This window comes from Telluria sp. LT2P80 (genome assembly GCF_059685955.1).
This window is the reverse complement of the sequence record NZ_JCASIO010000001.1, coordinates 1,263,785-1,449,444: the sequence shown is the minus strand read 5'-3', so window position 1 is coordinate 1,449,444 and position 185,660 is coordinate 1,263,785. Positions and strand designations below refer to the sequence as shown.

The window sequence follows — 185,660 nt, the reverse complement described above, 5'->3', positions numbered from 1 at the left end:
TCGGCGCCGTTACGCACAAACTAGCGCATCTGATTTACGGCGTTATCCGAACAGGCAAGCCATTCGACGCAAATTTCTTATCGAATCGGCTTGTAATTCAAGACGGTATCTGACCCCAGCTGTCTGACCCCAGCTGTCCCAGCTGTGGACCCCAGCTGTGTTGGGATGGGTGACGCTGGCTTATTTGCTTATTTGCGCGCGCGGATCGCCTTGAGCACTGGCTGCAGCACCGCTGCGCCCAGGCGCGCGCTGCGTGCGCCGTCCCAGCCGACGAGCGGATCCGGGTCGTTCGCGTTGTCCTTGAACGGCAGCTCGAGCGTCAGCGACAGGGCGCCGAAGGTGTGCGTGATGTGCGGCGAGCCCATGGTCAGGGTCTGGTCGGTGTAGGGCGTCTTGCCGTAGCCGTGTACGTCCTGGAAGTCCGGGCTGGCGACCTTGAAGTCGGCGATGAAGCTGGCCTGCGCCGCGCCCTGCTCGGCGGTGAAGTTCGGGAGCGACTCGCTGCCGGCCACGAACACGTACGGCAAGCCTTCGTCGCCGTGCACGTCGAGGCACACGTCCACGCCCGTCTCGTGCATCTTCTGGCGCACCAGGAAGACTTCAGGGCTGCGCTCCATGCTCGGATTGAGCCACTCGCGGTTCAGGTTGGCGCCGGCGGCATTGGTGCGCAGGTTGCCGCGCACCGAGCCGTCCGGGTTCATGTTCGGCACCACGTAGAACACCGACTCTTTCAGCAGCTGGCGGCCGAACGGGTGGGCCGGATCGAGCAGCGCGTCGAGCATGCCTTCGACGAACCATTCGGCCATCGTCTCGCCCGGGTGCTGGCGCGCGATGACCCAGACCTTCTTCTTGCCCTCGGCCGGCTCGCCGATCACCAGCATGTTCAGGTCGCGGCCATCGACGGTCGAACCCAGGTCGAGCATGCGCACGTTCTCGGCCATCTGCGCGCGGTCGAGCAGCTCGAGGTGGCGTTCGTACGAATACGGCTCGAAGTAGGCGTAATACACGCTGTCCATGCCGGGCGTGTGCTCGATGGCCAGCACGCTGCCGTCGAACGACGTCGGCACGCGGAACCAGTTCACGCGGTCGTAGCTCGCCATCGCCTGGTAGTTTTCCCAGCCGGCCGGATAGGCGGCCTTGCCGGCATTGAGCAGGCGGATGGTGCAGGCTTGCCCTTGCGCGCCCTGCAGACGGAAGTAGAACCACTGGATGATATCGGCGTGCGAATCCTTGCGGATGTTCAGGTCGATGGCGTTCGCGCTCGTGGCGTTCACGACCTCGATGGCGCCAGCGTCGAATTGGCTGCTGATCTTGATAGACATGGTGTTGTCCTGTGTTGGGAAGGTGCGTAGAACGATGATGATACCCGTTTTCAGCAAGCGTTCGCTAGGCTGGCCGGGTTCCCGGCAGGGCCGTGAAGTGGCGTCGCAGCGCCTCCAGCGCCACGCGCACCTTGGCCGGATCGCCGTCGCGCCGCGGCGTCATGGCCGATACCAGCAGCGGTGCCGACTGCCATTGCGGCAGCACGCGCACCAGCGCGCCGCGCTCGATCGCGGCATGGGCGTCGGCGTGACCAAGACGCGCCAGGCCCATGCCCTGTTCGCACATCTGGTGCAGCGAAAGCTGGTTGTTGCTGACGATGCGCGCCTCGACCTGCAGCTGCACGTCGGCACCGGCCCGGTGCAGATCGAGCGCCATCGTGGCGGGACCATCGGCAGTGTCGACGCCGTCGCGCGTGGAAGTGAGCCAGGCGTGATCTGCAAGCGCCTGCGGCGTTTCGGGCACGCCGTGCCGCGCAAGGTAGGCCGGCGCCGCGCACACGATCATCTCGAACTGGCACAGGGGCCGCGCGATCCAGCGCGAGTCCGGCAGGCGGCCGGCGCGGATCGCCAGGTCAATGCGCTCGCCAATCAGGTCGATCATGGCGTCGTCCACCAGCAGGCGTAGCCGCAGTTGCGGCCATGCCGCCAGCACGGGCGCGAGCGCCGGCGCGATATGGGCGCCAAAGCCCACCGGCGCGGCCACCCGCAATTCGCCGCTGGGCGCATCGCGCGCCTGCAGCAGAGAATCGTTGGCCGCACTTGCCGCTTCCAGCAGGCGCAGGCAATGCGGGTAGCAGCGCGCGCCCGCCTCGGTCAGCGTGAGCTTGCGGGTCGAGCGGTGCAGCAGCGTCACGCCGGCCTGCGCCTCGAGCGCGCGGATGGTCTGGCTGACGGCCGATGGACTCATGCCGAGGCGGCGCGCGGCGCCACTCATCGAGCCGGCGGCGACGGTTTCGGCAAACACGGCGTACGGTCTGAGATCGTTCATCTGTTAGTCCAGCTTCAAGGTGATAGTGAATCTGCCTATCTTATCGCCCCGTCGTGAAGCGGGTATCGTCAGTAGCTCATTCACGCATTCAGGAGTCATCATGCACATCGCTCTCATTGGCGCCACCGGTTTTGTTGGCGCCGCCGTCCTTTCCACCCTGCTGCAACGGGGCCACCAGGTCACCGCCGTGGTGCGCGACGCTGCGCGCCTGCCCGCGCAGCCTGGACTGACCGTGGCCGTGGCCGACGCCTATGACTCACACGCCGTCGCTCGTGCCGTGGAAGGCGCGGACGCCGTCGTCTCGGCCTTCAATCCAGGCTGGAACGATCCCGCCCTGTACGACAACTTCACGCGCGGCTTCGATGCGATCGTGCGGGGTGTCGAGGCCAGTAGCGTGCGACGCCTGCTGGTGGTGGGCGGCGCCGGCAGCCTGTTCGTCGCGCCTGGCGTGCAACTGATCGACACGCCGCAGTTTCTGGATCACGTGCCGCCGAACGTGGTGCCCGGCGCACGCGCCGCGCGCGACGCCCTGACCGCACTGCGCGCCAACACGGTGCTCGACTGGACCTATCTGAGCCCGCCGGCGATGCTGGGGCAGGGCGAGCCGACCGGTGCCTATCGTCTGGGCGGCGACGACCTGCTGATGGATGGTGCGCAGCCGGCCGGCATCGCCGTGGCCGACCTGGCGCTCGCCATCGTCGACGAGATCGAGCAACCGCGCCATGTGCGCGCGCGTTTTACGGTCGCGACAAGGTAGCGGGCGCCAGCCCGCCGAAGCGGCCGCGAAACGCCGCATCCGCTTCAAGCGTGGCCGCATCCTCGACACGCAACATCGCCAGCACGTGTTCCTCGGCGCGTTCGTGGCTCAGTTGATAAATGGTGCGCGCCAGCGCATACGCGTCGGCGCCCGGCCACGGGTCGGGCAGCAGCGGCAGCGGCAGCATCGGGTCGTGCAACTGCACGCGGCGGTAAGCGTGGATCAGCAAGGTGCGGATCGCGAACGCGTGCGCGGGGCTGACGTCGCCGCGCGCCAGCAAGGCCGGCAGCGGGGCGAACGTCTCGATGAAGCCGCGGTACCCGAGCACCACCGCATCGAGGTTCCAGCAGTCGCCCACCAGTTCGGGCAGCGGGCGCGAACCGGCATCCGGCACCTCGTCGGCCTGGCACACGAACACGCGGCCTTCAGCGCCCGTGCGCGCGAGGATATCGCGCAGCAGGTCGCGGTCGGGCGCCGGATGCGCCATCACGCCGCTGGCCAGCATCGCAAAGCCTTCCCATTCGAGTTCCTTGCGCACCAGCGCGCGCAGGTCGCTGTCGATGCTGCCATTCGTGGCCAGCACGAACGTCCAGCGGCCATCCCAGTCCTGTCCGGGCGCGGCGTAGATGCGGCGGTTGGCGCGCTCGAAGCGCGGCAGGGCCGTCGGCGCCAGCGCATAGCGGCTGCGCCGGCCTTCGCGGCTGGCGGTCAGCCAGCCTTCCTGCACCAGCCGGAATACGCTGGTGCGCACCAGCCGGTCGTTCACGCCGAAGGGCGCGAGCAGCTCGATCATGCTGCCGAGCCAGAAGGCGCCGCCATGGGGCGCGATCGCGTCGCCGCAGATCGTCATCACCAGCGACTTGTGGCGCGGCGGATCGGTGGCCAGGCTGAGTGCAATCCACTGGGTGCTGGTCATGTCATTCACGATCGGGCTTGATATGATTCAAAATTATTGTGTACTTCCGTTTTTTTGTATCGTATTATGATTCGCACAGATTTTGCAACGGGAGAGATCCATGTACGCACAAATGGTGGAGACAGGCCTCAATAAAGTCCGCACAGAACAGGACATGAGCGCCGACGAGCAGGCATTCCAGGCGCGCATCGACGCCGGGATCAAGATCGAACCGAAGGACTGGATGCCGGAAGCATACCGCAAGACGCTGATCCGGCAGATCTCGCAGCATGCCCATTCCGAGATCGTCGGCCAGCTCCCGGAAGGCAACTGGGTCACGCGCGCACCGACCCTGCAGCGCAAGTCGGTCCTGCTGGCCAAGATCCAGGACGAGGCCGGCCACGGCCTGTACCTGTACAGCGCGGCCGAGACCCTGGGCGTCTCGCGCGACGAGCTGCTGGCTGCTCTGCATGCCGGTAAGGCCAAGTATTCGAGCATCTTCAATTACCCGACCCTGAGCTGGGCCGACATGGGCGCGATCGGCTGGCTGGTCGACGGCTCGGCGATCATCAACCAGATCCCGCTGTGCCGCTGCTCGTACGGGCCGTATGCGCGCGCCATGGTCCGCGTCTGCAAGGAAGAATCGTTCCATGCGCGCCAGGGCTACGACATCATGATGGCGCTGGCCAAGGGCACGCCCGAGCAGAAGGCGATGGCGCAGGATGCGCTCAATCGCTGGTGGTGGCCGTCGCTGATGATGTTCGGGCCGTCCGATGCCGAGTCGGTCAACAGCGCACAGTCGAGCGCCTGGCGCATCAAGCTGTTCTCCAACGACGAACTGCGCCAGCGCATGGTCGACCAGACCGTGCCGCAAGCCGAGTACCTGGGCCTGACGGTACCGGATCCCGACCTCAAATGGAACGCCGAACGCGGCTCGTACGACTTCGGCGCGATCGACTGGGCCGAGTTCTACGACGTTTTGAAGGGCAACGGCCCGTGCAACCGCGAGCGCCTGCGCACGCGCGTCAAAGCCTGGGACGACGGCGAATGGTTCCGCGACGCGCTGGTGGCGCACGCCGACAAGCAGGCCGCAAAAAAAGTGGCTGCCTGATTCCACTGCAGATTCGCACATTCGCACACTCACACGATGCGATGGCAATACGGAGACAACAATGAGCAAAGAATGGCCCCTGTGGGAAGTCTTCATCCGCAGCCAGCACGGCCTCGCCCACAAACACGTCGGCAGCCTGCACGCCCCTGACGCCGAGATGGCCGTCAACAACGCGCGCGACGTCTATACGCGCCGCAACGAAGGTGTCTCGATCTGGGTCGTGCGCGCTGCCGACATCGTCGCCAGCAGCCCGCACGACAAGGCCTCGCTGTTCGAGCCGGCCAATAGCAAGATGTATCGCCACCCGACGTTCTTCCCGATGCCGGAAGAAGTCAAGAATCTGTGAGTGCGCCGGAGACCAATCCCATGGATGCAAAAATCGACTACCTGCTGCGCCAGGGCGACAACGCCCTGATCCTGTCGCAGCAACTGTGCCAGTTGTGCGGCAAGGGGCCGGCACTCGAAGAAGACATGGCGCTGTCGAACGTGGCGCTCGACCTGTTGGGCCAGACCCGCATGTGGCTGTCGTACGCCGCCGAACTCGAAGGCCAGGGCCGCGACGAAGACCGCCTCGCTTTTTTGCGCGACAGCGGCGAGTATCGCAACTGCATCCTGCTCGAGCAGCCCAATGGCAGTTATGCCGATGTCGTCATGCGCCAGTTCCTGTTCGATGCGTGGCATTACTTTTTGATGGATGGCCTGACCCGCTCGAGCGACCCGCGCATCGTCGAGATCGCGGCCAAGTCGCTCAAGGAAGTCACGTACCACCTGCGCCGCAGCGGCGACCTGGTGGTGCGCCTGGGTGACGGCACGGCCACCAGCCACGCGATGATGCAGACTGCGCTGGACGACCTGTGGATGTACAGCGGCGAGATGTTCCTGTACGACGCGGTCGACGAGGCGATGGTGGCGCAGGGCGTGGCGCCGGCCGTCGGGCTGCTGCGTGAAGCTTATCTGAGCCACCTGGCCGAGATATTTGCCGAAGCCACCTTGACCATGCCATCGCCCGACGCCTGGATGCAACGCGGCGGCAAACAGGGCCGGCACAGCGAGCGCCTCGGCTTCATCCTGGCCGAGATGCAGTTCCTGCAGCGCGCCTATCCGAGCGCGGCCTGGTGATGACTGCGCTGGCCGTGTCGGTCGAGCAGGTCTGGGCCTGGCTGGGCGAAGTCGCTGATCCGGAAATCCCCGTCATCTCGATCGTCGACCTGGGCATCGTGCGTGACGTGGCCCTGGACGACGACACGTGGGTGGTCACGATCACGCCCACCTATTCGGGCTGTCCGGCCATGACCGTGATTGCCGACAGCGTGGGCGACGCATTGCGCGCGCATGGCCTCGAGCGCGGGCGCATCGCCACGCGCCTGGCGCCCGCCTGGACCACCGACTGGATGAGCGCTGCCGGCAAGGCCGCGCTCACCGGCTACGGCATTGCGCCGCCCGTGCAGCAGGCGATCGACATCAGCGGCCTGCACGCCGGCATCCGCCGCCGCGCCGCGCCGGCCGTGAGCTGCCCGCACTGCGGTTCGGCCAGCACCCAGCTGACCAGCGAATTCGGCTCGACCCCGTGCAAGGCGCTCTACAAGTGCCTCGATTGCCGCGAGCCGTTCGATTACTTCAAGTGTCACTAAAACCCAGCATGAGCCAATTCCATCCACTCACCGTCAGCAAGGTGAAACACGAAACGCGCGACGCCGTGTGCGTGACATTCGACGTGCCGCCGGCATTGAAAGAGACCTTCGCCTTCCGCCAGGGCCAGTACCTGACGCTGCGCGCCACGATCGATGGCGACGAGGTGCGCCGCTCGTACTCGATCTGTTCGGCGGTGCAGGACGACCAGCTGCGCGTGGCGATCAAGCGCACGCCCGGCGGCCAGTTCTCCAGCTGGGCCAACGACAGCCTGCAACCGGGCGCGCAGCTGGACGTCATGCCCCCGAGCGGCAACTTCAACGTGCCGCTCGACGCGGCCAGCGCCCGCCACTACCTGGCGTTTGCTGCCGGCAGCGGGATCACGCCGATCCTGTCGATCGTCAAGACCACGCTGCTGGCCGAGCCGGGCAGCCGCTTCACGATCGTCTACGGCAACCGCGCCTCGTCGAGCGTGCTGTTTCGCGACGAACTCACGGACCTCAAGGACCAGTACATGGACCGCCTGCGCCTGGTCTACGTGATGAGCCGCGAGCAGCAGGACATTGAACTCTTCAACGGCCGGATCACCGAAGACAAGTGCACGCAGTTCCTGCGCCAGTGGATCGACATCAAGGCCATCGACGTCGCCTTCATCTGCGGGCCCGAAGACATGATGCATGGCGTCTCGCGCGCGCTGCAGGCGGCGGGGCTGGCCAAGGAACAGATCCGCATCGAGCTGTTTGCCGCGAGCGCGCCAACCCGCGAGCGCACGCCGCGCGCGGTTGCCGCCAGCGCACGCCAGCACACCGAAGTGACCGTGATCATGGACGGCAGCGCCGCCAGCTTCACGATGGACCGGGACACCGAATCGCTGCTGGACGCGGGCCTGCGCGCCGGCATCGACATGCGCTATTCGTGCAAGGGCGGCGTGTGCTCGACCTGCCGCTGCAAGGTACTCGATGGCGAAGTGGAGATGGACGTGAACTACGCGCTGGAAGACTATGAAGTCGCGCGCGGATTCGTGCTCAGCTGCCAGAGTTTCCCGGTGACCGACAAGGTGGTGGTGGATTTCGATATCGCCGAATAACCGCGCGCAACCAGAACAAAAACGGAGACCACGATGAACTACGACAGCATCCAGTTCAAGGCAGATGGCGGCGTCGCCGTCCTGACCCTGAACCGCCCCGATCGCCTCAACAGCTTCACCCGTGCCATGCACCTCGAAGTGCGTGATGCGCTCACGCGCGTGCAGGCCGACCAGTCCGTGCGCGTGCTGGTGCTGACTGGCGCCGGCCGCGGTTTTTGCGCCGGCCAGGATCTGGCCGACCGCGCGGTCGACCCGGGCGCGCCGGGTGTCGATCTGGGCGCGTCGGTCGAAGAGTTCTATGCGCCGCTCGTGCTGACGCTGAAGAATCTGCCGATGCCCGTCATCTGCGCCGTCAACGGCGTGGCCGCCGGCGCAGGCGCCAACCTGGCGCTGGCCTGCGACATCGTGCTGGCCGCGCAATCGGCCAGCTTCATCGAAGCGTTCAGCAAACTGGGCCTGATCCCCGACACCGGCGGCACCTGGCATTTGCCGCGCCTGATCGGCCACGCGCGCGCAATGGGCCTGGCCATGCTGGGCGAAAAACTCAGTGCCGAAAAGGCCGAAGCCTGGGGGCTGATCTGGCGCTGCGTGCCGGACGAGACGCTGATGGACGAAGCGCTGGCCATGGCAAAACACTTTGCCGCCGCGCCGACCAAGGGCCTGGCATTCACCAAGCGCGCCTTCCAGGCCAGCTACGCCAACACCTTGGAGCAGCAATTGCAGCTCGAAGCCGACATGATGCGCGAACTCGGTAACAGCCACGACTACCGCGAAGGCGTCGCCGCATTCCTGGCCAAGCGCGCCCCGCAGTTCAAGGGGGAGTAAGGATGCAGTCACTGCCACCGCATTCGACGATTGCCGTCATCGGCAGCGGCGCGATGGGCGCCGGGATCGCCCAGGTTGCGGCCACGGCCGGCCATCAGGTCCTGCTGTTCGATACCCGCACTGGCGCCGCCGACAAGGCCATCGCACAGATCGGCGCGACCTATGCGCGCCTGGTCGCGAAGGGCCGCATGGGCGCCGTCGAATCCGATCTCGCGCGCGAGCGCCTGCGCCGCATCGATGCCTTGCACGAAGCGTCCGGTGCGGTGCTCGTCATCGAGGCCATTGTCGAAGACCTGCAAATCAAGTGCGCGCTGTTTGCCGCACTCGAAGCCATCGTCGCCAGTGACTGCATCCTGGCGACCAACACGTCGTCGATCTCGGTCACGGCCATCGGCGCGCAACTGACGCATCCCGAACGCCTGGTCGGCATGCACTTCTTTAATCCGGCGCCGCTGATGGCGCTGGTGGAAGTGGTCAGCGGCCTGGCGACCGGACGCGAGGTCGCGCAGGTCGTGTATGCCACCGCCGAAAAATGGGGCAAGAGCCCCGTGCATGCGAAATCGACGCCCGGTTTCATCGTCAACCGCGTGGCGCGCCCGTTCTATGGCGAAGCCCTGCGCCTGCTGCTCGAACAGGCGGCCGACGTGGCCACGCTCGATGCCGTCATGCGCGAGTGCGGCGGTTTCCGCATGGGGCCCTTCGAATTGATGGACCTGATCGGGCACGACGTCAACTTCTCGGTCACGAATTCCGTGTTCGCGGCGTACTTTGGCGATCCGCGCTTCACGCCATCCGTGCTGCAGCAGGAGCTGGTCAACGCGGGTTATCTGGGCCGCAAGACGGGGCGCGGGTTCTATCGCTATGGCGACGAGGCAGAAACGCCGGTAGTGCAGTCCGAAGCTGCCTGCGACCGGCCGGCGGCGGTCAAGTACGCGGGCGCGCCCGGCAGCGTCGATGCGCTCGTCGCGCGGCTGCAGGCTTGCGGCATCGAGCTGACCGAGATCGAAGCGGCACCGGGCCTGTACTGCGGCGGCGCGGCGATCCATCTCACTGACGGGCGCAGCGCCACCGAGCGCGCGCAGGCGGATAACCAGCGTGACACGATCGTGTTCGACCTGCTGTTCGACGCTGCCACGGCGCCGCGCATCGCGCTCGCCCGCGCTGACGGGTGCAGCGATGACGCTTGGCGCGCGGCAGTCGGCCTGTTCCAGGCTGCCGGCTTAACCGTCACGCGCCTGGACGACGTGCCCGGCCTGGCCGTGATGCGCACGGTAGCGATGCTGGCCAACGAAGCGGCCGACGCCGTCCACCAGGGCGTGTGCAGCGCGCGCGCCGTCGACATCGCGATGCAGAAGGGCGTGAATTATCCGCGCGGGCCGCTGGCCTGGCTGGATGCGATCGGCATGGGGCAGGTCGTGACCGTGCTGTCGAACCTGGCCGCGACGTATGGTGAAGACCGCTACCGCGTCTCGCCGCTGCTGCGCCGCAAGCTGGCCGCCGATCCGCAGGGGGCGCGCTTTCATGCATGATGGTCAGGATCAGAACGCACAGGCGCTGGCCGAGCTGGCCGGACGCACGATGTTCGAACGCGACCCGGCCAGCCAGGCGCTGGGGATGGTGCTGGATGACATCCGGCCCGGCTATGCACGCATGACGATGACCGTGCGCGCCGACATGCTCAACGGGCACGCGACCTGCCACGGCGGCTATATCTTCATGCTGGCCGACAGCGCCTTTGCTTTCGCCTGCAACTCGCACAACCTCAGCACGGTGGGCGCCGGCTGCACGATCGACTATCTCGCGCCAGGGCGCGCGGGCGACGTGCTGGTGGCCGAAGCCACCGAGCAGGCGCTGCAGGGCAAAACCGGCGTCTACGACGTCACGGTCAAAGCCGCGGACGGGCGCACCATCGCGCTGTTTCGCGGCAAATCGCATCGCATCGGCGGCACCGTGGCGCCCGTGGACGCCTGAACCACAAGGAGTCGACAGATGGTCCAACACCTTCCCGCACCGGGCGACCTGGAACCGATCGAGCGCGCCAGCCGCGACGAATTGCAGGCGCTGCAACTGCGACGCCTGCAATGGACGCTGCAGCACGCGTATGACAACGTGCCGCACTACCGCGCCGCGTTCGACGCCGCAGGCGTGCATCCGGCCGATCTCAAGTCCCTGGCCGACCTGGCGAAATTTCCGTTCACCGAAAAGAAAGCCCTGCGCGACAACTACCCGTTCGGCATGTTCGCCGTGCCGCGCGAGCAGGTGGTGCGCGTGCATGCCTCGTCCGGCACCACCGGCAAGCCCACCGTGGTCGGCTACACGCAGAACGATATCGACACCTGGGCCAACATCGTGGCGCGCTCGATCCGCGCCGCCGGTGGTCGTCGGGGCGACCTGGTACATATCGCCTACGGCTACGGCCTGTTCACCGGGGGCCTGGGTGCGCACTACGGCGCCGAGCGCCTCGGTTGTACGGTCGTGCCGATGTCGGGCGGGCAGACCGAGAAGCAGGTGCAGCTGATCTGCGACTTCAAGCCATCCATCATCATGGTCACGCCGTCGTACATGCTCAACATCGTCGAGGAATTCGCGCGCCAGGGGCTCGACCCGGCAGCGTCGTCGCTGCAGGTCGGCATCTTCGGCGCCGAGCCGTGGACCGACGCAATGCGGCGCGAGATCGAGACGCGCGCCGGCATCGATGCAGTGGACATCTACGGCCTGTCCGAAGTGATGGGGCCCGGCGTGGCCAGCGAATGCATCGAGAGCAAGGACGGCCCGGTGATCTGGGAAGACCATTTCTACCCCGAGATCATCGACCCCGACACGGGCGAGGTGCTGCCCGATGGCGAGGAGGGCGAGCTGGTATTCACGTCGCTGACCAAGGAAGCGCTGCCGATCATCCGCTACCGTACGCGCGACCTGACGCGCCTGCTGCCACCGACCTCGCGCGCGATGCGCCGCATGGGCCGCATCACGGGGCGCTCGGACGACATGCTGATCATCCGCGGCGTGAACGTGTTTCCCAGCCAGATCGAAGAACTGGTGCTGCGCATGCCGGCACTGGCGCCGCACTACCAGCTGGTCGTGGCGCGCGACGGCCATCTCGACACGCTCGAGGTGCTGTGCGAGCTGCGCGATACGCTGCTTGCGCCGGACTTTGTAGAGGCGCAGGCGCGCGAACTGCAGCACTGCATCAAGACCTATGTCGGCGTGACCACGCGTGTGCGCCTGCTGCCGCCGCAAGGCATCGAGCGCACGCTGACCGGCAAGGCCCGGCGCGTGGTCGACGGCCGACCCAAACAATGAACAAGGAAACCAGCATGCTTGACGCTTTCATCTGCGACGCCATCCGCACACCCTTCGGCCGCTATGGCGGGCTGCTCTCGACCGTGCGCGCCGACGACCTGGCCGCGCTGCCCATCGCCGCGCTGATGGCCCGCAATCCCGGCGTGGACTGGACCCAGGTCGACGACCTGTTTTACGGCTGCGCGAACCAGGCGGGCGAAGACAACCGCAACGTCGGCCGCATGGCCGCGCTGCTGGCCGGACTGCCGCAGGACGTGCCGGCCAACACGATCAACCGCCTGTGCGGCTCAGGCATGGACGCCATCGGCACCGCTGCGCGCGCGATCAAGGCGGGCGAAGCGCACCTGGTGATCGCGGGCGGCGTCGAGAGCATGACGCGTGCGCCGTTCGTCATGGGCAAGGCCGACAGCGCGTTTTCGCGCGCCGCAAAAATCGAGGACACGACGCTCGGCTGGCGCTTCGTCAATCCGCGCATGAAGGCGCAGTATGGCATCGACTCGATGCCCGAAACGGCCGAAAACGTGGCGCGCGAATTCAATGTCAGCCGCGCCGACCAGGACGCGTTCGCGCTGCGCAGCCAGCAACGCTGGGCGCAGGCGCATGCCGCCGGCGTCTTCAAGGACGAGATCGTGCCGGTCACGCTCCAGGGCAAGAAAGAAACGCGCATCGTCGACACCGACGAACAGCCGCGCGCCGATTCCAGCCTCGAGGCGCTGGCCAAGCTGAAGGGCGTGGTAAGCCCGGACGGCTCGGTCACCGCCGGCAATGCATCGAGCCTGAACGACGGCGCCTGCGCGCTGCTGCTGGCCTCTGGCGAGGCTGCAGCGCGCCACGGCTTGACCCCACGCGCCCGCGTGCTCGGCATGGCCACCGTCGGCCTGGCGCCGCGCATCATGGGCTTCGGCCCGGCGCCGGCTGTCAGGAAGCTGCTGGCGCAGACGGGCTTGAGGCTGGACCAGATGGACGTGATCGAATTGAACGAAGCGTTTGCCGCGCAGGGCCTGGCCGTGCTGCGCGACCTGGGCCTGCCGGACGATGCGGCGCACGTGAACCCGAACGGCGGCGCGATCGCGCTGGGCCATCCGCTGGGCGCGTCCGGTGCGCGCCTCGTCATGACCGCAGTGAACCAGCTGCACCGCACGGGCGGACGCTACGCGCTGTGCACGATGTGCATCGGCGTCGGCCAGGGCATCGCCCTGATCGTCGAGCGGGTCTAGCACGATGGTCAAAGTCTACGAAATCGATGGCGTGCGGCCCGTCGTGCATCCGAGCGCCTACGTGCATCCTTCTGCCGTGCTGATCGGCGACGTGATCGTCGGCCCGCGCTGCTATATCGGCCCGTGCGCGAGCCTGCGCGGCGACTTCGGGCGCCTGATCCTCGAAGAAGGCGCCAACCTGCAGGATGCGTGCGTCATGCACGGCTTCCCGCTGGAAGACACCGTGGTCGAGGTCGATGGCCACATCGGCCACGGCGCCGTGCTGCACGGCTGCCGCGTGGGGCGCAATGCGATGGTCGGCATGAACGCGGTGGTGATGGACAAGGCGGTCGTCGGCGCGGAATCGATCGTCGCCGCGATGAGCTTCGTGAAAGCGGGGATGGTGATCCCGCCGCGCTCGATGGTCATGGGCACGCCGGCCAAGGTGGTGCGCGCCTTGAGCGACGACGACGTCGCGTGGAAGAGTTTCGGCACGCGCCAGTACCACGAGCTGGCCGTGCGCTCGCTGCAGACGATGCGCGAAGTCGATGCCGACACCGCTGTGGCGCCGGACCGGGGCCGCATCGCTTTCGACACGAGCGCGCTGCACACGCCGAAGTCCTGAACCTACTGGAGACCTTATGGGCCACATCCCGACACTGCAAAGCCTGATCGCCGGCCGCTGGCACGGCGCCGCGTCGCACACGCCGCTGCACAGCGCGCTCGACAGCACCCTGATCTATCACACGCACGCCGAGAAGATCGACTTCGACGAAGCGCTGACCTTCGCGCGCAAGACGGGCGTCAAGACGCTGATGCGCCAGACGTTCCAGGAACGCGCGGCCGCGCTGAAGGCGCTCGCGCTGTACCTGATGGAGCGCAAGGAAGAACTGTATGCAATCTCGCACCTGACCGGCGCGACGCGCCAGGACAGCTGGGTCGACGTCGAAGGCGGCATCGGCACGCTGTTTGCGTACGCCAGCATGGGCTCGCGCGAGCTGCCGTCGTCGAACGTGCTGCACGAAGGCCCGGCCATCGCGCTGGGCAAGCGGGGCGGCTTTGCCGGCACCCACATCCTGGTGCCGCGGGGCGGCGTGGCAGTGCACATCAACGCCTTCAACTTCCCGATCTGGGGCCTGCTCGAGAAGTTCGCACCGAGTTTTCTGGCCGCGATGCCCTGCATCGCCAAGCCGGCCACCGCCACCAGCTATCTGACCCACGCAGTGGTCAAGATGATGGTGGACTCGAACCTGCTGCCCGATGGCGCGCTGCAGCTCGTGATCGGCAGCACGGGCGATCTGCTCGATCGCCTCGGTGGCTTTGACGCCGTCACGTTCACCGGGTCGGCCGACACGGCCGCGATGCTGCGCGCGAACGGGAACCTGATTCGCGCCTCGGTGCCGTTCACCGCCGAAGCCGACTCGCTCAATTGCGCGGTGCTGGCGCCCGATGTGCTGCCGTCCGATCCCGAGTTCGACCTGTTCATCAAGGAAGTCGCGCGCGAGATGACCGGCAAGGCGGGCCAGAAGTGCACGGCGATCCGGCGCGTGATCGTGCCTGAAGCGCTGGTCGATGCGGTCGGCGAGCGGCTGCGCGAGCGGCTGGCGAAGATCACGGTGGGCGACCCGAAAGTCGAGGGCGTGCGCATGGGCGCACTGGCGTCGATGGACCAGCACCGCGACGTGAGCGCACGGGTCGAACTGCTCGCGCGCGGCAATGAGGTGCTGTTCGGTGCAGGCGACGGGTTCAAGCCGGTCGGCGAGAACGTCGCCAGCGGCGCGTTCTTCTCGCCCACGCTGCTGTTATGCCGCAATGCGATGGACAACGATGCCGTGCACGACGTGGAAGCCTTCGGCCCGGTCAGCACCTTGATGACCTACACCGACATCGACGAAGCGCTCGAACTGGCGGCGCGCGGCAAGGGCAGCCTGGTGACCACGTTCGCGACCAGGGACCCCGCGCTGGCTGCGTACGCGGTGCCGATCGTGGCGGCGTCACATGGCCGCGTGCTGATCCTGGACCGCGAAGCGGCCGTGGACAGCACGGGCCACGGCTCGCCGCTGCCGCAACTGAAACACGGCGGGCCGGGGCGCGCCGGTGGTGGCGAAGAACTGGGCGGCATCCGCGCCGTGAAGCACTTTCTCCAGCGCGCGGCGGTACAGGGCTCGCCCACGATGCTCGGCGCCGTCACGGGCGAATACGTGCGCGGCGGCGCGGTCAAGGAGAGCGACCTGCATCCGTTCCGCCGGCATTTCGAGGACCTGGAAGTTGGTCACTCGCTGCTGACGCACCGGCGTACGGTCAGCGAAGCGGACATCGTCAATTTCGGCGGTGTTTCGGGTGACTACTTCTACATGCACTTCGACGCCATCGCGGCCAAGGACACGCAGTTCGGGCAGCGCATCGCGCACGGTTACTTCGTGCTGTCGGCGGCGGCGGGCCTGTTTGTCTCGCCGGCGCCCGGGCCGGTGCTGGCCAATTATGGCCTGGACAACCTGCGCTTCGTGGCACCGGTGGCGATCGGCGACACGATCCGCGCGCGCCTGACGTGCAAGCGCAAGGTCGATCGCAACCGGACGGACGAACAGGGCCGGGGGCAGGGCGTGGTGGCGTGGGACGTGCAGGTGACCAACCAGCGCGATGAGCTGGTGGCCAGTTATGACATTCTGACGCTGGTGCAGAAGCGCGCAGTGGACGAATCGCCGCGGCATTGAGTGGTGCGTGATGAACGGTTTGAACGCGTGGACGGGGAACCCGTCCACCCTACCATCGATGCATACGTAGGGTGGATGGGTCTCCCATCCACGCGTTCAACATGCGTCGAACGGCTTGAACGAAATTACGAGCGCGTGCGCTGCAGACGCAGCAAGCCTTCACCCGTGCGGATCGCCCGCAAATCGTCGTAATCCGGCACGCCCGTCACGTCGGTCTCGACCGGATGCTTGTGCGTCGCGGTGACCATCACACTGTCCATGCCGGCAGCGGCGGCCGATTGCAGGCCGGCCAGCGTGTCTTCAAACACGAGGCATTCTTCCGGGCGCATGCCCAGCTTTTCGGCGCCGAGCAGGAACGGGTCCGGCGCCGGCTTGCCGTGCTTGACGTCTTCGGCTGCGACCAGCACCGGCGGCAGCGGCAGGCCGGCTGCAGCAATGCGCGCCTGCGCCAGCGCGCGTGGCGCCGACGTCACGATCGCCCAGCGCTCCGCTGGCAGCGTGGCCAGGAAAGCAGCCACGCCGGCAATGGCTTCAATGCCGTCAACGTCCTCGATCTCGGCCAGCGTGATGCGGTGCGCTTCTTCTTCGGCGTCGATATCGGGCAGGCCCAGGCCGCGCACGGTGTCGACGCTGCGCTTGCCGTGGATCGTCGGCAGGAACACGTCGACGTCCAGTCCGTGGCTGCGGGCCCAGTCGGCCCAGACGCGCTCGGCGGCGATGATGGATGTCAGGATGGTGCCGTCCATGTCGAACAGGAAGGCGGCGTAGTCGCGTGCGGGCAATGCGGTCATGGCGTCATCAATCTAAAAAGGCATGGAAAAGCGGGCCGGCGCTGGATCAGCGCCGGCCCGCTCCAGGGATGTGAAATTACTCGGCCAGCTGCTTGCGCACGCGCTCGATGGCGATACGCACCTGGTTCGGCGCGGTGCCGCCCACGTGGTCGCGCGCGGCCACCGAACCTTCAAGCGTGAGCACCGCGAACACGTCCTCTTCGATCAGCGGCGAGAACGTCTGCAGCGTCTCGAGCGACATCTCGGACAGGTCGCAACCGGCCACGTCGCAGGCGCGCACGGCATGCGCCACCGCTTCGTGGGCGTCGCGGAACGGCAGGCCGCGCTTGACCAGGTAGTCGGCCAGGTCAGTTGCCGTGGCATAGCCCTGCAGCGCTGCCGAACGCATGTTGTCGGCCTTGACCGTGATACCCGAGGCCATGTCGGTGAAGATGCGCAGCGTGTCCATCACGGTGTCGATCGTGTCGAACAGCGGCTCCTTGTCTTCCTGGTTGTCCTTGTTGTAGGCCAGCGGCTGGCCTTTCATCAGGGTCAGGAGGCCAATCAGGTGACCGTACACGCGGCCGGTCTTGCCACGGGCGAGCTCCGGCACGTCCGGGTTTTTCTTTTGCGGCATGATCGACGAGCCGGTGCAGAAGCGGTCGGCGATGTCGATGAAGCCGATGCGCGGGCTGATCCACATGACGAGTTCTTCGGACATGCGCGAGATGTGCATCATCAGAATCGATGCGGCGGCCGTGAACTCGATGGCGAAGTCGCGGTCTGACACTGCATCGAGGGAGTTGTGGCACACGTCGTCAAAGCCGAGCGTCTTGGCCACGCGCAGGCGGTCGATCGGGAATGTGGTGCCGGCCAGTGCGGCGGCGCCCAGCGGCAGGCGGTTCACGCGGCGGCGCGCGTCGAGCATGCGCTCGGCGTCGCGGCCGAACATTTCGACGTAGGCCAGCATGTGGTGGCCAAAGGTGATCGGTTGGGCCACCTGCAGGTGCGTGAAGCCCGGCATGATCGTGTCGGCGTGGCGTTCGGCCAGGTCGGTCAGGGCGCCGCGCAGGCTGGCGAGCAGCGTGACGATGTCGTCGATCGCGGCGCGCACGTACAGGCGAATGTCGGTCGCGACCTGATCGTTGCGCGAGCGGCCCGTGTGCAGGCGCTTGCCGGCGTCGCCCACCAGTTCGGTCAGGCGTTTTTCGATGTTCAGGTGCACGTCCTCGAGGTCGAGCAGCCATTCGAAGCTGCCGGCGTCGATCTCGGCCCGGATCTGCGTCATGCCGCGTTCGATTTCAGCACGGTCGTGCTCGCTGATGATGCCTTGCGCGGCCAGCATCTCGGCGTGCGCGAGCGAGCCTTCGATATCGTGCGGGGCCAGGCGTTTGTCGAAGAAGACCGATGCGGTGTAGCGCTTGACGAGATCCGATACAGGTTCGGAGAAGCGGGCAGACCAGGCTTCGGCTTTTTTGGAGAATTGTTCGGTCATGGTGGGATTCCGGTTGGGGATCCCTTGATTATAAACTGCGCTGCCTGTGTGCCATGCGGCATGGCTGGCCGGGCTCGCAGGCAGGCTTGCAGACGGGGGCCTGGCGAAATCCGGTGCGGCACGCCACATCGCCGCTTGCGTTGGTACCAATCGGCGCTAGAATGACTTTTTGTCACCTTGTCCAGGCCATGATGACGAACGATTCCAGCTTCGAGGTCAGCACCGACCAGACCCGTCTCGACATTCCAATGATCTACCGCTTCCTCAGCGAGCAGTCCACCTGGGCCGTGGGCATTTCGCGGCCCGTCGTCGAGCGCGCCATTGAGAACTCGTTGTGTTTTGGCGGCTACCTCGATGGGCGTCAGATCGCGTTCGCGCGCGTGATCACCGATTTTTCTACCTTCGCCAACCTGGTGGATGTGTTCGTGGTGCCGGAATCGCGTGGCTGTGGTTATGGAAAACAATTGATCGGTGTGGTGATGCGGCATCCCAGCCTGCAGCAACTGCGCCGCTTCACGCTGGCCACGTCGGATTGCCACAGCCTGTACGAGCGTTTCGGGTTCACGCCACCGTTGCATCCAGAGACATTGATGGAGCGTTACTTTCCCAACATCTACTTATCCTGAGCGCACTCAACACGGCGACGTGAAACTGGAATCAGGCTTACGCTGATGACTTATCGGGGGAAGCCGCATGTTCCAATCTGTCGTCCGTGTTGTTGTCCATGCCACGCTCGCACTGGGCGTCGTCACCAGCATCAGTAGCCACGCCGCTGAGTTGCCGTCCACGCCATCGCCATCGTCAATGCAGCCCAAGGGCTCGCTCGTCATCATCGGTGGCGCGCTGCGCGATGACAACGATGCCGTCTGGACGCGCATCGTGCAGCTTGCCGGCGGCAAGAATGCCCGCATCGCGGTGTTCGCTTCGGCCTCGGCCAGCCCCGAACGGGCCGGCAACTATCTCATCGAACGCCTGAACCAGCACGGCGCCAGTGCCTTCTTCGTCCCTGTTGCCGAACACCTCGACGGTTCTGACGTGCGCGCCGCAGCCGAAGATCCGGCGCTGGTCGAGGCAGTGCGTTCGGCCGGCGGCGCCTATTTCTCGGGCGGCGACCAGGCGCGCATCACGAACGCCCTGCGCCGGCCCGACGGCAGCAACACGCAACTGCTCGATGCGCTGTGGGACATGTACCGGCGCGGCGGTGTCATCGCCGGCTCGAGCGCCGGCGCTGCCATCATGAGCGCCACGATGTTCGGCCATCCGCGCTCGGTGCTGGGCACGCTCCAGCACGGCGTGGCCGATGGCCGCCAGATCACGCGCGGCCTGGGCTTCATCGGCGACGACGTCTTCATCGACCAGCACCTCCTGGTGCGCGGGCGCTTTGCGCGCATGCTGCCGGCGATGCTGGCCAAGGGCTACAACATCGGCCTTGGCATCGACGAGAACACGGCGATGGTCGTGGGCCCGAAGCGCGACGTCGAGGTGCTTGGCTATCGCGGCGCGCTGCTGGTTGACCTGAGCAACGCCGCCACGCGCGACGGCACTTTCAACCTCAGCAATGGCCGCCTGAGCTATCTCGATAACGGCGACCGCTTCAACCTGGACAGCAAGGTGTTCACGCCGGCGCCCGAGAAAGTGCGCGGCAAGCTCGATGCCAACAAGCCGTACTGGCGCGGGCCGCTGTTCTCGGCCGATATTCTTGGCAACGGCACGGTGGTCGACCTGATGTCCAAGCTGGTCGACAGTGACCAGCCGGATGCGATCGGGCTGTCGCTCGACAGCCCGAATGCCGACCGGCCCGACCTGGGCTTCGAGTTCAAGCTCGGCCGCGTTAACGAGACGGTCGGCTACCAGTCGGCGTACAGCGAAGCCTATTCGGTCTATAACGTGCGGCTCGATATCCGGCCGATCGTGGTGCAACGGCCGCTGTATCAGTACCGGTGATCGCTCAGTCGCAGCGCCACTGCAGCCGCTCGGCCAGCACCTGGCGCTGTGCGTCGATCAGCGGGCCGTTCGGATCGTGGCCGGCGCGCGGCACCTCGATCAGTGCCTTGTCGGGCGCGGTGATGGCCTCGAAGAAGCGGAGCGTGACCTTCGGCTCGGTCAGCAGGTCTTCCTTGCCCTGCACCAGATAGACCGGCAGTTCGTAGCGCGTGCCCAGGCGGTACAGGTCCATCGTGGACGCCATGCCATCGCCTTTCCAGCCGACGAACTTCAGGAACGAATAATCCTCGCCCTCGGTGTAGTCGGCCTTCGCCTGCGGCGAGGCATACAAAGGCAGCACTTCGAACCACGATGGCGGCGTCGGATCGATGTTGGGCGCCTCGTACTTGCGCACGGCGCGCCGCACGATGCCGAAGTTGCGCGGATTGGTCCAGGGCGGCGGGCCGAGCGCCTCCAGTTGCGTGACGGTGGCAGTGTCGTTCGCTGCCCTGGCGCGGGCAATGACCGTGCTCCATGACGTGGCATTGTCCCGGTAACCCACCAGCTGGGCCACACCGACATAGGCGCAGAACAGCCCTGGCTTCTCCCTGGCCATGTGGGCGCCGATCATCGAGCCCCACGAGCTGCCCAGCAGGATCACCTTGTCTCTGCCGAAACGCTGCGTCAGGTAGCGCGCCACGTCGAGGCCATCGTCGCGCAGCTGTTCGATGCGCAAGGGGACGTCTTCGCCGGGGCGGTGACGGCCCCAGGTCATGCCGCTGCCGCGCTGATCCCACTGCGCCAGCGTGATGTGCTTGCGCCACGAGGCATACGGGCCGGCGCCAAACACCGAGGTCGGATTGCCAGGGCCGCCATGCACGTACAGCAGCACCGGATTGGCGCAGTTGTCGCCGCTGACGGTGACCCACTGCGCGATGCCGCCGATCTCCACGAAGCCGCTTTCGTCCACTGGCTGGCCGGGCTTGCAGGCCGGGGCGGCATGGGACAGGCAGGCACTCAACAGCGGAATGACAAGGCAGGCGCGCAGGCGGAACATCGGAACTCCGGATAGACAAGGTGACCAGGCTGATTGTGGCGTGGCTGTCCGGCCGGGTCAATCGGCCTGGCCTGGCACATCTGACAGGTGACGACGTCGCCACAGCTCACCGCAGGCTTAGAATAGTGCGATCTACTTGTCAGGGATTCGCAATGCGCCTGTTTCACTCTTTTGCTGCGCTGCTGCTTGGCGCATTCGCTTCACTCGCCCATGCCGCGCAGCCGGCCACGGTCCGCCTGGACTACGCGCACAGCGGCAATGCGCTGGCCGACGGCTACGCGATCGAACGCGTCGTCATCGAGCCGCTGCCCTGGCCAGGCAGCGCCGCGCGCAATCTGGACGACACCAACCGCGGCCAGAACCGGGTCGAAGTGGTCGATCCTAAAACGGGCGACGTGCTGTACTCGCGTGGTTTCTCCACCGTGTTCGGCGAGTGGCGCACGACCGAGGAAGCAGGGCGTATCAGCCGCAGTTTCAGCGAGTCGGTGCGTTTTCCCCAGTTTGCGCAGCCGGTGCGCGTGCGCATCCTGAAGCGCGACGAGCGCAACCAGTTTTCGGTCGCCTGGAGCATCGACGTCGATCCGGACGCGCCCGACGTGGTCAAGCGCCAGCCGCCGCCAGCGGCGAAGCCGATTCCGATCCGGGTCAGCGGCCCATCACCCGACAAGGTCGACCTGCTGATCCTCGGTGATGGCTACACGCAGGCAGAAATGACGAAGTTCGAGCAGGATGCGCGGCGCCTGTCGGCGCACCTGTTTTCGGTGTCGCCGTTCAAGGAGCGCGCGAAGGACTTCAATGTCTGGGCGATGGCCGTGCCGACCGGGCAATCGGGCATCAGCAGGCCATCGACCGGCGTTCACCATCCATCGGCGCTGGGCACCCGCTACGACATTTTTGGCAGCGAGCGCTATGTGCTCACACTCGACAACCGGGCGCTGCGCGATATCGCCCAGCATGCGCCGTACGAATTCATCGAAATCCTTGTCAACAACGAGACCTACGGCGGCGGCGGGATCTTCGGCCAGTTCAGCACCGCTGCAGCCAGCAACGACTGGGCCGACTACCTGTTCGTGCACGAATTCGGCCACCATTTCGCGGGCCTGGCCGACGAGTACTACACATCGCCCGTGGCCTACGCCGCAGCGACCGGACGGATGGAGCCGTGGGAGCCGAACGTCACCGCGCTGCGTGACCCGGCCAAGCTCAAATGGCAGCGCCATGTGACGGCCGGCACGCCGCTGCCGACGCCATGGCCGAAGGCCGAGTACGAAGCCGCATCGCGCGCCTACCAGAAGAAGCGCGCCGCGCTGCGCGAGGCCAACCGGCCGGAGTCTGAAATGAGCGCCTTGTTCCATGAAGACCTCAAGCAGACCAATGCGCTGTTCGACCGGCAGCCGCACCGGCATGCGATCGGCGCCTTCGAGGGCGCCAACTACGAGGCCAGCGGTTACTACCGGCCCGCGATGCAGTGCCTGATGTTTGACCGCAGCGATGCGTTCTGCCCGGTATGCCGCGACGGCGTCACTGACATCATCGACTTGTACGCAGGCTCTGTTCATCAGTAATCTTTGCTTACAACTCTGACAATTTCTGCGTGTGCTGGCTAACAGACCGGACGGTGGTGAAGCCGTATTCTGGAATCACTGAAAAACAACAACGACTGCACGGGCAACCCGCTCTGTACAGCGACCACCAAAAGGAAACTCATCATGAACAAACTGATCGCAACCCTTATCGCCGGCCTGATGGTTACCGCTGCTCACGCCCAGACCACTGCACCAGCCACCACTGCTGCTGACAACCGCATCGTGAAGGCGGAAGCCAGCGCCGAGAAAGACGTCATCAAGGCCGAACAAAAAGAAATCAAGGCCGCCGTCAAGGCTGATCAGAAGCTGAACAAGACCGTGACCAAGGCCACCGAAGCCAAGGGCGACGCACACGCCAAGCTGGTCAAGACCCACACCGACGCTGCTGCGAACGTCGCCAAGGCCGATCCTGAAGACCGCGCCAAGGCAATGGCCAAGGCCGAAGGCAAAGTGGCTGACGCCAACCTGAAGGCCGAGAAGAAGATGATCAAGGCTGACGAGAAAGTGCTGAAAGCACAGGTCGATGCTGCTGCCGACAAGGCAACTGCTGCTGCCAAGACCGAACAGGTCCGCGCCGAAGCCCAGGCTGACGTGCACAAGGCTGCTGCAAAGAACTAAGCAAACAGCTCCAGTGAAAAATGCCGGCTCAGCCGGCATTTTTTTTGTCTGGGTACCGGAAAAGCCGGGGTCAGGTCTGACATTCGGACACGATCTCGACAGTTGGGTAGCCGGACCAGACAGAAGAGCCGGGGTCAGGTCTGACATTCGGACACGACCTCAACAGTCAGCTAGCTGGAGCTTGCTGGAGGTGGACCATGCTAATACTGGGCAGGACACCGTTGAGAATGGCTAAGCTGAGGTCGTGTCCGAATGTCAGACCTGACCCCAGCTGCAGAGGTCGTGTCCAAATGTCAGACCTGACCCCGGCTGGAAAAATGGCATAGCTGAGGTCGTGTCCGAATGTCAGACCTGACCCCGGCTGTGTTGCTGAACGGGATTGTGGGCGCGTTACGTTTTCACAGCGTCGGTTTCGGCTGCCCGCATACCCAGATCATGCGCCTTCATGCGTGCCGACAAGGCCTTGCCCTTGCGCGAGCGCTTGCCGAAGTGCGGCTCCAGGCCGGAGGCGAACAGCTCTACCGTGCGCGCCTTGTCGCCGGCCCAGGTGCCAATCACGTTCAGGCCCTTCTGATTGATCGGCTGCGCCGCCAGCATGGTTTCTTTCGGCTCGAGTTCCATCAGCGTCACGCCACGGCCGCCATTGGTCAGCACCTTCATCTCGTCGATGCCGAACACCAGCACGCGGCCCTTTTCGGACAGGCAGGCGATCGCGCCGCAGCTGTCGGTCACCACCCTTGGCGGCAGCGGCGTGGCGCCGTCGTTCAGCGTGATGAATGACTTGCCGCCCTTCAGACGGCTGACCATGTCGCCCGCCTTGGTGATGAAGCCAAAGGCGTCCGACGTCGACAGCAGCAGGCGCGTCTCGGGATTACCAGCGAAATAATGCAGGATGCGGATACCACCCGACAGATCGACCAGCGTCGTGATCGGCACGCCGTCGCCGCGCGAACCAGGCAGCGCAGCGACCGGCACCGAGTACACCTTGCCGTTGTCGCCAATGCCCAGCAGATGGTCGACGGTGCGGCATTCGAACGCCTTGTACAGCGAGTCGCCGGCCTTGAACGCGAACTGCGCCGGGTCATGGCCGATGCCGGTGCGGGCACGTACCCAGCCTTTTTCGGACACGATGACGGTCACCGGTTCGTCGACGACCTTCTGCTCGGCCACCGCGCGCTGCGCTTCTTCGATCACGGTGCGGCGCTCGTCGCCGAACTGCTTGGCGTCGGCTTCGATTTCGCGGATGATCAGGCGCTTCATCGACGACGGGTTCTCGAGGATGTCCTGCAGCTTTTCCTTCTCGCTGCGCAGGTCGGCCAGCTCTTGCTGGATCTTGATCGCTTCCAGGCGCGCCAGCTGGCGCAGGCGGATCTCGAGGATGTCTTCGGCCTGGCGTTCGCTCAGGCGGAATTCCTCGATCAGCGCGGCCTTCGGTTCGTCCGAGTTGCGGATGATGGCGATGACCTTGTCGATGTTCAGCAGGACCGTCTCGCGGCCTTCCAGGATGTGGATGCGGTCGTTGACCTTGGCCAGCTTGAAATCGGTGCGGCGGCGGATCGTCGTGAAGCGATAGTCGATCCACTCCTGGATGATCGTGCCCAGGCCTTTTTGACGCGGACGGCCGTCGCCGCCGATCATCACCATATTGATCGGGCTGGACGACTCGAGCGACGTGTGCGCGAGCAGCATCAGCATGAATTCGTTCTGGTCCTGGTTCTTCGACTTCGGCTCGAACACCAGGCGCACCGCGGCTTCGCGGCCCGATTCGTCGCGCACCGTGTCGAGCGCGCCCAATACCGTGTTCTTCAGCGCGAGCTGCTCGGGCAGCAGCGCCTTCTTGCCGGCCTTGACCTTCGGGTTGGTCAGTTCTTCGATTTCTTCGAGCACGCGCTGCGACGAGCAGCCCGGCGGCAGTTCGTAGACGATCGCCTGCCACTGGCCGCGCGCCAGTTCTTCGATCTTCCAGCGCGCACGCACCTTCATCGAACCGCGGCCCACCGCGTACATGTCGGCGATGCTGGTGGCCGGCGTGATGATCTGGCCGCCGCCCGGGAAGTCGGGGCCGGGCACGATGGTCATCAGCTCGGCGTGCGACATCTTCGGATTGCGGATCATGGCGACAGCGGCGGCAGCCACTTCGCGCAGATTGTGCGACGGGATCTCGGTGGCCAGGCCGACCGCGATGCCCGAGGCGCCGTTAAGCAGCACCATCGGCAGGCGCGCCGGCAGTGTGCGCGGCTCGGTGGTCGAGCCGTCGTAGTTGGGCTGCGAGTCGACCGTGCCCATGTCGATTTCATCCATCAGGATGCGGGCGATCGGCGTCAGTCGCGCTTCGGTGTAACGCATCGCGGCGGCGCCGTCGCCATCGCGTGAGCCGAAGTTGCCCTGGCCATCGATCAGCGGGTAGCGCAGCGAGAAGTCCTGCGCCATGCGCACCAGCGCGTCGTACACCGACTGGTCGCCGTGCGGGTGCAGTTTGCCGAGCACGTCGCCGACCACGGCCGCCGACTTGCGCGGCTTGGCGGTCGGGCCCAGGCCCAGTTCATTCATCGCATACAGGATGCGGCGCTGGACCGGCTTCTGGCCGTCCGACACGTCCGGCAGCGCGCGGCCCTTGACCACCGAAACGGCGTAGTCGAGGTAGGCGCGCTCGGCGAAAGTGGAGAGGGTGAGCGTCTCGACGTCGGACGGCTCGTGTTGCTGTTCAAAGAGACTTGGTTGGTTCGTCATGGTGTCTGTTCTGTTGCGCGCGGGGCGGATGGCCGGTGCGGCATATTAGATATCGGCCTCGGTCTCGTTTCCGTGTTCTTCGATCCAGGCGCGGCGCGCGGCGGCTTCGCCTTTGCCCATCAGCATATTGAAGCGTGCCGACGATTCGGCGTGGTCGTACTCGCCCAAAAACACGGGCAGCAGGCGGCGCGTGTCCGGGTTCATCGTCGTTTCCCACAGCTGCTCGGCGTTCATCTCGCCCAGGCCCTTGAAGCGCGAGATGCTCCACACGCCTTCCTTCAGGCCTTCTTTTTTCAGCTTGTCTTCGATCGCCAGCAGCTCGCCGGAATCGAGCGCATACAGCTTCTGGATCGGCTTCTTGCCGCGCGCCGGCACGTCGACGCGGAACAGCGGCGGGCGCGCGATGCAGATGTTCCCGTTCGCGAACAGCGCCGGAAAATGTTTGAAGAACAAAGTGAGCAGCAGTACCTGGATGTGCGAGCCGTCGACGTCGGCGTCGGACAGGATGCAGATCTTGCCGTAGCGCAGACCGGTCAGGTCGGGCGAGTCGCCCGCGCTGTGCGGATCAACGCCGATCGCCACCGAGATATCGTGGATTTCATTGTTGGCGAACAGGCGGTCGCGGTCGGTTTCCCACGAGTTGAGCACCTTGCCGCGCAGCGGCAGGATGGCCTGGAATTCCTTGTCGCGGCCCATCTTGGCCGAGCCGCCGGCCGAGTCGCCCTCGACCAGGAACAGCTCGTTGCGCGTGATGTCGTTCGATTCGCAATCGGTCAGTTTGCCCGGCAACACGGCCACGCCCGACGATTTTTTCTTTTCGACTTTCTGCAGCGAGCGCAGGCGCGATTGCGCCTGGCGGATCACGAGTTCGGCCAGCTTCTTGCCGTATTCGACGTGCTGGTTCAGCCACAGTTCGAGCGGCGGCTTGGTGAAGGTCGAGACCAGCTTGAGCGCGTCGCGCGAATTCAGGCGTTCTTTCGTCTGGCCCTGGAACTGCGGGTCCAGTACCTTGGCCGACAGCACGAACGAGACGCGCGCGAACACGTCCTCGGGCAGCAGCTTGACGCCTTTCGGCAGCAGGCCATGCAGCTCGACGAAGTTCTTGACGGCGCCATACAGGCCGTCGCGCAGGCCCGCTTCGTGCGTGCCGCCGCTGACGGTGGGGATCAGGTTGACGTAGGATTCACGCACCACGCCGCCTTCTTCGGTCCAGGCCACGACCCAGGCCGCGCCTTCGCCTTCGGCAAAACTGTCGTCGCCGGCGGCCGCGTACTGCGCGCCTTCGAACAGCGGGATCAGGGTTTCGCCGGTGGAGCTTTGCGCCAGCGCCTCGGTCAGGTAGCCGCGCAGGCCCTCGTCGTAGCGCCAGGTCTGCACTTCGCCCTTGGCGTTCGTGAGCGTGACTGTCACGCCCGGCAGCAGCACGGCTTTCGAGCGCAGCAGGCGTTGCAGGTCACCCATCGGGATGGTCGGCGAATCGAAGTACTTGCCATCCGGCCAGGCCGTGACGCGCGTGCCGTTCTTCTTGCCGCCGCGCTCGAACGGTGCGGAGGTGAGGGGTTCGATCACGTCGCCGGCAGCGAACACCAGTTTGTGCTGGCCGTTGCCTTGATCGTCCTTGCGCCAGACCTCGATCTCGAGGCGCTTGGACAGCGCATTGGTAACCGACACGCCGACGCCGTGCAGGCCGCCCGAGAACGCATACGCGCCGCCCGAGCCCTTGTCGAATTTGCCGCCGGCGTGCAGGCGCGTGAACACGATCTCGACCGTGGACACACCTTCTTCGGGGTGGATGCCGACCGGGATGCCGCGGCCGTCATCTTCGACCGTGATCGAGCCGTCCGGGTTCATCGTGACGCTGATGTTCTTGCAATAGCCACCCAGCGCCTCATCGGAGGCGTTGTCGATCACTTCCTGGATGATGTGAAGCGGATTTTCCGTGCGGGTGTACATGCCCGGACGCTGTTTCACAGGTTCGAGTCCCTTGAGGACGCGGATGGATGATTCGCTGTAGTCTGGAGCGGGTTTCTTGGAGGCCATCTTGAAGAGTATTTGTAGAATGCGTTGGCATTCTATCTTGTCGAGCGGAAAAGGAAATGCTTTTTAACTGTATAAATATACAGTATTTTGCGCTTATGTCGTGCTTTTCGCCTTGCACCTTTGTGCTAGATTACGCTGTAAATACATAATCGATGCAAGAAGGGTGGGGCTTGATGCAGCGATCCCATTGTCTGTTCACCGTGCGTCCGATCGGCTTTGATCCGGTTGAAACCGCCCGGCTGGCGGCGCTGCTCGAAGACGCGCCGGGCGCCGGGCCGTCGTATTCTTGCCTGCATGCCGACAGTTTGCAAGAGCCGGACCTGCTGATTGCGAATGGCGACAACCCGTTTGCGCTGGCACAACTGGCGTGCCAGCCTCCCGATGCGCTGCAACCGGCACTGGTCATCGGCGACAGTGACGCCACTTGTTGGCCAACCCTGACCCACCCGCTTGACCAACGGACGCTGCACGGGCGGCTGGCCGAACTGCTCGACACGCGCGTGCATGCGCTGGCCCAGCAGGGTGCCCGTGCGCGCCGCGTGCTGGCCGAACGCCGCCGCCGTCCGCGCCTGGGGCCGGATCTCGAAACGCCCGCATTCTACACGCGACTGCGCCGTGGCCCCGTCGATGGCCCGGTATTGATCGTCGATCAGGCGTGCAACCTGCGCAACCGGGTGGCGCAGGTGCTCGAGCCGCGCCGGATCGGCGTCGAATGGACCGACAGCCGGGCCGCCGCCGTGCGCCTGTGCGACGAGACGCCGGTGGCGCTGGTCCTGATCAACACGGCCGCCCCGGGCATCGAACCGTATGCGCTGTGCTCATCGATCAAGGCGCAGGCCGGCGCGGGGCGCACGCCCGTGGTGTTCATGGTCGCGCCATCGTTTCAGTACGACAGCGCCCGCGCCCGGCTGGCCGGCGCGCGCGGCCTGCTCGAGACGCCCGTGGCGGGGCGCCACCTGATGCTGACCTTCCAGAAGCTGCTCGATGTGCCGGTCTGAGCGCATGGCGACCTTTTGTAACAACTTTGAATCGTGCGCAGCATTGCCGAAGTTATATTATTGACATGACCGAAGACGACCCCATCAAGCGCAATCCAGACGACCCCTCGCCAGAGGCGGATATCGATGAACGTCGCGAGACGCGCGTGCGCGTGCCCGACCGGCGCGCCAGCGGCGGCCAGCACGCACGCGGGCCGGCCCGCTACCTGCGCGATGGCGACAACCCGGTGGCCCTGGCCGGCCGGGTCATCACCTCGCGCTTTCGCTCGCTGCGTGAACGCTTCAGTCGCGACATCATGCAGCGCACGCTGCACATCGGTGTCTCGGCCCGCATCTTTCATCCCGAGGCGGGCGCCAAGGGGCTGCTGAGCAAGAACCTGCAGTATCTCGAGGAATCCATCGCCCAGTGGGTCATGTCGCGCGACGTGCTGGTGTTCATGATCCCGACGGTCAATACCAACGGCTTGCTCCACCCCAGCAACATCACGCTGCGCCACTATGCGCGTCATCTGGATGGCCTGGTGCTGCAGGGCGGGGCTGACGTCGCCCCGCAAACCTATTCCGAAACGCCCACGCGTCCCGAATGGAGCGGCGACCGCGCACGCGACGTGTACGAGCTCGAACTGCTGCACGAATTCGTCGACGCCGGCAAACCGGTGCTGGGCGTGTGCCGTGGCTGCCAGCTGATCAACGTGGCCTTTGGCGGCACGCTGCACCAGGACGTCGCCACCGACCGTCCCGACGCGCTGGCGCATGTGCATGACCTGTACGACGCCCATCGCCATGCGATCGTGTTTCCCAAGGGCTCATCGCTCGGCCGCATGTTCCCCAACATCCAGCAGGCGATGGTCAACTCGATTCACCACCAGGCCGTCAAGGACCTGGGGCGCGATGTTCGCATCGAAGCCATGTCCGAACCGGACGGCATCATCGAGGCGATCCGCTACCAGCGCGCCAACTTCGTCATGGGCTTGCAATGGCACCCCGAATTCCACCGCGCGGGCGGCGTCGACCTGCTCGATTGCACGCCGGTGCTGGATGAATTCCTGCGTGCTGCGCGCGAGACGCGCCTGTAGCACGAAATCGCTTGCTTTCGCCGTGTGACACGGGAATAATGAATGAGAATCATTCTCATCTCATTGTCTTGTTCTGGTCCATGGAGCGCTTCGCATGACGATTTCCCCCACACCCACCATGCCATCCACAGAGGGCGAGCCGCGCAACCAGGACACGCTGCTGGTCGCCTCGCTCCTGCACCTGATGTCGCATTACAGCGCGAAGGGCGACGGCGAGCCGCCGTGCGTCAAGCTGGCGTCCGTGATCGAGCGCCATCTGTGCGCGCTGGCGCGTCTGCCGACGATCGACCCGGTGCTGCGCGCCACCTGCGAGCAGCTGGCCGACCAATGGGCGAACGTGGTCGACGCGAGGCTGCCGCCAGCAGCGCCTGCCAAACAGCCGCTGCTGGCGCGCTTCATGAAGACGGGCTGGGCGGGCAAGGGCGTGCCGGTGGCGGGCTGACCTGATCGAGCCAGCCACGCAGGGCGGCCTCGCCCTGTGTATCGAAGGCCATGACGCGCGAACCCGCCACGCGGCGCGTCCAGCCGAGTTGTTCGAACCGGTCGAGCAGGGCGCTGCCCAGTGCGCCGGCCAGATGGTGACGCCGCTCGCTCCAGTCCAGGCAGGTGCGGCACACGGGCCGCCGCGAGCGCGCCAGTGCAGGGATGTCGACGCCCAGCTGGCCGATCAGTGACGCGCCTGGAGTCGTGAGCACCATGCCGTTGGCGCCGAAGCCGAACGCGCCTCGCGCAGCCAGCCGGTCATGCAGCACCACACCAAGCTCGCCGGCCAGGTGGTCATAGCAGACGCGCGCCTTGCGCAGGGCTGGCGCGGACGGGCCCAGCTTCAGGTGCGGCGGCAGCGTGCCGGCGCCGAAGGCCATGCCCATCAGCGTTTCGAGCAGCGCCGCCACGTCGGCATCGGCGATGCTGAAATACCGGTGCCGCCCCTGCGCTTGTACGGCCAGCAGCCCGGCATCGACCAGCTTGGCCAGATGAGTGCTGATCGTCTGGCGCGTGACGCCTGCCGCATCGGCCAGTTCGGTGGCGGTGAGCGCCCGCCCGGCCATCAGCAAGGTCAGGGCCTGCGCGCGCGCCTGGTCGCCGATCAGTGCGGCGATGGTAGTGATATTGGGACCGTCTCTCATGCTTCGATCTTAACCGAAGCATCCGGCCAGGGACCGGGACTACAGTGACCACTCCCGAACCCAGGAGTCACCATGACCATTACCTGTTTCATCCGCTACCGCATCGATCCGTTTCAGCGCGAGCAGTTTCGTGAATACGCCGCCAACTGGGGCCGCATCATTCCCCGGCTCGGTGGCGCGCTGATCGGCTACTTCCTTCCCCACGAGGGGACCAACGACGAGGCGTGGGGGCTGGTGGGCTTTGCCAGTCTGGCCGACTACGAAGCGTACCGCACACGCTTGAAGACGGATGATGAGGCGCGCGCCAATTTCGCGCTGGCGCGCGAGGGGCGTTTCATCGTGCGTGAAACGCGTACGTTCACCGAAGCGGTGGAGGGTACGCTCGGGAGCCGTGCATGATCGCGGTCATCTTCGAAGTCGAACCCGACCCGCTGCGCCAGGGCGAATACCTCGCCACGGCGCAGGCGCTGCGCGCCGCGCTCGAGGCGATCGACGGTTTCCTCTCGGTGGAACGGTTCGAATCGCTCACGCAGCCTGGCCGCCTGCTGTCGCTGTCGTTCTGGCGCGATGAAGACGCCGTGCAGCGCTGGCGCACGCTGGAAGCGCACCAGGCGGCGCAGGCGGCCGGTCGTGACGGGATGTTTCGCGACTACCGTTTGCGCGTGGCGCACGTGGTGCGCGATTACGGGATGCAGCAGCGGGAACAGGCGCCGTCAGATAGCCGGGAAGTGCACGGCTGACTGGCGCAGCTCACGCCACGCGGTCGCCGCGGAAGTGCCCGATCGCTGCATTGACCATCCCTTCGACCGAGCCTTCGCGCTCGGCGTGCCGGCGCAGGATTGCTGCATCGCTGCCGCCGCGCGCGGCCGCCGCCAGGTGCTGCAGTGCTTCGACGCTGCCCAGCGCTTCGGCATGCGGCAGCATCCGTTCGAGCGTGGCCAGGATATCGTCGCGGATCACGATGCTGTCGTAGGTTTTCGGGTGCGTGATGCTGCCATCCAGACCGAAGCGGCAGGCCTGGAAGCGGTTGTAGTTGTAGACGAGGTAGTCGTCTTCGACCGGGGCTTCATCTTTTTTCTCAAGCAGATGGCGGCATAGTGCCTGCAGGTAGGCGGCCAGCGCCGCGGCGCGCTCCACCGTCAGCGGCGTGTCGCAGACGCGCAGTTCGATCGTGCCGAATTCGGGCTTGGGCCGCAGGTCCCAGTAGAAATCCTTCATGCTCTTGATGATGTTCGTGCGTTCCATCTTGGCGAAGTACACGTCAGTGAACTCCTGCCAGCTGAGCGTGAAGGGCGCACGTCCACTCATCGGAAACGCAAACACGGAATTCAGGCGTGCCGATTCGAACAGGCTGTCGTGGCCCTGCACGAACGGCGACGACGCCGACAGCGCGATGAAGTGCGGCAGGTAGCGGTTCAGGGCGTGCAACAGGTACATCGCATCGTCGCCATTGGCGCAGCCGATGTGCACGTGCTGGCCGAATACCGTGAACTGCTTGGCCAGGTAGCCGTACAGCTGCGACAGGTATTCGTAGCGCGGCTTGGCTGAAATCCGCTGATCCGACCAGTGCTGGAACGGGTGCGTGCCACCGCCGGCGATGCCGATATTGAGCGTGTCGCTGGCCGCGACGAGCGTGTCTCGGATCTCGGTCAGCTCGGCCAGCAAGGGACCATACGCCGTGTGCACGCTCGAATTAATTTCGATCATGCTCTCGGTGATCTCGGGCGTGACGTTGCCCGGGAACGGCTTGCGCTCCAGCAGATGCATCAGGTCGGGGCTGGCGGCGGTCAGGTTGAAGTCCGACAGGTTGACCAGTTGCAGTTCGAGCTCGACCCCGAAGGTGAGCGGCGTGGACGGAGTGAACGCGTCAAGCGGCATGATGGGACTCCGGTGCTTCGTGCGCCCAGATCAGGGCGCGCTGGATGATGATCGGGCCGAACACTTCGAGCAGCATCGCCACGGCGGCCATCGCGTGCAGGTCGTCGACTACTTTGAGGCCGGCATAGCGCGCATGTTCGAGCATCAGGATCACGAACACGGCCAGCGGCGCCAGGCCCAAACCCGTGAGGGCGCCCTTGCGCCAGGTGACGCCCGACAGGTGCGAGAACGCAGCCACGCCGGCGGTCTTGGCCAGCAGCCGCACCAGCACGACGACCACCGCCATCACGCCGCCGGCCGCCACCAGGCGCCAGTCGAGGGTCGAGGCGGCGTACACGAACAGCAGCACGGTGAGCACTTCGCCCAGTGCGCCGAAATTGCGCTGGGTCTGGGTAAAGGTCACGCGGCGCGAGCGCACGGTCAGGCCGAAGGCCAGCGCCGCCACGACCGGCGACAGGCCGCCGACATCGCACATCGACACCAGCAGGATCACGGCGAGAGCGAATGCGACGGTCGTGTCCTGCTGCGCATTGCCGATCGCGCGCAGCAGCGCCGGCACCAGCAGGCCGAACACGGCGCCGGCCACGATCGACGCGGCGAGCATGACCAGGCTTTGCCACAGTGCCTCGCTGACGGCGTCCTGCGTGTGGAACAGCCAGACGCCGATGATGGCGTTGAACGCGAACACGGCCAGCACGCAGTTCTGGGCCGACAGGTGCAGCACGCGCTCGGTCATCTGGCCCGAGCTTTTCTGTTCATTGATGACCCGCACGACGGTGGCGGGGGAGGTGGCCATCGAGAGTGCCGCCATCAGCAGCGCCGTGATCTGGGCCGCGCCAAACGCGATGGCGACGAGGTAGACGAGTACGAACGTCAGGCTGGACTCGACCAGGCCGGCCACGCCGATCCACGGATTGTTGACCAGCCAGCGCAGATTGATGCGGTTGCCCAGTTCGAACAGGACCAGGCCGAAGGCGATATTGGCCAGCAGCGCGACCGGGCCCAGATCGGCCGCAGGCAGCACGCCGATCTGCGCGCTGCCCAGCGCGAAGCCAACCAGGCCGTAGAAGCTGATGCGGGGCAGGCCGGTCCAGCGCTGGCCAAATTCACCGGCCAGCCACGCCAGCGCAATCGCCAGGGGCCAGGCAAGGCTCGTCAATACGGACAACAGGTCAGGCATGCGGTCTCCTTCTTCTTATCGTTGCGCGATTCTAGTGCGCCCGGCGCCTCGCGTCCGTGTTCGTGCTAACACTACTTGCTCAACAGGCGCATGGCCCGTTCCAGGCCCTCCAGCGTGATCGGGAACATCCGGTTGCTCATCACCTGGCGGATCAGCGCGATCGATTGCCGGTACTGCCACAGGTGCTCGGGCTCCGGATTGAGCCAGGCGCACTTCGGAAACGCCGTCATGAAGCGCGCCAGCCAGACCGCGCCAGCTTCGTCGTTGTTGTATTCGACCGAGCCGCCCGGCGCCATGACTTCGTAGGGACTCATGGTCGCATCGCCGACGAACAGCACGCGCGTATCGGCCGGGTATTTACGCAGCACGTCCCAGGTGGCGAAGCGCTCGCTGTGGCGGCGTGCGTTGTTCTTCCACAGGTAGTCGTAGACGCAGTTGTGGAAGTAGTAGAACTCCATGTTCTTGAATTCGCTGCTGGCGGCCGAGAACAGTTCTTCGGTGCGTTCGATATGGTCGTCCATCGAGCCGCCGACGTCGAACAGCATCACGACCTTGATCCGGTTCTTGCGCTCGGGCCGCATGCGGATGTCGAGCCAGCCGGCGTTGCTGGCGGTGGCGCGAATCGTGTCGTCCAGCGCCAGTTCATCGGCCGCGCCCTGGCGCGCGAAGCGGCGCAGGCGGCGCAGCGCCACCTTCAGGTTGCGCGTGCCCAGTTCGCGCTCGCCGTCGTAGTCGCGGTAGGTGCGCTGGTCCCACACTTTCACAGCGGTGCGATTCCGGCTTTCGCCACCGATGCGGATGCCTTCGGGGTTGGTGCCGCCGTGCCCGAACGGCGACGTGCCGCCGGTGCCGATCCATTTGCTGCCGCCGGCGTGGCGTTCCTTCTGCTCTTTCAGCAGTTCCTGCAGGCGCTGCTGCAATTTGTCGTAGCCGAATTTTTCGAGCTGCGCCTTTTGCTCGGGCGTGAGTTCGCGCTCGAAGCGCTTGATCAGCCAGTCGAGTGGAATCTCGGCCTTCGCGTCGAATACCGCATCCACGCCCCGGAACCAGGCGCCGAAGACGCGATCGAACTTGTCGAAGTGGGCTTCATCCTTCACCAGCGTCAGCCGCGCGAGGTAGTAGAAGTCGTCGAGCGACGGGGCGATCACGCCGCGTTGCAGCGCGTCGAGCAGCGTCAGAAATTCGCGGATCGAGACCGGGATGCGGGCCTCGCGCAGGGCGCGGAAAAAATCGATCAGCATCGCATCGAGGGGGCTGGCGCCACCATCACCGGTTGTTCCGCGCCATGAACATCAGGCGCTCGAACAGGCCCACGTCCTGCTCGTTCTTGAGCAGGGCGCCGTGCAGCGGCGGGATGCCCACCTTGCCTTCGGCGCTGGCGCGTAGGGCTTCGGCCGGCACGTCCTCGGCCAGCAGCAATTTGAGCCAGTCGAGAAATTCCGACGTCGATGGCTTCTTCTTGATGCCGGGGACATCGCGCATGGCATAGAAGCTTTGCAGCGCCGCGGTCAGCAAGTCCTGGCGCAGGTTTGGGAAGTGCACGCCGACGATGTCGGCCATCGTCTCGCGGTCCGGGAATTGAATGTAGTGGAAGAAGCAGCGGCGCAGGAAGGCGTCCGGCAGTTCCTTCTCGTTGTTGGACGTGATGATCACGAGCGGGCGGTGGGTGGCCACGACCATCTCGCGCGTCTCATACACATAGAACTCCATGCGATCGAGTTCGCGCAGCAGGTCGTTCGGGAATTCGATGTCGGCCTTGTCGACTTCGTCGATCAGGAGCACGACGGGTTCGGGCGCCGTGAAGGCTTGCCACAGCACGCCCTTGACGATGTAGTTCTGGATGTCGCGCACGCGCTCGTCGCCCAGCTGCGAGTCGCGCAGGCGCGAGACGGCGTCGTATTCGTACAGGCCCTGCTGGGCCTTGGTGGTCGATTTGACGTGCCACTGCAGCAGCGGCATGTTCAGGCTGGCCGCGACTTCTTCGGCCAGCATGGTCTTGCCGGTGCCCGGCTCGCCTTTGATCAGGAGCGGGCGGCCCAGTGTCAGGGCCGCGTTGACGGCCAGTTTCAGGTCGGCGGTGGCGACGTACTTGTCGCTGCCTTCGAAGCGGGGAGCAGCATGCATGGCGGGTGCTTTGTCGAGTCGGTCGGTGGCAGGAAGTATACGCCATAACCCCGGGCGCGCCGCCGCCGTCCGGTTTGTAGACTGGTGACAAGTCTTCAGATAGAATCGGCCCGTTGGTAGACCTTTGCTAACTTTTTATGCGGTTGCGGTTTTCGAATTACAACTAACGAGACGCCCATGAAAACAAGTTTGGCACCATTGGTACTGGCAGCATGCGCCTGTACCGCCGGCAGCGCCGTCGCCACGGCCGCAGAAGTCGTCGGCAACCCCAAGGCGGCCGTCGCCAAGATCGAGATGTGCATCGGCTGTCACGGCATCCAGGGCGGCTACAAGACGGCCTTCCCCGAAGTCTACCGGGTGCCGATGATCGGCGGCCAGTCGGCAAAGTATCTCGAAGCAGCCCTCAAGGCCTACCGCAAGGGCGACCGCAAGCATCCTTCGATGGTCAATATCGCCAAGTCGCTGAGCGACCAGGACATCGCCGACGTGGCGGCCTATTACTCCCAACAGACGGTGGCCTCGCGATGAACCACGCCATGCAACGGATTGTCCTTTCACTGGTCCTGGGCGCGCTGGGCGCGAGCGCATCGGCCGCAGACGTCGCGCGCGGCGCGGCGCTGGCCAAGACGCACAACTGCGCCTCGTGCCACGGCGCCGACTTCAACAAGCCGATCGACCCGAGCTACCCCAAACTGGCCGGCCAGCACCCCGACTACCTGACGACGGCGCTGCGCGCCTACAAGCGCGGGGCCGGCCCGAACGGGCGCGTGAACCCGATCATGGCGGCGCTGGTGCAGCCGCTGTCGAACCGCGACATGGCCGATCTCGGCGCGTACCTGGGCAGTCTGCCGGGCCAGCTGGTGACCAAAAAATAAGCCCGGCGCCAGACGCGCAAGTCGCTTGCTGGTAACATGCGAGCCCCTTGCCGCGTCACCCGCCGGAGCTTTTCGTGTCATCTCTGTCTATTCTCACCTCGCCCGCTTATCTCAAAACCAACCTGCTCAGCGGCCTGACGGTCGCCCTGGCCCTCGTGCCCGAGGCGATCGCCTTCGCCCTGGTTGCCCATCTGTCGCCGCTCACTGGCCTGTACGCGGCCGTGCTGGTTGCCTTCATCACGTCCGCGTTCGGCGGGCGGCCCGGGATGATCTCGGCCGCAGCCGGTTCGCTGGCCGTGGTGATGATCGCGCTGGTGGTGCAGCATGGCGCGCAGTACCTGCTGGCGGCCGTGGTGCTCATGGGCGTGCTGCAACTGCTGTTTGCCGCCGCGCGGCTCGGCAAATTCATCCGCATGGTGCCGCATCCGGTGATGCTCGGCTTCGTCAACGGGCTGGCGCTGGTGATCTTCCTGGCCCAGTTCGGGCACTTCAAGGTGGCGGGCCCTGACGGCACGCCGCAATGGATGCCCGCCGCGCAGCTGGTCACGATGGGCGTCATCATCGCCATCACGATGGCGGTGATCTACCTGACGCCGCGCATTACCAAAGCGGTGCCGTCCACGCTGGTGGGTATCCTGGTGGCCAGCGTCGGTTGCGCGCTGCTGGGCGTCGAGACGCGCACCGTGGGCGACCTCGGTTCCATCGCTGGCGGCTTGCCCAGTTTCGCGCTGCCCGACGTGCCAATGACGTGGGACACGCTGCGCATCGTGTTCCCATACGCGCTCGTGATGGCGGGCGTGGGCCTGATCGAATCGCTCCTGACGCTCACGCTCATCGACGAAATCACCGACACGCGCGGCCAGCCGAACCGCGAATCGCTGGCGCTGGGCGCGGCCAATGTCGTCAGCGGCGTGTTTGGCGGCATGGGCGGCTGCGCGCTGATCGGCCAGAGCATGATCAATGTGAACAGCGGCGCGACGGGGCGCCTGTCGGGCATCGCGGCGGCCGTGATCCTGCTGTGCTTCATCCTGTTTGGCTCCAGCTGGATCGAGGCGATTCCGCTGGCGGCGCTGATCGGCGTGATGTTCGTCGTCTGCGAAAAGACGTTTGAATGGGGTACGTTCCGCCTGGCCGGCCGCGTGCCGCGCGCGGACCTGTTCGTGGTCGTGCTGGTGGCGGCGATCACGCTGCTGGTCGATCTGGCGGTGGCGGTCCTGACCGGCGTGATCGTCTCGGCGCTGGTGTTCGCGTGGCAGCATGCGCGCCAGGTGAAGGCGGCGGTCGCGGTCGATGATCAGGGCTGGAAAGTGTACGCGCTCGACGGCACGCTGTTCTTCGCGTCAGTCAGTGCGTTTCAGGGCATCTTCACGCCGAAGGACGATCCGCAGGATGTCGTGATCGACTTTTTGCACGCGCGCGTGGTGGACCATTCGGCGATCCAGGCGATCGACGCGCTGGCCGAGCGTTACCGCCTGCTGGGCAAGCGCCTGCATCTGCGCCACCTGAGCCCCGACTGCCGCGAGCTGCTGGAAAAGGCGCAGGACATGATCGAGGTGAACCTGGTGGAAGACCCGCGTTACCGGGTCGCGGACGACAAACTCGCCTGATCAGGCGAATGCGCGACGGCGCACGCACTCGATATACGCCTCGGTATCGGGCGGCACGCCACCCCGCTGCGAGGCCCAGATCATCTCGCCCAGGCATTCCATGATTTCGTGGTGGGCATCGTGCTCGCCCCGTTTGGCCACCAGCATGTCGTGCGCGGCGCGGATGCCGCGCGGCTGGTCGATCGAGATCTGCTCGGCGATCGACAGGTGCATCGACAGGTGCAAAAACGGATTGGGCTTGCCGCCTTCGACCGAATAGTCGCGCGCGATCGCCGCCTCGATGTCCTCGAACTGGTCGTGGTATTCGGGATGCTGCACGATCCAGTCGGCCGCGATGGCATCCATCGGCGTCAGGATGTCGCCATTGCGGTGCTTGCGATAGGCGTCGCAGAAAAAGCGGCGCACGTCGTGCGAGGACGGAGTGAACATGGCAGGAGGGGGCAAAAAAAGGGGAGAGCGGGCATTGTAGCGCAGGCGCCGGTCCGGCGCGGGGCCGGCCTCAGGACGCCTCTTTCGGCCCCTGGCGGCACTCGGGCGCCTCATCCAGAACCCGCTTGGCCTGCTCGTCATTGCCCGTGAACCGATGGCGCTCGGCGATCGCAAAGCGCGCCTGGCAGGTGCGCCGCAGCGCATGCGCCGATTCCTCGCGCGCGAGCTTGAGCAGCTTGTTTTCATCGAGCTTGCCGAGATAAAAATCGGCGATCGGCCCAGGCCATTCATCGAGGTCGTGCGTGAAGGCGCTGGCCAGTTCGCGCCGCGCCAGCTCGGGGTCTTGATTGTGCATGCGCGCCGTATACAGCATCAGCGCGCCGGAGCGCTCGCCCGGCATGCGGTCGAGCGCCTGGCGCAGCCTTATCACCGCTTCGGTATAGCGCCGTTCTTTCATCAGGCGCTGGCCGAGCACCAGGTTGGCGCGGGGATTGCCGCTGGCGGCCGCCTTGTCGAGCCAGACCAGCGCCTGCGCCATGTCAGGCGGCGTGCCATGACCGCTTCGGTGCATCGCGGCCACCATCATCTGCGCATCGCCATTGCCGGCGTCGGCCTCCTGCTGCAGCCAGGGTTCGATGCGGCGCCGCTGGCCAAGTGCGTCGCCCCCGACGTAGGTGAAGTACAGCTTTTTCTGGCTCATCGCGAACATGACGCGGTGCGAGCGCAGGAAGTCAGCGCCCAGCAGTAAATCGACGTCGAGGTCATTCGTGTCGATCACGCCGACGTCGGCATTGTTGATCGTCTCGCGGCCGATCTGCAGCTTGTCCAGCGTCGCGTTCCAGCGCGCGATGCGTTCGGTGCCGATGCCGCCCGCTTCGCCGGCCCTTGAGACGTCTGGCGCATTCATGTTCAGTCCCGCTTTTTCCGCGGCCCGGCGCGTCATCAGCGTGCTGGAGGAGCCGCTGTCGATCACCGCCGTGACTTCCTTGCCGTTCAGGAGCACCTTGAATTCGGGATTGGCCTGACGCGAGTTGGACCAGCGGAAGGGAATTTCGACGGCATTCTCGTCCCAGTAGGCCAGGTGCGCAGTATCGCAATTGGTCGGTTTGAAGAACTTGATTTCCTTGGTGGCCAGCGAAATCTCGAGGTCGGACTGGAGCAGGAACGGCGCGCCCAGGATCGCCTCGAACGATGGCGCAGTGCCAAAGTCACCCAGCACCCGTACGCGACTGTTGGTGATCGCCGCCGGCCCGGCCTTGAATTCCTTGATCTGCGTGCTGTAGATGCGGGCCGCGCCGCCAATGCCGAAGGCACGCCCGTTGGTAGGGCGCAGTGACAGGCCGCGCCGCTCGGTTGCGGTGCGCGTGAGTATCGTGCCACTGGCGCCGGTGTCGACCAGCATGTCGGCCGGCGTGCCGTCGATCCGCCCTTCGATCGTCAGGTTCAGGTCAGGGCCGGTATAGCGCACGGGCAGCGTCGCGAGCTGGGTTAATTGACAACGCTTGGGCTCGGCCTGCCAGGCATGGGCAGTGGGCACGGCGCTCAGGGCGAGCAGTGGCAGCAGCAGATGCAGGCGGGCGGCAGGCGTAGTCATGCAAGCATTGTACCGGCGAATGTTGCCGTGAAAACAATGCTTTGAGCATGAAATGGAGGGGCGTCTGCGGAGGGCAGGCTGGATGCCGGAGCATGGCGTGTCGTATGCCAGCTCCGGTATCGATGCGTTGTTGACGCCTACTTGTTCGGCGCCAGCACCAGCGCATCGGGCGCCGCCGGGTTGCCCGGCCCGGCCGCCCCGAGCATGTCCTGCCCCGTCTTGGCGCCAGGCTGCGCGCGACCATGCGGCTGGCGCAGGTAGCGCGCGCTGTGGCGCCGCTCGCCGTGCTGGCCCTTGGCCGGCCAGCTCAGAAAGCGCGACAGCTCCTGCAGCGCGCGCTGGTACACGTCGCGCTTGAACTCGATCACGACGTCGAGCGGCACCCAGTAATCGTGCCAGCGCCAGGCGTCGAACTCGGGGTGGTCGGTCAGGCGCAGATTGACTTCGTTGTCGCGCGCGACCATGCGCAGCAGGAACCAGATCTGCTTCTGGCCACGGTAATGCCCGCGAATTTCACGCTTGATGAAATGATCGGGCACTTCATAGCGCAGCCAATCGCGGGTGCGACCCACGATCTTGACATGCTCCTGACGCAAACCGATTTCTTCCTCGAGCTCGCGGTACATTGCCTGCTCGGGTGTTTCGCCGTACTTGATTCCCCCTTGAGGAAATTGCCATGAGTGCTCTCGCACCCGCTTGCCCCACCAGACCTCGTTGTTAGCGTTCAGCAGGATGATGCCGACGTTGGGCCGAAACCCTTCACGGTCGAGCATAAGTGCACCTCGATACTTTCTGCCGGCGGACGTTCCCTCTTGCGGGCACTCGGTACCCTTGTGTTTTTACTTACGTATTGTCATGCCCAAGGGGTTTCCGCACCGCTTGCGCGGTCGATGATGCTGGTTCCGGACCCTGTTTGTAGAAAGATTGGACGCATCAGCCGGCTAATCCTTTAAAATTAGGTCGATTATAACCCTCTCTTTTTAAAAAGAATTCACAGATATGCGTGCCTCACGATTTTTTATTTCAACTCTGAAAGAAGCGCCTTCCGATGCCGAGATCGTCAGCCACAAGCTGATGATGCGCGCCGGGATGATCAAGCGCCTGGGTTCCGGCATCTATACGTATATGCCGGTCGGGCTGCGCGTCATCCGCAAGGTCGAAGCGATCGTCCGTGAAGAAATGAATCGCGCTGGTGGTATCGAACTCTTGATGCCGCTCGTGCAGCCGGCCGAACTGTGGCAAGAGACAGGTCGCTGGGACAAAATGGGCGACGAGCTGATGCGCGTGAAAGACCGCCATGGCCGCGACTTTGCAATCCAGCCGACGTCCGAAGAAGTCATCACCGACGTCGTGCGCAGCGAGATCAAGTCGTATCGCCAACTGCCGGTGAACTTCTATCATATCCAGACCAAGTTCCGCGACGAGCGCCGTCCGCGCTTCGGCCTGATGCGCGGCCGCGAATTCACGATGAAGGATGCCTATTCGTTCGACCGCGACGTCGCCGGCATGCAGACGTCGTACCAGACCATGTTCGACGCCTATACCCGCATCTTCACGCGCTTCGGCCTGAAGTTCCGCGCGGTGGCGGCCGACAACGGCGCCATCGGCGGCACCGGTTCGCATGAATTCCACGTCATCGCCAGCACTGGCGAAGATGCGCTGGTCTACTGCCCGACGTCCGATTTCGCGGCCAATATGGAAGCGGCCGAAGCCGTCGCCAGCGGCGAGCGCGCCGCTCCCACGCAAACGCTGACCAAGACGCCAACCCCGGGCACGACCAAGTGCGAGACCGTCGCGGCGCTGCTGGGTGTGAACCTGGCGCAGACCGTCAAGACCATCGCTTTGACGGTCGAGAACGAAGGCAAGAAAAGCTACTGGGTGCTGCTGCTGCGCGGCGACCATGAACTCAACGAGATCAAGGTCGGCAAAGTGGACGGCCTGGCCGGCCACCGCTTCTCGACCGAAGCCGAAATCCTCGAGGTGTTCGGCACCGTGCCGGGCTACCTCGGTCCGGTTGGCACCCGTCTGCCAGTCACCGTCGTGGCTGACCGCACGGTCGCCAACATGGCCGATTTCGTCTGCGGCGCGAACGAAGAAGACTTCCACCACATCGGCGTGAACTGGGGCCGCGATCTGCCCGAGCCAATCGTGGCCGACCTGCGCAATGTCGTCGAAGGCGACCCGTCGCCGGACGGCAAGGGCGTGCTGGCGATCGAGCGCGGCATTGAAGTGGGCCACGTGTTCCAGCTCGGCACCGCGTACTCGCAGGCGATGGGCGCGACCTTCCTCGATGACGGCGGCCGGCCTGCGCCGCTGCAGATGGGCTGCTACGGCATTGGCGTGACCCGCATCCTGGGCGCGGCGATCGAGCAGAACTTCGACGACAAGGGCATCGTCTGGCCGGACGCGCTGGCGCCATTCGAAGTGGTGCTGTGCCCGATGGGCATGGACCGCAGCGAGATGGTCAAGGACGCGACCGAGCAGCTGTATGCATCGCTGTCGGCCATCGGCATCGACGTCATCGTCGACGACCGCGGCCTGCGGCCGGGCGCGATGTTCGCCGACTGGGAACTGATCGGCGTGCCGCACCGCGTCGTGATCGGCGAGCGTGGCCTGAAGGAAGGCAACCTCGAATACCAGGGCCGTCGCGATGCAGAAGCGAGTGGCGTGGCTGTCGGCGATATGCTCGGCTTCATCAAGGCCAAGCTGGGCAAGTGATGGCATTACGCCTGGCCTCCTGGTCCGGAGGCGTGCTGCTGGCGCTGGCCTTCGGTCTGGCGGCGCCGGCGCATGCCGGCAACCAGAAAGAAGAAGCGCTGTCGGATTCGGTGCGTCTGGCGCTGGCCAACGCCATCGCCGACGCGCGTCCGCCGCGCCCGACCTTCCGCACCGAGGCGGGACGGGCGCGCTACCAGGCGTGGTTTGACCAGATGTCGCCGCGCCTGGCCAAGCGCCTGCCCGACGTCCAGACCCGCACCGAGTTCCTCGAGACCGCGTGGTATGAAGCGACCCGCGCCGGCCTGGATCCGGGGCTGGTGCTGGGCCTGATCCAGGTGGAGTCGGCCTACCGCAAGTATGCGATCTCGATTGCCGGCGCGCGCGGCTACATGCAGGTGATGCCGTTCTGGACCAAGGCGATCGGCGACGGCGACCGCCGCCGCCTGTTCCACATGCAGACCAATCTGCGCTACGGATGCGCGATCCTGCGCATGTATATCGACATGGAGCGGGGCGACCTGTACCTGGCGCTGGGCCGCTACAACGGTAGCCGGGGAAAGCCGAAGTACCCGAACGCGGTGCTGGCCGCATGGAAGAACTGGGAATTCAAACCGGGGGCGTGAAGCGTTCCTGCCTTGTACAAAACCCTAACATAGCAATCCACCACGCCGTCATCGACGCGGTGTAGACTTCCCGCTTTCCCCAGTGAGGACTGCATGCGACCCATTCTTTTCACCGCTGGCGCACTGCTGGCGGCGCTCACCGGCTGCGCGGCCACGCCGCCTGTCTCGACCGCGACTGCGACCCCGGCCCTGACGGCCAACCCGGTCGACCAGCGCGCAAAGAACATCATCTTCTTCCTGGGCGACGGCATGGGCGTCAACACGCTCACTGCGGCGCGCATCTTTGCCGTCGGCGAAGAGGGCGAACTGGCGATTGACCGCCTGCCCGAATCGGCGTTCGTGAAGACCTTCTCCAACGATGCGCAGGTCACCGACAGCGCCGCCTCGATGGCCGCCTACATGACCGGCGTGAAGCAGAACAACGGCGTGATCTCGATGTCGGCCGGCACCCGTTCGATTGCGCCCGCCAAGGATGCCAACGGCAACAGCCTGGTGAGCCGCTGCGAGAACGGCGAAGCGGCTGTCACGCTGCTCGAACTGGCCCGCAAGCGCGGCATGGCCGTGGGCGTGGTCACCAATACCAGCGTCACCGACGCCACCCCGGCCGCGACCTATGCCCACGCCTGCCATCGCAAGCTGGAAACCGATATCGCCGCGAGCCTGGTGCCCGGCGGGGCCGGCTACAACGGGGCGCTGGGCGCCAATGGCCTGGACGTCCTGTTCGGCGGCGGCGCGCAGCAATTCACGCCGTTCGCGCGTGGCGGCAAGCGCGCCGACAACCGCGATCTGCAGGCCGAGCTCAAGGCCAAGGGCTTCCGGGTCGTGGGCGACACCGCCGGGTTCAATGCCTTGACGCCAGGCGCGCCGGTCGTTGGCCTGTTCGCCGCCAACCACATGGACTTCGACGCGATCCGCGACGCCGCCCGTCAACCGGCGCTGCCAGCCATGACGACCAAGGCCATCGACCTGCTGGCGCCGCACCGTGGTGGTTTCTTCCTGATGGTCGAGGGCGGCCTGATCGACCATGCGCTGCACGCCACGCTCGGCAAACGCGCGCTGCAGGAGACGGTGACGTACAACGCCGCGCTGCAGGCGGCGCTCGAACGCATGGAAGCGCTCGACCCGGGCCTGAAGAACACGCTGATCGTCGCCACCGCCGACCATGACCACACGCTGCTGCTGAACGGCTACGCAGCGCGCACCGGCAAGACCACGCCTGCCAACCCGGGTGTACTGGGCCTGGTGCGCACGGCCGACGGCAAGCCGACGCTCGACAGCCAGGGCATGCCGTACACGATCATCGGCTTCGGCACGGGCGAGAATCGCCACCAGGGCGGGCGCACCACGCCGCTGACCGACGCCGTCGTCGCGGCCGACGATTACCACCAGCAAGCAGTCGTGCGCACGCGCGCAGGCGCCGAGACGCATGGCGGCAGCGACGTCTACCTGGGCGCCGCCGGCGCGAACGCGGAGCTGTTCCGCGGGACCATCGACAACACGCGCGTCTTCAATCTGATCAAGACCGCAGCCGGTCTGTAAGCACGAGAAATCCACCATGACTTCACGACGCATTCTCCCGCTGCTGCTGGCCGCCGCCTTTGGCGCAGCGCTGCCGGCAACGGCTTCGGCCCAGCAAAAGGCGAAGAACATCATCTTCTTCCTTGGCGACGGCATGGGCCCGTCCGTCACCACCGCCGCCCGCATCTACCGCGGCGGCGAAGACAGCCTGCTGCACTTCGAGCGCCTGATGGAGCGCACCGCGCGCATCAAGACCTATTCGCTCGATTACCAGACCACCGACAGCGCGCCGTCGATGGGGTCATACATGACCGGCATGAAGCTGAACAACGACGTCATTTCGCAGGCCGGCGCCCGCACGATCAACCCGACCAAAGACGGCGTCGACCAGTGCGGCGCGAATAACGGCACGCCGGCGATCACGATCCTGGAGCTGGCCAAGGCACGGGGCCGCGCCACCGGCGCCATCACCACGACCGAACTGACGCACGCCACGCCCGCGTCGACCTTCGCACACACCTGCAGCCGCGATGCGGCCTACACGATCGCGCAGCAGCTCGTACCGGGCGGCGCCGGCTACAACGCGGCGCTGGGCGACGGCGTCGACGTGCTGATGGGCGGCGGGCGCAATCACTTCACGCCACGCGACGCGGCGCTCAATCCGAAGGGCCGGCCGGATGGACGCGACCTGATGGCCGAATTTGCCGGCGCCGGCTATTACGTGGCCGGCACCCGCGCCGGCATGATGTCGGCCAAGGCAGGGCGCAAGTTCGTCGGCATCTACAGTGACAGCAGCCACCTCGATTACGCGTACCAGCGCCGCCCCGAGCAGCCGACGCTGGCGGAGATGACGGGCAAGGCGATCGATCTGCTGTCGACCAATCCGAACGGCTTCTTCCTGATGGTCGAAGGGGGCAAGATCGACCATGCGCTGCACGACACCCGCGCGAAGCACGCACTGGAAGAGACGGTGGCGTTCGACGATGCGTTGCAGCTGGCGGTCGAGCGCATGCGCGCGATCGACCCGGGCCTGCAGAACACGCTGATCGTGCTCACCGCCGACCATGACCACACGATGCAGATCAACGGCTACCCGAAGCGCGGCAACCCGATCCTGGATATCGTGCGCGACTACGCGACGGGCGAGCCGAAGAAGGATGCGGACGGCAAGACGTTCACCACGCTGGTGTTTGGCAATGGTCCGAACCGGCCGGACATGCGCGCCGATGTCGATGGCATGGCCGCACAGGGCGACGATTACCACCAGGAGACAGGCGTGCACAAGTCGTCCGAAACCCATGGCGGCGGCGATGTGAAACTGTATGCGACCGGCGCCGGCTCGGCGTCATTCAAAGGCACGATGGAGAATACCCGCGTGTTCGAACTGATGAAGGCTGCCGGCGGCCTGTAAGTTCAGATTCAGGTTATTTACACCTGAATAACAAAAAGCCCCGGATTTGATTCCGGGGCTTTTTTTAATCAGCGAGACGTCGACTGAATATAACCTGAACTTATTTCAGATGATCCGAAATCAGTTTGGTCATTTCAAACATCGAGACTTGCTCTTTGCCGCCGAAGACTGCTTTGAGCTTGTCGTCGCCATTGATCATGCGACGGTTTGCCGGATCTTGCAGGTCTTTCGACTTGATGTAATCCCAGACCTTTTTGGTCACTTCGGTGCGTGGCAGCGGCTTGTCGCCAACGACTGCAGCGAGCGTGGCCGACGGGGTCATGGCTTTCATGAACGCGGCGTTTGGCTTGCGTGCAACTGCTGGCTTGTCGGCCGATTTGTCAGCCGTTTTAGCGGCTGCTTTTGCTGGTGCTGCTGCCTTTTTTGCTGCGGGCTTGGCCGCTGCAGCAGGCTTGGCAGCTGCTTTTTTTGCTGGTGCTGCAGTGGTTTTTTTGGCTGTTGCCATCTTCGAGCCTCCTAAAACGAACACATGGAAAAATGCGTAATTTATCGCACGCCTATATTGGTAGCGTTTTACTGTTCGTGCAAGTCTTTTTCCAAACTTTTTCACTCTGATAAGCGGCTAAATGGGCGCTATCGCACACAACAACGCACGGGAACGATAAAACGCCGACAAGGGGCGTAAAAAAACCGCGCAAAGCGATACTCTGCGCGGTTCTGCGAGCGGAAAACAACCGATTAGCGCATGCCGGGCATCATGCCCTTCATCCCGCGCATCATCTTCATCAGGCCGCCGCCTTTGAGCTTTTTCATCATCGTCTGCATCTGGTCATACTGATTGAGCATGCGATTGACTTCCTGCACCTGGACACCGGCACCGGCCGCAATGCGGCGCTTGCGGTTGGCCTTGATCAGTTCGGGTTTCGCGCGCTCGAGCGGGGTCATCGAATCGATGATGCCGACCATGCGCTGGACCGATTTCTCGGCCTGGCCCATGTTGGCGCCTGCCGCGGCTTGCTGGAACTGGGCCGGCAGCTTGTCCATCAGGCCGGCCATGCCGCCCATCTTTTTCATTTGCGTCAGCTGCGACTTGAAGTCGTTCATGTCGAAGCGGCCGCCGACCTTGATCTTGTTGGCCAGTTCGGCTGCCGCTTCGGCGTCGACACCCTTGCGCGCTTCTTCGACCAGCGCCAGGATGTCGCCCATGCCCAGCACGCGGTTGGCCATGCGGGCCGGATCAAAGGCTTCGAGGCCATCGAGTTTTTCGGAGACACCGGCAAACTTGATCGGTTTGCCCGTCACGTGCCGCACCGACAGCGCCGCACCGCCGCGCGAGTCGCCATCGAGCTTGGTCAGCACGATGCCGGTCAGGGGCAGGGCGTCGTTGAACGCCTTGGCGGTGTTGATCGCATCCTGGCCCAGCATGGCGTCGACGACGAACAGCGTCTCGATCGGGTTGACGGCGGCGTGCACGGCCGCGATCTCTTGCATCATCGCTTCGTCGATACCGAGGCGACCCGCGGTATCGATGATCAGGACGTCGTGGTAATGCTTCTTGGCCCAGTCGAGTGCGGCCAGTGCAATGTCGACCGGCTTGTCGCTGGCGGTCGACGGGAAGAAGTCGGCGCCGACCTGCCTGGTCACCGATTCGAGCTGCGCGATTGCGGCCGGACGGTAGACGTCGGCCGAGACGGTCAGGACCTTCTTCTTTTTCTGTTCCTTCAGGTACTTGGCCAGCTTGCCGGTGGTGGTGGTTTTACCAACACCCTGCAGGCCGGCCATCAGGATGATCGCCGGCGGTTGCTGGGCGAACGACAGCTGGCTGGCCTCAGGGCCGAGGTCGGCGCCCATCAGGGCTGCCAGTTCCTTCTGCACCACGCCCACGAGCGCCTGGCCCGGGCTGAGCGAGCCGACGACTTCTTCGCCGAGGGCTTTTTCCTTGACCTTGGCGATGAATTCACGCACCGCCGGCAGCGCCACGTCGGCCTCGAGCAGGGCCATGCGCACTTCGCGCAGCATCTCTGCAGTGTTTGCCTCGGTGAGGCGCGCCTCGCCGCGCATGGTCTTGACGACCTTGGCAAGGCGTTGGGTGAGGTTATCTAGCATGTTCAACCTAATTAGTAAGGGCACATCGGACGCGCGGTCCCGAGCAAAATGCCGGTGGGCGAGCGCCGCCAAAGCGGCATTTTACCTTGCGCAGGTGCTGCTGGTTCTTCCGGCGGACGGCAGGCGCACATTTTTTCAGCAAACCGTGGCGTTTTGCACTGGAGGAAAGCGTGGGCGGCGCCGCCCGCATGCCAGGTGGGCGAAAAATCCGCCTACCCCACGGCGGCACCATGCAATGGTGTAGACTCCCGTCATGCAGAATTTCCTCTTCCTTGCCGCGGCTTTCCTGTACGCGGTATGCGCCCTGCTGCCATCGCGCCGCGCGCCGGCCATCTCGGCCGTGACGGCCGGCGCATGGGCGCTGCACGGCGTCTCGCTCGGCATGGACGTGATGGTGCCGGGCCGGCTGCGTGTCGGTTTCGCCATCATGCTGTCGTCCGCGCTGTGGGTGTCCGTGGCCGCCTACTGGCTCGAAAACCGCAATTTCGCCCTCGACGGCATGCGCCGCCTGGTGATGCCGTTCGCCGCCGTGGCCGCGCTGCTGCCGCTGCTGTTCCCCGGCACCCTGACGCCGCTGGCCGGCAAGTCGCCGGCGTTTGGCTGGCATATCGCGGTTGCAGTGCTGGCCTACAGCACCCTGACCATTGCCGCCTTCCACGCCGTGCTGATGGCATTGCAGGAAGCGCGGCTGCACACCCGCACCGCTGGTGGCGGCCGGTTTGACGCCGCGCTCGACCAGTTGCCGGCGCTTCTTACCATGGAAAAACTGCTGTTCCGGGTGATCTGGATCGGCTTCATCCTGCTCAGCCTGACGGTGCTGTCTGGCTTCGTGTTCTCCGAACAGGTGTTCGGCAGGCCGCTGCTGCTCGACCACAAGAGCGTGTTCGCGCTGCTGTCGTGGGCGCTGTTCGCGGCGCTGCTGGCCGGGCGCCGCTGGCGAGGCTGGCGCGGCAAGACCGCGCTGCGCTTCACGCTGGCCGGGTTTGCCACGCTGGCGCTGGCCTATGTCGGCAGCCGTTTCGTGCTCGAAGTTATCCTGCACCGGGGAACCATCTGATGCGACTATTATTCTGGATTGCCTTCATCGCCCTCGTCGTCTTCGCGGTGCGCAACAAGCTGCGCGCCATGAGCAAACGTGCGGCCGTACCGCCGCAGGCGCGCCCCGGCGCGGCCAAGGCGCCGGTGCAGATCGAAGCGATGGCCCAATGTACCCACTGCGGCATGTACTTCCCGGCGTCCGAATCGGTGCGCGCCGACGGCCACGACTACTGTTCGCCAGGCCACGTGCGCCTGCCGCCGCCGTAGGCGCAGGCCGGCCTTGACGCAACGCCGCATCCTGTCGCCCGAAGCGCGCGTCGCCCTGTGGCGCTCGCTGCAGACCTTCACGCTCACGCGCATCGTCATCGCGCTGGTACTGCTGCTGTATTTCGGTGTTAACTTCGAGAACGGCACGCTGCGCGTCACGCAGCAGGTCGCCCAGATCTGCCTGGGCTACGCCATCATGGCGCTGGTGTTCTCGTTCGCCGCGCGCCGCCAGCGCCGCTTCCTGGTGCAGCTAGGCGTGCAGGTTGCGCTCGACCTCCTGGTCATTTCGCTGCTGTATCTGGCCGCCGGCGGCCTGCGCAGCGGCCTTGGCATCCTGTATCTGTTCCCGCTGGCCGGCGCGGCGATCCTTGCGCCCTTGCTGCTGGCGTTGTTCGCGGCGGCGGTGGCCACGCTGTTCTTGCTGGGCCTGAGCGTGTGGCAACTGGTCGAAGGGTTCGATCCGCCGCTGATGCAGGCGGGCCTGTTTGGCGCAGCCTTCTTCGCCGCCGTGCTGGTAACCAACCGCATGGCCGCGCGTCTGCTGGGGCAGGAAGAACTGGCAGCCCAGCGCGGCGCCGACCTGCGCATCCAGCAGGCGATCAATGAAATCGTGATTGCCGACGTGGGCGACGGCATCCTGGTGGTGGGCGCCGACGGCACGGTGTTTACCGGGAATCCGGCGGCGCGCCGCATGCTCGGGCTGCAGGCCGACACGTCGGGCTTCCTGCTGCACGCGGCGCCGGCCTTCGAACCGCTGGCCGAAGCGTTCGATGCCTGGCTTGCCGCGCCCGAGAACGATACGGCCTTCGTCACCGTCAAGCCGTATCGCGAAGGTGACGGCGCCGGTGACGTGCGCGGCCGGCGCGACCAGCCGGTGCACGTCAAGCTGCGCTTTGCCCGTGTCGCCGCGCCGGCCGATGCAGTGGGGGAGGGCGGTAGCCGCAGCGTGATCTTCATGCAGGACGTGAGCGCCATCGAAAACCAGGCGCAGCAACTCAAGCTGGCGTCGATGGGGCGCCTGACCGCCAGCATCGCGCACGAGGTGCGTAACCCGTTGTCGGCCATCGGCCACGCGACGGCGCTGCTGGCCGAAGACCTGCATGGCCCGGCCGAAGTGCGGCTGCTGAAAATCGTCGGCGACAATGTGGCGCGCGTGAACCGCATGGTCGAAGACATCCTGCAGCTGTCGCGCAAGGCCCAGCCCAACGGCGAGCCGGTGCCGCTGGGCGCGTTTCTCGAACAGCTCAAGGCCGAGTTCTGTGAAATCCATGGCCTGGCCGGTGATATAGTCTATATCGGCGATCCGGGCGGCAGCGCCGTGCGCTTCGATCCGCTGCACCTGCATGAAGTCCTGCTCAATCTGCTCAACAACGCGGTGCGCTATGCCAGCCGCCAGCCGGCCAGCATCCGCATCTTTCCTGCGCGCGATGCCGCCGGGCGGCGCGAGCTGCACGTGCAGGACGACGGCCCCGGCATCACGCCCGAAGTGCGCGACCACCTGTTCGAGCCGTTCTATACCACCTCGAGCAAGGGCACCGGCCTTGGACTCTACCTGGCGCGCGAACTGTGCCTCAACAACGATGCGAAACTCGATTATGAATACCGGTTCGACCCGTCCGCGCTGGGCCCGCGCAAGGCCAGTGGCCGCTTTGTCATCACCTTTGCCCTTGCCTGACGTGGCCGGGAAGCCGTCATGAGCGCGCCGCGCGTTTTGGTACTCGACGACGAGGCCGACCTGCGTGAGCTGCTCGAGATCACGCTGCTCAAGATGGGCCTGGACGTCGACAGCGCCGCCACGCTGCGCGAGGCGCGCGCGCTGTTCCACGAGCGCGATTACGCGCTGGTACTGACCGACATGCGCCTGCCGGACGGCCTGGGCCTCGAACTGGTGCGCGAAATCGGCGCGTCGGGCAAGGGCACGCCGGTGGCCGTGATCACCGCTTACGGCAGCGCCGAAAACGCAGTGGTGGCGCTGAAGGCCGGTGCGTTCGACTATATCGCCAAGCCGGTGGCGCTGGACGCGCTGCGCGTGATGGTGCGCGCGGCGCTCAAGCAATCCGAAAGCGCGGCGCTCGGTGACGGCGCTGCGCCCGACTCGCGCATGATCGGCAGCTCGCCCGCGATGGCGGCATTGCGGGCCCAGATCGCCCGCCTGGCGCGCTCGATGGCGCCGATCTCGATCACGGGCGAATCCGGCAGCGGCAAGGAGCTGGCCGCGCGCGAGATCCACGCCCAGAGTTCGCGCGCCGCCAAACCGTTCATCGCAGTGAACTGCGGCGCGATTCCCGAAACGCTGATGGAGGCCGAGTTCTTCGGCTACCGCAAGGGCGCCTTCACGGGCGCGTCCGATGAGCGCGACGGCTTCTTCCAGGCGGCTAACGGCGGCACGCTGATGCTCGACGAGGTGGCCGACCTGCCGCTGGCAATGCAAGTGAAGCTGCTGCGCGCGATCCAGGAGCGGCGCGTGCGCAAGATCGGCGCGACGGTCGAGGAACCGGTCGACGTGCGCATCATTAGCGCAACGCACCAGGACCTGGCGCGCTGCGTCGAAACAGGCAAGTTCAGGCAAGACCTGTTCTACCGGCTGAACGTGATCGAGCTGGGCTTGCCGCCGCTGCGCGAGCGTCTGGACGATCTGGCGCCACTGGTGAGCGGCATCCTGCAGCGTTTGGCCGGGGCAGGGCAGGCCACGCTCGGGGCCGGGGTGCTGGACGCGCTGCGGGCGTATTCATTCCCCGGCAATGTGCGCGAGCTGGAAAACGTGCTGGAGCGGGCGCTGGCGTTTGCCAACGATGGCGTGATCGAAGTGGGCGACCTGTCGCTCAAGGCGGCGCGGCCGATCGAACCGGCACGGGCCGAACTGGCACCGCCGGCGGTCACGCCGCCCGCTGCCGCGGCGCCAGTCGCTCCGGCCGCGCCGGTCGTACCCGTCGCGCCAACGGTATCGGCGCCGCCGGGCGTCGGTCCCGCCGAATTGCCCGGCAACCTGCCCGAATACCTGGAGCAGGTCGAACGCGACATCATCGGCCGCGCCCTGCAGCAAACCCAGTTCAACCGGACCCAGGCCGCCAGCCTGCTCGGCATCAGTGTCCGCCAGTTGCGCTACCAGATGCAGAAGCTGGACATCAGCGCGCCGGACGATTGACGGCTGGTCTGCAGCCGGGCGGCGGGCCCGCGGCCCGGTCATTTCCCCACGGTTTTTTTAAGGTTAGTAGTCGCTTACCGCGTACTCCCCGTGCTTATGGCGACTCTCGAAAGTCAAGGCTCGCACGCGATAAAACTGAAAATTTTGGACATTTATTTGCTTGCCTGTACCGCAAACGAGGTACTACAATTAGTCTGATATCAACGCCCGGCACTAGATATAGTGGTAGTGACTGAAAAGGCACCAGGATTGCGGGCTGCGGCGAGTTGTTCATACGTTGTCCACAAGTTGCACACAAACTTATCCATTGATCGGTTAATTAAGCACTTGTCGACACGAAATATTTACTAGTTCTTACCCTGCTTCTCTGGTTTGCCACCACAGGCCACCGGCTGGCAGGGCATCGTTTTTTAATTTGTTGACGGACCGGGTTTGCGCAATACGGCAAGACGGTTGCCATGTAGACAACGGCGGTCCGACCGCTCCTGGAGGCGCAATGCAAACAGCACAGAATAGTTCGATTAACCAACATGTCACCCCAGGATCGGCGCCCGCCGGCAGCACCCCGGCCGACATCGTCGCTCGTGGCGACTATCGCGTCATCCGCCGCAACGGTTCGGTGGTGGCGTTCGAGCCGCACAAGATCTCGGTCGCAATGACCAAGGCCTTCCTGGCAATCGCCGGCGGCCAGGGCGCCGTGTCGGCGCGCATCCGCGAGCTGGTCGAGCAGATGACCAACAACGTCGTCACCGCGCTGGTGCGTCGCCAGCCAAACGGCGGCACGTTCCATATCGAGGACGTGCAGGACCAGGTCGAGCTGTCGCTGATGCGTTCGGGCGAACACGATGTCGCGCGTGAATACGTGCTGTACCGCGCCAAGCGCATGGAAGAGCGCCGCGCCGCGAAAGAAGCCGCTGGTGGCGGTGGCGCCGTCGTCGCGCCGCAGATCCACGTCGTCGATGGCGGCGAGCGTCGCCTGCTGGACATCAACACCGTCATCGGTCTGATCGGCGCGGCCTGCGCCGGCCTCGAAAAGCACGTCGACGCTGACGCGATCCTGGCCGAGACCATGAAGAACCTGTACGACGGCGTGCCGGTCGAAGAGCTGCACAAGTCGGCCATCCTGGCTGCGCGCGCGCTGATGGAAAAAGACCCGGCCTACAGCCAGGTCACCGCCCGCATCCTGCTGCACACGATCCGCAAGGAAGTCTTCGGCCGCGAAGTGGCGCAAGCCGGCGCCGCCGCCGAATACCTGACCTACTTCCCGCAATACATCGCCAAGGGCATCGCCAACGAGCTGCTCGACGAAGAACTGGGCAAGTACGACCTTGAGCGCCTGGCCAAGGCCATCGTCGCCGACCGCGACCTGCAGTTCGGCTACATCGGCCTGCAGACCCTGTACGACCGCTACTTCCTGCACGTGCGCGACGTGCGCATCGAAATGCCACAGGCGTTCTACATGCGCGTGGCAATGGGCCTGGCCCTGCGTGAAGACGACCGCGAAGCGCGCGCCATCGAGTTCTACAGCCTGCTGTCGTCGTTCGACTTCATGAGCTCGACCCCGACCCTGTTCAACTCGGGCACCCGCCGTTCGCAGCTGTCGTCGTGCTACCTGACCACCGTCGGCGACGACCTGGAAGACATCTACGACGCCATCAAAGAAAATGCGCTGCTGTCGAAGTTCGCCGGCGGCCTGGGCAATGACTGGACGCCAGTGCGCGCACTCGGTTCGCGCATCAAGGGCACCAACGGCCGCTCGCAGGGCGTGGTTCCGTTCCTGAAAGTGGTCAACGACACGGCCGTCGCGGTCAACCAGGGCGGCAAGCGCAAGGGCGCTGTCTGCGCCTACCTGGAAACCTGGCACCTCGACATCGAAGAATTCCTCGACCTGCGCAAGAACACGGGCGACGATCGCCGCCGCACCCACGACATGAACACGGCGAACTGGATTCCCGACCTGTTCATGAAGCGCGTGATGGAAAAGTCGCACTGGACGCTGTTCTCGCCATCCGAGACGCCCGACCTGCACGATCTGACCGGCAAGGCCTTCGAACAAGCCTATCTGGCGTACGAAGCCAAGGCCGAGCGCGGCGAAATGGCCGTCTTCAAAAAGATCGAGTCGCTCGACCTGTGGCGCAAGATGCTGTCGATGCTGTTCGAAACCGGTCACCCATGGATCACGTTCAAGGACCCGTGCAACATCCGCTCGCCACAGCAGCACGTGGGCGTCGTGCACTCGTCGAACCTGTGCACCGAGATCACGCTGAACACGAGCGCCGATGAAATCGCCGTCTGCAACCTGGGCTCGGTCAATCTGCCGCAGCACATGAAGGGCGATGGCCTGGATCACGTCAAGCTGCAAAAGACGATCCGCACCGCGATGCGCATGCTCGACAACGTCATCGACATCAACTACTACGCCGTCGAAAAAGCGCGCAACTCGAACCTGCGCCACCGTCCGGTCGGCATGGGCGTGATGGGCCACCAGGATTGCCTGCACATGATGCGCATCCCGTTCTCGTCCGACCGGGCGGTGCAGTTCGCCGACACGTCGATGGAAGCGGTCTGCTACTACGCCTACCTGGCCTCGACCGAACTGGCCGAAGAGCGTGGCCGCTACGAAACCTACACGGGTTCGCTGTGGGACCGCGGCATCCTGCCGCAGGATTCGATCCAGCTGCTGGCCGACGAACGTGGCAACCAGTACCTGGAGCAGGATACGTCGTCGAAGATGGACTGGACCCCGGTGCGCGAGCGCATCAAGCAGTTCGGCATGCGCAACTCCAATTGCGTGGCAATCGCTCCGACCGCGACGATCTCGAACATCATCGGCGTCTCGGCCTGTATCGAGCCGACGTTCCAGAACCTGTACGTGAAGTCGAACCTGTCGGGTGAATTCACCGAGATCAACTCGTACCTGGTGCGTGACCTGAAGGCGCGTGATCTGTGGGACGAAGTCATGATCGCCGACCTGAAGTACTTCGACGGCTCGCTGTCGAAAATCGACCGCGTACCGCAAGACCTGCGCGACCTGTACGCAACGGCATTCGAAGTCGAGCCGAAGTGGCTGGTCGATGCTGCGTCGCGTCGCCAGAAGTGGATCGACCAGGCCCAGTCGCTGAACATCTACATGGCCGGCGCATCGGGCAAGAAGCTGGACGAAACCTACAAGCTGGCGTGGCTCCGTGGTTTGAAAACGACCTACTACCTGCGCACGATCGCTGCGACGCACCTGGAAAAGTCGACCACCCGTACCGGCGCGCTGAACGCCGTGTCGGTCTCGGGCGGCCTGTCCGGTGGCCTGTCGGCCGGCGAGAAAGCGCCGGTTGCTCCGGCACCGGCACCGGCCGCGAATATGGCGACGGCGACGGCAGCAGCGACCGAAGAAGATGGCGCCGCCTGCTATCTGCGTCCGGGCGACGATGGTTTCGAGGAATGCGAAGCCTGCCAGTAACCCTCGCAGTCACTGAGTAAGGGAGGCGAGCCGCCTGCAAGGCCGGCTCGCCCCCCGGCAAGTACAACGGCGCCAGTCGCCGACAACACGAATAACCAACGCATCAACGTGCCCGGGCCGCAGTCGCTGCGCCAGCGCACCACAGAAGGGACCACCATGCTTAACTGGGACGACGAACCAACCAGCGCACCAAGCGCTCCGCAAGCCGACGCCGGCCTCGCCATCGTGCCTGCCGCCGAAGTGGCAAAACGCGTCAACGCCGACGACAAGCGCATCATCAACGGCCAGACCGACGTGAACCAGCTCGTGCCATTCAAATACAAATGGGCATGGGACAAGTACCTGGCCGGTTGCGCGAACCACTGGATGCCGCAAGAAGTGAACATGCAGCGCGATATCGAGCTGTGGAAGAGCCCGAACGGCCTGTCGGAAGACGAGCGCCGCCTGGTCAAGCGCAACCTGGGCTTCTTCGTGACGGCCGACTCGCTCGCCGCGAACAATATCGTGCTGGGCACCTACCGCCACATCACGGCCCCCGAGTGCCGCCAGTACCTGCTGCGCCAGGCGTTCGAGGAAGCGATCCACACGCACGCTTACCAGTACATCGTCGAGTCGCTGGGCCTGGACGAAGCCGAGATCTTCAACGCCTACAACGAAGTCAAGTCGATCCACGACAAGGACCAGTTCCTGATCCCGTTCATCGACACGCTGACCGACCCTGAATTCAAGACCGGCACCACGGAAAACGACCAGAAGCTGCTCAAGTCGATCATCGTCTTCGCCTGCCTGATGGAAGGCCTGTTCTTCTACGTGGGCTTCACGCAGATCCTGGCGCTGGGCCGCCAGAACAAGATGACCGGCGCCGCCGAGCAGTACCAGTACATCCTGCGCGACGAATCGATGCACGTGAACTTCGGCATCGACGTGATCAACACGATCAAGATGGAAAATCCGCAGCTGTGGACCCCGGAATTCCGCGAAGAGATCAAGGCCCTGTTCATCGAAGCAGTCGACCTCGAATACCGCTACGCCGAAGACACGATGCCACGCGGCGTACTGGGCCTGAACGCCCCGATGTTCAAGGGCTACCTGCGCTTCATCGCCAACCGCCGCGCGGTGCAGATCGGCCTCGAGTCGCTGTTCCCGAACGAAGAAAACCCGTTCCCGTGGATGAGCGAAATGATCGACCTGAAGAAAGAGCGTAACTTCTTCGAGACTCGCGTGACCGAGTACCAGACTGGCGGCACGCTGAGCTGGGATTGATGCGGGGGCGTCCATCGCCCTGCGTCAGCCACGAACAAAAAGCCCGGCGCTGGTAAAGCCGGGCTTTTTTTCGCCTGTTGCGCGCAGCCCGTCGGTGTTGACCTATGATGGCGATCTTTCAAGCCTGACCAGGAGACACCCTTGAACGCCCATACCACGCTGCTGCACGCCCTCATGCTCGCCGGCCTGGCGACAGTCTCAGTCGCCCACGCTGCGCCCCAGGTGGCCGCTGGCCGCACGATCTTCCAGAACAACTGCGCCAGCTGCCACACGGTCGATACCGGGATGGCGCAGCTGGCTGGCCCGGGCCTGTTCGGCGTTGTCGGGCGCAAGGCGGCGGATGTCGCCGGGTTCAATTATTCGGCGGCGCTGGCCAAGGCCGGCGCGAGCGGCACCGTGTGGACGCGCGACGAACTCGACATGTTCCTGCTCGACCCGGCTAAGCGCGTGCCCGGCACGACCATGCCGGTCGGCGTGCCGGACGCAAAACAGCGCGGCGCGCTGATCGATTACCTGGCCAGCCTGCAGGGTGCTGAGACTGCCGCCGCAGTGCCAGCCCTTGCGCCAGCCCTTGCGAAAGCCGATGCACAAGCTGCATCCCGCGCCGGCGCCTGGACCGAAAACCAGCCCGGCAAGGTCTGGCACATCAAGCCCACCGACCTGGCCACGCCATTCGCCACGGACAGCGCCGGCAACAGCGCGCGCGTGCAGGCACGGCCCAACGGCACGCTGCCGACCGTGATGCCCGGCTTTACGGTCAGCGTGTTCGCGCAGGACGCCGACAAGCCGCGCGTGGCACTGCGCGCGCCGAATGGCGACGTGTTCCTGGCCGCGACCGGCGCGGGCGCGATCAAGGTGCTGCGCTCGCGTGATGGCAGGAAGGCCGACAGCGCCGGCGTGTTCGCTACTGGACTGGCGCGTCCGTACGGCATGGCCTTCTGGCCGAGCGGCGCCAATCCGCAGTATCTGTATGTGGCCGGCGTCAATTCGGTCGTGCGCATCCCGTACCGCAATGGCGACCTGACGGCGCGCGGCGCGCCCGAAACCGTGATTGCCGAACTGTCCGAGACCAGTGGCGGTCACACGACGCGCACGCTGGCGTTCTCGAAGGACGGCAAGACGCTGCTGCTGTCGATCGGCTCGGCGACCAACGTCGCGGCCGACATTGGTCGCACGCCGCCCGTGCCGCTGGCGCAGTGGGAGCGCGAGCACGGCGTGGGCGGCGCCTGGGGCGTCGAGACGGACCGCGCCACCGTCATGGCGTTCGACCCGGACGGCAAGAACCGCCGCACCTTCGCGACCGGTCTGCGCAACTGCGTGGGCTTGCTGGTGCTGCCAACCACGGGCGACGTCATGTGCAATGTGAACGAGCGCGATGCCCTGGGCGACAACCTGCCGCCCGACTACCTGACGCGCGTGAAACAGGGCGGTTTCTATGGCTGGCCGTGGTACTACATCGGCGACAACGAAGACCCGCGCCTGGCGGGTCACCGGCCCGACCTGAAGGGCAAGACGATCACCCCGGATGTGCTGCTGCAGGCGCACTCGGCGCCGCTGGGCATGGTGGCGTACCACGCGCCGGAGGGTGCGACCAGTGCGTTCCCGAAGGAGTACGAGGGCGATGTGTTCGTGGCGCTGCACGGCTCGTGGAACCGTGGCGTGCGCACCGGCTACAAGGTCGTGCGCGTGTTCATGAAGAACGGGGTGCCCACCGGGCAGTACCAGGACTTCATGAGCGGCATGGTGGTCAGCGACCGCGATGTGTGGGGCCGGCCGGCGGCAGTCGAAGTCGCGCGCGATGGCGCGCTGCTGGTGGTCGACGATGCCGGCGGCACGTTGTGGCGCGTGGCGCCGGGGCGCTGACGCGACCTGGCACGAGAGTGGACATGCGCGTGCACAAGCGACCGCGCATGCGCTAGGATGGGCATCTCCTATTGGCAGGGGCTTTCATGATTCCGCATACCTTCAGGCTGGCGCTTTGTGGCGCGGCCTTGCTGGCCGGCTGCGCCGGCACGCCGCCCACAGCGGTCAAGCCGACGCTGGTTCTCGAAGACCACGTGGATGGCGCGCCGCGCGATGCGGCGTGCCTGGCGCTGGATGATGGCGCGCGTGTCCGCGCCACCAACCACGGTTTCGATCTGGTGGCGAAGGAGATGGTGGTCGCGCCCACGGCCGGCGCGCCGGCGGGTGCGGCGCCGCGATCCGTCTACCTGGTTCCGCTCGGCAGCCACCCGGTGGAGCGAATGGCACGGCAACTGGACGGCTCGTTCCATTCGGTATTCGTCAATTGCCAGACTCGACTGGCCTATATTGCCAAACGCGGCGGCGTGATCGACAGTATCTATTGGTTCGGACCGTTCGATCTGTGAATCGATTCAACTGCGGGTTGAAAGGCGCGCGTGAATTCGGCGTCATTTGCAGAATCCCTGTCAATTCAGGCGCGCTTGCTTATTTGGCCTCTCATATTGCGCGGCTTGTTTCCGATTCTCGGTTGCGCACACACAAAGAAAGCACGTACTTTACGCGATTGAATTTGTCAAATCGAGAAGATGTGATATTGTCGCGGGCATCGGGCAAATCGATCGAATAATAGGGCGCTGAACCAAACAGTATGCACGGAAGCGAAGCGAAAAGAACAAGCCGCCTTGCCTGACCAATTGCTCAGGCAAGGCGGCTTTTTCTTTTCGCACCCGCAAGGGTAGCGCTGTGACGACGCTGGAACGGTGGCCTGTCGACGTTGGCTGAAGCGCTGCAACTGTGAGGAGTTGCAGCAGTTCAGCCGGTGCCGGATTCATTGACGCATATCGATCTTCGGCATGCGTCGATGAATAACTCGCCGGTCAACAACGACCTGGCGGGTTTTAAACCCTGAGCGTATTTCTCATCGCAGATGAAGGAGAATTAAAATGGCAACCGCTAAAAAAACAGTTGTAAAGGCAGCAGTGAAGAGCGCGCCTTCGTCCACGACGAAGTCGACCGCAAAGGCTGCAGCAGAGAAACCAGTCGCGAAAAAAGCCGCGACCAAGGCCACGACCAAGGCCACCACCGCCAAGACCACCACGGCAAAAGCAACCACTGCCAAGACCACCACCAAGGCAGCAGCCAAACCGGCAGCCCGGGCAGTGAGCAAGCCAGCGACGAAAACCACGGCGAAACCTGTTGCAAAGAAAACCACTGCAACCAAGACCGCTGCGACCAAAACCACGGCGACCAAAACCACTGCAGCCAAAGCCGCAGTTAAATCGACCGCCAAGTCGTCCGCAAAGCCGGCAGTAAAGAAAACCGTCACCAAAACTGCAGCAAAGCCAACGGTAAACAAAACCGCCGCTAAAACTGCAGCGAAGCCGGTAACCAAGAAAGTCGCTGCCAAGTCCGCAGTGAAGCCTGCAACTAAGCCAGCAACTAAGTCAGCAACTAAAGCAACAACCAAACCAGCAGCTAAAGCAGCAACCAAGCCGGCAGCGAAGAAAGCAGCAGCCAAACCAGCGGCAAAGAAAGCAGCAGCGAAACCTGCAGCCAAGCCAGCGGCAAAGAAAGCAGCAGCGAAACCTGCAGCCAAGCCGGCTGCAAAGAAAGCAGCAGCCAAGCCAGCAGCCAAACCTGCCGCCACGAAAACGTCGGCCAAGGCCGCCACCAAATCGCCAGCTAAATCGGCCACCAAATCGACCGCTAAATCGGCTACCAAGTCGACTGCTAAATCGGCCACCAAATCGACCACCAAGTCGGCAGCGAAATCGCCGGCCAAGTCGACCGCTAAATCAGCAGCCAAGCCGGCAGTAAAGAAAACCGCCGCCAAGCCAGCCGCTAAAACGACGACCAAAGCTGCAGCCAAGCCGGTCACCGCAAAAGCGGGCACCAGCAAGACAGCCGCCAAGCCAGTCGCCAAAAAAGCGGCCACGACCAAAGCAACGGCAAAGCCGGCAGCGCAAAAAGCAACGGTGACCAAAACCGCAGCCAAACCGGCTGTCACCAAAACCGCTGCTGCCAAGCCAGCCGCTAAAAAAGCGACCACCACCAGCGCCGCGGCCAAACCAGCCGTGACCAAAGCTGCCGCGACCACGACCGCTGCTGCCAAGCCTGCTGCTACCAAAACGGCCGCCGTCAAGCCAGCTGTCACCAAGACCGCTGCGACCAAGACCGTCGCCGCCAAGCCAGCCGCCACCAAGCCAGCTGCCGCGAAGCCGGACATGAAAGCCGACATCAAGGCCGACATCAAAGCTGACACCAAGCCGGAAGTCAAAGCCGACGCGAAGGCTGACGTCAAAGCCGATGCAAAAGCAGACGCGAAAGTGGACAGCAAGGCCGACGCCAAGCCAGAAGCGAAGAAGCCAGCCGCCAAGAAGGCAGCGACCAAGCCGGCAGCGGCTGATGCGAAAGCGGGTGACACGCCTGCAGCCGCACCGGCAGCGACCACTGCAGCAAAAAGCGTGATCGCGCCAACCGCCTGGCCATTCCCGACCAGCAGCCGTCCGTAATCGCAAACGCCCCTGCCTGCCGCGCGTCTTGCGCAGCATGGCAAGTGGGGCGCGCTTCAGGCACAATGCCGCTGTGTGAGCCTTCGCACAGCGGTTTTTTTTTGAGGAGAGTCCGTGCTGTCCATTCTTCAGTTTATCGTCGATATCGTTGCAGGCCTGCTGGGTGGGGTGCTGTTGCTGCGCTTCTGGACGAATGCCATCCGCGTGCGTCTTCCCGACCAGATTCGCCAGTTCGTCCATACCATCACCGACTGGCTGGTCATGCCGCTGCGGCGCGTGGTGCCCGGTACCCGCGGCTACGACTGGGCAAGCCTCATCGGCGCCTTCCTGGTGGTCCTTCTGGCCAGCACGGTGCTGCTGCTGGCCGGCGCCAGCGGCGAGACGATGCTGCTGTACGCGCTGCATCGCTTCCTGACGTGGATCCTGTACGGCTTCATGGCGCTGTTGATCATCGAAGCGGTCTTCAGCTGGGTCAATCCCAATGCGCCGCTGGCGCCGTTCGTGCACGCGCTCAATCAGCCATTGCTGCAGCCGATCCGGCGCGTCGTCAAGCCGATCGGCGGCATGGACCTGTCCGTGCTGGTGGCGCTCGTGCTGATCCAGATCCTGCTGTTCGTGCTGCGGCAGGTGTTCGGCTACATTTGAACCACCCGACCGTAAAAAAGGCCTCTGCATGCAGAGGCCTTTTTTTATGTCACGGGCGGCGCCGGCGGCGCCTTCGGCTTAGCGGAACTTGCTGCCGAACGCCTGCTCGAACTGCGCGTCGAATTCCTGCGGCGTGAAATGGTGGTTCTGGCCACCGGCCGAGGCGATCTTGATTGCGCCCAGCAGGCTGGCGATGCGCCCGCTCGTGGCCCAATCCAGATCATTGGTGATGCCGAACAGCAGGCCCGCACGGTAGGCGTCGCCGCAGCCGGTCGGGTCGACCACGTTGGTGGCCGTCACGGCTGGAATCTTGATGTGCTCGCCGTTTGCGTAGATGTCCGAACCGGCCTCGCCGCGCGTGATGATCAACGCCTCCAGGCGCGCCGCGATGTCGGCATGGCTCAGGCCCGTGCGGTCCATGACCATCTCGAATTCGTAGTCATTGCACGCCAGGTAGCTGGCCTGGCCGATGAACGTGATCAGTTCTTCGCCCGAGAACATCGGCAGTTGCTGGCCCGGATCGAACATGAACGGCACCTTCTGTTCGGCGCAGTCGCGCGCGTGCTTGATCATGCCGTCACGGCCGTCGGGCGAGATGATCGCTACGCGGATCGCGCCCTGGTCGGCGACGTTGTTCTGGTTCGAGTATTCCATCGCGCCCGGGTGGAAGGCGTTGATCTGGTTGTTGTCCTGGTCGGCCGTCACGAAGCATTGCGCGGTGTAGGCCTCGGGGATCGTGCGGACGCCGCGCGTCTCGAGTCCCTGTTCCTGCATGCGCTTGAGGTAGTCGCCGCCATCCTGGCCCAGGGTGCCCATCATCAGGGGCTCGCCGCCCAGCTGCTTGAGGTTGTAGGCGATATTGGCCGCGCAGCCGCCGTATTCGGTGCGCAGCGTCGGCACCAGGAACGACACGTTCACGCGGTGCAGCTGGTCGGCCAGCAGCGTGTCGCCGAAGCGGCCGTGGTACTGCATGATTTTGTCGAACGCGAGCGAGCCGCAGATCAGGGCGGTTTTGGTCATGGTGAGGCTTTCATGGATAGAACACTGCGATGTGGTAGCCGGACGGCTCTGCGCCCTCCAGCCTGAAATGGATGCGCACCTGCTGCTCGCCGCGTGCGGCGAACCCGGTGGGCGCGGCAGCGGCGGCGCCGGCGTAATCGCGCGGGGCGAACACGCGGCGTACCAGCGGCTTGTCGTCAAGGTCGTTCAGCGTCAGTTCGAGGCTGGGCCAGGCCAGCGCCATGTCGCCCTGGTTGCGCAGCACGGTGCTGAAGGTATAGGCGTTGCCGCCCAGCGTGATGAGTTCACCGGTCTCGATCACCAGCTGCTCCGGCCGCGCCGGCAGGTTGACGCTGCAGCCGAGCAGGGCGCAGGTCGAGACCAGCGCCGGACGCAGGCCCGGATGGCGCGCCGCCAGCACGTCGCGAAAGCTCACTGCTGCCTGCACGACCAGCACAATCAGCAGCAGCACGCTGCCGACGGCCAGCGCGATGCGCGTCGTCTTGCTGGAAGCTTCGCGCTGGCGTGTGCTGCGCACGAACTCGGGTTCATCGATGTCCGGCTTCGGCTTTGGCGGCGGTGGTGGTGGTTTGGGCGCCTCGTCGATGCGCGGCGGTGCGGCCTTGACGCGGCGCGCGCGCGCTTCGGCGGCGCGGTTGCGCGGCGAGGCAGGCACGTTCGATACGATCGGCGGCGAGCCGCCCGAGGATTCGCGCAGCAGCAGGGTCGGCGGGCCGATCGAGTCTGCCGTGTGCTCGCGGCTTGGTTCGGGCGCGGGGAGGGTGTCCGGTTCGGGTATTGATACCGGCATCGGCGCCGGTTCTGGGTCTGGTTCCTGCGGCGCGACCGGCTCGCTCACCGGTGCAAGTGTCTCGACCGGCGTCTCGTCAACGGGAGGGGAAGAAGTAGTGGGAGATTCGTCGGCCGGTGCGTCGGCAGGCGCCGCAACAACCGGTGCAGGCCCGGCCGCCAGATCGATCAGCGCGCTGTTCCCGTCAAAAATCTGCTGGCATGCGCCACAACGCACGATGCCCCCACGCAGCTTGAGCTGGTCCGCGGCGACGCGGAACTGCGTGCCGCAGTGGGGGCATTGTGTGGCGAGCGCCATGCCTTTATCCGGCAGTGGCAGTGGCAGTGCGTGCCGGCGGTGTGTCCTGGCCCAGCGTGCCGTGCAGGGCAACCCAGCCATCCTGCTCGGCCCAGACGCCCAGCTTGATGAATGGCGCATAGGCTGCAGCCACTTCGTTGGCCTGGCGTGCCAGTACGCCCGACAGCACGAGCGAACCGCCATCGGCCACGCGGCCGGCCAGCATCGGCGCCATCAGCTTCAATGGGCTCGACAGGATGTTGGCCACGACGATGTCGAACTTGCCGCCGGCATGGCGTTCATTGCCGGAAGCAGCAAACGTGTCAGGCAGGTAGAAGTCGATGGCGACGTTGTTGCGCTCAGCGTTGGCGCGTGCCGATTCGATCGCTTGCGGATCGATGTCGACACCGGCCACGTCCTGCGACCCCAGCTTCTTGGCCACCATCGCCAGGATGCCCGAGCCGCAGCCGTAGTCCAGCACCGACTTGCCCGGCGCAGGATGGGCTTCGAGCCACTCCATGCACAGGCGCGTTGTCGGATGGCTGCCGGTGCCGAAGGCCAGGCCCGGGTCCAGCTCGAGGATCAGGCCGTTCGGATCCGGCGCCACGTGCCAGCTCGGCACGACCCAGATATTGGTGCCGATGTGGATCGGCTCGAACTGCGATTGCGTCAGGCGCACCCAGTCGGCGTCTTCCACCTTGCGGGTGGTGAATGCCGGCACGACGGGCAGGTTGATCGCTTGCGCGGCCTCGGTGACGATCGCCAGCTGGTCGGCATCCGCATCGGTCAGTGCGACGACGCGGCTGTGGTCCCAGGCCGCTTCGGTCGGCTCCATGCCCGGCTCGCCGAACAGCGGCTTTTCGTCCTCAGTGCCTTCGTCGGCGTCTTCCACCGACACCGACAGCGCGCCGGCTTCCATCAGGGCGTCCGACAGCGCTTCGGCGTGTTCACGCGCCAGTTCGATGACGACTTCAGTCCAGCTCATTCGTTCACCTTGACTTCCGATTTGGCCGACAGCGCGGTTTCCTTCGGCAGATCGGGCTTGGCGGCCAGTTTCTGCTCCAGGTAGTGAATGTTGGTGCCGCCTTCGATGAAGCGGGCGTCGACCATCAGTTCGCGGTGCAGCGGAATATTGGTCAGGATACCCTCGACGACCATTTCGGACAGCGCGATCTGCATGCGGCGAATCGCCTGCTCGCGCGTGGCGCCATACGCGATGACCTTGCCGATCATCGAGTCGTAGTGCGGCGGCACGTAGTAGCCGGCGTACGAGTGCGAGTCGACGCGGATGCCAGGGCCACCCGGCGGATGCCAGCTGGTGATGCGGCCCGGCGACGGCGTGAACTTGAACGGGTCTTCGGCATTGATGCGGCACTCGATCGAGTGGCCCGACAGCATGATGTCGCGCTGGCGGAAGCGCAGCTTTTCGCCGCAGGCGATGCGGATCTGTTCCTGGACGATGTCGATCCCGGTGATCATCTCGGTGACCGGATGCTCGACCTGGATACGCGTGTTCATTTCGATGAAATAGAACTCGCCATTCTCGTACAGGAATTCGAAGGTGCCGGCGCCGCGGTAGCCGATCTTGCGGCAGGCTTCGGCGCAGCGGTCACCGATCTTTTCGATCAGCTTGCGCGGGATGCCCGGCGCCGGTGCTTCTTCAATGACCTTCTGGTGGCGGCGCTGCATCGAGCAATCGCGCTCGCCGAGCCAGACGGCGTTTTTGTGTTCGTCGGCCAGGATCTGGATTTCCACGTGACGCGGATTTTCCAGATACTTCTCCATATAGACTTCCGGATTGCCGAACGCGGCGCCGGCTTCGGTCTTGGTCATCGCCACGGCGTTGATCAGGGCCGCTTCGGTGTGCACCACGCGCATGCCGCGTCCGCCACCACCGCCGGCAGCCTTGATGATCACCGGGTAGCCGACGCGGCGCGCCGTCTGCACGATTTCTTTCGGGTCGTCCGGCAGGGCGCCGTCCGAGCCTGGCACGCACGGCACGCCGGCGCGGATCATGGCCTGCTTGGCCGAGACCTTGTCGCCCATCAGGCGGATCGATTCGGAACGCGGGCCGATGAAGACGAAGCCCGATTTCTCGACGCGCTCGGCGAAGTCGGCGTTTTCGGACAGGAAGCCGTAGCCCGGGTGGATCGCTTCGGCGTCGGTCACTTCGGCCGCGCTGATGATCGCGGGCATGTTCAGATAGCTGAGGCTCGATTGCGCCGGGCCGATGCAGACCGACTCGTCCGCCAGTTTCACGTACTTGGCGTCCTTGTCGGCCTCGGAGTGCACGACGACCGTCTTGATGCCCAGCTCGCGGCAGGCGCGCTGGATACGCAGCGCGATTTCACCACGGTTGGCGATGAGGATTTTTTCAAACATGGTTGGTCCGGTGGTTCAGTGAAAACCGGCGCAGCTGAAAGACAAGCGGCGCCGGACACGTCATGGGTGAGCTGGTGGCAGGACTGCCGCCCAGCTTGAGGCTTTAGCCAATCACGAACAGCGGCTGGCCGAATTCGACCGGCTGGCCGTTTTCCACGAGGATCTTGGTGACAACGCCCGAGACATCGGCGTCGATTTCATTCAGGAGCTTCATCGCTTCGATGATGCACAGCGTCTCGCCTTCCTTGATGTTCGAGCCGACTTCGACGAACGCCGCAGCGCCCGGTGCGGACGAACGGTAGAAGGTACCCACCATCGGCGACTTGACGACGTGGCCGGTTGGCTCGGGAGCCACGACCGGTGCTGCAGCGACAGGCGCAGCAGCCGGGGCTGGCGCCGCGAACTGTTGCACGCCTTGTTGCGGCATCATCATCATCTGGCCCTGGCCAACAGCGGACGACTTGACGATGCGGACCTTGCTTTCGCCTTCGGTGACTTCGAGCTCGGCGATGTCCGATTCAGCGACCAGGTCGATCAAGGTCTTGAGTTTTCGTAGATCCATGTGAAACCCCTTGGAATTATTCGTTTTAGAGAGCAGGCCGGCGCGTCCAACAGGCCGCGCAGCCGCTGATACATGAAGTTGACGTAGATTAACGCTATTTAAGTGCGAAGTCGATGGCAAACCTGTATCCGTCCGGCCCCAGTCCGCAGATCACGCCACGCGCGATGCCGGAGAGATAGGAATGCTGCCGGAACGATTCGCGGGCATGCACGTTCGACACGTGCACCTCGACGAATGGAATGGCCACCGACGCGAACGCATCGCGCAGTGCTACGCTGGTATGGGTCAAGCCACCAGGATTGATCACGATAAAATCCACGCCTTCGGTGCGTGCGGCGTGGATGCGATCGATCAGGGCGCCCTCATGGTTGCTCTGGAAATGCTCCAGTGCTGCGCCGGCGTTCGTGGCTTGTGCAACTGCTGCGTTCTCGATGTCGGCCAGTGTCGTCGTGCCGTACACCGCAGGCTCGCGCGTCCCCAATAAATTGAGGTTGGGGCCGTTGAGAAGCAGTAGCTTTTTCGCCATAATGAGAGTCTGGTAGCCCGAAAGTCAGGCATTGTGCCGCCTAGCTCGGCTGTTGGCAAGCGGTAAAATTGCTGGTGTTTAGCCGAAATTGGCCGCAATTGCAAATCGTACGATCGTTCGTTAAAAGCGCGATCAACCCTTCAATTTGGCCAGGTCAGCGCGCAATTCGTCGAACTTGAGCTTGCCAATATACGTCTTGAGCACTTGCCCGTCGGCGCCGATCAGCACAGTGTACGGCAAGCCGCCCATCGTGTTGCCCAATTCCTTCGACAGCTCGGTTCCGCCCATGCCCGCCACGTAGAGTGGATAGGCAATCTGGTGCTTGGCGGCGAATTCGCTCATATTGGTCGGCGAATCGATGCCGATGCCGATCACATTGAAATGCTTGCCCTTGTCTTCGCCCGCCAGGTGCGACAGCTCCGGCATTTCCTGCACGCACGGACCGCACCAGGTGGCCCAGAAGTTCACCAGCAGGGGCTTGCCCTTCCACTGGGCCAGCGGCTGCGGTTCGCCCGCCAGGTTGTTGAGCGACTGCGCATAGAGATTGGTGACGGCATTGGTCACTGCACCAGCGCCGGCAGCCGTACTGATCTGGGGGGAGGCCGGTGCCGGCGCCTTCTTGTAGAGCGCGACAACGGCGCCCATCACGCCGAACAGCGCGGCCACTGCCACATAGGTAGCCAGATGTTTCTTGTTCATTCGTTCTGTTCCAGTGTTGAGTCGGCAGCGATCAGCGCGCGCAGGCCGGCAGCGTCGAGGCGTTGCGGGCGGCCATCCGCGCGCGGCTTGAGCGCGCCGCGCAGGTCTTGGTATTCAAACAATTGCGCATGCACAGTTTCCTTCATCCACGGGAAACTGACGGTCTCGACCGGCGCATGGCGCCCCCCCTTGAAATGCGGGGTTTCCGAGATCTCGATATTAACATTGCGATTCAGCAGATAGATCTGCACTTCTTTCGCGCTGTCGGCGAACAGTTGCAGGTGGATATCGTCGTGCTCGCCGGCCGTGCCTTGCAGCACCGGGCCGGTGATATAGGGATTGAAGTCGGCCAGCGCCTCCATCACCTGCAGCGCCGTGGCGCGCAATTGCGCCAGGCGCTCGCTGTGGTCCGGGCCGCCGAACAGTGCCAGGTACTTGCGCACTTCGTCTTCGACCTGGATGTCGTCGGGCATCATATTGGGAACAGGCTGGTTCACGCCGAGCACCTGGCGGGCCGCCTTGCGGCGCGCGGTATCGATGTCGGCGCCATCCTGGGCAACCATGCGCGCAGCCACAAGGGCGATCTCGGCGCGCAATTGAATGAGATCGTTGTTCAAGTTCGGCATCATGATCCAGATCATACTCTGAACCTTAATTTGGCAGCGCCTCGGGTAGAATCCCGGTTTCGTCCATTTACATCGCACCAGCGCACCTTCCCATGCACATTCATATTCTCGGCATTTGCGGCACCTTCATGGGTGGCCTGGCGGTCCTGGCCAAGGAAGCCGGTCACCGCGTGACCGGTTGTGACGCCAACGTCTATCCACCGATGAGCACGCAGTTGCAAGCCCAGGGGATCGAGCTGATCCAGGGCTACGGCCCGGAGCAGGTGTCGCTGAATCCCGATCTGTATGTGGTCGGCAATGTCATGACGCGCGGCAATCCGCTGATCGAGGAAATCCTGAACCGCGGCTTGCCCTATATGTCGGGGCCGCAGTGGATCGGCGAGCATATCCTGCGCGAAAAATGGGTGCTGGCCGTGGCCGGTACGCACGGCAAGACGACCACGACCTCGATGCTGGCCTGGATCCTGGAAGATGCCGGCTATGCGCCGGGTTTCCTGATCGGCGGCGTGCCGATGAACTTCGGCGTCTCGGCGCGCCTGCATGGCGACAAGCCATCGGACTTCTTCGTCATCGAAGCCGATGAATACGACACGGCGTTCTTCGACAAGCGCAGCAAGTTCGTGCACTACCACGCCAAGACGGCCGTGCTGAACAACCTGGAATACGACCACGCCGACATCTTTCCGGACATCGGCGCCATCGAAACCCAGTTCCACCACCTGGTGCGCACCGTGCCGGGCGTGGGTCGCCTGGTCGTCAATGGCGACGAAGCATCGATCGGGCGCGTGCTCAAGCGCGGTTGCTGGAGCGAGAAGGAAAGCTTTGGCGGCGCCGATGGCGTCGACTGGACGATGGTCGAGCATCCGGGTGGCGCGAGCTTCGACGTCATCTTCAAGGGCGCGCCGCAAGGCACCGTGCACTGGGACCTGACCGGCAAGCACAACCGCTCGAACGCGCTGGCCGCGATTGCCGCCGCGCGCCACGTCGGCGTGCCGGTCGCGCAGGCCATCGAATCGCTGGCCCGCTTCGAGAACGTCAAGCGCCGCATGGAAGTGCGCGGCGTGGTCAACAACATCACCGTCTACGACGACTTCGCGCACCACCCGACGGCGATTGCCACCACGGTCGGCGGCCTGCGCCAGAAGCTGGGCGCGCAAGGTTCCGGCCGCATCCTGGCCGTGCTCGAGCCGCGCTCGAACACGATGAAGCTGGGCGCGATGAAGGATGCGCTGCCGGGCAGCCTGAAGGATGCCGACCTGGTGTTCGGCTTCGGCAGCCAGCAGGCGCTGGGCTGGTCGCTGGCCGATGCGTTCAAGCCGATGGGGACGATTGCGCACAGCTTCGACCAGATCGACTATATGGTGCAGGCCATCGTGCAGCAGGCGCAGCCGGGCGACCATATCCTGGTCATGAGCAATGGCGGCTTCGGCGGTGTGCACCAGAAGCTGCTGGACGCGCTGGCCCCATGACGTCGGCGCCGGCTTTGCCACCGTACCTTCTGTATTTGCACGGCTTTCGCTCGTCGCCCAAATCGATGAAGGCGCGCGTCATGCAGGCGGCGCTCGAGGAGCGCGGCTTGCTGGATCGCCTGATCTGCCCGCAATTGCCGGCGTCGCCCAAGGCCGCGTTCGCGCTGGCGCTGGACCTGGCCGCGCAGCACGCACCGGGCAATCTCGCGATCGTCGGCTCGTCGCTGGGCGGCTTCTATGCGTGCGCGCTGGCCGAGCGCCTGGGCGTGCCGGCCGTCGTCATCAATCCGTCGGTCGATCCGACGCGCAACCTCGAACACCATGTGGGCGTGACGACCAACTGGCATTCGGACGAACCGTTCGAGTTTCGCCCCGAGTACATCGATGAACTCAAGGCACTGCGCGTCGCGGCCATCACGCAGCCCGAGCGCTATTTTTTGCTGGCCGCCACGGGCGACGAAGTGCTCGACTACCGGGACATGGTGGCGCACTACGCCGGCGCGCGCCAGCACGTGATCTACGGCAGCGACCATGCGGTGTCGGAGTTTCCCATCTATGTCGATGAGGTGCTGGCGTTTTGCGGCATGGACGTCGACGGCCCCGCAGCTGGAGACCCGGCGCAGTGAGGAACCGTTCGCTGCGCCTGGCCGCCTGGCAGCCGCATGCGCGCGCCGTGCGTGCTTCTCCACCAATGCACGACTGGCTCGTCACGCCCGGTTCGCTGACCGCTCGCCTGGTCGCCAGCAGCGACGCGTTTCGCGTGCGCCGCCTGCACCAGCACAGTGCCGTGTGCCTGGCCGACGAAGCGGCGGCGATTGGCCTGGCGCGACCACAGCGCGTCTGGGAACGCGAAGTACTTCTCGTCTGCGACGGCACGCCGGTGGTCTTTGCCCACACGGTCGTGCCGCCCGATGCCGACGCGAGCGACTGGCCGCTGTTTTCGGCGCTGGGTGAACGCTCGCTCGGCTCGACCCTGTTTTACGATCCGCTCGTGCGGCGCGGATCACTTGAATTTGCGCGCCTGGGCGCCGACCATCCGCTGGTGCGCCGTGCGCACGCGGCCATTGGCGGCGCAGGCGCCCAACAGCCGATTTACCATGCGCGGCGCTGCGTCTATCGCCGCCGTCAAGGCCTGCTCCTGGTCACCGAGGTATTCTTGCCGGCGGTGCTCAGCCTGGGAGCGGGCGCAACCACGAACAACACAGAATAATCATGAATGTATTTTTTGAGGAATCGGGCGACTTCAAGGTCGGCGCCATCCTGTCGCAAGCCGGCGAGGCATACCAGGTCGAACTGGCCAGCGGCAAGCGCACCAAGGTCAAGACGCGCGACGTGCTGCTGCAATTTGAAAAGCCCAGCCCGCAAGAGCTGATGGACGCGGCCAAGGCCGTGGCGGCGGACGTCGACCTCGAGTTCCTGTGGGAAGTCGCGGGCGAAGAAGAATTCGGCTTTGCCGAGCTGGGCGCCGAATACTTCGGCCACGCGCCGCTGCCGCACGAAGCGGCCGGCCTCGTGCTGACGCTGCACGGCTCGCCCATCTACTTCTACAAGAAGGGCCGTGGCCGCTACAAGGCCGCGCCGGAAGCGTCGCTCAAGGCCGCGCTGGCCGGCATCGAAAAGAAAAAACAGCAGGCCATCATCCAGGCCGGCTATGTCGATGAGCTCAAAGCCGGCAAGCTGCCCGAATCGATGCAGCCGCTCGTGCACCAGCTGCTGTTCAAGCCGGACAAGAACACGATCGAATACAAGGCATTCGAGGCCGCGGCCAATGAGCTGCAGACCAACCCGGCACGCCTAATGCTGGACGTCGGCGGGCTGGCCTCGCCCAAAGACCTGCACATGGGCCGCTTCCTGTTCGAGAACTTCCCGCGCGGCGCCGGCTTTGCGCCAGTGGACGTGCCAACAGCGCCGACCGACCTGCCACGCGCCGACGTTGCCGCGTTCTCGATCGATGACGTGACCACGACCGAGATCGACGATGCGTTTTCCGTCGTCAAGCTGGACGATGGCACCGTGCGCGTGGGCATCCACATCGCGGCGCCGGGCCTGGCCGTGCGTCCGGACGACGCGATCGACAAGATCGCCCGCGCGCGCATGTCCACCGTGTACATGCCGGGCGACAAGATCACGATGCTGCCGGACGAGGTGGTCAATGCGTTCACGCTGGCCGAGGGCAACGATTGTCCTGCACTGTCGCTGTACGCCGTGCTCAATCCCGAAGACTGGAGCGTCATCTCGACGACGACGCGCGCCGAGCTGGTGCCGATCAAGAGCAATCTGCGCCACAACGACCTGGATGATCTGGTCAATGAAGAAACGCTGGCCAGCGGCGAGGGTGAGTATCCGCACAAGGAAGAACTGGGCCAGTTATGGCAGTGGGCCTTGCAGCTGGAAGCCGGCCGCATGGCAAAGCGCGAAGCCTTTGGCCTCAAGCCAGAGCAAGCCAACCGCATGGACTTCAATTTCTACGTCGAGGACGACGTGGTCTCGATCGTGCGCCGCAAGCGGGGCGCGCCGCTGGACAAGATCGTCGCCGAACTGATGATCTTTGCCAACAGCACCTGGGGCAAGCTGCTGCACGACTCGGGCGTGCCGGGCATCTACCGCTCGCAAGGGCCGGGCGCCGGCGGCTGGGCCGGCAAGATGCAGGTGCGCATGGTCACGCACGCCGCGCCGCACCAGGGCCTGGGAGTGGACCAGTACGCATGGAGCACGTCGCCGCTGCGCCGCTATACCGACCTGGTCAACCAGTGGCAGATCATCGCGGCGGCCGAAAACGGCGTCACCGCGCCGCTCGTCGCGCCGTTCAAGCACCGCGATGCGACGCTGTTTTCGATCGTGTCGAGCTTCGACGCGGCATATGCAGCCTACAACGAGTTCCAGCAGAACATGGAGCGCTACTGGTGCCTGCGCTGGCTGGGGCAGGAGGGCGTCAAGATGGTCGACGCTGTCGTGCTCAAGGACGAGCTCGTGCGCCTGACCGACGTGCCGCTGGTGGTGCGCCTGCCAGGCATGTCGCAGGTGGCGCGTGGCGCGCAGGTCAAGCTCGACATCGTCCGCTGGGACGAGATCGAACTGAACCTCGAGGCGCGTTTGCTGGAAGTGGCAAGCGCCGCGCCGGATGCGGCCATCGCGGATGAAGAGGACACGGAAGCCGACACCGGCGAAGCAGCAGCGGCCGAAGCGGTGGAGGCGGAAGGCGCGGTTGCCGTGGTGGACACGGCTGACGTGACGGAGCCAGCGTCATCAGTGACGCCGTCCAGTACCTCGGCACCATAATGGATTTGGCGAAAGAAGCCGAAGGAATGAACGGCATCTGAAGCCGCAGGCTCTGTGGGCCGTTGGCAAGGAGACTGAGTGCGGGATTTTGCAGGCCGCCCGCCTCTCAGGCTTCCAGCTTGCGCCCTCGTAGCCACCACGCCAACGGCATAATGACACCCGCAACGACGGACGGGTAGAAGATCAGCGCGAACGCCTTGTCAATGCTCATGGACTGATCGAAGAGGAAGATCGCCAGCCAGACGAGTACCGCAACTGAAAGGGTCGAGCCAATTGCGATCAGCAGGTATTTCAAGGTACTGAGAATGGCTTTCATGGTTTGAAAGGTTCCATTGATGGACAATTCGTTCCGCCCCGTACGGACTGTCGAAAACAATTCCACTTGCCGTGACCGTCTGCAAGTATGCGTTCGAAAGTTGCAGATGGGATCGTCTTCCCGGCTGCGCAATTCTGCAACAGGATTTGATCGCGGTGCTTGTCGTCCGAGGGTTCTTCGGTGACGCCTTTGATCCTGAGGTATGCATCGTTCGCCATATGGCTCTGCCTTGTGAGTTGGATAAGACCGACAATTATTCACCCTGTATGGCGCTGTAGGCTTGTCACGAGTCAGGGTCGCAGGTACCTGAGATCAAGCGGACATTGAAGGATTGGCAAGGCCATTCAACCCTCCGGCTACTATTGTCGAACACACCACGTTATCCCGCACGCCAATTCCACCTCCCCCTATGGGTTCGCCTCAGGTTAGAATGAATCAATTCTCCGATTCAATTCTCACCCGCAGCGCGTGAAGTCTCTCCTACACAACCGTCCCCTGATCATTGCCCTGGCCGTATCGGTGGCAGCCCACGCGGCGCTGCTGGCGGTGCGTTTTGCTGCGCCTGAAACGTTCCGCCAGACCCCGGCCGACCCAGGGCTCGAAGTTATCCTGGTCAATGCCAAGCACGACCGGGCGCCGGCCAAGGCCGACGCACTGGCCCAGGCGAACCTGGACGGTGGCGGCACCGCCGAAGCGGGCCGCGCCAAGTCGCCGCTGCCCGACCTGCGCAAGGTCGAGGATGGCGACAGCATCAAGGCCCTGCAGCGCCGCATCGCCGCGCTCGAGCAGATCCAGCAGGACGTCGTCACGCGCGCCCGCACGTCGAGCTTTACCGCGCCACCGGTCACCGAACGGGAAAAGCCGGATCCGTCGCGTACGGGCGAGGACAACCTCGACACGTCGCGCGCCATTTCGCGCAGCGCTGCCGAAATCTTCGAACGCATCGAAGAAGAAAACCGCCGCCCGAAACGCACGAAGATCACGCCGAGCACGCGCGAGGCGGGGTACGCGCTGTACTACAAGGCGATGCAGAAGCGGATCGAGGAAGTCGGCACGCTGAACTTCCCGCAGCAGGCCGGCAAGAAGCTGTATGGCGAGCTGGTGGTGTACATCCCCGTGTACCAGGACGGCACGCTGTACCTGAAGGATGGCGGCCCGAAGGTCGAGCGCAGCTCGGGCAATCCCGCGCTCGACAAGGCGGCGCTCGACATCGTGCGCCGCTCGGCGCCGTACGGCGCGTTCCCGGCCAATATGCGCACCAAGGGCAAGGACGATCTATGGGAAGTGTTTACGCGCTTCCAGTTCACCCGCGAAGAGAGCCTGCGCGCAACCCTGGGGAATGCATCGCCATGACCGATCGTTACTGCGTTATCGGCAACCCGATTGCCCACAGCAAATCGCCCCGGATCCACGCGCAATATGCCGCAGAGTTGGGCGAGGATCTCCAGTATGAACAATGCCTGGCGCCCGTCGATGGCTTTGCCGCGACGGTGGCGCGCCTGGTCGACGAAGGCTACAAGGGCGCCAACGTCACCGTGCCATTCAAGCTCGACGCTGCGCGCCTGGCCACACGTTTGACCCCGCGCGCGCAGGCGGCCGGCGCCGTCAATACGCTGGTGTTCGATGGCGGCGAGATCGTCGGCGACAACACGGACGGCGTGGGCCTGGTGGCCGACATCGTGCGCAATGCCGGCGTGTCACTGGACGGTAAACGTGTGCTGTTGCTGGGCGCCGGTGGCGCCGCCCGTGGCGCGCTGCTGCCGTTGCTGGACGCCGGACCGCGCCAGATCGTGATTGCCAACCGTACGCTGGCCACCGCCGAAGCGCTGGTGGCCGAGTTTGCCCATCATGCGGCGCGCCTGGCGGTCAGCGGCTTCGCCGATGTCGATGGCCCGTTCGACGTGATCATCAATGCGACGTCGGCCAGCCTGGACGCCGCCGTGCCGCCGGTGCCGGCGACGGTGTTCGGTCCGGACACGCTCGCGTTGGATATGATGTACGGAAACAAGCCAACCGTGTTCATGGACTTTGCCGCAGGTCATGGCGCTGCCGTGCGCGACGGCCTGGGCATGCTGGTGGAGCAGGCCGCCGAAGCGTTCGCGCTGTGGCGGGGCAAGCGGCCGGGCACGGCGCACGTGCTGGCATCGATGCGTCAATCACAATAACAGGGGTAACCCGTGGCTACATCGCGCACGAAGGGATCATCGAAGGCACCAGCGAAGGCGCCAGCCAAGCGCCGCTGGATCAAGTGGATTTTTCTGGGGCCGCTGCTGCTCGTGCTGCTGGTCCAGCTGTATTTCTTCCTGATGGTGTGCTGGTATTCGCAGGTCGATCCCGGCTCGACCAGCTTCATGCGCGCGCAATTGTCGGTACTGCGCGAAACGAATCCCAACGCGACGCTTAAGCACGAATGGGTGCCGTACGAGCGGATTTCGTACAATCTGAAGCGGGCAGTGGTGGCGTCCGAGGACGCCAATTTCAACGAGCACTACGGCGTGGACCTGAAAGCCATCGAGCGTACCTACGAGCGCAACGAGCGCCGGGGCAAGCTGGTGGGCGGCGGCTCGACCATCACGCAGCAACTGGCCAAGAACCTGTTCCTGTCCGGCTCGCGCAGCTATCTGCGCAAGGGGCAGGAAACGATCATCGCGTTCATGCTCGAAGCGGTCATGAGCAAGCAGCGCATCCTGGAAATCTACCTGAATGTGGCCGAGTTCGGCCGTGGCGTGTTCGGCGCCGAAGCGGCGGCGCGCTATTACTTCAAGACATCCGCCGCCAAACTGAGCACGGCGCAAGCCGCGCGCCTGGCCGTGATGCTGCCCAATCCCCGCTTCTACGACAAGAACCGCTCGACCCGCTACCTGGAGCGCCGCACCAGCACGATCCAGCGCCGGATCCCGTCGGCCGACGTGCCACGTGCGGATGAGCGGCCATAAACGCGTGTTTATGGCGCTGGAGTTGGCTCAGCGGCGGGCAAACGGTTACACTTGCGCTACTTTTGTCGACCGGCCAAGAATAGCGAGACCCAGCGCATGATCAATGTATTCGTCCTACAGAACGGCCGCCTGAACCAGGTCACGATCGAATCCCGCGAGGAACTCGAAAGCGTGGCGCCGGTCTGGGTCGACCTGACCGACCCGAGCGAAGAAGAGCGCGTCTGGGTCAAGGCCAAGTACAACGTGATCTTGCCGGGCGAAGACGAAGTCCAGGATATCGAAGCATCGGCGCGTTACTACGAAGCCGAAAATGGCGACCTGCACCTGCGCACCGACTTCCTGCTGGAAGAAGAAGACGGCCCGTCGCGCGTGATCACGGTGGCATTCATCTTGTCGGGCAAGATCCTGTTCTCGGTGCACAACGACGACTTGCCGGTGTTCCGCCTGGTGCGCATGCGCGCCCGTTCGCGGCCCGGCTCGATCGAAGACTATATGGACGTGCTGCTCGACCTGTACGCGACCGACGCCGAGTATTCGGCCGACTCGCTCGAGGGCATCTACGAAAGTCTCGAAGAAGTCTCGACCCGCGTGCTGCAGAAAGAATTTACCGACCAGGACGCGGCCGCGGCACTGAACGCGATCGCGCACGAGGAAGACTTGAACGGCCGCATCCGCCGCAACATGATGGACACGCGCCGCGCAGTCAGCTTCCTGATGCGCGGGCGCCTGCTGAACTCGGACCAGTTCGAGGAAGCGCGCCAGATCCTGCGCGACATCGAGTCGCTCGACGGCCACACCTCGTTCCTGTTCGACAAGGTGAACTTCCTGATGGACGCCACGGTCGGCTTCATCAACATCAACCAGAACAAGATCATCAAGATCTTCTCGGTGGCCTCGGTCGCGTTCCTGCCGCCAACGCTGATCGCCAGCGTCTACGGCATGAACTTCGCCGTGATGCCCGAGCTGCAATGGCGCTTCGGCTACCCGCTGGCCATTCTGTTGATGATTGGCTGCGGCGTGGCGCCGCTGTGGTATTTCAGGCGGCGTGGCTGGCTGAAGTAATCCAGCCAGCCCTGCGGGTCACCCGATCCGCTTGAACACGCGCCGCGCCGCTTCGATCGTTTCGTCGATCGCCGCGTCGTCGTGCTGGATCGACACGAAGCCTGCCTCGAACATCGCCGGGGCAAAGTACACGCCCTCGTCCAGCATGCCGTGGAAGAAGCGGTTGAAGCGCTCCTTGTCGCCGGCCATCATTTCGCTGTAGCTGCCCGGGACTTCCTTCGAGAAGTACATGCCGAACATGCCGCCCACGGCGTCACCGCAGAAGTCGATGCCCGCTTCGCGCGCGGCGTCGGTCAAGCCGGCCACCAGGCGGTTCGCCGTCGCGCTCAGGCGCTCGTAGAACCCGGCTTCCTGGATGAGCTTGAGCGTCGTCATGCCCGCCGCCACCGCGACCGGATTGCCCGACAGCGTGCCGGCCTGGTACACCGGGCCGATTGGCGCCATCTTCTGCATCAGTTCGGCGCGCCCGCCGAACGCCGCCACCGGCATGCCGCCACCGATGACCTTGCCCAGCGCGGTCAGATCGGGCTGGATGCCGTACATGCCCTGCGCGCCTTGCAGGCCCACGCGGAAGCCGCACATCACTTCGTCGAAGATCAGCACGGCGCCGTGCTTCGTGCACAGGTCGCGCATGCTCTGCAGGAATGCGGGCGTGGCGCGGATCAGGTTCATGTTGCCGGCGACCGGCTCGACGATCACGCAGGCGATCTCGTCGCCCATCGTCACGAACGCGTCTTCCAGTTGCGCCACGTCGTTGTAGTCGAGCACGAGCGTGTGCTTGACGAAGTCTTCCGGTACGCCGGCAGAGGTCGGATTGCCGAAGGTGAGCAGGCCGCTGCCGGCTTTCACCAGCAGCGAATCGGCGTGGCCGTGGTAGCAGCCTTCGAACTTGACGATCTTATCGCGGCCCGTGGCGCCGCGCGCCAGGCGCAGCGCGCTCATCGTCGCTTCGGTGCCCGACGAAACCAGGCGCACCTGCTTGATCGATGGCAGCAGGCGGCAGATTTCTTCGGCGATCTCGATTTCGCCTTCGGTCGGCGCGCCGAACGACAGGCCGTTGGCGGCGGCGGCCTGCACGGCCGACACCACTTCAGGGCGGGCGTGGCCAAGGATGGCCGGGCCCCACGAGCCGATGTAGTCGATGTAGCGCTTGCCGTCGGCGTCCCAGAAGTGCGGGCCGAGGGCGCGCGTGATGAAGCGCGGAGTGCCGCCGACCGAGCGGAAGGCGCGCACCGGCGAATTGACGCCGCCGGGCGTGGTCAGTTGGGCACGGGCAAACAGGGTGTCGTTGCGCGAGGTGGCTTGTTCAGTGGTCATGTTGACGTTTCAAGAAGAGGAAAGACCGTCCCGCGCAGCGCGCTTGAAACTCAGGGACGGAAGAATTTGGCGGGAATGAATTTGCCCATCCCGAAGCGTTGTGCGTTCTCGAGCGCGCCGGTGGTGTATTCCTGTGCCACGGCCAGCGCGGTCGGCGCATCCATGCCGCGCGCCATCAGGGCGGTGAACGCGGCCGAATACGTGTTGCCGGCGCCCAGGAACGGGCCGGGCAGGTGCTGCCAGTCGACCCGGGCGACTTCACCGCTGGTGTCGAACAAGCGGTTCGAGCAGGCGCCGGCCGTGTCGCGCGTGCCGGTGACGAGCACGTACTGCAGGCCGGACGAGGTCAGTTCGGCCACGTCTTCGTCGAGGTTGCCGGGATCGGCGTCGCCGCCGTCGCGCCACAGCTCGGCCATGCGGCCCAGTTCGGCCTGCGACAGGATCAGGGCGGTAGCTTGCGGCGCCAGGATGGAACGCAGGGCCATCAGCATTTCTTCGTCGCCCATGCCGGCGTCGGGCAGGGCCGACAGGAACGGGTCGAGGATCAGCGGCGCGTCCGGGTAGTCGGATACGATCTCGGCAATGGCGGCCAGGTGCAGCGCGGTGCCCACGGCGCCGACCTTGAAGGCGGCGATCGGCATGTCTTCGAGCAGCGCGCGCGCCTGTTCGGCCATCCAGTCGCTGTCGAGCTCATACATGTGCTCGACGCGGGCGCTGTCGGACACCAGCAGACCCGCAATGGCCGACAGCCCGTGGCACCCGAGGGCGGCAAAGGCGGCGACGTCCGATTGCACGCCCAGCGCGCCGACGGGATCGCAGACGCCAAAACTCAGGATGAGGGGTAACGGTTGGTTTTGCACGACGGGTAGATTAAGATGCCGGATTCTGATTCCACATTTTACTAGATACAAGGATCAACACCGTGAGTACTGAATCCACCGCCCCGTTCCTGACCTGGATGTGCCTGATCTGCGGCTGGGTATACGATGAAGCTGCCGGCGCACCGGAGGACGGCATTGCGCCGGGCACCCGTTGGGCCGACGTACCGATGAACTGGACCTGTCCCGAATGCGGCGCACGCAAGGACGACTTTGAAATGACAGCGATATAACACCTGTTGTTGTGCTTGCATGGCATCCTGGTAAGCCACTGATGCCATCGCAAACGTGTAGTTGACTCCCTGCAACACTTTGCGCACAAGAAAGATTCGTTATGCTATCGTGGCACTTCAAGCCGAAGTGAAACGACCATGACGACATCGCCGCAATCATCAAGCCTGACCATCATGGTGATCGATGACAGCAGCACGATCCGCCGGTCAGCAGAGATTTTCCTGACCCAGGCGGGCTACCACGTGGTGCTGGCCGACGATGGCTTCGACGCGCTCGCCAAGATCAACGACCACCATCCTGCGCTCGTGTTCTGCGACATCCTGATGCCGCGTCTCGACGGCTACCAGACCTGCGCGCTGATCAAGAAGAGCGTGCGGTTTCATGCGACCCCGGTGCTGATGCTCTCGTCCAAGGACGGCCTGTTCGACCGCGCGCGCGGCGCGATGGTCGGCGCCAGCGCCTACCTGACCAAACCCTTTACCAAAGACAGCCTGCTGGCGGCCGTGCGCGAGCATGCGCCGGCGGCAGGCTGACGATTCAACCAACGCTGGAGCCCTGCGTGGCCATTCAAAAGATTCTCATCGTCGACGATTCGCCGACCGAACGACTGTACCTGACCGACATCCTGGTCAAGAACGGCTTTACCGTGTGCACCGCCGTCAGTGGCGACGAAGCGATCGAGCGCATTCGCGCCGAGCGCCCGCAACTGATCCTGATGGACGTGGTCATGCCGGGCACCAACGGCTTCCAGGTGACCCGCGCCATCTCGCGCGATCCGGAACTGGCGGCACTGCCGATCATCATCTGCAGCAGCAAGGACCAGGAAACCGACCGTATCTGGGGCATGCGCCAGGGCGCCAAGGAATACCTGGTCAAGCCGGTGGATCCGGCGCGCCTGCTGGCGGCCATTGCGGCGCTGGCCGTGCCGGGCGCTGCTACCGGCAGCGTGAAGGCATGACCACCGACGGCGCGGACGAACGTGCAGGCCGCCGCGATCCCGCGGCGCGGCGCACCCGCCTGCGCCTGTACCAGGAACAGCTGCTCGAACGGATGCAGGCAGCGAAAAACGGCGCCGGCGCCAGCGTGGCGCAGCTGGGCCTGGCCATCGGCGGCGCGCGTTATCTGGTCGACCTGGCCGAAGTGGGCGAGATCGTCGCACCCGTGCCGGTCACGCCCGTGCCGCTGACCCGCCCGTGGTACCTGGGGCTGGCCAATGTGCGCGGCAGCCTGCTGGGCGTGATCGACCTGGCCCGCTATCTCGATGACGAGCATGTGGCCGCCACGACGGCCACGCCTGGCAGTACCCCGCGCCTGCTGGTGTTTGCACCTGGCCTGGGCTTGAATTGCGCGCTGCTCGCGTCCGCGGTGTATGGCTTGCGCCATGCCGGGACGATGACGCGCGACGGCGACGCCCTGCGCGATGCCGATGGCAACACATGGATGCCGCTGTCGCTGGCGGCGCTGGTGCGCGAAGAGCGCTTCCTGCACATTGCACGCTAACCGAACACACTAACTTGCAGCACAGGGAGCCGGAATGGGATTCGCCTCGAAATTGACCATGAATGTCTTCGCCAGGGGTGGCGCAGCCGATGACGCGGTGCGGCCGGTAACATCGCCCCCCGTCGCCGACGCTGCGGCGCCCGACGCGGTTGCCAGTGGTTCGGCCGCCGCGGCGGCGCGTCGCCTGGGCGGCTTTCGTGGCCGTGACGACGGCGCCGCCGATGGCGGTGGCGACATGCGCGCCACACTCATGGGCAGCGGCTTCCAGCCGAATCGCCTGCGCCTGTTGCTGGGCGCCGTCGCCGCCGGCGCGGTGCTGACCGTGCTGGCCATGTGGCAGAACGCCGCCAGCGACGCCCGCCTGGCGGGACAGAGCCAGGTGGCCGGTGACGCCGTGATGCACTCGCAGCGTTTCGCCAAGGCGGCGCCGATCGCGCTGCGTGGCGATGCGCAAGCGTTCTTCCAGCTGGAAGAGAGCCGCACCGAACTGGGTCGCGAACTCGATCTGCTGGCGCGTGGCGGCCAATCGCCGACCGGCCGCATTCCCGCCGCCAGCGGTCCCCGCGCCGACGACCTGCAAAAAGCCATCGTGCTGTGGAACCGCTCGTCCAAGGCCGCTGCCAACATTCTCGGCAACCGGCGCAACCTGATCGCCTTCGGCGCGAGCCTGGCCCAGTACGAAGAAGTGGGGCCGGAACTGGTCGCCATTGCCGAACGCCTGCAGCGCGACGAGGCCACCGACGCCCGGCGCCAGATGGCGGCACTAAGCCTGCTGTCGGTGACCCAGCGCCTGACGGCCGGCGCCCAGACCTTCAACACGCCGGGTTCGACCCAGAACGCGGTGACCTACATCCTGGGCGACATCGCCTCGCTCGAAGCGCTCGTCGACGGCCTGCTCGATGGCGGCGGCCGTTTTGGCCTGGCGCCACTGACGGACCTCGAAATGCGCGTGCGCCTGTCGCGCACCCGTGACAGCCTGCGCGAATACGTCAAGACCGTCACCCCGCTGATCGGCAACCTGACCAGCTACGCCGGCGCCCGCGCCGCCGAGCGCCTGATTTCGCGCGACAGCGAACCGCTGCGCGTGATGCTCGCCAAGCTGCACATGGATTACCAGCGCGACCAGGCCGGGATCAGCCCGTGGTTCTGGCTGGCCATCGGCGCCGGCGTGTTCACGCTGCTGGCCACTTTGGGCACCACCCGCGCCATGTTGCAGGAATCGCGTGAACGCGCCGCGGGCGCCGAAGGGCGCCGCCAGGAAGCCGAAGCGATGCGCCACCTGGCGCAGACCAAGGAAGAAGAAGCCAAGGCCACCAATGAACAGAATCAGGCCGCCATTTTGCGCCTGATGAACGAACTGCAGGACGTCGCCGACGGTGACCTGACGGTGCAGGCGACGGTGTCGGAAGACATCACCGGCGCGATTGCCGACTCGGTCAACTACACGGTCGAGGAACTGCGCGAGCTGGTCGTGCGGGTCATCCGCACGGCGGAGCAGGTGGCGCGCGCATCGAACGGTGCGCAGGACGTCTCGACCGAACTGCTGGGCGCGGCCGAGCAGCAGTCGCGCGAGATTCAGGATGCGTCGGCGACGACGCTGCGCCTGGCCGGCCTGATTACCGACGTGTCGCGCTCGGCCCTCGAATCGGCCGACGTGGCGCGCCAGTCGGTGGCGGCGGCGGCGCAGGGTTCGACCGCGGTGCAGAATGCGATCGAGGGCATGCAGGAGATCCGCGAGCAGATCCAGGAAACCTCCAAGCGCATCAAGCGCCTGGGCGAATCGTCGCAGGAGATCGGCGAGATCACCGAGCTGATTTCGGACATTACCGAGCAGACCAACGTGCTGGCGCTGAACGCCGCAATCCAGGCCGCATCGGCCGGCGAAGCAGGGCGCGGCTTCTCGGTGGTTGCCGAAGAGGTGCAGCGCCTGGCCGAACGTTCGGGCGACGCGGCCAAGCAGATCGGCGCGCTGGTGCGCACCATTCAGACCGACACCCACGACGCGGTGGCGGCAATGGAAAAATCGACCCAGGGTGTGGTCGAGGGGGCGCGCCTGTCGGACGCCGCCGGCGCCGCGCTGTCGGACATTTCGCGCGTCTCGAACCGCCTCGGTGACCTGATCGGCGACATGTCGACCGCCACCGAACGTCAGGCCACCAAGGCCACCGGCGTGGCCGACAAGATGCAGCAGATCCTGGCCGTGACCGAACAGACCCGCCAGGGTACGCGTCAGACCGCGCTGTCCATTCAGGAACTGGCCACGCTGGCGCAGGAACTGAAGGATTCGGTGTCCCGCTTCCGCGTGGTATCCTGACCGGGCGATGACGACCTTGAACCGCTCCAGCAGTTTTGATACCGGCCCGCTGTCCTGGGTCATTGGCGAAATCCGCGACGCCCTCACACGCGCCGCGACCTCCCTGCGCGACGCAGCGGGCCGTTCGCCCGAGGCGCAGCCAACGCTGCTGCTGCATGCCAAATTGCATCTGCACCAGGCGCACGGCGCCTTGCAGATGGTCGATGTCGAAGGCGTTGGCGTGTTCACCGCCGCCGCCGAAGCGGTGCTCGATCGTTTCAAGGATGGCCAACTGGCCTGCAACGCCGAGAGCGTGCAGGTGGTGCTGGAAGCCTTCGGTGCGCTGGGCGAATACCTCGACGAACTCCTGGGCGGCGCCCCGCAACAGCCGGCGCGCCTGTTCCCGTATTACCGCGACATGGTCGAACGCCAGGGTGACACCAAGGTCCATCCGGCCGACCTGCTGCCACTGGATCTGTCGGTGCTGCCCGAACTGCCTGCCAGTGCCACTGCCGTGGGCGAGGTCGACATCGCGGCCTGCCGCGCGCAATTCGAAAAAGCCCTGCTGCCGTACCTGAAGGCCGACGACGACGCCGCGCGCCGCGCGCAGGCGCACGACATGGCCGCGGCAATCGCGCCGATCGCCGGCGCGCAGGAAAGCGCGCGCGCGCGCCTGTTCTGGCAGGCGCTGCACGCGTTTGCCACCGTGGTGGCTGGCGGCCAGGTTGCGACCGACCTGTATGTCAAACAGCTCTTTGGCCAGATCAACCTGCAATTGCGGCGCCTGGCCAAGGGCCAGCAGGATTCCCCCGAGACGATGCTGCGCGATGCGCTGTTCTTCGTGGCCGCCGCCTGCGTGCCGGGCCCCGAGGCAGGCGCGCTGCGCCAGGCCCTGGACCTGGACGGCGCGGTGCCGCACGATTACGCCGAACGGCGCTACGGCAAACTCGATCCGCAGGCGCTGAAGGATGCACGCGAAGCGCTGGCCCGCACCAAGTCGGACTGGGACCTGATCGCCGGTGACGGCAAGCCCGACGCCGCCATCGAGAGCGATTTCAACGATGCGCTGGCACGCCTGGCCGGCGCCAGCGACAAGCTGGGCGCGCCCGCGCTGGCGCAGCTGCTGCGTGAGCTGGGCCGCGCGGCGGGCGACTCGGTGCAGTCGGGGCGCGATGACCAGTTCGGGCTGGAGATGGCCGCCGCCATGCTGTTCGTCGAGAACAGCCTGGACCAGCTGCGCCAGTTGCCCGACGATTTTTCACAGAACGCCGAAGCCGTCGGCGCGCGCCTCCTGGCGCTGGCTGCCGGCGAAACGCCGCCCGACGCCCCGCAGTGGCAGGGCGAACTGGCGCGCCAGATCCAGCAGGGCCAGACCGTGGCCGTGCTGGCGGGCGAGGTCAAGGCCGGCCTGCGCCAGATCGAGAAACTGCTCGACGATTATTACGACGACCCGTCGAAACGCCAGGTGCTGGAACAGGCTGGGCCGGTGTTGCATGGCTTGCAGGGCGCGTTTGCCATCCTCGACCAAGAGCAGGCTGTGCTGACCGTGCGTCACGTCGAGGACGCGGTACGCACGCTGGCCGACAGCGCCAGCGATGTCACCGCGCAGCACGCGTCGCTGCACAATATCGCGCAGAACATCGGCGCCCTGGGCTTCTTCGCCGACCTGCTGGCGCAGGACAGCGCGCTGGCGCGCGGCTGCTTCACGTTCGACACTGATAAACAGCTGCTGCGCGAATTGCCGTTCGAGTTCACCGATGCCGCCGCCGCCGCCGTCGAGACGCCGGTGGCGCCTGTCGCCGGAGCCGACGCACAGGACGACGTCGATGCCGAACTGCTCGGGATCTTCATCGCCGAAGCGCAGGAAGTGCTTGGCGTCGTGGTCGAGACGCTGCCGCGCGCAGCCGACGAGCCGGGCAACCAGGAAACCCTGACGGGCCTGCGCCGTGCCTTCCACACGCTCAAGGGCAGCAGCCGCATGGTGGGCCTGGAAGCCTTCGGCGCGACCGCCGCCAGCATCGAGCGGGTCATGAACATCTGGCTGGCCGACGGCCGCGCGGCCACCGCCGACCTCCTGGCGCTGCTCGCGCACGCCTACGCCGAACTGGATGCCTGGGTGGCCGAACTGGCTGCCGGCCAGGCTTCGCTGCGCGATGGCGCGGCGCTGATCGAGGCGGCGGCGCGGGTGCAGGAGGGCGGCGCGTTCGAGCTGCCGGCCGATGTCCAGCCGGATGCGCAGCTCGATGCGCAGTTCGATGCGCAGTTTGACGCGCAGTTTGACGATATCCCGGTACTCGACGTGCAGATCACGCCGCCGGGCGAGGATGCCGTGCGGCGCGTGGGCGACCTGACCATTGGCCAGGCGCTGCACGACGTCTACCTGCTCGAAACCGAATCACTGTGCGCCACGCTGGAAGACGCGTTCGCCGCGCTGCGCCAGGACCCGGCGCAGCGTGCATCCGCCGATGCGATCACGGCCGCCCACACGCTGGCCGGCACCTCGGCCACGGTCGGCTACACCGCCCTGTGCGAACTGGCGCATGCGCTGGAAAGAACGCTCGAGAAGCTCACCGTGCCAGGCGCGCCCCTCGATGAGGACGGGCTGGCCCTGTTCGACACGACGCTGGCGCGCATGCGCGCGATGCTGCACGTGTTCACGCTGGGCGAACTGGCCCCGGCGCAGCCGGACCTGATCGAACAGCTGGCCGCGCTGCGCGCGCGCCTGGGCACATCGCCGTTCGACAAGCTCGAACCGGCGCTGGCCAGCCGGCTCGATACGCTGTTTGCCGACGCTTACAAGCAGTTGCTGGCCGAGCCGCCACCGTTCACGGCGCCAGCGCCACGCGCGGCTGCGCCTGCACCGACAGAGCCGGACGATATCGACGACATCTTCAGCGCATTCGGCGACGAACCGTTCGCGGCGCCGGCGCTGGAACAGGCCGCCCCGCAGCCGGGGGAGGCCGGCTTCGTTGCGGTGACGCCCGATGAAGCGGTGCTGCCCGAACCGGCGTCAGAACCGGTGCCGGAACCTGAGGCTGAACCAGAACCAGAAGCTGAGCCGGAACCCGATCCGGCGCTCGAGGACCTGCACGAACCCGAGCTGGCCGGCGCCAGCGGGTACGTCGACGAGATCGACGCCGACCTGCTGCCGGTCTTCCTCGAAGAAGCCACCGACCTGCTGCCGCGCATCGGGCACGACCTGCGCCAGTGGCAGCAGGAGCCGTCCAACGCCGGCGTCGCGCAGCGCATGCAGCGCGACCTGCACACGGTCAAGGGCAGCGCGCGCATGGCCGGCGCGATGCGCCTTGGCCAGCATGCGCACGAACTGGAAACGCAGATCGAGAACATGGTCCATGCGGGCACCTCGACGCTGCCGCCGACCGCGTTCGACGAGCTGCTGGCCAACTACGACAGCGCGATGCTGCTGTTCGAGGGCTTGCAGCAGCCGGCCGGGGGCGCGGTGCCTGCCGCCGTGGAAGCACCCGCGAGCACGCCGGCCGAGCCAGCGCGCGCGCCGCTGGTGCGCGTACGTGCCGACATCCTCGACCGCGTCGTGAACCAGGCCGGCGAAGTGTCGATCACGCGCTCGCGCCTGGAAAACCAGATCGGCGTACTCAAATCGTCGCTCGGCGACTTCTCGGACAACGTGGGCCGCCTGCGGCGCCAGTTGCGCGAGATCGAGATGCAGGCCGAATCGCAGATCGCTTCGCGTCTGTCGATTGCCGGCGAGCGCGAATTCGATCCGCTCGAATTCGACCGCTTCACGCGCCTGCAGGAACTCACGCGCATGCTGGCCGAAAGCGTCGACGACGTCGCCTCGTTCCAGGAAAGCCTGGCGCGTACGGTCGATTCGGCCAACGAAGAACTGTCGGCCCAGGCGCGCATGACGCGCGACCTGCAGCGCGACCTGATGCGAGTGCGGATGGTGCCGTTTGCCAGCCTGTCCGAGCGCCTGTTCCGCGTCGCGCGCCAGACCGCGAAAGAAACCGACAAGCGCGTCAACCTGGATATCCGGGGCGGCGCCGTGGAAATCGACCGTGGCGTGCTGGAACAGATGGCCGCGCCGTTCGAACACCTGCTGCGCAACGCGATCGTGCACGGCATCGAGCCGCGCGCGGCGCGTCAGAGCGCCGGCAAGGCCGAGACGGGCGAACTGCTGGTGCAGGTCAGCCAGCACGGCAACGAAGTCCTGATCAACTTCAGCGACGACGGCGCCGGGCTGGACCTTGAACGCATCCGCGCCAAGGCGCTGGCGGGCGGCCTGATTGCCGAAAGCGACGAGGCGCCGGACGACCAGGTGACCGACCTGATTTTCGCGCCGGGCTTTTCGACGGCGGACACGCTGACCGAGCTGGCCGGGCGTGGCGTCGGCATGGACGTGGTGCGCTCCGAAGCGCAGGCGCTGGGCGGGCGCGTCGCGGTGGCGTCCGAGGCCGGGCAGGGCGCGCGCTTCACGATCACGCTGCCGCTGACGCTGGCCGTGGCGCAGGTGGTGCTGGTGGTGGCCGGTGGCCGCACCCATGCGGTGCCGTCGACGCTGGTCGAAGCGGTGCAGCAGGTACGCGAGGCCGACCTGGCCGCCGCCATCGACGCCGGCAGCATCGCGTTGGCCGGCCACGAACTGGCGCTGTATGGCTTGCCGGATTTGCTGGGCATGGACGACGACGAGCGCATCACGACGCAGCGTTCGACGCCGGTGCTGGTCTTGAATGGCGGCAGCCGTCGCATCGCGCTGCGCGTCGACGAAGTGCTGGGCAACCGTGAGGTGGTGGTCAAGAACATCGGCCGCCAGCTGGCGCGCATGCCGGGCATCGACGGCGCCACGGTACTGGGTTCGGGCGAAATCGTCCTGATTCTCGATCCGCTGGCACTGGCGCAGCAGCCACAAGGTGCGGCACGTGTGAAGCAGGCCGTCGCGCTGCAGATACGGCGCCCTACCGTGATGGTGGTCGACGATTCGCTGACGGTGCGGCGCGTGACGCAGCGCCTGCTCGAACGCGAAGGCTACCGCGTGGTGCTGGCCAAGGACGGCATCGAGGCGCTCGAGCTGATCGGGCAGGGCGCGCCGGACCTGATGCTGGTCGATATCGAGATGCCGCGCATGGACGGCTTCGACCTGACCCGCAATGTGCGGGGCAATGACGCAACGAAGGCGATCCCGATCATCATGATCACGTCGCGCACGGCCGACAAGCACCGCAACGTGGCGCTCGGGCTGGGCGTGAATGCCTACTTTGGCAAGCCGTACCAGGAGACGGTGCTGCTGGCGGCGATCGAGGGCTTGCTGGGACGCGAGGCAGCCTGACAGCGTGACGACGGCGTTCAGTCGTCGTTCGTGTCGTCCTTCTCGTCCTCTGCCTTCGCCACCACTTTCTTCACCACCGCAAAGCGCTCCAGTGTGCGCTGTCGCGCCGCGTCGTGCTCCACGACCGGCGCCGGATAATCCCGTCCCAGCACCACCCCGCGCTCTGCCAGCACATCGGACTTCACCAGCCACGGCGCGTGAATCTGCTTGCCGTCCAGCTTTGCCAGTTGCGGCAGGTAGCGGCGGATGAACTCCCCGCGCGCGTCGAAGCGCGTCGATTGCGTGACCGGATTGAAGATCCGGAACCACGGCTGCGCGTCGCACCCGGTCGACGCCGCCCACTGCCAGCCGCCGTTGTTCGAGGCCAGCTCATAATCATTGAGCTGGCGCGCGAAATAGCGCTCGCCGCGGCGCCAGTCGATCCCGAGATCCTTGGTCAAAAAGCTCGCCGTGACCATGCGCAGCCGGTTGTGCATGAAGCCCGTCTGGTTCAGCTGCAGCATCGCCGCATCGACCAGCGGATACCCGGTGCGCCCCTCGCACCAGGCCGCGAACAGCGCGTCGGCTTCGTCCCCGGTTTCCCACTCGACCGCATCGAACGCCGGCTTGAACGAACGTTCGACCACGTGCGGGTTCTGCGACAGCACCATCGCGTAGAAGTCGCGCCAGATCAGTTCTGACAGCCACACGGACGCACCGGTCCCGCCGGTTCCCGACTGCACCATGTCGCGCGCGCTGCGCACCAGGTGGCGGATCGATGTGGTGCCAAAGCGCAGGTGCGCCGACAGCCGTGAGGTGCCTTCCTCGGCCGGGAAGTCGCGCGCACGACCATAGTCGGCCATCTCGGTCACAAACGCCTCGAACATCTCCTCGGCCCCATCCATCCCGGCAGGCAGTGGCGGCTCGCCCGACGTGAAGCCGATGTCTTCCAGGGCCGGCAGGGAAGCTGGCGCTCCGGCGGCCGGCGTTCCGGTGGGCGGCGCGAACGCATGCGCATGGGCGTCGACCGGGTAGGTGGCCAGGGTTTCGGGATGGGCCGCCAGGCGCTTGAGCCAGGCGTTCTTGTACGGCGTAAACACCGAGAACACGCCGCCGGCGAGCGTGAGCACTTCCTGCTTCTCGAAGATGACCTGGTCCTTGTAGGTATGGAAGGCGCAGTCGCGCTCGGCCAGTTGTTCGGCCACGGCGAGATCGCGCGCAATGGCCGACGGTTCATGGTCGGTGCCGGCATGCACGGCATCGATCCTGAGTTCTTCCGCCAAAGCAACGACTTCATCGCGCGCGCTGCCGTGGCGCACGATCAGGTAGCCTCCAAGGCGACGCAGTTCCGTGTCGAGCTGGGCCAGGCTGGCATGGATGAAACGCAGACGCCGGTCATCCTTTGGCAACTCATCGAGGATGTCGGTGTCGTACACGAACACGCAATACACCTGCTGCGATGAACGCAGGGCGTGGTGCAGGGGGGCGTGGTCGAACGCGCGCAGGTCGCGGCGAAACCAGACTAAAGACTTGCTTAAATTCATCATCGTGTGCGAGGTCAAGGCGGATCCAGATTTTACTGCCCATCATCGAAACGTGTGGCGCCCGAGGAATGCTTCCAATGGCCTCAGGGGCAAATGGGTGTAAACTGTCGAAAAGCGTAAGGTTGTTCTGCAGATACCTGGCAGCCGTTCAACAGAAGTAACAACGCGAGAGTGCGCCTTTTGAGAGCAATCGTATGAAAAAAACCAAAGTTGGCCAAACTCTTCCCATGCCGGGCATGCCCCGTGAGCAGGATGGCTCCCCTGGTATGGCGGGCCCGGCAGCATCCGGCCTGAACCTGGCGAACCACTTCCTGATCGCCATGCCGTCGATCCAGGATCCCGTCTTCGGCGGCACCGTCGTCTATGTCTGCGAGCACAACGACAAGGGCGTGCTCGGCGTGGTCATCAACAAGCCGACCGACATGACGATGGAAACCCTGTTCGACCGCGTCGACCTCAAGCTGGCCGAAGGTTTGCGCGCCACCGTCGTCGACGAGCCGATCATGTTCGGCGGCCCCGTGCAGGACGACCGTGGCTTCGTGCTGCATTCGCCGGGCGGGCGCTATTCGTCGTCGCTGACCGTCACCGACGACGTCTCGTTTACCACATCGATCGACGTGCTCGAGGCTGTCGCCAACGGCGGTGGCCCGGCGCGCATGCTCGTCTCCATCGGCTATGCCGGCTGGAGCCCGGGCCAGCTCGAAGAAGAAATTTCGCGCAATGGCTGGCTGACGGTGGGCGCCGACGCGCGCGTGCTGTTCGACCTGCCGATCGAAGAGCGCTACCACGCCGCCATCAAGCTGCTGGGCATCGATCCCCTGATGCTCGCCACCGAAGCCGGCCATGCGTAACGTGTTCCCGTACAAGAAACGCGTGCATGGTTGATATCGTTCTTGGCTTCGACTTCGGCATCAAGCGGATCGGCATCGCCATGGGCAACACCCTGACCGGGCAGGCCCAGCCTTTGAGAGTCGTCAGTGCGATCGACAACGCCACCCGCTTCCAGATCATTGGCGAGCTGATCGCCCAATGGCAGCCGGCGCGCCTGATCGTGGGCGAGCCGCGCCATCCCGATGGCGCCGAGCACGACATGACCTTGCGCAGCCGCCGCTTTGCCAACCAGCTGCATGGCCGCTTCAACCTTCCCGTCGAACTGGTCGATGAACGCTATTCGTCGGCCGTGATCGCATCAAAGCGCGGCGAGGTCATCGACGACAAGGCGGCCGCCATTATTTTGCAACAGTATTTTGACGCATCACGCTAACCCTATGCCCACCAACAAACACGCATTCGATGCCGAAGCGCTCTACCGCGAGCTGCTGGCCCAGGTCCGCGCCGGCCTGGACGGCGTCGCCGAGCCGGCCATCGTCGGCATCCATTCGGGCGGCGCCTGGCTGGCCGAGCGCCTTGCGCGCGACCTCGACCTGACACACCGTCTCGGCTCCATCGACGTCTCGTTCTACCGCGACGACTATGCGCGCAAGGGCCTGCACCCGGACGTGAAACCAACGCACATCCGCTTTGCGGTCGACGGCGCCACCGTGGTGCTGGTCGACGACGTGCTGCAGACCGGCCGCACCACGCGCGCGGCGATCAACGTGCTGTTCGACTACGGTCGTCCGGCCTGCATCCGCCTGGCCGCGCTGGCCGACCGGGGCGGGCGCGAGCTGCCGGTGGCCGCCGATTTCGTCGGCGCCCACGCCGTGCTCGACGCCAACGAGTCGCTGTGCCTGCAGCGCGATGAGACAGGCCAACTTTCGCTTACCATCGAACAAGACAATGCCGATCCTGCACAATAATCCGCAACTGAACAAAAACGGCGAGCTGCAGCACCTGCTCACCATCGAGGGCCTCAAGAAGTCGCACATCGACCACATCCTCGACACCGCATCGAGCTTCGTGGGGATCTCCGACCGCGAAGTCAAGAAGGTCCCGCTCATGCGCGGCAAGAGCGTGTTCAACCTGTTCTTCGAAAATTCGACGCGCACCCGCACCACGTTCGAGATCGCGTCCAAGCGCCTGTCGGCCGACGTCATCAACCTGAACATCCAGGCATCGTCGACCACCAAGGGCGAGTCGCTGCTCGACACGATCGACAACCTGGCCGCGATGCACGCCGACATGTTCGTGGTGCGCCACGCGCAGTCGGGCGCGCCGTACATGATCGCGCAGCACCTGAACCGCACGCGCTCGGATGTCCACGTCGTCAATGCCGGCGACGGGCGCCACGCGCACCCGACCCAGGGCCTGCTCGACATGTACACGATCCGGCACTACAAGAAAGACTTCACGAACCTGCGCGTGGCCATTGTCGGCGACATCCTGCACAGCCGCGTGGCCCGTTCGGACATCCACGCACTGACCACGCTGGGCGTGCCCGAAGTGCGCGCCATCGGCCCGCACACGCTGCTGCCGGGCGGCCTGGATCAGATGGGCGTGCGCACCTTCACCAACATCAATGAGGGGTTGAAGGACGTCGACGTGATCATCATGCTGCGCCTGCAGAACGAGCGCATGAGCGGCGCGCTGCTGCCGTCGGCGCAAGAATACTTCAAGAGCTACGGCCTGACGCCCGAGCGTCTGGCGCTGGCGAAACCCGATGCAATCGTGATGCACCCGGGGCCGATGAACCGCGGCGTCGAGATCGACTCGGCGGTGGCCGACGGCAGCCAGGCAGTGATCCTGCCGCAGGTGACGTTCGGAATCGCGGTACGCATGGCAGTCATGAGCATTTTGGCAGGAACCCACGCATGAAACTCCATATCAAGAACGGGCGCGTGATCGACCCGGCGAACGGCGTCGACGCCGTGCAAGACCTGTTCATCGTCGACGGCAAGATTGCGGCGCTTGGCGTCGCCCCCGAAGGCTTCACGGCCGACCAGAGCATCGATGCGAGCGGTTTCGTGGTCGCCCCGGGCCTGGTCGACCTGTCGGCGCGCCTGCGCGAGCCGGGCTACGAATACAAGGCCACGCTCGAATCCGAGCTGCAGGCGGCGATGCAGGGTGGCGTGACCACGCTGGTCTGCCCGCCCGACACCGACCCGGTGCTCGACGAACCAGGTCTGGTCGAAATGCTCAAGCACCGCGCGCGCATCGTCGACCAGGCCAATGTGCACCCGCTGGGCGCACTGACCGTGGGCCTGAAAGGGCAGGCGCTGACCGAGATGGCCGAACTGACCGAAGCCGGCTGCATCGGCTTTGCGCAGGCCGAGGAACCCATCCTCGACACCAACGTGCTGCTGCGCGCGATGCAGTACGCCAAGACGTTCGACTACACCGTCTGGCTGCGCCCGCAGGACGCGCACATCGGCCGCGGCGGCGTGGCCCATGCCGGCCCGCTGGCCTCGCGCCTCGGCCTGTCCGGCGTGCCGGTGATGTCCGAGACCATCGCGCTGCACACGATTTTCGAGCTGATGCGCTCCACGGGCGCGCGCGTGCACCTGTGCCGGATTTCGTCCGCTGCGGGCCTGGACCTGATTCGCGCCGCCAAGAAAGAAGGCCTGAACCTGACAGTCGACGTGGGCGTGCACCATCTGCACCTGACCGACGCCGATATCGGCTTCTTCGATTCCAACGCGCGCCTCACGCCGCCGCTGCGCTCACAGCGCGACCGCGACGCGATCCGCGCTGCACTCGTCGATGGCACGGTCGATGCGATCTGCTCCGACCACACGCCAGTGGATGACGACGAAAAGCTGCTGCCGTTCGGCGAAGCGTCGCCGGGCGCCACGGGCCTGGAGTTGCTGCTGGCGCTCACGCTCAAGTGGGCGCAAGACCAGCCGCACGGCGCGCAGGACGCCCAGGGCTCGCTGGCGCTGGCGATCGGCAAGATCACCTGCGAAGCGGCGCGCATTGCCGGCCTGCCGGCGGGCACGCTGGGCGTGGGTGCTGCCGCCGATGTCGTGCTGTTCGACCCGGCCGCGCGCTGGCTGGTCGACGGCAAGGCGCTGGCCAGTCAGGGCAAGCACACGCCATTCCTCGGCTACGAGCTGGCCGGGCAGGTGCGCGCGACCGTCGTGCGCGGCCGCGTGGCCTACCAGCGTTGATCCAACCACGGCGCGTGCTTCGCTTCAAGCGCGCGCCTTCACTGCGCCCATCACCTTGAATATCCGGCTTGCCTGGCGCCTTGCGCGCGTTACCGTCCATCTGTGCGAAGGATTGGCGACCTGCGCGCTGGTGTTTCCCTTTGCCTCGCCCAGCCAGCGCGCGCGCCTGACGCGTGGCTGGTCCGCGCGCCTGCTGCGCCTGTGCCGCGTGCACGTCGCGCCGGCACTGGGCGTACCCGCGCTCGCGCATGCGCTGGTGGTGGCCAACCACGTGTCATGGCTCGACATCTTCGTCATCAATGCTTTGAGCCCGTGCCGGTTCGTGGCCAAGGCCGAAATTCGCGCCTGGCCCGTGATGGGCCGCCTGGCGGCCGGCGCCGGCACCGTGTTCATTGCGCGCGGCAACCGGCGCGAATTGCGCCACGTGTTCAAGGGGCTGGTCGACGTGTTGCAGAAGGGGGAGCGCGTCGCGCTGTTCCCGGAAGGGACGACCGGCCTGCAAGGCCAGGTGCTGCCATTTCACGCCAACCTGTTCGAGGCGGCGGTCGACGCCGGCGTGCCGGTGCAGCCGTATGCGCTGGCCTATGTCGGCGCCGACGGCGCGCACCATCCGTCGATCGAGTACATCGGCGAGACGACCTTTGTCGACAGCCTGTTCCGGATTTTGCAGGGGCCGCCCGTCACGGCGCGCCTGACTTGCCTGGCGCCCCTGGAAAGCCTTGGTGCGCATCGGCGCGAACTGGCGCAGGCATCGCAGGAGGCCGTGGCCACTGCGGTAGCAACCGCAGTCTCACACTAGTTCAGCGCTGCTTGCCGCCGTGCTCGCGGTATTCGGGGCAATCCACCTGCAGCAGCGTGCGGTCATCCAGGCACACGGCCGTCAGCTTGCCGCCCCAGACGCAGCCGCTGTCCAGCCCGACCAGGTTGGGCCGCTGCACCACGCCCAGCGCCGACCAGTGGCCAAACACCACCGTCACGTCCTGCGTGCGGCGCGCCGGCAGGTCGAACCATGGCAGCAGGTCGCTGCCGACCGGGCCGGTGTCGGATTCCTTGTGCTTGAAATCCATCGCGCCATCGGGCGCGCACAGGCGCATGCGCGTGAGCGCATTGACGATGCAGCGCAGGCGCTCGATGCCCGTCAGACTGTCGTCCCAGCGGTCGGGCTGGTTGCCGTACATCTGGCTCAGGAAGTCGAGCCAGCCGTCGCCCTGCAGCATGCGTTCGACTTCGCCGGCCAGCGCCATCGTCTGCGCCGCATCCCATTGCGGGGCCACGCCGGCGTGCACCAGCAGGTGACTGTCGACGAACATCGCCAGCGGCCGCGCGCGCAGCCAGGCGATGAGTTCGTCGCGGTCGGGGGCAGCCAGGATCTCGTCGAGCGTGTCGGAGCGGCTCAGGCGCTGGGCGCCGCCGGCCACCGCGATCAGGTGCAGGTCGTGGTTGCCGAGCAGGGCATCGACCCGCCCGCCGCTGGATTCATTGAGCGCTTTCATGCGCCGCAGCGCCATCAGCGATTCGGGGCCGCGGTTGATGAGGTCACCCACGAACAGGATGCGCGCGTCATCGCCCGCGACGAGGGCAATGCGGTCAAGCAGCAGCTGCGCTTCATGTGCGCAGCCCTGGAGGTCGCCAATGGCGTAAGTGGTCATATTCTTGTTCTGGCAGGACATTGCCGTCCTGCTGCCTGGCGTTATGAAAAATGGAGCATATGATGCTCTGACGGATACTAAATGATTTTACGCGCCAGGGAAGTTTTTTGCGTCGCCGTGCAAGCGGATGAAAACATAAATACGCGCGCCGGCATCCACGTCCAGTCCGGTACAATGAGGCCGGCTTTCCATTGATGAATAGCGTATCGTGGCTGCGCCAATTCGCTTCCTTTGCGGAGCGCTGCACAAGAATCGCTCCGAAAGAAAACAATAATGTTCTCGTTTTTTGTCAGTTTCCTTTCCTGCGCATTGCTCACGCTGCTGGTCATCAAGACCGCGCGAAAACATGGCCTGGGACTCGATGGTGATTTTACCGGCGTACAGAAAAACCATACGCATGCAGTCGCGCGCATCGGCGGTATTCCCATCTTTCTGGCAGTGGTGGTGGCGTCCGGTTTATCGATCCTGCGCCAGCCGCAAATGGCGGCGTGGCTGGCAACCCTGATTGCCTGCGCCACGATTGCCCTGGCCGGCGGTATTGCCGAAGACTATACGGGAAAGGTCTCGCCAAGCCGTCGCCTGTTCCTGACGATGCTCGCGGCAGGCTTTGGTTATTGGCTGCTCGACGCGCGTATTGGCCGTCTCGACTTGCCGTGGACGGTCGTGCCGCTCGAATCCATCTGGATCGTGCTGCCGTTGACGATGCTGGCGGTGGCCGGCGTGGCCAATGCCATCAATATCATCGACGGCTTTAATGGCCTGGCCGGCGTGATCAGCATTTTCATGCTGCTGTCGCTGTCCTACGTCGCCTTGCAGGTGGGCGATATGTTCGTGCTGGTGGCGGCATTGATCGTCGCCGGGGCCACGGCCGGCTTCCTGATCTGGAATTATCCGGTCGGGCTGATTTTTTTGGGCGATGGCGGAGCGTATTTCCTTGGCTTCCTGCTGGGCGAGCTGGCCCTGCTGCTGGTAATGCGCAATCCGGCTGTCTCCACCTGGTATGCAGCGCTATTGCTGATTTACCCGGCGTTTGAAACCATATTCTCTGCATACCGCCGGATGTTTGTTCGCGGCAAATCACCAACGCTGCCCGATGGTATTCACTTGCATAGTTTGATTTTTCGGCGCATCGTGCAATGGACAGTGGGGCCGCGCGAGGCCCGCGCACTGATGAAACGCAATGCCCGCACGTCGCCTTATTTATGGCTGATTTCATTGCTGGCAGTGATACCGGCAACCGTGTTCTGGGAAAGCACTGGCGCATTGATGGTGTTCTGTCTGTTGTTTATAATCAGTTACCTCTGGTTGTATGGGCGTATCGTTCGATTCAAGTCGCCGCGCTGGCTCTTTTTAAGCAAGAAAGACTGACCGGATATTATTGTTGTAGTATATTGCGACATTTGGTGAGTATTCACCGAGCGTCAGCAATTGCTGAATATGCATTCAATTTTTTAACGAACGAGGAACGATGATGGATCTGTCGAATATGTCGGTAGGCGATTTGCGCAACCTGCAAGAACAAATCAAGCAGGAAATGAAAACGCGTGAAACCCAGGAAGTGCAGAAAGCACGTGAACAAATTCTGGCAATCGCGCAAAGCGTCGGCATGCCGCTGAAAGAACTGATGGCCACCACCGGCCGCGGTTCGAAAGGCGCGACCGTCGCCGTGCGTTACCGTCACCCGCAGGATTCCAGCCAGCAGTGGACCGGCCGTGGCCGTCAGCCAAAGTGGGTGAAGGAATGGGTCGACGGCGGCAAGTCGATCGACGACCTGCGCGTTTAAGCAATCTTAATTGCTCCGCAATGCGGAGCATGCGCCGCGCGCTTCTCCAGCGCCGGCGCCGGTGGCGTGCTGCCATCGACTCCGGCGCCCATTCGCGGCTCCGGCTATTTCCCGATATTCCCTTGTTCTGTCATTCGGCTTTTGCCAGGCTTGCGCACGCGCGCCATTCCCACGCCAGCCACGCTTGCCGTTACAATAGTGCTTACTTATCAATCCTCCAATATTCCGGGAAACAAAATGGTCGCTCTCTCCAAAACGATTTTCAAGGCTTACGATATTCGCGGCATCATCGACAAGACCCTGGACGCCGGCATCGCGCGTCACATCGGTCGTGCATTTGGCGCTGCCGCGCTGGCCAAGGGAGAGAGCAAGGTCGTGATCGGCCGCGATGGCCGCCTGTCCGGCCCCGAACTGACCAGCGCACTGGGCGAAGGCTTGCGTGACGCCGGCGTCGACGTGATCGACCTGGGCATGATCGCCACGCCGATGGTCTATTTCGGCACCAATGTGCTCGACACGCGCTCGGGCATCATGGTCACCGGCAGCCACAACCCGCCTGACTACAACGGCTTCAAGATGGTCCTGGCCGGCGAAGCCATCTATGGCGACGCCATTACCGGCCTGCACGACAGCATCGCAGCGTACGACGGCGCGATCGCGCCGCAGCGCGGCGGCTACAGCACCCATGACATCCGCGCCGCCTACCTCGAGCGCATCATCGGCGACGTCAAGCTGGCGCGCCCGATCAAGATCGCGGTCGACTGCGGCAACGGCGTGGCCGGTGCGTTCGCGGGCGACCTGTATCGCGGCATGGGCGCCGAAGTGGTCGAGCTGTTCTGCGAAGTCGACGGCAACTTCCCGAACCACCATCCTGACCCGGCCCACCCGGAAAACCTGCAAGACCTGATCCGCGCGCTGCAAGAGACCGACGCCGAAATCGGCCTGGCCTTCGATGGCGACGGCGACCGCCTCGGCATCGTCACCAAGGATGGCCAGATCATCTTCCCGGATCGCCAGATGATGCTGTTCGCGGCCGACGTGCTGTCGCGCGTCCCGGGCGGCGAGATCCTGTATGACGTCAAGTGCACGCGTCACCTGGCGCCGTACATCGAGCAGCATGGCGGCAAACCACTGATGTGGAAGACCGGCCACTCGCTGGTCAAGGCCAAGCTGAAGGAAACCGGCGCGCCGCTGGGCGGCGAGATGAGCGGCCATATCTTCTTCAAGGAGCGCTGGTACGGTTTCGACGACGGCATGTATGCCGGCGCGCGCATGCTCGAAATCCTGACCAAGCAGCAGGATCCTTCGGCGCTGCTCAACAGCCTGCCAATGGCCAGCAGCACCCCGGAACTGCATCTGCAACTGCAAGAGGGCGAGAACTTCACGCTGATCGACCATCTGCGCGCCAACGCCACGTTCCCGACGTCCGAAAAAATCAACGACATCGATGGCCTGCGCGTCGAGTACGCCGATGGCTTCGGTCTGGCCCGTTCGTCGAACACGACGCCGGTCGTCGTGCTGCGCTTTGAGGGCGAGTCGCCGGAAGCACTGGCGCGCATCCAGGCCGAGTTCAAGACCGTGATCCTGGCCGCCAAGCCAGATGCCGACCTGCCGTTCTGAGGACAGGCGCTTGAAGATCCTGCTCGTGCGCGTGTCGTCGCTGGGCGACGTGCTGCATAACCTGCCGATGGTGGCCGACCTGCTGCGCGAGCATCCGGGCGCCACCATCGACTGGGTGGTCGAAGAAGGGTATGTGAGTCTCGTGCGCCTGAATCCCCATGTGCGCAAGATCATCCCGTGGTCGCTGCGCCGCTGGCGCAAGAGCCTGGGCAAGCAAGAAACGCGGGCTGAAATCCGCGCGTTCTTCCGCACGCTGCGCGAAGACGAATACGACTATGTGTTCGACACCCAGGGTCTGCTCAAGACCGGCATCATCATGGGCGCGGCGCGCGTGCGCAAGGGTGGTAAAAAAGTCGGCCTGGCCAATGGCAGCGAAGGCTCGGGCTATGAAGGCATCTCGCGCATCTTCCATACCGACAGCATCCCGCTGAATCCGCGCACGCATGCCGTGGCGCGCGGGCGCATGGTTGCCGGCGCTGCGCTCGACTACAGCGTCGACTCGGCACCCGATTTCGGGTTGCCGGCGCCAACGCAAGCCACGCGGCCGGCGTTTTTGCCGCACGACGACTACGCGGTCTTTTTCCATGGCACGGCGCGCGCAGCCAAGAAGTGGGCCGACGCCAACTGGATCGCACTGGGCGCGGCGCTCGCACCGATGCCGGTGCTGCTTCCATGGGGCTCGAAGGCCGAACACGAGGATGCCCAGGCGCTGGCGGCAGCCATGCCCAATGCCCGCGTGCTGCCAAAACTGTCGATGATGGATGCTGTTCTGCTGGCCCAGCATGCGCGCCTTGCGGTGGGCGTCGACACGGGCCTGACCCATATCGCTGCCGCCTTTGTGCGGCCGACGATCGAAATCTACTGCGATTCGCCCAAGTGGAAGACCGAAGGCAACTGGTCCGATCGCATCGTCAACCTGGGCGACCTGGGCGCGCCGCCGTCAAGCGGCGACGTCATCGCAGCCGCACGGCGCCTGCTGGCGCCGGCATGACATGAACCGCACGCTGTACTCAAGCCTGTGGTGGCTGGCCATGCCGGCCGTGCTGGCCCGGCTGTGGTGGCGTGGCCGCAAGGAGCCGGGCTACCGCGCGCATTGGGATGAACGCCTGTCCCTGGGCGGCCCAGCGGCTGGCGAACAGCCCACGATCATGGTGCATGCGGTGTCGGTGGGCGAGACGCGCGCCAGCGAGCCGCTGGTCGATGCGCTGCTGCTGGCGTATCCCGATTGCCGGATCCTGCTGACCCACATGACGCCGACCGGCCGCGCCACCGGGCGCGACCTGTTTGCGCGCCACGGCGAGCGCGTCGTGCAAGCCTATCTACCCTACGACACGGGATGGATGACGACGCGCTTCCTGCGCCGTTATCGCCCACGCGCCTGCATCCTGATGGAAACCGAGGTCTGGCCAAACCTGATCCACGCCTGCACGCAGCAAGGCGTGCCGGTCGTGCTGGCCAATGCGCGCCTGTCCGAGCGCTCGCTCAAGCGGGGCCGCAAGGCCGGCGCCGTGATGCTGGAGGCCGCGCGCTCGTTCACGCTGGTCGCGGCGCAGACCGATGCCGATGCGGCGCGCATTGCGTCGCTGGGGGCACCGAACGTTGTCGTTACCGGCAGCGTCAAGTTCGACATCGTGCCGCCACCGAGCGCGCTGGAGAAGGGCGCCTGGCTGCGCACGCGCATTGATGGCGCGGCGCGCCGCCCGGTGTTTTTGTGTGCGAGCACGCGCGAAGGCGAAGAAGCGCTGATCCTGGACGCCTGGCGGCAGAACCGCGACAAGCCGCAGCACGCGTTGCTGTTGCTGGTGCCACGCCATCCGCAGCGTTTCGACGACGTGGCGAAGCTGGTCGAGGCCAGCGGTTTGACGCTTGCACGCCGCTCGCGGCTGGATGGTGACAATACCGCCGCCATCGACGCCGACGTGCTGTTGGGCGACTCGATGGGCGAGATGTTCGCCTATTACGCCGCCTGTGACTGCGCCTACATCGGCGGCAGCCTGCTGCCGCTGGGCGGCCAGAATCTGATCGAAGCCTGCGCACTGGGCAAGCCGGTGCTGGTAGGCGAACACACGTTCAACTTTCTCGACGCCACGATCGACGCCGTCGATGGCGGCGCTGCCTTGCGCGTGCCGGACGCCGCTGCGCTCGTCAGGGAAGCCGCGCGGCTGCTGCACGACGATGCGGCGCGCGCGGCAATGGGCGCCAGGGCGCTGGCCTTCGCCGGGCGCCACCGCGGGGCAACCCTGCGCACTGTTGAACTCGTGCAACGGCTTATTGGGTAGGTTTTGTTACCATTCCCATCTGCACGCTACAAAACTATAGGGGATGCGCCATGTTGTCATTGAATCGCGCGACACCGGGCAGTGATGGAGAGCCAGTGTCTCTTCGGGTCCAGGAAGGGGCAGTCGACACGCTGGGAACGATCCTGGGCTCAGGCCTGGCCGACCACGCGCCGGCAAAGCAGCAAGCGGCAAGTGTCGTACCGCTCGATGCATTGCATTTTTTCGTCCGCTATTCGCTGAGCGAATACGTCAGCTTCATGTGGCAGCACGGGGGCTTCCTGATTCGTCGCCGGCGCGTGCGCTGGCCTGCCAGCTTTTTGCTGCGCCTGCGCAGCACGCTGAGCGCGGGGCTCAACTTCGTATTGCTCGGTCGCGGGCGCCGCACCTATGAATTCACCATCGACGCCCACGGCATCGTGCGCACCAGTGGCGGCGTGACGCTGATCGAGTGGGCCGACGTGGCCGCCGTGCGCACCTACTCGCGCGGCTTCATGATGGTGCTCAAACGCGGTACATTGCCGATCCCGTTTCGCTGCCTGTCGCAGCAACAGACCGCCACCATGCGCGATCTGGCGGCGGCGCGCCATGCATTGAGTTTGCACTGAGTCTGCACTGACCGGCATGCAGCCGGCAGGCGGCGGCCTGCCGACTCGCCTGGCTACTCCTCAAACAATACCGGCATCTGGTGCGACTGCTTGCGCAGCGCCAGGCGCGCGCCATCGTAATCCGGATACACCTCGGCCACCGTCGCCCAGAACGCCGGGCTGTGGTTCATCTCGCGCAGGTGCGCCAGCTCGTGCGCCACCACGTAGTCGATCAACGCGAGCGGATAGTGGATCAGGCGCCAGTTCAGGCGAATGCTGCCGCCCACCGTGCACGAACCCCAGCGTGAACCGGCCGACGACAGCGTGCAGGTCTTGTAGCGCACGTTCAGACGTGGCGCGTAATGGTCCAGGCGCTCGGTGAACACGCGCTTGGCCTCGGCCTGGAACCACAGCTTGACCCGTTCCTTGAGCTGCCACTCGGCCAGCCCGGGTACCACGCCGATCGCCAGTTCACGCGTCGTTTCGTCGAAGCGGCAATGGCTGCGCGTGGCCGGTTCGAGGCGCAGCGTGATCTCCCCGCCCATGAACGGCAGCAGGGCGCCGTCGACCCAGACGACCGGCGCGCGTTGCTGGCGCAGTTCGCGCCGCTCGCCCCGTTCGAGCAGCTTGGTGATGATCCAGCGGCTCTTGGCGCGCAGCGCGTTTTCGATGTCGTCCTGCGTCACGCGGCGCGGCGCCGTCACGCGCAGGCCGTCATCGTCGATCATGAAGCCGATCGAGCGGCGCGACGAACGGCGCAGCGCGTAGTCGACGTAATGCTGGCCGAGCGCGATGCGTTTGAGGGGAGGGTCTTGCGGGCCGACGGGCGGCGAAGGAAGCCTGGTGCGGGGCGGCGCCGGCGGCGCCTTGAACAATGGCTGGGACGGCGGCCCCGGCCTGTCGGAAGGCTTGAGCGCCGCAAAGAATTCTTGTGCAAACAGTTCGAGCTGGTCGCCGTCGATCTTCGACGACGCCGCCGTTTGCTGCGGACGCGAATTCCTGATCTGGGTGCTAACGTCGCTCAACCACCTTTGTAGGCGTGGGGCGAAATGACGCGCATTTCCGATTCTATCCAATTTTCTACCTCTTGCATCAAGCTGTCAGGGGTATGGCCTTGCGGCGATATCGGTTTGCCGACCGATACCGTGATCGTTCCGGGCCGTTTGATGAACGAATTCTTGGGCCAGCACTCGCCCGAATTATGCGCGATCGGCACCACCACTGCCTGGGTCTCGACCGCCAGGCGCGCGCCGCCGCTCTTGTACTTGCCCTTGCGGCCCACCGGGATGCGGGTACCTTCGGGGAACATGATAATCCACTGGCCATCGGCCAGGCGGCGTTTACCGTGGCGCACCACGTGCGAGAACGCGTTCTTGCCCTGCTTGCGGTCGATCGGGATCATGCGCAGCAAACCCATGGCCCAGCCGAAGAACGGGATGTACAGGATTTCCTTCTTGAAGACGTAGACCAGGGGACGCGTCAGGTTCGGCAGCAAAAAGATCGTTTCCCATGCCGACTGGTGCTTCGAGAGCACGATGGCCGGCGCGTCGGGCAGGTTGTCGTAGCCCTTGAATTCGTAGCGGATGCCGCAGATGACGCGCGCGCACCAGATGATGAAGACGTTCCAGCGCGAGGTGAACCAGAAGCGCTGGTTGTAAGGCAGGGGGGCTGCCAGGAAGCACAGTGAAGCCCAGATGATCGTCGCCACCATCATGACGATCGTGAACAGCAGGGAACGCAGAAACAGACTGAAATTACGCAAAGGGGCTCCGGACAAAACGATCTGGTTATTCTTATCGTGGTGTTGTATTGATTATGACGTGTGGGCAGCGCCAGCACCAGTGGCGCTGGTGGGCTTGAGCAGGGCGCTGACCATCGCGGCCAGGTCCGGGTAGACCCTGGTGCCGGGCGGCAGGCCGCCGGTCATCTGCGTGCGCTCGCCCTTGCCCGTCAGGACCAGGTAGGGCGTGCAGCCACGGTTGAAGCCCGCCTGCAGATCGCGCAGCGAGTCGCCCACGGTCGGCACGCCTTTCAGGTTGATCTTGAAGCGCTTGCCGATTTCTTCGAACATGCCCGACTTGGGCTTGCGGCAGTCGCAGGCGTCGAGCGCCGCGTGCGGGCAAAAGAAGATGGCGTCGATGTCGGCGCCCACCAGCTGCGCGGCCGCGTGCATCTTGGCGTGGATGGCGTTGAGCGTGGCGATGTCGAACAGGCCGCGCGCAATGCCCGACTGGTTCGTGGCCAGCACCACCCGATAGCCTGCCTGGTTCAGGCGGGCGATGGCCTCGAGCGAGCCGGGGATCGGGATCCACTCGGCCGGCGACTTGATGAAGTCGGGCGAGTCGTGGTTGATCACGCCGTCCCGGTCGAGAATGATGAGTTTCATCGGGGGTGCCTGCATGCCGTGCTTACGTCGCCAGCTTCGAGATGTCGGCCACGCGGTTCATCATGCCGTGCAACGACGCCAGCAACGCCAGGCGGTTGTTGCGCAGCGCAATGTCGTCGGCCATCACCATCACGTCGTTGAAGAACGCGTCGACCGGCTCGCGCAGCTCTGCCAGCGTCTTGAGCGTGCCGGCAAAGTCGCCTGCAGCAAACGCCGCATCGACGGCCGGCTGCACGCGCGTGACGGCAGCGGCCAGGTCTTTCTCGGCCTGGTCTTGCAGCAGGGCCGGATCGACCGCGCCGGCTTGCGCCAGTGCTTCCTCGTTCTTCTTGAGGATGTTGGTGATGCGCTTGTTGGCGGCGGCGAGCGATGCGGCTTCGGGCAGCGCAGCAAACGCCTGCACGGCTTCCAGGCGCTGCACGACGTCGTCGACGCGGTCCGGGTTTTGGGCCAGCACGGCTTCGACTTCGTTCGGCGAGAAGCCCCGGTCGCGCAGCAGGCCGCGCAGGCGGTCGAGCATGAAGGCCGTGACCTCGGCACTCGGGTCCTTGAACGCCGGCTGGTCGGCAAACGTCGTGACGGCATCGCGCAGCATGTCGGACAGTTCGAGCGGCAGGCGCTTTTCGACCAGCATGCGCATGATGCCCAGCGCATGGCGGCGCAGCGCGAACGGGTCTTTTTCGCCGGTTGGCTGCAGGCCGATGGCCCAGATGCCCACGAGCGTTTCGAGCTTGTCGGCCAGTGCGACGGCCAGGCCGGTATCCGTGGTTGGCAGGGTGTCGCCGGCAAAGCGCGGCTGGTAGTGCTCGGACGCCGCGCGCGCCACTTCATCGTGCTCGCCATCGTGGCGCGCGTAGTACGTGCCCATGATGCCTTGCAGTTCCGGGAACTCGCCAACCATGTCGGTCAACAGGTCGGCCTTCGACAGGCGCGCACCGCGTTCGGCGAGCGACGCGTCAAAGCCCAGGCGCGTGGCGATGTACATGGCCAGCTTGGTCACGCGCTCGCTGCGTTCGGCCTGCGAGCCCAGTTTGTTGTGGTACACGACGTTGCTGAGCGCCGGCAGGCGCGACTCGAGCGTTTTCTTCTTGTCCTGCTCGAAGAAGAACTTGGCGTCCGACAGGCGCGGGCGCACGACGCGCTCGTTGCCGCCGACGATCGCGGTCGGGTCGTCGGTGGCGATGTTCGACACGATCAGAAAGCGCGAGCGCAGCTTGCCGTCGGCATCCGTCAGCGCGAAGTACTTCTGGTTCGTCTGCATCGTCAGGATCAGGCATTCCTGCGGCACGGCCAGAAATTCTTCTTCGAAGCGGCATTCATAGACGACCGGCCATTCGACCAGGGCCGCAACTTCATCGAGCAGCGACTCGGGCATCAGGACCTGGTCGGCGCCGGCCTGCTCCAGCAGCTGGGCGCGGATGCTGTCCTTGCGCGCCTGCGGCGACGTGATGACCTTGCCCTCGGTTTCCAGCGTGTTCGCGTACGCGTCGGCATGCGCGATCGTGATCGCGCCGCCATGCGACAGGAAGCGGTGGCCGGCGGTCTCGCGGCCAGCGGTCAAGCCGAGCAGCGTCAGTGGCAGCACCTGTTCGCCGTGCAGCGCGAGCAGGCGGTGCACCGGGCGCACGAACTGCACGGTATCGCCATTCGGGCGCTGGTAGCTCATGAGCTTCGGGATCGGCAGCTTGTTCACGGCGTCTTGCAAGACGTCCTGCAGCGCGCCGGTGAGCGCACTGCCAGCGGCGGTGTAGGTGTAGAAGAAGCTTTCGGTCTTGCCGTCCGGGGCGCGTTCGAGCTGGTCGATCGTCAGGTCAGGAAAGCCCAGTGCGGCCAGCTTCTTGGCCAGCGGCGCACTTGGGTTGCCTTCCTTGTCCAGCGCCACCGTCACCGGCAGCACTTTTTCGCGGATCGCTTTGTCAGGTGACGTATCGCGCACGTTCGTGATCGAGACGGCCAGGCGGCGCGGCGTGGCGTAGGTGGTGACGACGCTGTCGGCTTCGAGGAAGTCGCGCGCCTTGAGGCCATTCGCGATGCTGGCGGCAAAGGCGGCGCCCAGCTTGACGAGCGCCTTCGGCGGCAGTTCTTCGGTCTGCAGTTCGACGAGGAGTGTTTGGTTCATGGTCTGTTCTGTTCTTATCAAGCAGCGGTGACGTCAGCTTTGGGTACCATCGGGAAGCCCAGCTTTTCGCGCGAGTCGTAATAGGCTTGCGCCACCAGGCGCGACAGCGTGCGCACGCGGCCGATGTAGGCGGCGCGCTCGGTCACGGAAATGGCGCCGCGCGCGTCCAGCAGGTTGAAGCTGTGCGAGGCCTTCATGATCTGCTCGTAGGCCGGCAGCGTGAGCGCCAGTTCGACCAGACGCTTGGCTTCCGATTCGTGGTTCGCAAATGCCTGGAACAGCATCTCGGTATTGGAGTGTTCGAAGTTATAGGTCGACTGCTCGACCTCGTTCTGGTGGAACACGTCGCCGTAGCTCAGGCTCTTGGTCTTGCCGTCTTCCTGCCATTCGGTCCAGACCAGGTCGTACACGTTCTCGACGCCCTGCAGGTACATCGCCAGGCGCTCGATGCCGTACGTGATCTCGCCCAGCACCGGCTTGCAATCGAGCCCGCCCACTTGCTGGAAGTAGGTGAACTGCGTGACTTCCATGCCGTTGAGCCAGACTTCCCAGCCCAGGCCCCAGGCGCCCAGCGTCGGGCTTTCCCAGTCATCCTCGACGAAGCGCACGTCGTTCTTTTTCAGGTCCAGGCCCAGTGCCTCGAGCGAACCGAGATACAGGTCGAGGATATTCTCGGGCGCCGGTTTCAGCGCAACCTGGAACTGGTAATAGTGCTGCAGGCGGTTCGGGTTCTCGCCGTAGCGGCCATCCTTCGGGCGGCGCGATGGCTGCACATAGGCGGCGCGCCAAGGCTCCGGGCCGATCGCGCGCAGGAAGGTACCGGTGTGGAAGGTGCCGGCGCCGACTTCCATGTCGTAGGGCTGGAGCAGTGCGCAACCCTGTTTGTCCCAGTAGGACTGCAGGGTGAGGATGATTTGCTGGAATGTGAGCATGTCGAGTGGGACGCGGCCCGTAGGCCGTGAACGCGGTATGTTTGCCAAATGGCCAATTCTACTGAATTTTTCGTACCCTCTGGGAAGGGATTTGGGCGGGGTGGGCGGCGATGCCGTCCACCTTACGCTTTCTTGCGCAGATAACGCCGCCCGGCAAACCACGCGCCAAGCAGCATGAATGCCCCCAGCAGCAGGAACGACGCGCTCCCCAAACGAATGAACGGCGTCATGCCGGTCGCGCCGCGCACGGTGGCGGCGAGCACGCCGTCCGTGTAGAACGGCAGCGCGTGCGTGAGATTGCCGCGGCGGTCGATGATGGCGGTGGCACCGTCGTTGGTCGCGCGCAGCATCGGGCGGCCCGTTTCCAGCGTGCGCATGCGCGAAATCTGCAGGTGCTGCGGGATCGCCACCGACTGGCCGTACCACGACAGGTTCGACACGTTCAGCAGCAGCGTCGCCGGTTGCGGCGCGTTGCGCAGCTGGTAGGCGATCTCTTCGCCGAACACGTCTTCATAGCAGATATTCGGCAGCACCAGCTGGTCCTTGACGGCGAACGGCGCCTGCAGCGCGGCGCCACGGGTGGCGTCGTTCAGCGGAATGTCGAGCATGTCCGTCACCCAGCGGAAACCCGGTGGGATGAATTCGCCGAACGGCACCAGGTGCGCCTTGTCGTAGCGGTACACGGTGGCCTGGGGTTGCGGCGTCAGCGTGACCAAGCTGTTGCCATATTTGCCCGGACCGTCGAGCAGCGGCATGCCGATGGCCAGCGTGCTGCCGCTGGTGGTGGCGTAACGCTGCAGACCGGCCAGGTAACCGTCGGGCAGGTGTTGCGGGAAGGTCGGGATCGCCGTTTCGGGCGTGGCGATCAGGTCGGCCGGTGCGGCCGTGATCAGGCCCTGATAACGCGTGAGGATACTGTTCAGGAATTCGGCGTCGAACTTGCGGTCTTGCGCGATATTGCCTTGCAGCAGGCGCACGCTGATCGGCTGGCCGACATCCTGCGTCCATTCGACCGTGCGCAGACCTGCGCCGCCCAGCAGCAGGGCAGCCATCAAACCCATTGCCGGCCAGCGCGCGCGCTGGGTTAGCATCGCGAAACAACCGGCAATGACGCCCACGACGATGCCCATGCCGTACACGCCGATCAGCGGCGCATAACCGGCCAGTGGCGCGAGATCATGTGCGTAGCCCGACGAGGCCCACGGAAAACCGGTAAACACCCAGCCGCGCAGCCATTCCGACACGCCCCAGGTCACGGGCAGCACCAGCAGCAGGAAGGCGGCCACCGGCAACGACCAGCGGCGGCGCAGCCAGGTCGCCACGCCCGCCGTGAATGCGCCCCACAGGCCCATGTACAGGCACAGCAGCGTCAAGCCCACTATCGCCAGCACGGCCGGCAAGTGGGCGAAATCGGTCATGAAGACATACAGCCAGTGCACGCCGGCCAGCGTCCAGCCAAAGCCGAACGCCCAGCCGATCAGCGTGGCGCGCTTGACGGACGGACTCATGCCGACCTGGTAGAACAGCCAGGCGAGGGACAGGAATTGCAGTGGCCACCAGCCCACCGGCTGGAATGACAGCAGGGACGAGGCGCCGGCAAGTGCGGCACCCAGCAGCAGCAGGGCCGAGGGCTTGTTGGCGCGCAGCGCCGGAATCGGCGCTGCGGCTGGAGAGGTACGGCGACGCAGCATCAGTCGTGTTCGTCGTCCGCCAATGGCAGTTTTTCGACCAGCAGGACGTGGATCTGGCGCGCGTCGGCGCGCAGCACTTCGAAGCGCACACCGTGCAGATCGACCACTTCGCCCTTGTGGGGCATGTGGCCGAGGTGGCTGGCGACCAGACCGCCGACGGTGTCGACGTCGTCGTCCGGCAGATTGGTGCCGACTTCGTCGTTGAACTGTTCGATCTCGGTCAGCGCCTTGACGCGCCAGCGCGGACCGAGCTGGCCTTCGCGGATCGAGATCACGTTGTCTTCTTCTTCGTCGAAATCGTATTCGTCTTCGATGTCGCCGACGATCTGCTCGAGCACGTCTTCAATCGTGATCAGGCCGGCCACGCCGGAATACTCGTCGACCACGATCGCCATGTGATTGTGGTTGGCGCGGAAGTCGCGCAGCAACACGTTCAGGCGTTTCGATTCAGGAATGAACACGGCCGGGCGCAGTTTGGTACGCACGTCGAACGATTCTTCGGCGTAATAGCGCAGCAAATCCTTGGCCAGCAGGATGCCCACGACCTTGTCGCGTTCGCCTTCAATGGCCGGGAAGCGGGAGTGGGCGGTCTCGAGCACGTAGGGCATCCACTCTTCGATGGGCTTCGTGATATCGATCACGTCCATCTGGGAACGGGGCACCATGATGTCGCGCGCGGACAGGTCGGACACCTGGAACACGCCTTCGATCATCGACAGGGCGTCGGCATCGAGAAGGTTGCGTTCGTGGGCGTCGTGCAGGACTTCAAGCAGCTCTGCGCGGTTTTCAGGCTCGGGGGAGATGAATGCGGTCAACCTTTCCAGCAGGGACCGATGGGGTTTGGCGTCCGGACGGACGTCACTGGGATACTCGGGCATAGTTGGCGAGAAGCCGTTGTTGCGATGGGCGTAGGATACACCAAAAGGCACATTGCCTGTTTTTGATGCAGGCGTGCGGCCTGAGCGGCAGGTGCGCCGCCGCTCATGTCAGGCTGACGTTCAAGCTGTCTTCACTTAGTCCGCATACGGATCCGGGAACCCCAGCACTTCCATGATGTCGCGCTCGAACTGTTCCATTTCTTCGGCATCGTCATCGTTGTCGTGGTCCCAGCCCTGCGCGTGCAGTACGCCGTGCACGACCAGGTGCGCCGTGTGTTCCTCGACCGTTTTCTTTTGCTCGTCGGCTTCGCGCTGCAGCACGTCGGTGCACAGGACGATGTCGGCCTTGACCGGATCGTCCTCGGCCAGGTCTTCATCTTCGTTGTAGGCGAAGGTGAGGACGTTGGTCGCGTAGTCCTTGCCCCGATACGCGAGGTTCAGCGCCTGGCCTTCGGCCGCGTCGACAAACCGGATCGTCAGTTCGGCCGGGCCGAGCAGGGCAGACTCGACCCAGGTGCGCAGCGTGGCCTCGGGCAGCAGGCTTTCCAGACGCGGGTCGGCGAACTGCACCTCGAGTTCAAGCGGATGTTTTTTTTCTTGCATTTTTCACCGGGATCGGTTTGGGGAGATCGGCCAGTTCCTGTACCGAATTATCGGATTCGTAGGCATCGATGATGCGCCCGACCAGCGGGTGGCGCACCACGTCCACGCTCGAGAACTGGGAAAAGGCAATGCCGCGCACATCCCTGAGCACGTGCATGGCGTCGACCAGGCCGCTGCGCTGGTTCTTGTGCAGGTCGACCTGGGTCACGTCGCCCGTGATCACGGCCTTGCTGCCAAAGCCGATACGGGTCAGGAACATCTTCATCTGCTCGACGGTCGTGTTCTGCGCCTCATCGAGGATGACGAACGCGTGGTTCAGCGTGCGTCCGCGCATGTAGGCCAGCGGGGCGATCTCGATGACCTGCTTTTCGAACAGCTTTTGCGTACGGTCGAAGCCGAGCAGGTCGTACAGCGCGTCGTACAGCGGACGCAGGTACGGGTCGACCTTTTGCGCCAGGTCGCCCGGCAGGAAGCCCAGGCGCTCGCCGGCCTCGACTGCCGGACGGGTCAGGATGATGCGCTTGACGGCGTCGCGTTCGAGCGCGTCCACGGCGCAGGCCACGGCCAGGTAGGTCTTGCCGGTACCGGCCGGGCCCACACCAAAGGCGATGTCGTGGTTCAGCACATCGTTGAGGTACTGGATCTGGTGCGGCGTGCGCCCGCGCAGGTCGCTGCGGCGGGTTCTCAGGGCCGGGCTGTCGGTGTCATTGGGCGCAACGTCGTCCTGCGCCATGTCGGGTACGGCCTTGACCGCCTTGACGCCCTTGATGGCGCGCGGCTCGCCGCCCGGTGCGTCGAGGCTGCGCGGCTTGATGCCGGCGCGCTGCTCGACCAGGGCCAGCTGCACTTCTTCGATCGGCACGACCTTGTTGGCGACCGCGTAGAAGCGTTCGAGCAATTCGACGGCGCGCTCGGCGTTGTCGCCGGTGACGATGAATTTCTCGCCACGGCGAAATACGGTCACGTCGAGCGCGGCCGAGATCTGGCGCAGGTTTTCATCGAGTGGACCGCACAGGTGGGCAAGCCGCGTGTTGTCGAGCGGCTCAGGAATGAAGTACGAGGGCTGGGTTGGCTGTGTTTTCAACTGGCGATGGCAATCGTATCAAGGTTGGCGACGAGTTCGCCGCGCAAATAATAATCGTGGCTGGCGCTGATGCGCACATCGACCAGCTGGCCGATGTGCTGGACACTGGCCGCATCCACGGGGAAAAGAACCACGCGGTTATTCTCGGCGCGGCCCTGGAGCTGAGTTACATCTTTCTTGGCATACCCTTCGACCAGCACGCGCTGCACGGTGCCGACCATGGCGGCGCTGTGCTTGCGGGTGTTGGCGTCGATCAGGGCTTGCAGGCGCTGCAGGCGCGCCAGCTTGACTTCGTGCGGCGTATCGTCTTCAAGATTCGCGGCCGGCGTGCCGGGACGCTTGCTGAAGATGAAGCTGAAGCTGTTGTCGAAATTGACGTCGGCCACCAGTTTCATCATGGCTTCGAAGTCGGCCTCGGTCTCGCCGGGAAAGCCCACGATGAAGTCGGACGAGAACGTGATGTCGGGACGCACCGCACGGATGCGGCGGATGATCGATTTGTATTCGAGGCCCGTGTAGCCGCGCTTCATGGCCGACAGGATCCGGTCCGAGCCATGTTGCACTGGCAGGTACAGGTGGTTCACCAGTTGCGGGATCTTGGCGTAGGCCTCGATCAGGCGCTGGCTGAATTCCTTCGGGTGGCTGGTCACGAAGCGCAGGCGCTCGACGCCGGGAATCTCGGCGATGTATTCAAGCAGCAGCGCAAAGTCGGCGATCTCGCCGTTTTCCATGGTGCCGCGGAACGCATTCACGTTCTGGCCCAGCAGCATGATTTCCTTGACACCTTGCGCGGCCAGGCCCGCGACCTCGGTCAGCACGTCCTCGAAGCGGCGCGAGACTTCTTCGCCGCGGGTGTACGGCACGACGCAGTAGCTGCAGTACTTGCTGCAACCTTCCATGATCGACACATACGCCACCGGGCCGTCAACCTTGGCCGGCGGCAGGTGGTCGAACTTTTCGATTTCAGGGAAGGCGATATCGACCTGGGCCACGCCCGATGCGCGCCGGTCGCTGATCAGCTTGGGCAGGCGGTGCAGCGTTTGCGGGCCGAACACGACATCGACGAACGGCGCGCGCTTGATGATGGCCTGGCCTTCTTGCGAAGCGACACAGCCGCCCACGCCAATGACGAGGTCCGGCTTGTTGCGCTTGAGTTCACGCAGGCGGCCAAGATCGGAGAACACTTTCTCTTGTGCTTTTTCACGGATCGAGCACGTGTTGAGCAGGATGACGTCCGCGTCTTCCGGCTTGTCGGTGCGTACCAACCCGTCCGAGGCGCCAAGGACATCGACCATCTTGTCCGAGTCGTACTCGTTCATCTGGCAACCGAAGGTTTTGATAAAGACTTTTTTCTGCATGGAGAGGGTAGTTGGGGACGAATTGCTGTGCCGACAAGGCTGGGGGATCAGTTTACCGTAATTCGGTATTGACCCGAAAAAAACACGGGCAGGAAAGAACGAATCATTCCAAAAGGAATGTTAAGTTCCTTTACTTAAAGTAATTATCGTTTTATTTACAATGTTAAATGTCCGCTAGCGAACATACTTTATTTTCTCGGCAAGATGGCACCGCGTGCATCAACTATTTCTCTATGTAAATCAAAGAGTTCCGTGATCATTCTGATTGGAAAAATTTATCAGGGAAATCTCTTGCGTGCGCCACAATGTGGCCCCATGTGCTGAAATGCAAACGTGACAAGCTTTCCATACGTTAGCTTGATTTCTGACAAGGAGTCACGTGCGCAGGGTCGGCCTCGATCCGGCGCGCGCCGCCATAATTTGTTTGAAAGACAAGTGCGCTTGCAGAAACGACGTAGTGCACCGCAAGACCGGAATTCTTAAGGAACTACTCAGATTCGCCCTGTTTAATTCCTGAACACGTTCCGGGAACTTAAGTCGAAGACATGTTGTCTTCTACTAAGGTTCACAAGGGAACTATTTTAACCAACTCGTGAGGTAATATCATGGCACAACAACATCACGCTCTGTCGTCGCAAGAGAGTTACAACCCGAACCATCTGCTCGACATCCTGCTGGGCAAGATGCAGCTGAAGAACGACGCTGCGCTGTCGCGCATGCTCGAGGTGGCGCCACCCGTGATCAGCAAGATTCGTCACCACCGCCTGCCAGTTGGCGCGTCGCTGCTGATCCGCATGCACGAAGTGACGGGCATGAGCATCCGTGACCTGCGTGACCTGATGGGCGATCGCCGCACCAAGTACCGTCTGTCGGATGCACAAGGCCGTCCAAAGCCAGAAGAAAAAGCAGCAGCAGCCGCTGCCGCAGCAGCCCAGCAGGCAGGTCAGCCAGCACAGGGTCAGGCAAACCAGTCGGGCGACGTGACGCCAAAAACCGGTAATTATGCGCACTGAAATCGTGGGCATGGCAGACGTTTCTGTCATGCCTTCGTTGTTGGCGTGCCGCGGCGCCGCCTGAGTGGCGCCGCACCGCAGTTTTCTCCGTACTACCTGATTCCGTCCTGCGGCCTACGCCAACAGGATGGCGGTCATCTCTTCAAATTGCAGCTCCGTCTCGCGGAACACCTGCAACCACGCTTCCTCGGATAATCCCAGCGCCGTCCAGGCGACACTCGACACGGTCGGCACCACTTCGTGCGCATAGCCTGCCAGATCGAGCGCATGCGCCACCGCGCTTGCCACATGCACGATGGTGGCCAGGAAACCAGCACCCGGCATCTCCGGTTGACCATGGAACGCGATGGCCTGGCGCAGCGTATCCGAAAATTGCCAGTGCTCGGCCAGCGCGCGGCCTGCCAGCACGTGGTCAACACCCAGCATGGCCCGCTCCGTCTCGAGCAGATCGCCATCGACGCGTTCGCGTTCGCGCAGGACGGCGTCGTATTGCTCGGGATAACGCGTCACCAGCACCAGGCGACCGATGCCGTGCAACAGGCCGGCCGTGAACGCCACGTCCGGATTGAAATGCATGTGCCGCGCCAGCACCCGCGCGCAGGCAGCCGTGGCGATCGACAAGCGCCAGAAGGCCTTGTCGTTGAAGGCCGGACAGCGGCCGCTGGGAAAGCAGCCGGTGATCGATGCCGCCATGATCAGGTTGCGCGTGGCTTGCACGCCGAGGAACGTCAGTGCCTGCTGGATCGTCGTGACCTTGACCTGCAGGCCGAAGGCCGACGAATTGGCCAGGCGCAGTGTCTTGGCAGTCAGCGCCTGATCCAGGGCGACCTTTTTTGCCAGCAAGGCCAGATCGGCATCTTCCTGGTCGATGCTGCCCAGCAGCTCCATCACGACGGCAGGCAGCGAGGGCAGGTCGTCCAGGCCGGCCGTCAATTCATCGAGGGTCATGGCGCCACCTGCCGCTCGAGCCGGTAATCCTCGACGTAGCGGCGCAGCAGGTTGCCGGCCCAGTCATTGTCGTCGTCGCGGTCGTGGCGGCGGAACAGGATGTCGAGCCGCGCTTGCACTGCTGCTGCATCCGGCGCGCGGTGCGCTTCGACGCGCGTCACCGGCACCATGTCGATCTGATGGCGCGCGAACGACGCGATGATCGCCTCGCTCAAGACCGTGCCTTTGGCCAGCAATACCAGGCCGTGGCTGTCGAGCAGCTCATCCGACAGCACCATGCCCGGCAAGGCGCTGGCCACCGGGACCAGCTCGTGATCGTCGCTCATAGTTTCCTCCATTCAATACTCAGGAGATGGTATCACCGGTGTGCAGGCCGATCACGACGGCGACGCAAGATGTCGCATTCATGCCGCACGACTTGTGGCTGGAGGGCGGTGCCGAAATACTGTAGGCTTTTGCCATCCATCATTATTTTCAGGAACCCCGTGAAACTCTATTTCAGTCCCGGCGCCTGCTCGCTCGCGCCCCGTATCGCCCTGATCGCCTCCGGCCTGCCGTTCGACAGCGAGCGCGTCAACCTGCGCACCAAGCTGACCGCAGACGGCGACGATTTCCGGGCCATCAATCCCAAGGGCTATGTGCCGGCGCTGGCGCTGGAAGATGGCCACCTGCTCACCGAGAGCCAGGTGATCCTGCAATACGTGGCCGACCAGGTGCCGGCAAGCGCGCTGGCGCCTGCCACCGGCACCTTCGAGCGCTACGAAGTGATGGAATGGCTGGCGTGGACATCCACCGAGCTGCACAAGCGCTTTTCGCCCATCTTCGCACCGGGCGCGTCGAGCGATGCCAAGGAATCGGCCTGGGCAGCGCTGGCGGCGCCACTGACGTATGTGGCGGGCCAGATCGGCGACGATGGGTACCTGATCGGGAACAGTTTCACCGTGGCCGATGCCTACCTGTTCACAGTCCTGAACTGGGTGGGGTTCACCAGCTTCTCGCTGGATAACTGGCCGGCGTTGCAGGCCTATCATGCGCGCATCAAGACGCTGCCTGCAGTGCAGGAAGCGTTGCGCCAGGAAGGGTTGCAATAGCATGGGGGCCGACACGGCGCGGCGGTTGCGCTACATTGCCCTGCTGCGCGGTGTGAACGTCGGCCGCGCCAAACGCATTGCGATGGCCGACCTGCGCAAACTGGTCGAAGACCTCGGCCATACGGGCGTGCGCAGTCTGCTCAATAGCGGCAATATCGTGTTCGACGCCGTTGTCCCGCCGGACGATGCGGCGCAAGAGATCGAAGCGGCCATGGCCCTGCAGTTGGGTGTCAGTGCGCGGGTGTTCGTGTTTGCATGCCATGAAGTGGCCGAGATCGTTGACGACAACCCCTTGCTGCACGTGGCCACCGACCACGCGCGCCTGTTCGTCTTCCTGCTGGCAGGCGAGCCGCAACGCGCGCTCGCGGCCGACCTGTGCGGCCAGGATTGGGCGCCCGAGAGCATGGCGCTCGGACGTCACGCTGTCTACGTCTGGTGTCCGCAAGGCTTGCTCGACAGCGCAGCCGCGGCGGCGCTCGGCAAGCGACTGGGTGATGGCGCCACGTCGCGCAACTGGAATACGATGATCAAATTGCATGGCCTGTGCCGCGCTGGCACCAATTAACCGACGCCTGTCTGAATAAGTATTTGCCGACTTTGGTGGAATACATCTTATTGACCGATTCTCCCCGGCTGGTTTTTCCAGTCGACGCCAGTCTGCATGCCTTTCATGAAGCAGTTGCAGAAATAGCCATCACTTTCGATACCGATAACGCCAGATTGCATGCAGTCTGAAAAAGTTGACTGTGGTAAATATGCAGCGCTCAGCAATATAAGTATTCATTCTCCAGGCATTTCATCATGCCGTTCTCGCAAGTATTTCCGATTTATTTGACACACTCATCACGAATGCTGTCAGTCGGATAATCAATTCTCTTATCAAGACTTTCATTCGCCTTAAATCGCGTGCGTTTTTGACTTTTTGGTATTCCCGGCGGTTTTTTTTGAAGGTATAGTCTTCTTACTCCCTTGCCGCCAAGCATCAAAAAGCAAGCTGCAACACCTCGAATTCGTCGGCCCATTGCCGACGCCGGCCACCGTTACCGATGGTATGGCACCCCAGTCTCTCTTTGCTTCACGCATTTTCGACGAGTACACCTTATGCCCAATTTTTCCCGTCTTCAGATTGCATTCAAGAACGTCTACGTCCGCATCCTCGCCGTCATCCTGATGGGCATGCTGGTGACGCTGGCGATCTTCAAATCCAATGTGCCGCAGGATGCGCGCCCGGTGGTCCATTCGCAGAACATCGCCGAGATTACCGCATTAGCCAGCCAGAAAGCCCGGCTGGAATACCTGTTGATTGCCAAACCGCTGTCCGAAGCGCCGCGTTATATCTACAAGTTCAAGGATTCGGCCGCGCTGAACGTGGTCAAGGTACCGAGCACCTCGCACCTGTCGCTCGAGCGCGAAGTGCTGCTCAAGAACGCGATTCCGTATTCGATCGCCAAGGACGACTACCTGGCGGCGCACGAAGCCGTCATGGACGAAGGCGAAAGCGCGCTGGCGCGCACCGGCGCCTTCTTCAAGCAGAACGCGTTCAACATCGCGATCGTGCTGCTGGTGCTGTATCTCATCAAATTCGGCATGCCGGGCACGGGCATGAGCGCATCGGTCATCAGCCCGGACAAGCTCAAGGGCAGCATGGATGACCTGATCGGCATGGAAGACATCAAGCAGGAAGTGCTGCACCTGGAAGAAATGATCCGCAACCGCGCCGAGTACCAGTCGCACAATATCGACAAGCCGTTCAACGTGATGCTCACCGGCCCGGCTGGTACCGGCAAGACCAAGCTCGTCGGCTACCTGGCCAAGCGCCTGGGCCTGCCGATGATTTCGGCGTCCGGCTCGGCGCTCGAATCGGGCTATGTCGGCGGCGGCTCCAAGGCGCTGAACGCCTTGCACCGCAAAGCCTGCGCCAAGGGCAAGTGCATCATCTTCCTCGACGAAGCGCAGAGCCTGTTCATGCCGCGCGGGCGCAGCGAAAAGAAATGGGAAGACGACACCGCCAACACGATGCTCGGTCTGCTGGACGGCGTGAAAAGCGACAAGGGCGCGGGCGTCATCTGGATCGTCGCCTCGAACTTCGATGACAGCTCGACCGAGATGGACGAAGCGATGCTGCGCCGCTTCTCGGTCAAGATCAACTTCCGCCTGCCGAACAAGGCCGAGCGCCGCGAACTGCTGCGCAGCTTCCTGTCGCGCAAGAAGGATGGCCTCGTCGACTGGAATGACCTGAACCTGGACCAGGTCGCCGAGATCACCCAGAACCTGAGCCCGGCGCTGCTGGAAACCGTGGTCGAACGCGCCAGCATGCTGTCGATCCAGGAAAAGACGATCATCAATACGAACCTGCTGTTCCGGGCCTACGAGCGCGCCACGATCGGCCTGACCGACCGCGCCACGACGCTCGACAAGCACAAGCAGCGCGAGCGGATCGCCCTGCACGAGCTGGGCCACTTCTTCATGCAGATCGACCCGTTCCTGCGCCAGGGCCTGACGCTGGCCGAAGTCAAGGAACGCTCGCACCTGCTCAAGATCAGCACCGAAGCGGTGTCGAAGATCGGTGCGCTGGGCTATGTGCTGCAGTCGGGCGAAGATATGTCGCTGCGCACGCTGGAAGAGCTCGAGCGCGACGTGGTGGGCCTGTACGGCGGCGTCGCAGCCGAAGAAATGTTCTACGGTCCGCGCGGTATTTCGGTGGGCAGCCAGAACGACATCGAAAAGATCACCAAGATGCTCAACCTGATGGTGAGTCGCCTGTCGATGTATTCGCGCTCGAAGATCGACTACAGCCAGTTGCAGAAGGATATCGGCGGCGAGCACACGGTGCGGCTGGTGGAAGAAAAGGCCGATGCTCTGTACAGCTACACGCTGGACGCGATCCGCGACTACAAGCTGATGATGGAGTCGCTCAAGGACACGCTGCTGGAGCAGTACGTGCTGTCGAAGGACGAGGTGTTTGCACTGCTGGAAGAACGCAGTGAACTCCTGCTGCCACAGCTGCACGGACAGCGCTGCGCGAAGCTGACCTTGTGCGAGGAAGAAGTGGCGGCGTAAGGCGCGTGCGGGTGGGGCAGGGCTGATGCGCTGAAGGCAGCCGGCGCGTCACGCGCGGGCAAAGTCGGCTAGCATGGCAGCATCGCCACAGCCGGGCCGCCCCGCATGCAAAAGCACGACGAACTGCGCAAGTCCAAACTGATCGCCCTTGGCTTCTTTGTCGGCGCAGCCGTGCTGTTCGTGGTCAGCCTGCTGCTGCCGCAGACCTGGTGGACGGGCCTGTTGCGCGCGTTTTCCGAAGCCGCGATGGTCGGCGCACTGGCCGACTGGTTCGCGGTGGTGGCGCTGTTCAAGCGCATCCCGATCCCGATCATCTCGCGCCACACCGCCATCATCCCCGGCAACAAGGACAAGATCGCCGACAACCTGGCGCTGTTCGTGCGCGAAAAATTCCTCGACACCGAGTCGATCCTCAAGCTGATCCGCCGGCACGATCCGGTGCAACTGCTGGCCGACTGGCTGGCCAAGCCCGCCAACACCGAACTGATGGGCGCGCACCTGGTGCGCGCCGCCACCTTCATGCTCGACTTCATCGAGGATGCACCGGTGCAGAACGTCATCCGGCGCGCGGTGCACACGATGGTGGGCAGCGTCGACTTGTCGAAGTCCGGTGGCGCCATTCTCGAGAGCCTGACGCGCGGCCGTCGCCACCAGCAACTGCTTGACGAAGGTATCCGTCAGCTCGCTCATCTGCTGGACAATACCGAGACCCAGGGCGCCATCGCCAATGGCATCGTCGACTGGCTCAAGGAAGACTACGCGCTGGTCGAACGCATGCTGCCGTCCGAACTGATTGGCCGCAAGGGCGCCGACATCGCCGTGCGCCTGGCATCGGGTATTCTCAACAAGGTCGCAGCCGACCCCGCGCACCCGCTGCGTGAACGTTTCGACGAGTATGTGGCCGATTTCATCGAGCGCATGAAGGCCGACCCCGACTTCATCGCCAAGGCCGACGACGTCAAGCGCTACCTGCTCGAAGACGACACGTTCAACGGCTACGTCGGTTCGCTGTGGGCCGAGCTGAAGGCGTGGCTCAAACGCGACCTTGCCAGCGACGATTCGAGCATGCGCCGCCGCATCATTGGCATGGGCGCCTGGATCGGCAAGGCGCTGGGCGACGACCCGCAACTGCGCCAGTCGCTGCAAGAAAACCTCGAGGCCGCCGCGCGCGGCGTAGCGCCCGAGTTTGCAGGCTATCTCACGCGCCACATCGCCGACACCGTCAAGCAGTGGGACGACCGCGAGATGTCGGCTCAGATCGAACTCAATATCGGCAAGGACCTGCAATACATCCGCATCAACGGCACCATCGTGGGCGGGATGATTGGTGTGATCCTGTACCTGTTGTCGCAACTTCCCGCACTGCTGCGCTAAGCCAAGGAACCCAGATGCACACGCTCTCCCTGAACGACTGGCTCGCCGCCCACCCCGATATCGAAGCCGTGCCCGAGCGCGATTTATATGTCGTGGCGCGCTACATGATTCCCGTGGACGCCACGCTGGCGCAGGGCTGCCTGGAAGCATCCGGCATCCCGGCGATGCTGGCCGACGCGCACCTGATGCAGACTGACCTGCTGCTCGCGCCCGCGCTGGGCGGCGTGCGGCTCCTGGTCCCGGCCGAGCATGTGCAGGCAGCGCACGAGGTGCTGCTGGCGCTGGCGCGCGGGGATTTTGCGCTGGATGAGGATGCGCCGGATGGCGAGTGGCGTACGCCGGTCTGAGGTGATTGAAGAAGGGTACGAGAAGAAGGTCGTCGGAAAGAAGGAAGCAGAGCGCCGCGCGCGGGCTACCGAGAACAAGGTGTCGGGTGGGGGCAACAGCATTGATGCCGAGCCACAGCCGTGCCGGCCCAACAAAAAGCCGCTGCATCGTTTGATGTAGCGGCTTTTTGTTGCATGGGCACGGCCTTGTCTGCAAGCCTCGACGCTCGGGTACTACGGCTGAGATTGTGTCCGTTTGTCAGACCTGACCCCCGCTTTGCATGGCTGGCGAGACGCTATCGCGATCAATCGGAATAATGTGTCTTGAGGTAATTAAAATTATTATTGAGAATGTTTTTTTGATGCAACTGAGCGCATAATTAAGTCGCGACAACGGCAACCCCGGAATTCACCCAAGCGTTTTTTGTCAGGCGGACAGGCCATGCCAGCTAGGTACAACACTGCGACCAGACCAGCCTTCACGCTGGCTTTGGCCAGTGGCTGCGGTCAATCTCGCGCACCCGCGCCGTCCCCCGTGTCCGCCACCGGTGCATCCCGATGAGCACGCCGATGATCACGCCTGTCATCCTTCCACCCCAAGCGTTGCGCTCGCCTGCTCCGCACCGGCGCCTGTTGCTGGTCGACGACGAACCGAATATCCTGGCGGCGCTGAACCGCTTGCTCAGGCGCGATGGCTACGAGGTGTTTTGCGCCGACAGCGGGGCCGCCGGGCTCGAGGTGTTGTCGAAGCACTGTGTCGATGTCATCGTTTCCGACCAGCGCATGCCTGGCATGCTGGGTGTGGATTTTTTGCGCCGGGCGCGTGCGCTCTGTCCCGACTCGATTCGCATCATGCTTTCTGGCTACACAGAGCTGCAGTCCGTGACCGATGCGGTCAATGAAGGGGCGATCTTCAAGTTTCTCACCAAACCCTGGAACGATACGCAATTGCGCGGGCATATCGCCGAGGGCTTCAGAATCAAGGAAATTGCCGACGATAACCAGCGCCTGCATCTGGAAATATGCAGCGCCAATCGCAAGCTGGAGCAGTTGTTGCTCGAGAAGCAGGAGCAAATCCGTCTTGAAGAAACAGCCCTCGAGGTGGCGCGCGATCTGATGGAGCACTTGCCGCTGGCACTGGTCGGCGTGGATGACAGCGGCATGATTGCCTTTGCCAACGCGTGCGCCCGGCGCCTGTTCGGTGCGCGGGTCGCTGTGCTGGGCGACGCAGGAGATGTGCACCTGGCCAGGCCAGCCAGCGAGGCACGGGACATTCACAACAACCCTTACGACATCATCCGCTATCCGATGGGTGAACGCCCGGCGTCGCGCGGCACGCTGCTTACCTTCGTCCCGAGGCAGACACATGAATAGCGCTGACCTGATCCGAACCGAACCGTATGCCGGACCGTCCGGCCCGACCCCGCCTGGCTGTGCCGCCGCGCTGGAGGGCGACTATATCGACCGCGTGCGCGCACTGCCGTCGCTGCCGCAACTGGTGATGGAGTTGCAGGCGGCGATGCAGCAGGAGGACATCGATATCCATACGCTGGCCGAGCGCATTACGCTCGATGCCGCCCTGGCGGCGCGCATTTTGCGGCTTGCCAATTCATCGTTCTACGGCGTGTCGAGCAAAGTGGTGACGGTGCAGCAGGCAGTGTCCATCATTGGCTTTGCCAGCATCCGCACCCTGGTGACGGCGTGCTCGATCATCGGCAATTTCGCGCCGCACCGCGATGCTGCTTTCGACCTGGTGGGCTTCTGGCGCCATGCCACAGCGACAGCAGTGTGCGCGCGCGTGCTGGCGCCGTATCTGCAGCTCAATCCGGAGCACGCGTTCATCGCAGGCATGCTGCACGATATCGGCAGGCTGGTCATCGCCACGCAGTGCCAGGAGCAATACCTGCAAGTGGCGCGGTTTGCCCGCGACAACGATTGCAGCCTGCTGTTTGCGGAAAATGCCATCCTCGGCATCGACCATGCACGCATCGGCAGTGCACTGGCCGCGCACTGGCATTTCCCCGCCCTGATCGGCGAAGCGGTCGCCGGTCACCACCAGTGTGCAGGCGACGCTGCGCAGCCTGCGCTGACGGTGCTCATTGGTCTGGCGAATGCGCTCGCCCATGTTGTCGATGCACCCGGCGGATCGGTGGCGCCGCTGTCCTGCGTGCTGCCGTTCATGATCCCGGTGCCAGACGATGACTGGGACCGTGTGCGCGGCGAGATGGTGACCCTGTTTGGGGAGCTGTGCCAGGTGTTGACGCCATGAACGTCCTGACGTCTTCCCCGTCATCGGCGTCCCAGCCCAAAGTGCTGTGCGTCGACGATGAGCCCAACATCCTGTCGTCGCTGCGGCGGCTGTTGCGCGCCAACGGCTACCAGGTACTGGTTGCTGACAGCGGCGCCGCCGGGCTGGCAGTGTTGCAGCAGGAAGCCGTCGACGTGATCATTTCCGACATGCGCATGCCGCAGATGAACGGCGCGCAGTTTCTTGCCGCCGCACGGGCCGCCTGGCCCGCCACCATGCGACTGCTGTTGACCGGTTACTCGGAAGTTCAGTCCATCCAGGATGCCGTCAACGCCGGCGAAATCTGTCGCTACATCACCAAGCCGTGGGTCGACGGCGACCTGTTGATGGTGCTGCGCGATGTACTCGAGCGGCGCCAGCTGGAGCAGGAAAAAGTGCGACTTGAAGCACTGACGGCGCAGCAAAACGCCCAATTGCGCGCGCTCAACCAGAGCCTCGAGGCGAAAGTCGAAGAGCGCACCCGGCTGTTGAAGCTGGAGCACACCGCGACCATCGCCGCCAACGCCAAGCTGCGCCACAATTTTGTCGTCACCATCAAGATTTTTTCGAACATGATCGAGCAGCGGGCCCACAACCTGCCGGGCCATACGCGCCAAATTGCCGAGCTGGCGCGCAAGATGGGCGCCGTGCTGGGCCTCGACACGCGCGACAGCCAGGATCTGGCAATTGCCGCACTGCTGCACGACATCGGCAAGATCGGCCTGAGCGACGCCATGTTGCAAACGCCGTTCACGGCATTGCAGGGCGAGACGCTGGGCCTGTTTCGCAGGCATCCGGTGCGCGCCGAAGAACTCTTGATGCCGCTGGAAGACTTGCGCGGCAGCGCCGCCATCTTGCGCAGCCAGCTGGAGCGTTTCGACGGCAATGGCTTTCCGGATGGCCTGACCGGGCTCGCCATTCCAATCGGGGCGCGCATCCTCGCCGTCGCAGTCGACTACTACAACCTGCAGCAGGGGGCCATGGTGCAGCGCCATCTGCGCGCCGACGAGGCAGTCACGTTGATCCTCGATGCGGCCGGCAAGCGCTACGATCCGCAAGTGGTGGCCGCGTTCCGGCAGGTTGTCAACAACAGCGAGATGGGAATCGGTGCCGGGGTGGAGATGCTGTCGACCGAGCTGATGCCCGGCATGGTGCTGGCGCGTGACATGGTCAGCCGCGACGGCCTGATGCTGTTGTCGGCCGACCACGTGCTCGACGCGCGCATCATCGCGCACGTGCGCGACTTCGAGCAAAAAGCGCACTGCCGCCTCGCGATATGGGTGCGCAATCCAACGGGGGCAGCATGAGCAGGATTTTACTGGTCGACGATGATCCACATGTGCTGCATGCCTTGCAGCGCGCGTTGCGGCTGCTGTTCCAGCACGAACAGCTGCACATCGACGCCTTCACCAATCCGATGACGGCGCTGGAACATATCTGCACATGCGACGTTGACCTGGTGATATCGGACTACCGGATGCCACAGTTGAACGGTGCGGAGTTGCTCGAGGCGCTCAAGGAGGTGGCGCCGGATACCGTGCGCATCATGTTGTCGGCGTCGGCGGAATTCGACACCATGCTGCACACAATCAATCAGGCGCAGGCGTTCCGATTCATGCTCAAGCCATGGAACCCGGTCGAGCTCGAAGAAAACGTGCGCCTGGCGCTGGCGCTGCGCGCCCGCCTGGTGGCAGCAAAAGCCGCCGCACCAAGTGCCCAAGAGCTCGAGGCTGCGCGGCTGGAGGCGGAGGAACCCGGCATGTTGCACGTGCGGCGCAACGCCGACGGCGCTATCCTGCTGTAGCGCTCTGCTGGGGCGGGGTGACCGGCAGGTGCACGGTGAAGCGGGTGCCGACGCCTGGCTCGGACGCAACGTCGATGCGGCCGCCATGCCGGCTGACGATGCCATACGACAGTGACAACCCCAGGCCAGTGCCGCTGCCGACCGGTTTGGTTGTGAAAAAAGGTTCGAAAATCCGCTTCATGATGTCCGGCGGGATCCCGCTGCCATTGTCGCCCACCTCGACCCAGACCCAGCCGCCGGACCCGCCCGTGCGGATCGTGATGACGCCATCGCCCGTGAGCGCCTGCGCTGCGTTGACCAGCAGGTTCATGAACACCTGGTTGAGCTGGGACGACAGACACGTGATGGGCGGTATGTCCCCATAATGTTTTTCCACCCGCGCCCTGTACTTGATTTCGTTGGCGACGATGTTGAGGGTGCTGTCGAGGCCCTGATGAAGGTCGGCTACTTGCCAGACCGCTTCGCCGACGTGCGAAAAATCCTTGAGCGCCTGCACAATGTCCTTGACCCGCTTGAGTCCGTCCATGGATTCACCCACCAGGTCGACCACATCGCCTTTTAAAAACGCCAGGTCCGCTTGATTGCGCACCTCGGCCATCTGCGCGGCAAGCTGCGGATGCGCCGCCGCCGCCAGTTCGTAGCGGTCGATCACGTCGAGCAGCGTCTCGACGTAAGTTTTCAGGGACCCCATATTGGAATTGACGAAGCCGACCGGGTTATTGATTTCGTGCGCAATGCCTGCCGCCAGCTGGCCGATCGACGCCATCTTTTCCGATTGCAGAAGCTGCTCGTGAGCATTGCGTAACTCGGCGATCAAGGCCTGCTGTTCGAGCCCCTTGATCTTCAGGTCTTCTTCCATCTGCTTGCGCAGCGTGATGTCGGTCAGCGATCCGATCACTTCGAGCGGCATCCCATTTTCGTCGCGAATCAGGCGCAGCGTATCGTGCATCCACAGGTAGCTGCCATCGTGGGCGCGGAACCGGTAATCATAGCTGCGCTGGCCCTGGGTGAAGATGAGCGCCAGGCTGGAAAAAATATGCGGGGCGTCGTCGGGATGGATGTGGTCGAACCAGAAATTCGGATCGGCCAGCATCTGCTCGGGGCGGTAGCCGAGCACATGGACGGCGTTGTTGCTGACGAACGTCATCTTGAAGTCGCCGCTGGGAACGGTGCAGTAGATGATCGCCGGCGTATTGTCGACGAGGTACTGGAATCGTTGCGGTGGCGACGCTTCCTCCGACGTATTGGGAAGGACGCGCGCAGACTGCGTACTGGAAAAATCAAACTCTTCGAATTGCATGACGACCACCTTTCAAGATGCTGGCCCGCTTTCAAACAGATATTTCTCAAGAGAACTATACGTCAATTCAGCGTGTATGGATCATCAGGAAGGGGGGGCATGCGAGAAATAAACTTTGCTGACAGATGCGGGTTGCCCTGGTGCGCCGCGACGTCGCGGGATTGCAGCAGAATGCCGTGAACGATGCGCAATCGTTCCAATACAGTACTGCTGCCGTGGCCGAAACGTCGTTGATTGCCGATGTGTCCGGCAAGTGCACTGGTCAGGCACAACAGCGGTAGCGGCACCGAGTGTTCAGTGTTATCGCCGGTACGACATCCGAGGTCACTGCGCCGTGGCCGGATAATCAGATGGCTGGGCCAAAGGCGCGGGACGTTTGCAGGCACCGGAAGCCGGCGCTATTGCAGGCAGAGCGGCTTGGGCAATTTGAACAGATGGACTTGAGCCACCGACTCCCGCGTCATGAGCGCTGTGCTCTAACCAGCGAAGCTGTCTCACTGGAACGGGCAAAAGCAAAATGGCCTGACTCGTAAGAGCCAGGCCATCCGCATGAAATCTTTGGTGGTGATAGGTGGACTTGAACCACCGACCCCAGCATTATGAGTGCTGTGCTCTAACCAACTGAGCTATATCACCGGAACGGGCAAAAGCAAAATGGCCTGACTCGTTGGAGCCAGGCCATCGCCTGAAATCTTTGGTGGTGATAGGTGGACTTGAACCACCGACCCCAGCATTATGAGTGCTGTGCTCTAACCAACTGAGCTATATCACCGCAACGGCAAGTATTATCCGGCGTGAGTGGCTGCCTGTCAAGATCGCGGGCGCGTGCGGGTCACAAATAGTCAGCGCGCATGTCATTTTTCCAACAGCGCAAGGTGCGCCAGCATCGCGCCGGCCGGATCCGGCCCCAGGCAATCGATGACGATCCGGTCGGGCATCGCGCGCAGCCACGTGATCTGGCGCTTGGCCAGCTGGCGCGTGGCAATGATGCCCGTCTCGCGCAGCGTGGCGCGGTCGATGCGTCCGTCGAGATAATCCCAGGCCTGGCGGTACCCCACGCAGCGGATCGATGGCAGCAGCGGCGACAGGTCACCGCGCGCCCGCAGCCGCGCCACCTCCGCCACCAGCCCACTGTCGTCGCGCGTGCCCAGCATCGCGTCAAAGCGCTGCGCGATGCGTTTGTGCAGTACCGCGCGGTCATCGGTCTCCAGGCCAAACGAGACGAGCCTGAACGGCAGCACGGGCTTCGTGCGCAGGGCCAGCAGCGCCGACATCGGCTTGCCGGTCAGTTCGATGATTTCCAGCGCGCGGTTGATGCGCTGGGCGTCGTTCGGTGCGAGCCGGTCGGCGGTGACGGGGTCGAGCGCGCGCAGCTTGTCGTGCATGCCGGGCCAGCCGATGCGCGCCGCTTCGGCGTCGAGCGCGGCGCGCAGCGCCACGTCGGCGGTCGGCAAGTCGTCCAGTCCCTCGACCAGGCCCTTGAAATACATCATCGTGCCGCCCACGAGCAGGGGCAGCGCGCCGCGCGCCGTGATCTCGGCCACCAGCCGGATCGCATCGTTGCGGAACTGCATGACCGAATACGCATCGAGCGGATCGAGGATGTCGATCAGGTGATGCGGCACGGCGGCCAGTTCGGCCGGCGTCGGCTTGGCAGTGCCGATGTCCATCTCGCGATAGACCAGAGCCGAGTCGACCGAGATGATTTCGACGGGGCGCGTTTGGGCGATGCGCAGGGCGGCGGCGGTCTTGCCGGAGGCGGTCGGGCCCATGATGGCCACGGCCAGCGGTTGGTTCATGTTCACCATCACTGACCGCGCAGGAACAGTTTGTCGAGCGCAGAAATCTCGAGCTGCACCCAGGTCGGGCGGCCGTGGTTGCACTGGTCGGCGCGTTCGGTGCTTTCCATCTGGCGCAGCAGCGCATTCATTTCAGGCTGGCTCAGGATGCGGTTGGCGCGCACCGCCGTATGGCAGGCGAGGGTGCCCAGCAGCTCGTTGCGCCGTTCGATCAGCACGCGCGAGCCGCCGAACTCGCGCACGTCGCGCAGCACGTCGCGCGCCAGCGTCTGCGCATCGGCGTTCTTGAGCAGCGTGGGCACGCTGCGCACCGCCAGCGTCGTGGGCGACAGGGCCGCGATGTCAAAGCCCAGCGTTGCCAGCGTGTCCGCGTGCTCGTGCACGGTGGCGACCTCCATCGCGTCGGCGTAGAACGTCACCGGGATCAGGAGCGCCTGCACCTGCATTTCCTGGCCCTGCGCCTGGGCGTCCAGCGCGTTCTTGATCTGCTCGTACAGGATGCGCTCGTGCGCCGCGTGCATGTCGACCAGCACCAGGCCGCGCGTGTTCTGCGCCAGGATGTAGATGCCGTGCAGCTGGGCCAGCGCGAAGCCAAGCGGGAAGTCGTCGTTCGACAGCGGCTTGTCGGCGGCCGTCATGGGCACCGGCATCGGCGCCGGGCTCGATGCGGTGCTGGTCGCATCGGAGGCAAACAGCGCGCCGTAGGCTTCAAGGCGTTGGGGCACACCGCCACCCGTGGCCGCATCGTCCCAGCGGCTGCCCGCTGCGTACGGCGATGGCGAGAAGGTCTGTGTCAGTTGCGCACCGAACGAGGTCTGCTCGTGCGGGCGCTGTTGCGGCTGCGATGGCGATTGCGACAACTGCCAGAGCGGCGTACCGCTCGGGCGCACCTCGGCTGCCGTCATCGGCCCCGGCACGCTGCCGTGCGCGGTGGCCGACGTCTGCGCGAGCGTGCGCTGCACCGCGTGGAACACGAACTGGTGCACCGCGCGGCTGTCGCGAAAGCGCACCTCGGTTTTCGACGGGTGCACGTTGACGTCGACCAGCGCCGGGTCGAGGTCGAGCGATAGCACATAGGCCGGGAAACGGTCGCCGTGCAAGACGTCCTGGTAGGCTGCCTTGACCGCGTGTACCAGCACCTTGTCGCGCACGAAGCGCCCGTTCACGTAGAAGAACTGGCCGTCGGCGCGCGCCTTGGAGGCAGTCGGCAGGCCGACGTAACCGTGCAGGTGCAGCGGGCCGGCCGCTTCGTCGAGCGCCAGGCGTGCTTCGGCAAAATCGTTGCCCAGGATGTGGGCGCTGCGCTTGGCTGCTTCGCTGACGTTCCAGTGGTCGATCGTGCGGCCGTTGTGCGACAGGCTGAAGGCGACGTCGGGGCGCGACAGCGCGATGCGGCGCACGACCTCGGCGCAATGCGCGTATTCGGTCTGTTCGGACTTGAGGAATTTGCGCCGCGCCGGCGTATTGAAATACAGGTCCTGCACGTCGATCGTGGTGCCACAGGCGCCCGAGGATGGCGCCACCACACCTTCGTGCGAGCCGACGATCTCGAACGCATGCGCGGCGTCGGCCGTGCGCGAGGTCACGCGCACCGAGGCGACTGACGCAATGGAGGCCAGCGCTTCGCCGCGAAAGCCCAGCGTGCCGACGTTTTCCAGGTCGCTCAGCGAGGCGATTTTCGACGTTGCGTGGCGCGACAGCGCGAGGGGCAGCTGATCGGGCGCGATGCCGCGGCCATTGTCGGTGATGGCGATGCGCTTGACGCCGCCTTCTTCCAGGCGGATGGTGATCGTCGTCGAACCGGCATCGAGCGCGTTTTCCAGCAACTCCTTGACGACGGCCGAGGGCCGCTCGACCACTTCGCCGGCGGCGATCTGCGAGATGAGCTGGTCGGGAAGCTGCTGGATGGGGCGGATGGTCGGGGCAGGGGCGTTCATCCGCAGATTATAGCCCGCCCAAAAAGCGCCGGATCGTCCCCGGCTGCAAATTGCGCCGCCGCCCCTGTCGCTTCAGGGCTGCTCGCGCACGGGAATCGGCACGTTGCACAGGTCGATCGCGCCGGCCGCGACCTTGCTCCACGGTCCACCGCGATTGCGCTGGGCGTCGATCACGGCCTGGAACGCGGCGCTGTCCGAGCGCATGACTTCGAGCTTGCTGCGTTCGGCGGGCGGCACGTCGGCCGCCATGCGCACACTGGCAATCGGCGTGCGCTGTTCGGCCTTCTCGTAGAAGCCCGAGGCGCCAGTCCCGCGCGGCATGACGGTGAGCAGCGGCATGCCGGCCACGATGCGGCCCACGACCGTGATGTTGCGGTCCAGGTGGCGCGGCGCGTGGCCGATCACCGTGTAGAGCTGCGAGCCATTGCCCGTGTCGGCGCCGTTGTCGCGCGCTACGCCAATCATCGCGTAGCAGTGCGGCAGCCAGGTCTGCCGGGTCGCCGGATTGCGCGCGACGGGAAAGCCGTCGACGTGGCCCACCTGCGGCGCATAGACGTCGCGTTCCTTCAGGCGCGTGAAGGCGTCGTTCTTGGTGTACGGCACGGTGAATTCGGCGGCCACGGTCTTGGGGGCCTTGAACGGGCGCGGTTTTTCTTCGTCCGGGTCGCCCCATTGCACGACGAAGCCGTCCTGCGCGCGCATCACCCACAAGCCGTCGAAGTAGCGCTCGCGCACCAGCGCGCGGATATTGGCCACTGTGTTCGGCGCGAAGCGCGGCGCCAGTTCGATCACCACGCGGCCCGCTGGCAGCTCGATGTACATCGTGTTCTCGGGATCGAGCGCGCGCCATTCGGCTGCCTTGGATGCCTTGACGACATCGGCCACCGTCAGCCTGGGCGGCAATTCCTGCTCGGCCCTGGCCGGCGCGGCGTGCGCGCTGGACATGGTCAGCAGCGCGCAGAGCGCCGCGCCGACGGTTGCGTGGATCGTGTTCTTTTTTGATGACGCTGCCTGCATCTGCTCTCCCTGTCGCGGCGGCGCCGCTGTCATGTTTATCAAACAATTGTAATCGAGGGCAAAGCGTGTGATGCAAGGAAGGTACGAAGTGTTGTTGCCCGGGCCAGCAAACCGGCCAATCGGGACTTTAAATGTCCCTTGTTGCCGGAGCGCACTCAAGTTACAGGCGCCGGGTCCGATAAAGGATGGAGAGAATCAAACTATCCGAAAATCACATGCGTAACCTGATCGCACTATGTACCCTGGGCCTGGTCACCGCCCTGGCACAGGCGAACGAACCGACACCGAAGACCGCCAAGCCTGTGGCCGAGCCGGCCAAGCCTGCGATCGCGTCGATCCGGCCGAACCTCAAGCCGGCCACTGCTGCGCCTGCTGCTGCCGCTGCTACGCCCGCGAAATCCGAAGAGGATACCGAGGTCGACCTGTCGGTGCGCATCGCCGAAAAGCTCGCCGAGCTGCGCGCCAAGCAGGCCCTGCGCGCCGAAGACGCCGCGCGTGCCCGCAAAGCTGCTGACGCGCGCCGCAAGCGGGAAGCCGCCATGGTGGCGGCCGTGGCCGTCGAAGCTGCCAAACCGAAGAACGGCACGCACTGGAGTTATGACGGTGAATTCGGGCCCGAGAACTGGTCCAAGATCAATACCGCATGGGCGGCCTGCAATGCAGGCAATCGCCAGTCGCCGATCGACCTGCGCGATGGCATCAAGGTCAACCTCGAGCAGATCACCTTCGACTATCAGCCGAGCTCGTTCAACGAGATCGACAACGGCCACACGGTGCAAGTCAATGTCGCGGGCGGGAACTTTCTGACCGTGGGCGGCACCACCTACGAGCTGCAGCAGTTTCACTTTCACCGTCCGGGCGAAGAACGCGTCAATGGCCGCGGCACCGAGATGGTGGTGCACATGGTGCACAAGAGCTACGACAACAAGATCGCCGTGCTGGCGGTGCAGCTCGAGCGTGGCGATGCCAATCCGATGATCCAGACCGTGTGGAACAATCTGCCGCTGGAAAAGCTGACGACCGTGACGCCGTCGATCGTGCTGAATGTGAACGAGATCCTGCCGGCGCGGCGCGACTACTTCACGTACATGGGCTCGCTCAGCGAGCCGCCGTGTACCGAGAACGTGCTGTGGATCGTGATGAAGCAGCCAATGACGGCCTCGCCGCAGCAGATGGCGCTGTTCTCGCGCCTCTATCCGTACAATGCGCGGCCTGTCCAGCCGAGCAATGGGCGGATGATCAAAGAGTCTATGTGACGGCGCTCAGCTGACCCGGTAACGGCCTTCCCAGGCCGCGCCGGGTTCGAGCTGCACCGGCGTCAGCTGCGCCGGTTCGATGCACACAAAACGCTGATACTCTTCGTCTTCCATATCTGCCAGTGCTGCCGTGTCGGCCGCGCCCGGATTCCACACGACCGCATCGGAAAAGCCTTCCTGCTCGAGCGTCAGCACGCGCGCCCAGGTGCCCAGGAAGATGGTGTCGTCGACCTGTTCGTACACCACGTCAAGCTTGTCGGCGATCGACAGCGTACCTGCTTCGAGCCCTTCGATGCGCACGTCGGCCAGGTGCGGCACGAGGTGGTAGCTGTGCAGCGCCGCCGCGAATGGAAACGCTGCGTCGCCCGTGTTACGCACGTTCAAAGCCATGATCAGTTCGTTGGCGCGCACGGCCACGCGCAGCTGCAGCGCGAACCGGTGCGGCCACGCGCCTGCCAGTGCTGGCGGCAGATCGGCCTCGTTCAGGCCGAACACGGCCCACGCCGCGCCATCCTCGACGCCACTGTCTTCCAGGCGCCAGGTAGATACACGCGCAAAGCCATGGCGCATGCCGTCGCCTTGCTCGGCAAATTGCGGAAAGATCACCGGCACGCCGCCACGGATTGCGCGGCTGCCGTCGAGCGCCGAGCGGGCGCTCAGGAACATGCGCTCGCCGCCATCGGCCCCATGCCACGAGACCAGGTGCGCGCCGTAGAGCGTGACGACGGCGGTGGCGCCGTCGGGCGCCGTGATGCGGATTGCAGGCAGTTGCCCGAAAGTGATGTGGTCCATGTCAGGTCTGGCGGCTCTTGGCCATCGGCGGGTTGTCGGCGAAATAACGGCGGATGCCGTTCGTGATGGCGTTGGCCAGTTGGTCCTGGTAGCCGTTGTCGTTCAGGCGCGCTTCTTCCTGCGGATTCGAGATGAAGGCAGTCTCCACAAGAATCGACGGAATGTCCGGCGCCTTGAGCACGGCAAAGCCGGCCTGCTCGACCGATGCCTTGTGCAGCCGGTTGATGCCGCCGATTTCGCGCAGCACAGCCTTGCCGAGCTTGAGGCTGTCGTTGATCTGCGCCGTCGTCGACAGGTCGAACAGCACGCTGGCAAGCTGCCGGTCGGCGCTGCCGCCGGCCAGGTTCACGCCACCCACGAGGTCGGCCCGGTTCTGGTCGTTGGCCAGCCAGCGCGCGGCGCTGGAACTGGCGCCTTTTTCGGACAGCACGAACACCGACGAGCCGCGCGCGGTCGGCGAGACCCAGGCGTCGGCGTGGATCGAGACGAACAGGTCGGCCTGCACCTTGCGCGCCTTTTGCACGCGCGCGTTCAGCGGCACGAAGAAGTCGCCGTCGCGGGTGAGCATCACGCGCGTGTTGGGCAATTGTTCGAGCTTGGTCTTGAGGCGCTTGGCCACTTCGAGCACGATGTCTTTCTCACGGCTGCCGTTGGCGCCAATCGCGCCCGGGTCTTCACCGCCATGGCCCGGGTCGAGCGCGATGGTGACCATGCGCGCCACTTTCTGCGGCTGGCGGGCACTGGCCCTGCCGGGCGGCGGCTGCACTGCCTGCGCCGGCGGCGTGCCTTGCAGGCCCGAGATCGCGGACTCGAGCCGGGCAATGGCGTCCGGTGCGGCGTTCGGCTGGGTGCGCGGCGCCACTGGCGGCGGGGTCGGGATCTGCACCGGCGGCGTGGTGGCGACGATGCCGCCCGCGGCTGCGGCGGCCGTACCCGGGCCGATCGCGCCGGATGGTGGCAGCACGGTGGCCGGCATGGTGGCGCCCGGCGGGCCGGACACCGGGTCGCCCAGCGCCGGCGTGCCGGCAGCCACGGTCTTGGTCGGGCCGGTGCTCCATTCGCCGCTTTCGATCATCGCCGCGATCGGGTCGACCGGCGTGACCGGATACAGGTCGAAGATCAGGCGGTGCTGGTAGCCGGCCACGGGCGCGAGCGTAAACACCTGCGGCTTGACCTCGGCCTTGAGGTCGAACACCAGGCGCACGACATTCGGCCGGTTCTGGCCCACGCGCACCTGCTTGATGTACGGGTCGTTCGATTCGATCTTGGCTACCAGGCTCTTGAGCGTGGGGTTCAAGCCCAGGCCGTCGATGTCGACGACCAGGCGCGGCGGATCGGGAATCAGGAAGTGCTCGGTCTTGAGGTCGGTGTCGTTTTCGAGCGTGACGCGGGTGTATTCGGGCGCGGGCCAGACACGCACTGCCAGGATCTGGTTGGCGCTGGCAGGCAGCGGCGCGACGACGGACAGCAGCAGCGTTCCGCCGGCCTTGAGCATGACGCGGCGGCGTGCGGACGCAGTATTTACTGGGGCGGCGGGAGGAAAGCGAGACGATTGAGGCATAGCAGGCCTAATTCAGACAACGCTTGCAATTCTACAGCACGGCCGTTTCCGCTGACGCTCAGCAGTAAACGGATGTCCGGCGGCGGTAACACGGGCTCGCCTTTTTCGGGCCACTCGACGATACAGACGTTGTGGCCGTCGAAATCTTCGCGAAAGCCGGCGTCCAGGAATTCTTCCGGACTCGACATGCGATACAGATCGTAGTGGATCACGCTCAGCGGTTGATGGTCAAGCGTCACGTTGTACGGCTCCGACAGCGTGTAGGTCGGGCTCTTGACCGTGCCCGTGTGACCGAGCGCGCGCAGCAGGGCGCGGGTGAGGGCGGTCTTGCCGGCGCCCAGGTCGCCGTGCAGGTAGATGACGAGGCCGGGCGCGAGCGCGCGGGCTAGCGCGCCGCCCAGTGCATCGGTGGCCGACTCGTCCGGCAAATAGTGGTGCAAGTGCGCTTTGATGGGCTGCATGGCATAAAATAGCGTGTTGTACTGCATTCTTTTCTTGTGGTGTTCCCACCCCGGTATGTCCGATTCCCCAACCTCATCCGTCGATCTGCCCCAGCTAGCGCGCGCCATCAAGGGATGGGGCGCGGGGCTGGGCTTTGCCGACGTGCGCATTGCCGATGTCGACCTGGGGCACCTGGAAGCGGGCCTGCAAGCGTGGCTGGATGCGGGCTACCACGGCGAGATGGATTATATGGCAACCCACGGCATGAAGCGTGCGCGGCCGGCCGAACTCGTGCCCGGGACCGTGCGCGCTATCGTGGTGCGGATGGACTATCTGCCGACCGAACGCCAGGGCGACTGGCGCGCCGGGGAACGCCTGCGCCAGGCTGACCCGAACGCGGCCGTCGTGTCGGTGTATGCGCGGGGCCGCGACTACCACAAGGTGCTGCGCAACCGCCTGCAGGCGCTGGCCGAGAAAATCCAGGAGAACATCGGACCGTTCGGCTTTCGCGTGTTCACCGACTCGGCGCCCGTGATGGAATTGCCGCTGGCCGAAAAAGCCGGCCTGGGCTGGCGCGGCAAGCACACGCTGCTGCTGTCGCGCGCGGCCGGCTCGACCTTCTTCATCGGCGAAATCCTGATCGACCTGCCGCTGCCGGTCGACCCGCCTACCGGCAAGCATTGCGGCGGCTGCACCGCGTGCATCGACATGTGCCCGACCGGCGCGATCCTGGGCCCGGGCAAGCTCGACGCGCGGCGCTGCATCTCGTACCTGACGATCGAGCTCAAAAGCAGCATCCCCGAAGAGTTGCGCCCGCTGATCGGCAACCGCATCTACGGCTGCGACGATTGCCAGGTGGCCTGCCCGTGGAACAAGTTTGCGCAGCGGGCGCAGGTGCCCGATTTCGACGAGCGCAACGGCCTGGGCGAGGGCGACCTGATCGGCCTGTTTGCGTGGGACGACGCCGAATTCAACCGGCGTATGGAAGGCAGTCCGATCCGCCGCATCGGGCACGAGCGCTGGTTGCGCAATCTGGCGGTGGGGCTGGGCAATGCGGCGCAGCAGTTGCGCGGCGATGCAGCCATCGTGGCGGCGCTGCAAGCGCGGGCCGATCATCCATCGGAACTGGTGCGCGAGCATGTGGCATGGGCACTGGCGCGCCATGGCGCCTGGCCCGATGCGGCCACCTAGACTGCGATGCGTTTCAGGCGCAGCGCCGACCAGTCGCCATCGATGGAAATCATGGCCACGCCGGTAATCCCATGCTCTTTGGCATAGGCATTGATCGAGTCACGGTTGATGTCGGTTGCCTTCGACGCTGTCTGCTTCAGGTACGCGATCCAGAGCGAGCCGGTATCGCTCAGCTGTTGTTTGGCGAGCGGCAGGTAGTGCGCGAGGTCGCTCTGACCCAGGCAAAACATCAGGATGACGTCGAATGGGCCGTCCCCTTGTTTGACGATGTCGGCCGGCATCTGCGCCGTCATGATCGGATTGGCTTGGCCATTGAGCACGAGCATTGATTTCGCCGTGCGTAAAAACATCTTGTCTGCAACTGTCTTTTCGTTCATGCGCATTTCCTGAAAGAGCCTGTGCATCGCGGCGCCCTGGCCGCAGCGCGTTCAGACATTATTTTACAAGGCTGTTGCGCACCCTTCAGACCCTTTACGCGCAGGAAATGAAGACAGGGTGAAGGCAGCGCGAGCGCGCCGCCGGCATTTACTTGAGCAGGCCGGCCAGTTCCACCGCCGTCTTGACCTGCATCTTGTCGAAGATATGGGCCCGGTGAACCTCGACCGTGCGCATGCTGATGCCGAGCTTGTCGGCCACCACCTTGTTCATCATGCCGGCCAGGATCAGGTCGAGCACTTCGCGTTCGCGCGTGGACAGCGTCGCCAGCCGCGCCTGCACCGCAGCGGATGTGGCCGCCTTGCGCGAGGCGGCCAGCGCTTCTTCCACGCGGTCCATCAAGACATTGTCATTAAACGGTTTCTCGAAGAAATCAAAAGCGCCGCGCTTGAGGGAATCGACCGCCATCGGCACCTCGCCGTGGCCGGTCAGAAAAATCACCGGCAGGCGCGGCAGCAGGCCGCGGCCGATCAACTGGTCGAACACGGCAATGCCGTTCATGCCGGGCATGCGCACGTCGAGCAGCACGCAGTCGCCGCTGCCGTCGAGGTCCTTGATGACGTCGAGGAATTCCTGGCCGCCGGGATAGCTGCGCACGTTGAGGCCGCGCGATTGCGCCAGCCAGGCGAGCGAATCGCGTATGACTTCTTCGTCGTCGACGATGTGCAGCATGGGGGTCTCCGTAATAGTCGGGCAGGGCGCCGCACGCGATTCTAGCCGACCGCCCGACTCCCTGCCTGCGCGGGCAGCGAAAACGTGAACACGGTGCCTCCGGGCGGATACGGCGCGTGGCTCAGGGTGCCGCCGTGGAACTCGATCGCCGTGCGGCAGATCGACAGTCCCATGCCCATGCCCTCGGCCTTGGTCGAATAGAACGGCGAAAACAGCCGCTCGGCCACTTCGGGCGAGATGCCGTGGCCGCGGTCGATCACCGAGACGGCCACCTGGTCGTCGATGTGCGCCGCCTCGATGCGCAGCACGCGCTGGTCCGGCACGGTGTCCTGCATGGCCTGGATGCCGTTGCGCGTGAGGTTCAGCAGCACCTGCTCGAGCAGGACGCGGTCGGCCAGCACCGGCGGCAAGCCCGGTGGCAAGTGCACGCGCAAGACCACGCCGGCCTGGCGCGCCTGCAACTCGATCAGTGCATGCACGCTGGCAATCACGCTGCGGATCGTCAGTTCCTGGCGCAGCGGTTCGCGTTTCTTCACGAACTCGTGCACGCTGCGGATGATGTGCCCGGCACGCTGGGCTTGCTGGCGCGCCTGTTCCAGCGCGTGGCGCAGCATGCCGGGCTTGACTTCCTGGCCGGTGCCGGCAGCGCGGTCGAGCATGTTCAGTGCGCCCACCGTGTAGCTCGAGATCGCGGCCAGCGGCTGGTTCAGTTCGTGCGCCAGCATCGACGACAGCTCGCCCATCGTGGCCAGACGCGCGCTGGCCTGCAGCTTTTCTTCCTGCTGGCGATTGAGCTCTTCGACGCGCTTGCGGTCCGTGATGTCGAGCACCGAGCTCATCCAGCCGGTATGGCGCCCGTCGACGTCGACCAGCGGCGACTCGAACACCAGCACCGGCACACGCACTTCATCCGGCCGCTGGAACACGGTCTCGAACTGCGGTGTGACCTTGCCCGACAGGATGCCCTGGAAGCGGTCTTCGTATTCGGCCATCGCTTCCGGTGCCCAGTACGCCATCGGTGGTTTTTTGCCGATCAATTCTTCCTGCGACAGGCCGACGATCTGGCAAAAGGCGCGGTTCACGTAGGTCACGCGGCCTTCGAGGTCGCGCGCGCGCAGGCCCGTGATCAGCGAGTTTTCCATGGCCGTGCGAAACGCCATCTGCTGGCGCAGCGCAGCCTCGGCCGCCAGCGTGCGCGAGATGTGGCGCCACAGCGCTGCCAGACTCATCAACAAGCCAAGCGCCAGCACGATCACCGAGCCCACCAGCAGGTTCGGTAGCAGTTGCGGCGCGCGCTTGACGCTGTTGGTCGACAGCACCAGTTGGGCGCCCGGCAGGTCGAGCTCGCGCTGGTGCGTGTAGACGTTGCGGCCCGGGCCGCCCGACGCACGGCGCGCCACCGGCAGCTCATTGCGGTCGAGCAGCGTCAGCGCATTGTCCTGTGCGAACCACCACGGCACCGTTTCATCCAGCAGCACCTGCAGGCTGTAGGTCGCCACCAGGCTGCCGGCAAACTGGCCGCCGCGAAACAGCGGCAGGTAGTAATCGATCACGCCATGGGTGGACGCGGTGGCGCCGTACGGCACGCTGTAGCGGCCGCGCCGGATCGAGCGCGCCATCTCGCCGGCCAGCAAGGTGGCAGGGGGCAGGCCGGCGGCAGGCAGGTCGCTGCCGTGGATGGCTTGTTGAACGCCGTCGGCATCGCTCCAGACCACGCGCACCAGTTCGGGGCCATTGGTAAACATCTGGCGGAAGCGCGCCGTCAGCTTGGCCGGGGGCAGCGGCGCGACGACTAGATCGGCGCCCAGCGCAGCCAGCGCTTCTTCGCTGCGCGCCAGCTCGAAGCGCAGCGTCTGCTCGACCCACAGCGTATCGGCAATCAATTGCTCTTGCCGATCGTTGCTTTCCATCTGGCGTGCCTGCCAGGGCAGCCAGATCAGCACAGCGAGGAACAGCAGCACCAGCAGGATCGGCACCATCCAGCGCAGGAAACGCCAGCCGCGCGAGCGCGCACGCGGCTCGGGTTCGGCGTCCAGGTCGGCTGTCTCCCCGGGCTGGATGAACGGAAATTTCATGCAAGGTCCTGTTTTGGTTACACTGTCGGGCGCATCGTGGCACCGTCGCGATGGCGGGCAATGCGACATGTGCCAGTGTAACGTTTCATCAGGAAGAATCGAACCGTCATGCAACTCAATCTCCTGGCCGTGCGCGCGCTGTGCGCTGCATTGGCCGCAGCCGCCAGCATGAATGCCTGGGCACAAGGGCCGATCGTGATCAAGTTCAGTCACGTGGTGGCGCCGGATACGCCCAAGGGCCGCGCCGCCGAGCGGTTCAAGGCGCTGGCCGAGCAAATGACGCGCGGTCAGGTCAGGGTGGAAGTCTATCCGAACAGCCAGTTGTACAAGGACCGCGAAGAGCTCGAAGCGCTGCAACTGGGCGCCGTGCAGATGCTGGCGCCGTCGCTGGCCAAGTTTTCGCCGCTGGGCGTGCGCGAATTCGAAGCGTTCGACTTGCCGTATATTTTTCCGGACAAGGCGGCACTGTACAAGGTGACGGAAGGGCGCATCGGGCGCGAGCTGCTGCGCAAGCTCGAACCGAAGGGCATCACCGGCCTGGCGTTCTGGGACAACGGTTTCAAGGTCATGTCGGCTAACCAGCCACTGGTCGCGCTGAAGGATTTCGACGGGGTGCGCATGCGTATCCAGGCCTCCATGGTGCTCGATGCGCAGATGCGTGCGCTGGGCGCGCAGCCGATGGTGCTGGCGTTTTCGGAAGCCGCGCCGGCGCTGCGCGATGGTGTGGTGGAAGGCACGGAAAACACGCCGTCGAACATGTACACGCAGCGCATGCACGAAACGCAGAAGCACCTGACTGTGTCGAACCACGGCTATCTGGGTTACGCCGTGATCGTCAACAAGAAATTCTGGGATGGCTTGCCGGCGGCGACGCGCACGATTCTGGCGCGGGCGATGCGCGAAGCGACCGTGTACGAAAAGCAGATTGCCCAGCGCGCCAACGACGAGTCGATGGAAAAAATCCGTCGGGCAGGCACGACCGTGATCCATACGCTCAACCCGGCCCAGCAGGCCGAATGGCGCCGCGCATTGCAGCCGGTGTACGGCCAGATGGAAAACAGGATCGGCAAGGAGACCGTACATGCTATCCTGCGCGAAGTTGCACGCTGAGTCTGCGGTGCGCTTGGCAAGTGCATTTTGTTTATAAGTAAAACAATTTTGTAATTTTGTGACCTAAAAGATACATTTTCTATAAGCATTTGCGTTATCATGGCGCTCATACGCACTGAAGTGGTGCGGTGCAGGGCCAGTAACAAGCAGTACAGGTTTTGGGGGAGCATTGCTATAAGAACGGTATTCGTACCGGAGAATATTCGAGGAGACACCACGTTTTACAGAAGTCGTTGGCACTGCCAAACGACCGGAGACGTGACCCGAATTGGAGCGCACCTGATGGTGCGCTTTTTTTTCGCCTGTTTTTCGTTTCCCGATGCCAAACGACTGGCCGCGCACGCGCTGCGGCGGGTAAGATGCCGGGGTGCCTGCCAGCGGGATGGTCCCGTTGCCGCGCACTGCCAACCATCGCCATGAAGCCAGATCGTGCCTCCCTGTTGTTCAACGCCATCGTACCGGCGCCCTTTGGCGCGCTGGGCATCCGCACGGCCGACGACAAGGTCTGCGAGCTGGTCTACCTGCCGCCATCGTTCGCCGAGAAAAGCGCCGACAGCGCGCTGGCCGGGCAGGCAGCGCAGCAGGTCGCGCGCTACCTGCAGGATCCCGATGCCGTGTTCGACCTGCCGCTGCTGGACGTCGGCACCGAATTCCAGCGCAAGGTCTGGCAGCACATCCACGCGATCCCACGTGGCGCCGTGCGCACGTACGGGCACGTGGCGCGCGTGATCGGCTCGGCCCCGCGCGCCGTGGGCCAGGCCTGCGGCGCCAACCGGTTCCCGCTCGTGATCCCGTGCCACCGCGTCACCGCCACCGGCGGCCTGGGCGGCTTTGCCAACCAGGATGACGAAAACGGCTTTCACCTGTCGGTGAAACGCTGGTTGCTGCGCCATGAAGGCGCCACCGCAAGCCCATGGCAACAGCAGTCGATCTTTCCCTGATCGACGAGTTCTGCGACACGCTCTGGCTGGAACAGGGCCTGGCCAAGAACTCGCTCGACGCCTACCGGCGCGACATGCGCCTGTTCGCCACCTGGCTGCACGCGCGCCAGCCCGAGCGCGGCCTGCTGGGCGTCGGCGCGGACGACCTGGCTGCCTATTTTGCCGAGCGCCATCCCGATTCGCGCCCGAGCACGGCCAACCGCCGGTTGTCGGTGCTCAAGCGCTTCTATGGCCTGGCGCTGCGCCGCAACCGCATCGACGTCGACCCGTGCCTGAAGATGGCGTCGGCGCGCCAGCCGACCCGGTTCGTGCACACGGTGAACGAAAGCCAGGTCGAGGCGCTGCTCGCTGCGCCCGACGTCGCCACGCCACTGGGCCTGCGCGAACGCACGATGCTCGAGCTGATGTATGCCAGCGGTTTACGGGTGTCGGAACTGGTGGCTCTGAAGCTGGTCGAAGTGAGCCTCAACGATGGCGTGCTGCGCGTGACGGGCAAGGGCAGCAAGACGCGCCTGGTGCCGTTTGGCGAAGAGGCGCGGCGCTGGATCGAGCGCTATCTGAAGGATGCGCGCGGCATCATCCTCAATGGCCAGATGGACGACGCCCTGTTCGTCACGAGCCGCGGCGGTCCGATGACGCGCCAGATGTTCTGGATCCTGATCAAGAAGCACGCCAAGAAGGCCGGCATCACCGGGCCGCTGTCGCCACACACGCTGCGCCACGCGTTCGCGACGCACCTGCTCAACCATGGCGCCGATCTGCGCGTGGTGCAACTGCTGCTGGGCCACGCCGATATCTCGACCACGCAGATTTATACCCACGTGGCGCGCGAACGCCTCAAGCGCCTGCACACCGAGCATCATCCCCGCGGTTAGCGTTAAGGCAAGCCGGGATCGGCGCGGTAGTCCATAATGGCCGGTCAGGACGGTAGCCCTACCGCTCCATCATATCGAGGTGACTATGGCACGGAATAATTTTCAATACGAAAAACGGCAACGGGAACTCGACAAGAAGCGCAAGGCCGACGACAAGGCCAAGCGCAAGCTCGAACCAAAGAATGACGTCGATGCCGATGGCAACGCCATCGTGCAAGACAGCGACAGCACCAGCGACAGCACCAGCGACAGCGACAACAATGCCGACAGCGACGCGGTCGCTCCGGCAGCCGTGCCTGCCAGCCCGGCCTGAACCCATCATTGAACTAACCGCGGCAATTGCGGTCTGAGCCATCTGAATGCGACAAGCTGCCAGCTGGCTGCCCGAGTTGATGGCAGGGTGCAATTGCCTTCTTACCTCCCCGATTTTTTGCCAGCGCGCCATTTGCCGCTTCGCACACAAAGCGTGTCTCGCAGCATGCCACTGACAGGCTTGTATCCCTGATTGCTGTCACCGCCCAAGCGAAAGGCGCTGCCGTGAGCAAGCTACTGCCAGATTCCCCGGGTCGTCCGGCGGCTGACCCATCCGGGGCCGGCGTACAAGCCTTCGACTGGCTCTACCATTTCGTTACGGCCCTCGAGCTGGCGCCGGCCGTTGCCGTGCACTCGATGGACCGCGCTGGCATCATCCGCTTCTGGAACCATGCCAGCGAAGAGCTGTACGGCATCCCGTCGGGTGACGCCGTGGGCCGCGCGTTTCGCGACCTGGTGTTCCACCTCGACCGCCAGCCCGAATTCGAAGACGTCATCGCCACCATCTGGCGCACCGGCCAGGCGCCGCAGGCAAGCGACTGGCTCGTGCAATCGATGACGGGCCGCCGCCACTGGGTCTATTCGTGCCACTATCCCGTCAAGCACGACGACGTGATGCACGAAGTGTTCTGCATGGAAATCGACATCACGGCGCGCAAAGAAGCCGAGACCAATCTCGAGCAGGCCGCACAAGTGTTCCAGAATGCGCGCGACGCCATCATCATGATGGATGCCGAGTACCGCGTGCGCGCCGTCAATGGCGCCTTCACCGCCATCACCGGGCATGCGCCCGAGCAGATCATCGGCCAGCCGCTGGCCAGCCTCGGCTGGGGCGTGGACGACGACTTTTATCAGCGCATCTGGACAGGGCTCGAGGGGGCCGACCACTGGGAAGGCGAACTGGCCAGCGCGCGCAGCAACGGCCAGCGCTATCCGGTGCGCGTCACGCTGACGGCCATTCGCGATGCGCACGGCGACGTGTCGAGCTATATGGCGATGCTGTCCGACATCAGCGAGCGCAAGCGCATCGAAGAGCAGGTGCGCCACCAGGCCGAGCACGACGCCCTCACGGGCCTGCCCAACCGCATCCTGTTCCTGGACCGCTTGCACCAGGCCCTGGCCACCTGGCGCCGCCAGGGCAGCTGCTCCGCCGTCATGTTCCTCGACCTCGACAAGTTCAAGGCCGTCAACGACACCCACGGCCACCAGGCCGGCGACATCGTGCTGCGCGAAGTGGCGCTGCGGGTGCGCGCCTGCGTGCGCCAGGTCGACACCATCAGCCGGCTGGGCGGCGACGAGTTCGTCGTGCTGCTGGCCGACATCAAGGGTGCCGACCAGGCCGCCCACGTGGCCGTCGCCGTGACCCAGGCCGTGGCGCTGCCGATCGACATCGGCGGCCAGGAGGTGACGCTGTCGGCCTCCATTGGCATCGCGCTGTGCCCTGACGATGGCGCCGAAGTCGATACCTTGCTGCACCACGCAGATGTCGCGATGTACCACGCCAAGCAGAACGGCCGCGGCAGCTTCCAGTTTTTCAGCCCCGCCATGAACGCCCACGTGATCGAGCGCGTCGAGCTTGAGAACCGCTTGCGCCAGGCGCTCGACGGCAAGGAATTCATGCTGCAATACCAGCCTGCAATCGAAGTGGCGACCGGGCGCGTGACATCGGTCGAAGCGTTGCTGCGCTGGCGTCATCCGCAACGCGGGCTGTTGTTGCCGCACGATTTTTTGCCGGTGGCCGAGGAGTCCGGGCTGATCGTCCCGATCGGCGAATGGGTGCTGCGCGCAGCGTGCCAGCGGGCGCGTGCGTGGCGCCATGCCGGTGCTGCGGTCGCGGTGGCGGTCAACCTGTCGGACGCCCAACTGGAACACGACGGCTTGCTGCCGGCAATCGACGCCGCATTGGAGGGCGCCGGCCTGCCGCCCGCCGCGCTCGAACTCGAGATCGCAGAAGACGCGCTGATCCGGGGCGAGCCCGCGTTTACCGATACGGCGCTGGCGCTGCGTGCCCGCGGGGTGCGGCTGAGCATCGACCGCTTCGGCACCGGCCTGTCGAGCCTGGAAGCATTGCGGCGCTTTCCGCTCACCACGGTCAAGATCGACCGCAGCTACGTGGGCGACGTCGGGCACGATCCGGTGGACGCCGCGATGGTGCCGGCCATCATCGCGGTGGCGCGCAGCCTGCAGCTGCGGGTGGTGGGAGAGGGCGTGGAAACCGCCGAGCAGCTCGACTTTCTGCGCCGGCATGGGTGCGACGATTACCAGGGGTTCTATGCCAGCGCGGCCAGTACACGGCCGAATCTGAGTCCGCACCGGGCCTGGTATATGAGGCCGTGATGCGGCGGCCTTGATGCAGCGGTCCTAGTCGAACAGCCGGATCCTGGCCAGCACCTGCCCGTGGTCCGATGACTCTGGCAATGCCAGGTTCAGGTGATCGTTCAGGTACACCACATCGATGACTTCGCCGATCGCTTCGGGCAGCGCCGGATTGAATTCGGGCGACACCAGGATATGGTCGATCGTCGAGTGGCGTGTGTCGTGCAGGATCGAAAACCCCACATGGCGCTGGTGATCCAGCCGGCGCTGCACCTGGCTCGCGTCGTACAGGCGCTCGGCCTGCGGCGTGCCGGCTCCCAGCACGATCTCGGTCGTCACCGAATCGGCCACGTCGTTGAAGTCGCCCAGCACGATGCGCGGGCGGCGGTGCGTGTGCGCCATATCCGTCAGCAGCACGCGCAGCGCGGTGGCCTCGGTGCCGCGCCGGATGAGCGAGCGCAGGCATGCCAGCGCGTACAGGTGCGGGTCGGCTCCGCTGTCGCTCGAGCGGTAATCGGGGCGGCGCGATTTCAAATGCACGACGATCACGTCGATCACCACGCCCGACGGCGCAATCACGCCCGCATGCAGCGGCGCGCGCGTGAAGCGATCGGGGTCGCGGCTGCCCGGAGGCATCGTGACATTGGCGGGAAACTTGCCCAGTTCAGTGCCCGGTTCGGCCAGCGGCAGGCGCGAAACCAGGGCCACGCTGGGCGTCAGGCGCGCCGCGCCCGGGTCGGGATCGAAGCCGATATGGTGCGCGTCGCGGTAGCGCCGCGTGCGCTGCAGGACTTCTGCCAGCACGCTCTGCGAAAAAATTTCTTGGAAGCCGATCACGTCGGCATTGATCAGGTCGAGCTGGTGCGCCGTCCAGTCCAGTTTGGCTTCGTATTCGTCGGCCGTCGTGGGTGCCAGATTGTCGTACAAGCGTGCACCGGGCGGTGCCAGATTGAAAGTATTGAAGGTGGCAAACCGAAGTTCTTCCTGCATAATAGAAACCCCTATTGTTCGTCTTTAGCGTAACACGCATGGCCAAGAAAGAGCACGTCTCCGAGACCCCCGCCACCCAATTCCTGCGCAAGCATGGCGTCGCCTTTTCAGAGCATCCGTATGCGTACCAGGAGCACGGCGGTACATCGGTCTCCTCCAGCGCGCTGGGCGTGCCGGAACATGACGTGGTCAAGACCCTGGTCATGCAGGATGAAGCAGCCAGGCCATTGATCGTCCTGATGCACGGCGATTGCAAGGTGTCGACCAAGAATCTGGCCCGCGCCATCCCCTGCAAGTCGGTCGAACCATGCAAGCCGGATGTGGCCCAGCGCCATTCAGGGTATCTGGTTGGTGGAACATCGCCGTTCGGCATCCGCAAGGCGATGCCGGTGTACGTCGAAGAAAGCATCCTGCAGCTCGACAAGATCTACATCAACGGCGGACGCCGCGGCTATCTGGTGGGCATCGATCCGCGCGTGCTGGTCGATGTGCTGCAGGCGCAGCCGGTGATCTGCGCCATCGCCGAGTAGCTTCGCCGCATGCATCCGATGGTGTATATTCACGCACCAATTTCCGGTAGAAGAATGAGCCCGATACCGGCGCCCACGAAAGAGACACGATGAACACCCTGATTGCCACCATTGCCGCCTATTTGCTCGGTTCGATTTCCTTCGCGGTCGTGATGAGCCACGCGTTCGGCCTGTCCGACCCGCGCACGTATGGTTCGAAAAACCCCGGCGCCACGAATGTGCTGCGCAGCGGCAGCAAGAAAGCCGCGATTGCCACGCTGATCGGCGATGCGGCCAAGGGCTGGCTGGCCGTCTGGCTGGCGATGCGCTATGGCTACGACTACGGGCTGGACGATACCGGCATCGCGCTGGTGGCCATCGCCGTGTTCATCGGCCACCTGTGGCCCGTGTTCTTCCGCTTTGTTGGCGGCAAGGGCGTGGCCACCGCGCTGGGCGTGCTGCTCGGCATCAATCCATGGCTGGGGCTGGCAACGCTGGCCACCTGGATGATCATCGCCTATGCGTTTCGCTACTCGTCGCTGGCATCCCTGGTGGCTGCCGTCTTCGCGCCCTTGTACTACGGCATGCTGTTCGGCGTCGATGCGGTTCTGGTGGCCGTGATCGTCATGAGCGCGCTGCTCGTGTGGCGTCACACCGGCAATATCGGCAACCTGATCGCCGGCAAGGAATCCAAGCTCGGCAGCAAGTCGGCCGGCGCAGGAAAGGCAAAGTAAGGCAAAGCAGGGCAGCGTGCGCGGCTTTTTTGCCGAGGCGTTACCATGGTCGGCAATAGCGGCACATCCGCGGCCGCGCCGGACAGAAAGGTAATACGCCATGACCAAGCAACTCAGGATTGATTTCGTGTCGGACGTCTCGTGCCCATGGTGCGCAGTCGGTCTCAAATCGCTCGAACAGGCACTGTTGACACTAGGCGACGACGTGCGCGTCGACCTGCATTTCCAGCCGTTCGAACTGAACCCGAACATGCCGCCAGAAGGCCAGGACATCGTCGAGCACGTCACTGAAAAATATGGCGCCAGCCTCGAGCAGCAGGCATCCAGCCGCGAAATGATCCGCGAGCGCGGCGCCGCCGTGGGCTTCACGTTCGACATGGAGCGGCGCGGCCGCATCTACAACACCTTCGACGCGCACCGCCTGCTGTCGTGGGCCGAAGAAGAAGGCAAGCAGCGCCAGCTCAAGGTCGCGCTGCTCGAAGCGTATTTCACCCGCTGCGAAGACCCGAGCAACCACGCTGTGCTGCTGCGCGCCGTCGAGAGCGTGGGCCTGGAGCGCGAAGCGGCGGCGCGCATCCTGGCGTCGGACGAGTACAAGGACGAGGTACGCGAGCGCGAGCAGTTCTTCCTCAACGCCGGCATCAAGTCGGTGCCGGCCGTGATCATCAACCAGAAACACCTGATTTCCGGCGGTCAGTTGCCTGAGGTATTCGAGCGCGCGCTGCGTGAGATTCCTGGCCTGGAAACGCCGGCCGACGCCGTCGCTTAAGTCAGATCGAGGACCACCGGCTGGTGGTCCGACGCCGCCGTCTCGGACTGCACGTCCAGGGCGGTCAGGCGTGGCGCCAGGTCGTCAGTGACGAAGAAATAATCGTAGCATTCAGGCCGCTCGGGCCATGGATAGCCGTGCAGCCCGGTGGTTGGCGCACGCGCCATGTCGCCGTGCACGACGCGCCAGGCATCGACCAGCGCCAGCGCGCTGCCGTCCGGCGGGGCCAGCAGCGCCGCGTAATCCGGCGCATCGGGCGCGAAATTGAAATCGCCACACAGGATTGCCGAGCCGGGCCGAAAGCCCAACTGGTACGGCGCGTCCAGGTTCGGATCAGGCTGGAACAATAGCGCGCGCGCACTGGCCTCGGCATGCAGTTCGCGGATGCGGTTGACCTGTGCCATGCGCTGGACGGGCGAATAATATTCGAGATGCGTCGTCAGCAGGCGCAGCTTGCCGCCAGGCGCTTCGACGACAGTCTCGAGCAGGCCGCGCGGCATACCGGCCGCATGGTCTGGATCAGCCGGCCACGGCAGCAGGTGCCGGTGCACTTGCGAGATGCGGTACTTGGACAGGATCAGGTTACCGAACAGGCGCGGGACATTGTTCTGGTAAATCTCGCTCGGCGCGTGCTCCATCGCGTGGTAGCCGCCGAAGGCGCCGGCGAGTTGCTTGAACTGGTTGGCGCTGGCGCTGCCTTCGAGCTCGGGGTGATTGGCAGCCACCTCTTGCAGGCAAATCACATCGGGGTTCAAGCGGCGCAGCACGTCGATCATCGCGTGAATGCGGATCCGACCGTCCTTGCCACAACCCCAATGAATATTCCAGCTGACTACGCGCATTGCTCACCTCCGTAAAACTTGATCGACGGATATTGCCACCGTTTTAATGGCAACGGTCACACCGTAGGATCGGTGTCAGACAGGCAAGTTCAATGTTGGCGGCAGGCTGTTTCTCGTGATTTAAGGCTGGTTTTGGCGCTGAGTTCAGGCCGCTTCGAGCTCGTCCAGCGGCCAGCGCGGACGCACATTGAAGGCGTAATCGCGCTGTGCCAGCGCCGGGTTGCGCTCGAGACGCATCGCGCCGGCAAACGCGATCATCGCGCCATTGTCGGTGCAAAATTCCAGCTCCGGATAATAGACCTTGAACTTGCGTTTGGCCGCCGCCGCATTGAGCGACGCGCGCAACTGCTTGTTGGCGCCAACGCCGCCCGCGATCACCAGGCGGCTCAAACCCGTGTGCTTCATGGCGCTCACGCACTTGGCGGTGAGCACATCGACAATCGCATCGACAAAGCCGCGCGCGATGTTCGCCTTGTCCTGTTCGGGGATATCCGCAATCACCTTGACGTCGTGGTTCTTGACGACGGTAAGCACCGCTGTCTTCAGGCCCGAAAAGCTGAAGTTGAAATCCTTGCTGTGCAACATCGGTCGCGGCAGTTTATAGGCTGCCGGATCGCCGCGCTCGGCCAGTTGCGAGATCGCCGGGCCACCCGGATAGCCCAGGCCCAGCAGCTTGGCCGATTTGTCGAAGGCTTCGCCGGCCGCATCGTCCAGCGTTTCGCCCAGCAGCGTGTAGCTGCCCACGCCATCGACGCGCATCAGCTGCGTGTGACCGCCCGAGACGAGGAGCGCAATGAATGGAAAGTCCGGGCGTTCCGATGCCAGCAGCGGCGAGAGCAGGTGGCCTTCGAGGTGATGCACGCCCAGCACCGGCTTGTCGAGCGCGAGCGCCAGGCTGCACGCCACCGACGAGCCGACCAGCAGCGCGCCGGCCAGGCCAGGGCCTTGCGTGTAGGCGATGGCGTCAATGTTGGACGCCGGCAGATTGGCGCGCTTGAGTACCTCGTCCAGCAGCGGAATGGCGCGCCGGATATGGTCGCGCGAGGCGAGTTCAGGCACGACGCCACCATATTCTTCGTGCATCGCGACCTGCGAATGCAGGGCGTGGGACAGCAGGCCGCGCTCGGTGTCATACAGAGCAAAGCCGGTTTCATCGCAGGAGGATTCGACGCCGAGAACGATCATGTAAAAAGCCAGGTGGATTGAGCGGAACCGGGCATTCTACCGCAGGGCGGAGGGCGCCGCCGCCCACCCTGCGGATGTTGCGCGATTTGTTATGGACGCTGCAGCAATTCCTTGTGCGCTTCGCGCAGCATGGTTTCGGTTTCTTCCCAGCCGATGCAGCCATCGGTCACCGAGCAGCCATAGACCAGCTGCGACAGGTCGCTCGGAATCGACTGGCTGCCGCTGACGATGTTCGACTCGATCATCACGCCGACCAGCGACTTGTTGCCATGACGGATTTGCTGGATGACGTCGGACATGACGAGCGGCTGCAGTTCCGGCTTCTTGTAGCTGTTGGCATGCGAGCAGTCGACCACCAGGTTGGCCGGCAGCTTGGCCTTGGTCAGCGCCTGTTCGGCAATGGCCACCGAGACTGAATCATAGTTCGGCCGGCCGCCGCCGCCCCGCAGCACGACGTGGCCATAGGCGTTGCCGCTGGTGCGCACGATCGACACGGAGCCCTGGCCATTGATGCCCAGGAACGCATGCGGGTTCGACGACGACAGCACCGCATTGATCGCGATGCTCACGTCGCCATCTGTGCCGTTCTTGAAGCCCACGGGCGTCGACAGGCCGGACGACATTTCGCGGTGCGTCTGCGATTCGGTCGTGCGCGCGCCGATGGCCGTCCAGGCGATCAGGTCGCCCAGGTATTGCGGCGAGATCGGGTCGAGCGCCTCGGTGGCGGTCGGCAAGCCGATTTCGCAGACGTCCAGCAGGAACTGGCGCGCCCGCTCCATGCCGACCTCGACGCGGAACGAATCGTCCATGAACGGGTCATTGATATAGCCCTTCCAGCCGGTGGTCGTGCGTGGCTTTTCAAAGTACACGCGCATCACCAGCACCATCGTCTCGCTCACTTCGTCCTGCAGCGCCTTGAGGCGGCGCGCATAGTCCAGACCGGCTTCCGGGTCATGGATCGAGCACGGGCCCACGACGACGAACAGGCGCTTGTCCTTGCGATCCAGAATATTGCGCAGCGTTTCGCGGCCCTGCATCACGGTGGCATAGGCGCGGTCGTTCAGCGGCAGGGTGGTATGCAGCTCGACCGGCGTTGGCATGCGGGCGAACGAGCTGACGTTGGTATTTTCGATTTGTGGCGTACTGGTCATGATGCGATCTATATTTCTTTTGGGGGATGGATCAGTGTAAGCGGAAATTGCTGTATGTGCACATGCGCGGCCCCAAATGGCAGCGTCGGGCGGCGTCGGGCGGCGTCTCGCTGCGCTCTGCACCCGTGCGTGCTGCCGCAGCGCGACGTTCCCGTGTATCCTTTTGTCATGACTACCGATATCGAACGCTTTGTCGCAGCCCCCTTCATCAAGGAAATCGGCCGCGGCGTGAAAGGGGCGCGTAGCATGACGCGCGACGACGCGCACCGGCTCTACGCGGCCATCCTCGAGGGCCGCGTGTCCGACCTCGAACTGGGCGCCATTTTGCTTGCCATGCGCATCAAGGGCGAGTCGGTCGACGAACTGGCCGGCTTCATGGATGCAGCAAGCGCCGCGTTCACGCCGCTGCCAGCGCCGCGCGGCGAATTCGCGCCGGTATCGATTCCTACCTATAACGGTTCGCGCAAGCTGGCCAACCTGACGCCACTGCTGGCGCTGCTGCTGGCGCGCGAAGGCGTGCCGGTGCTGGTGCATGGCGTGAGCAACGATCCGGGGCGCGTCACCACGGCTGAAATCCTGCACGAACTGGGCGTGACCGACGCGACCACCGGCGCTGAAGTCCATAACGAGTTCGTCCATGGCCGCGTGGCCTTCATGCCGATCGAGCACCTGGCCCCGGAACTGGCGCGCATGCTCGAGTTGCGCCGCGTGCTGGGCGTGCGCAATTCGACGCACACCATTGTCAAGATCCTGCAGCCATTCGACGGCCCGGCGCTGCGCCTGGTCTCGTACACGCACCCTGAATACCTGGTAACGCTGGGCGAATACTTCGAAGGCGTCGACAGTGAAACCCGGGGCGACGCGTTCCTGATGCGCGGCACCGAGGGTGAAACCGTTGCCCACCCGCACCGCGCCCAGCGCATCGACTGGTTCCACGCCGGCCAGCGCGCCCTGCTGGTGGAGCGAGACGCGCCCACCGACGACCTGGCGATCGTGCCCGACGGCCGCGATGCGGCCACCACCGCCGCCTGGATCGGCGCCGCGCTGCGCGGCGAGGTGCCGGTACCGCCATCGATTGCCACGCAGGTGGCGTACTGCGTCGAAGTCTCGCGCAAGATCCGCGCCCGCAGCCTGCCAGTGGCCGAGTAAAGGCCCGCCGCGCCGCTGTTCGCCAATCCGCTACTGCCTTACAATGGCGGGTTGAGCAAAGGTGGTGGCAGGCATGGCAAATCAATTCGATGTGGCGGTAATCGGCGCGGGCGCGGCCGGGATGATGTGCGCGGCCGTGGCGGCACAGGGCGGCAAGCGCGTGGTGCTGGTCGACCACGCGGCCAAGCTGGCCGAAAAGATCCGCATCTCGGGCGGTGGGCGTTGTAACTTCACCAACGTCAACGCCGGGCCGCAGCATTATCTGTCGAACAATCCCCATTTTTGCCGCAGCGCGCTGTCGCGCTACACGGCGCAAGACTTCCTGGCGCTCGTCAAGAAGTATCGAATTGCTCACCACGAAAAGCACCGCGGCCAATTGTTCTGCAACGATTCGGCCGAGCAGATCATCGCGATGCTGCGCGCCGAGTGCGACCTGGGCGGCGTCGAGTGGCGCATGCCATGCAAGGTGGCGGGCGTGCGCAAGACCGATGATGGCTTTGCCATCGAGACCGACGCCGGCGAATTGCTGGTGGGTAGTGTCGTGGTCGCCACGGGCGGCCTGTCGATCCCGAAGATCGGCGCGACCGATCTCGGCTATCGCATCGCCACGCAATTCGACCTGAAACTGATCGAGACCCGTCCGGGCCTGGTGCCGCTGACGTTCGACGGCCCGAGCTGGGAACCGTTCGTGCCGCTGGCGGGCATCGCGCTCGAGGTCGAGGTCAGCACCGGCAGCAGCAAAGGCAAGGGCGCGCGGGGTGGGCACTTCCGTGAAGACTTGCTGTTCACGCACCGCGGCCTGTCTGGTCCGGCGATCCTGCAGATTTCCAGCTACTGGCAGCCGGGCACGCCGATCGTACTGAACCTGTTGCCGGAAATGGACGTGGCCGACACGCTGATCGGCCTGAAGAAAACCGAGAAAAAGCAGCTGGGCAATGTGCTGACACAGTGGCTACCCACGCGCCTGGCCGAAGGCTTGCTCGCGGCCAATGGCTTTGACGCCACGGCGCGCCTGGCTGACATGGCTGACGCGAAACTGCGCGCGCTGGGCGACGCCATCAACCGCTGGGCCATCGTCCCCACCGGCTCGGAAGGCTATCGCAAGGCCGAGGTCACGCTGGGCGGCGTCGATACCAAGGGCCTGTCGCAGCAGACGATGATGGCCAACAATGTTCCCGGCCTGTACTTCATCGGCGAGACGGTCGACGTGACCGGTTGGCTCGGTGGTTACAACTTCCATTGGGCTTGGGCATCGGGCGTGGCAGCCGGTCTGGCAGTGGCAAATAGTTGACGTTTGAAAACACCACTTCGTGATTAAAGCTTCCACTGGACTGCAAACGATGCTAGAATTTCGTTCTTCCCTAAATCCAACGGTTTGATTTTTACATGACCACTATCCGCCTTAAAGAAAACGAGCCGTTCGAAGTCGCCATGCGTCGCTTCAAACGCACCATCGAAAAGACCGGTCTGTTGACGGAACTGCGCGCACGCGAGTTCTACGAAAAACCGACCGCAGAACGCAAGCGCAAGCTGGCAGCAGCAGTGAAGCGTCACTACAAGCGCATCCGCAGCCAGCAACTGCCGAAGAAACTGTACTAAGACAGTTCAGACGGCCAAGACCCGGTGACGGCATTGCCAGTCCCGGCGAGTCGCTGAAGTCCGCAAACCCGCTTCGGTTTCGCCGCAGCGGGTTTTGTCGTTTCACCCTTTTGAATACGGAGATCCCATGAGCTTAAAAGAACAACTGACCGAAGACATGAAAAGCGCCATGCGCGCCAAGGAAACCGGCCGCCTGGCAGCGGTGCGCCTGATCATTTCTGAAGTCAAGCGCAAGGAACTCGACGAGCAGACCCAGCTGGACGATACCCAGGTGCTGGCCGTGATCGAAAAAATGATCAAGCAGCGCAAGGATTCGATCAGCCAGTTTGAAGCCGGCAACCGTCCTGACCTGGCCGACATCGAGAAGGCCGAGATGGTCATCCTGTCGGCGTACATGCCGGCCGGTCTGTCGGATGAAGAAATCGCCGCCGAAGTTGCTGCTGCCGTCGCCGAAACCGGCGCGACCGGCCCGCAAGACATGGGCAAGCTGATGGGCGTGCTCAAGCCGAAGCTGGCTGGCCGCGCCGACATGACCGTGGTCTCCGGCCTGGTCAAGAAAGCCCTGGCTGGCGCGTAAGCGCCATCTGCAACGTGCCGCCCCCATCCGCCTGCGGGCAGGGGCGGCAACTTGTTGCATATCAATTTGCAGCAAGCGCTGCGGTATAGTCTGGCCCTAGACAAACACTGTGTAAGCTCAAGTGATTCCGCAAACTTTCATCACCGATTTGCTCAACCGGGTCGACATTGTCGATATCGTGGGCCGCTACGTCCAGCTCAAGAAGGGCGGGGCGAACTTCATGGGCCTGTGCCCATTTCACAACGAAAAGTCCCCCAGCTTTACCGTCAGCCCAACCAAGCAGTTCTATCACTGCTTCGGCTGTGGCGCCCATGGTACGTCGATCGGCTTTCTGATCGAATACTCGGGCATGGGCTTTGTCGATGCGGTGAAAGACCTGGCCCAGAACGTCGGCATGATCGTGCCCGACGTCGACGACAAGATCCCGCCAGCCCAGCGCGCCGCCCAGCAGGCGCAATCGCTGGCGCTGACCGATGCGCTGACGCAGGCGTGCGCGTTCTACCGCGCCCAGCTGCGCGAAGCACCGGACGCCATCGCGTATCTGAAGAACCGTGGCCTGACCGGCGAAGTGGCGGCTCGCTTCGGCATGGGCTACGCCCCGGCCGGCTGGGACAGCCTGCGCGCTGTGTTCCCCGAGTACGAGGCCCATGTGCTGGTCGAGTCGGGCCTCGTGATCGACAAGGTCGACGAAGAGGGCAACCGCCACAAACGCTATGACCGCTTCCGCGAACGGGTGATGTTCCCGATCCGCAACACCAAAGGCCAGGTCATCGGCTTTGGCGGCCGCGTGCTCGATAACGGCGAACCGAAGTACCTGAATTCGCCCGAAACGCCGCTGTTCCAGAAAGGCCTGGAGCTGTACGGCCTGTTCGAGGCGCGCCAGGCAATCCGCGACGCCGGCTATGTGCTGGTGACCGAAGGCTATATGGACGTCGTCGCCCTGGCCCAGTTGGGCTTCCCGCAAGCGGTGGCCACGCTCGGCACCGCCTGCACCAGTACCCACGTGCAAAAGCTGCTGCGCCAGACTGACGACGTGATCTTCAGCTTCGACGGCGATAAGGCCGGTCGCAAGGCTGCGCGCCGCGCGCTGGAAGCGTGCCTGCCGCAAGTGAGCGACAACAAGACCATCAAGTTCCTGTTCCTGCCGCAAGAGCACGACCCGGACAGCTTCGTGCGCGAGCGCGGCGCCGAAGCCTTCGAACAAGAAATTGCCGATGCGATGCCGCTGTCGCAATTCCTGCTGCGCGAAGTCACGCAAGAGCACGACCTCGATACGCCCGAAGGCCGCGCCAAGTCGCAGTTCGACGCCAAGCCGCTGCTGCAATCGATGACACCGTCGAGCTTGCGCCTGCAGATCGTGCGCGGCCTGGCCAGCATGACGCAATCGACGCCGGCGGAGATCGAAAGCCTGTTCGAGTTGTCCAAGCCAGTGGCCACCGCGCGCCGCGCGCCGCCGCGCCAGGGCCGGCCCGAGCCGGTGGGGCTGGAGCGCAAGATGCTGCGCATCCTGGTTGCGCATCCGCACCTGGCGCTGGAACTCGACGAAGTCGCGCTGAGCGCCTTCGACTATTTTGGTGAAGAGGGCGCGGATCGCCTGCGGCATCTGATCGACACCGCGCAGGCCCTGGGTCCGCACGGCACGTTTGCTGCACTGTCACAACAGTTGCATGAAGTCACTAACGAGTATGATGGCATGATTGCTGAAATTGCCGCCGAACCCGAAAACGAGGTCGATGGCGATCGCATCGTCCTGCTCAGTTCAGTACGCCAAATCAAGATGGATTCGTTACGAGAAGAATTGAACCAGTTGTTTTCTGCCAGCTTGACCCCAGATCAGGTCAGTACTCGCTACCGCGAGATTACTGCTCAGCTGGACCTTCTGGAACGTGAAGCCACCGCGGCCATGGCACCTCGATGAACACTGGCTTTCTCCCCGTGGGCCAAGGCGTTCACGACTGGAAAAAGAAAGGGTGCGTGCTATAATAAAACGCTAACTATTGCAACTGTTGAAACACTTCTTGGTTCAATTGCGTGCGTGGAGTATTAGTTAGCGGGGCATGGATTTGTGCCTGCAGGATGATGAAGGTAACAAAACTTTATTCTTAACCACCGTAAAGTTAGTCGTTGTGACATCGAAAGCGCCTGTGCCAACCAAGAAACCCGAAACCAACGTGGCTGCCACGACCACGAGAACGTCCGCCGCCAAGGCCGACAACGCGCAAGACAAGGCTGAGGTGCGCACGGCGACCTCTGCGCCTGTCAACCAGACGACCGATGCGGCCACGCTTGCCGCCATCGACACGTCGGGCTACGTCTTGCCGTCTGTCAAAGTGCCGGGTCGGCGCGGTCGCAAGCCAAAAGAATTCACCCCTGAAAACGACGAGATCGCCGCGCTGAACGCGGTCGAGCGCGCCGAACTCAAGGCTGCGGACAAGGCCAAGGCCAAGGACCGCAAGGCCAAAGAGAAGGCGCTGCTCAAAGATGCGTTCTCGTCCGATACCGAGGCCAGCGAAGAAGAACTCGAGCTGCGCCGCAGCAAGCTCAAGGCTCTGATCAAGTCAGGCAAGGAGCGCGGCTTCCTCACATACGCCGAGATCAACGACCACCTGCCCGAGAACATCGTCGATCCGGAAGCGATCGAAGGCATCATCGGCACGTTCAACGACATGGGTATCGCGGTCTACGAGCACGCGCCCGATGCTGAGACGCTGCTGCTGTCCGACAATGTCCCGAATGCCACCAGCGACGATGAAGCCGAAGCGGCTGCCGAAGCTGCGCTGTCGACGGTCGACTCCGATTTCGGCCGCACCACCGATCCGGTCCGCATGTACATGCGCGAGATGGGCTCGGTCGAGCTGCTCACGCGCGAAGGCGAAATCGAGATCGCCAAGCGCATCGAAGACGGTCTGAAGGACATGATCCAGGCCATCTCGGCCTGCCCGGTAACGATCGCCGAGATCATCGGCACTGCCGCCAAGATCGACAGCGACGAAATCAAGATCGACGAAATCGTCGACGGCCTGGTCGACCAGGAAGGCGAAGACAACACGCCGCAGGTCGCCGCGCCCGTCGCCAGCGAGTCCGATGAGGACGAAGAAGACGAAGAAGACGCCGAAGGCGAAGAGGAAGAAGAAGAGGCGCCAAGCAACTCCGGCGCCGCCGGCTACTCCGCCGAGCAGCTCGAGGCGCTGAAGGTCACGGCCCTGGCCAAGTTCGCCGAGATCGCCCAGCAATTCGACAAGATGCGCAAGGCGTTCGAAAAGGACGGCTACAACTCGAAAGCCTACGTCAAGGCGCAGGACGCGATCTCCAACGAGCTGCTGGGCATCCGCTTCACGGCCAAGGTCGTGGAAAAGCTGTGCGACACGCTGCGCGGCCAGGTCGACGAAGTGCGCCACATCGAAAAGCAGATCCTCGACGTGGCCGTGAACCGCTGCGGCATGCCGCGCGCTCACTTCATCAAGGTCTTCCCGGGCAATGAGACGAACCTGGAATGGGTGGATGGCGAAGTCAACGCCGGTCACGCCTACAGCGCGATCCTGGGCCGCAACATCCCGACGATCAAGGAACTGCAGCAACGCCTGATCGACCTGCAAGCGCGTGTCGTGCTGCCACTGCCTGACCTGCGCAACATCAACCGCCAGATGGCGGCCGGTGAAATGAAGGCGCGCAAGGCCAAGCGCGAAATGACCGAGGCCAACCTGCGCCTGGTGATTTCGATCGCCAAGAAGTATACGAATCGCGGCCTGCAATTCCTCGACCTGATCCAGGAAGGCAATATCGGCCTGATGAAGGCCGTGGATAAGTTCGAGTACCGCCGCGGCTACAAGTTCTCGACGTACGCAACGTGGTGGATCCGCCAGGCGATCACCCGTTCGATCGCCGACCAGGCGCGCACGATTCGTATTCCGGTGCATATGATCGAGACGATCAACAAGATGAACCGGATCTCACGCCAGATCCTGCAAGAGACCGGCGCCGAGCCCGACCCGGCCACGCTCGCGATCAAGATGGAAATGCCTGAAGATAAAATCCGCAAGATCATGAAAATCGCGAAAGAGCCGATTTCCATGGAAACGCCGATCGGTGACGACGACGATTCGCATCTGGGCGATTTTATCGAAGACAACAACACGCTGGCGCCATCGGACGCCGCGCTGCACGCCTCGATGCGCGGCGTGGTCAAGGATGTGCTCGACTCGCTGACACCACGCGAAGCCAAGGTGCTGCGCATGCGCTTTGGCATCGAGATGTCGACCGACCACACGCTGGAAGAGGTCGGCAAGCAGTTCGACGTCACCCGCGAGCGGATTCGCCAGATCGAAGCGAAGGCGCTGCGCAAACTGCGTCACCCGTCGCGCTCGGACAAGCTCAAGAGCTTCCTCGAGAACAACAGCTGATTGTCGATGCGGGCTTGACGGCCCTGTACTAAAGGCAATATGCTCTCGCCACTTCGCTCATCACGTTCCGATCGATGAGCAGGTGGCGTTTGCTTGCCACTATCCCAGTTTCTGGGCCTCTAGCTCATGCTTGGTTAGAGCAGCGGACTCATAATCCGTTGGTGCCGTGTTCGACTCACGGGAGGCCTACCAAACATTGAAAAGCCGCTGTGTGAATCACAGCGGCTTTTTTATTAGACTTACTTTTGCTCCATCCTCTCAGGATTAATTTTTAAGCAAATAATTTTCCACATGTGAGGTGCTTGATCGAGCGGTCCATTAGCGGTCGGCAGCCTGCATACACTCCAAGCAACACACGCAAAATCGGATGTTGCCTTTTTAACATAAAATTCTGTGCTTGGGTTAATATGTAAACCACAACTACCTACAAACCCATTGAACAGGCTGGGCAATTCCAGTCCAGCCACCGAGGCCGTACGTTCGGCGCATTGCATACCGACTTTCCCTAACGACTAATGGATCCGCATTCCAAGCTGCTGCTAGATATTTACCATTGCGCCGCAGGTGCCAGTGCTGCCGACCTCAACGACTATGTGCTGAGCAGCCTCAAACGGGTGATTGTCTTCGATTCTGCGGCAATTAGTGATTTGGAGTACTCCGAAGAACAAGGTTTTATGATTTCGGCGTTGCATTTGCACAAAGCGCCAGTCGAAAGATTTCTCCAGCGACGGGAGGTGATGGGCGTGGAGAAACTCGATGCAGAAGGGCGGTTGCAAAGCCGCGACGTCGTGCTACAAAATGCCTGCGCACATCGTGGCAGGAGCGTGCGCGCCGACGTGAGCAAGCTGCAGCTCAAAGCCGACATTGCAATGTACACAAGACGTTTTGATACGGCCCATTCACTAACTTTCCTTTCGCCGCGGACGTCGAGCCCGAAGGCCACGATGATCGCGTTATGGCGTGCCACGCAGCGGCATAGCTATGACGACGGTCATACAATTATCGCGGATAATCTGTTTCCACACGTTCTACAGGCACGCCAGATTAATAAACAGCTGGCGCTTGCGACACTTGCCGAACCAGCCAGCACGACGATCGCGCTGTCCGACTTTCACGGTTGCCTGCAATTCATCGAGCCTGCTGCCGTGCAGATGCTCCAGCGCGAATGGTCTGATTGGAGACCGCCTGTGTTGCCACAAAAGTTGACGACCATACTAGGATCGAGCAATCACGCTCTCTATGCAGGATTTGCCGTGCAAGTGAGGGCGGTGCATCAAGCAAATATGCTCTGTCTCCTGATTTCCCTGCGGCGGCCTTTATCCGCCGCGCTCACGGCCGCCGAGCTGCGCGTAGCCCAAATGGCTGTGCAAGGCATGCAGAATAAGGAAATCGCACGTTCTTTGGGTACGTCGCCAGCGACGGTGCGCAATCAATTGCATGCTGTCTATCGTAAACTTGACGTGGGCAGTCGGGGTGGGCTGGTACTTGCGATGCAGGCGATAGTATCCACCGCATAGATCATCTGTTCTATAGGCGAAACTGCTGCTTGTCTTTATTATCAGCACCAAGCGTTTTCGGACAACTAATGCCGCCCCTTTGTCGAGTTCACATTCCGCAGGGCGTTAGATGTATGCATATGAGGTTTTAATCCGACCGTTCCTCCTTTATGTAATGCCAACGGGGATACAGCATCCGGCTAACGTTAGCGCAATAAGAACTCTGCACTACGCAGGGAAGCATGGCAGCCAAATTCCAGTATATCAGCAGCATCGACGGAGAATAAATATTTGAAATCGATAAATCCAGATTTTTTTGCAGTCAGCGCGCTCTCCATTTGCAGCATGGGTGGCGGACGTGCCGCAAGCTTTAAGAAAAATTCTATTTTCCGAAGTATTGATTTCCGGTGGCATGGTACTAAATAATTTTAGTGCTGCGCTCTCTGAACTTTATGAAACTGTGCTAATGCAAGCATTGCCGTATCGAGGGAAAAAATGAAAAGCAGCTTTAAAAGAAAATATCATGCGATCCATAAGCCAGACGGGTCTCTGGAGCTAAAATATTTTGGTAGGCGGGTAAGCTCTATAGCACAGGCTTTAATTTCTATTGTTACCTTGCCTGTTATACTTGTTGGTGTCGTGCGGCTTGCATTAGGACCTACAGGTGGTAACGAAAGTTCCCAGCATCCCTTACTTGCTATCATATTACTTTTAGCATGGATATTTTTTTGTTTTTTTTGGCTTGATAAGAAAGAAAATGTTATTTTACTAAACAAAGATGGCATTGAATTCCGGGGTGGTAAAAAACTTGCGTTCAAGGATGTTAAGAGAACAATGTTGACGACACTATACCGGAGTGGTGGACAATCTTATATTGTTGAATTTGATGCTTTAGGTCAATCGATTCAGATCACTCAAGAAACCCCGGATGAATCTTTAGCAAATTCTATCCTTGAGGAAATTCGTTCATACGCGGCAATTTAAAATAAAAAAATGAAAAAATTCCAGAAATTATTAATTTGCATTCTCTTTTTAGCATTAAGTGCGTGCGGCGGTGGTGGTGGTGGGGATAGTGGCACCAGCAATTCCGGATCTAGCTCGCCTCCAGCAATCGGTCAAGCTAGCGTGCTCACCGATGCACAGATTATTTCTGCTATCAAAGCTACGAATAGTAACTGGGAAGGCTCCAATGGTCACCTCTCCAATGGTCGCCCTGCTGGCATTTGGCGGTGGCCTAATACCCCTGATCAGCGCATCTTTGTGTATCTTCCGGCTGCTAGTAATTCGGTCGAGCAAGAGATGGTAAGAAAGGTGAATGCCGCTATTAGTACCTACAATAGCAAGCTGAGTGCTTACTTTGTTCTTGAGGCAGTTACGGTTATCCCTGCTAGTGGAAATGTGATCCGAGTTGGTTACAATAATTCTTGGATTCCACCAGGTAGCACTGACTATAATAGTTACTGCGCTAATGTATCCGATGTGGCTGGATCTGGTAGCCTTATTAATCCGGATTCTAAAAATAACATTGCAAATCCTGTATATGTAAATCTTGGCAACAATCGCTGCGACGTTACTCAAGAGATTGTTAACCACGAGTTCGCTCACGCACTTGGTTTTAACGTTCACTTTGATTTTTTTGGAAATACGAAATCTCCAGATAATTTCTGGGATGTACTTGCTACTTTGTATGGAAATCCACAGTCAACGCTGGCAGAAAACCTTGTGGTGAAACATGCTGCTAAATAACTTTTAGCCGATTTTTCAAAACGCGGTAGCAAGTCATTGGGTATTTTGTCAGCCAGAAGAGATTAATTATGCTCGAGAAATAACCATCTCGACTCGCGACGAAATTTGAGGTTGTCTGAAAAGGCAATGAAACTAACCGCGAACTGTAGTTGAGGGAACTACCCTGACAACGGAAGCTAATTTTAAATCACGTTGTTCGGATTAATACATGCTCCACTAAAGTAAAGGATTTTCCATCCTTTGTTAACGGGGTTTTTTAGGCTGCAATCTAGGCTACAACTGCGCAGCGTAAAAGATAAAAATCAAAGACTTACGATTTCTGAGGGATTTTTAACTCTTTGATTTAAAACGTATTCCGTTATCTAGTGGATCTCATAATCCGTTGGTGCCGTGTTCGACTCATGGGAGGCCTACCAGTCAAACCAAACGGTTAGCGAGCGCGCTAACCGGTTCGTCTCTCTCCGCTTCCCCCCGCCCACCGGCCTTCAACGTTTCGGCTCAAGCCTGCTGATACGCGCCAGGTAAAGCCTGGTCAGGCACCGTTCCAGCGCAGACTCGCGGGCACACGACGCGCGCGAGTTCAGCCACTGGCGCTGGTCGTTGCGGATATCTTCCCTTTGCCGGGGACCAGCCCCTGCCAGCGCATCCCGATACACAAAATCGAGGCGCCCGTCGAGTTCGGACAGGGCAGGGCTGCGACAGATGGCAGTTTCAATGACGCCGCGCGCCCTGCCGCAGTCGAAGCTCGGGCCATCTGCGTGTGGCGGCAAGGGCTGTTGCATGTTGGATGCGGACTGGTTGATACGTAAGGTGAATGGCACTTGCTTGCCGCGGCGGGCGTCATTGCGCATCAAGTAGACGCTGACCTGGTAGCGGCCGCGCTCGCGCAGTATCGCCTGGAACCGTGGGCCGTCCATGCTGCCGTTGAAGATCGTCGCACCGGAAGGCGCCGCAACATTGAAGTACAGCGAGGCTTGCCCCTTGTGATCCAGGCGCACGGTGGCGTTGCCGCCAGCGGCGCTGTCGAACGTGTAGGCCTGGGTCTGGTAACCCGTGACGGTCCCGCGCACTTCCACCTCGCTTTGGCCGGGAGCGAACCGCAGCGGTACCGGGGGCGCCTCGGGCTGCACTTGCGCCGTCACGGGCGCGACGAAGAAAACCGTGCTCAGAAACACGGGTACGATCCAGCGACGATCCGTTAATTGCATTGATGTCTCCACTATGTGCTGATGGTTAGCCGCAGTTGCATGTATCACTGGCAGCTTGCGCAAGGGCAGTGATTTGATGTCAATTTTGCATGCGTTTTTCATTACAATTAAGACGATATACTTTTTTCGAAATGAGGGAAAGTGTGTTCCGTACACGCATACAATTTTCGGTAGGTTTGTTGAAAAGTCAACTTTCTGCTGCTATATTTGAGCCAATCCGGCTTGAAATTGCAGGGGATTTGGCGAACCAATCACATTGGCGGGGCGTGCATGAAGGTTATCCTGATGGGTCTGCACAACGACGCTTGTGCTGACAACGTGGCATCCGGGCTTGCGCCTTTTTTCCAGGTGCGCAAGGTAGACATGGTTCGCGAAGGCGATCCCGAAAGTCCCTGGGCGATTGTGGAGGTCGATAACTCCTATGAGCATGTATGGGAGGTATGCAATCGTCTGCGGGGTGTATTCCATCGTGGCCGCACATTGCATCTCTACATCCCATTACACCAGGACGATGTGTTCCACGAGATACCGTCGCATGAGCGAATCGACATTCTCTGAGAACGCGCTGTCGGGATGACAGGGTGCGCGAATCGCGTCGCCCCGGCCGGTGCTGGGATCTCGCCAGCAGGTTCGCAGTCTTGTCGACGTGTTTCCAAATTTGACAGGGTAGGAGTAATTCGGTGATATCCAGATTACGCAATGCGCTCCGCTTTTTCGCCACCGTTGTACCTTTCCGGATCGTGCCTGCGGCGATCACTTCGCTCGTTCTTCTGTTGCTCCTGGTGCTCCCCGCACCAACCGGGATCACACCGGACGCATGGACACTGGTCGCGATCTTCCTGACAACCATCGTGGCGATCATCCTGAAGGTGATGCCAATTGGCGTCATGGCGATGATGGCGATCGTGATCGTGGCCCTGGCCCAGGTGACTTCGCCGACGTCGAAAGGGGCAATGGCAGATGCGCTCAGCAGTTTCTCGAGCCCTTTGATCTGGCTGATCGTGGTCGCCATCCTGATTTCGCGCGGGCTGAAAAAAACCGGACTCGGTAACCGTATCGGACTGCAGTTCATTGCCTTGCTTGGCAAGCGCACAATCGGCATCGGCTATGGGTTGACGATATGCGAACTCGTGCTCGCACCTTTCACGCCCAGCAATACAGCACGCGGCGGTGGGATCGTGCATCCGATCATGAAATCGATCGCCAGCGCGTTCGGGTCCGACCCGGCCCAGGGCACCCAAGGCAAGGTCGGCACCTATCTGGCGCTCGTCAATTATCACGCCAACCCGATCACATCGGCCATGTTCCTGACGGCGACCGCACCCAACCCCCTTGTCGTTGATTTTGTCATGCGGGCCAGTGGCGGCAGTTTCCACCTGACCTGGACCACGTGGGCGCTGTGCATGCTGCTGCCCGGGCTCGCCTGTCTGCTGCTGATGCCGCTCGTAATCGCCATGCTGTCACCACCCGAGTTGACGAAGACGCCGGACGCGGTTCGCTATGCACGCACTGAGCTCGACCGAATGGGGCCGCTGTCTCCGAAGGAAAAAGTCATGCTCGGCACGTTTGGATTGCTCCTGGTGCTGTGGGCCAACCTGCCGGCATTCTTCTTCGGACCCGGGTTCACGCTGGATCCGACGGTGGTCGCGTTCGTCGGCCTGTTTGCGCTGATCATCACGGGCACCCTGGACTGGGATGATGTCTTGGCCGAAAAGAGTGCATGGGACACCCTGATCTGGTTCGGCGCACTGGTCATGCTCGCCGAGCAGCTCAACAAGCTTGGCGTGATCGCGTGGGCGTCAGAGTCGATGAAACATGCGATCGTTGCCAGCGGCATGGGATGGCAGGCCGCCGGCGCCGTGTTACTGCTTGCCTTCGTGTTTTCGCATTATTTGTTTGCCAGTACCACGGCGCATATCAGCGCAATGATGTTGGCCTTCATGACGGTCGGCGCCCAGTTGCTGCCAGCAGAATTTCTGATTCCGTTCCTGCTGATGATGACGGCCGGATCGGCCATCATGATGACGCTGACCCACTATGCGACTGGCACCTCGCCCATCATCTTTGGCAGCGGGTACGTGACGATGGGGGTCTGGTGGCGTGTCGGCTTTGTCATGTGCGTCCTGGAGCTGCTCGTGTTCGCAACGTTGGGCATGGTGTGGTGGAAGTTGCTCGGTTATTGGTGAGCGCGTGTCACGAACTCCAGACGCCGACCAATTGCACCAGTAGTATCTTCAGCATCGTCATCGAAGGAAAGATCATCGCGTACCCGATGTCGGGCCGATCCGTAGGTGCGATCCTGTTGGCAAAGGCGAGGATCGCAGGATTGCCTGTTGCGCCCGCAACGATGCCGGTCACGCTGTCGAACGGCAGCTTGAAGGCCAGCAAGGCGATGGCCATGGTTACCATCACCAGCAACGACACGATGGCGCTCCCGAGCAACAGGTAAAGCAGCCCGTTCTGTGCGATCGTTGCTGCGAAGGTGGCCCCCGAAGACAGTCCCACCACGGCCAGGAACAAGGTCAGGCCAAAATTGCGCAGCACGAGATTCGCCGACACTGGCATTACCCAATGAAAAGGGCCAGTCTTGCGCTGCCAGCCCAGCAACAATGCGACCAGCAGCAGCCCGGCAAATCCGAACGATGCCTGGCCCAGCACGGGCAGTGGCCAGTGAATCGCGCCGAAGCCCAGGCCCAGCGTGACGCCCACGCCAATGCCGATGTAGCTGACCTCGCCTGTGCTGCGGATCGAATCGCCAAAGAGTTTGCGCAGCGCAGGAAAACTCGATCGGGGGGCCAGGACACCGATGCGGTCACCTGCTTCAAGAATTCGACCGGAGTCGATCGGCAGATCCGCATCGCCGCGCCGCAGATGCAGGATGCGGGCGTGCAGATCTTCCGGAATCACCAGATCCGACAGGCCGGTACCAATGATCGCGGGACTGGAAATGAAGAAGCGCTCGTAATCCAGATCGCTTCGATCACGCAGCATCCTGCCTGGGTCGGCATGGCCGAAACGCGTTGCTGCGTCGTTCAGGACGGATTGGTCGATGCCGGTGACCAGCAGCACATCGCCCGCTTCGATGCAGGCCATGTCGTCAGCCACGAGGTTGCGGTGCCCGCGCCGGATGGCGACGATGTTGATGCCTTCCGGCAGGCGTGCTGCGGCCTCGCGCAGCGTCATGCCATACACGCTGAACTCGTCGACATCGATCTCCAGTACATGCAAGGCAGCAGCGGCGCGCACTGGAATGGCGGGCTTCCTGAACGCGTTGTAGAGTCCAAGCAAAAGAATCGGTATCGCGACGCCGAGAGGGTACGCAACGGAATAGCCGGTGGTGGGGCCGCTGCCGAATGACGACAGCGCCGCTTGCAGCGCCGCTGTGCTGGTGCCGGCGCCGGCGAATGCGCCAAGCGCCTCGCCCAGGCCAATTGCCGGCAGCCAGTGGACAAAGGCCAGTGTCAGTGCCAGCGCGCAAACCACCGCAACGGTTGCGGCAATATTTGCCCTGACGCCATCCGCGCTGGTCAGGCCGCGCCAGAATTGGGCCCCGTATGCAATGCCGACGCCATACAGGAACAGCAGCAAGCCCAGGTTGCCCAGGAGCGGCGGCAGCGACAAGGTTGGCACGGCAGCCCCAATCGCGAGCCCGACGAACAACACGGCACCCGAACCGAGAGCGAAGCCTTTGACGTTGATGGCGCCGAGCATATAGCCCACCGCGATCGTGAGGAACAGCACCAGCAATGGTTGGCTGGAAAGAAAATGGCTGACGTCCACTTGCATCGGCGACCTTCCCAATTTTGTTGATTGGATTTATTGTAATGGAGGTAAGTGTCACCGGGTACACCAACATTTATTGAAAGGAGGCTTCATGAGGACGGCGGTGTTCAGCGCAAGGCGCTACGACAAGACGATGCTGACAGCTGCAAACGCAACGGCTGGGCATGAATTGTTATTTATCGAGGACAGGCTCACCGTTGACACTGCGGTACTGGCGGCAGGCTGCGAAGCAGTGTGCGTCTTCGTCAACGACAACGTCGATGCCGAGGTCCTGGATAGGCTGTCTCGTCAGGGAACACGGCTGGTCGCCACCCGGTCCACCGGCTACAACCAGATCGACGTCGCCGCAGCCAGGCGCAACGGGATTGCCGTCGTGCGGGTCACGGACTACTCGCCGCATTCGGTGGCGGAGTTCGCGGTCGGCTTGTTGTTGGCAGTCAACCGCAAGATCGCGCGCGCCAGCATGCGCACCCGCGAGGGCAACTTCGATCTCGATGGCCTGATGGGCTTTGATTTGCATGGAAAGACTGTCGGTGTCATTGGCACCGGGAAAATTGGCACGATCTTCGGTCGCATCATGGCGGGCTTCGGTTGCGTCGTCCTTGGCAGTGACCGTCAGGAAAACGCCGCATTCCAGGCGTTCGGCGGCCGTTACGTCCCCCTTGATGCGTTGCATGCGTCGAGCGACGTCGTATCGCTGCATTGTCCGCTGACACCCGAGACACATCATATTGTCAACGCCCGCTCGCTGGCACAGTCCAAGCGCGGCAGCATACTGATCAACACCAGCCGCGGCGGCCTGGTCGATACCGAAGCTGCGAGCGAGGCGCTCAAGACCGGTCAACTCGGCGGGCTGGCGATCGACGTGTATGAACAGGAAGCGAATCTGTTCTTCCAGGATTTATCGTCGACCATCATTTGCGATGACGTCATCCAGCGCCTTGTTTCGTTCCCCAACGTGATTGTCACCGGCCATCAGGCATTCTTCACGGTGGAGGCCATCCGCCAGATCATGCAGACCACCATCGACAGTATCTCCGCATTCGAACACGGGGCCGCGCTGGTCAACCAGGTACCGTCGCCATGAAATTACACAATACCGGGGGACATCCGGGCGAGCAATCGGCCATGCGTCAGGTCACGCGCGCGGTCGTTGCCGGTGCGCTGTGGCTGCTGGCTGCCGGCGTGTCGTCGGGATTGGCCCACGCAGCCACGCAGAATGTGCCGGTCTGGTTGAGCAGCGGCGTCACGTTTGCTGCATTGCTGTGCGCAGCGCGTGGTCAATGGCTGGCGCCGTTGGCCGGGGTCGCGTTGGCTTCCGTCATCTGGGATGTCTCGGCGAACGGACTCGGATTCCAGTACGCCGTCATGTTTGCGCTGCTCGAGATCCTGAGCGTCTCGCTGGGCGTGTGGATTGCCTCTCATGGCAGCTCGGCGACGCGCAAGCTTGGCGGAACTGGTTTTCAGCTGGGCGGCATGGCAGTTTCTGCAGTGGTCAGCGCTACGCTGCGCAGCGCAATCTGGGACTGGCTGGGGACGGTCGGCGATTTCTCGGCCATGTGGCATGGCGCGCTGTTGTCGTCTTTCACGGGGCTGCTACTGGTCGTGCCGATGGTCCTCGCCTGGTGCGATTTCCGCCCACGCCGTTCCGGCGGCCTGCCGATGGCGCAATTCGTGGGCGGCGCCCTGGCGTTCGGTGTGTTCGCCATGACGGCGATGGCCGTATTCGGCGGCAGCGCACCGGAACGCTGGGGAAGCGTCGCGGCAACGCTGGCCTATCTGCCGATGCCGTTCCTGTTGCTTGCCTGCGCACTCTGGGGCCGGCGTGGCGGTACGCTTGCCATGCTGCTGGGCGCCTTGCTGGTGATCGGTCATACCGCCCGGGACACGGGACCGTTCGCCGTCAGTGAATCCTTCCCCGGCGAATTATTGCTGGAAGTGCAGGGGTTCGTGATCGCCTGGGCCGTCCTGTTGATGGTGCTGCATGCGCTGTCTGAGGGCCATCGCCTTGCCTGGCGTACATCCCGGGATCAGCAACTGCGCCACGATCGGATTCTTGGCGCAGTGGGCGCTGCCGGCGTCGAATACGATGCGACCAGCGGCGATGCAATCTGGACAGATGGAGCCGCCATGGTGCTGAACACGAACGCGCCACTCGCAGCCAATGTCAGCGCCTGGTTTGACGTCGTCGACCCATCCGAGCGCCAGCTGGCATCAGCGGCGTGGGAAGCGGTTGCGAAAGGCAGATGCGCGGCCAGCGAGCAGACCTATACCGTCCGCCTGCCAGGCGCCCCGGTGCAAATCGTCCGGGAACGTCTCGCTGCGATACACGGCCGGGAAGGGCGCGTCGATCAGGTGGTCGCGCTGCTCACCCTGGCGCACACGGAGCCGCCCGATGCGTGAGCCGGCAGTTTTTCTCATTCATGGCCTGGGAGGCACGCAGTATGATCTCGGTTCGCTGCACAAGCACCTGAAAAATGCCGGTTTCGTCACCTATTCAATCACGCTGCCCGGCCACGGGGGACAGCCCGCCGACCTGATCGGCGTACGGGCCGAGGACTGGCTGGAGGCGGTCCGCGCGAAGTACCGCGAGATCGTCGCCGCCCACGACGTGGTGCATGTGATGGGCATGTGCATGGGATCATTGCTAGCCGTTGAAACCTGCAAACGCGAGCAGCACCGCAGCGGCCGGCTGATCGCGCTGGCGCCGCCCGTGTTCATCGATGGATGGTCCACCCCGTGGTACCGCGAGCTGCGGCGCCTGGTGTACTGGGTGCCGGCGCTGGCCGAACGCATGAGAGTCGACGAGGAAGAGCCTTACGGCATCAAGAACGACCAGTTGCGTGCGATCGTGCGCGCAAAGTTCGAGCGTGGCGATGCGTTTGCGTATAGCTGGGTACCCCTGGCGTGCATCCGCGAAGTCGACCGGCTGCGGCGCTTCGTCATGCGCGGACTGGAGCGCATCGCTTGCCCGACCCTCGTGATCCACGCACGGGAGGATGAGCTCACCAGCCTGCGCTCGGCCACCTATCTGGTCGAACACATCGGTGCAGGCAAGCGCGCGGGCCTGGCCCGCATGGTGATTCTCGAGAACAGCTACCACCTGATCTGCGTCGACAATGACAAGGAGCTGGTGGCGAGCCGCATTCTGGAATTTCTCGGTTGCAGCACGCTGGCCACCGTGGGCACCCATGACGACCCGCACATGTCGCACGACGACATCAGCGCGCTGGTAGCCAGTGCATGCGCCGATCTCGAGCGTGGCGATTTCGCGTCGCTGTTCGGGCGCGGCATCCCGGATTTCGCCTGGTATCAGCCCGGGACCAACCGCAGCAGTGGCGTGTTCAGGGGGACCAAGGGAATGCAGCGTCTGCTGGACTGGGCCGGCGGCAGCAGCGTGGTGTTCAATGCCTTCGGGACGCCCGTGGTCAATGCCGGCATGGCGATCCTGCCGACGACGCTGCATGCAGGAGGGATCGCCTCACATGGCCGGCTGGTCTTCACGATGGTCAGCGGGCGCCTGCTGGACGCGCGCTGGTTTCCCGAAGACGAAGCGCTCGAAGACAATTACTTCGGTGGCGTGCCGGTCTCTGATGGCCCGACCGAAACGGAAAAGGCGTTCGCGAATGCTGCTGCATTGTCGAGAACGCTGCAAGTGGCGCTCGACGAAGACACGTTGCTGCATCTGTATGCGCTCTACAAGCAGGGAAGTGTCGGTGACGTCACCGAGGCGCGGCCGGGAGCGCTCGATGTCGTCGGACGGACCAAATACGACCGCTGGGCAGCGCAAAAAGGCCAGTCACGTGAACAAGCGATGGGAGAATATGTCGCACTGGTGCAGCGTCTCAAGGACGCGGATACGCAACAGGGAGAGGCGTGATGCACAGATTGCAGCGGGAGAGCACATGAAGTGCATGGTGGCCCTGCTGCTTGCGTATCTTGCTGGGGCATGCCTGCCGCACACATCGTTCGCCGCTCAGGAGCCGCTCGCGAAACGGCCGACGGTCGCGCTGGTCCTGTCAGGTGGCGGTGCGCGCGGCGGTGCGCACGTCGGCGTACTCAAGGTCATGGAAGCGCTGCGCGTGCCGGTCGATATCGTGGTCGGCACCAGTGCTGGCGCGATCGTGGGGGCAGCCTACGCGAGCGGCATGCCGATCGCCGACATCGAGCGCGAAATGCATGCGCTCAACACCGCCAGCCTGTTCCATGATGTAGACCGGCAGGTATCCTCCATCGACCGCAAAGACGAGATCGACAGTGGCCTGATCGGTCCCGAAATCGGGGTGGGTGCACAGGGTGTGTCGTTGCCCCGGGGGGCGATTGCCGGCATTGCGCTCGAAGGCGTCCTGCGGCGCTTGACGAGCCGGCAGCCGTCCGGCTCTTTCGACGATCTCCCGATCCGCTTCCGTGCCGTGGCGACCGATGCCGCCACTGGCGAGATGGTCGTCCTCGGCCAGGGCAGTCTTGCCCAGGCGGTGCGCGCCAGCATGGCCGTACCGGCTGTGATCAGTCCGGTCGAAATCGACGGCAGGCTCCTGGTGGATGGCGGAATGTCGCGCAACCTCCCGGTCGATATTGCGCGCGAGCTTGGCGCTGACGTCATTATCGCCGTCAACATCGGGACACCCTTGCTGCGCCGTGACGAGCTGCGCTCCGTCTTGTCGATGTCGGATCAGGTCATGCGCATGCTGGCTGCCGCGAATCTTCGTGTTTCGCTCAAGGAGCTGCGTGCCGGCGATGTGCTCATCACGCCCCAGCTGGGTGCGCTACGGGCAGCCAACTTCGACCAACTCGAGCGGGCAATTGCCGTCGGCGAGGAGGCGGGCAATGCAGCGGCGGGCAAGTTGAGTGCGCTGGCGCTGGCACCCGCCGACTATGCCGCGTGGTTGGCCCGTTCCGTGAATGCCGGGCCGGCATGCTGCGACGTGGTCAGCGAGGTGCGGATAGAAGGCGCCAGCCACGTGTCCGAACCCGCGCTGCTGGCGATGATGGAAACCCGGGAAGGGGCGCAGGTGGATCCGGCAACGGTCGAGCGCGATATGCGGCGGCTGTACGCACGCGGGGATTTTGAACACGTCGCCTACACGTTCGACGATCTTCCCACGGGTGGCAAGCGCATGACCGCGACTCTGGCAGAAAAGTCCTGGGGGCCCCATTTCCTGCGCTTCGGTCTTGGCTTGTCCACCGACTTCGAAGGAAATTCCTTTTTCTCGTTGCGGGCAAGCCATCGCCGGACCTGGCTGAACGACCTGGGTGCGCAGTGGCGCAATAGCCTCGAGATCGGCCATTCGGATCGGCTCCGGACAGAGTGGCTGCAGCCGTTGACGGCAACGCAGCGGTTTTTCGCCAGCGCTTACGCACATGGTGCGCGCACGCCGCTCGATATCTACGCCGACGGCGAACGCCTGGCCCGCTATCGCCGCCAGTCGGCCGGCATCGGTGTCGATCTTGGCATGGAGCTGGCGCAGTGGGGCGAAGTTCGCCTCGGCATCGAGCGCGGACAAGTCAAGCTGCTCAACGACACCAGCTTCATCCCGGCGTCGCTCCTGCGTGCACCGCAGCAAACGGGGTCGCTGATGCTGCGCCTGCGCGCGGACACGCTCGACCATCCGTCGTTTCCCCGCTCGGGCGTGCAGGCAAATTTGTTGCTGACGCGTTCGCGCAAGGCATTGGGCGCGGATGAAAACTTCGACAAGGCAAATTTTTCGGGGAAAAGTGCTGTTTCCAATGACCCGCATTCGGTGGTCGCAGCAGTGGAGATCCAGCGCGCGATCGGCCGTGTACCGCTGCCAGCTACTGAACTGATCGCATCCGGCGGTTTCCTGCGCATGTCCGGCTTGCGGACCGGAGAACTTCTCGGAAGCGAGCTCGGCTTTGCTCGGCTCACGTACAACTATCGCTTGTCCGATTCGGGTTTGCTGGACGGCGTCTATCTCGGCGTATCCGCCGAACTGGGGCGCGTGAGCGGCACCATCGACCTGCCGGAAGGCAGCCGCACTGTCCGCAGCAACGCGCTCTACATGGCGTTCGGGACACCGCTCGGCCCCCTGTATCTTGGCGCAGGCCGCACCGGTGGCGGCCAGCAGGCCTTGTATCTCCTGATCGGCAATAATCCCTGATACGTCAGTTGCGCCTGAACGTATCGAGCTGGTCCTTGCGAAGATAATGCAGGCCAAACATCAGCCCGCCAAGCGGACCGGAATCGGTCAGCTTGCCGGCCATGCGTACCACCACATAGTCGCTACCTTCTTCCACCACATCGGTGTGTATCGAGCGGATGAGTTTGGCCGACAGCACGCCGCTGACTGTCGAACAGGCCAGGTGGAGGCTGCCGACATCCGCCGTGTACAGGGGGCGCGTGAGTTCGCCGCGGGCATCCTGTTCGATCAACCGGCGGAGTATGACTGCCGCCGCGGCCATCTCCGTGCGCATGGGCGCGATCGCGTCGGCCCCGCCCGCCACCAGCGTGGCGTGTTTGTAGGTCGTCGGCAGGTGCACCATGTAACTTCCCTTCCAGGCGCCGGATTCCATGCGCGCTGTCAGCGCCACGCGGTAGCGCGCGTCGCTGCAATCGACAAGGAAGGCCAGCGGATGCAGCACCACGCTGCTTCCGGAGCGCAGCAGCGGGCTGCCCTGCATCGCCGTGCTGACAATGGCGTACGGATCGACGGACGCATAGCGCCTGGCCAGCGCATTGGCCTCGTGCTGGTTCAGCGCACCGGCCACGGCTTCGGCGACAAATGGCACGGGCATCAGGAGGCCGGCGACGTTGTCGGTGGAGATCAGCACGAACTGGCTGCCGGGAAGGCGCGAACTCTCGTCCGGCAAGTCAGCCGGCAGTGACTGCTGGATCGTCAATCCTTCACGTGCAATCGTGCCCGGCAGCGGTGTGCTGGCCTCTTTCGTTGCACAGCCGGCGAGGGCGAACAGGAGCGTCGCAACTGGCCACAGCCGGCTTGTTTGTTGCACCGCGCGCGGCGCTGTTGACAGCATCATGGTAATCCCTTCGTACTGGGGGCGGCGTCGCGCCAGTCGTCAGCATTCTTGCCGACATGACGCAACAAGAACAGGCCATACAGGAACACGGGCAGCGCGATGAGCAGGGGCGTCCATGTCCAGCCGGCATCGGCGCCGGCCTCGGCGGGATGCGTCGTGGCCGAAAGTATCAGCGAGAAATCCCAGAGCGCATGGACGATCACCATGGGCCACACCGAGCGGGTACGGATGCGGATGGCCAGATAGGCCAGCCCCTGCATGCCTGCGGCAGCCGATTGCAGCACTGCCTGGTCCAGTTGTCCAGTCGTGAAGACATTGAGCGAGTGCACGATGCCGAACAGGAATGACGTGAGCAGGATGGCAGGCCAGATACTGAATCGTGCGAGAAGGCCCCGAAACACGATGCTGCGAAACATGAGTTCTTCGGACAGGCCGACGAACAGCATGTTCAGCGCCAGAATGGCTATCACGCCCGGCGACGGCAGGCCGAGCAGCGCATCGACCGTCAGCATGATGACGACGTAGGCCAGCGGCAGCCAGACGAGCTTGATGGATGAGGCAGGCGAAGGGCGACGCAGGCCCATCGCGTCGGCGCCGGCAAGCCAGGCCACGATACCTGCGAAGGCTGCCGCGGCCAGCCAGGGCCAGCCGATCTGATTGGACGCTGCGTACGCGAGGGGGTGTTTCTCGCCGTCGCCGACGGCGTAGCCGATGCCGATGGTCAGCGCGACCCACACCACCATGATCAGCAACGCGCGTACCGGGTTCAGCTGCAATGGTGCACGCATTGCGGATGGGCCTGCGGCAGGAACGCTCATGGCGCCACGCGGTCCCAGACATAGACGCCGGCGTCGGCCGGCAACATCAGGTACAGGCGGCCGTCCTTCAGACGGTAGGAGCGCAGCGTGTCGACATCGCGCGCCAGCCGGTCACCGACCGGATCGGGAGGGCACATCATGCGCATCGTGGCCAGCGGGCCAATGGTGATACTGCCGCTGCCGCTGCCGCTGCCACTGCTGCTGCCGGCGGCTGGCTCGGCACGCCATGGTCCGGTGCCGCGATTGCAGTCGAGTTTTGCCGCTACCTGGCCGTCCTTGCCGAACGCCATCGTGAAGCTGTCGGCGTTGGCCGGGCGAAGCGTGCCCGTTGCGTCGTCGTTGGACTGGAACATCGCCAGGCGCCACGCTGTCCCGTCGAGCGTAGCCGGTGGTGGTGCACCTGCGCATGCAGTGAGAGCAAGACAGGTTGTCAGGATCGCTGAAGTCACGCGCATGGTATTCCTCCCGTCATCGTTCGCTTGAAAAAAATGTTGCTAGCGGCAATTGAACTACGTATAAGGTTGTCTTGAGAATAATATTCTTTACCCATTTCGTCTATACCCGTTTTTGAAATCCGGTACCTGCATGCGGACTGCCTGTTTCTCGAGCCTAAGCCGTACCCTGTTTTGCTTTCTGGTGATGGCAATCATGCATTGCACCGGGAACGCGAGCCAGGCGTTTCCCGGCGCCCCCAAGCCTGACCCGGCGCCAACCGGGGCCAGCGTCTCGGCCATCCCGGTCCAGGACCTGCTGTTTCGGGCCGATGCCGAGCAGCGCAGGGTCGAGCTGGCAAGGCAACTGGCGGCGAATACGGAGGTGACACGCGGCCAGGCCCGTGTGCTCGACGCCATCGCGGCGGCGGTGGACGCCAGAACCAATAACATCATGGGTGTCCAGCTGCGCGGCTTGCCGGTGATGCGGCTGGAGAGCCTCGCACGCCATCTCGATTTCAATGCGCGGCGGCTGGCCGCCTGGGACCAGCAGGCACGCCGCGTGTTCACACCGTACGATGAGCTGGCCGTGCAACTGGCGCACAGCCGCGCCGCCTGGACGGCGACACGCGCTGCGGCGGCCAGCGGCGCACTGCCGGTCGTGCTGTCCGAACGGGTCGAGGTCATCCTGTCAGGCATCGCGGATGCCGAAGCCCGGCTGGGTGACGTGCTGCGCGACCAGCTGATGCTGATGCAGCGCAGCGGAGAACTCAGGACGCGCCTCGAGGCCGAGCGCAACCGCATGGCGCTCGTCATTGCCGAGGTCGACGAGCGTCTGCTACGGATCGACTCGCCGCCGATCTGGCATGCTTTCGACGCAGCCGGAGGGCGCCACGAAATGTGGGCCGCCATCGAGCGCGGCGTGCTGATCGAACGCCAGTTCGCCATCGACTATCAGGCTGCCGGCACGGACAACCAGCACGCGCTGCTGCTGGTGCAAGTGCTCTTGCTGATCCTGCTGGTCTGGCTGAACATGCGCAACCGGCGCACGGCCACCGCAACCACCGTCACCACACGCCACGCCTTGCACCGGCCTGTTTCGACGTGGATCCTGCTGTCGATGGTCGGGGTTCTGGTGCTGGAGCCCGATGCCCCCATGCTTGTGCACGAGATCGCTCTGATGGCGGCGCTCATCCCGGTGTTGCGTTTGCTGCCGAAGCGGCGCCGGGGAACCTCGGCCGTATGGCCGTTCGCGGCGGTATTGCTGTACGCGGTCGACCGGCTCGGTGTGCTGGCAAGCGCCGACAGCAGCCTGTATCGCGCGTTGCTGCTCGTGCTGGATGGGCTGGCGCTGGTGCTGGCCTGGCATGCGATCCGCCTGGCGACGCCAATGCCGGAGCGTGCGCCGCAGGCTGCTCTGGCGTCGCGTGCACGGGTATTCGTGCGGCCGCTCGCGTGGACGGTTGCCGGCTTGCTGGCCATCGCCGTCGTCGGCAATATCGTGGGCAACGTGACGCTGGCCGAGATGCTCACCAGCGGCATCATCGACAGCGCCTATATGGCGATCCTGCTGTATGCCTGCGCGATCGTGTGCCGCGACATGGCGCGCGCGGCGCTGGCAGGCCGCGCGGCCCGGCGCGGTCAGACCGGCGCCGGCAATTATGCCGACCTGCGGACATCGCTGGTCAACGTGCTCCTGCTGGCGGCGGCCTGCGGATGGCTGCTGTACAGCCTCGACCGCTTCCGCCTGCTGCGTCCCGCGCGCAGCGCGCTGAGCACCATCCTGGGCCTTGGCATCGAAGTCGGAGAAATCTCGGTGCACCTGGGCGAAGTGCTCACCTTTGCCGTGTCATCCTGGCTGGCCTACTGGACCGCGCGCGCCGTGCGCCGCGTGTTGCGCGAGGAATTGCCAGGCCACCGTCATCTGGCACGCGGGGTGGGCAGCAGTATCGCCACGCTGAGCTACTACGCCGTCTTGCTGGCGGGCTTTTTGATTGCGTTGTCGGCCGCCGGCGTGGCACTCGGACAATTGGCCATCGTGTTTGGCGCACTCGGCGTGGGCATCGGGTTCGGTCTGCAGAATATCGTCAACAACTTCGTCTCCGGGCTCGTGCTGATGTTCGAGCGCCCGATCCAGCCCGGTGACACGGTCGATGCGGCCGGCGTCTCTGGCACCGTGCGCGAGATCAGCCTGCGCTCGACCACCATCCGCACGGCCGATGGCGCCGATACGGTCATCCCCAATGGCCTGCTCCTGAACGGGAGTCTCACGAACTGGACGATGTACGACCGCACCAGGCGCTTCGAGATCACGATCGGTGTGGCCGACGACGCCGATCCGGACCGCGTGCTCACGATCCTGAGCGCGCAGGTGGATGCGACCGCCGGCCTGTCCACCGAACCACCGCCCAGGGTGATGCTGACCGAATACGGCGATGGCGGGCTCAGGTTCGTTGTCAGTGTGTGGACCGAGGATCCGGGTAGCTGGGGCGCCGTCCGTAACGCCTTGCTGACGCGGATCCATTCGGCGCTGCAGGCAGAAGGCATCGCCGTTGCGCGCCGCAAGTTCGATGTGAACCTGCACGGCGCTGCTGCGGAACCGGTAGTTATGTAAGTCTGTTATTCAACAACATTCACAGGAGCCAGTCATGAAAATCCTTCCTCTTGCCATGCTGTTGGTCGCAATGTCGGCCAGTGCCCAGCAGTACGAACGGTATGACCGTCCACGGTCGGACGACACGCGTCAGAACGATGACCGCCGTTACGGTGGCGAAGACATCCAGCTGTCGTGCTTCGGCCAGGCCGAGAACACCCGGTACGAAAACCGGTCGGGGGTGGAGTGGAATTCGTCCACCCACAAGTATGAGCAAAAGTCGGAAGTGGTCGCCGGCAAGCATGACTTCGACACGACCGTGAATATTTCGATCCATGACGATCGGGGCCGCATCCGCATCCCAAAGCAGCTGATCCCGCCGATGAATTCAGGCGGCAGCGATGGCTGGTGGGATATCGATGAGCTGCTCGTCGGTCACAACGAGATTCGCGGTCGCTTCCGCCTGAATGCATTGAACCGGCCGACCCTGAACATCGATCGCCGCAGCGGCGCGATCACCGTCGAAGGTATGATCGCCTTCAACGGCCGCTGCGAAATGGACAGCGGACACCGCCGCTTCTGACCTGCTAGGGGCTGCTGCTCAGCACCGTGAGACCCGTACCCGGGTTGCCGCTCCTGAGCGGCGCCTGGGTCACCAGCAAGGTGGTGCCAGGGCGCAGGATCTGCGCCACCTGTTCATGGAATTCGCGCGGAATGCGCACCAGGTTGCGGGTGGCTTCGTCGACGACGCGGCCGGCTTCGTCCTCATGGCCCGAGACGCCGGCAAAGACCCAGGCTGGCTGGCCATCGGCATCTTCAGTCAGCGTCAGGACATGGGTGGCATCGTTGCCCTGATCCAGCGAGATTGGCGAGCGGCCGATCTCGACCCCGTTGCGCAACACGATCAGCGCCTGGTCGCTGCGCGACATCACGATGGTCACCGGCCCCGATGCGGACCGTTCCGGATTCCAGAAGCCGGTGTCCGGCACGTCCGCATCCGACGGCGCCAGCACGTCACCCGACCCGGTGCTGACGGGATGGGCTGCATTGCCGGCGATGATGACGGTCGTGGCATGCCCGGTCGTCTCGAACAGTGCCTTGGCAAAGGCGAAGGGAAGATGCACGCAGCCATGGCTTTCCGGGTAGCCCGGGAGTCCACCGGCATGCAGCGCGACACCGTCCCAGGTCAGGCGCTGCTGGAACGGCATCGGTGCGTTGTTGTACTTGCTGGAACGGTGTTTCGCATCCTTTTGCAGGATGGTGAATACGCCGGTTGGCGTCTCGTGCCCGGGTTTGCCGGTGGAGACGGTGCTCACGCCGATCCGCACGCCGTTGCGGTAGACAGTGGCGAGCTGTTTCGACAGGTCGACGAAGACCAGCAGCGGCCCCTGCGGCGAAATCTGCGGCGCCCATACCCATTGGCCGGGCTTGAGCCGGTCTGCCTGGCGTGCCAGCTCGACAGCGGATGACACTTTTTCTCCTTGCGCCAGGACTGGTCCGGCAAGCAGGGCCGCGAGGACGCCGGCTGCGAGCGAGGGTAGTGAGCTGGTGATCAATGCATGCTCCTGTAACGAGATGAACGGCACGAATAACAGGCTGATCATGAAGTGCGCTCAACGACGTATTTCGCGCGAACGGTCAGCTACTTTCGATCAACCCGGAAACGGTATCATATAACCAAGGATTCCTGTCCTCCAAGGTGTGGCCACGAAGATGCAGGGCTCGCTGTTCAATGCGTATTGTCAGCCGGTGAGGACCCGTCAGGCGCGCGATAGCGAGGCAAATTCATTGTAAAAGCACAGCCCACGCCCGGGAAATCCTTCACTGACAGCTGACCACCATTACGCGAGATGCTCTGGCGCGCAATCGACAAGCCCAGGCCAAGCCCCGAGCGATCATCGCCACGTTGCGTGAACGGTGAAAACATTTTCTCTGCATTCCCCGCTGGCAAGCCACCGCAGTGGTCCTGCACAACGATCAGAACACGTTGTCCTTCCGCATACGCTGTCAGTGAGACGGCGGTATGCGCGCACGTAAACTTCAGCGCGTTATTGAGCAGATTGGCCAGCGCGGCGAGCAACAGATCCCGGTCGCCCTGGATGGCCAGCAGCTTGTCGACGTCAGCGACCACGAGCGCCGAGCCTCGCTTGTCGGCGTCAAGTTGCGCCGAATCACGTGCTTCGTGAATGAAATCGGCAAGCGAGAAAATGTTTTTCGGCCCCGCCGCGGCGCCCTCGGCTCGCACATCTTCCAGGGACAGGTTGATCAGGCGCTGCATCGCCGCGTGTCCACGTTTGAGCAAGGCACCGGTGGCGCCCGATATGGACAGCTGGCCAGCTTCCATCGCCGCGACCGCCATGGTGGCCACGCTCAGTGAATTGCGCAGCTCGTGCATCAGAAAACCAAGGCGCTCGTTGGTTTCGGAAGCGTGGCGATCAGAGACGGCACAGTCGCGTTGGAATGAGAATTCGGTGACTGCACTGGCGATCGCGTTGTCCAGGCAGCGGTTGAGGGTCCGAAATTCATTCGCTGAAAACGGTGCGTCGCGCTCGATGGCCAGGTCCGTGATCGCCTGGCACAAGTCACCATAATCGTGCACTACCTGGTCCACCGTGTAATCCAGCGCCAGCAATGCGGCGCCATGCGCGGCAGCCGTCGCACCCATTTCCGATGCGTCCTTTCTCTCACCGCCAGATGCGCCGGAGATGGCCATCGCAGCCGCTGTGTCGATCTTTTCTTCTGCATGCAGCGTTTTTGTCAGCTGCTCCAAAAACATGGGTATGCCAGTGCGCAGTTGCTCTCTGGATGCGTTCCGTTGAGGGCGCTTGTTCACCTTGTCGATACAACGCTCGATCAGATTGTCGGCATTGTTGGACAGGAATTCATACATCATGGTCGGCCTCCCAGGCAAGACGCCTGCAGCCTTCATCGGCATGAGTGCTGTTTGTCAGAACGTTATCCGTCCCATTGTAGGGCGAAATCATGGCGCACAGCGTTCTGCGAAACATTCATATGCCATATCCGCTTGCCGCGAGGCCCAGGACGCGGGGCGTGGAATCTGGTCGAGCACCATTCATCGGGCGTGCAAAGCCATGCATAATGACGGATTGGGCCCACGGCCAGATTCTTCTGACAAGATTCGCATGGTTATTCATACCGCCGCAGATACACAGCATACGCACAATGATATCGACGTCGGCGTGCGCCTGGTCGATGCGTTGAGGCACCACGCAGGCGCCGCCAAAGGCACGCCCGTCACTTATAAGGACTTGCTCAGGCTGGCCCGGCTTCTGCACCCCAAAGACCTGATTCTCGACCGCGCAGTCGCTGTCGGCATCGGTGCAAAGCTCCGGTTTGTCGAGGCATTCTGCGTGGCCCATGGCTTGCCCAACCTCGCGGCCCTTGCCGTCGGCCCAACAACGATGCGGCCGCCTGCGCAGTATCAGGGCGACTGGGACGCTGACCGCCACGCCGTCGCCGCGTTCGACTGGTCTGCCATCGACGCGCAGCTTGTCGACTATGCCAAGACCACACGCGCTGCCGTGTCGGCACGCCTGAAGCCGCGCAAGGAGCGGCCCGCCGACGTGTCGTGGTACGCCTATTTCTGCTCGCACCGCAAGGAATGCGCATGGATCGGGCAGGAGGACAAGCAGGAAATCGTCAACCTGATCATGGCGGGCATCGATCCGGATACCGCGATGAAACGGGTGCAGGTCGCCAGGACCGAATTTGGCGAAGCAGCGTAATACGGCGTCAATTCAACGCGGTTGCCTGTCGGACGTTGACGGCGCCGCCCTGGCGCCGGCTGGCGCTTGCTCCGTGCGCACCAGGGCGCCGCTGCGGTCCAGCACATAATGATCCAGATCGCGCGCCAGGATCAGATTGCCGTTGTACTGCGCGCGTGCCTCATCCTCCAGCAGTGACATCGGCAGCGCGCCACGGTCCTGGTAACGCGGACTGAAATGCGTCAGCACCAGGTTGCGCACGCCTGCTTCTTCGGCAAAGCGCGCCACCCGCATTGCTGAACTATGTTGCGGGCCCGGCCCGATCTTTTGCAGCACGTCTTCGGTATAGGTCGCCTCGTGCACCAGCACGTCCGCGCCATGCGCTGCGGTGGCCAGCAGCTCTGGCCGATCATTGTCGCCGGCGACGACGATACGTCGCGCCCTGCGTGGCGGCAGCAGGTAGTCCGTCGCCTTGATGAAGCGTCCATCGGCCAGCGTCACGTCGCGCCCTTTCTGTAGATCGCCCCACAATGGCGACGCCGGCACGGCATCCGCACGTAATTTCTCCGTGTCCAGATGGTGCGCCATTGCGGCCTCCGTGAATCCATAGGCCCAGCAGGGAAGGCCGTGTGACAACGCCGTTGCATCCACCGCCAGCTCGGGCATGAGCGGTGCATCCGCCAGGTCACCAGCCAGGTCGTCTGGCGTCAGCCAGACGAGCGGGAAGGGTAGACTTAGCTGGCTCGCCACCATGATGGCCTCGATCATGCCGCGCAGCGGCGGCGGCCCGACGACCGTCAGCGCGTCGCTGCGGCCCGCCATCGCAGCGCTGGCGAGCAGTCCCGGCAGGCCGTAGCAATGGTCGCCGTGCAGATGCGTGATGAACACGGCGCGCAGGCTCATGACAGACAGGGGCGTGCGCAGGATGCGGTGCTGCGTGCCTTCGGCGCAGTCGATCAGGACCCACTGCCTGGCGCCGCGCAGGCGCAGCGCGAGGCCCGACATATTGCGTTGCCGGGTCGGCGTGCCGGCCGACGTACCCAGGACGATGATTTCCATAAGCGGTTCCCGTGAAGTGACGTTGCCATTATCCGTCACGCCAACGCAAACGGTCAGAAGCTCATTCGCGCGTGCCAGCAGGCGGCGCCGATGCCGCGACAGGCATCATCGGCGTCGCAAACGGCGTCACGCCAAACAGCAGCGAGCGATGCGCACCGACACCGGCCATGGCACCATCGGCCACCGAGAGCGCCACCGTGCTGGCGGCGCGCATGGCGTCGCCAGCGGCGAACACGGCTGGGACCGTGGTCTGTCGGCTGTCGTCCGTGCGAATGAATAGCCCCAGCGGCCCCTGTTCGAATGCGCAACCGAGTTGCTCCGCGATCGGGCTGGCCATGTGCACGCGTCCGTAGGTGAACAATCCG

171 protein-coding genes and 3 tRNA genes (1 of these 174 cut by a window edge) are annotated in these 185,660 nt (G+C 64.0%); 104 read left to right on the top strand and 70 right to left on the bottom strand.

What is annotated here, in order from left to right:
- Positions 1–188: 188 nt before the first annotated feature.
- Together AC56LW_RS06345 and AC56LW_RS06340 are read right to left on the bottom strand one after the other, a co-directional pair.
- Positions 189–1,322 (bottom strand): M14 family metallopeptidase, encoded by a 1,134-nt coding sequence (locus AC56LW_RS06345; protein WP_499632830.1) that lies wholly within the window; start codon positions 1,320–1,322, stop codon positions 189–191.
- 64 nt (positions 1,323–1,386) lie between these two features.
- Positions 1,387–2,310, bottom strand: coding sequence for a LysR family transcriptional regulator (locus AC56LW_RS06340; RefSeq protein WP_499632827.1), 924 nt, complete (start codon positions 2,308–2,310; stop codon positions 1,387–1,389).
- A gap of 100 nt (positions 2,311–2,410) precedes the next feature.
- Between AC56LW_RS06340 and AC56LW_RS06335 the strand changes: the two genes are divergently transcribed.
- On the top strand, positions 2,411–3,067 hold the full coding sequence (locus tag AC56LW_RS06335; RefSeq protein WP_499632824.1) for an NAD(P)-dependent oxidoreductase: 657 nt from the start codon (positions 2,411–2,413) through the stop codon (positions 3,065–3,067).
- Here AC56LW_RS06335 and paaX read toward each other — a convergent pair.
- Positions 3,048–3,983, bottom strand: coding sequence for a phenylacetic acid degradation operon negative regulatory protein PaaX (gene paaX / locus AC56LW_RS06330; RefSeq protein ID WP_499632821.1), 936 nt, complete (start codon positions 3,981–3,983; stop codon positions 3,048–3,050). The two genes, AC56LW_RS06335 and paaX, sit on opposite strands and share 20 nt — an antisense overlap.
- Positions 3,984–4,083: 100 nt before the next feature.
- Between paaX and paaA the strand changes: the two genes are divergently transcribed.
- From paaA to paaZ, 12 genes are all read left to right on the top strand, one after another.
- Complete coding sequence (gene paaA / locus AC56LW_RS06325; protein WP_332532213.1) at positions 4,084–5,073, top strand: 1,2-phenylacetyl-CoA epoxidase subunit PaaA; 990 nt, start codon at positions 4,084–4,086, stop codon at positions 5,071–5,073.
- 61 nt (positions 5,074–5,134) lie between these two features.
- Positions 5,135–5,419 (top strand): 1,2-phenylacetyl-CoA epoxidase subunit PaaB, encoded by a 285-nt coding sequence (gene paaB / locus AC56LW_RS06320; RefSeq protein WP_499632818.1) that lies wholly within the window; start codon positions 5,135–5,137, stop codon positions 5,417–5,419.
- 20 nt (positions 5,420–5,439) lie between these two features.
- Entirely contained in the window at positions 5,440–6,192 is a 753-nt protein-coding gene (gene paaC / locus AC56LW_RS06315) for a 1,2-phenylacetyl-CoA epoxidase subunit PaaC (RefSeq protein ID WP_499632815.1), read from the top strand.
- Positions 6,192–6,704 (top strand): 1,2-phenylacetyl-CoA epoxidase subunit PaaD, encoded by a 513-nt coding sequence (gene paaD, locus AC56LW_RS06310; protein WP_499632908.1) that lies wholly within the window; start codon positions 6,192–6,194, stop codon positions 6,702–6,704. The genes paaC and paaD overlap by 1 nt, the downstream gene beginning before the upstream one ends.
- An 8-nt stretch (positions 6,705–6,712) precedes the next feature.
- Positions 6,713–7,789: a 1,2-phenylacetyl-CoA epoxidase subunit PaaE gene (gene paaE / locus AC56LW_RS06305; protein WP_499632812.1), complete on the top strand. Its 1,077-nt coding sequence runs from the start codon at positions 6,713–6,715 to the stop codon at positions 7,787–7,789.
- Positions 7,790–7,822: 33 nt separating this feature from the next.
- Complete coding sequence (gene paaG / locus AC56LW_RS06300; protein WP_499632809.1) at positions 7,823–8,614, top strand: 2-(1,2-epoxy-1,2-dihydrophenyl)acetyl-CoA isomerase PaaG; 792 nt, start codon at positions 7,823–7,825, stop codon at positions 8,612–8,614.
- Positions 8,615–8,616: 2 nt separating this feature from the next.
- On the top strand, positions 8,617–10,143 hold the full coding sequence (gene paaH / locus AC56LW_RS06295; RefSeq protein WP_499632807.1) for a 3-hydroxyacyl-CoA dehydrogenase PaaH: 1,527 nt from the start codon (positions 8,617–8,619) through the stop codon (positions 10,141–10,143).
- Positions 10,136–10,585, top strand: a complete 450-nt coding sequence (paaI, locus tag AC56LW_RS06290) for a hydroxyphenylacetyl-CoA thioesterase PaaI (protein WP_499632804.1) — start codon at positions 10,136–10,138, stop codon at positions 10,583–10,585. Before paaH ends, paaI begins: the two co-directional genes overlap by 8 nt.
- Positions 10,586–10,603: 18 nt before the next feature.
- Positions 10,604–11,917: a phenylacetate--CoA ligase PaaK gene (gene paaK, locus AC56LW_RS06285; RefSeq protein WP_499632801.1), complete on the top strand. Its 1,314-nt coding sequence runs from the start codon at positions 10,604–10,606 to the stop codon at positions 11,915–11,917.
- Positions 11,918–11,931: 14 nt separating this feature from the next.
- The gene (gene pcaF / locus AC56LW_RS06280) at positions 11,932–13,134 is read left to right on the top strand and encodes a 3-oxoadipyl-CoA thiolase (protein WP_499632797.1); all 1,203 of its coding nucleotides are present in this window, start codon (positions 11,932–11,934) and stop codon (positions 13,132–13,134) included.
- Between the two features lie 4 nt (positions 13,135–13,138).
- Positions 13,139–13,738 (top strand): phenylacetic acid degradation protein PaaY, encoded by a 600-nt coding sequence (locus AC56LW_RS06275; protein ID WP_332532223.1) that lies wholly within the window; start codon positions 13,139–13,141, stop codon positions 13,736–13,738.
- 16 nt (positions 13,739–13,754) lie between these two features.
- Positions 13,755–15,827: a phenylacetic acid degradation bifunctional protein PaaZ gene (gene paaZ, locus AC56LW_RS06270; protein ID WP_499632795.1), complete on the top strand. Its 2,073-nt coding sequence runs from the start codon at positions 13,755–13,757 to the stop codon at positions 15,825–15,827.
- 125 nt (positions 15,828–15,952) lie between these two features.
- On the opposite strand, the gene AC56LW_RS06265 is transcribed toward paaZ, so the two are convergent.
- Positions 15,953–16,618, bottom strand: coding sequence for an HAD-IA family hydrolase (locus AC56LW_RS06265; RefSeq protein WP_332532225.1), 666 nt, complete (start codon positions 16,616–16,618; stop codon positions 15,953–15,955).
- A gap of 76 nt (positions 16,619–16,694) precedes the next feature.
- Positions 16,695–18,092, bottom strand: coding sequence for an argininosuccinate lyase (gene argH / locus AC56LW_RS06260; RefSeq protein WP_499581394.1), 1,398 nt, complete (start codon positions 18,090–18,092; stop codon positions 16,695–16,697).
- A gap of 188 nt (positions 18,093–18,280) precedes the next feature.
- Here argH and AC56LW_RS06255 point away from each other — a divergent pair, with 188 nt between their 5' ends.
- Both AC56LW_RS06255 and AC56LW_RS06250 read left to right on the top strand, forming a co-directional pair.
- The gene (locus tag AC56LW_RS06255; RefSeq protein ID WP_499632793.1) at positions 18,281–18,718 is read left to right on the top strand and encodes a GNAT family N-acetyltransferase; all 438 of its coding nucleotides are present in this window, start codon (positions 18,281–18,283) and stop codon (positions 18,716–18,718) included.
- Positions 18,719–18,785: 67 nt separating this feature from the next.
- On the top strand, positions 18,786–20,036 hold the full coding sequence (locus AC56LW_RS06250) for a cyanophycinase (RefSeq protein WP_332532227.1): 1,251 nt from the start codon (positions 18,786–18,788) through the stop codon (positions 20,034–20,036).
- Positions 20,037–20,040: 4 nt separating this feature from the next.
- On the opposite strand, the gene AC56LW_RS06245 is transcribed toward AC56LW_RS06250, so the two are convergent.
- A complete protein-coding gene (locus tag AC56LW_RS06245) occupies positions 20,041–21,072 on the bottom strand; it encodes an alpha/beta fold hydrolase (protein ID WP_499632791.1) in 1,032 nt (343 codons plus the stop codon).
- Positions 21,073–21,224: 152 nt separating this feature from the next.
- On the opposite strand from AC56LW_RS06245, the gene AC56LW_RS06240 reads away from it, so the two are divergent.
- The gene (locus AC56LW_RS06240; RefSeq protein ID WP_499632789.1) at positions 21,225–22,637 is read left to right on the top strand and encodes an IgA Peptidase M64; all 1,413 of its coding nucleotides are present in this window, start codon (positions 21,225–21,227) and stop codon (positions 22,635–22,637) included.
- 144 nt (positions 22,638–22,781) lie between these two features.
- On the top strand, positions 22,782–23,276 hold the full coding sequence (locus AC56LW_RS06235) for a hypothetical protein (protein ID WP_499632787.1): 495 nt from the start codon (positions 22,782–22,784) through the stop codon (positions 23,274–23,276).
- Positions 23,277–23,666: 390 nt separating this feature from the next.
- On the opposite strand, the gene parC is transcribed toward AC56LW_RS06235, so the two are convergent.
- Positions 23,667–26,006, bottom strand: coding sequence for a DNA topoisomerase IV subunit A (gene parC / locus AC56LW_RS06230; RefSeq protein ID WP_499632786.1), 2,340 nt, complete (start codon positions 26,004–26,006; stop codon positions 23,667–23,669).
- Between the two features lie 45 nt (positions 26,007–26,051).
- Complete coding sequence (locus tag AC56LW_RS06225) at positions 26,052–28,046, bottom strand: DNA topoisomerase IV subunit B (protein WP_332532232.1); 1,995 nt, start codon at positions 28,044–28,046, stop codon at positions 26,052–26,054.
- A gap of 173 nt (positions 28,047–28,219) precedes the next feature.
- On the opposite strand from AC56LW_RS06225, the gene AC56LW_RS06220 reads away from it, so the two are divergent.
- The 3 genes from AC56LW_RS06220 to AC56LW_RS06210 all read left to right on the top strand — a co-directional run bounded on the left by AC56LW_RS06220 (position 28,220) and on the right by AC56LW_RS06210 (position 30,562).
- The gene (locus AC56LW_RS06220) at positions 28,220–29,044 is read left to right on the top strand and encodes a response regulator (protein WP_499632782.1); all 825 of its coding nucleotides are present in this window, start codon (positions 28,220–28,222) and stop codon (positions 29,042–29,044) included.
- 65 nt (positions 29,045–29,109) lie between these two features.
- Positions 29,110–30,120, top strand: coding sequence for a gamma-glutamyl-gamma-aminobutyrate hydrolase family protein (locus tag AC56LW_RS06215; RefSeq protein ID WP_332532234.1), 1,011 nt, complete (start codon positions 29,110–29,112; stop codon positions 30,118–30,120).
- A 94-nt stretch (positions 30,121–30,214) separates the two neighbouring features.
- Positions 30,215–30,562 carry a hypothetical protein gene (locus tag AC56LW_RS06210; RefSeq protein WP_499632779.1) on the top strand — a complete coding sequence of 116 codons (348 nt, stop codon included), beginning with the start codon at positions 30,215–30,217 and terminating at the stop codon, positions 30,560–30,562.
- Here AC56LW_RS06210 and AC56LW_RS06205 read toward each other — a convergent pair.
- Positions 30,516–31,247, bottom strand: a complete 732-nt coding sequence (locus tag AC56LW_RS06205) for an ArsR/SmtB family transcription factor (protein ID WP_499632776.1) — start codon at positions 31,245–31,247, stop codon at positions 30,516–30,518. The genes AC56LW_RS06210 and AC56LW_RS06205 overlap by 47 nt on opposite strands.
- A 72-nt stretch (positions 31,248–31,319) precedes the next feature.
- Between AC56LW_RS06205 and AC56LW_RS06200 the strand changes: the two genes are divergently transcribed.
- Both AC56LW_RS06200 and AC56LW_RS06195 read left to right on the top strand, forming a co-directional pair.
- On the top strand, positions 31,320–31,646 hold the full coding sequence (locus AC56LW_RS06200; RefSeq protein WP_499632773.1) for an NIPSNAP family protein: 327 nt from the start codon (positions 31,320–31,322) through the stop codon (positions 31,644–31,646).
- The gene (locus AC56LW_RS06195; protein WP_499632770.1) at positions 31,643–31,987 is read left to right on the top strand and encodes an antibiotic biosynthesis monooxygenase family protein; all 345 of its coding nucleotides are present in this window, start codon (positions 31,643–31,645) and stop codon (positions 31,985–31,987) included. The genes AC56LW_RS06200 and AC56LW_RS06195 overlap by 4 nt, the downstream gene beginning before the upstream one ends.
- A gap of 10 nt (positions 31,988–31,997) precedes the next feature.
- Here the strand turns inward: AC56LW_RS06195 and AC56LW_RS06190 are convergent, their stop codons facing one another.
- From AC56LW_RS06190 to AC56LW_RS06175, 4 genes are all read right to left on the bottom strand, one after another.
- Entirely contained in the window at positions 31,998–33,125 is a 1,128-nt protein-coding gene (locus tag AC56LW_RS06190) for a YbdK family carboxylate-amine ligase (RefSeq protein ID WP_499632767.1), read from the bottom strand.
- Positions 33,115–34,305: a cation:proton antiporter gene (locus AC56LW_RS06185; RefSeq protein WP_499632764.1), complete on the bottom strand. Its 1,191-nt coding sequence runs from the start codon at positions 34,303–34,305 to the stop codon at positions 33,115–33,117. The genes AC56LW_RS06190 and AC56LW_RS06185 overlap by 11 nt, the downstream gene beginning before the upstream one ends.
- Positions 34,306–34,376: 71 nt before the next feature.
- Positions 34,377–35,546, bottom strand: a complete 1,170-nt coding sequence (locus AC56LW_RS06180) for a vWA domain-containing protein (RefSeq protein ID WP_499632761.1) — start codon at positions 35,544–35,546, stop codon at positions 34,377–34,379.
- A 25-nt stretch (positions 35,547–35,571) separates the two neighbouring features.
- Positions 35,572–36,429 carry an AAA family ATPase gene (locus tag AC56LW_RS06175; protein WP_499632758.1) on the bottom strand — a complete coding sequence of 286 codons (858 nt, stop codon included), beginning with the start codon at positions 36,427–36,429 and terminating at the stop codon, positions 35,572–35,574.
- A 177-nt stretch (positions 36,430–36,606) separates the two neighbouring features.
- On the opposite strand from AC56LW_RS06175, the gene AC56LW_RS06170 reads away from it, so the two are divergent.
- The 3 genes from AC56LW_RS06170 (at position 36,607) to AC56LW_RS06160 (ending at position 38,911) form a co-directional block, all read left to right on the top strand.
- Positions 36,607–36,957, top strand: coding sequence for a c-type cytochrome (locus tag AC56LW_RS06170; protein WP_332532242.1), 351 nt, complete (start codon positions 36,607–36,609; stop codon positions 36,955–36,957).
- 8 nt (positions 36,958–36,965) lie between these two features.
- Complete coding sequence (locus AC56LW_RS06165) at positions 36,966–37,304, top strand: c-type cytochrome (RefSeq protein WP_499632754.1); 339 nt, start codon at positions 36,966–36,968, stop codon at positions 37,302–37,304.
- An 83-nt stretch (positions 37,305–37,387) separates the two neighbouring features.
- On the top strand, positions 37,388–38,911 hold the full coding sequence (locus AC56LW_RS06160; protein WP_499456806.1) for a SulP family inorganic anion transporter: 1,524 nt from the start codon (positions 37,388–37,390) through the stop codon (positions 38,909–38,911).
- Here the strand turns inward: AC56LW_RS06160 and AC56LW_RS06155 are convergent, their stop codons facing one another.
- The 3 genes from AC56LW_RS06155 to AC56LW_RS06145 all read right to left on the bottom strand — a co-directional run bounded on the left by AC56LW_RS06155 (position 38,912) and on the right by AC56LW_RS06145 (position 41,707).
- Positions 38,912–39,340: a DUF1841 family protein gene (locus AC56LW_RS06155; protein WP_499632751.1), complete on the bottom strand. Its 429-nt coding sequence runs from the start codon at positions 39,338–39,340 to the stop codon at positions 38,912–38,914.
- 70 nt (positions 39,341–39,410) lie between these two features.
- Entirely contained in the window at positions 39,411–40,934 is a 1,524-nt protein-coding gene (locus tag AC56LW_RS06150; RefSeq protein ID WP_499632748.1) for an aspartyl protease family protein, read from the bottom strand.
- 137 nt (positions 40,935–41,071) lie between these two features.
- Positions 41,072–41,707 (bottom strand): RNA pyrophosphohydrolase, encoded by a 636-nt coding sequence (locus AC56LW_RS06145; RefSeq protein WP_332532246.1) that lies wholly within the window; start codon positions 41,705–41,707, stop codon positions 41,072–41,074.
- 226 nt (positions 41,708–41,933) lie between these two features.
- On the opposite strand from AC56LW_RS06145, the gene AC56LW_RS06140 reads away from it, so the two are divergent.
- The 4 genes from AC56LW_RS06140 (at position 41,934) to AC56LW_RS06125 (ending at position 47,204) form a co-directional block, all read left to right on the top strand.
- Positions 41,934–43,652: a proline--tRNA ligase gene (locus tag AC56LW_RS06140; RefSeq protein ID WP_499632745.1), complete on the top strand. Its 1,719-nt coding sequence runs from the start codon at positions 41,934–41,936 to the stop codon at positions 43,650–43,652.
- A complete protein-coding gene (locus tag AC56LW_RS06135) occupies positions 43,652–44,275 on the top strand; it encodes a lytic transglycosylase domain-containing protein (RefSeq protein WP_499632742.1) in 624 nt (207 codons plus the stop codon). The genes AC56LW_RS06140 and AC56LW_RS06135 overlap by 1 nt, the downstream gene beginning before the upstream one ends.
- Positions 44,276–44,368: 93 nt before the next feature.
- Positions 44,369–45,814 (top strand): alkaline phosphatase, encoded by a 1,446-nt coding sequence (locus AC56LW_RS06130; RefSeq protein ID WP_499632739.1) that lies wholly within the window; start codon positions 44,369–44,371, stop codon positions 45,812–45,814.
- Positions 45,815–45,830: 16 nt separating this feature from the next.
- Positions 45,831–47,204 carry an alkaline phosphatase gene (locus tag AC56LW_RS06125; RefSeq protein ID WP_499632736.1) on the top strand — a complete coding sequence of 458 codons (1,374 nt, stop codon included), beginning with the start codon at positions 45,831–45,833 and terminating at the stop codon, positions 47,202–47,204.
- 100 nt (positions 47,205–47,304) lie between these two features.
- Here AC56LW_RS06125 and AC56LW_RS06120 read toward each other — a convergent pair whose 3' ends face one another.
- The gene (locus AC56LW_RS06120) at positions 47,305–47,709 is read right to left on the bottom strand and encodes an SWIB/MDM2 domain-containing protein (protein ID WP_332532342.1); all 405 of its coding nucleotides are present in this window, start codon (positions 47,707–47,709) and stop codon (positions 47,305–47,307) included.
- Between the two features lie 233 nt (positions 47,710–47,942).
- On the bottom strand, positions 47,943–49,310 hold the full coding sequence (gene ffh, locus AC56LW_RS06115) for a signal recognition particle protein (protein ID WP_183556289.1): 1,368 nt from the start codon (positions 49,308–49,310) through the stop codon (positions 47,943–47,945).
- Between the two features lie 253 nt (positions 49,311–49,563).
- Here ffh and AC56LW_RS06110 point away from each other — a divergent pair, with 253 nt between their 5' ends.
- The 8 genes from AC56LW_RS06110 to AC56LW_RS06075 all read left to right on the top strand — a co-directional run bounded on the left by AC56LW_RS06110 (position 49,564) and on the right by AC56LW_RS06075 (position 60,846).
- Positions 49,564–50,367 (top strand): cytochrome C assembly family protein, encoded by an 804-nt coding sequence (locus AC56LW_RS06110; protein WP_332532252.1) that lies wholly within the window; start codon positions 49,564–49,566, stop codon positions 50,365–50,367.
- Positions 50,367–50,615, top strand: a complete 249-nt coding sequence (locus tag AC56LW_RS06105; protein WP_258835672.1) for a PP0621 family protein — start codon at positions 50,367–50,369, stop codon at positions 50,613–50,615. The genes AC56LW_RS06110 and AC56LW_RS06105 overlap by 1 nt, the downstream gene beginning before the upstream one ends.
- A 13-nt stretch (positions 50,616–50,628) precedes the next feature.
- Positions 50,629–52,290, top strand: a complete 1,662-nt coding sequence (locus tag AC56LW_RS06100; protein WP_499632733.1) for a sensor histidine kinase — start codon at positions 50,629–50,631, stop codon at positions 52,288–52,290.
- A gap of 18 nt (positions 52,291–52,308) precedes the next feature.
- Positions 52,309–53,760 (top strand): sigma-54-dependent transcriptional regulator, encoded by a 1,452-nt coding sequence (locus AC56LW_RS06095; protein WP_499632730.1) that lies wholly within the window; start codon positions 52,309–52,311, stop codon positions 53,758–53,760.
- Positions 53,761–54,256: 496 nt separating this feature from the next.
- Positions 54,257–57,214, top strand: a complete 2,958-nt coding sequence (locus AC56LW_RS06090) for a ribonucleoside-diphosphate reductase subunit alpha (RefSeq protein WP_499632727.1) — start codon at positions 54,257–54,259, stop codon at positions 57,212–57,214.
- Between the two features lie 156 nt (positions 57,215–57,370).
- On the top strand, positions 57,371–58,477 hold the full coding sequence (locus AC56LW_RS06085) for a ribonucleotide-diphosphate reductase subunit beta (protein WP_499632724.1): 1,107 nt from the start codon (positions 57,371–57,373) through the stop codon (positions 58,475–58,477).
- Positions 58,478–58,618: 141 nt separating this feature from the next.
- Positions 58,619–60,340: a PQQ-dependent sugar dehydrogenase gene (locus AC56LW_RS06080; RefSeq protein WP_499632721.1), complete on the top strand. Its 1,722-nt coding sequence runs from the start codon at positions 58,619–58,621 to the stop codon at positions 60,338–60,340.
- A gap of 86 nt (positions 60,341–60,426) precedes the next feature.
- Positions 60,427–60,846, top strand: coding sequence for a hypothetical protein (locus AC56LW_RS06075; RefSeq protein WP_499632718.1), 420 nt, complete (start codon positions 60,427–60,429; stop codon positions 60,844–60,846).
- A 512-nt stretch (positions 60,847–61,358) separates the two neighbouring features.
- Here the strand turns inward: AC56LW_RS06075 and AC56LW_RS06070 are convergent.
- Positions 61,359–62,552: a hypothetical protein gene (locus AC56LW_RS06070; protein ID WP_499632715.1), complete on the bottom strand. Its 1,194-nt coding sequence runs from the start codon at positions 62,550–62,552 to the stop codon at positions 61,359–61,361.
- On the opposite strand from AC56LW_RS06070, the gene AC56LW_RS06065 reads away from it, so the two are divergent.
- Positions 62,515–62,952, top strand: coding sequence for a histone (locus tag AC56LW_RS06065; protein WP_499632712.1), 438 nt, complete (start codon positions 62,515–62,517; stop codon positions 62,950–62,952). The genes AC56LW_RS06070 and AC56LW_RS06065 overlap by 38 nt on opposite strands.
- A gap of 114 nt (positions 62,953–63,066) precedes the next feature.
- Positions 63,067–63,597, top strand: coding sequence for a YggT family protein (locus tag AC56LW_RS06060; protein WP_499632709.1), 531 nt, complete (start codon positions 63,067–63,069; stop codon positions 63,595–63,597).
- Between the two features lie 78 nt (positions 63,598–63,675).
- Here the strand turns inward: AC56LW_RS06060 and AC56LW_RS06055 are convergent, their stop codons facing one another.
- From AC56LW_RS06055 to AC56LW_RS06020, 8 genes are all read right to left on the bottom strand, one after another.
- Positions 63,676–64,617, bottom strand: coding sequence for a carbohydrate kinase family protein (locus AC56LW_RS06055; RefSeq protein WP_499632706.1), 942 nt, complete (start codon positions 64,615–64,617; stop codon positions 63,676–63,678).
- A 10-nt stretch (positions 64,618–64,627) separates the two neighbouring features.
- The gene (locus tag AC56LW_RS06050; RefSeq protein ID WP_499632703.1) at positions 64,628–65,704 is read right to left on the bottom strand and encodes a DUF3426 domain-containing protein; all 1,077 of its coding nucleotides are present in this window, start codon (positions 65,702–65,704) and stop codon (positions 64,628–64,630) included.
- 4 nt (positions 65,705–65,708) lie between these two features.
- Positions 65,709–66,668 (bottom strand): 50S ribosomal protein L11 methyltransferase, encoded by a 960-nt coding sequence (prmA, locus tag AC56LW_RS06045; protein ID WP_499632700.1) that lies wholly within the window; start codon positions 66,666–66,668, stop codon positions 65,709–65,711.
- Complete coding sequence (gene accC, locus AC56LW_RS06040; RefSeq protein ID WP_258835657.1) at positions 66,665–68,065, bottom strand: acetyl-CoA carboxylase biotin carboxylase subunit; 1,401 nt, start codon at positions 68,063–68,065, stop codon at positions 66,665–66,667. The genes prmA and accC overlap by 4 nt, the downstream gene beginning before the upstream one ends.
- A gap of 103 nt (positions 68,066–68,168) precedes the next feature.
- A complete protein-coding gene (gene accB, locus AC56LW_RS06035; protein WP_332532265.1) occupies positions 68,169–68,627 on the bottom strand; it encodes an acetyl-CoA carboxylase biotin carboxyl carrier protein in 459 nt (152 codons plus the stop codon).
- Between the two features lie 94 nt (positions 68,628–68,721).
- Positions 68,722–69,153 (bottom strand): type II 3-dehydroquinate dehydratase, encoded by a 432-nt coding sequence (aroQ, locus tag AC56LW_RS06030; RefSeq protein ID WP_183556304.1) that lies wholly within the window; start codon positions 69,151–69,153, stop codon positions 68,722–68,724.
- 132 nt (positions 69,154–69,285) lie between these two features.
- Positions 69,286–69,852 (bottom strand): TlpA family protein disulfide reductase, encoded by a 567-nt coding sequence (locus AC56LW_RS06025; protein WP_332532266.1) that lies wholly within the window; start codon positions 69,850–69,852, stop codon positions 69,286–69,288.
- Positions 69,849–70,481 (bottom strand): hypothetical protein, encoded by a 633-nt coding sequence (locus AC56LW_RS06020; protein WP_183556306.1) that lies wholly within the window; start codon positions 70,479–70,481, stop codon positions 69,849–69,851. The genes AC56LW_RS06025 and AC56LW_RS06020 overlap by 4 nt, the downstream gene beginning before the upstream one ends.
- An 89-nt stretch (positions 70,482–70,570) precedes the next feature.
- Here AC56LW_RS06020 and mpl point away from each other — a divergent pair, with 89 nt between their 5' ends.
- Genes mpl through AC56LW_RS06000 form a run of 4 tightly spaced genes read left to right on the top strand, consistent with a single transcriptional unit; the run spans position 70,571 to position 75,226 of the window.
- Entirely contained in the window at positions 70,571–71,947 is a 1,377-nt protein-coding gene (mpl, locus tag AC56LW_RS06015; protein ID WP_183556307.1) for a UDP-N-acetylmuramate:L-alanyl-gamma-D-glutamyl-meso-diaminopimelate ligase, read from the top strand.
- 14 nt (positions 71,948–71,961) lie between these two features.
- Complete coding sequence (locus AC56LW_RS06010; RefSeq protein ID WP_499632696.1) at positions 71,962–72,573, top strand: YqiA/YcfP family alpha/beta fold hydrolase; 612 nt, start codon at positions 71,962–71,964, stop codon at positions 72,571–72,573.
- On the top strand, positions 72,570–73,157 hold the full coding sequence (locus tag AC56LW_RS06005) for a chorismate--pyruvate lyase family protein (RefSeq protein WP_499632693.1): 588 nt from the start codon (positions 72,570–72,572) through the stop codon (positions 73,155–73,157). Before AC56LW_RS06010 ends, AC56LW_RS06005 begins: the two co-directional genes overlap by 4 nt.
- 2 nt (positions 73,158–73,159) lie before the next feature.
- A complete protein-coding gene (locus AC56LW_RS06000) occupies positions 73,160–75,226 on the top strand; it encodes a ribonuclease catalytic domain-containing protein (RefSeq protein WP_499632690.1) in 2,067 nt (688 codons plus the stop codon).
- Between the two features lie 106 nt (positions 75,227–75,332).
- Here AC56LW_RS06000 and AC56LW_RS05995 read toward each other — a convergent pair whose 3' ends face one another.
- Entirely contained in the window at positions 75,333–75,542 is a 210-nt protein-coding gene (locus tag AC56LW_RS05995; protein ID WP_499632687.1) for a hypothetical protein, read from the bottom strand.
- 468 nt (positions 75,543–76,010) lie between these two features.
- On the opposite strand from AC56LW_RS05995, the gene AC56LW_RS05990 reads away from it, so the two are divergent.
- The 4 genes from AC56LW_RS05990 to corA all read left to right on the top strand — a co-directional run bounded on the left by AC56LW_RS05990 (position 76,011) and on the right by corA (position 79,540).
- On the top strand, positions 76,011–76,895 hold the full coding sequence (locus tag AC56LW_RS05990) for an energy transducer TonB (RefSeq protein ID WP_499632684.1): 885 nt from the start codon (positions 76,011–76,013) through the stop codon (positions 76,893–76,895).
- The gene (gene aroE / locus AC56LW_RS05985) at positions 76,892–77,707 is read left to right on the top strand and encodes a shikimate dehydrogenase (RefSeq protein ID WP_499632681.1); all 816 of its coding nucleotides are present in this window, start codon (positions 76,892–76,894) and stop codon (positions 77,705–77,707) included. The genes AC56LW_RS05990 and aroE overlap by 4 nt, the downstream gene beginning before the upstream one ends.
- A 12-nt stretch (positions 77,708–77,719) precedes the next feature.
- Positions 77,720–78,478 (top strand): monofunctional biosynthetic peptidoglycan transglycosylase, encoded by a 759-nt coding sequence (mtgA, locus tag AC56LW_RS05980; RefSeq protein WP_332532272.1) that lies wholly within the window; start codon positions 77,720–77,722, stop codon positions 78,476–78,478.
- 96 nt (positions 78,479–78,574) lie between these two features.
- Positions 78,575–79,540 carry a magnesium/cobalt transporter CorA gene (gene corA, locus AC56LW_RS05975; RefSeq protein ID WP_482896218.1) on the top strand — a complete coding sequence of 322 codons (966 nt, stop codon included), beginning with the start codon at positions 78,575–78,577 and terminating at the stop codon, positions 79,538–79,540.
- A gap of 18 nt (positions 79,541–79,558) precedes the next feature.
- On the opposite strand, the gene hemL is transcribed toward corA, so the two are convergent.
- On the bottom strand, positions 79,559–80,857 hold the full coding sequence (gene hemL, locus AC56LW_RS05970) for a glutamate-1-semialdehyde 2,1-aminomutase (RefSeq protein ID WP_499632678.1): 1,299 nt from the start codon (positions 80,855–80,857) through the stop codon (positions 79,559–79,561).
- Positions 80,858–80,907: 50 nt separating this feature from the next.
- Complete coding sequence (gene thiD, locus AC56LW_RS05965) at positions 80,908–81,717, bottom strand: bifunctional hydroxymethylpyrimidine kinase/phosphomethylpyrimidine kinase (RefSeq protein ID WP_258835643.1); 810 nt, start codon at positions 81,715–81,717, stop codon at positions 80,908–80,910.
- A gap of 98 nt (positions 81,718–81,815) precedes the next feature.
- Here thiD and AC56LW_RS05960 point away from each other — a divergent pair, with 98 nt between their 5' ends.
- From AC56LW_RS05960 to AC56LW_RS05935, 6 genes are all read left to right on the top strand, one after another.
- Positions 81,816–81,968, top strand: a complete 153-nt coding sequence (locus tag AC56LW_RS05960; RefSeq protein WP_036170087.1) for a rubredoxin — start codon at positions 81,816–81,818, stop codon at positions 81,966–81,968.
- 138 nt (positions 81,969–82,106) lie between these two features.
- The gene (locus AC56LW_RS05955; RefSeq protein WP_183556317.1) at positions 82,107–82,502 is read left to right on the top strand and encodes a response regulator; all 396 of its coding nucleotides are present in this window, start codon (positions 82,107–82,109) and stop codon (positions 82,500–82,502) included.
- Positions 82,503–82,528: 26 nt separating this feature from the next.
- Positions 82,529–82,927 (top strand): response regulator, encoded by a 399-nt coding sequence (locus tag AC56LW_RS05950; RefSeq protein ID WP_332532276.1) that lies wholly within the window; start codon positions 82,529–82,531, stop codon positions 82,925–82,927.
- Positions 82,924–83,469, top strand: coding sequence for a chemotaxis protein CheW (locus tag AC56LW_RS05945; protein WP_499632673.1), 546 nt, complete (start codon positions 82,924–82,926; stop codon positions 83,467–83,469). Before AC56LW_RS05950 ends, AC56LW_RS05945 begins: the two co-directional genes overlap by 4 nt.
- 58 nt (positions 83,470–83,527) lie before the next feature.
- Positions 83,528–85,783: a methyl-accepting chemotaxis protein gene (locus AC56LW_RS05940; RefSeq protein ID WP_499632671.1), complete on the top strand. Its 2,256-nt coding sequence runs from the start codon at positions 83,528–83,530 to the stop codon at positions 85,781–85,783.
- A 7-nt stretch (positions 85,784–85,790) separates the two neighbouring features.
- The gene (locus AC56LW_RS05935; protein WP_499632668.1) at positions 85,791–91,067 is read left to right on the top strand and encodes a hybrid sensor histidine kinase/response regulator; all 5,277 of its coding nucleotides are present in this window, start codon (positions 85,791–85,793) and stop codon (positions 91,065–91,067) included.
- A gap of 17 nt (positions 91,068–91,084) precedes the next feature.
- Here AC56LW_RS05935 and AC56LW_RS05930 read toward each other — a convergent pair whose 3' ends face one another.
- Positions 91,085–92,590: a cryptochrome/photolyase family protein gene (locus tag AC56LW_RS05930; protein WP_499632905.1), complete on the bottom strand. Its 1,506-nt coding sequence runs from the start codon at positions 92,588–92,590 to the stop codon at positions 91,085–91,087.
- A gap of 194 nt (positions 92,591–92,784) precedes the next feature.
- Between AC56LW_RS05930 and AC56LW_RS05925 the strand changes: the two genes are divergently transcribed.
- Genes AC56LW_RS05925 through AC56LW_RS05900 form a run of 6 tightly spaced genes read left to right on the top strand, consistent with a single transcriptional unit; the run spans position 92,785 to position 97,435 of the window.
- On the top strand, positions 92,785–93,441 hold the full coding sequence (locus tag AC56LW_RS05925) for a YqgE/AlgH family protein (RefSeq protein WP_499632665.1): 657 nt from the start codon (positions 92,785–92,787) through the stop codon (positions 93,439–93,441).
- A 26-nt stretch (positions 93,442–93,467) separates the two neighbouring features.
- Positions 93,468–93,854: a Holliday junction resolvase RuvX gene (gene ruvX, locus AC56LW_RS05920; protein ID WP_332532281.1), complete on the top strand. Its 387-nt coding sequence runs from the start codon at positions 93,468–93,470 to the stop codon at positions 93,852–93,854.
- Between the two features lie 4 nt (positions 93,855–93,858).
- Positions 93,859–94,389 carry a bifunctional pyr operon transcriptional regulator/uracil phosphoribosyltransferase PyrR gene (gene pyrR / locus AC56LW_RS05915; protein ID WP_332532282.1) on the top strand — a complete coding sequence of 177 codons (531 nt, stop codon included), beginning with the start codon at positions 93,859–93,861 and terminating at the stop codon, positions 94,387–94,389.
- Positions 94,370–95,344 carry an aspartate carbamoyltransferase catalytic subunit gene (locus tag AC56LW_RS05910; RefSeq protein WP_183556324.1) on the top strand — a complete coding sequence of 325 codons (975 nt, stop codon included), beginning with the start codon at positions 94,370–94,372 and terminating at the stop codon, positions 95,342–95,344. Before pyrR ends, AC56LW_RS05910 begins: the two co-directional genes overlap by 20 nt.
- Positions 95,341–96,636, top strand: coding sequence for a dihydroorotase (locus AC56LW_RS05905; RefSeq protein ID WP_499632661.1), 1,296 nt, complete (start codon positions 95,341–95,343; stop codon positions 96,634–96,636). Before AC56LW_RS05910 ends, AC56LW_RS05905 begins: the two co-directional genes overlap by 4 nt.
- Positions 96,637–96,691: 55 nt before the next feature.
- Positions 96,692–97,435, top strand: a complete 744-nt coding sequence (locus AC56LW_RS05900) for a lysophospholipid acyltransferase family protein (RefSeq protein WP_499632658.1) — start codon at positions 96,692–96,694, stop codon at positions 97,433–97,435.
- 1 nt (position 97,436) lies between these two features.
- Here AC56LW_RS05900 and AC56LW_RS05895 read toward each other — a convergent pair whose 3' ends face one another.
- Positions 97,437–98,285, bottom strand: a complete 849-nt coding sequence (locus AC56LW_RS05895; protein WP_499632655.1) for a symmetrical bis(5'-nucleosyl)-tetraphosphatase — start codon at positions 98,283–98,285, stop codon at positions 97,437–97,439.
- 273 nt (positions 98,286–98,558) lie between these two features.
- On the opposite strand from AC56LW_RS05895, the gene AC56LW_RS05890 reads away from it, so the two are divergent.
- From AC56LW_RS05890 to AC56LW_RS05865, 6 genes are all read left to right on the top strand, one after another.
- Entirely contained in the window at positions 98,559–99,653 is a 1,095-nt protein-coding gene (locus tag AC56LW_RS05890; protein ID WP_332532286.1) for an MraY family glycosyltransferase, read from the top strand.
- Positions 99,654–99,756: 103 nt separating this feature from the next.
- Complete coding sequence (locus AC56LW_RS05885) at positions 99,757–100,068, top strand: H-NS histone family protein (protein WP_332532344.1); 312 nt, start codon at positions 99,757–99,759, stop codon at positions 100,066–100,068.
- Between the two features lie 237 nt (positions 100,069–100,305).
- Positions 100,306–101,688, top strand: coding sequence for a phosphomannomutase/phosphoglucomutase (locus AC56LW_RS05880; RefSeq protein WP_499632652.1), 1,383 nt, complete (start codon positions 100,306–100,308; stop codon positions 101,686–101,688).
- A gap of 10 nt (positions 101,689–101,698) precedes the next feature.
- Positions 101,699–102,679 carry a lipopolysaccharide heptosyltransferase I gene (gene waaC / locus AC56LW_RS05875; protein WP_499632650.1) on the top strand — a complete coding sequence of 327 codons (981 nt, stop codon included), beginning with the start codon at positions 101,699–101,701 and terminating at the stop codon, positions 102,677–102,679.
- A gap of 1 nt (position 102,680) precedes the next feature.
- The gene (gene waaA / locus AC56LW_RS05870) at positions 102,681–103,967 is read left to right on the top strand and encodes a lipid IV(A) 3-deoxy-D-manno-octulosonic acid transferase (protein WP_499632647.1); all 1,287 of its coding nucleotides are present in this window, start codon (positions 102,681–102,683) and stop codon (positions 103,965–103,967) included.
- Positions 103,968–104,062: 95 nt separating this feature from the next.
- Positions 104,063–104,572: a YcxB family protein gene (locus tag AC56LW_RS05865; RefSeq protein ID WP_332532290.1), complete on the top strand. Its 510-nt coding sequence runs from the start codon at positions 104,063–104,065 to the stop codon at positions 104,570–104,572.
- A gap of 53 nt (positions 104,573–104,625) precedes the next feature.
- On the opposite strand, the gene AC56LW_RS05860 is transcribed toward AC56LW_RS05865, so the two are convergent.
- The 10 genes from AC56LW_RS05860 to miaB form a co-directional block, all read right to left on the bottom strand.
- Complete coding sequence (locus AC56LW_RS05860) at positions 104,626–105,576, bottom strand: M48 family metallopeptidase (RefSeq protein ID WP_499632644.1); 951 nt, start codon at positions 105,574–105,576, stop codon at positions 104,626–104,628.
- Positions 105,573–106,313: a lysophospholipid acyltransferase family protein gene (locus tag AC56LW_RS05855; RefSeq protein WP_332532292.1), complete on the bottom strand. Its 741-nt coding sequence runs from the start codon at positions 106,311–106,313 to the stop codon at positions 105,573–105,575. The genes AC56LW_RS05860 and AC56LW_RS05855 overlap by 4 nt, the downstream gene beginning before the upstream one ends.
- A gap of 51 nt (positions 106,314–106,364) precedes the next feature.
- Positions 106,365–106,937, bottom strand: a complete 573-nt coding sequence (gene gmhB / locus AC56LW_RS05850; protein WP_332532293.1) for a D-glycero-beta-D-manno-heptose 1,7-bisphosphate 7-phosphatase — start codon at positions 106,935–106,937, stop codon at positions 106,365–106,367.
- 22 nt (positions 106,938–106,959) lie between these two features.
- On the bottom strand, positions 106,960–109,056 hold the full coding sequence (glyS, locus tag AC56LW_RS05845) for a glycine--tRNA ligase subunit beta (protein WP_499632641.1): 2,097 nt from the start codon (positions 109,054–109,056) through the stop codon (positions 106,960–106,962).
- Positions 109,057–109,073: 17 nt separating this feature from the next.
- The gene (glyQ, locus tag AC56LW_RS05840; RefSeq protein ID WP_183556336.1) at positions 109,074–109,988 is read right to left on the bottom strand and encodes a glycine--tRNA ligase subunit alpha; all 915 of its coding nucleotides are present in this window, start codon (positions 109,986–109,988) and stop codon (positions 109,074–109,076) included.
- A 122-nt stretch (positions 109,989–110,110) separates the two neighbouring features.
- Positions 110,111–111,679: an apolipoprotein N-acyltransferase gene (gene lnt / locus AC56LW_RS05835; protein ID WP_499632638.1), complete on the bottom strand. Its 1,569-nt coding sequence runs from the start codon at positions 111,677–111,679 to the stop codon at positions 110,111–110,113.
- The gene (locus AC56LW_RS05830; protein WP_183556338.1) at positions 111,679–112,557 is read right to left on the bottom strand and encodes a CorC family transporter; all 879 of its coding nucleotides are present in this window, start codon (positions 112,555–112,557) and stop codon (positions 111,679–111,681) included. The genes lnt and AC56LW_RS05830 overlap by 1 nt, the downstream gene beginning before the upstream one ends.
- A 135-nt stretch (positions 112,558–112,692) precedes the next feature.
- Positions 112,693–113,160, bottom strand: a complete 468-nt coding sequence (ybeY, locus tag AC56LW_RS05825) for an rRNA maturation RNase YbeY (protein ID WP_183556339.1) — start codon at positions 113,158–113,160, stop codon at positions 112,693–112,695.
- Positions 113,135–114,244, bottom strand: a complete 1,110-nt coding sequence (locus tag AC56LW_RS05820; RefSeq protein WP_332532298.1) for a PhoH family protein — start codon at positions 114,242–114,244, stop codon at positions 113,135–113,137. Before AC56LW_RS05820 ends, ybeY begins: the two co-directional genes overlap by 26 nt.
- Positions 114,241–115,602, bottom strand: coding sequence for a tRNA (N6-isopentenyl adenosine(37)-C2)-methylthiotransferase MiaB (miaB, locus tag AC56LW_RS05815; RefSeq protein WP_499632635.1), 1,362 nt, complete (start codon positions 115,600–115,602; stop codon positions 114,241–114,243). The genes AC56LW_RS05820 and miaB overlap by 4 nt, the downstream gene beginning before the upstream one ends.
- Positions 115,603–116,207: 605 nt before the next feature.
- Between miaB and AC56LW_RS05810 the strand changes: the two genes are divergently transcribed.
- Positions 116,208–116,615, top strand: coding sequence for a hypothetical protein (locus tag AC56LW_RS05810; RefSeq protein WP_183556342.1), 408 nt, complete (start codon positions 116,208–116,210; stop codon positions 116,613–116,615).
- A gap of 114 nt (positions 116,616–116,729) precedes the next feature.
- On the opposite strand, the gene AC56LW_RS05805 is transcribed toward AC56LW_RS05810, so the two are convergent.
- Both AC56LW_RS05805 and AC56LW_RS05800 read right to left on the bottom strand, forming a co-directional pair.
- The gene (locus AC56LW_RS05805; protein ID WP_499632632.1) at positions 116,730–117,563 is read right to left on the bottom strand and encodes an HDOD domain-containing protein; all 834 of its coding nucleotides are present in this window, start codon (positions 117,561–117,563) and stop codon (positions 116,730–116,732) included.
- Entirely contained in the window at positions 117,560–117,889 is a 330-nt protein-coding gene (locus AC56LW_RS05800; protein ID WP_499632629.1) for a hypothetical protein, read from the bottom strand. The genes AC56LW_RS05805 and AC56LW_RS05800 overlap by 4 nt, the downstream gene beginning before the upstream one ends.
- Positions 117,890–118,048: 159 nt before the next feature.
- Here AC56LW_RS05800 and gstA point away from each other — a divergent pair, with 159 nt between their 5' ends.
- From gstA to AC56LW_RS05755, 9 genes are all read left to right on the top strand, one after another.
- Positions 118,049–118,654, top strand: coding sequence for a glutathione transferase GstA (gene gstA / locus AC56LW_RS05795; RefSeq protein ID WP_499632627.1), 606 nt, complete (start codon positions 118,049–118,051; stop codon positions 118,652–118,654).
- A gap of 1 nt (position 118,655) precedes the next feature.
- Positions 118,656–119,219: a DUF1697 domain-containing protein gene (locus AC56LW_RS05790; RefSeq protein WP_499632624.1), complete on the top strand. Its 564-nt coding sequence runs from the start codon at positions 118,656–118,658 to the stop codon at positions 119,217–119,219.
- A 536-nt stretch (positions 119,220–119,755) separates the two neighbouring features.
- Positions 119,756–121,714, top strand: a complete 1,959-nt coding sequence (locus tag AC56LW_RS05785) for an AAA family ATPase (RefSeq protein WP_332532304.1) — start codon at positions 119,756–119,758, stop codon at positions 121,712–121,714.
- A gap of 105 nt (positions 121,715–121,819) precedes the next feature.
- Positions 121,820–123,088, top strand: coding sequence for a DUF445 domain-containing protein (locus tag AC56LW_RS05780; RefSeq protein WP_499632621.1), 1,269 nt, complete (start codon positions 121,820–121,822; stop codon positions 123,086–123,088).
- 14 nt (positions 123,089–123,102) lie between these two features.
- A complete protein-coding gene (locus AC56LW_RS05775; protein WP_499632618.1) occupies positions 123,103–123,435 on the top strand; it encodes a putative signal transducing protein in 333 nt (110 codons plus the stop codon).
- Between the two features lie 537 nt (positions 123,436–123,972).
- Positions 123,973–124,788: a response regulator gene (locus tag AC56LW_RS05770; RefSeq protein WP_499632615.1), complete on the top strand. Its 816-nt coding sequence runs from the start codon at positions 123,973–123,975 to the stop codon at positions 124,786–124,788.
- The gene (locus AC56LW_RS05765) at positions 124,781–125,683 is read left to right on the top strand and encodes an HDOD domain-containing protein (protein WP_499632611.1); all 903 of its coding nucleotides are present in this window, start codon (positions 124,781–124,783) and stop codon (positions 125,681–125,683) included. Before AC56LW_RS05770 ends, AC56LW_RS05765 begins: the two co-directional genes overlap by 8 nt.
- Complete coding sequence (gene nosR / locus AC56LW_RS05760; protein ID WP_499632608.1) at positions 125,680–127,008, top strand: response regulator c-di-GMP phosphodiesterase, NosR family; 1,329 nt, start codon at positions 125,680–125,682, stop codon at positions 127,006–127,008. Before AC56LW_RS05765 ends, nosR begins: the two co-directional genes overlap by 4 nt.
- Entirely contained in the window at positions 127,005–127,505 is a 501-nt protein-coding gene (locus AC56LW_RS05755) for a response regulator (protein WP_499632606.1), read from the top strand. Before nosR ends, AC56LW_RS05755 begins: the two co-directional genes overlap by 4 nt.
- Here the strand turns inward: AC56LW_RS05755 and AC56LW_RS05750 are convergent.
- The 7 genes from AC56LW_RS05750 to AC56LW_RS05720 all read right to left on the bottom strand — a co-directional run bounded on the left by AC56LW_RS05750 (position 127,492) and on the right by AC56LW_RS05720 (position 133,558).
- Positions 127,492–128,805 carry an ATP-binding protein gene (locus AC56LW_RS05750; RefSeq protein ID WP_499632603.1) on the bottom strand — a complete coding sequence of 438 codons (1,314 nt, stop codon included), beginning with the start codon at positions 128,803–128,805 and terminating at the stop codon, positions 127,492–127,494. The genes AC56LW_RS05755 and AC56LW_RS05750 overlap by 14 nt on opposite strands.
- A gap of 62 nt (positions 128,806–128,867) precedes the next feature.
- Positions 128,868–129,092, bottom strand: coding sequence for a hypothetical protein (locus AC56LW_RS05745; RefSeq protein WP_499632600.1), 225 nt, complete (start codon positions 129,090–129,092; stop codon positions 128,868–128,870).
- A gap of 272 nt (positions 129,093–129,364) precedes the next feature.
- Positions 129,365–129,441, bottom strand: a tRNA-Met gene (locus tag AC56LW_RS05740).
- Positions 129,442–129,500: 59 nt separating this feature from the next.
- Positions 129,501–129,577, bottom strand: a tRNA-Met gene (locus AC56LW_RS05735).
- Positions 129,578–129,659: 82 nt separating this feature from the next.
- Complete coding sequence (miaA, locus tag AC56LW_RS05730; protein ID WP_332532312.1) at positions 129,660–130,613, bottom strand: tRNA (adenosine(37)-N6)-dimethylallyltransferase MiaA; 954 nt, start codon at positions 130,611–130,613, stop codon at positions 129,660–129,662.
- Positions 130,613–132,541 carry a DNA mismatch repair endonuclease MutL gene (gene mutL, locus AC56LW_RS05725; protein WP_499632596.1) on the bottom strand — a complete coding sequence of 643 codons (1,929 nt, stop codon included), beginning with the start codon at positions 132,539–132,541 and terminating at the stop codon, positions 130,613–130,615. The genes miaA and mutL overlap by 1 nt, the downstream gene beginning before the upstream one ends.
- 72 nt (positions 132,542–132,613) lie before the next feature.
- Entirely contained in the window at positions 132,614–133,558 is a 945-nt protein-coding gene (locus AC56LW_RS05720) for a peptidylprolyl isomerase (RefSeq protein WP_499632593.1), read from the bottom strand.
- Positions 133,559–133,773: 215 nt separating this feature from the next.
- Here AC56LW_RS05720 and AC56LW_RS05715 point away from each other — a divergent pair, with 215 nt between their 5' ends.
- Positions 133,774–134,814: a carbonic anhydrase gene (locus tag AC56LW_RS05715; protein WP_499632590.1), complete on the top strand. Its 1,041-nt coding sequence runs from the start codon at positions 133,774–133,776 to the stop codon at positions 134,812–134,814.
- A 6-nt stretch (positions 134,815–134,820) separates the two neighbouring features.
- On the opposite strand, the gene AC56LW_RS05710 is transcribed toward AC56LW_RS05715, so the two are convergent.
- Genes AC56LW_RS05710 through tsaE form a run of 3 tightly spaced genes read right to left on the bottom strand, consistent with a single transcriptional unit; the run spans position 134,821 to position 137,628 of the window.
- On the bottom strand, positions 134,821–135,606 hold the full coding sequence (locus AC56LW_RS05710; protein WP_499632587.1) for a D-hexose-6-phosphate mutarotase: 786 nt from the start codon (positions 135,604–135,606) through the stop codon (positions 134,821–134,823).
- A gap of 1 nt (position 135,607) precedes the next feature.
- Positions 135,608–137,167, bottom strand: a complete 1,560-nt coding sequence (locus tag AC56LW_RS05705; protein WP_499632584.1) for an N-acetylmuramoyl-L-alanine amidase — start codon at positions 137,165–137,167, stop codon at positions 135,608–135,610.
- Positions 137,128–137,628: a tRNA (adenosine(37)-N6)-threonylcarbamoyltransferase complex ATPase subunit type 1 TsaE gene (tsaE, locus tag AC56LW_RS05700; protein ID WP_499632582.1), complete on the bottom strand. Its 501-nt coding sequence runs from the start codon at positions 137,626–137,628 to the stop codon at positions 137,128–137,130. Before tsaE ends, AC56LW_RS05705 begins: the two co-directional genes overlap by 40 nt.
- Positions 137,629–137,683: 55 nt before the next feature.
- Here tsaE and queG point away from each other — a divergent pair, with 55 nt between their 5' ends.
- The gene (gene queG, locus AC56LW_RS05695) at positions 137,684–138,799 is read left to right on the top strand and encodes a tRNA epoxyqueuosine(34) reductase QueG (RefSeq protein WP_499632579.1); all 1,116 of its coding nucleotides are present in this window, start codon (positions 137,684–137,686) and stop codon (positions 138,797–138,799) included.
- Here queG and AC56LW_RS05690 read toward each other — a convergent pair.
- From AC56LW_RS05690 to AC56LW_RS05680, 3 genes are all read right to left on the bottom strand, one after another.
- The gene (locus AC56LW_RS05690) at positions 138,796–139,176 is read right to left on the bottom strand and encodes a DUF3052 family protein (RefSeq protein ID WP_499632576.1); all 381 of its coding nucleotides are present in this window, start codon (positions 139,174–139,176) and stop codon (positions 138,796–138,798) included. The two genes, queG and AC56LW_RS05690, sit on opposite strands and share 4 nt — an antisense overlap.
- A 148-nt stretch (positions 139,177–139,324) precedes the next feature.
- Complete coding sequence (locus AC56LW_RS05685; protein WP_332532320.1) at positions 139,325–139,906, bottom strand: response regulator transcription factor; 582 nt, start codon at positions 139,904–139,906, stop codon at positions 139,325–139,327.
- 41 nt (positions 139,907–139,947) lie between these two features.
- On the bottom strand, positions 139,948–141,981 hold the full coding sequence (locus tag AC56LW_RS05680) for a two-component system sensor histidine kinase NtrB (protein ID WP_499632572.1): 2,034 nt from the start codon (positions 141,979–141,981) through the stop codon (positions 139,948–139,950).
- Positions 141,982–142,104: 123 nt separating this feature from the next.
- Between AC56LW_RS05680 and AC56LW_RS05675 the strand changes: the two genes are divergently transcribed.
- From AC56LW_RS05675 to AC56LW_RS05655, 5 genes are all read left to right on the top strand, one after another.
- A complete protein-coding gene (locus tag AC56LW_RS05675) occupies positions 142,105–143,091 on the top strand; it encodes a TRAP transporter substrate-binding protein (RefSeq protein WP_499632902.1) in 987 nt (328 codons plus the stop codon).
- A gap of 416 nt (positions 143,092–143,507) precedes the next feature.
- Positions 143,508–144,032, top strand: coding sequence for a methylated-DNA--[protein]-cysteine S-methyltransferase (locus tag AC56LW_RS05670; protein ID WP_332532322.1), 525 nt, complete (start codon positions 143,508–143,510; stop codon positions 144,030–144,032).
- Positions 144,005–144,907 (top strand): site-specific tyrosine recombinase XerD, encoded by a 903-nt coding sequence (xerD, locus tag AC56LW_RS05665; RefSeq protein WP_499632560.1) that lies wholly within the window; start codon positions 144,005–144,007, stop codon positions 144,905–144,907. The genes AC56LW_RS05670 and xerD overlap by 28 nt, the downstream gene beginning before the upstream one ends.
- An 85-nt stretch (positions 144,908–144,992) precedes the next feature.
- Positions 144,993–145,220: a hypothetical protein gene (locus AC56LW_RS05660; protein ID WP_499632557.1), complete on the top strand. Its 228-nt coding sequence runs from the start codon at positions 144,993–144,995 to the stop codon at positions 145,218–145,220.
- Positions 145,221–145,444: 224 nt separating this feature from the next.
- Positions 145,445–147,556, top strand: a complete 2,112-nt coding sequence (locus AC56LW_RS05655) for a putative bifunctional diguanylate cyclase/phosphodiesterase (RefSeq protein WP_499632554.1) — start codon at positions 145,445–145,447, stop codon at positions 147,554–147,556.
- Positions 147,557–147,580: 24 nt separating this feature from the next.
- Here AC56LW_RS05655 and AC56LW_RS05650 read toward each other — a convergent pair whose 3' ends face one another.
- The gene (locus tag AC56LW_RS05650; protein WP_499559235.1) at positions 147,581–148,525 is read right to left on the bottom strand and encodes an endonuclease/exonuclease/phosphatase family protein; all 945 of its coding nucleotides are present in this window, start codon (positions 148,523–148,525) and stop codon (positions 147,581–147,583) included.
- A 38-nt stretch (positions 148,526–148,563) separates the two neighbouring features.
- Between AC56LW_RS05650 and ybaK the strand changes: the two genes are divergently transcribed.
- From ybaK to AC56LW_RS05635, 3 genes are all read left to right on the top strand, one after another.
- Positions 148,564–149,055 carry a Cys-tRNA(Pro) deacylase gene (gene ybaK / locus AC56LW_RS05645; RefSeq protein WP_499559237.1) on the top strand — a complete coding sequence of 164 codons (492 nt, stop codon included), beginning with the start codon at positions 148,564–148,566 and terminating at the stop codon, positions 149,053–149,055.
- Positions 149,056–149,144: 89 nt separating this feature from the next.
- Complete coding sequence (plsY, locus tag AC56LW_RS05640; RefSeq protein ID WP_499632551.1) at positions 149,145–149,768, top strand: glycerol-3-phosphate 1-O-acyltransferase PlsY; 624 nt, start codon at positions 149,145–149,147, stop codon at positions 149,766–149,768.
- A 100-nt stretch (positions 149,769–149,868) separates the two neighbouring features.
- A complete protein-coding gene (locus AC56LW_RS05635) occupies positions 149,869–150,537 on the top strand; it encodes a DsbA family oxidoreductase (protein WP_499455525.1) in 669 nt (222 codons plus the stop codon).
- Here the strand turns inward: AC56LW_RS05635 and AC56LW_RS05630 are convergent.
- From AC56LW_RS05630 to AC56LW_RS05620, 3 genes are all read right to left on the bottom strand, one after another.
- Positions 150,534–151,379, bottom strand: a complete 846-nt coding sequence (locus AC56LW_RS05630; protein WP_183556369.1) for an endonuclease/exonuclease/phosphatase family protein — start codon at positions 151,377–151,379, stop codon at positions 150,534–150,536. The two genes, AC56LW_RS05635 and AC56LW_RS05630, sit on opposite strands and share 4 nt — an antisense overlap.
- Positions 151,380–151,523: 144 nt before the next feature.
- Positions 151,524–152,564: a tRNA (adenosine(37)-N6)-threonylcarbamoyltransferase complex transferase subunit TsaD gene (tsaD, locus tag AC56LW_RS05625; RefSeq protein WP_499503699.1), complete on the bottom strand. Its 1,041-nt coding sequence runs from the start codon at positions 152,562–152,564 to the stop codon at positions 151,524–151,526.
- Between the two features lie 89 nt (positions 152,565–152,653).
- Entirely contained in the window at positions 152,654–153,715 is a 1,062-nt protein-coding gene (locus AC56LW_RS05620; RefSeq protein WP_499632548.1) for a 3-deoxy-7-phosphoheptulonate synthase, read from the bottom strand.
- A 168-nt stretch (positions 153,716–153,883) separates the two neighbouring features.
- Between AC56LW_RS05620 and ybiB the strand changes: the two genes are divergently transcribed.
- The 10 genes from ybiB (at position 153,884) to AC56LW_RS05570 (ending at position 164,682) form a co-directional block, all read left to right on the top strand.
- The gene (ybiB, locus tag AC56LW_RS05615) at positions 153,884–154,864 is read left to right on the top strand and encodes a DNA-binding protein YbiB (protein ID WP_258835593.1); all 981 of its coding nucleotides are present in this window, start codon (positions 153,884–153,886) and stop codon (positions 154,862–154,864) included.
- Positions 154,865–154,937: 73 nt separating this feature from the next.
- Complete coding sequence (locus AC56LW_RS05610) at positions 154,938–156,155, top strand: BaiN/RdsA family NAD(P)/FAD-dependent oxidoreductase (protein ID WP_499632546.1); 1,218 nt, start codon at positions 154,938–154,940, stop codon at positions 156,153–156,155.
- Between the two features lie 95 nt (positions 156,156–156,250).
- Positions 156,251–156,463, top strand: coding sequence for a 30S ribosomal protein S21 (rpsU, locus tag AC56LW_RS05605; RefSeq protein ID WP_005665410.1), 213 nt, complete (start codon positions 156,251–156,253; stop codon positions 156,461–156,463).
- Between the two features lie 127 nt (positions 156,464–156,590).
- A complete protein-coding gene (locus AC56LW_RS05600; RefSeq protein ID WP_183556374.1) occupies positions 156,591–157,040 on the top strand; it encodes a GatB/YqeY domain-containing protein in 450 nt (149 codons plus the stop codon).
- A gap of 121 nt (positions 157,041–157,161) precedes the next feature.
- The gene (gene dnaG / locus AC56LW_RS05595) at positions 157,162–158,958 is read left to right on the top strand and encodes a DNA primase (RefSeq protein WP_499632543.1); all 1,797 of its coding nucleotides are present in this window, start codon (positions 157,162–157,164) and stop codon (positions 158,956–158,958) included.
- A 226-nt stretch (positions 158,959–159,184) separates the two neighbouring features.
- The gene (gene rpoD / locus AC56LW_RS05590) at positions 159,185–161,440 is read left to right on the top strand and encodes an RNA polymerase sigma factor RpoD (protein ID WP_499581188.1); all 2,256 of its coding nucleotides are present in this window, start codon (positions 159,185–159,187) and stop codon (positions 161,438–161,440) included.
- A 113-nt stretch (positions 161,441–161,553) separates the two neighbouring features.
- Positions 161,554–161,632 (top strand) — tRNA-Ile (locus tag AC56LW_RS05585).
- 323 nt (positions 161,633–161,955) lie between these two features.
- Positions 161,956–162,957: a helix-turn-helix transcriptional regulator gene (locus AC56LW_RS05580; protein WP_499632540.1), complete on the top strand. Its 1,002-nt coding sequence runs from the start codon at positions 161,956–161,958 to the stop codon at positions 162,955–162,957.
- Between the two features lie 474 nt (positions 162,958–163,431).
- Positions 163,432–163,920, top strand: coding sequence for a hypothetical protein (locus tag AC56LW_RS05575; RefSeq protein WP_499632537.1), 489 nt, complete (start codon positions 163,432–163,434; stop codon positions 163,918–163,920).
- Between the two features lie 9 nt (positions 163,921–163,929).
- On the top strand, positions 163,930–164,682 hold the full coding sequence (locus AC56LW_RS05570) for a zinc metalloprotease (protein WP_499632534.1): 753 nt from the start codon (positions 163,930–163,932) through the stop codon (positions 164,680–164,682).
- A 485-nt stretch (positions 164,683–165,167) separates the two neighbouring features.
- On the opposite strand, the gene AC56LW_RS05565 is transcribed toward AC56LW_RS05570, so the two are convergent.
- On the bottom strand, positions 165,168–165,890 hold the full coding sequence (locus tag AC56LW_RS05565; RefSeq protein ID WP_499632531.1) for a lysozyme inhibitor LprI family protein: 723 nt from the start codon (positions 165,888–165,890) through the stop codon (positions 165,168–165,170).
- A gap of 270 nt (positions 165,891–166,160) precedes the next feature.
- On the opposite strand from AC56LW_RS05565, the gene AC56LW_RS05560 reads away from it, so the two are divergent.
- Both AC56LW_RS05560 and AC56LW_RS05555 read left to right on the top strand, forming a co-directional pair.
- Positions 166,161–166,448 (top strand): RNA-binding protein, encoded by a 288-nt coding sequence (locus AC56LW_RS05560; protein ID WP_499632528.1) that lies wholly within the window; start codon positions 166,161–166,163, stop codon positions 166,446–166,448.
- A 122-nt stretch (positions 166,449–166,570) separates the two neighbouring features.
- Entirely contained in the window at positions 166,571–168,076 is a 1,506-nt protein-coding gene (locus AC56LW_RS05555; protein WP_499632526.1) for a DASS family sodium-coupled anion symporter, read from the top strand.
- A 7-nt stretch (positions 168,077–168,083) separates the two neighbouring features.
- Here the strand turns inward: AC56LW_RS05555 and AC56LW_RS05550 are convergent, their stop codons facing one another.
- On the bottom strand, positions 168,084–169,676 hold the full coding sequence (locus AC56LW_RS05550) for an aspartate:alanine exchanger family transporter (RefSeq protein WP_499632523.1): 1,593 nt from the start codon (positions 169,674–169,676) through the stop codon (positions 168,084–168,086).
- Between the two features lie 88 nt (positions 169,677–169,764).
- Here AC56LW_RS05550 and AC56LW_RS05545 point away from each other — a divergent pair, with 88 nt between their 5' ends.
- Genes AC56LW_RS05545 through AC56LW_RS05530 form a run of 4 tightly spaced genes read left to right on the top strand, consistent with a single transcriptional unit; the run spans position 169,765 to position 175,792 of the window.
- Entirely contained in the window at positions 169,765–170,760 is a 996-nt protein-coding gene (locus AC56LW_RS05545; protein WP_499632520.1) for a 2-hydroxyacid dehydrogenase, read from the top strand.
- On the top strand, positions 170,757–172,076 hold the full coding sequence (locus AC56LW_RS05540) for an MASE1 domain-containing protein (RefSeq protein ID WP_499632517.1): 1,320 nt from the start codon (positions 170,757–170,759) through the stop codon (positions 172,074–172,076). Before AC56LW_RS05545 ends, AC56LW_RS05540 begins: the two co-directional genes overlap by 4 nt.
- Complete coding sequence (locus AC56LW_RS05535; RefSeq protein ID WP_499632514.1) at positions 172,069–173,553, top strand: acyl-CoA-binding protein; 1,485 nt, start codon at positions 172,069–172,071, stop codon at positions 173,551–173,553. The genes AC56LW_RS05540 and AC56LW_RS05535 overlap by 8 nt, the downstream gene beginning before the upstream one ends.
- Before the next feature lie 25 nt (positions 173,554–173,578).
- On the top strand, positions 173,579–175,792 hold the full coding sequence (locus tag AC56LW_RS05530) for a patatin-like phospholipase family protein (protein ID WP_499632511.1): 2,214 nt from the start codon (positions 173,579–173,581) through the stop codon (positions 175,790–175,792).
- A 4-nt stretch (positions 175,793–175,796) separates the two neighbouring features.
- Here AC56LW_RS05530 and AC56LW_RS05525 read toward each other — a convergent pair whose 3' ends face one another.
- The 3 genes from AC56LW_RS05525 to AC56LW_RS05515 are packed head-to-tail and all read right to left on the bottom strand — an operon-like array spanning position 175,797 to position 177,942.
- Positions 175,797–176,669, bottom strand: a complete 873-nt coding sequence (locus AC56LW_RS05525) for a hypothetical protein (protein WP_499632509.1) — start codon at positions 176,667–176,669, stop codon at positions 175,797–175,799.
- Positions 176,666–177,457, bottom strand: coding sequence for a CPBP family intramembrane glutamic endopeptidase (locus AC56LW_RS05520; protein ID WP_499632506.1), 792 nt, complete (start codon positions 177,455–177,457; stop codon positions 176,666–176,668). The genes AC56LW_RS05525 and AC56LW_RS05520 overlap by 4 nt, the downstream gene beginning before the upstream one ends.
- A gap of 26 nt (positions 177,458–177,483) precedes the next feature.
- On the bottom strand, positions 177,484–177,942 hold the full coding sequence (locus AC56LW_RS05515) for an META domain-containing protein (protein ID WP_499632503.1): 459 nt from the start codon (positions 177,940–177,942) through the stop codon (positions 177,484–177,486).
- 193 nt (positions 177,943–178,135) lie between these two features.
- On the opposite strand from AC56LW_RS05515, the gene AC56LW_RS05510 reads away from it, so the two are divergent.
- Together AC56LW_RS05510 and AC56LW_RS05505 are read left to right on the top strand one after the other, a co-directional pair.
- Positions 178,136–180,532 carry a mechanosensitive ion channel family protein gene (locus tag AC56LW_RS05510; RefSeq protein WP_499632501.1) on the top strand — a complete coding sequence of 799 codons (2,397 nt, stop codon included), beginning with the start codon at positions 178,136–178,138 and terminating at the stop codon, positions 180,530–180,532.
- A gap of 34 nt (positions 180,533–180,566) precedes the next feature.
- Positions 180,567–181,094, top strand: a complete 528-nt coding sequence (locus AC56LW_RS05505) for a hypothetical protein (RefSeq protein WP_499632498.1) — start codon at positions 180,567–180,569, stop codon at positions 181,092–181,094.
- A 4-nt stretch (positions 181,095–181,098) separates the two neighbouring features.
- Here the strand turns inward: AC56LW_RS05505 and AC56LW_RS05500 are convergent, their stop codons facing one another.
- Together AC56LW_RS05500 and AC56LW_RS05495 are read right to left on the bottom strand one after the other, a co-directional pair.
- On the bottom strand, positions 181,099–182,115 hold the full coding sequence (locus AC56LW_RS05500) for a L,D-transpeptidase (RefSeq protein WP_499632495.1): 1,017 nt from the start codon (positions 182,113–182,115) through the stop codon (positions 181,099–181,101).
- A gap of 125 nt (positions 182,116–182,240) precedes the next feature.
- Complete coding sequence (locus tag AC56LW_RS05495; protein ID WP_499632492.1) at positions 182,241–183,404, bottom strand: sensor histidine kinase; 1,164 nt, start codon at positions 183,402–183,404, stop codon at positions 182,241–182,243.
- Here AC56LW_RS05495 and AC56LW_RS05490 point away from each other — a divergent pair.
- Positions 183,403–184,257: a hypothetical protein gene (locus tag AC56LW_RS05490; protein WP_499632489.1), complete on the top strand. Its 855-nt coding sequence runs from the start codon at positions 183,403–183,405 to the stop codon at positions 184,255–184,257. The genes AC56LW_RS05495 and AC56LW_RS05490 overlap by 2 nt on opposite strands.
- A 12-nt stretch (positions 184,258–184,269) precedes the next feature.
- On the opposite strand, the gene AC56LW_RS05485 is transcribed toward AC56LW_RS05490, so the two are convergent.
- Entirely contained in the window at positions 184,270–185,295 is a 1,026-nt protein-coding gene (locus AC56LW_RS05485) for a ribonuclease Z (RefSeq protein WP_499632487.1), read from the bottom strand.
- 61 nt (positions 185,296–185,356) lie between these two features.
- Positions 185,357–185,660, bottom strand: the end of a protein-coding gene (locus AC56LW_RS05480; protein WP_499632484.1) for an NAD(P)/FAD-dependent oxidoreductase. 680 nt of this gene lie beyond the right edge of the window; only the last 304 of its 984 coding nucleotides appear in the window; its start codon lies beyond the right edge, outside the window; it ends in the stop codon at positions 185,357–185,359.

Coding starts and splice junctions, on each gene's coding strand:
- AC56LW_RS05630 (WP_183556369.1), bottom strand. CDS start 151,379: ATGCGCGTAGTCAGCTGGAATATTCATTGGGGTTGTGGCAAGGACGGT.
- AC56LW_RS05660 (WP_499632557.1), top strand. CDS start 144,993: ATGGCACGGAATAATTTTCAATACGAAAAACGGCAACGGGAACTCGAC.
- AC56LW_RS06180 (WP_499632761.1), bottom strand. CDS start 35,546: ATGCTGATCGATTTTTTCCGCGCCCTGCGCGAGGCCCGCATCCCGGTC.
- AC56LW_RS06145 (WP_332532246.1), bottom strand. CDS start 41,707: ATGCTCGACCGTGAAGGGTTTCGGCCCAACGTCGGCATCATCCTGCTG.
- AC56LW_RS05775 (WP_499632618.1), top strand. CDS start 123,103: ATGCACACGCTCTCCCTGAACGACTGGCTCGCCGCCCACCCCGATATC.
- AC56LW_RS05535 (WP_499632514.1), top strand. CDS start 172,069: ATGCGTGAGCCGGCAGTTTTTCTCATTCATGGCCTGGGAGGCACGCAG.
- AC56LW_RS05750 (WP_499632603.1), bottom strand. CDS start 128,805: ATGCAATTCGAAGAGTTTGATTTTTCCAGTACGCAGTCTGCGCGCGTC.
- AC56LW_RS05520 (WP_499632506.1), bottom strand. CDS start 177,457: ATGCGTGCACCATTGCAGCTGAACCCGGTACGCGCGTTGCTGATCATG.
- AC56LW_RS06255 (WP_499632793.1), top strand. CDS start 18,281: ATGATGACGAACGATTCCAGCTTCGAGGTCAGCACCGACCAGACCCGT.
- ruvX (WP_332532281.1), top strand. CDS start 93,468: ATGGTTGATATCGTTCTTGGCTTCGACTTCGGCATCAAGCGGATCGGC.
- AC56LW_RS06110 (WP_332532252.1), top strand. CDS start 49,564: ATGCAGAATTTCCTCTTCCTTGCCGCGGCTTTCCTGTACGCGGTATGC.
- prmA (WP_499632700.1), bottom strand. CDS start 66,668: ATGAGCTGGACTGAAGTCGTCATCGAACTGGCGCGTGAACACGCCGAA.
- mpl (WP_183556307.1), top strand. CDS start 70,571: ATGCACATTCATATTCTCGGCATTTGCGGCACCTTCATGGGTGGCCTG.
- AC56LW_RS06250 (WP_332532227.1), top strand. CDS start 18,786: ATGTTCCAATCTGTCGTCCGTGTTGTTGTCCATGCCACGCTCGCACTG.
- AC56LW_RS06025 (WP_332532266.1), bottom strand. CDS start 69,852: ATGAACAAGAAACATCTGGCTACCTATGTGGCAGTGGCCGCGCTGTTC.
- AC56LW_RS05580 (WP_499632540.1), top strand. CDS start 161,956: ATGGATCCGCATTCCAAGCTGCTGCTAGATATTTACCATTGCGCCGCA.
- AC56LW_RS06055 (WP_499632706.1), bottom strand. CDS start 64,617: ATGACCAAAACCGCCCTGATCTGCGGCTCGCTCGCGTTCGACAAAATC.
- AC56LW_RS05755 (WP_499632606.1), top strand. CDS start 127,005: ATGAGCAGGATTTTACTGGTCGACGATGATCCACATGTGCTGCATGCC.
- AC56LW_RS05710 (WP_499632587.1), bottom strand. CDS start 135,606: ATGGACCACATCACTTTCGGGCAACTGCCTGCAATCCGCATCACGGCG.
- AC56LW_RS06185 (WP_499632764.1), bottom strand. CDS start 34,305: ATGCCTGACCTGTTGTCCGTATTGACGAGCCTTGCCTGGCCCCTGGCG.
- paaG (WP_499632809.1), top strand. CDS start 7,823: ATGAACTACGACAGCATCCAGTTCAAGGCAGATGGCGGCGTCGCCGTC.
- paaE (WP_499632812.1), top strand. CDS start 6,713: ATGAGCCAATTCCATCCACTCACCGTCAGCAAGGTGAAACACGAAACG.
- AC56LW_RS05880 (WP_499632652.1), top strand. CDS start 100,306: ATGGTCGCTCTCTCCAAAACGATTTTCAAGGCTTACGATATTCGCGGC.
- paaA (WP_332532213.1), top strand. CDS start 4,084: ATGTACGCACAAATGGTGGAGACAGGCCTCAATAAAGTCCGCACAGAA.
- AC56LW_RS06210 (WP_499632779.1), top strand. CDS start 30,215: ATGACGATTTCCCCCACACCCACCATGCCATCCACAGAGGGCGAGCCG.
- AC56LW_RS06085 (WP_499632724.1), top strand. CDS start 57,371: ATGCTTAACTGGGACGACGAACCAACCAGCGCACCAAGCGCTCCGCAA.
- AC56LW_RS05575 (WP_499632537.1), top strand. CDS start 163,432: ATGAAAAGCAGCTTTAAAAGAAAATATCATGCGATCCATAAGCCAGAC.
- AC56LW_RS05670 (WP_332532322.1), top strand. CDS start 143,508: ATGAAGCCAGATCGTGCCTCCCTGTTGTTCAACGCCATCGTACCGGCG.
- AC56LW_RS05955 (WP_183556317.1), top strand. CDS start 82,107: ATGACGACATCGCCGCAATCATCAAGCCTGACCATCATGGTGATCGAT.
- AC56LW_RS05685 (WP_332532320.1), bottom strand. CDS start 139,906: ATGCTGCACATCGTCGACGACGAAGAAGTCATACGCGATTCGCTCGCC.
- glyQ (WP_183556336.1), bottom strand. CDS start 109,988: ATGCTCACATTCCAGCAAATCATCCTCACCCTGCAGTCCTACTGGGAC.
- paaB (WP_499632818.1), top strand. CDS start 5,135: ATGAGCAAAGAATGGCCCCTGTGGGAAGTCTTCATCCGCAGCCAGCAC.
- AC56LW_RS05765 (WP_499632611.1), top strand. CDS start 124,781: ATGAATAGCGCTGACCTGATCCGAACCGAACCGTATGCCGGACCGTCC.
- AC56LW_RS05550 (WP_499632523.1), bottom strand. CDS start 169,676: ATGCAAGTGGACGTCAGCCATTTTCTTTCCAGCCAACCATTGCTGGTG.
- AC56LW_RS06340 (WP_499632827.1), bottom strand. CDS start 2,310: ATGAACGATCTCAGACCGTACGCCGTGTTTGCCGAAACCGTCGCCGCC.
- AC56LW_RS06335 (WP_499632824.1), top strand. CDS start 2,411: ATGCACATCGCTCTCATTGGCGCCACCGGTTTTGTTGGCGCCGCCGTC.
- AC56LW_RS05800 (WP_499632629.1), bottom strand. CDS start 117,889: ATGAGCGACGATCACGAGCTGGTCCCGGTGGCCAGCGCCTTGCCGGGC.
- parC (WP_499632786.1), bottom strand. CDS start 26,006: ATGACGAACCAACCAAGTCTCTTTGAACAGCAACACGAGCCGTCCGAC.
- ybeY (WP_183556339.1), bottom strand. CDS start 113,160: ATGCAAGAAAAAAAACATCCGCTTGAACTCGAGGTGCAGTTCGCCGAC.
- pcaF (WP_499632797.1), top strand. CDS start 11,932: ATGCTTGACGCTTTCATCTGCGACGCCATCCGCACACCCTTCGGCCGC.
- AC56LW_RS05530 (WP_499632511.1), top strand. CDS start 173,579: ATGAAGTGCATGGTGGCCCTGCTGCTTGCGTATCTTGCTGGGGCATGC.
- AC56LW_RS06135 (WP_499632742.1), top strand. CDS start 43,652: ATGGCATTACGCCTGGCCTCCTGGTCCGGAGGCGTGCTGCTGGCGCTG.
- paaC (WP_499632815.1), top strand. CDS start 5,440: ATGGATGCAAAAATCGACTACCTGCTGCGCCAGGGCGACAACGCCCTG.
- AC56LW_RS06150 (WP_499632748.1), bottom strand. CDS start 40,934: ATGACTACGCCTGCCGCCCGCCTGCATCTGCTGCTGCCACTGCTCGCC.
- paaI (WP_499632804.1), top strand. CDS start 10,136: ATGCATGATGGTCAGGATCAGAACGCACAGGCGCTGGCCGAGCTGGCC.
- rpsU (WP_005665410.1), top strand. CDS start 156,251: ATGACCACTATCCGCCTTAAAGAAAACGAGCCGTTCGAAGTCGCCATG.
- AC56LW_RS05540 (WP_499632517.1), top strand. CDS start 170,757: ATGAAATTACACAATACCGGGGGACATCCGGGCGAGCAATCGGCCATG.
- AC56LW_RS06130 (WP_499632739.1), top strand. CDS start 44,369: ATGCGACCCATTCTTTTCACCGCTGGCGCACTGCTGGCGGCGCTCACC.
- AC56LW_RS05505 (WP_499632498.1), top strand. CDS start 180,567: ATGAAAATCCTTCCTCTTGCCATGCTGTTGGTCGCAATGTCGGCCAGT.
- AC56LW_RS05895 (WP_499632655.1), bottom strand. CDS start 98,285: ATGACCACTTACGCCATTGGCGACCTCCAGGGCTGCGCACATGAAGCG.
- AC56LW_RS05515 (WP_499632503.1), bottom strand. CDS start 177,942: ATGCGCGTGACTTCAGCGATCCTGACAACCTGTCTTGCTCTCACTGCA.
- AC56LW_RS06175 (WP_499632758.1), bottom strand. CDS start 36,429: ATGCATGCTGCTCCCCGCTTCGAAGGCAGCGACAAGTACGTCGCCACC.
- AC56LW_RS06245 (WP_499632791.1), bottom strand. CDS start 21,072: ATGTTCCGCCTGCGCGCCTGCCTTGTCATTCCGCTGTTGAGTGCCTGC.
- AC56LW_RS06050 (WP_499632703.1), bottom strand. CDS start 65,704: ATGGCGCTCGCCACACAATGCCCCCACTGCGGCACGCAGTTCCGCGTC.
- AC56LW_RS06345 (WP_499632830.1), bottom strand. CDS start 1,322: ATGTCTATCAAGATCAGCAGCCAATTCGACGCTGGCGCCATCGAGGTC.
- miaB (WP_499632635.1), bottom strand. CDS start 115,602: ATGCAGAAAAAAGTCTTTATCAAAACCTTCGGTTGCCAGATGAACGAG.
- AC56LW_RS05785 (WP_332532304.1), top strand. CDS start 119,756: ATGCCCAATTTTTCCCGTCTTCAGATTGCATTCAAGAACGTCTACGTC.
- AC56LW_RS06075 (WP_499632718.1), top strand. CDS start 60,427: ATGATTCCGCATACCTTCAGGCTGGCGCTTTGTGGCGCGGCCTTGCTG.
- nosR (WP_499632608.1), top strand. CDS start 125,680: ATGAACGTCCTGACGTCTTCCCCGTCATCGGCGTCCCAGCCCAAAGTG.
- AC56LW_RS06235 (WP_499632787.1), top strand. CDS start 22,782: ATGAACAAACTGATCGCAACCCTTATCGCCGGCCTGATGGTTACCGCT.
- accB (WP_332532265.1), bottom strand. CDS start 68,627: ATGGATCTACGAAAACTCAAGACCTTGATCGACCTGGTCGCTGAATCG.
- AC56LW_RS06205 (WP_499632776.1), bottom strand. CDS start 31,247: ATGAGAGACGGTCCCAATATCACTACCATCGCCGCACTGATCGGCGAC.
- AC56LW_RS05690 (WP_499632576.1), bottom strand. CDS start 139,176: ATGAACGAAAAGACAGTTGCAGACAAGATGTTTTTACGCACGGCGAAA.
- AC56LW_RS06120 (WP_332532342.1), bottom strand. CDS start 47,709: ATGGCAACAGCCAAAAAAACCACTGCAGCACCAGCAAAAAAAGCAGCT.
- AC56LW_RS05810 (WP_183556342.1), top strand. CDS start 116,208: ATGGCACAACAACATCACGCTCTGTCGTCGCAAGAGAGTTACAACCCG.
- accC (WP_258835657.1), bottom strand. CDS start 68,065: ATGTTTGAAAAAATCCTCATCGCCAACCGTGGTGAAATCGCGCTGCGT.
- AC56LW_RS05635 (WP_499455525.1), top strand. CDS start 149,869: ATGACCAAGCAACTCAGGATTGATTTCGTGTCGGACGTCTCGTGCCCA.
- AC56LW_RS05490 (WP_499632489.1), top strand. CDS start 183,403: ATGGTCGGCCTCCCAGGCAAGACGCCTGCAGCCTTCATCGGCATGAGT.
- AC56LW_RS05885 (WP_332532344.1), top strand. CDS start 99,757: ATGGATCTGTCGAATATGTCGGTAGGCGATTTGCGCAACCTGCAAGAA.
- ybiB (WP_258835593.1), top strand. CDS start 153,884: ATGACTACCGATATCGAACGCTTTGTCGCAGCCCCCTTCATCAAGGAA.
- paaX (WP_499632821.1), bottom strand. CDS start 3,983: ATGACCAGCACCCAGTGGATTGCACTCAGCCTGGCCACCGATCCGCCG.
- AC56LW_RS06090 (WP_499632727.1), top strand. CDS start 54,257: ATGCAAACAGCACAGAATAGTTCGATTAACCAACATGTCACCCCAGGA.
- tsaD (WP_499503699.1), bottom strand. CDS start 152,564: ATGATCGTTCTCGGCGTCGAATCCTCCTGCGATGAAACCGGCTTTGCT.
- AC56LW_RS05720 (WP_499632593.1), bottom strand. CDS start 133,558: ATGCAGGCAGCGTCATCAAAAAAGAACACGATCCACGCAACCGTCGGC.
- gmhB (WP_332532293.1), bottom strand. CDS start 106,937: ATGAAACTCATCATTCTCGACCGGGACGGCGTGATCAACCACGACTCG.
- AC56LW_RS06195 (WP_499632770.1), top strand. CDS start 31,643: ATGATCGCGGTCATCTTCGAAGTCGAACCCGACCCGCTGCGCCAGGGC.
- paaZ (WP_499632795.1), top strand. CDS start 13,755: ATGGGCCACATCCCGACACTGCAAAGCCTGATCGCCGGCCGCTGGCAC.
- waaA (WP_499632647.1), top strand. CDS start 102,681: ATGAACCGCACGCTGTACTCAAGCCTGTGGTGGCTGGCCATGCCGGCC.
- ybaK (WP_499559237.1), top strand. CDS start 148,564: ATGGCCAAGAAAGAGCACGTCTCCGAGACCCCCGCCACCCAATTCCTG.
- AC56LW_RS06155 (WP_499632751.1), bottom strand. CDS start 39,340: ATGTTCACTCCGTCCTCGCACGACGTGCGCCGCTTTTTCTGCGACGCC.
- AC56LW_RS05960 (WP_036170087.1), top strand. CDS start 81,816: ATGTGCCTGATCTGCGGCTGGGTATACGATGAAGCTGCCGGCGCACCG.
- AC56LW_RS06240 (WP_499632789.1), top strand. CDS start 21,225: ATGCGCCTGTTTCACTCTTTTGCTGCGCTGCTGCTTGGCGCATTCGCT.
- AC56LW_RS05650 (WP_499559235.1), bottom strand. CDS start 148,525: ATGCAGGAAGAACTTCGGTTTGCCACCTTCAATACTTTCAATCTGGCA.
- AC56LW_RS05910 (WP_183556324.1), top strand. CDS start 94,370: ATGCCGATCCTGCACAATAATCCGCAACTGAACAAAAACGGCGAGCTG.
- AC56LW_RS06095 (WP_499632730.1), top strand. CDS start 52,309: ATGAGCGCGCCGCGCGTTTTGGTACTCGACGACGAGGCCGACCTGCGT.
- aroE (WP_499632681.1), top strand. CDS start 76,892: ATGACCGATCGTTACTGCGTTATCGGCAACCCGATTGCCCACAGCAAA.
- AC56LW_RS05715 (WP_499632590.1), top strand. CDS start 133,774: ATGCGTAACCTGATCGCACTATGTACCCTGGGCCTGGTCACCGCCCTG.
- argH (WP_499581394.1), bottom strand. CDS start 18,092: ATGACCGAACAATTCTCCAAAAAAGCCGAAGCCTGGTCTGCCCGCTTC.
- AC56LW_RS05770 (WP_499632615.1), top strand. CDS start 123,973: ATGAGCACGCCGATGATCACGCCTGTCATCCTTCCACCCCAAGCGTTG.
- xerD (WP_499632560.1), top strand. CDS start 144,005: ATGGCAACAGCAGTCGATCTTTCCCTGATCGACGAGTTCTGCGACACG.
- queG (WP_499632579.1), top strand. CDS start 137,684: ATGTCCGATTCCCCAACCTCATCCGTCGATCTGCCCCAGCTAGCGCGC.
- paaK (WP_499632801.1), top strand. CDS start 10,604: ATGGTCCAACACCTTCCCGCACCGGGCGACCTGGAACCGATCGAGCGC.
- AC56LW_RS05680 (WP_499632572.1), bottom strand. CDS start 141,981: ATGAAATTTCCGTTCATCCAGCCCGGGGAGACAGCCGACCTGGACGCC.
- AC56LW_RS05930 (WP_499632905.1), bottom strand. CDS start 92,590: ATGAATTTAAGCAAGTCTTTAGTCTGGTTTCGCCGCGACCTGCGCGCG.
- AC56LW_RS05705 (WP_499632584.1), bottom strand. CDS start 137,167: ATGCCTCAATCGTCTCGCTTTCCTCCCGCCGCCCCAGTAAATACTGCG.
- lnt (WP_499632638.1), bottom strand. CDS start 111,679: ATGCTGCGTCGCCGTACCTCTCCAGCCGCAGCGCCGATTCCGGCGCTG.
- AC56LW_RS05565 (WP_499632531.1), bottom strand. CDS start 165,890: ATGCAATTAACGGATCGTCGCTGGATCGTACCCGTGTTTCTGAGCACG.
- glyS (WP_499632641.1), bottom strand. CDS start 109,056: ATGAACCAAACACTCCTCGTCGAACTGCAGACCGAAGAACTGCCGCCG.
- AC56LW_RS05560 (WP_499632528.1), top strand. CDS start 166,161: ATGAAGGTTATCCTGATGGGTCTGCACAACGACGCTTGTGCTGACAAC.
- pyrR (WP_332532282.1), top strand. CDS start 93,859: ATGCCCACCAACAAACACGCATTCGATGCCGAAGCGCTCTACCGCGAG.
- AC56LW_RS05995 (WP_499632687.1), bottom strand. CDS start 75,542: ATGAAAGCCATTCTCAGTACCTTGAAATACCTGCTGATCGCAATTGGC.
- AC56LW_RS06200 (WP_499632773.1), top strand. CDS start 31,320: ATGACCATTACCTGTTTCATCCGCTACCGCATCGATCCGTTTCAGCGC.
- aroQ (WP_183556304.1), bottom strand. CDS start 69,153: ATGGCGAAAAAGCTACTGCTTCTCAACGGCCCCAACCTCAATTTATTG.
- AC56LW_RS05790 (WP_499632624.1), top strand. CDS start 118,656: ATGGGGGCCGACACGGCGCGGCGGTTGCGCTACATTGCCCTGCTGCGC.
- AC56LW_RS05780 (WP_499632621.1), top strand. CDS start 121,820: ATGCAAAAGCACGACGAACTGCGCAAGTCCAAACTGATCGCCCTTGGC.
- AC56LW_RS06215 (WP_332532234.1), top strand. CDS start 29,110: ATGACCGAAGACGACCCCATCAAGCGCAATCCAGACGACCCCTCGCCA.
- AC56LW_RS05545 (WP_499632520.1), top strand. CDS start 169,765: ATGAGGACGGCGGTGTTCAGCGCAAGGCGCTACGACAAGACGATGCTG.
- AC56LW_RS05570 (WP_499632534.1), top strand. CDS start 163,930: ATGAAAAAATTCCAGAAATTATTAATTTGCATTCTCTTTTTAGCATTA.
- AC56LW_RS06000 (WP_499632690.1), top strand. CDS start 73,160: ATGAATGTATTTTTTGAGGAATCGGGCGACTTCAAGGTCGGCGCCATC.
- AC56LW_RS06125 (WP_499632736.1), top strand. CDS start 45,831: ATGACTTCACGACGCATTCTCCCGCTGCTGCTGGCCGCCGCCTTTGGC.
- AC56LW_RS05940 (WP_499632671.1), top strand. CDS start 83,528: ATGAATGTCTTCGCCAGGGGTGGCGCAGCCGATGACGCGGTGCGGCCG.
- mutL (WP_499632596.1), bottom strand. CDS start 132,541: ATGAACGCCCCTGCCCCGACCATCCGCCCCATCCAGCAGCTTCCCGAC.
- paaH (WP_499632807.1), top strand. CDS start 8,617: ATGCAGTCACTGCCACCGCATTCGACGATTGCCGTCATCGGCAGCGGC.
- AC56LW_RS05525 (WP_499632509.1), bottom strand. CDS start 176,669: ATGATGCTGTCAACAGCGCCGCGCGCGGTGCAACAAACAAGCCGGCTG.
- hemL (WP_499632678.1), bottom strand. CDS start 80,857: ATGACCACTGAACAAGCCACCTCGCGCAACGACACCCTGTTTGCCCGT.
- AC56LW_RS05510 (WP_499632501.1), top strand. CDS start 178,136: ATGCATTGCACCGGGAACGCGAGCCAGGCGTTTCCCGGCGCCCCCAAG.
- AC56LW_RS05600 (WP_183556374.1), top strand. CDS start 156,591: ATGAGCTTAAAAGAACAACTGACCGAAGACATGAAAAGCGCCATGCGC.
- AC56LW_RS06265 (WP_332532225.1), bottom strand. CDS start 16,618: ATGACCGCATTGCCCGCACGCGACTACGCCGCCTTCCTGTTCGACATG.
- AC56LW_RS06140 (WP_499632745.1), top strand. CDS start 41,934: ATGCGTGCCTCACGATTTTTTATTTCAACTCTGAAAGAAGCGCCTTCC.
- AC56LW_RS06225 (WP_332532232.1), bottom strand. CDS start 28,046: ATGGCCTCCAAGAAACCCGCTCCAGACTACAGCGAATCATCCATCCGC.
- AC56LW_RS05905 (WP_499632661.1), top strand. CDS start 95,341: ATGAAACTCCATATCAAGAACGGGCGCGTGATCGACCCGGCGAACGGC.
- AC56LW_RS05610 (WP_499632546.1), top strand. CDS start 154,938: ATGGCAAATCAATTCGATGTGGCGGTAATCGGCGCGGGCGCGGCCGGG.
- plsY (WP_499632551.1), top strand. CDS start 149,145: ATGAACACCCTGATTGCCACCATTGCCGCCTATTTGCTCGGTTCGATT.
- AC56LW_RS05890 (WP_332532286.1), top strand. CDS start 98,559: ATGTTCTCGTTTTTTGTCAGTTTCCTTTCCTGCGCATTGCTCACGCTG.
- AC56LW_RS06220 (WP_499632782.1), top strand. CDS start 28,220: ATGCAGCGATCCCATTGTCTGTTCACCGTGCGTCCGATCGGCTTTGAT.
- AC56LW_RS05485 (WP_499632487.1), bottom strand. CDS start 185,295: ATGGAAATCATCGTCCTGGGTACGTCGGCCGGCACGCCGACCCGGCAA.
- AC56LW_RS05935 (WP_499632668.1), top strand. CDS start 85,791: ATGACGACCTTGAACCGCTCCAGCAGTTTTGATACCGGCCCGCTGTCC.
- AC56LW_RS05830 (WP_183556338.1), bottom strand. CDS start 112,557: ATGCCCGAGTATCCCAGTGACGTCCGTCCGGACGCCAAACCCCATCGG.
- AC56LW_RS06020 (WP_183556306.1), bottom strand. CDS start 70,481: ATGATGCCGAACTTGAACAACGATCTCATTCAATTGCGCGCCGAGATC.
- AC56LW_RS05945 (WP_499632673.1), top strand. CDS start 82,924: ATGACCACCGACGGCGCGGACGAACGTGCAGGCCGCCGCGATCCCGCG.
- AC56LW_RS05500 (WP_499632495.1), bottom strand. CDS start 182,115: ATGATCAGCCTGTTATTCGTGCCGTTCATCTCGTTACAGGAGCATGCA.
- AC56LW_RS05925 (WP_499632665.1), top strand. CDS start 92,785: ATGAAAAAAACCAAAGTTGGCCAAACTCTTCCCATGCCGGGCATGCCC.
- tsaE (WP_499632582.1), bottom strand. CDS start 137,628: ATGCAGCCCATCAAAGCGCACTTGCACCACTATTTGCCGGACGAGTCG.
- AC56LW_RS06105 (WP_258835672.1), top strand. CDS start 50,367: ATGCGACTATTATTCTGGATTGCCTTCATCGCCCTCGTCGTCTTCGCG.
- ffh (WP_183556289.1), bottom strand. CDS start 49,310: ATGCTAGATAACCTCACCCAACGCCTTGCCAAGGTCGTCAAGACCATG.
- corA (WP_482896218.1), top strand. CDS start 78,575: ATGATCAATGTATTCGTCCTACAGAACGGCCGCCTGAACCAGGTCACG.
- AC56LW_RS06165 (WP_499632754.1), top strand. CDS start 36,966: ATGCAACGGATTGTCCTTTCACTGGTCCTGGGCGCGCTGGGCGCGAGC.
- AC56LW_RS05805 (WP_499632632.1), bottom strand. CDS start 117,563: ATGACCCTCGATGAATTGACGGCCGGCCTGGACGACCTGCCCTCGCTG.
- AC56LW_RS05620 (WP_499632548.1), bottom strand. CDS start 153,715: ATGACCAGTACGCCACAAATCGAAAATACCAACGTCAGCTCGTTCGCC.
- AC56LW_RS06275 (WP_332532223.1), top strand. CDS start 13,139: ATGGTCAAAGTCTACGAAATCGATGGCGTGCGGCCCGTCGTGCATCCG.
- miaA (WP_332532312.1), bottom strand. CDS start 130,613: ATGGTGAACATGAACCAACCGCTGGCCGTGGCCATCATGGGCCCGACC.
- AC56LW_RS06170 (WP_332532242.1), top strand. CDS start 36,607: ATGAAAACAAGTTTGGCACCATTGGTACTGGCAGCATGCGCCTGTACC.
- paaD (WP_499632908.1), top strand. CDS start 6,192: ATGACTGCGCTGGCCGTGTCGGTCGAGCAGGTCTGGGCCTGGCTGGGC.
- AC56LW_RS05495 (WP_499632492.1), bottom strand. CDS start 183,404: ATGATGTATGAATTCCTGTCCAACAATGCCGACAATCTGATCGAGCGT.
- AC56LW_RS06190 (WP_499632767.1), bottom strand. CDS start 33,125: ATGCCGCTTGACGCGTTCACTCCGTCCACGCCGCTCACCTTCGGGGTC.